General features: G+C 46.2%; 191 protein-coding genes, 1 pseudogene and 1 riboswitch (2 of these 193 cut by a window edge). Of the genes and pseudogenes, 166 read left to right on the forward strand and 26 right to left on the reverse strand.

What is annotated here, in order from left to right:
• The 6 genes from M1K58_RS01405 to M1K58_RS01430 form a co-directional block, all read left to right on the forward strand.
• A protein-coding gene (locus M1K58_RS01405) for a response regulator (protein WP_256756879.1) crosses the window boundary here: on the forward strand, positions 1-1036 show its 3' portion. The gene continues 551 nt to the left of window position 1, outside the view; only the last 1036 of its 1587 coding nucleotides appear in the window; its start codon lies beyond the left edge, outside the window; it ends in the stop codon at positions 1034-1036.
• Positions 1037-1175: 139 nt separating this feature from the next.
• Entirely contained in the window at positions 1176-1961 is a 786-nt protein-coding gene (locus M1K58_RS01410) for an SDR family NAD(P)-dependent oxidoreductase (protein WP_256756880.1), read from the forward strand.
• A 19-nt stretch (positions 1962-1980) separates the two neighbouring features.
• Complete coding sequence (locus M1K58_RS01415; protein WP_256756881.1) at positions 1981-2769, forward strand: enoyl-CoA hydratase/isomerase family protein; 789 nt, start codon at positions 1981-1983, stop codon at positions 2767-2769.
• A 28-nt stretch (positions 2770-2797) separates the two neighbouring features.
• Entirely contained in the window at positions 2798-3769 is a 972-nt protein-coding gene (locus M1K58_RS01420) for an aldose 1-epimerase (protein WP_256756882.1), read from the forward strand.
• 24 nt (positions 3770-3793) lie between these two features.
• Positions 3794-4981: a CaiB/BaiF CoA transferase family protein gene (locus tag M1K58_RS01425; RefSeq protein ID WP_256756883.1), complete on the forward strand. Its 1188-nt coding sequence runs from the start codon at positions 3794-3796 to the stop codon at positions 4979-4981.
• A 1-nt stretch (position 4982) separates the two neighbouring features.
• Positions 4983-6146: an ABC transporter substrate-binding protein gene (locus M1K58_RS01430; protein WP_256756884.1), complete on the forward strand. Its 1164-nt coding sequence runs from the start codon at positions 4983-4985 to the stop codon at positions 6144-6146.
• Positions 6147-6483: 337 nt separating this feature from the next.
• Here M1K58_RS01430 and M1K58_RS01435 read toward each other — a convergent pair whose 3' ends face one another.
• Both M1K58_RS01435 and M1K58_RS01440 read right to left on the reverse strand, forming a co-directional pair.
• Positions 6484-7365 (reverse strand): SMP-30/gluconolactonase/LRE family protein, encoded by an 882-nt coding sequence (locus M1K58_RS01435; protein ID WP_256756885.1) that lies wholly within the window; start codon positions 7363-7365, stop codon positions 6484-6486.
• A 54-nt stretch (positions 7366-7419) separates the two neighbouring features.
• On the reverse strand, positions 7420-8319 hold the full coding sequence (locus tag M1K58_RS01440; protein ID WP_256756886.1) for a fumarylacetoacetate hydrolase family protein: 900 nt from the start codon (positions 8317-8319) through the stop codon (positions 7420-7422).
• 144 nt (positions 8320-8463) lie between these two features.
• Between M1K58_RS01440 and M1K58_RS01445 the strand changes: the two genes are divergently transcribed.
• The 13 genes from M1K58_RS01445 (at position 8464) to M1K58_RS01505 (ending at position 25431) form a co-directional block, all read left to right on the forward strand.
• On the forward strand, positions 8464-9609 hold the full coding sequence (locus M1K58_RS01445; protein WP_256756887.1) for an N-acetylglucosamine-6-phosphate deacetylase: 1146 nt from the start codon (positions 8464-8466) through the stop codon (positions 9607-9609).
• Positions 9610-9753: 144 nt separating this feature from the next.
• Positions 9754-11076 carry an aspartate aminotransferase family protein gene (locus tag M1K58_RS01450; RefSeq protein WP_256756888.1) on the forward strand — a complete coding sequence of 441 codons (1323 nt, stop codon included), beginning with the start codon at positions 9754-9756 and terminating at the stop codon, positions 11074-11076.
• 41 nt (positions 11077-11117) lie between these two features.
• Positions 11118-11912 carry an IclR family transcriptional regulator gene (locus tag M1K58_RS01455; RefSeq protein ID WP_256756889.1) on the forward strand — a complete coding sequence of 265 codons (795 nt, stop codon included), beginning with the start codon at positions 11118-11120 and terminating at the stop codon, positions 11910-11912.
• Positions 11913-12142: 230 nt separating this feature from the next.
• Entirely contained in the window at positions 12143-13891 is a 1749-nt protein-coding gene (locus M1K58_RS01460; RefSeq protein ID WP_256756890.1) for a type 2 periplasmic-binding domain-containing protein, read from the forward strand.
• Positions 13892-13992: 101 nt separating this feature from the next.
• Complete coding sequence (locus tag M1K58_RS01465) at positions 13993-14904, forward strand: ABC transporter permease (RefSeq protein ID WP_256756891.1); 912 nt, start codon at positions 13993-13995, stop codon at positions 14902-14904.
• 16 nt (positions 14905-14920) lie between these two features.
• Entirely contained in the window at positions 14921-15805 is an 885-nt protein-coding gene (locus tag M1K58_RS01470; RefSeq protein WP_256756892.1) for a carbohydrate ABC transporter permease, read from the forward strand.
• Between the two features lie 54 nt (positions 15806-15859).
• The gene (locus M1K58_RS01475; RefSeq protein ID WP_256756893.1) at positions 15860-17149 is read left to right on the forward strand and encodes a Gfo/Idh/MocA family protein; all 1290 of its coding nucleotides are present in this window, start codon (positions 15860-15862) and stop codon (positions 17147-17149) included.
• 22 nt (positions 17150-17171) lie between these two features.
• Complete coding sequence (locus M1K58_RS01480) at positions 17172-18713, forward strand: DUF4091 domain-containing protein (RefSeq protein WP_256756894.1); 1542 nt, start codon at positions 17172-17174, stop codon at positions 18711-18713.
• 14 nt (positions 18714-18727) lie between these two features.
• Positions 18728-19825 carry an alanine racemase gene (locus M1K58_RS01485; RefSeq protein WP_256756895.1) on the forward strand — a complete coding sequence of 366 codons (1098 nt, stop codon included), beginning with the start codon at positions 18728-18730 and terminating at the stop codon, positions 19823-19825.
• Between the two features lie 59 nt (positions 19826-19884).
• The gene (locus M1K58_RS01490) at positions 19885-20277 is read left to right on the forward strand and encodes a RidA family protein (RefSeq protein WP_256756896.1); all 393 of its coding nucleotides are present in this window, start codon (positions 19885-19887) and stop codon (positions 20275-20277) included.
• 50 nt (positions 20278-20327) lie between these two features.
• Entirely contained in the window at positions 20328-21836 is a 1509-nt protein-coding gene (locus tag M1K58_RS29605; RefSeq protein ID WP_256756897.1) for a M81 family metallopeptidase, read from the forward strand.
• Positions 21833-22591 (forward strand): SDR family NAD(P)-dependent oxidoreductase, encoded by a 759-nt coding sequence (locus tag M1K58_RS01500; protein ID WP_256756898.1) that lies wholly within the window; start codon positions 21833-21835, stop codon positions 22589-22591. Before M1K58_RS29605 ends, M1K58_RS01500 begins: the two co-directional genes overlap by 4 nt.
• Before the next feature lie 23 nt (positions 22592-22614).
• On the forward strand, positions 22615-25431 hold the full coding sequence (locus tag M1K58_RS01505) for a carbohydrate binding domain-containing protein (RefSeq protein WP_256756899.1): 2817 nt from the start codon (positions 22615-22617) through the stop codon (positions 25429-25431).
• Between the two features lie 59 nt (positions 25432-25490).
• On the opposite strand, the gene M1K58_RS01510 is transcribed toward M1K58_RS01505, so the two are convergent.
• Together M1K58_RS01510 and M1K58_RS01515 are read right to left on the reverse strand one after the other, a co-directional pair.
• The gene (locus M1K58_RS01510) at positions 25491-26960 is read right to left on the reverse strand and encodes a response regulator (protein WP_256756900.1); all 1470 of its coding nucleotides are present in this window, start codon (positions 26958-26960) and stop codon (positions 25491-25493) included.
• Positions 26961-26981: 21 nt separating this feature from the next.
• Complete coding sequence (locus M1K58_RS01515) at positions 26982-28826, reverse strand: sensor histidine kinase (protein ID WP_256756901.1); 1845 nt, start codon at positions 28824-28826, stop codon at positions 26982-26984.
• 179 nt (positions 28827-29005) lie between these two features.
• Between M1K58_RS01515 and M1K58_RS01520 the strand changes: the two genes are divergently transcribed.
• The 7 genes from M1K58_RS01520 (at position 29006) to M1K58_RS01550 (ending at position 38380) form a co-directional block, all read left to right on the forward strand.
• Entirely contained in the window at positions 29006-29932 is a 927-nt protein-coding gene (locus tag M1K58_RS01520; RefSeq protein ID WP_256756902.1) for an ABC transporter permease, read from the forward strand.
• A 36-nt stretch (positions 29933-29968) separates the two neighbouring features.
• Complete coding sequence (locus M1K58_RS01525) at positions 29969-30853, forward strand: carbohydrate ABC transporter permease (protein ID WP_256756903.1); 885 nt, start codon at positions 29969-29971, stop codon at positions 30851-30853.
• Positions 30854-30939: 86 nt separating this feature from the next.
• The gene (locus tag M1K58_RS01530) at positions 30940-32613 is read left to right on the forward strand and encodes a type 2 periplasmic-binding domain-containing protein (RefSeq protein WP_256756904.1); all 1674 of its coding nucleotides are present in this window, start codon (positions 30940-30942) and stop codon (positions 32611-32613) included.
• Positions 32614-32640: 27 nt separating this feature from the next.
• A complete protein-coding gene (locus M1K58_RS01535) occupies positions 32641-34407 on the forward strand; it encodes a glycoside hydrolase family 36 protein (RefSeq protein WP_256756905.1) in 1767 nt (588 codons plus the stop codon).
• Between the two features lie 92 nt (positions 34408-34499).
• Complete coding sequence (locus tag M1K58_RS01540) at positions 34500-36143, forward strand: right-handed parallel beta-helix repeat-containing protein (protein WP_256756906.1); 1644 nt, start codon at positions 34500-34502, stop codon at positions 36141-36143.
• A 76-nt stretch (positions 36144-36219) separates the two neighbouring features.
• Positions 36220-37410: a glycine C-acetyltransferase gene (locus tag M1K58_RS01545; protein ID WP_256756907.1), complete on the forward strand. Its 1191-nt coding sequence runs from the start codon at positions 36220-36222 to the stop codon at positions 37408-37410.
• Between the two features lie 22 nt (positions 37411-37432).
• The gene (locus M1K58_RS01550) at positions 37433-38380 is read left to right on the forward strand and encodes an NAD-dependent epimerase/dehydratase family protein (protein ID WP_256756908.1); all 948 of its coding nucleotides are present in this window, start codon (positions 37433-37435) and stop codon (positions 38378-38380) included.
• Between the two features lie 29 nt (positions 38381-38409).
• Here the strand turns inward: M1K58_RS01550 and M1K58_RS01555 are convergent, their stop codons facing one another.
• Positions 38410-39345, reverse strand: a complete 936-nt coding sequence (locus tag M1K58_RS01555) for an AraC family transcriptional regulator (protein ID WP_256756909.1) — start codon at positions 39343-39345, stop codon at positions 38410-38412.
• Positions 39346-39481: 136 nt separating this feature from the next.
• Between M1K58_RS01555 and M1K58_RS01560 the strand changes: the two genes are divergently transcribed.
• The 16 genes from M1K58_RS01560 (at position 39482) to M1K58_RS01635 (ending at position 58795) form a co-directional block, all read left to right on the forward strand.
• Positions 39482-40615, forward strand: a complete 1134-nt coding sequence (locus M1K58_RS01560) for a Gfo/Idh/MocA family protein (RefSeq protein ID WP_256756910.1) — start codon at positions 39482-39484, stop codon at positions 40613-40615.
• A 32-nt stretch (positions 40616-40647) separates the two neighbouring features.
• Positions 40648-43320 (forward strand): winged helix-turn-helix domain-containing protein, encoded by a 2673-nt coding sequence (locus M1K58_RS01565; RefSeq protein WP_256756911.1) that lies wholly within the window; start codon positions 40648-40650, stop codon positions 43318-43320.
• A gap of 149 nt (positions 43321-43469) precedes the next feature.
• Complete coding sequence (locus M1K58_RS01570; RefSeq protein ID WP_256756912.1) at positions 43470-44456, forward strand: NAD(P)-dependent alcohol dehydrogenase; 987 nt, start codon at positions 43470-43472, stop codon at positions 44454-44456.
• Positions 44456-45448, forward strand: a complete 993-nt coding sequence (locus M1K58_RS01575) for an NAD(P)-dependent alcohol dehydrogenase (protein ID WP_256758195.1) — start codon at positions 44456-44458, stop codon at positions 45446-45448. Before M1K58_RS01570 ends, M1K58_RS01575 begins: the two co-directional genes overlap by 1 nt.
• A 167-nt stretch (positions 45449-45615) precedes the next feature.
• Positions 45616-46632, forward strand: coding sequence for an ABC transporter substrate-binding protein (locus M1K58_RS01580; protein WP_256756913.1), 1017 nt, complete (start codon positions 45616-45618; stop codon positions 46630-46632).
• A 105-nt stretch (positions 46633-46737) separates the two neighbouring features.
• Positions 46738-47820: an ABC transporter ATP-binding protein gene (locus tag M1K58_RS01585; RefSeq protein ID WP_256756914.1), complete on the forward strand. Its 1083-nt coding sequence runs from the start codon at positions 46738-46740 to the stop codon at positions 47818-47820.
• A complete protein-coding gene (locus tag M1K58_RS01590; RefSeq protein ID WP_256756915.1) occupies positions 47817-49514 on the forward strand; it encodes an ABC transporter permease in 1698 nt (565 codons plus the stop codon). Before M1K58_RS01585 ends, M1K58_RS01590 begins: the two co-directional genes overlap by 4 nt.
• Positions 49515-49551: 37 nt before the next feature.
• The gene (locus M1K58_RS01595; protein WP_256756916.1) at positions 49552-50334 is read left to right on the forward strand and encodes an inositol monophosphatase family protein; all 783 of its coding nucleotides are present in this window, start codon (positions 49552-49554) and stop codon (positions 50332-50334) included.
• Between the two features lie 111 nt (positions 50335-50445).
• The gene (locus M1K58_RS01600) at positions 50446-52128 is read left to right on the forward strand and encodes a cache domain-containing sensor histidine kinase (protein WP_256756917.1); all 1683 of its coding nucleotides are present in this window, start codon (positions 50446-50448) and stop codon (positions 52126-52128) included.
• 5 nt (positions 52129-52133) lie between these two features.
• Complete coding sequence (locus M1K58_RS01605; protein ID WP_256756918.1) at positions 52134-52931, forward strand: response regulator transcription factor; 798 nt, start codon at positions 52134-52136, stop codon at positions 52929-52931.
• A 246-nt stretch (positions 52932-53177) separates the two neighbouring features.
• Positions 53178-54008 (forward strand): class I fructose-bisphosphate aldolase, encoded by an 831-nt coding sequence (locus tag M1K58_RS01610; RefSeq protein WP_256756919.1) that lies wholly within the window; start codon positions 53178-53180, stop codon positions 54006-54008.
• 23 nt (positions 54009-54031) lie between these two features.
• Positions 54032-55189, forward strand: a complete 1158-nt coding sequence (locus tag M1K58_RS01615) for a Gfo/Idh/MocA family protein (RefSeq protein WP_256756920.1) — start codon at positions 54032-54034, stop codon at positions 55187-55189.
• A gap of 2 nt (positions 55190-55191) precedes the next feature.
• Positions 55192-56412 (forward strand): carbohydrate kinase family protein, encoded by a 1221-nt coding sequence (locus M1K58_RS01620; RefSeq protein WP_256756921.1) that lies wholly within the window; start codon positions 55192-55194, stop codon positions 56410-56412.
• Positions 56405-56950: a D-lyxose/D-mannose family sugar isomerase gene (locus tag M1K58_RS01625; RefSeq protein ID WP_256756922.1), complete on the forward strand. Its 546-nt coding sequence runs from the start codon at positions 56405-56407 to the stop codon at positions 56948-56950. The genes M1K58_RS01620 and M1K58_RS01625 overlap by 8 nt, the downstream gene beginning before the upstream one ends.
• A 15-nt stretch (positions 56951-56965) precedes the next feature.
• Positions 56966-57994: a DUF4432 family protein gene (locus tag M1K58_RS01630; RefSeq protein ID WP_256756923.1), complete on the forward strand. Its 1029-nt coding sequence runs from the start codon at positions 56966-56968 to the stop codon at positions 57992-57994.
• A gap of 42 nt (positions 57995-58036) precedes the next feature.
• Complete coding sequence (locus tag M1K58_RS01635; protein ID WP_256756924.1) at positions 58037-58795, forward strand: DeoR/GlpR family DNA-binding transcription regulator; 759 nt, start codon at positions 58037-58039, stop codon at positions 58793-58795.
• 11 nt (positions 58796-58806) lie between these two features.
• Here the strand turns inward: M1K58_RS01635 and M1K58_RS01640 are convergent, their stop codons facing one another.
• A complete protein-coding gene (locus tag M1K58_RS01640) occupies positions 58807-59697 on the reverse strand; it encodes an AraC family transcriptional regulator (protein ID WP_256756925.1) in 891 nt (296 codons plus the stop codon).
• Between the two features lie 118 nt (positions 59698-59815).
• Between M1K58_RS01640 and M1K58_RS01645 the strand changes: the two genes are divergently transcribed.
• The 22 genes from M1K58_RS01645 to M1K58_RS01750 all read left to right on the forward strand — a co-directional run bounded on the left by M1K58_RS01645 (position 59816) and on the right by M1K58_RS01750 (position 84481).
• Complete coding sequence (locus M1K58_RS01645) at positions 59816-60481, forward strand: RraA family protein (RefSeq protein ID WP_256756926.1); 666 nt, start codon at positions 59816-59818, stop codon at positions 60479-60481.
• 30 nt (positions 60482-60511) lie between these two features.
• A complete protein-coding gene (locus M1K58_RS01650) occupies positions 60512-60853 on the forward strand; it encodes a UxaA family hydrolase (protein WP_256756927.1) in 342 nt (113 codons plus the stop codon).
• A gap of 15 nt (positions 60854-60868) precedes the next feature.
• The gene (locus M1K58_RS01655) at positions 60869-62086 is read left to right on the forward strand and encodes a UxaA family hydrolase (RefSeq protein WP_256756928.1); all 1218 of its coding nucleotides are present in this window, start codon (positions 60869-60871) and stop codon (positions 62084-62086) included.
• Between the two features lie 13 nt (positions 62087-62099).
• On the forward strand, positions 62100-62870 hold the full coding sequence (locus M1K58_RS01660) for an SDR family NAD(P)-dependent oxidoreductase (RefSeq protein WP_256756929.1): 771 nt from the start codon (positions 62100-62102) through the stop codon (positions 62868-62870).
• Positions 62871-63064: 194 nt separating this feature from the next.
• Positions 63065-64417, forward strand: coding sequence for an ABC transporter substrate-binding protein (locus tag M1K58_RS01665; protein WP_256756930.1), 1353 nt, complete (start codon positions 63065-63067; stop codon positions 64415-64417).
• 89 nt (positions 64418-64506) lie between these two features.
• Positions 64507-65388, forward strand: coding sequence for a carbohydrate ABC transporter permease (locus tag M1K58_RS01670; protein ID WP_256756931.1), 882 nt, complete (start codon positions 64507-64509; stop codon positions 65386-65388).
• A complete protein-coding gene (locus M1K58_RS01675) occupies positions 65385-66200 on the forward strand; it encodes a carbohydrate ABC transporter permease (protein WP_256756932.1) in 816 nt (271 codons plus the stop codon). The genes M1K58_RS01670 and M1K58_RS01675 overlap by 4 nt, the downstream gene beginning before the upstream one ends.
• Before the next feature lie 18 nt (positions 66201-66218).
• The gene (locus tag M1K58_RS01680; protein ID WP_256756933.1) at positions 66219-67943 is read left to right on the forward strand and encodes a sensor histidine kinase; all 1725 of its coding nucleotides are present in this window, start codon (positions 66219-66221) and stop codon (positions 67941-67943) included.
• Positions 67944-67970: 27 nt separating this feature from the next.
• Positions 67971-69593 (forward strand): response regulator, encoded by a 1623-nt coding sequence (locus M1K58_RS01685; protein WP_256756934.1) that lies wholly within the window; start codon positions 67971-67973, stop codon positions 69591-69593.
• Between the two features lie 46 nt (positions 69594-69639).
• On the forward strand, positions 69640-70656 hold the full coding sequence (locus M1K58_RS01690; protein WP_256756935.1) for a zinc-binding alcohol dehydrogenase family protein: 1017 nt from the start codon (positions 69640-69642) through the stop codon (positions 70654-70656).
• A 47-nt stretch (positions 70657-70703) separates the two neighbouring features.
• The gene (locus M1K58_RS01695; protein ID WP_256756937.1) at positions 70704-71840 is read left to right on the forward strand and encodes a mandelate racemase/muconate lactonizing enzyme family protein; all 1137 of its coding nucleotides are present in this window, start codon (positions 70704-70706) and stop codon (positions 71838-71840) included.
• A gap of 15 nt (positions 71841-71855) precedes the next feature.
• A complete protein-coding gene (locus tag M1K58_RS01700; RefSeq protein WP_256756938.1) occupies positions 71856-72974 on the forward strand; it encodes an enolase C-terminal domain-like protein in 1119 nt (372 codons plus the stop codon).
• A gap of 17 nt (positions 72975-72991) precedes the next feature.
• A complete protein-coding gene (locus tag M1K58_RS01705) occupies positions 72992-73750 on the forward strand; it encodes an SDR family NAD(P)-dependent oxidoreductase (protein WP_256756939.1) in 759 nt (252 codons plus the stop codon).
• Between the two features lie 71 nt (positions 73751-73821).
• Positions 73822-74040 (forward strand): hypothetical protein, encoded by a 219-nt coding sequence (locus M1K58_RS01710; protein WP_256756940.1) that lies wholly within the window; start codon positions 73822-73824, stop codon positions 74038-74040.
• 340 nt (positions 74041-74380) lie between these two features.
• On the forward strand, positions 74381-76105 hold the full coding sequence (locus tag M1K58_RS01715) for a glycoside hydrolase family 127 protein (RefSeq protein ID WP_256756941.1): 1725 nt from the start codon (positions 74381-74383) through the stop codon (positions 76103-76105).
• Positions 76106-76140: 35 nt separating this feature from the next.
• The gene (locus tag M1K58_RS01720) at positions 76141-76827 is read left to right on the forward strand and encodes an aspartate/glutamate racemase family protein (protein ID WP_256756942.1); all 687 of its coding nucleotides are present in this window, start codon (positions 76141-76143) and stop codon (positions 76825-76827) included.
• 15 nt (positions 76828-76842) lie between these two features.
• The gene (locus M1K58_RS01725) at positions 76843-78102 is read left to right on the forward strand and encodes a ribulose-bisphosphate carboxylase large subunit family protein (protein WP_256756943.1); all 1260 of its coding nucleotides are present in this window, start codon (positions 76843-76845) and stop codon (positions 78100-78102) included.
• A gap of 6 nt (positions 78103-78108) precedes the next feature.
• A complete protein-coding gene (locus tag M1K58_RS01730) occupies positions 78109-79548 on the forward strand; it encodes a four-carbon acid sugar kinase family protein (RefSeq protein WP_256756944.1) in 1440 nt (479 codons plus the stop codon).
• Between the two features lie 300 nt (positions 79549-79848).
• Positions 79849-80775 (forward strand): ABC transporter permease, encoded by a 927-nt coding sequence (locus M1K58_RS01735; RefSeq protein ID WP_256756945.1) that lies wholly within the window; start codon positions 79849-79851, stop codon positions 80773-80775.
• 22 nt (positions 80776-80797) lie between these two features.
• Positions 80798-81679, forward strand: coding sequence for a carbohydrate ABC transporter permease (locus M1K58_RS01740; RefSeq protein ID WP_256756946.1), 882 nt, complete (start codon positions 80798-80800; stop codon positions 81677-81679).
• Positions 81680-81790: 111 nt separating this feature from the next.
• Positions 81791-83371 (forward strand): type 2 periplasmic-binding domain-containing protein, encoded by a 1581-nt coding sequence (locus M1K58_RS01745; RefSeq protein ID WP_256756947.1) that lies wholly within the window; start codon positions 81791-81793, stop codon positions 83369-83371.
• 108 nt (positions 83372-83479) lie between these two features.
• Positions 83480-84481 carry a glycoside hydrolase family protein gene (locus M1K58_RS01750; protein WP_256756948.1) on the forward strand — a complete coding sequence of 334 codons (1002 nt, stop codon included), beginning with the start codon at positions 83480-83482 and terminating at the stop codon, positions 84479-84481.
• Here M1K58_RS01750 and M1K58_RS01755 read toward each other — a convergent pair.
• Both M1K58_RS01755 and M1K58_RS01760 read right to left on the reverse strand, forming a co-directional pair.
• Positions 84471-85550 (reverse strand): Gfo/Idh/MocA family protein, encoded by a 1080-nt coding sequence (locus M1K58_RS01755; RefSeq protein ID WP_256756949.1) that lies wholly within the window; start codon positions 85548-85550, stop codon positions 84471-84473. The genes M1K58_RS01750 and M1K58_RS01755 overlap by 11 nt on opposite strands.
• A gap of 12 nt (positions 85551-85562) precedes the next feature.
• Complete coding sequence (locus M1K58_RS01760; RefSeq protein WP_256756950.1) at positions 85563-88262, reverse strand: family 78 glycoside hydrolase catalytic domain; 2700 nt, start codon at positions 88260-88262, stop codon at positions 85563-85565.
• A gap of 167 nt (positions 88263-88429) precedes the next feature.
• Here M1K58_RS01760 and M1K58_RS01765 point away from each other — a divergent pair, with 167 nt between their 5' ends.
• From M1K58_RS01765 to M1K58_RS01840, 16 genes are all read left to right on the forward strand, one after another.
• Positions 88430-92308: a hypothetical protein gene (locus M1K58_RS01765; RefSeq protein ID WP_256756951.1), complete on the forward strand. Its 3879-nt coding sequence runs from the start codon at positions 88430-88432 to the stop codon at positions 92306-92308.
• Positions 92309-92464: 156 nt separating this feature from the next.
• Entirely contained in the window at positions 92465-94270 is a 1806-nt protein-coding gene (locus tag M1K58_RS01770; protein ID WP_256756952.1) for a sensor histidine kinase, read from the forward strand.
• Positions 94263-95057 carry a response regulator transcription factor gene (locus M1K58_RS01775; protein ID WP_256756953.1) on the forward strand — a complete coding sequence of 265 codons (795 nt, stop codon included), beginning with the start codon at positions 94263-94265 and terminating at the stop codon, positions 95055-95057. Before M1K58_RS01770 ends, M1K58_RS01775 begins: the two co-directional genes overlap by 8 nt.
• Positions 95058-95199: 142 nt before the next feature.
• Entirely contained in the window at positions 95200-97245 is a 2046-nt protein-coding gene (locus M1K58_RS01780) for a beta-galactosidase (protein ID WP_256758196.1), read from the forward strand.
• 8 nt (positions 97246-97253) lie between these two features.
• The gene (locus M1K58_RS01785; protein ID WP_256756954.1) at positions 97254-99644 is read left to right on the forward strand and encodes a glycoside hydrolase family 95 protein; all 2391 of its coding nucleotides are present in this window, start codon (positions 97254-97256) and stop codon (positions 99642-99644) included.
• Positions 99645-99754: 110 nt separating this feature from the next.
• Positions 99755-102847, forward strand: coding sequence for a glycoside hydrolase family 2 TIM barrel-domain containing protein (locus M1K58_RS01790; protein ID WP_256756955.1), 3093 nt, complete (start codon positions 99755-99757; stop codon positions 102845-102847).
• A 75-nt stretch (positions 102848-102922) separates the two neighbouring features.
• On the forward strand, positions 102923-103621 hold the full coding sequence (locus M1K58_RS01795; RefSeq protein WP_256756956.1) for an SDR family oxidoreductase: 699 nt from the start codon (positions 102923-102925) through the stop codon (positions 103619-103621).
• A 566-nt stretch (positions 103622-104187) separates the two neighbouring features.
• Positions 104188-106056: a cache domain-containing sensor histidine kinase gene (locus M1K58_RS01800; RefSeq protein ID WP_256756957.1), complete on the forward strand. Its 1869-nt coding sequence runs from the start codon at positions 104188-104190 to the stop codon at positions 106054-106056.
• Between the two features lie 124 nt (positions 106057-106180).
• The gene (locus M1K58_RS01805; RefSeq protein ID WP_256758197.1) at positions 106181-107542 is read left to right on the forward strand and encodes an ABC transporter substrate-binding protein; all 1362 of its coding nucleotides are present in this window, start codon (positions 106181-106183) and stop codon (positions 107540-107542) included.
• 204 nt (positions 107543-107746) lie between these two features.
• Positions 107747-108616 (forward strand): carbohydrate ABC transporter permease, encoded by an 870-nt coding sequence (locus M1K58_RS01810; RefSeq protein WP_256756958.1) that lies wholly within the window; start codon positions 107747-107749, stop codon positions 108614-108616.
• A complete protein-coding gene (locus M1K58_RS01815) occupies positions 108616-109434 on the forward strand; it encodes a carbohydrate ABC transporter permease (RefSeq protein ID WP_256758198.1) in 819 nt (272 codons plus the stop codon). The genes M1K58_RS01810 and M1K58_RS01815 overlap by 1 nt, the downstream gene beginning before the upstream one ends.
• Before the next feature lie 38 nt (positions 109435-109472).
• Positions 109473-111077, forward strand: a complete 1605-nt coding sequence (locus tag M1K58_RS01820; protein ID WP_256756959.1) for a response regulator — start codon at positions 109473-109475, stop codon at positions 111075-111077.
• A gap of 13 nt (positions 111078-111090) precedes the next feature.
• Positions 111091-112818 carry a hypothetical protein gene (locus M1K58_RS01825; protein ID WP_256756960.1) on the forward strand — a complete coding sequence of 576 codons (1728 nt, stop codon included), beginning with the start codon at positions 111091-111093 and terminating at the stop codon, positions 112816-112818.
• Between the two features lie 24 nt (positions 112819-112842).
• Complete coding sequence (locus M1K58_RS01830) at positions 112843-113532, forward strand: aspartate/glutamate racemase family protein (protein ID WP_256756961.1); 690 nt, start codon at positions 112843-112845, stop codon at positions 113530-113532.
• A gap of 17 nt (positions 113533-113549) precedes the next feature.
• On the forward strand, positions 113550-114818 hold the full coding sequence (locus tag M1K58_RS01835; protein WP_306220116.1) for a ribulose-bisphosphate carboxylase large subunit family protein: 1269 nt from the start codon (positions 113550-113552) through the stop codon (positions 114816-114818).
• A 6-nt stretch (positions 114819-114824) separates the two neighbouring features.
• Positions 114825-116264: a four-carbon acid sugar kinase family protein gene (locus M1K58_RS01840; RefSeq protein WP_256756962.1), complete on the forward strand. Its 1440-nt coding sequence runs from the start codon at positions 114825-114827 to the stop codon at positions 116262-116264.
• A 90-nt stretch (positions 116265-116354) separates the two neighbouring features.
• On the opposite strand, the gene M1K58_RS01845 is transcribed toward M1K58_RS01840, so the two are convergent.
• Together M1K58_RS01845 and M1K58_RS01850 are read right to left on the reverse strand one after the other, a co-directional pair.
• On the reverse strand, positions 116355-116642 hold the full coding sequence (locus M1K58_RS01845; RefSeq protein ID WP_256756963.1) for a hypothetical protein: 288 nt from the start codon (positions 116640-116642) through the stop codon (positions 116355-116357).
• A 65-nt stretch (positions 116643-116707) separates the two neighbouring features.
• Positions 116708-117757 (reverse strand): LacI family DNA-binding transcriptional regulator, encoded by a 1050-nt coding sequence (locus M1K58_RS01850; RefSeq protein ID WP_256756964.1) that lies wholly within the window; start codon positions 117755-117757, stop codon positions 116708-116710.
• Positions 117758-118078: 321 nt separating this feature from the next.
• Between M1K58_RS01850 and M1K58_RS01855 the strand changes: the two genes are divergently transcribed.
• From M1K58_RS01855 to M1K58_RS01910, 12 genes are all read left to right on the forward strand, one after another.
• Positions 118079-119509, forward strand: a complete 1431-nt coding sequence (locus tag M1K58_RS01855) for an L-fucose/L-arabinose isomerase family protein (protein WP_256756965.1) — start codon at positions 118079-118081, stop codon at positions 119507-119509.
• Positions 119506-120375, forward strand: coding sequence for a transketolase (locus tag M1K58_RS01860; RefSeq protein WP_256756966.1), 870 nt, complete (start codon positions 119506-119508; stop codon positions 120373-120375). Before M1K58_RS01855 ends, M1K58_RS01860 begins: the two co-directional genes overlap by 4 nt.
• Positions 120359-121309 (forward strand): transketolase family protein, encoded by a 951-nt coding sequence (locus tag M1K58_RS01865; RefSeq protein WP_256756967.1) that lies wholly within the window; start codon positions 120359-120361, stop codon positions 121307-121309. The genes M1K58_RS01860 and M1K58_RS01865 overlap by 17 nt, the downstream gene beginning before the upstream one ends.
• Positions 121306-122802: an FGGY family carbohydrate kinase gene (locus M1K58_RS01870; RefSeq protein WP_256756968.1), complete on the forward strand. Its 1497-nt coding sequence runs from the start codon at positions 121306-121308 to the stop codon at positions 122800-122802. Before M1K58_RS01865 ends, M1K58_RS01870 begins: the two co-directional genes overlap by 4 nt.
• A 22-nt stretch (positions 122803-122824) precedes the next feature.
• Positions 122825-123748: a nucleoside hydrolase gene (locus tag M1K58_RS01875; protein ID WP_256756969.1), complete on the forward strand. Its 924-nt coding sequence runs from the start codon at positions 122825-122827 to the stop codon at positions 123746-123748.
• Complete coding sequence (locus M1K58_RS01880) at positions 123745-126468, forward strand: glycoside hydrolase family 78 protein (RefSeq protein WP_256756970.1); 2724 nt, start codon at positions 123745-123747, stop codon at positions 126466-126468. The genes M1K58_RS01875 and M1K58_RS01880 overlap by 4 nt, the downstream gene beginning before the upstream one ends.
• A 95-nt stretch (positions 126469-126563) precedes the next feature.
• Positions 126564-128345, forward strand: a complete 1782-nt coding sequence (locus M1K58_RS01885) for a sensor histidine kinase (protein ID WP_256756971.1) — start codon at positions 126564-126566, stop codon at positions 128343-128345.
• A gap of 18 nt (positions 128346-128363) precedes the next feature.
• Positions 128364-129959, forward strand: a complete 1596-nt coding sequence (locus tag M1K58_RS01890) for a response regulator (RefSeq protein WP_256756972.1) — start codon at positions 128364-128366, stop codon at positions 129957-129959.
• 142 nt (positions 129960-130101) lie between these two features.
• Positions 130102-131568, forward strand: coding sequence for an ABC transporter substrate-binding protein (locus M1K58_RS01895; RefSeq protein WP_256756973.1), 1467 nt, complete (start codon positions 130102-130104; stop codon positions 131566-131568).
• 97 nt (positions 131569-131665) lie between these two features.
• Positions 131666-132565: a carbohydrate ABC transporter permease gene (locus tag M1K58_RS01900; RefSeq protein ID WP_256756974.1), complete on the forward strand. Its 900-nt coding sequence runs from the start codon at positions 131666-131668 to the stop codon at positions 132563-132565.
• Positions 132566-132583: 18 nt separating this feature from the next.
• The gene (locus M1K58_RS01905) at positions 132584-133405 is read left to right on the forward strand and encodes a carbohydrate ABC transporter permease (RefSeq protein WP_256756975.1); all 822 of its coding nucleotides are present in this window, start codon (positions 132584-132586) and stop codon (positions 133403-133405) included.
• A 23-nt stretch (positions 133406-133428) separates the two neighbouring features.
• Complete coding sequence (locus M1K58_RS01910; protein ID WP_256756976.1) at positions 133429-135078, forward strand: hypothetical protein; 1650 nt, start codon at positions 133429-133431, stop codon at positions 135076-135078.
• Positions 135079-135140: 62 nt separating this feature from the next.
• On the opposite strand, the gene M1K58_RS01915 is transcribed toward M1K58_RS01910, so the two are convergent.
• Positions 135141-135833, reverse strand: a complete 693-nt coding sequence (locus M1K58_RS01915) for a FadR/GntR family transcriptional regulator (protein WP_256756977.1) — start codon at positions 135831-135833, stop codon at positions 135141-135143.
• A gap of 121 nt (positions 135834-135954) precedes the next feature.
• Between M1K58_RS01915 and M1K58_RS01920 the strand changes: the two genes are divergently transcribed.
• The 7 genes from M1K58_RS01920 (at position 135955) to M1K58_RS01950 (ending at position 142362) form a co-directional block, all read left to right on the forward strand.
• The gene (locus M1K58_RS01920; RefSeq protein ID WP_256756978.1) at positions 135955-137367 is read left to right on the forward strand and encodes an FAD-linked oxidase C-terminal domain-containing protein; all 1413 of its coding nucleotides are present in this window, start codon (positions 135955-135957) and stop codon (positions 137365-137367) included.
• Positions 137360-138706 (forward strand): (Fe-S)-binding protein, encoded by a 1347-nt coding sequence (locus M1K58_RS01925; protein WP_372339088.1) that lies wholly within the window; start codon positions 137360-137362, stop codon positions 138704-138706. Before M1K58_RS01920 ends, M1K58_RS01925 begins: the two co-directional genes overlap by 8 nt.
• 99 nt (positions 138707-138805) lie before the next feature.
• Complete coding sequence (gene fur / locus M1K58_RS01930) at positions 138806-139288, forward strand: ferric iron uptake transcriptional regulator (RefSeq protein WP_306220215.1); 483 nt, start codon at positions 138806-138808, stop codon at positions 139286-139288.
• A gap of 113 nt (positions 139289-139401) precedes the next feature.
• A complete protein-coding gene (locus tag M1K58_RS01935; RefSeq protein ID WP_256756979.1) occupies positions 139402-139971 on the forward strand; it encodes a TetR/AcrR family transcriptional regulator in 570 nt (189 codons plus the stop codon).
• 122 nt (positions 139972-140093) lie between these two features.
• Positions 140094-140546 carry a hypothetical protein gene (locus M1K58_RS01940; RefSeq protein ID WP_256756980.1) on the forward strand — a complete coding sequence of 151 codons (453 nt, stop codon included), beginning with the start codon at positions 140094-140096 and terminating at the stop codon, positions 140544-140546.
• A gap of 26 nt (positions 140547-140572) precedes the next feature.
• A complete protein-coding gene (locus tag M1K58_RS01945; RefSeq protein ID WP_256756981.1) occupies positions 140573-141682 on the forward strand; it encodes an ABC transporter permease in 1110 nt (369 codons plus the stop codon).
• Positions 141682-142362 (forward strand): ABC transporter ATP-binding protein, encoded by a 681-nt coding sequence (locus M1K58_RS01950; RefSeq protein WP_256756982.1) that lies wholly within the window; start codon positions 141682-141684, stop codon positions 142360-142362. The genes M1K58_RS01945 and M1K58_RS01950 overlap by 1 nt, the downstream gene beginning before the upstream one ends.
• Before the next feature lie 112 nt (positions 142363-142474).
• On the opposite strand, the gene M1K58_RS01955 is transcribed toward M1K58_RS01950, so the two are convergent.
• Positions 142475-142597: a sporulation protein YjcZ gene (locus M1K58_RS01955; protein WP_256756983.1), complete on the reverse strand. Its 123-nt coding sequence runs from the start codon at positions 142595-142597 to the stop codon at positions 142475-142477.
• A 180-nt stretch (positions 142598-142777) separates the two neighbouring features.
• Between M1K58_RS01955 and M1K58_RS01960 the strand changes: the two genes are divergently transcribed.
• The 11 genes from M1K58_RS01960 (at position 142778) to M1K58_RS02010 (ending at position 156473) form a co-directional block, all read left to right on the forward strand.
• A complete protein-coding gene (locus tag M1K58_RS01960) occupies positions 142778-143338 on the forward strand; it encodes a WGxxGxxG family protein (RefSeq protein WP_256756984.1) in 561 nt (186 codons plus the stop codon).
• Between the two features lie 164 nt (positions 143339-143502).
• The gene (locus M1K58_RS01965; protein WP_256756985.1) at positions 143503-145389 is read left to right on the forward strand and encodes a cache domain-containing sensor histidine kinase; all 1887 of its coding nucleotides are present in this window, start codon (positions 143503-143505) and stop codon (positions 145387-145389) included.
• Positions 145382-146893, forward strand: coding sequence for a response regulator (locus tag M1K58_RS01970; protein WP_256756986.1), 1512 nt, complete (start codon positions 145382-145384; stop codon positions 146891-146893). Before M1K58_RS01965 ends, M1K58_RS01970 begins: the two co-directional genes overlap by 8 nt.
• Positions 146894-147020: 127 nt before the next feature.
• Positions 147021-147896, forward strand: a complete 876-nt coding sequence (locus M1K58_RS01975) for a carbohydrate ABC transporter permease (protein WP_256756987.1) — start codon at positions 147021-147023, stop codon at positions 147894-147896.
• A gap of 2 nt (positions 147897-147898) precedes the next feature.
• Positions 147899-148726, forward strand: coding sequence for a carbohydrate ABC transporter permease (locus M1K58_RS01980; RefSeq protein WP_256756988.1), 828 nt, complete (start codon positions 147899-147901; stop codon positions 148724-148726).
• A gap of 248 nt (positions 148727-148974) precedes the next feature.
• Positions 148975-150033 (forward strand): LacI family DNA-binding transcriptional regulator, encoded by a 1059-nt coding sequence (locus M1K58_RS01985; protein WP_256756989.1) that lies wholly within the window; start codon positions 148975-148977, stop codon positions 150031-150033.
• A 521-nt stretch (positions 150034-150554) separates the two neighbouring features.
• The gene (locus tag M1K58_RS01990) at positions 150555-151511 is read left to right on the forward strand and encodes a glycoside hydrolase family 113 (RefSeq protein ID WP_256756990.1); all 957 of its coding nucleotides are present in this window, start codon (positions 150555-150557) and stop codon (positions 151509-151511) included.
• Between the two features lie 26 nt (positions 151512-151537).
• On the forward strand, positions 151538-152749 hold the full coding sequence (locus M1K58_RS01995) for an AGE family epimerase/isomerase (protein ID WP_256756991.1): 1212 nt from the start codon (positions 151538-151540) through the stop codon (positions 152747-152749).
• A gap of 18 nt (positions 152750-152767) precedes the next feature.
• Positions 152768-153967 (forward strand): glycoside hydrolase family 130 protein, encoded by a 1200-nt coding sequence (locus tag M1K58_RS02000; protein WP_256756992.1) that lies wholly within the window; start codon positions 152768-152770, stop codon positions 153965-153967.
• Positions 153968-154138: 171 nt separating this feature from the next.
• On the forward strand, positions 154139-155479 hold the full coding sequence (locus M1K58_RS02005; protein WP_256756993.1) for an ABC transporter substrate-binding protein: 1341 nt from the start codon (positions 154139-154141) through the stop codon (positions 155477-155479).
• Positions 155480-155648: 169 nt separating this feature from the next.
• A complete protein-coding gene (locus M1K58_RS02010) occupies positions 155649-156473 on the forward strand; it encodes a divergent polysaccharide deacetylase family protein (RefSeq protein ID WP_256756994.1) in 825 nt (274 codons plus the stop codon).
• Here M1K58_RS02010 and M1K58_RS02015 read toward each other — a convergent pair.
• The gene (locus M1K58_RS02015) at positions 156452-157126 is read right to left on the reverse strand and encodes an N-acetylmuramoyl-L-alanine amidase family protein (protein ID WP_256756995.1); all 675 of its coding nucleotides are present in this window, start codon (positions 157124-157126) and stop codon (positions 156452-156454) included. The two genes, M1K58_RS02010 and M1K58_RS02015, sit on opposite strands and share 22 nt — an antisense overlap.
• A 152-nt stretch (positions 157127-157278) precedes the next feature.
• On the opposite strand from M1K58_RS02015, the gene M1K58_RS02020 reads away from it, so the two are divergent.
• Positions 157279-157527, forward strand: a complete 249-nt coding sequence (locus M1K58_RS02020; protein ID WP_256756996.1) for a YqzE family protein — start codon at positions 157279-157281, stop codon at positions 157525-157527.
• On the opposite strand, the gene M1K58_RS02025 is transcribed toward M1K58_RS02020, so the two are convergent.
• From M1K58_RS02025 to M1K58_RS02035, 3 genes are all read right to left on the reverse strand, one after another.
• Entirely contained in the window at positions 157513-158424 is a 912-nt protein-coding gene (locus M1K58_RS02025; protein ID WP_256756997.1) for a hypothetical protein, read from the reverse strand. The genes M1K58_RS02020 and M1K58_RS02025 overlap by 15 nt on opposite strands.
• Before the next feature lie 189 nt (positions 158425-158613).
• Complete coding sequence (locus M1K58_RS02030; RefSeq protein WP_256756998.1) at positions 158614-159498, reverse strand: YqhG family protein; 885 nt, start codon at positions 159496-159498, stop codon at positions 158614-158616.
• Positions 159495-161165, reverse strand: coding sequence for a DEAD/DEAH box helicase (locus M1K58_RS02035; protein ID WP_256758202.1), 1671 nt, complete (start codon positions 161163-161165; stop codon positions 159495-159497). Before M1K58_RS02035 ends, M1K58_RS02030 begins: the two co-directional genes overlap by 4 nt.
• Positions 161166-161626: 461 nt before the next feature.
• Between M1K58_RS02035 and M1K58_RS02040 the strand changes: the two genes are divergently transcribed.
• From M1K58_RS02040 to M1K58_RS02050, 3 genes are all read left to right on the forward strand, one after another.
• Complete coding sequence (locus tag M1K58_RS02040) at positions 161627-164179, forward strand: adenosylcobalamin-dependent ribonucleoside-diphosphate reductase (RefSeq protein ID WP_256758203.1); 2553 nt, start codon at positions 161627-161629, stop codon at positions 164177-164179.
• A 666-nt stretch (positions 164180-164845) separates the two neighbouring features.
• A complete protein-coding gene (locus M1K58_RS02045; protein ID WP_060624992.1) occupies positions 164846-165082 on the forward strand; it encodes a helix-turn-helix transcriptional regulator in 237 nt (78 codons plus the stop codon).
• The gene (locus tag M1K58_RS02050; protein WP_372339089.1) at positions 165075-165419 is read left to right on the forward strand and encodes a DUF2178 domain-containing protein; all 345 of its coding nucleotides are present in this window, start codon (positions 165075-165077) and stop codon (positions 165417-165419) included. Before M1K58_RS02045 ends, M1K58_RS02050 begins: the two co-directional genes overlap by 8 nt.
• Positions 165420-165500: 81 nt before the next feature.
• Here the strand turns inward: M1K58_RS02050 and M1K58_RS02055 are convergent, their stop codons facing one another.
• Positions 165501-166082 (reverse strand): TetR/AcrR family transcriptional regulator, encoded by a 582-nt coding sequence (locus M1K58_RS02055; protein WP_256756999.1) that lies wholly within the window; start codon positions 166080-166082, stop codon positions 165501-165503.
• 220 nt (positions 166083-166302) lie between these two features.
• On the opposite strand from M1K58_RS02055, the gene M1K58_RS02060 reads away from it, so the two are divergent.
• The gene (locus M1K58_RS02060; protein WP_256757000.1) at positions 166303-167550 is read left to right on the forward strand and encodes an MFS transporter; all 1248 of its coding nucleotides are present in this window, start codon (positions 166303-166305) and stop codon (positions 167548-167550) included.
• Between the two features lie 55 nt (positions 167551-167605).
• Here the strand turns inward: M1K58_RS02060 and M1K58_RS02065 are convergent, their stop codons facing one another.
• Together M1K58_RS02065 and M1K58_RS02070 are read right to left on the reverse strand one after the other, a co-directional pair.
• Entirely contained in the window at positions 167606-168508 is a 903-nt protein-coding gene (locus M1K58_RS02065) for a DMT family transporter (protein WP_256757001.1), read from the reverse strand.
• Between the two features lie 29 nt (positions 168509-168537).
• Positions 168538-169461, reverse strand: coding sequence for a DMT family transporter (locus M1K58_RS02070; RefSeq protein ID WP_256757002.1), 924 nt, complete (start codon positions 169459-169461; stop codon positions 168538-168540).
• Positions 169462-169570: 109 nt separating this feature from the next.
• Between M1K58_RS02070 and M1K58_RS02075 the strand changes: the two genes are divergently transcribed.
• Complete coding sequence (locus tag M1K58_RS02075; RefSeq protein WP_256757003.1) at positions 169571-170923, forward strand: aminotransferase-like domain-containing protein; 1353 nt, start codon at positions 169571-169573, stop codon at positions 170921-170923.
• Between the two features lie 40 nt (positions 170924-170963).
• Here the strand turns inward: M1K58_RS02075 and M1K58_RS02080 are convergent, their stop codons facing one another.
• Positions 170964-171881 carry an AraC family transcriptional regulator gene (locus M1K58_RS02080; protein WP_256757004.1) on the reverse strand — a complete coding sequence of 306 codons (918 nt, stop codon included), beginning with the start codon at positions 171879-171881 and terminating at the stop codon, positions 170964-170966.
• Positions 171882-171998: 117 nt separating this feature from the next.
• Between M1K58_RS02080 and M1K58_RS02085 the strand changes: the two genes are divergently transcribed.
• The 3 genes and pseudogenes from M1K58_RS02085 to M1K58_RS02095 form a co-directional block, all read left to right on the forward strand.
• Positions 171999-172808 carry a phytanoyl-CoA dioxygenase family protein gene (locus M1K58_RS02085; RefSeq protein WP_256757005.1) on the forward strand — a complete coding sequence of 270 codons (810 nt, stop codon included), beginning with the start codon at positions 171999-172001 and terminating at the stop codon, positions 172806-172808.
• Positions 172809-173012: 204 nt separating this feature from the next.
• Positions 173013-173465: a hypothetical protein gene (locus M1K58_RS02090; protein WP_256757006.1), complete on the forward strand. Its 453-nt coding sequence runs from the start codon at positions 173013-173015 to the stop codon at positions 173463-173465.
• Positions 173466-173474: 9 nt separating this feature from the next.
• Positions 173475-173561, forward strand: a pseudogene (locus M1K58_RS02095) (MarR family transcriptional regulator); the annotation flags it as partial.
• 219 nt (positions 173562-173780) lie between these two features.
• Here M1K58_RS02095 and M1K58_RS02100 read toward each other — a convergent pair.
• Both M1K58_RS02100 and M1K58_RS02105 read right to left on the reverse strand, forming a co-directional pair.
• Positions 173781-174668, reverse strand: coding sequence for an SMP-30/gluconolactonase/LRE family protein (locus M1K58_RS02100; RefSeq protein ID WP_256757007.1), 888 nt, complete (start codon positions 174666-174668; stop codon positions 173781-173783).
• 142 nt (positions 174669-174810) lie between these two features.
• Positions 174811-176247 (reverse strand): DHA2 family efflux MFS transporter permease subunit, encoded by a 1437-nt coding sequence (locus M1K58_RS02105; RefSeq protein WP_256758205.1) that lies wholly within the window; start codon positions 176245-176247, stop codon positions 174811-174813.
• Between the two features lie 286 nt (positions 176248-176533).
• Between M1K58_RS02105 and M1K58_RS02110 the strand changes: the two genes are divergently transcribed.
• The 9 genes from M1K58_RS02110 (at position 176534) to efeB (ending at position 184703) form a co-directional block, all read left to right on the forward strand.
• Positions 176534-177127, forward strand: a complete 594-nt coding sequence (locus M1K58_RS02110) for a TetR/AcrR family transcriptional regulator (protein WP_256757008.1) — start codon at positions 176534-176536, stop codon at positions 177125-177127.
• A gap of 195 nt (positions 177128-177322) precedes the next feature.
• Positions 177323-178084: an SDR family oxidoreductase gene (locus M1K58_RS02115; RefSeq protein WP_256757009.1), complete on the forward strand. Its 762-nt coding sequence runs from the start codon at positions 177323-177325 to the stop codon at positions 178082-178084.
• A gap of 151 nt (positions 178085-178235) precedes the next feature.
• Positions 178236-178796, forward strand: a complete 561-nt coding sequence (locus tag M1K58_RS02120) for a TetR/AcrR family transcriptional regulator (protein ID WP_256757010.1) — start codon at positions 178236-178238, stop codon at positions 178794-178796.
• 361 nt (positions 178797-179157) lie between these two features.
• Positions 179158-179691, forward strand: coding sequence for a hypothetical protein (locus M1K58_RS02125; protein ID WP_256757011.1), 534 nt, complete (start codon positions 179158-179160; stop codon positions 179689-179691).
• Between the two features lie 297 nt (positions 179692-179988).
• On the forward strand, positions 179989-180174 hold the full coding sequence (locus M1K58_RS02130) for a hypothetical protein (RefSeq protein ID WP_256757012.1): 186 nt from the start codon (positions 179989-179991) through the stop codon (positions 180172-180174).
• A gap of 28 nt (positions 180175-180202) precedes the next feature.
• Positions 180203-180409, forward strand: coding sequence for a cold-inducible protein YdjO-related protein (locus M1K58_RS29610; protein WP_372339090.1), 207 nt, complete (start codon positions 180203-180205; stop codon positions 180407-180409).
• 315 nt (positions 180410-180724) lie between these two features.
• Complete coding sequence (locus M1K58_RS02135) at positions 180725-182257, forward strand: FTR1 family iron permease (protein WP_256757013.1); 1533 nt, start codon at positions 180725-180727, stop codon at positions 182255-182257.
• Positions 182258-182259: 2 nt separating this feature from the next.
• Positions 182260-183429 (forward strand): iron uptake system protein EfeO, encoded by a 1170-nt coding sequence (gene efeO / locus M1K58_RS02140; RefSeq protein ID WP_256757014.1) that lies wholly within the window; start codon positions 182260-182262, stop codon positions 183427-183429.
• 23 nt (positions 183430-183452) lie between these two features.
• Positions 183453-184703, forward strand: coding sequence for an iron uptake transporter deferrochelatase/peroxidase subunit (gene efeB, locus M1K58_RS02145; protein WP_256757015.1), 1251 nt, complete (start codon positions 183453-183455; stop codon positions 184701-184703).
• 75 nt (positions 184704-184778) lie between these two features.
• On the opposite strand, the gene M1K58_RS02150 is transcribed toward efeB, so the two are convergent.
• On the reverse strand, positions 184779-185633 hold the full coding sequence (locus M1K58_RS02150) for a metallophosphoesterase (protein WP_256757016.1): 855 nt from the start codon (positions 185631-185633) through the stop codon (positions 184779-184781).
• 160 nt (positions 185634-185793) lie between these two features.
• On the opposite strand from M1K58_RS02150, the gene M1K58_RS02155 reads away from it, so the two are divergent.
• The 16 genes from M1K58_RS02155 (at position 185794) to wrbA (ending at position 202899) form a co-directional block, all read left to right on the forward strand.
• Complete coding sequence (locus tag M1K58_RS02155; RefSeq protein ID WP_256757017.1) at positions 185794-187068, forward strand: methyl-accepting chemotaxis protein; 1275 nt, start codon at positions 185794-185796, stop codon at positions 187066-187068.
• A gap of 120 nt (positions 187069-187188) precedes the next feature.
• Entirely contained in the window at positions 187189-187734 is a 546-nt protein-coding gene (locus tag M1K58_RS02160; RefSeq protein WP_256757018.1) for a cysteine hydrolase family protein, read from the forward strand.
• A 33-nt stretch (positions 187735-187767) separates the two neighbouring features.
• A complete protein-coding gene (locus M1K58_RS02165) occupies positions 187768-189210 on the forward strand; it encodes a nicotinate phosphoribosyltransferase (protein WP_256757019.1) in 1443 nt (480 codons plus the stop codon).
• Positions 189211-189321: 111 nt separating this feature from the next.
• The gene (locus M1K58_RS02170; RefSeq protein ID WP_256757020.1) at positions 189322-190164 is read left to right on the forward strand and encodes a DegV family protein; all 843 of its coding nucleotides are present in this window, start codon (positions 189322-189324) and stop codon (positions 190162-190164) included.
• 31 nt (positions 190165-190195) lie between these two features.
• A riboswitch (cobalamin riboswitch) is annotated at positions 190196-190344 on the forward strand.
• Positions 190345-190497: 153 nt separating this feature from the next.
• Positions 190498-191562: a nicotinate-nucleotide--dimethylbenzimidazole phosphoribosyltransferase gene (gene cobT / locus M1K58_RS02175; RefSeq protein WP_256758206.1), complete on the forward strand. Its 1065-nt coding sequence runs from the start codon at positions 190498-190500 to the stop codon at positions 191560-191562.
• On the forward strand, positions 191562-193130 hold the full coding sequence (locus M1K58_RS02180) for a cobyric acid synthase (protein WP_256758207.1): 1569 nt from the start codon (positions 191562-191564) through the stop codon (positions 193128-193130). The genes cobT and M1K58_RS02180 overlap by 1 nt, the downstream gene beginning before the upstream one ends.
• Positions 193127-194263: a threonine-phosphate decarboxylase CobD gene (cobD, locus tag M1K58_RS02185; protein ID WP_256757021.1), complete on the forward strand. Its 1137-nt coding sequence runs from the start codon at positions 193127-193129 to the stop codon at positions 194261-194263. Before M1K58_RS02180 ends, cobD begins: the two co-directional genes overlap by 4 nt.
• A gap of 3 nt (positions 194264-194266) precedes the next feature.
• A complete protein-coding gene (locus M1K58_RS02190) occupies positions 194267-194830 on the forward strand; it encodes a bifunctional adenosylcobinamide kinase/adenosylcobinamide-phosphate guanylyltransferase (protein ID WP_256757022.1) in 564 nt (187 codons plus the stop codon).
• Complete coding sequence (gene cobS, locus M1K58_RS02195; protein ID WP_256757023.1) at positions 194827-195582, forward strand: adenosylcobinamide-GDP ribazoletransferase; 756 nt, start codon at positions 194827-194829, stop codon at positions 195580-195582. Before M1K58_RS02190 ends, cobS begins: the two co-directional genes overlap by 4 nt.
• Before the next feature lie 25 nt (positions 195583-195607).
• The gene (locus M1K58_RS02200) at positions 195608-196324 is read left to right on the forward strand and encodes an adenosylcobinamide amidohydrolase (protein WP_256757024.1); all 717 of its coding nucleotides are present in this window, start codon (positions 195608-195610) and stop codon (positions 196322-196324) included.
• On the forward strand, positions 196324-197343 hold the full coding sequence (gene cbiB / locus M1K58_RS02205) for an adenosylcobinamide-phosphate synthase CbiB (protein WP_256758208.1): 1020 nt from the start codon (positions 196324-196326) through the stop codon (positions 197341-197343). The genes M1K58_RS02200 and cbiB overlap by 1 nt, the downstream gene beginning before the upstream one ends.
• 130 nt (positions 197344-197473) lie before the next feature.
• Positions 197474-198139, forward strand: a complete 666-nt coding sequence (locus tag M1K58_RS02210) for an SOS response-associated peptidase (protein WP_256757025.1) — start codon at positions 197474-197476, stop codon at positions 198137-198139.
• A gap of 220 nt (positions 198140-198359) precedes the next feature.
• The gene (locus tag M1K58_RS02215) at positions 198360-200729 is read left to right on the forward strand and encodes a response regulator (RefSeq protein ID WP_256757026.1); all 2370 of its coding nucleotides are present in this window, start codon (positions 198360-198362) and stop codon (positions 200727-200729) included.
• Positions 200730-200734: 5 nt separating this feature from the next.
• Positions 200735-201142, forward strand: coding sequence for a response regulator (locus M1K58_RS02220; protein WP_256757027.1), 408 nt, complete (start codon positions 200735-200737; stop codon positions 201140-201142).
• Positions 201123-202166 carry an HD domain-containing phosphohydrolase gene (locus M1K58_RS02225; protein WP_256757028.1) on the forward strand — a complete coding sequence of 348 codons (1044 nt, stop codon included), beginning with the start codon at positions 201123-201125 and terminating at the stop codon, positions 202164-202166. The genes M1K58_RS02220 and M1K58_RS02225 overlap by 20 nt, the downstream gene beginning before the upstream one ends.
• A 118-nt stretch (positions 202167-202284) precedes the next feature.
• Positions 202285-202899, forward strand: coding sequence for an NAD(P)H:quinone oxidoreductase (wrbA, locus tag M1K58_RS02230; RefSeq protein ID WP_256758209.1), 615 nt, complete (start codon positions 202285-202287; stop codon positions 202897-202899).
• Positions 202900-202976: 77 nt separating this feature from the next.
• On the opposite strand, the gene M1K58_RS02235 is transcribed toward wrbA, so the two are convergent.
• Entirely contained in the window at positions 202977-203864 is an 888-nt protein-coding gene (locus M1K58_RS02235) for an AraC family transcriptional regulator (RefSeq protein WP_256757029.1), read from the reverse strand.
• A 146-nt stretch (positions 203865-204010) separates the two neighbouring features.
• Here M1K58_RS02235 and M1K58_RS02240 point away from each other — a divergent pair, with 146 nt between their 5' ends.
• The 12 genes from M1K58_RS02240 (at position 204011) to M1K58_RS02295 (ending at position 219385) form a co-directional block, all read left to right on the forward strand.
• Positions 204011-205045 (forward strand): Gfo/Idh/MocA family protein, encoded by a 1035-nt coding sequence (locus tag M1K58_RS02240; RefSeq protein ID WP_256757030.1) that lies wholly within the window; start codon positions 204011-204013, stop codon positions 205043-205045.
• A gap of 89 nt (positions 205046-205134) precedes the next feature.
• Positions 205135-205725: a thymidine kinase gene (locus M1K58_RS02245; RefSeq protein ID WP_256757031.1), complete on the forward strand. Its 591-nt coding sequence runs from the start codon at positions 205135-205137 to the stop codon at positions 205723-205725.
• Positions 205726-206218: 493 nt separating this feature from the next.
• The gene (locus M1K58_RS02250) at positions 206219-207259 is read left to right on the forward strand and encodes a LacI family DNA-binding transcriptional regulator (RefSeq protein ID WP_256757032.1); all 1041 of its coding nucleotides are present in this window, start codon (positions 206219-206221) and stop codon (positions 207257-207259) included.
• Between the two features lie 249 nt (positions 207260-207508).
• Entirely contained in the window at positions 207509-211573 is a 4065-nt protein-coding gene (locus M1K58_RS02255; RefSeq protein WP_256757033.1) for a DUF5695 domain-containing protein, read from the forward strand.
• Positions 211574-211798: 225 nt separating this feature from the next.
• Complete coding sequence (locus M1K58_RS02260) at positions 211799-212605, forward strand: alpha/beta hydrolase (protein ID WP_256757034.1); 807 nt, start codon at positions 211799-211801, stop codon at positions 212603-212605.
• Positions 212606-212620: 15 nt separating this feature from the next.
• A complete protein-coding gene (locus M1K58_RS02265) occupies positions 212621-214036 on the forward strand; it encodes a sensor histidine kinase (RefSeq protein ID WP_256757035.1) in 1416 nt (471 codons plus the stop codon).
• A complete protein-coding gene (locus M1K58_RS02270; protein WP_256757036.1) occupies positions 214023-214688 on the forward strand; it encodes a response regulator transcription factor in 666 nt (221 codons plus the stop codon). The genes M1K58_RS02265 and M1K58_RS02270 overlap by 14 nt, the downstream gene beginning before the upstream one ends.
• Positions 214689-214836: 148 nt before the next feature.
• On the forward strand, positions 214837-215535 hold the full coding sequence (locus tag M1K58_RS02275; protein WP_256757037.1) for a YwaF family protein: 699 nt from the start codon (positions 214837-214839) through the stop codon (positions 215533-215535).
• Between the two features lie 374 nt (positions 215536-215909).
• The gene (locus tag M1K58_RS02280) at positions 215910-216689 is read left to right on the forward strand and encodes a formate/nitrite transporter family protein (RefSeq protein WP_256757038.1); all 780 of its coding nucleotides are present in this window, start codon (positions 215910-215912) and stop codon (positions 216687-216689) included.
• Between the two features lie 16 nt (positions 216690-216705).
• Positions 216706-217623 (forward strand): L-lactate dehydrogenase, encoded by a 918-nt coding sequence (locus M1K58_RS02285; protein ID WP_256757039.1) that lies wholly within the window; start codon positions 216706-216708, stop codon positions 217621-217623.
• A gap of 27 nt (positions 217624-217650) precedes the next feature.
• The gene (locus M1K58_RS02290; protein ID WP_256757040.1) at positions 217651-218307 is read left to right on the forward strand and encodes an SGNH/GDSL hydrolase family protein; all 657 of its coding nucleotides are present in this window, start codon (positions 217651-217653) and stop codon (positions 218305-218307) included.
• A 151-nt stretch (positions 218308-218458) separates the two neighbouring features.
• The gene (locus tag M1K58_RS02295; RefSeq protein WP_256757041.1) at positions 218459-219385 is read left to right on the forward strand and encodes an AEC family transporter; all 927 of its coding nucleotides are present in this window, start codon (positions 218459-218461) and stop codon (positions 219383-219385) included.
• Positions 219386-219500: 115 nt separating this feature from the next.
• Here M1K58_RS02295 and M1K58_RS02300 read toward each other — a convergent pair whose 3' ends face one another.
• Complete coding sequence (locus M1K58_RS02300) at positions 219501-219806, reverse strand: hypothetical protein (protein ID WP_256757042.1); 306 nt, start codon at positions 219804-219806, stop codon at positions 219501-219503.
• Between the two features lie 226 nt (positions 219807-220032).
• Here M1K58_RS02300 and M1K58_RS02305 point away from each other — a divergent pair, with 226 nt between their 5' ends.
• From M1K58_RS02305 to M1K58_RS02340, 8 genes are all read left to right on the forward strand, one after another.
• On the forward strand, positions 220033-221157 hold the full coding sequence (locus M1K58_RS02305; protein WP_256757043.1) for a Gfo/Idh/MocA family protein: 1125 nt from the start codon (positions 220033-220035) through the stop codon (positions 221155-221157).
• 11 nt (positions 221158-221168) lie between these two features.
• The gene (locus M1K58_RS02310; RefSeq protein WP_256757044.1) at positions 221169-222242 is read left to right on the forward strand and encodes a Gfo/Idh/MocA family protein; all 1074 of its coding nucleotides are present in this window, start codon (positions 221169-221171) and stop codon (positions 222240-222242) included.
• A 33-nt stretch (positions 222243-222275) separates the two neighbouring features.
• The gene (locus M1K58_RS02315) at positions 222276-223148 is read left to right on the forward strand and encodes a sugar phosphate isomerase/epimerase family protein (RefSeq protein ID WP_256758210.1); all 873 of its coding nucleotides are present in this window, start codon (positions 222276-222278) and stop codon (positions 223146-223148) included.
• Positions 223141-224004 carry a helix-turn-helix transcriptional regulator gene (locus M1K58_RS02320; protein ID WP_256757045.1) on the forward strand — a complete coding sequence of 288 codons (864 nt, stop codon included), beginning with the start codon at positions 223141-223143 and terminating at the stop codon, positions 224002-224004. Before M1K58_RS02315 ends, M1K58_RS02320 begins: the two co-directional genes overlap by 8 nt.
• Positions 223991-224758 carry an SDR family oxidoreductase gene (locus M1K58_RS02325; RefSeq protein WP_256757046.1) on the forward strand — a complete coding sequence of 256 codons (768 nt, stop codon included), beginning with the start codon at positions 223991-223993 and terminating at the stop codon, positions 224756-224758. Before M1K58_RS02320 ends, M1K58_RS02325 begins: the two co-directional genes overlap by 14 nt.
• A 52-nt stretch (positions 224759-224810) precedes the next feature.
• Complete coding sequence (gene uxuA / locus M1K58_RS02330) at positions 224811-225878, forward strand: mannonate dehydratase (RefSeq protein ID WP_256757047.1); 1068 nt, start codon at positions 224811-224813, stop codon at positions 225876-225878.
• Between the two features lie 129 nt (positions 225879-226007).
• Positions 226008-226652, forward strand: a complete 645-nt coding sequence (locus M1K58_RS02335; protein WP_256757048.1) for a bifunctional 4-hydroxy-2-oxoglutarate aldolase/2-dehydro-3-deoxy-phosphogluconate aldolase — start codon at positions 226008-226010, stop codon at positions 226650-226652.
• A complete protein-coding gene (locus M1K58_RS02340; protein WP_256757049.1) occupies positions 226649-227635 on the forward strand; it encodes a sugar kinase in 987 nt (328 codons plus the stop codon). Before M1K58_RS02335 ends, M1K58_RS02340 begins: the two co-directional genes overlap by 4 nt.
• 73 nt (positions 227636-227708) lie before the next feature.
• Here M1K58_RS02340 and add read toward each other — a convergent pair whose 3' ends face one another.
• Positions 227709-228764 carry an adenosine deaminase gene (add, locus tag M1K58_RS02345; protein WP_256757050.1) on the reverse strand — a complete coding sequence of 352 codons (1056 nt, stop codon included), beginning with the start codon at positions 228762-228764 and terminating at the stop codon, positions 227709-227711.
• 101 nt (positions 228765-228865) lie between these two features.
• On the opposite strand from add, the gene M1K58_RS02350 reads away from it, so the two are divergent.
• Positions 228866-229774 carry an AraC family transcriptional regulator gene (locus M1K58_RS02350; RefSeq protein WP_256757051.1) on the forward strand — a complete coding sequence of 303 codons (909 nt, stop codon included), beginning with the start codon at positions 228866-228868 and terminating at the stop codon, positions 229772-229774.
• A gap of 110 nt (positions 229775-229884) precedes the next feature.
• Positions 229885-230686, forward strand: partial view of an alpha-glucosidase/alpha-galactosidase gene (gene melA / locus M1K58_RS02355; protein WP_256757052.1) — the 5' portion only. It continues 722 nt past the right edge of the window; the window shows 802 of its 1524 coding nt (coding positions 1-802); it begins with the start codon at positions 229885-229887; its stop codon lies off the right edge, out of view.

The following is a 230686-nucleotide window of genomic DNA, read 5'->3' on the forward strand; positions in this document are numbered from 1 at the left end:
TTTTTTGCTGGAGGTCGATCAGCTTTACATATTGCTTGAGCGTTTCAGCCGCCGGGATTTGGAGCTTTTTCATTACGGCATTCATAATATTGTGGAAGAGTACGTTAAGGAGACTGGTCTGCAGTATTATCTATTTGAGATTGATGAAAGAATCGTGGTATGGTGCGAGTCGATGTCCGAATCTTCTAAGATGGAATACATGCTGGAACGTATACGTGATAGCGTCAAAAGATTTATTAAGGTGACGGTATCGGTAGGGGTCAGTGGAAAACATGACTCAAAGTTCGAAGTGTTCCAGGCTTATACAGAAGCACTCAATTCATTAAAGATGAAAATGTATATTGGGAATGATCGGGCGACTTTTTTTGAAAATTTAACTCTGGAGGACAAGGGGAAGCTATTTAACAGGGAAATGCAACAGAGGGTATTCAACTGCGTAGCTTCGGGCAATGAGGGCGAAATCGTCTCCTTTCTATCGGGCTTATTCGATGAAATTCGGCGCAACCAGCTATTAGCAGGAGACATGGACGAAATTATGCAAGCGCTGGTTCGAATCCTATGGGAGAACCGTGAGCACGAGAGAGATGCCCAAGCCTGTATTTCCTTCGAGGAATGCCTAAGCAAGGTGAATGCTTTTGATACATTGCATGAAATTCAGGAGTATATAACCGCCCGGTATATTTCAGTTACGTTGGAAGCAGGTAAAAATAAAAAGCATCGAAAAAGTAAGCTGATCGTGGATGTGCTTCATGATTTAGATGTGCATTATATGGAGGAAGTTTCCCTGCAAAAGCTGGCGGATAAGTTTTTCGTCAATTCTTCCTATCTTAGTCGATTGTTCAAGGAAGAGGTAGGAGAGATTTTTACTAAGTATTTAATGAAGCTTCGCATCGCCAAAGCCCAGCATTTACTCAAAACGACTCATATGAAGGTATACGAAGTGAGCGAAGCGGTTGGCTATACCGATGTGAAATATTTCAATAAAATATTCAAGGATCTGACAGGTTTAACGCCAGCTGACCATCGCAGCTTATAAACATCCCAAAAGAATAGAAGAAAAGTAAAATCCGTCCCGTTACGCGAGCATCGGGAACCCTGTACGATTATAGTATCGACATCTCTTAAACTTATTTGTTTAAGGACACGAAGCGATACCTGATAGAGGGGGTTCTCGATTGACGTCTAACGTGATTTTTAATTTTAAAGGACAGGTTGCTGTGGTAACCGGGGGCTCAATGGGCATAGGCGGCGCAGTTGTACGTAAATTCGCCGAAGCCGGCGCGACGACGATTATTGCGGATCTTGATGAGGTCCAAGGTCGATTGCTAGAGAGTGAGCTACGTGGAGAAGGCTGGGATGTTCACTTTATCCCGACCGATGTTGGCAGTGACATGCAGATGAAGAGTCTTATGGAGCAAGCTTATTCGCTAAAAGGTAGGCTTGACATTGTTTATAATAATGCCGGTATAGCGATTGCGGGAGAGCTCGTAGAGACGAGCGAGTCAGACTGGCAGAAGGTGCTGAACATTAATCTTGGCGGCGTATACCGCGGCTGTAAATATGCGATTCCCTATATGCAGCAACAAGGTAAGGGAGTTATTGTGAATTGTTCTTCTACCCAGGCGATTAATGGGTTTATGGGATGGGCTGCTTATAGCGCGTCCAAAGGTGGCATTCTCGCGGTGACAAGGCAAGCTGCGGTCCAATATGCCAAACAAGGTATTCGAATTAATGCCGTAGCACCGGGAACGATCATGACACCGATGAACGAGAAAATCTTCGACGAAGCTGAAGATCCCGAAGCGCTGATCCAGACCTGGAACAATGCTCATCCGATCGGAAGATTCGGACAACCAAGTGAAATCGCTGACCTTGTCCTCTATTTGTGTAGTGATGCGTCGTCTTTCATCACGGGGCAAACGTTCGTGGCTGATGGCGGACAGTCGGTTCAGGGCGAATAAAACCAAAGGGCGGTTGGATATGAACAATCAGAATTATGTCTATTTGAAGGTGGAGCAGAACGGATGGGTTATGACGTTGACCCTTCTTCGTGAAGCGAAGCTAAATGCGATGAACAGCGCTATGATGGCTGAGCTTACGGATTGCTTCCGTCGAATTCATGATCGGTCAGACGTACGCGTGGTTATATTGACGGGTTCCGGTAAAGCATTCATGGCAGGTGCGGATATTGAAGAATACAGCGGTTTCGATTTAGGGGCATTCTTCTCCTTCCAGAATAAGGGGCGCGAGATGTATCGTGCCATCGAGGAATGTCCGAAGCCTGTTATAGCAGCTGTCAACGGATATGCGCTCGGAGGCGGGTTCGAAATTGTGTTGGCTTGCGATATGGTCGTGGCGTCTGAAAAAGCGAAATTCGGTCTGCCAGAAGTTAATCTGGGTCTCGTTCCTGGAGGTGGCGGTGTTCAGAAAGCATTACGTGCCGTTGGACCCTATGCGGCCAAGGAAATGCTGATGACAGGGAGATTCCTAACTGCGCAGGAGGGTTTGGATTTACGGATCATTAATCAGGTCACATCGCCGGATCAGCTGCTTGAGGTTGCGACAGCTCTGGCGCAGACGATCGCTGAGAAAGCGCCGCTAGCCGTACAGGGATTAAAAAAGCTAGTTAACGAAGGACGCGATGCAAGCTTGGAAACCGCGCAAGCTTACGATAGGGCTTACCTGGCGAATCTTTTCTATAGTACGGATGCTCAAGAGGGAATAGCCGCTTTCGTCGAGAAACGTCCACCTGTTTTTGTCGGAAAATAAGCTTTCGATTGAGGGGATACAAACAAACATGAGATTTCATGCCTTTGAGGAAAACCACGGCGAGCATCGGGTGGTTGTGCTAGAGGACCGGGAACGGGACTCACGTGCCGTTATCCTACCTTCTATCGGGTTTAATCTGATTCGTTGCCGACTAGAAGGGCACGAAACCATCGAAGGACCGCCCGACATACCGACGCTTGCATCGCGCTCTTCCGAATTTGGTGTTCCCTTGCTCTGGCCACCCGGACGAATTGCTGGGGGGAGGTTCACTTACCAGGGTAAAGCTTATACGTATCCTGTTCATGAGGGGTTAAATCACCTTCATGGTGAAATTCGCATGAGACCTTGGCAAGTTATATCGCTTGAAACGAGCGAAGAATACGCAGCCGTTATCGCCGAATTAAGGTTTGAACGGACGGATGCCGAGCAAGCGTACTATCCCCATGACGTCGTGCTTAGAATGACATGGCGATTAAGCGGAAACCGGATTTCCGGGGCATTGGAAGTGATTAATAAAGGTGACGAAGAAGTCCCATACGCTTTTGGTTTACATCCCTATTTTTCTTTCCCTGGGAAATTGAAAGATATCGAGCTGAGTGCGTCAGTAGGCTCGCAATACATTGCAGATGCGGATGGAATCTTCCGTCGGTCTCCAATGCCTACAGATTTATGCGAGAAGATGAGAGCTGGCTTGTCCTTGGACCGACTCCCTGCTGACTGTGACCATTTTGTATTTCGAATGGACGGTACCCACCATTACTGCCAGATTGTCCGTCAAGAAGAGGATATTGTTGTTCATTTTGAGTTCGATAAGGGCTTTCCTTATCTTGTGGTGTTTAAGCCGAAGTGGGCGAATGCTCTATCGCTCGAACCTTGGAGCAGTATCTCGGATGCCTATAATTCACCCTTATCTTCTGAGCTGACAGGGGCTGTAGGACTGAAAGCTGGGGAAAGGCGTAGGATGGAGTGGGCGTGGCAAGTGGAACAGATGACTAGATGAACGTCGAAGAGAGGATGAAGCATCATGGAGAAAGCATTAGAAGGCATTAAAGTCCTGGACTTCACACATTTGTTGCAGGGACCATTCGCAACGCAAATGCTAGGCGATTTGGGAGCAGATGTGATTAAAGTGGAACGCAAAGATAGCGGTGACAGCTATCGTCAATGGTCGTTTTTGAAATATTGGGTGGGTGGGACGGAATCACCCTGTTTTCTAGCCTTTAATCGAAATAAACGTTCGTTGGCGCTAAACCTGAAATCCCAAGAAGCCAAAGAAATTATTTATAAATTGGTCGCGGAATGTGACTTTGTCATTGAGAACTTCCGTCCGGGAGTGATGGATAAGCTCGGCTTCGGATTCGAGGATTTCAAAAAAATCAACCCTCGAATCATTTACTGCTCAAGCACCGGCTACGGACAGGATGGCCCTTACGTTGACAGACCTGGTCAAGATTTAATGATTCAAGCGCTTAGCGGCTTGACAACGCTAACCGGACGCAAGGATGCAGATCCAACACCGCTAGGTACGGGCATAGCTGACCAATTAGGCGCTTATAACATCGTATATGGATTACTTTCTGCCCTCTATTACAGAGAGCGGTCTGGCAAAGGCCAGAAAATCGAAATCAATCTGTTCCAATGTCTGATTACCCATCAGCTTCAGGAATTTGCAGTCACACTTAATTCCGGCAAGCTATTCGATCGTCCGATGTCGGGTATCGCCCATCCCGGACAGTCAGCTCCTTTCGGCATCTACCAGACTTCTGACGGCTATATGTGCATTTCAGTGAATCCGATTCCGGTACTAGCAGAAGTGCTAGGTGACGAAGGGTTGAACGACTACGACAATCCCGATACGTTGTACGATAAGAGGGATGAAGTGTTTTTCCGAATTCAGGCGAGCGTTGTCAAACAATCGACTGCTTATTGGGTGGAGAAAATGCTGGAGCGGGATATGTGGGTATCCGAGGTGAAAAACCATCTCGAGGTTGAACAGGATCCACAAGCCGTTCACCTTCAAGCTTTTACAACATATGAGCACCCCACCGCAGGTGAAGTGAAAACGGTCAATATTCCGGTTAAGTTCAGCGAAACGCCTGGAGAAATTCTTCGCCATCCTCCACTCGTCGGAGAGCACAACGAGGAAATCTTGAAGGAGCTAGGGTATGGTGGCGATCTGATTTCCGAGATGAAGCGAAATGGGGTCATCTAAGATGATTAACTTGAGGGGCATGACGTGGAATCATGAGCGCGGATACGCTCCGCTTCTTCTAGCCTCCGAGAAGTTTCATGAGCGGAATCCAAATGTGAATTTGACTTGGGATCGTCGATCTTTAAAAGATTTTGGAGACTACCCGGTAGATTTACTTGCCAAGGAATACGACATCCTATTGATTGATCATCCCCATGTCGGGATTAGCTCCTCGCAAGGCGTCTTGATTCCGCTTGACGAATGGATGCCGACCGAGTTTTTGGCAGATCAGCAGGCGAACAGCGTTGGACCAAGCCATATGAGCTACAATTGGGGCGGTCACCAATGGGCGCTTGCGGTGGATGCCGCGGCGCAGGTAGCTTCTTATCGACCGGATTTGTTGGCGGAGCGTAAGCTGCCCACGAATTGGGGGGAAGTTCATGAATGGGCTTTATCCCTTCCGCATAACCGTCGAATCGGCTGGCCTCTCTGTCCGACGGATGCGATGTGCAGCTTCTTGTCGTTATGCGCGAATATCGGGGGAAAGACATTTTTCAATGAAGCTGAAGGGATTCCACAGGAGGTCGGGGAAGCTGCATTGGAGATCATGCTTGATCTTCTCCCCATGCTCCATGAATCTTCACTGGCCTCAAATCCCATCCAGATGTACGACTTGATGTCATCTTCTGATGAGATCGTCTATGTGCCACTTGCCTTTGGATATACCAACTACGCTCGCAAATCATATGCCGGCAATCGCTTGCGGTTTGCCGACGTTCCTTCAACGAAGGGCAAGGCTGAGAATGCACTGCTTGGAGGTGTAGGAATGGCGGTTTCGGCGCTGTCGAAGTATGTTCTCCAAGCCGTCGAGTTTACGATGTTCGCCGCCAGTTCTCACGTTCAGAGCACGATTTATTACGAAGCCGGTGGACAACCCGGACATGCGTCGGCATGGACGGATACGAAAGTGAACGAAGATTGCGGTGATTTTTTCGAGGCGACAAGATGTACGCTTGAGCATAGCTACATGAGACCTAGAAACCATACCTTTCCTTCCTATCAAGAACAAGCTGGAGTTGTGCTACATGAAGCACTTAGTCGTTCATTGGTGAAGCGAACGGAGTCCGTTTCCACTATCGTTAAGGAATTAAACCATTTGTACCTTAACCTTCTACATAAAGAATAAGTTTTATCGATTTGTATAAGGAATAAGGGGCTATCCCTAAAGCTAATGCGAAAAATTTTGATATGCTCCCCAAACAGTAGACAGGTGAAATAATAAAACCCGCTACCGATAGGGGAGCAATTTCTATGTACTAAAGTAAACTTAATGCTGCTGAGAAATTTCGTCTATCGATCGGCCATGAATATCGATGGGTAAGATATGTTCCTTCTAGGAGAACATTGTCATCGGACCTACGGAGCCATAGGTGGGAACTAGTATACGACCGCCAGGTGGCACTTGCATGATAAGCAAATTCAGCCAAATCTTTGATTTTTGTCGTCCTAGAAAGAGACAGATACTACACGGACTTAAACACCTGCGCAGGCAACCCTTTTACGCCAGGGATATATTTGAACAAGCTCCCCGCAAGAGGCTCCATCTGAAGCTGTTCCTCACTTAGCCCCACTCGTGCTGATGTAATATAGAGCTCATCTAGATGCTCACCACCGAAGCAGCAAGAGGTCACTTGCGATACCGGCAATTCAACCTGCTCCAGACATTCACCGGTCAGAGGGTTCCAACGGCTAATGCAATTGCCGCCCCAATGGGCAACCCACAGCATGCCTTCCACATCTATTGTCATACCATCCGGATAGCCCTGTTCTTGTGGAATCCTAACAGCGGGTTGTCGGTTGCTGATCCTTCCGGTCACAGAGTCGTAATTAAAGCGATCAATTCTCCGTGTGGCTGTATCTATATAGTACATAACGGTGTCATCCAGACTCCAGCTAATCCCATTGGAGCAACCGATTTCCGTGAGCTGTTGAATTACGGTGCCATCTCCGTCCAGACGGTAAAGCGACCCTGCCGGAACACTGCCACGCTTGGGCATCGTTCCCGCCCAGAACCGTCCAGATGAATCGCACTTGCCGTCATTGAATCGATTGTCTTGAAGATCCGATTCAGGGTCTATGATCAGTTCGAGATTTTGGTTCTGTAGATCCAGATAGTAAAAGCCATGCTCAAGAGCACACACCATTCTTCCATCTTCTGCAGGTACAATTGCACCAATGCGCTGTCCGATAGGAATAACCTGATGATCTCCAGACTCAGGAGTATGAAAGTTAACTAGCATAGCCTCAATATCAACCCAAACGATTTGCTTACGATCGGGTAGCCACAAGGGGCCTTCACCAAGCAGCGATTTGACATCGCCAACGACTTCTAACCGATTTGTCAACGGAAGCTCTCCCCTAGAAATGATATAAATCCCCTTTTTCATTAGACTTACAAGTTAGACCTCCGCGATAAACCGATTCGTTAATGAACCTAGCTTCTCGATTTCAATCGTCACGACATCCCCGTCTTTCAAGTAAACCTGTCGCTCTGGTGGATAACCCATCACGACCCCTTCTGGCGTTCCAGTAAGAATAATATCTCCCGGTAACAACGTGAAATGTTGAGAAATGTAGCTTATGATTTCAGCACAACTAAAAATCATATCGCTCGTATTGGAATGTTGACGGTTCTCGCCATTCACAAACGATTTAATCGTAAGGTCGTTCGGATTGTCGACTTCGTCCGCCGTTACAAGATAAGGACCCAAAGGCGAGAACCCATCACAGGTTTTGCCAAGCAACCATTGCGCAGTCCGCAACTGCAAATCTCGTGCGGACAAATCATTCGCGTTGCAATAGCCGAATACATAATTCAGTGCATCCTCTTCGGACACATCTTTTGCTTTATTTCCGATGACCATGACAAGCTCGGCTTCATAATCTACCTTCTGCGTGACTCGCGGAATCACAATTTGTTCCTCATTCGCGGCCAATGAATTATTAAATTTGTTAAATAAGATCGGATACTGCGGAATGAGCGAATTCGTTTCTTCCGCATGCTTGCGATAGTTGAGCCCGACGCAAATGATTTTACCTGGATTCGTCACGCAGGGGCCGAATTGAAGACTCGCTTCATCCAGCCAGTAATTGGATGTCTCTGAGGGAGAAGACGCCAGCTCAACCAACCTACTAAGTACTTGGATTGCCGATGAACCCTGTTCGATCACTTCTTGAATCGTAAGGGGGACATCCTTCAACAACAATTGCTTCGCTGCAGAAGCAACATCCAGTACACCTTTGTCCATTCGAATGCCTAATCGGTAGTGTTGATCTTCTTTAAAGGTCAGCAGTTTCATCGTTAGACTCCTTTGCCTGTAAAATACGGTTTACAAATGAATGGTAATTCACTATTATCTAATTGAAACACAAGTTTCATTTTGTGGCAATACACGATTGGGGCAATTGATCAGGTAGGTATAAAAGATCGGAGAGGATAACCGATGGGTGACATGCTGTTAATAAATGGAACAGTAGTGGGGCGTGATAGGTTGATCCCGAATGGATTTGTACATATTTGTGACGGTAAAATCAAGGCATTCGGGGAGCAAGGTGAGATTCCTGAAATCACACCCGACATGGAAGTCATCGACACATGTGGGGCTTACATTGCGCCGGGTTTCGTCGACATCCATTGTCACGGGGGTGGTGGGGTGTGGTCGTTTCACCAACCGTACGAATTTGCAGTTGCCCATCTCCTGCACGGGACGACGAGTATTCTTCCGACCTTAACTTATAACGAAAGCCGTGAAGAGACACGGCAGGGTGTACTGGAAATAAAGAATGCAATTTATTCCGATGCACCTTATCGTTCTGCGATCGTTGGCATTCATCTAGAAGGTCCTTATATTAATAAAAAATACGGCGCAGTTACTTCTCCGATCAGGCCTGTCGACCCAGAGGAGTATAATGAGCTGCTGAGTTTGGCGGGAGAAGAGATTAAGCTTTGGACGTTAGCTCCTGAGCTTGACGGTCAATACGAGTTTGCCATAGCTGCTGCGCGATACGGTATTGCTTTGTCCGTCGGTCATTCGGAGGCGACTGCTGAACAAATATATCGATTAGTGCCCCTTGGACTGCAAGTCGGCTGCCACTGTACGAACGCAAGCGGCACGACCCCAAGCCCATCCAGTTTTCTCGGTACACGGGAGGTGGGGGTGGATGAAGCTGTGCTTGTTCATGACGATCTCTATGCAGAGGTCATCCCCGACAAGCTGGGTATTCATGTGCGCCCACTGATGCTCAAGCTGATCCATAAGACAAAGGGGACGGACCGAGTCATTATTATTACCGATGGCATGCCCGACTCAGGGTTGGCTGACCCTGACGAACCTGATGTTAATTACAACTATAAGGGTGCTCTGGCTGGGAGTAAGCTGACCATGGACGGTGCAGTTCGTAACATGATGAAGCATGCAAGCGTCGGGATTGTGGATGCTTTCCGAATGAGCGCTACGAATCCGGCAGTTGTTATTGGTATGGAACATGAAATTGGAAGCATCGAGCAGGGGAAATGGGCGAACATCATTCTCGTGGACGAAGAGATTCATGTGCAGGCAGTCATTTTACGAGGAGAAATGATCAAATAAAGCTATTCATATTTGTTAACTTATGATATATTACTTAATGAAACCAGTGTACCACAATGTGAAACTTAGATAAGTAAGAAAAACAAGCTATTGCGATTGGTTTGTTCCATCGTCGTCAATCCATCATGTTGGGAGAAGGATGATATGGCTATCTATCACTATGAACAATCCACAAGGAAGTTTGCGGAGTCGCGCCAATTTCTTGCGCAAGGGGTTGCTAGCTCACTGCGCGCAGCAATGAAACCGATCCCCCTATTCGCTGAATCTGCATCGGGAGCGCGAATTCGAGATGTCGACGGCAATGAATACATCGATTATCTGCTCGCCTATGGACCTTCGATTCTTGGCCATTCCCATCCTGCTCTGGTTGAAAGCGTATACGAGGCAATGACCAAAGGCGCAAGCTATGGTTTGCAGCATGAGGGGGAAATCCAACTCGCGCGCCGTTTAACGGAACTGTTGCCGTGCGCCGAATCGATCGCTCTCAGCGGCTCAGGCACAGAAGCTGTAATGCTCGCCCTGCGACTCGCCCGAGCTCATACGGGAAAACGAAAAATTGTGCGATTTCACGGACATTATCATGGCTGGTCAGACACCATTTTCACCTCGTTCCCAAGCTCCGATATGATACAGACGTCCACTTCCTCTGAGGAATATAAGGAGGAACAATCGCTTCCAGGAACAGGGGGGCAGAGTGACATTGCTCTTACAGAAGTCATTTTGCTACCATGGAACGATACGATTCTGCTAGAGCGCACGCTCCGAGAAGGCAAAGACCAGATCGCTGCTGTCATTTCCGAGCCAGTCATGTGTAACTCGGGTTGTATATTGCCTGCGCCTGGTTATCTGGAGAAGATGCGCGAGCTGACGAGCGAACTCGGCATCGTCATGATTTTGGACGAAGTCATTACCGGATTCCGTGTCGCCTTGAATGGTGCTCATGGTCGTTTCGCGATCATGCCCGATCTCGTTACAGTTGGTAAAGCTCTAGGTGGAGGAATTGCCGTTAGTGCCGTCGGCGGCAAACAATCCATTATGTCGTTACTTGAGACAGGCGCGGTTAGTCACCTGGGCACTTTAAACGGTAATCGGGTTGCTACCTCTGCTGCCCTAGCCACCTTGAAAGTTCTTTCTGATAATGAGGGGGCTATTTACGAACGGATGGAATCCATATCCCGCAGGATAGTCGAGGGTATTCGAGATCTCCTTAGCAAGAAAGGGATAGACGGTATCGTGAATCAGATCGGTCCTGTCTTCCACATGATGTTCACGCAAGAAAAACATGTCGAGAACTTCGAAGCTTTTAACAATCGTGATGCGTCAGCCTACTCGACATTCGCCGAAAGGATGCTTGAAGAGGGGGTGCTACTACGTCCGAATGGACTTTGGTACGTATCGGCGGTGCACAGTGAACAAGAAGTGAAGGAAACACTGGCTGCCGTTGATCGGGCGCTCGATCGGATATGAGGCCGAAATACTCAAATGGATAAGGAGACTCAATGAAGGAAATGGAAGAAAAACAGGAACGGTACACGATTCAATCTATCGACAAGGCGTTGGATTTAATTGAGCTACTGTCGGAGCATGGATCGATGAGCCTTATTGAATTAACGGATATGCTCAATCAACCAAAGTCGTCGACATACCGAATCATTTTGACATTGGAAAATCGGGGATTCATCAGTCGCAGCGACGAGGACGGAAAATATTGTTTGGGTTACAAGCAATTGATCATCACGAAAAACTTGTTGGAGCGGAATAATATCCGATCGGCGTCCTTGCTGGAAATGAAAAAGCTGTCGGACATATATGGCGACACGGTTAACCTCGGTGTCTTAATCGACGGTGAAATTATGTATGTTGAGATCATTGAAAGCACTCATGCCTTGAGAATGACGGATTCCGTAGGATCGAGATCTCCGTTCCATGCTACTGCAATGGGAAAAGCGATTACTGCCCATTTGCCGGAACGGGTTGTGCAAGAACTACTGGATCGCCATGGACTGCCCCCTGTAACTGAGCAGACCATTTCAACTCCCGAACGGTTCAAGGAGGAGCTAGAGAAGGTGCGCAGAAATGGTTATGCCCTGGATAATCAGGAGATTGTTGAAGGAGCCCATTGTGTAGCGGCACCTATATTCGGTATGTTTGGCAATGTGTACGGTGCCATTAGCCTTTCTGGTCCGATGCATCGCTATACCGATGACAAAATCCCAGGAATCGCCGAACACGTCGCTGCGGCTGCATCTGCAATCTCTCTTAAATTAGGCAATGCTGCTGCAGCTGTTGCACTGGATGAGTGAAGCTTTTTAAGCGAGAGCAGTATTAAATATAACAAAATAGAACCAATACCCCATGGAAACCAAGCGACTTGTTGTACCTCGTCTGCTTGGTTTTTTTATACCTTAATGTACTCAAGTGAGGTTTAAAAAAACTCGTTTACAAATTAAACCATTATGCTATAATACAAATGAAACATATGTGCCACGTATTGAAACCGTGATTACAAGGGAGAACAGAGGAGGATTTTCGTATGAAGCGAAATAAAAGTTCTACTGTCTTATTGTCCTTGGTGTTAACGGCAGCATTGATTCTACCTACCGCTTGTAGTTCGGGGAATAACGAAGAAGCTTCATCAGTGGGGTCAAACAAGCCGAGCGAAACGGCAAAAGAGAGTAGCACGGCAACTGAAAGTAGCACGGCAAGTGAAAGCACGGCTCCAATCGATCCGATGGGCAAATACGACCCCCCAATTGAGATTTCCACCCTCAGTTCTCTGGATAGCGATGTGAAGTTTCCAGAAGGGGAATCACCGGAAAATAACATTTGGACGAAAACCTACGAAGAGCAGCTTGGGATCAAGGTAAAAATCAAATGGACCGGTCCAAGTGAGCAGGCTGCGCAAAAGGTTAACCTCATGATCGTATCCGAAGATTTGCCGAATATTATGTCGGTTAACGACAACCAATTTCAGCAGCTTTACGATGCTGGCATGCTGGAGGACTTAACCGATGCATATGAGAAATATGCAACCCCATTTCTGAAGGAACAGCTTACTTACGATGAAGGTCGCGCGATGAAATCCGCTACCCGAGATGGGAAATTGTACAGTATTCCCACTTTCCTAGATCCGCTCGATGATACGGAAATGCTGTGGGTGAGGACCGACTGGCTGAAAAAGTTAAATCTACCGGAACCAAAAACGATGGCTGATTTCGATAAAATTGCGGAAGCGTTTACAACGCAGGACCCCGATGGGGATAAGAAAAACAACACACCAGGATTCACGGTTACCTCGGATATTACGTACCATTTAACCCCGTTCTTTAACGGATACCATGCTTATCCGGCTTTTCAACAGCAGATGGGGTATCCGGTCAAATGGTTGAAGGATTCATCCGGGCAACTGGTCACAGGGCTGTTCCAGCCGGAAATGACAACGGCATTACAGAAGCTGCAGGAGTTCTACAAGAAAGGTTGGATTGATAAGCAATACGCCGCTCAAGACTACGATACGTTAACCAAGGCTTTAGCTAACGGCAAGGTCGGCATGCTGTTCGGGGTTTGGTGGTATCCATCATGGCCAATTCAAGAAAACGTAAACAAGGACCCCAACGCGGATTGGAAGGCGTATCCGATTCCTTCGATCGATGGAACGCCGGCCAAAACATCAGCTACGGGATTATGGCTCCGAAATCATAATGTCGTCATCAAAGGCTACAAAAACCCAGAAGCCCTTATTAAGCTAGCGAACTTGACGCTTGAAAAATCCTTCGGAGCAACGGCCGATGCGGAAACTTATCTGAACAAGGCTGACCCAACAAAAGGAAACGCCATGTGGAAGTACAGCGCAGTATGGGTTGAACTGGGCCACAAAAACATGATCAAATTCCAGAAGGTCAAAAATGCTTTGGAAACCAAAAGTCCAGAAGGCTTAAATGTGGATGAAACGAACACTTACAACAATGTACTAAAGTACGAGTCAGGGGATATCTCCCATTGGCATTATGAGAAAATTTTCGGTATTGATGGCTCATGGAATGTCACAATCGATAACCAGAAAAATGATCTTTTCCAATACGACGAATTTATGGGCTCTCCGACGAAGACAATGGTTGAAAAAGGACCGATCATCATGAAGAAGTTAAATGAAACCATTAACAAGATCATTATGGGCGCTTCTATGGATGAATGGGATAAATTCCAAGAGTATTGGAAAGCCAACGGTGGCGATGACATTACGAAGGAAGTCAATGAGTGGTATCAACTTCAGAATAAATAATTCCGACCAACACATGGCATGAGAAAGGAAGGGAAGCGAGGTGTGAACTTGCTTTCCTTCCACCATCAAATTTACTGCCCAGGGGGGAGTCCTCCAGACTTATGGCACTTAAGCGGGAATTAAAACGAAATTACGCCTTATATTTGATGCTTCTACCCGCGATTATATTAGTGCTCGTCTACAGTTACGGGCCGATGGCGGGATTGGCAATTGCTTTTGAAAAGTTCACCCCTTCCAAAGGGATTTTCGGCTCCGAGTGGGTTGGTTGGAAAAATTTCGAATATGTCATCGGCTTACCTGAAACGATCCACATTTTATGGAACACGGTTTATATCGCTCTCATGAAAATCGTTGCTGGACTTATATTCCCAATTCTCATTGCAATTCTGTTGAACGAGTTAAAAATAAAGTGGTTCAAGAGAAGCATCCAAACCGTTATTTATATGCCGTACTTTCTGTCATGGATTATTGTAGGGGGCATTCTGTACGATATGTTGGGCAGAGAAGGCATTGTGAACACCTTCCTGAGCTATTTTAACGTGTCTAACATCTTCTTCTTTGGCAATGATACTCTATTTCCTTATTTGCTCGTTACGACCGATCTTTGGAAAACGTTCGGATACGCGACCATCATCTACCTAGCAGCTATCGTAAGCATTAATCCAACCATTTATGAAGCGGCCATAGTAGACGGAGCAAGCCGTTGGCGGCAAACCCTGCATGTGACCTTGCCGGGAATGGCTCCCATTATCGTACTGCTGGCGACGCTCAGCATCGGGAACGTACTGAACGCGGGGTTTGAACAGGTGCTGGTGCTGACAAACAACAATACCAATACGCTAGTACTGAACAGTGGTGAAATTATAGATACATTTGTCTATCGACTCGGCATTGCAAATGCTCAATACGGATTAGCTACTGCGGTGGGGTTATTCAAATCTTGTGTATCCTTTTTCTTCGTTTCCTTGTCATACTTCTTGGCTTATAAATTGATCAACTACAGAATCTTCTGAGGAAGGAGGCGTGTGCATGGACGTTGGTCATTCAACGGGGAGGAAATTGTTCCTAATCGCGAATAATGTGTTTCTTTTCTTGGTGGCATTGAGCTGCTTGCTCCCTTTTATCCATATCATGGCGGTCTCCTTTAGCTCGCCAGCAGCGTCGACTGCAGGAGAGGTTAAGCTGTGGCCGGTCGAATTTACGTGGAAGGCTTATGAATATGTCATTGACAAGAAGGAGTATTTGCAATCGTTAGCGGTTTCGTTCAAACGAGTTGTACTGGGTACGACCATTAACATGCTACTGACGGTTCTTACAGCCTACCCATTATCCAAAACCCTTCGGGCTTTTCCGATGCGAACCGTATTTGCGTGGTTCTTTGTTTTTACGATCCTCTTCGGGGGTGGGCTCATTCCATGGTATATCGTTATTAAGTATACGGGACTGATGAATTCGTTGTGGGCATTGGTTTTGCCGGGTGCTGTACAGGTATATAGCATCATCATTTTACTGAATTTTTTCAGGCAGCTACCAAAAGAGCTTGAGGAATCTGCCTTCTTGGATGGAGCGGGACATATGAACGTTTTGTTGCGTATCTACATTCCGTTGTCTGGTCCGGCACTTGCCACTCTATTGTTATTTTCGATAGTGGACCATTGGAACGCCTGGTTTGATGGATTGATCTTGATGAACACTCCCGCCAATTATCCACTGCAATCTTATATGCAAACGATTGTCGTCAACATGTCTTCCCTCTTTCTCAATACAACTAATTCCGAAATGTTAAAGGAAATCAATGACCGGACGGTAAAGGCCGCGCAGATTCTCATCGGAGCACTTCCTGTGCTACTTGCTTATCCTTTTCTGCAAAGGCATTTTATTAAAGGAATTGTATTAGGTAGCGTCAAGGAGTAAAGCGATTCCTCATCCTCAACAACCTTCATTACTCGACTAAGGAGAGATCATAAGATGGACCAGCTTACGGCCGTTCTCATTGGGGCGGGAGGCAGAGGCTTTCACAGTTATGCAAGCTACGCGCTTGATTTCCCTCATGAATTAAAAATTGTAGCCGTTGCAGAACCGAACGCTGCAAGAAGAGCTAGCTTCGCGGAAGCACACGGTATTCCAGATCAATGCTGTTATGAATCGTGGGAGCCGTTGTTAGAGCAGTCGCCAGTGGCTGACATTGCATTGATCTGTACGCAGGATCGCATGCACTTCGAGCCTGTGATGCTGGCATTGAAACAAAAATATCATGTGTTATTAGAAAAGCCGATGTCACCGAGCCCGCTGGAATGCATTCAGATCGAGCGCGCAGCCAAGGAGAATGACCGTCTGCTGACTGTGTGCCATGTCATGCGTTACGCTCCGTTGTGGTCTGCGATCAAGCGAATCATCGACGAGGGAAAAATCGGACAGATCGTCTCCATTCAATTAAACGAAAATGTTGGCTACTGGCATATTGCCCATAGCTTTGTCCGTGGTCCATGGAACAATTCGGATACGTCAAGCCCGATGATCCTTGCCAAGTCATGTCATGACATGGACATGTTGGCTTGGTTGATGGATCAGCCTTGCACAAGGGTGAGCTCCTTCGGCTCCTTGATGCATTTTCATTCTGGCAACGCTCCGGAAGGCTCGACGGATTTCTGTATCGATGGCTGTGCAGTCGAAGCGACCTGTCCGTATTCCGCACCTCGCTTTTACTTGACTGGTGAAGGCAAGTCATTTTATTCCAAGTATTTTACAAATGATTTCACGGGTGAGCCTTCCCGCGACAAAATTGTTAAAGGGCTGCATGAATCCTCTTACGGACGCTGTGTGTACAAAAGCGATAATAACGTCGTTGATCATCAAGTGGTCAATATGGAATTCGCTAATGGAGCCACTGCAACATTCAGTATGTGCGGGTTCACGCTTGAACCGCAGCGAGTGATTCAGATTATGGGGACAAAAGGTGAAATTCGGGGGCAAGACGACCACATTGTGCTGCGTGATTTTCTCACTCATGAGGAGACTCGGGTGACGATCCCCCACCAAACCGGACACGGTGGAGCCGACAAAGCGATCATGCGCAATTACCTTCATGAAGTCCGTCATTACCACGGACAAGAAAGTCGATCCTCAGCGTCAGCATCCGTGCAAAGTCATATGATGGCTTTCGCAGCTGAACATTCGCGTCTCCGCAAAGGAGCATCCATTGAGTTGGCTGATTATTACGAGCACATTGCGGAATCGATTTCTGAGGTTGGATGTTAATAGTGGAAAGGGGACGTAGTGGATGACAACTACGCAAAAATCAGAGTTGTTTGCGGTATGGACCGCATCCAGTCTCGAAAGGGTCAGACAGGACGATCCTGCAGGGGAGTGCCTCGATATCGAGCTTTTCGCCGCAAGAGGTGAATATGAATCGTTTCAAGTCGCGCTGAAATCACCGGAGGGTGAACATAGTCATGTCCATTTTGCAGTCAGTGACCTGAAGGGCGCTGACGAATCTATGATTTCGAAGTCGAATCTTACCCTTTATAGAGAGTATTATGTCTATGTCAGTGTATCCAGTCCGCAGAGAGGATCGGTATTGCCCGGGGGTCCTGGATGGTATCCTGACGCGTTGATCCCTTTTCTCGACCCTGCAACCAACGAACCTCCTGCGTATGGAGAAATAAAAGCGGCTCCGTTTGCGCTTGATAATAACTGCAATCAGGTCATTTGGGTAGATATTTATGTCCCGAGGGATGCCAAAGCGGGTCACTATTCGGGTACGTATACCGTTTCAAGTGAAAGTGGGGAGGTGACAGGTCGAATTTCCCTGACGGTTTGGAACTTCGAGCTGCCGCTGAAGCCTTCATTAAAATCTACCTTCCTCATATGGAGCAGTAGAAAGAAAAGCACGGTCGAGGAACTGTTAAAGCATAAGCTGATGTGCCAGCAATGGAACTTGAGTGAAGAGGAACAAGACGCTAATCCTTCTAATGAACGGGAATGGATAGAGAAGTATGGAGTGAACTGCTCAGGACTTGGATTCTGGAGCAAGGCGGACACTTTTAACGGTGTGATGCCCCCGCCTCCGACTGTAGAAGAAATTCAAGCCGCTGCTGCGGCACATCCGTCAGATCTGTTTCTATACAATTATACGGCCGACGAGATTGGACAATACACGAGCTTGTACGAACCGATTAAGGCTTGGGCTAGAAATCTTCACGAGGCTGGGATCGCTAATCTGATCACGATGGCTCCCATTCCTGAGCTTTATGACGATGGCTCGGGAAGTGGCAGATCGGCCGTAGACATTTGGGTCATCCTTCCAATGCAGTACGATAAGGCTCGAATTGAAGAGGTGCTTGCCAAAGGGGATGAGGTATGGTCCTATAACTGCTGCGTCCAAGATGACTACTCGCCCAAATGGCAGGTCGATTTTAGTCCGATCGAATTCCGCATTCAACCCGGGTTTATCAATCAAAGTCTTGGTTTGACTGGAATTCTCTATTGGAGGGTAGATTTCTGGACGGAGGATCCTTGGCATGATGTTCTAACCTTCAAAGCGGACGGTATGGATTTCAACGGGGAAGGGATGCTTGTGTATCCCGGAGAGCAAGTTGGCATTGACGGCGTCGTTCCATCTGTCCGACTTAAAGCTTTGAGAAAGGGAATCGAGGATTATGAATATATCGAGATTCTCAAAAGCCTCGGTCATGAGCAATGGGCACTCGAAATATCGCAAAGTGTGGGTCCGGACTGGCACGATTGGACCAAGGATTACCGCAAGCTTGAAGGGGCAAGGAAACAAATGGGGGAAAAAATCGATCATTTAATGACAAGGTGAAGGGCGGGAAACGTATGCATGCATGGACGACAATGCTGGACACTCCTGCCGTTACGATTGATCTCGACCTTCTCGACGCGAATCTTGAGCGAACAGCTAAGCTTGCTTCTCAGGCGGGGGTAAAGCTTAGACCCCATGTCAAAACGCATAAAAGCGTTTGGATCGCACAACGTCAGATGATTCATGGTGCAGCCGGCATTACGGTAGCCAAACTGGGCGAAGCCGAAGTGATGGCTGATGGCGGCATAGATGACATCCTCATCGCGTATCCGATTGTGGGTAAATCGAAGCTGGAACGTCTCGGCAATCTGCTGCGTCGCATCAAGGTTTCGGTTAGCACGGACAGCTATGAGGTGGCCAAGGATTTGTCAGAGCTAGGAGAACATCTGAAGCTGCGAATTCCATTGTACATTGATGTGAACTCCGGTTTAAATCGATGTGGCAAGGAGCCTGGGGAAGAAACTGCGAAGCTTGCACAGCAGATTGGGCAGCTACCGGGTATCGAAGTTGTCGCGCTTATGACTCACGCCGGGCAAGCTTATAGTAAAAGCCGCGGGGAGGATTGTCGGGAAGTTGCCCATACGGAAGCGGAGGCTTTGGTGCGGACGCAAATCCTGTTGAGACAGCAAGGGATGTTGATTCCTGGCATTAGCGTCGGTTCAACGCCTACTTCTAAATTCGTTGGTGAGCTGGCAGGAGTGACCGAGATGCGGCCAGGGGCTTATGTATTTGGTGATGGCTCTCAGTTGTTTACGGGATTGATCGAAGAAGAGGAATGCGCTATGCGCATATTTGCGACTGTCGTCAGCACGCCACGTCCGGGAACCGTCATCATTGATGCTGGCTCCAAAACGCTTACTAGCGATAGAAGCCCTCACCGTCAAGGATTCGGTTATATTCCTGAGCTACCGGAAGCCATTATTGTGCAGCTCAGTGAGGAGCACGGCATTATTCAGTTGCCGGAAGGTACTGAACTGCGCATCGGAGAGATCGTGTCGATCATTCCGAACCACTGCTGCACGGTTACGAACTTGCACGACCGTCTAGCTGGACTGCGTAAAGGACGACTTGAGAGGTGGCTACAGGTCGAAGCGCGCGGTCAAGTGCGCTGAATTCGATTCTGGATCTGGATCTGAATAACTTATGAAACATTAGAGGAAGGGTGAGTTTTATGTCTGAACACATTCATACGAACAAGGCACCGGAATTTCCGCTGCCCATGTCGCAAGCACTGCGAGCAGGCGATTTCGTTTACGTATCAGGTCAGGTAGGCGTGTATCCCTCCACTCGAGAAATCGTCGGACCAACAATTGAAGAGCAAACGGAGCAATGTCTGCGCAATATCGAGATCATTCTGGAAGAAGCGGGTCTTACTCTCGATCATGTGATTAAAATCAATGCTTATATCTCGCGTTCGGAAGACTTTCCAGCTTACAACCGCACCTATGAACAGGTTTTTAATAAGCCGTTTCCAACTCGTACCTCGCTACCTTCCAACCTTAGCCCTTATCTGATCGAGATCGATGCGATTGCTTATGCACCGTCTCGCAGAGGGCAAAGTTGACCGGAAAGCCGGACAAATGAGGCTGTAAAAAGCGAAGGGAGGAGCAGGCAGTGGACCGTCTACCTTTACGAATTGCCGTGGCCGGCATCATGCATGAAACGAATACATTCGCACCCGGCCTAACTGGGCTGGAGGCGTTTAACAGCGAGTGGATTGTTGGCGGGAAAGCTTTTATCGATCGTTATGCGGGTACACGAACTACAATGGGCGGCATCATCGAAGCCGCTTTGGCTCATGAAGCGCAGCTCCTGCCGGGATTTTACGCGGCAGCGACGCCTAGTGGAATGGTGAAGGAGGATGCGGCTGATATTCTAATTGATGCAGTTGTTGAATCTGTTGACCCGAGTGCAAACGGCCTTGTGCTCATCATGCACGGTGCGATGGTATCTGAACAGTATGACGACGTGGAAGGCGAGCTTCTTCGCAAGCTACGTGCACGATGGGGAGGCGAATTTCCCATTGCTTTGACGGTAGACCTGCATGCGAACATCAGCTCATCCATGGTGGAATTGTCGGATTTTATTGTAGGCTATGACACCTACCCTCATGTGGATATGTTCGAACGTGCGGTAGAGGCAATCGAATTGTTGATCCAGCAAATCCGTGGCCAGATTCAACCGGTTCAAGCTATTGGGCATACGGGAATGCTTGTTGTGCCACAGGGAATGATGACCGCTAAAGGCAGTATGAAGACATTAATGGATCTCGCATTCGTAGTGGAAGGCAACGAACAGGTGCTCAACGTCACAGTGGCGGGCGGATTTCCTTACAGCGACGTCCCGGATGCTGGAATGTCCATTGTGGTTACGACCGATGGTGACCGCAATTTAGCCAACCGTTACGTAACCGAACTGGTGGGGTGGGCACTGGAGCATCGTGAAACGTTTAATGTCATGTACCTCGAGCCTGCCGAAGCGGTTGCTGCTGCACTGGCGGAGCCTATCGGTCCGGTTCTACTCAGTGAAGGCTCCGACAATGTGGGCGGAGGGGCTCCTGGGGATGCTACCCACTTGCTGAAGCACCTTGTTGATGTTCCGCAAAAGGCATTGGTTGTCATCTGTGATCCGAAGGCGGTAGTATCTGCTTTCGAAATTGGCGTTGGCGGCGAACTGGCAACGGACATCGGCGGTAACACAGATGCTCTACATGGTGATCCTGTCTTCATACGTAGCCGCATTCGCTTGCTCTTCGATGGTATCTACTCTCACGTCGGGCCTTACATGACGGGACACCGCGCCGATATGGGACGGACGGCTGTTGTCGAGTGTGGTTTGCTGACACTAGTACTAACCGAGAAACGGACGGCACCTTGGGATCTCGGACACATCCGCTCCGTCGGTCTATGGCCTGAAGATTACAAGATTATCGTAGCCAAATCGGCAATCGCATGGCAGACTGCGTTCGAAGCTTTTGTCAAAAAGGTGATCAACGTTGATTCTCCTGGCTGCTGCAGCTCAAACTTGCAGCATTTTATGTACCAGAACGTTGTGAGACCTGTCTATCCATTGGACGAAGAGCCGACTCCGAGATATGGGGGCAAGAGAGAGGGTTTGCGATGAGATTACATGGAAAAACAGCGGTCATAACTGGAGGGTCGATGGGCATTGGCTTCGCGACGGCGCAACGCTTCGCTGCCGAAGGAGCCCGGGTGGCTATCATGGATTGGAACAGACAAGCGCTTGATGAAGCTGTGTCGGTTATAACTGCCAAAGGTCAGGAAGCGATTGCCATCTCAGGGGATATTCAATTGCGTGAAGATGTGCAGCATATGGTCGACAGTGTGCTCCAGCAGTGGGGTTCGATCGACATTGTCGTCAATAATGCAGGGATATGTGAGCCCGCCTCATTTCTGGATATTGAGGAAGCGGATTGGGATCGGCATATGGCCATCAACCTCAAAGGGACATTCCTGGTCGGGCAGCTGGTCGCCCGGGAGATGGTGAAGCAAGGAACGCGAGGCTCGATCATTAACATGTCCAGCGTTAACGGACTTGCAGCTGAAGCTGATCAGGCTCATTATAACGCCTCAAAGGGCGGAATAAACCTGCTGACGATGTCGATGGCACTTGAGTTAGCACCATACGGTATCCGGGTCAATTCACTTTGCCCTGGGTATATCGAAACGAGGTTGACCCGAGCGCAGATCGTCAATCCTGAGGCATTGGCTCCTTATTTGCGAACTATTCCGCTCGGGCGGGTCGGACAGCCGGAAGAAATCGCGGATACCGCCTTGTTCATGGCATCCGATGAATCGCGTTACATGACAGGCCATTGCTTGGTTGTTGATGGAGGGCAATTGATCAAATTATCCTGACCATTCGAAGGGGGAAAATGACAATGCGAATGATACCGACTCCAAGACATTTTTCAAAAATGACGGCCTTTATTTTAATCCTACAGTTGATAATTGCTTCTGTTTCGTTTCCAATGGGAGCTTGGGCGGAAGAAAATGATCAAGCATCGTTGGCCAGTGTCAATCCGAATCTCGTTCAGAATCCCGGGTTTGAATATGACCTCAGCGGCTGGGACGTATCTTTTCCAGATTCAGTCGTAGAAGCCACTTATGATGCACATAGCGGTAGCAAGGCGATCAGAGTTAAACAAAGCAGCCAAGAACAGACGGTGCCGATTGAACCAGAAAAAAGCTATAAATTAACTTTTTGGGCCAAGACTGGGGGTCCAGCTGAGCAAAACGTCGTCGGTATGAACTTCTGGGATGTGCCAGGTGTAGGCCTTCAGGGAGCTCGTGTTGCTGTTGATTCCAACGTATACAAGAAATACGAGATTTATTTTACCGCTCCAATCGGGTTCTCATCTTCGACAATTGTCATTTGGAAGGAACCCGGAGCCGGATGGGTTTATGTAGATGATGTTGAGCTGGTTGAGCTTGCTAATCAGGTCGTTAACCCTGGATTCGAGGAAGGACTTGCGGGATGGGACTTGACATGGCCAGACACTGTTGAACAACTCACTAGCGACTCTGCAACCGGAAGCCAAGCATTGATGGTTAATGCCAGCAGTCGCGAGCAGACGGTTAATATCGATTCGGGTAAAAGCTACAAGCTAACCTTCAAAGGGAAAAGAGTCGGTCCGGCGGAATTGAATGTGGTCGGGATTAACTTCTGGGATGTGCCGGGACTTGGACTGCAAGGCAGTCGCGTAACGGTTGATTCCTCCGCTTACAATGACTACACCTTATATTTTACAGCTCCAGCAGGTTTCTCGAAGGCGACAGTCGTCATTTGGAAAGAGCCAGGAACCGGTTGGGTCGCTGTGGATGACTTCACGATTACGGAGTGGAGTGCTCAAGGTACGGTGGAAATACCGAAGCGGACGGCCCGAACGGTTCTGAATGAACCATCGAAAAAACAGCCGCATCTATTGCTAATGGAGCATCCGGGAGCGGGCACCACATGGCCGGCAAAAGTGAAGGAAAATATCGAGCATATTGAATCGCTGCCCTTCGATGGCATAACCATAACCCCAACATTTTCTTCCAAGCTTATGAGCCGAGAGTCGGTCTCCTATGAGACGATGATGGAGGAGCTCAAGGTTCTTAAAGGCTTGTTTAAGAAGGTGAACAAAAATTACCTGGAGGTTTTCTCCAACCGTCCTTCTGATCCTGCGGATACGACGGGAAGAACGGGTGATCTGTTTGACGATGAAGGCTGGGCAGTGGTCGAAAGCAACATGAAAAATTTCGCCCGTGCTGCTAAGAAGGTTGGGATAAAGCGTATTCTTTATGATAATGAGGAGTATTTCGGTCGATTTACGAATTATCCTCAAACCTCATTTTATACAGAGAAGTCTTTACAGGAATATCAAGATAAGGCCCGTGACAGAGGTAGGCAGATGATGAACGCCATCATTAGCGAAATGCCGGAAGCTTCCGTTCTGGTGCTGCATGGACCGTATATTACAGACCCTAACAAGCCAGATTGGTTCGTCAAAAATGTAGTCGGAACAGTCAATCTGATGGGACCCTTTTTCATAGGGATGATGCAAGCTGCTGACGCTTCCGGAAACCATGCGAAGGTCATTGACGGCGGCGAACTCTATTTAATGCGTTCTCAAGGGGATTTTGAAGACGCCTATCAATTCCGCAAATATGAATTGGCCGACGCATACAGCAATAATGCTTTTATACCTGAGGATTTAAGAAGTAAATATGCTCAAAATTCAAACCTGGCTTTCGGCGTCTATAATGAGCATTGGATGGCCAATTACCCGATGGATCCGACCATTATGAGAGACACTCTGGAAAACGCGCTCCGTTCAGCGGACGAAGTTGTCTGGTACTATAATGAACCCGCTGGCAGTGGCGACTGGATGATCCCCGGTAGTGTGAGCAGTGTGTGGTTTGACGCTGTTAATGGAGCAAAAAAAGCGGTGGATGATCTTAAGACAGGAACAAACCGGATATACAATGGAGGATTTGAATTTGATGACGTTAACTGGGAACGCTTTGGCAGTGCAGAGGTTAAGCACGTTCTCGGCTCAACGTTGGTGGCAAATTCCGATGCAAATGCCCTTGTGCTCAGTCCTGATTTAGGAGGAGCACAGCAGACGATCACTTCCGAGCTAAATAAAGAAAGCATTTATCAGTTGAGTGCATGGTCTAAGTCAATGGCACCGGGGGATTACGCAGAAATCGGAATTGTGTTGAAGGATGGAATTGGCGAAGTAGTAGGACAGTATTCGTTTAACATGAACGATACCACCTATCGTAAGGGCAGTGTATCTTTCCTTGTCCCTTCTAATTACAGTAGTGCACAGGTTTACGCGAAGAGGGAAGTTGGGAGCGATTCTATTTTTGTGGATGATGTGGTTCTGCGAGAATTATTCGATGTGCCGACCCGCTTAGTCCTCTCAGCCAACAAGACAGAAGTGAAAGTAAACCAGAAGGTTAAACTGGATGTGAAGGTTCTGAATGGTAAAGGAAAAAAAGTGCGTGTGGACGACGGAGCCATCACCTATCTCAGTTCTAATCCTTCCGTGGCGACGGTGAACACAGAGGGGAAGGTAACAATTCAGGGTATCGGGAATACGACGATCACGGCTAGTTCAATCCTGAATGGACTCTCTCTGAGTGACCAACTTGAGATTAAGGTCAAAGCTAAAGGTAAAGCGCACAATGATGAGGACAATGAATAAATAATAGCGTAGTCTCGATTACCTTAAGGGGTGTCGAGACTATTTTTTTGTCCATTAAGTTATTGATAATCGCTTTTGTCACGGTATTCGTTCGGGGTCAAGCCAGTTAAGTTTTTGAATACTTTGAAGAAGTATTTCTCATCGGTAAAGCCACATTGCGTAGCGACCTCATAAATTTTGAGTTGGGAATGGAGGAGAAGGTCCTTGGACTTCTCAATTCGCAGCTTTTGTAAATAATGAACGAAGTTGATGCCTGTTTTCTTCTTGAATAAGGTGCTGAAATAGCTCGGATTCATAAAGATTTGCTCGGCAGCTGAGCTTAGAGTGATATTCTGATCATAATGCCGCTCAAGGTACTTGACGATGAAGGAGATCGCATTGCTATCAATTGGACGGTTGCGGGCTGTTGCTCTCTGAATCTGGGCGAATCGATCCTTCACGCGATCTTTGAATTGTTCGAACGAGTCAGATCCTCGATACATACGAATGAGATCGTTATGGGTTTGCCAGTTCCATTCGTTCTCCTTCTCGGAATTGAATTCGGAGAAGACTAACAGGCTGTATAAGGTTTCAATGATGAAGCTAGGAGTGATATCCGGCTGCTGTAGGTTGAATCTAAACCAGTCCTCAACCGCTTGAAGCAACGGTTGAAGATTGCGTTCGTGAAGAGCGCTGCGAATCGACTGTGTGAACACATTCGAGTTCATGAAGGGCGAGTTGGATGATGCAATCTCTTTGAAGCTGAAGTGCCTTATACTTGGGCGAAGCAGTCGGAAATCTAACGCGTAAGAGGACTGCTCGATTAACCTCGGTAGCATTTCTGACTCTTCAGAATAGGGACTGATTCCAATCGTCGGTGTCAGATTTTTCAATAGCCCTTGTTGGGTTAATAGATTTACGACGAGCTGATATAGCTGGCGATTCCCTGTCACTGTAGCCGTAGCGATCCCAATAATCATTTCGACATACCCACTGTCTGATCGATTGTGGGAGTACAGATGAGCGGACAAGGATTCTGGATGGACGACCTTCTCGGACTTCTTATCTACCTGAGGAGGCTTATAGTCAGCGAGTGGCAGACAGACCGCGAATAGATAGCGATGGTTATAAACCGATGAGGTGTGGGTGCTTTCCACTGATGCTAAAGGCTTTGTCGCATCAAGCTGCGCTATGAGCTTCGTTAACGCATCGAACAGATTTTTTTTCTTGATCGGTTTGAGTAAATATTCACTGACCCCCATCGAGATGGCCTGCTGGGCTAAAGCAAACTGACCGTAACCGCTTAGGATGATAAATTTGGTGTTGGATTTGGTTTCTGTGAGCTTACGAATGAGCTCGAGGCCGTCTCCATTATCCATCTTAATGTCTGTAATGATAATGTCCACAGGGTCATTCTTAGCAAGTAACAGGGCTTCGCTCCCGCTGGAGGCTTCAAGGATCTCACTTAGGCGTAGCCCCATCTCTTGAATAATCTTCTTGATCCCTAGGCGAATAATGTCTTCATCTTCAACAATGAGTAAGCGGTACATGCTTGTTCACCTACCTAATATCTAGTGTTCAGGAGTTGTGGGTAAAGTTATCGTTACAGTCGTTCCTTGTCCCGGTTCACTGCTTAGTTCAATGCCAGAGTCCCGTTCGTAATAATGCTTAATGCGATCGCTGACATTCGTAAGCGCTACACCACCTGATCTACCAATCTTGCTGTTAGCCTCCGATAGAGGGGAGCGCTGCTCCGGATCAAGTGATAGCTGGCGATGGACGAGCTCTAGCCGATTAGCCTCGATGCCACTTCCATTATCCGTGATGACACAACGAAGGACAGGGTTCGAGTCATCTTCGGTGATGGTAATACTAATGAATAAGCTGCCGACGTGACCCTTCATGCCATGAACGACGGCGTTTTCTACGATAGGCTGCAGGAGCAAATTCGGAACCTGATAGCTTTGTAGCTTGTCTGGAATATTACAATGCAGAACAATACGTTCGTTATGGAGCAGGTTCTGAATTTGAATGTAATCCTGAATGTGCTCTATTTCGGTTGCGAGGGTAACAGAGATGTTCCCGTTATTGATGTTATATCTCATAATGCTTCCAAGTGCCGTGATCGCATCAGACAATTGCTGCTCATCGCGAGTTTCTGCCATCATGCGTAGAGTTTCCAGTGTATTGAATAGAAAGTGTGGGTTAATCTGAGCTTGCAACGCCATTAGCTCGGCTTCTTTTTGCGACACTTGAGATTTGTACACTCTATTAATAAGCTCATCGATTTGGCTGGCCATTGCATTAATATTGAGCGCAAGTCGATCGATTTCATCCTCTCCGTGAACCGGAATTCGCACCTGAAAGTTTCCATTTTGTATTTTCCGCACATTGCTTATAATTCGAACAATTTTTTTAATTAACAATCCAGAGAGTAGAAAGGATAGAACGGCAAGCAGAATTGTCAGGAACAAGATGAGTAGAATGAATATATTTTTGGTTTGGTTCCAGGGTCCATTAATATCGGATAAAGGGACAAGACCTACGAGTGATGTTTGCAAGCGCTGAATAGGTTTGACTTCGTAACGATACGGAATTCCATTGAAGGTGAGTTCACCGGAGGTTATCTTCCTGGGATCTATTTGTTGCAGGGTCGTAAGATCTTGTGGCTTCTCGACGAGCGCAACTGCTGCTTGCGGAGCATAAGCGATTTGCCCATCCCAATCTAAGGCGAGCACAAAGCCAGAGCTGGATAACGTTAAGGCTTCTAACTTGGCAAAGAAATGACTAATGTCGATTTCAAATTCAAGGTAGGAGGTGTCATCAGGGAAGTCTTCATTAATCGGATAGAACATCGAATAGACCGGTTGGTGAGAATCCTTCCGATAGGGGTATTCACGTTGGGTATGACGATTTTCCCAATAGGGATAGAAGTTCTCGAATTGCGTCTTAATATCCAAAAACCAAGGTTGATCGTCCACAGTGGAGAGGGGGATAAAATATCGACTCTCAGGAAGTGTCTCATTCACATTGAAGAAGTGAAATTCACCAATATCCTTATGGGTGGCTACGAACCAGGACAGCAGGGATTGGATGGATGTATTCATGACCTCAATGATTTCGGATTCATCGTAATACCGTTTGAGAAGTGATTTTTTGAGAACATTATTTGTCGAGATTAAGTATCCTGTCTTCTCGATATCATCTACTTCTTTGTCAACTGTCGTAAGAAGCTGATTCATTGCCTGCTCAATTAAAAGTAAGCGCTCTCCCCGAGCGGGTACAATAACCTGATTATATATCCATGCGCCACTTACGGACACAGGAATGAGTACGATAAGCATGTACGATAAGAACAGCTTGGACTTGAAGCTGAGCCTGCCAAAGTGTCTAAAAAGCGATAATCTTCTCATCATACGCCTCCCTCCCTATTATTGTAGGGGAATCTATAACTTCCGTCCACACGACCCGCACCCCTCTTATAAATAGCAATAAATATTCGACTAAACCTAAAGAATTTCTCCTGATTTCCGTTCATGATAACGTTTACAATTTAGCTATGAAAGAGATTCCTTTAGAAGGAGGGTGGCTCCATTTGCAGCTAGATAGGAATAAAGGAATTCGAAAATGGGATAACCAGGCAATGCTCCAGCTTATGGTGTTACCCGCGTTGTTGACGATGCTGATCTTCAGCTATCTCCCGATGTTCGGGATTATCATCGCCTTCAAGGAATATAACGTGCTCGACGGCTTGTTCGGAGGAAAGTGGATCGGATTCGCACATTTCCGCGAGATGTTCGCAGATGATAGGTTTCAGACTGCTCTTCGAAACACATTGGCCATGAGCTCGATCAAGCTGCTCATTACTTTTCTGGCACCGGTTATATTTGCTCTATTATTGAATGAAATTCCGTTTGCACGCTTCAAAAAATGGGCGCAAACCCTTACGACATTACCACATTTTCTGTCTTACGTAATTATTGCGACAATTGCGATGATCTTCCTTGATCCGAAGGGGATTATCAATAAAATTCTTAGTGGACTTGGCATTATCGATAAGCCGATCGAGTTTTTAGCAGAATCTAGTCATTTCTGGTTATTGGGTGCTTCCCTAGACTTGTGGCAGGAGACGGGCTGGGGAGCGATCATCTATCTTGCTGCGATTGCAGGCATTAATACAGAAATCTATGAAGCTGCTAAAGTCGATGGAGCCGGAAGACTACGTACGATCTGGCACATCAACTTGCCTGCCATTAGAGGTACCATCATGGTACTGTTGATCCTGCATATTGGGAATATCATCTACGGGGGCTCCAACTTTAACCAATCCTATTTGTTAGGAAACGTGTTTAATAGAGACGCCTCTTATGTGCTTGGCTACTATACGTTGGATAATGGGTTGTTGCAGATGAGATATGCTTTCGCTACTGCTGTAGATCTATTCCAATCCTGCGTAGCCCTTGTGCTCCTTCTTCTTGCGAATTGGGGAGCTAAGAAAATGAATGGTAGCAATATTTTTTAAGCTCGTTGATCTGACCTCAAGAAAGGACTGAACCGGATGAATGCAATTAAGATGACATGGGAAGACAAATCTGTTAATTTCGTTGCTGTTCTTCTGGCAAGCCTCTTGCTTATTGTAGCTGCTTATCCGCTCTATTATGTTCTTATAAATTCACTCAATGATGGAGCGGATGCTGCCCGAGGGCAGATCTACCTATACCCAAGGAAGTTCTCCTTAGAAAACTATCGTATGGTATTCAAACAGAACTACCTTCTTACGGGACTGGGTATGTCTGTACTAAGAACCGTGGCAGGTACAATTACAGCGGTGCTGGTTACTGGAATGGCTGCATACGCGTTGACGAAGGAAAAGCTGAGATTCAGGAAGCTGTATTTGATGCTAGCTATCGTTACGATGTATTTTTCCGGCGGACTCATTCCTTTGTATTTTGTATTGAATGAACTTCATTTGCTAGATAACTTTCTCGTCTATATTTTGCCTTCCTTATTCACCTTTTTTCACTGCTTACTGTTTATGGCTTTTTTCAGAGAGCTGCCTAAGGAGCTATTCGAATCGGCTTATATGGACGGGGCGAATGAACTGTTCATCTTTTTCAAAATCGTCATTCCACTCTCGATGCCTGTTGTGGCCACTATCGCTTTATTCGTAGGGGTTCATCATTGGAATGATTATTTTATTCCTTCCTTCTTCATCTCTCAGGAGCATTTGCAGACATTGCCTGTCATCCTTATTCGGTTGCTATCGCTCAATGAGGCGCAGCAGCAAATTCAGCAGTATTTGGGCACTCATCAGTCGAAGGTGACGATGGAATCCCTTCGATATGCTACTCTATTTGTTTCAATCTTACCGATAACGCTACTCTATCCATTTGTTCAGAGATTTTTCGTAAAAGGGATGCTCGTAGGCTCGATCAAAGCGTAGCATAAAGCTGCTTTTGACTTGTAGCTGGCTTGCTCAGCGGCTATCAAGTTAAAATATAAAAAAAAAGTACAGGAGGTCATACCTGCATGAAGAAGATGAAAAGTAATCTTGCAATGGTTATGTGTGTGCTCATGGTGATTGGTTTGTTGGCAGCCTGTTCGTCGAAAAATAACAATGAAGCAGCAACGTCATCATCGCCATCAGCGCAGCCCAGCAGTACGGAAACGGCTAGTGCTAGCTCGGAACCAAGCAATGAAGCACGATCGACGGATCCGATTACATTTGATATGTTTGTTAACTTTTCTTGGTATGGAAATGAGTGGAATGATCCAGTTGCGAAGAATCTTACGGCCGCAACTGGCGTCACATTGAATATTACGAAGCCTGTATCGGATGACAATCAGAAGCTTAACATTATGCTATCTAACAAACAGCTTCCGGATCTAGTTCTTTTAGATAAGACGGATCCAGCTCTTCAACGTATGATTGAAGGTGGGTTGCTGTACTCCATTGATGAATTAATCGATCAATATACGCCAGAGATCAAAGAGGTACTACCTAAAGAGGCATTGACTAACTATAAATCCAGCGATGGCAAAACCTATGCGCTTGTAAGCTTTATCGAAGGTGAACAGTATGTTGAAGCGGCTAAAAAATATAATTCACTCGTGGGTTCAAATCAACCGACTTGGTCGATTCGTCAGGATTATTGGGATGAGATCGGTAAGCCAGATGTATCGAATCCAGATGCGTTCATCGCTGCTCTTGAGCAAATTCAAGCTAAGCATAAGGACAAAATCGGCTTCTATACGAATGCTGTCGGTGTGTCGACGGTTAAATATCTGAACACCTCGTCAGTCGTAACCCTCGGTACTGGAAACTTCTTTGGTGCACAAGCTTTAACTAAAGACGGAGACACGATTAAGTCAGGTCTTAGAAGCCCAGCTTACCAAGAAGTCATTAAATTCTTGAACAAGCTAGCGACCAAAGGTCTTCTCACTAAAGATTCCTATATCGATACGAAGGATATTTTTAGCCAAAAGATTAACAATGGTGATCCAGTTTCTTACACATGGACGATCGCTGATGGTACGAAGGTTCCTGCAGATAATGCGAATACCTCTTATACTGTTTTAACTCCTTTCAGCACTTATAAGCAGGTTCGAGATGGTAGCGGCTGGACAGCGATTGCGATTCCGAAGACAAACAAGGATCCTAAGAGAGCGATTGAGTTCCTTGCGTTCCTCTCCTCTGAAGAAGGGCATAAGTTGACCAAATGGGGAGTGGAGGGCGAGACGTACACGGATCCTCTTAAAGGTGCTCATTACCATATGGTAGATGGTAAAGCGACTTACTTGCCAGAATACTGGGCTGCACTGCAGAAGGATTGGGATGGCGTATCTAAACAGAACAAATTGTCAGAATACTGGTTATCCGCGAACTCTGTTTGGTGGAACGGACCGGAATGGGATGCGAATGATAAGGAGTTCATCGAGTACAACAAGATGTTCGGTCAATATGTCGAATACGATCCAACATTATCTAATATGAACCTTGATTCTACAAGTGCTATCGGGATTACAGAGAAGAAAATCATTGATCTGTACACGGGTTATTTCTCTAAGTTTATTTTCGCTAAAGATGAGGCAACAGCACTTTCACTCTATGCTGAATTTATGGAAAAGGCTGATAAATTAGGGCTTGCAGAAGTAGAGAAAGCATGGACAGAAAGATACCAAGCTAATAATGCCAATCGTTAAGCTAGCATGAAATTCGGAGGAAAAGTCATGACACAAGCTTTTGAACATGAGTATACGATTGCTGGGGCACCAAGCGGTTCACAGGTTGCTCTCACGAGGCAGTCCATTGTGGACGGTCTTGAGCGAATAACGATTGAACTGCAGTTCCCCGCAGCCATCGTTCCTCCTCCGATCAAGCTCAACTGGACGCATCCGATTTGCGATATTCATCATCTGTGGCATCCTGGCGCAGGCAGGAACAGGGTATTGTCTGCCGACTGGGCGACAGGCTTCCGGACGAGGGCGACTTACAATGCCCCCGTTGGCTGCTTATTTAACAATAGAGGTCGCAATCGGATGACGTTCGCTTTCTCGGACGCACTTCACCCGCTTATTCTAAAGGCGGGTGTGAACGAAGAGACGGCTGTATTTAAGTGTGAGGTTGAGCTATTCGGAGAACAAGCAGTGCCATTACTGGAATATCAAGCTGAATTGTGGGTAGATACCCGCAACATTCCCTATTATGAATCGTTGCTACAGGTTGAGCAGTGGTGGAGCTCGATGCCGGGTTACGAACCGGCAGAAGTGCCTCAATCTGCGCTTGTTCCGATGTACTCCACTTGGTATAGCTTCCATCAGAAGTTAACGCCACATGAGGTGGAAGAGCAATGCAGACTAGCACAACAGCTTGGGTGCGGTGCGGTTATCGTTGATGATGGCTGGCAAACCTCAGATAATAATCGCGGTTACGCGTATTGTGGGGATTGGCTGGTTAGTCCGGATAAAATTCCGAGCCTAAAGGCGCATGTTGCTGGCATCCATGAGCTAGGTATGGATTATCTACTGTGGTATTCCGTTCCGTTCGTTGGTAAGGAAAGCAAAGCATGGCACGCTTTAAAGGATAAAATGCTCTATGTAAATGAAGAGCTGGCTGCCGGAATCGTCGATCCTAGATATCCGAATGTGAGAGAGTATTTGATCCGCATTTACGAGAAAGCGGTATCGGAATGGGACGTAGATGGATTAAAGCTCGATTTCGTTGATACGTTTCGGTTACCGGAAAAGGTAGAGAAGGCAGAACTTCCATTTCATCCGAATATGGATTATGTATCGGTACCTGAAGCCGTTGACCGATTGTTGAGCGACATTATGACTAGGCTTAAAGGACTTAAACCTAGCATTCTTATTGAGTTTAGACAGAGTTACACGGGGCCAATGATGCGGAAGTACGGCAATATCTTCCGCGCGCTGGACTGCCCAAGCGATTCGTTGTCCAATCGTGTTCGCACGTTGGATCTTCGGCTTCTCTCGGGGAATACCGCTGTACACTCGGACATGATTATGTGGCATCCATCGGAGCCGACAGCATCAGCAGCTTTGCAAATCATTAATGTGCTGTTCTCCGTGCCGCAGATTTCTGTTCTGATCGATCGGCTGCCTGAGGACCACCGTAGGATGCTTGGATTCTGGCTTAAGCTCTGGCAGGAGCATCGCCATGTGCTGCTCGGCGGAAAGCTGGAGCCGGAGCATCCAGAGCTGCTATTCCCGCTTGTGAAAGCAACTGCAAATAATGAGATCTGCTACGTGTCCTATGGCCAAAATGTGATCAGGTTGGATCGTTCGGATGCTTCTTATCTTCTCGTGAATGGAACTTTATCAGACAGCATGGTTGTACGAGTGCAAGAGGATATGAGTAAGCGCATCATGCGTATTCAGGATTGCCAAGGCGTAATCGTTTCGGAGGCTAATATTGAACTGAGGGCAGGACTTCATGAGGTTGGAGTACCGCCTGCAGGAGTAATCACGATCTTGTAAACGTTTAAAGAACCGATTGCCTCTCGCAGTGGATGAACAACGCGAGAGGCAATTGATGTATATAAGGATGGTTTCGGAGGAGGACGATGAGAATGCACGGAGTGTGGGAAGCCGCTTCTTTTGGAATTGAACCTAATACAGGTGTGGATATGACAGGTGCAATCAGGTCGTTTGTTCAGGAAGGCTTGGCTAAGGGGATACACACGTTCCAATTTAAGAAGGGGATATATGAGATCGCAGACGTGAATGCGATTCGAGACTTTGACTCTTATATGGGCGGAGTAGGTTCATGGGACTTGGGCGAGAACACGGATTTAAAGCATATTTTCATCCAGGTAGAGGGCTTGGAATGTATTACGTTAGACTTTCAGGGGGCGCTGCTGCGTTTCCATGGCTTGATTCAACCGTTCTCATTCATTGGCTGTAAGGAAGTTAATATTCGGAACGCACAACTAGATTGGGCTAGACCGTTGTTCTCACAAGCCGAGGTTACTGCAGTAGATGAGGATGGCTTCGAGCTATTGTTTGATGATAGCTATCCCATTCGCTCAGGTGTACCTCTGGCTGCGATGATCGATTACGTGCCGGGGAGTGCACATCCGCTTCGCGGGACGATCGATTGGTTTCATTTTGCAGAAAGCTCTGAGCTGGTTGGACCTCAACGACTACGCGTAAAGCTGAAGGACCGCGTTCTCGCACGTAAGCAAAGCGGATTGGCTGCCGTACCTTTACCGGGGATGCATGTTGTCGTTCGGCACATTATGAATTATAAAGCCGCATTCCTATTCTATGAGTGTGATCGCGTCGTTCTTGATCGGGTTACGATTTATACAACACCAGGTATGGGGGTCGTCGGGCATCGCTGTGGCGATGTGTTTATGCACAGTTTGCGAGTCATGAGACGACCTGGAAGTGAGCATATTCTGAGCACAAATACAGATGCGACACACTTCATTGGCTGTACAGGCCATATTGATTTTGAGGATTGCTTATTCGAGGGGATGGGCGATGATGCGACGAATGTTCATGGCTTTTACTTGAGCGTGAGGGACATTCGGGAGAATGGTACACTTCTGTGTGGCGTTGATGTAGATACTCAGTCAGAGTTTCCAGAACATCCAGTCGTGGGAGATGTGCTAGAATTCACTCGTCGTAGCACGTTAAAGCCTTATGCAACGTTGACCGTTCAGAAGGCAGTGGTGCTAATTTCTGGCGAGGTGGAGCTTGAATTTCAGGAGAAGCTGCCTCCGGATTTCTCTAGGGAAGATTTGTTAGCGAATGCATCACGAATTGCTACATTGCGGTTCTGTAACAGCATCGTGCGCAACAATCGAGCCCGCGCCATCCTCGTGCAAACTCGTGGCGTAGAAATCACCGGCAACACTTTCGACCATTGTACAGGAACAGCTATTCATGTCAATTGTGCGGATGGCTGGAAGGAATCCATCGCTACAGCTGATGTAACGATAAGCGACAATCTCTTCCTTTCTTGCGGAATGGCAGCTGCGACGATGAGGCAAGCATCGGCGTTGGCGTTAATGACGGAGAGCGCTGGAGCGGAAAAGGGTGTTCATCGACGGTTCACCTTTACGAATAATGTCGTATACGGGAACGGCCATAGAGGAATTACTGTGGATTCGTTATCTGGAGGACTAATCCGCGGTAATCGTTATTATCATGTTGCGGAAGAAGTACACATCGTCGCGGACAATTGCGAAGAGCTTATTGTGGAGTAAAGCATATTGTAGAGTAGAGCTTATTGCAGAATCGTGAGTAAGACCGGCTAGGTTGAATGACGTGAGGAGGATAATCATGTCAAGCTTAGTATTGGAGCATTTCTTAACTGAGAATTTAGAGGATCTTAACAATAATGGTTTGTACAATGTGATCGACCCCTTACAGGGAGCTAACGATTTCATGATTACCATTGCAGGGAAACAATTGATAAATCTATCCTCGAATAATTATCTTGGATTGGCTACGGATCCACGGTTGATTCAATCCGCGGTCGAAGCAGCCAGAATCTATGGCGTAGGTGCCGGGGCTGTTAGAACGATCAATGGTACGTTAGATTTACATGTGCAATTAGAAGAAAAGCTGATCGCATTTAAGAAGACGGAGGCGGTTATCACTTACCCATCTGGTTTTATATGTAATATTGCGGCAATATCTGCAGTAATGGATAAGGATGATGCGATACTATCCGATGAATTAAATCATGCATCTATTATTGAAGGCTGTAGACTTTCAAGGGCTGCAATCATACGGTATAACCATTCGGATATGACTGATCTTAGAAGTAAGGCGATAGCAGCCAAACAATCCGGATTATTTAAGAAAATTATGGTCATCACAGATGGAGTATTTTCGATGGACGGGGACATTGCAAAGCTTCCGGAAATCGTTCACATAGCTGAAGAACTCGATTTGATTACTTATGTGGACGATGCTCATGGCTCGGGTGTACTGGGTAAGGGAGCGGGCACTGTTCAGCATTTCGGGTTATCCGATCGAATTGATATGCAAATCGGTACGCTCTCCAAAGCCATCGGAGTCGTAGGGGGTTATGTAGCTGGCAAAAGAAATCTGATCGATTGGCTTAAGGCGAGAAGCAAGCCATTCCTATTCTCCACAGCGCTGCCCCCTGCATCTGTAGCTCCATGTATTACGGCTATCGATATCATTAAGAATACTCCTGAATTAATAGATCGTTTATGGGAAAATAGTCGTTATTTGAGAAAGGGACTTCAGGAATTAGGCTTTAACACGGGGAATAGTGAAACGCCGATTACACCCTGCATCATTGGAGACGAGAAGCTGTCGCAGTTGTTCAGTAGAAGGCTATATGAAGAAGGGGTGTACGCGAAAGCGGTTGTATTTCCAACAGTGCCGAGAGGTACGGGGAGAATCAGGAACATGCCGACTGCGGGACACTCCGAAGCTTTGTTGGGGCAGGTTTTGGATGTCTATGCCAAGGTTGGGCAAGAGTTGAATTTGATATAGGGAGACGAGGAGAGCGCATGCGATGAAAAAAATACTTGTAACGGGTGCCCTAGGTCAAATTGGCTCGGAGCTTGTGGGGAAGCTGCGTAATCTGTATGGTACGGAAGGGGTTATCGCAACAGATATCCTAAAAAGGACGAGTTCAGAAGTAGCGTCGGGCCCATATGAAGCACTGGACGTTACGAACGGGCTCGCTATGTTTGATATCGCGAACAAATACGGTGTGGATACGATCATTCATTTAGCCGCCTTATTGTCGGCTACCTCTGAGGAAAAACCTGTGCAGGCATGGCAATTGAATATCGGCGGATTGATGAATGCATTGGAGGTGTCTAGATCACTTGGCTGTCAGTTGTTCACACCTAGCTCGATTGCCGCATTCGGACCAACAACAACGAAGGATCATACGCCTCAGGAAACGATTCAACGGCCGAACTCTATGTATGGTGTAAGTAAGGTTGCGGGGGAATTATTGTGTGACTATTATTATCATAAATTTGGCTTGGACACCCGTGGTCTCCGGTTTCCTGGGCTTATTTCTTATGTAACTCTCCCAGGTGGAGGGACTACTGATTATGTCGTAGAAATGTATATCCAGGCTGTTGCTAGAGGCAAATATACAAGTTATCTTTCGCCAGGTACGTTTCTGGATATGATGTACATGCCGGATGCACTGGATGCGATTATTTCTATAATGGAAGCAGACGGTTCGAAGCTCAAGCATCGCAACGCGTTTAATGTCTCGGCCATGAGTATTGATCCGGAGATGCTCGCTGAAGCGATAAGAAAGCATATCCCCGCTTTCAAAGTAGATTATAAGCCGGACCCGCTGAGGCAAGCGATTGCGGATAGCTGGCCCAATGCCATCGATAGCAGTGCCTCGATAGAACAGTGGGGATTTCAGGTGAACTATGATTTGGATCAAATGACTGTAGAGATGCTTTCACATTTAGCGGTTAAGGGGAATTGATATACAATATAGAAGTCTTGTCCTCTTCCTCATCCCCCCATCCTCGCTTTAACCGAACGAGCATATTCAGACGGACTCATGCCGGTCTCTTTCTTGAATACTTTGGAGAAGTAATGAATGCTGGAAAATCCAAGTTCTTCGGCAATTCCGGTAAGGTTATATGTTTCTTCTCGGATTAAGCTTTTGGCTTGGCGAATTCTAAGGTGGATAATATATTCCATGAACGTGTTACCAGCATACTTCTGGAATAAATTCTGAAGTCGGGTGCGGCTAATATAAAATTGATTACAGATCAGCTTTACACTTAGCTCTTCGGCGAGATGCTCCACGAGGTAACGGACGATGCTCTTAAAGAGATCCTCCTCGAAGTTCTCACGGGTGGCTGGGGTGAGGGTAGGAACACGGGTGCTCTTACTGTCATTTCGATCGAAACCATCAACTAAGTGGTCTAATCTGCGGAAAAGCACAATCAGAAACATTTCCAAATAACATTTCAGTAGCTGCTCGCTCCCAGGAACGGGGCTGTCCAAGCGCTTCAAGGGGAAATCAAAAGGGAACACGAAGGCATTCTGCCCTTCGTTCATTATCTGTACAAGCAGCTTGCGATCTTCTTCGCCAAGCTTAAGCACCTTGTTATTGAACTTCCGCATAGCGGGAGAATGACAATCGAAGGTGATAACAATAACATTAGGAGCAATTCCTTCAACGGCATGAAAACGATGAAATTCGTTCGGTTTATGGAAAATAATCGAGCCCTGCTTCAATAAATGTTGTCCCTCGTCTGTGCTTACTTCAACCTCACCGCGATCAACATAAAGAAACTCCCAGAAATTATGTTTTTCCCCCGGGAACTTATAGTTTTTTCCAAACTCAAAATAGTAGAGAGTAATAAGCTTTTGTACGACGATGACCGGTTTAAGCCGCGTTCGTTGCAAATTGTCTAGGATGGATTGATTGTTTGGCATGTTCGCTAGAATCCTCCATTACATGAGCATCGATAGGACAAATTACATTGCTTATTTTACAAATCTATTATGCTCAAAACTTCCTATACTACAAATATTCTACTACATATCGAAGCTTAAATGGGAGGATCATTTGATGAGGATCGGAGTTATTGGTCTTGGAATGAGAGCAAGTCATGTGATGAAAGAAATACAAAACGTAGATCCGTCCTGCAAGATCGCCGCGCTGGTTGATCCCAAACATCAGCAAGCCAGTGGTATAGATTCTCCAGCAGCCTACCCCTTGTACAATACGCCAGAAGAAATGCTTCAACAGGAGCATTTAGATGGTATTCTGATTGGGACTCGGTGCTCTCTGCATACAGAGATGGCATTGAAGGTGCTACCAAGTGGTATTCCATTGTATATGGAGAAGCCTGTTTCTACGAACATGGAGGATCTCGTACGCTTGAAGGCAGGGTATGAAGCCTTTGGATCCAATGTAGTTGTTTCTTTTCCGTTGCGTCTTACGAGTATCGTCCAGATGGCTAAGGAAATCATCGATTCAGGAAAGATTGGGACTGTAGAGCATGTTCAGGCTGTTAACAACGTTCCCTATGGCGGCGTATATTATCATTCTTGGTATCGAGATGAGCAGATTACCGGGGGAATGTTCTTGCAGAAAGCGACGCATGATTTCGATTATGTGCACTCCCTATTGGGGACGAAGCCAACTGAAATTTGCGCGATGACGTCTAAACAGGTATTCAAGGGCACGAAGCCAGCAGGATTGAAGTGCAAGGATTGCGAGGACAATCGGACCTGTGAGGAAAGCACGGCTTATCGCTCTGATGTAGCTGACGATTGGGAGTACTGCGTCTTCGCAGAGGATACCGGCAATGAGGATTCAGGAAGTGCGTTGATCCGCTATGAATCGGGTATGCATGTCTCTTACTCTCAGAATTTCTTCGCTCGAAGAGGTGCTGGACGCCGAGGAGCACGGTTCTTGGGATACAAGGGAACATTGGAATTTGATTTTATTACGGGGCAGCTCAAGGTGTTCATGCATCATACACCGAGGGTAGAAACATACGATCTCGGAGCGGGTGATGGACATTTTGGTGGGGATACTGCGCTTGCCGCTAATTTTATAGATTTAATGCGTAATAGAGCTGGGTCACGCTCGCTTTCGACACTTGAGGACGGGATGCTGAGCGCGCTCATGTGCTTAAAGGCCAAAGAATCGGCAGAAACAGGGCAATTCAAGCGGATTGATTGGTGTTGTAGTTGACGGTGTAAAGTCGAGGCTTTTATAATTGACTTATGCCTATTCCAATTTTATCCACCAAGCTATATGTCCCTCCATCTCGGACTAATGTCGTCCTTCGCCCTCGTCTCAATGCTTGTTTGAACGAAGGGCTGCACCGTAAATTAACGCTCATCTCTGCCTCTGCTGGTTTTGGTAAAACCACGTTGGTTAGCGAATGGGTGGCCGGTTGTGAACGTCCAGTCACTTGGCTATCGTTGGACGAAGGGGATAACGATGCTACACGCTTTCTGACTTATCTCATCGCGGCTCTGCAAACGATTGAGGTGAACATTGGAGAGGGTGTGTTTGCCATGCTCCACTCCCCACAGTCACCCCCAACCGAAGTGATTTTGACAGCTCTAATCAATGAAATTACGAGCCTACCCTACCCTTTCGTCCTTGTTCTTGACGACTATCATATGATTGATGCTAAGCCAGTGGAGAACGCCGTCCTCTTCCTGCTCGAGCACCTGCCACCACAGATGAATCTGGTCATCACTACCCGTGAGGATCCTCGTCTACCCTTGGCCCGGTTACGTGTCCGGGATCAACTCATCGAATTACGCGTCGCAGACTTGCGGTTTACCCCTTCCGAAGCCGCTGGATTTCTCAACGAGGTGATGGGCTTAAGCCTTTCGTCACAAGACATCACGCTTCTCGAAACCCGCACGGAAGGCTGGATTGCTGGTTTGCAGTTAGCTGCAATATCCATGCAGGGACTTAAAGATTCCTCCAACTTTATTCAAACCTTCACCGGAAGTCACCATTTTGTGCTGGACTATTTGGTTGAAGAAGTATTGTTACGTCAGCCTGAGCGTATTCAGAACTTCTTGTTACAGACTTCTATCCTGGACCGCCTATGCGGTCCTCTTTGTGATGCTATTCTTCCCCGGGAAGTTGGGGAGGAGAGGAGTACAGGGCAAGAAACATTGGAATATCTCGAACATGTCAATCTGTTTATTGTTCCCTTAGATAACGAGCGGCGCTGGTATCGCTATCACCATCTCTTTGCGGATTTGCTACGGAAGCGAATGCACCAGAGCCAGAGCACTGCTTCGTCAACAAGGTATGAGGGAAGGGATAGGGTAGAATTACATCTTCGTGCCAGCGAATGGTATGAAGAAAATGGCTTGGAAATTGAAGCCTTTCACCATGCAACTGCAGCCAATGATGTCGAACGCGTCGTGCGACTTTTGGAAGGTGAGGGGATGCCTCTATACTTTCGTGGAGCGGCTGCCCCTGTAATGAAGTGGCTGGAGTCGCAGCCAACGACTGTTTTGAACGCAAGGCCAATGTTATGGGTCACATATGCCTCGGTGTTATTATTTAACAGCCAATTGACCGGAGTCGAACAGAAATTACAAGCTGCTGAAGCCGCCTTGCAAGGCATAGAGCCAGATGACAAGATCAATGATGTTGTCGGGCATATTGCCTCCGTGCGTGCTACTGTGGCAGTAAGTCAGCACGATGTTGATAACATCCTTGTCCAGTCGCGCCGCGCCTTGGCGCATTTGCATCCAGACAATCTCCCCGTTCGGACGGCCACGACATGGACACTGGGGTATGCCTATTATCTCTTGGGAGATCGTGCTGCAGCGAGTCAAGCCTATGCCGAAGCCTTATCGTTTAGTCAATCAATCGGTCATTTCGTGATCATCATAATGGCTACGATGGGCTTAGGTAACGTACAGGAAGTAGAAAATCAGCTTGAAGTGGCAGTTCAAACCTACCAGAGCGTGCTGAAATTCGTAGGGGATTCACCGTTGCCAGTCGTCTGCGAAGCACATCTTGGTCTAGCACGTATTTTCTACGAATGGAACGACTTGGATATGGCTGGGTACCACGAGCAACAGAGCCTGCAACTGGCGCGTCAATTTGAGAACACGGACAGAGTCGTGGCCAGTGAGGTGTTTCACGCCCGCCTGGAACTTGCCAAAGGTAATGCGGTTGGGGCTGCTGCTATTTTAGCAATGGCTAGTCAGCTCGTACGTCAGCATAACTTCGTCTATGTGATGCCTGAGGTTGCTGCGGCACAAGTGCTTACATTTCTTCACCAGGGAAATCTGGAGGAAGCCGCTCGTCTGGCTCACTCGCACGAGCTCCCCCTTAGCCAGGCTCGGGTATATTTGGCACAGGGAGACACAACGACATCACTGGCTGTTCTTCAGCTGTTGCGCCAGCAGATGGAGGCAAAAGGTTGGGAGGATGAACGGCTCAAGGTTATGGTTCTAGAGGCGGTCGTTCTACAGGCACATGGCGAGATGAAGAGTGCCACTCAGCTTCTAGGGGATGCGCTAGCTCTGGCTGAACCGAACGGCTTCATTCGTATTTTTGTCGACGAAGGAGCTCCAATGGCCCAACTATTGTCCGTAACAGCTGCTCGTGAAAGTACGTCTAAATATAGGGATAAGTTACTGGCAGGTTTTGAAGTGGAGAAGCAGAAGAGCGTAGACAAAACGGCTCTGCATGAGGCATCCACTGTTCAATTCCTAATTGACCCATTAAGCGAGCGCGAGTTAGAGGTGTTACAATTGATTGCCCAAGGACTCTCGAATCGTGAGATTAGCGAGCGGCTTTTCCTCGCTTTGAGTACGGTTAAAGGACACAATCAGATTATTTTTGGTAAGCTACATGTCCAAAGAAGAACCGAAGCTGTAGCGCGTGCCCGCGAGCTAGGCTTGTTGTAGCAAGGTATTTCCCCCGTTTCATTCCCCCACTACAATTTCTTTAGAAAACCTTGAACCCTACTTTAGTAGCTATTCATTAATACCAGAGGGTAGATATACTACCTTTACATGGATCAAGTGATGAATAAGTTCAATCTTAGGGGTGACTCATGAAAGCTATTGTATGTACAAAATACGGTTCATCGGATGTTCTTCAGTTTAAAGAGGTAGAAAAACCTACTCCCTTGGATAATGAAGTGCGGATCAGAATATATGCAGCAGTCGTTACACCATCGGATTGTGCCTTCCGTAAAGCTGACCCCTTTATCGTGAGATTTATTTATGGTTTCTTAAGACCCAAATATAGTGTGCCAGGGGTTGAGTTAGCTGGAGAAATTGATGCAGTGGGCAAAGATGTGACGTTATTTCATATAGGGGATCAAGTTATTGGGTTGAGTCCAAATCGACTGGGTGCTCATGCTGAGTACTTGTGTTTGCCCGAAAATAAAGCGGTCGTTATCAAACCGGCTAACGCGTCCTATGAAGAAGCAGTTGGCATCTGTGATGGGGCAACAACCGCATTGACGTTCCTTAGAGATACGGCGAAGGTTCAGCCCGGACAAAAAGTGCTTATTAATGGCGCTTCTGGTGCGGTAGGCGCTTATGCGGTACAGCTTGCCAAGTACTATGGGGCAGAAGTTACTGGAGTGTGCAGTACAACGAATGTCGAACGGGTGAAATCTCTAGGAGCCGACAAGGTCATCGATTATACCCGTGAGGATTTTACTCAAAGCGGTCAAACCTATGACGTTATTTTCGATGCGATAGGTAAGAGTTCGTTTGCACGCTGTAAAAGCTTACTAAAGCAAAAAGGGGTCTATCTCTTAACTGTTCCTACGATGAGAATTATGCTTCAAATGTTATGGACGTCTAAGCTCAGTAGCAAAAAAGCTATGTTTACGGCTACGGGATTAAAGCAAACTAAAGAAAACCTAGCTTTTCTCCAGACCCTTTTCGAAGCCGAGAAAATCAAAGCGGTCATAGATAGAAGTTATCCGTTAGAACAGGTTGCCGAAGCTCATAGGTATGTTGAAACAGGGCGCAAAAGAGGAAATGTGGTCATCACTGTGAAGCACCCTAATCAAGGAGGGAAATGATGAAAGCTATCGTATGCACGAAGTTCGGGCCACCAGATGTGCTTCAACTGAAAGAGGTAGAAAAGCCGTCTCCTAAGGAAAATGAAGTACTCATCCAAATCATCGCGACAACCGTGTCCGCAGGGGATACAAGAGTTCGAAAGGGAACCAGAAAGTCTTTGCCGTTCTGGCCTCTCTCCAAAATAGCAATTGGTCTCAGAAAACCAAAAAATCCGATACTAGGAATTGAGCTAGCCGGGGTAATTGAAGCAGTAGGCAACAGTGTAAAACGATTTAAGAAGGGTGACGAGGTATTTGCATTGAGTGGTTTTGGTTTTGGTGGTTATGCGGAGTACATTTGTCTTCCTGAAAATGGGGCAGTGGCAATAAAACCTATCAATATGACCTATGAGGAAGCCGCTGCTGTTCCTGTTGGAGCATCAACTGCGTTGAGTTTTCTTAGGAAGGGCAATATTCAGAGCGGGCAAAAGGTTCTCATCTATGGCGCATCTGGAAGTGTAGGTACTTATGCGGTACAGATTGCTAAATATTTTGGTGCAGAAGTGACAGGGGTATGCAGTACTGCGAATTTAGAATGGGTGAGATCTCTAGGCGCCGATCATGTCATCGACTATACGAAAGATGATTTTACCCGAAGCGGTCAAACCTATGACATTATTTTAGAAACGGTTGGAAAATCATCGTTTTCCCAGTGTAAACACGCGCTAACTCCGAAAGGGCTTTATCTTTTTATTGTTATGGATTTTCCTCAGATTGTTCCCATACTATGGACTTCTATGATTGGCAGGAGGAAAGCGCGATCGGGTATCGCAAGCGAAAAAAAGGAAGATTTAATATTTCTCAAGGAGCTAATTGAAGCGGGGAAAATCAAATCCGTTATTGATAGACGTTATCCATTAGAACAGGTTGCCGAGGCCCATCGCTATGTTGACGAAGGGCACAAGAAGGGAAATGTTGTTATAACATTGGAGCATAGTACAGAAGCGGTGTGAGGGGTAAAGGAATACATTCGAGAAGCCTTGGATAGCCAGGCTTTTTTTTGTTGCTTGCTTCAATTGTTGTGCTGTATTTCAAACATTAATGCAGGATTGTTGCGTTGTTGTCAAAATGTAAACGCTTTATAATGTGGAAGAATTCAAAAAAGGGGAGGACATTAACTATGAAAAAGAAATATGCATATCTACTTGTTTTGCTTCTTGTCAGCAGTATTGTAGTAGCAGGATGTGGCTCCAATAAAAAAGACGGGGACAAAAAGTCGAATTCCTTGACCCTCTATTATTCCCATGCAGCAGACTGGTCTGATCCAATTGTGAAAGAGTTCCAAGAGAAAACGGGAATTACCGTTAACTTAGTGGGTGCAGGTACGGGGGAGCTAATCGCAAGAATCCGTGCGGAGAAAGATAATCCGCTTGGTGATGTTCTGTGGGGGGGATTTGTTGATGGTTATGCGGTCATTGATGATCTGCTCGAATCTTACAAAAGTACAGAAATTGATTCTCTAATTCCGGAAGCCAAGAGCGCTAACAACACTTGGTATGGCTTTAATCTTGAGCCTATGGTTATCATCTATAATCCGAAACTAGTCAAGGACGAAGAGGCGCCTAAGAGCTGGGAGGATCTGACCAATCCGAAATGGAAAGGTAAAATTGCCCATGCCGATCCTATTAAATCCGGATCTTCTTTCACCGCTGTAGTCAATATGATTCTTTCTAAGCTTAATCGCGATGAGGGAATGGATTTGATTAAGCGCTTCGTTGATAATCTGGATGGCAAATTGATTAGTAGCTCGTCAGGTACATTCAAAGGTGTATCCGATGGAGAGTACAGCGTAGGTGTTACTTATGAGCAAGGCGCACTGAAATATATGGAATCCGGTGCAGATCTGAATATCGTCTATCCGAGCGATGGCAATACGTTACTCACTTCTGGAATAGGCATTGTTAAAGGCGCTAAAAACATGGAGAACGCTCAGAAGTTCGTTGACTTCCTGTTAAGTAAAGACGTGCAAACGAATATCGGAGATATTTTCCGTCGTACGGTTAGAACGGATTTAAGTGAACCTGCAGGGATGGTGCCTTTGAAATCTCTCGTTCCGATTGAATACGACATGGAATGGGCTATTGCGAACAAAGAAATGATTACGAAGAAATGGAAAGAGTTCATCGTTGGTCAATAAAAAAGCACATCAATGAAAGTGTCCTGTCTTGTCGAACTTGACGATTATGACGAGTCGTTAACCAGACAAGTCAGGACTCTTTCCAATCAGACTAGGAGTGATCTTATGAGTCATAGTGTCACTTTTCGAAACTTGACCAAGAAATACGGAGAGAACACAGCGGTTAACGGAATTGATTTTTCGATTAAAGAAGGTGAGTTTTTTACAATATTAGGTCCGTCGGGTTGCGGAAAAACGACATTATTGCGGATGATAGCAGGCTTTAACTCTATCGAAAACGGAGAAATTTGTTTCGACGACCGGGTCATTAACGATATCCCGGCTTACAAGCGAAATATCGGGATGGTATTTCAGAATTATGCCATCTTTCCTCATATGACGATTCAGAAAAATGTGGCATACGGTTTGAAAGCTCGCAGATTATCCAAGCAGATCATCGCGGAGAGAGTAGACGAAATTTTGCAAATGATGCACATCAAACAATACAAGGATCGTGACCCTTCCCAGCTTAGTGGAGGACAACAGCAACGTGTTGCATTAGCTAGAGCACTTGTTATTCATCCTACCATTCTCTTAATGGATGAGCCATTGAGTAATCTGGATGCGAAGTTAAGAATCGAAATGCGGATCGCCATTATGAAAATCCAGAAGGAAATGAACATCACGACGATCTATGTTACTCATGATCAGGAAGAAGCATTATCGATGTCTGATCGGATAGCGGTTATGAACTCGGGTGTAATTGAGCAGATCGGAACACCTAAGGAAATCTATTCAAAACCAGCGACTGCGTTCGTAGCTGGGTTTATCGGAACATCTAACTTTCTAGAGGGTGAGATTTCTGAGGGGGCGATGAACGGATGTACAATATCGATTGAAGGCACATTGAAGCTGGAACTAGCTTTGAACAAACCAGTTATCGGTAAAGTGGACATTGCGATCAGACCTGAAGATATCTACATCGAGCAGCCGCAGGAAAGGGGAATGAATGGAACGATATCACTCGTTACCTTCTTAGGCGATTATATTAGCTATGAAGTTCAACTAGATAATGGGAAGCTACTCGAAGTCAATGAATATTCCAAGGACACGGATCAATTAAGAACTATAGGAGATAGGATTGGCCTTCGACTTTCTGCGGATAAGATCAATGTGTATGACCAGGAGACGAAGGAGGCGATCAGATGAGTCAACCCGTGCTTCCTAACGTAGGAAAGGAGTCACCTCGCGCCAAAATTCGCTGGAAAATGCCTTCCTTCTGGACTCTGGTCATTATCGGATTTCTGGTTTTGATGGTCGTATTTCTCGTCTATCCGTTCGGCTCCTTATTTCTGAAGAGCTTCTTTCATCCAGAAACAGAAAAGTTATCCTTTGTAAACTTTATGGATTTCTTCACGACACCTTATTATTTCAATACGTTAAAGCATAGTCTTGCGGTATCAGGGACAACTACTGTTCTGGCTACTTTGATTGGAGTACCGTTAGCTTATATCATGACTAGATTTAATGTTTGGGGTAAATCGGTTATTAATATTATGATCATTTTATCCTTGCTCTCGCCTCCTTTTATCGGCGCTTATTCATGGATATTACTATTAGGTCGCAATGGCTTCATAACAAATTTATTTGAGAAAATTGGTATTATTTTACCAACTATATACGGGTTTCAAGGGATGATCCTTGTCTTCACGCTTAAGCTGTTCCCATTTGTGTATATGTACGTTTCTGGTGCTCTGAGTACGATGGACAGTTCCTTGGAGGAAGCGGCGGAGAACCTGGGAATGTCCCGAATCCGTAAGCTGCTTACGGTTACCTTTCCCGTTATTGTCCCAACCATTACCGCAGGAGCGTTGGTCGTATTCATGACCTCTCTCGCTGATTTCGGAACACCACTTCTGATTGCAGAGGGCTATAAAGTATTGCCAGTTATTGTGTATGAGGAATACATGAGCGATATTGGCGGTAACGTGTATTTAGCTAGCACATTAAGCACCGTAATTGTGTTGTGCGCATTACTGGTGATGTTCGTTCAGAAATTTATCGTTTCAAGGAAAAATTACCGCATGAGCGGGCTTCGTCCTCCAGTCGTTCAGAAGCTAAAGCTTGGTAATCGATTGTTGTTGACGGCGATTGCTTTTTTCATCTCTTTATTTGCTGTGACCCCTCAGATCGTTGTATTCATTACATCATTCATCAAGACAAGGGGACCCTTATTCGTTAGTGGCTTTAGCCTAGAAAGCTATCGTACAATTGGATTCAAGCTTTCCAAGAACATTACGAATACCTTTTATTTCGCAGGTATCGCCATTGTTATCATGGTTATTCTTGGCTTACTACTCTCTTATGTTGTGGTGCGTAGGAAATCCTTTATCACTTCATTGCTAGATTCCTTAGCGATGTTCCCTTATGTGATCCCTGGCTCTGTGCTAGGTATCGGGTTAATTATGGCCTTTAACAAGGGACCTCTGCTGTTGACAGGAACGGTTACCATTATCGTAGTATCCTATGTTATTCGTAAGCTGCCATTCATTCTGCGGTCAAGTTCAGCGATCTTATACCAGATTGATCCAAGTATTGAAGAAGCGTCGATCAGCTTAGGCGTACCTCCGATGAGAACGTTCTTCAAGACGACATCGGTGCTCATGTTACCTGGTTTGTTTGCTGGGGCGATACTAAGCTGGGTTCAAACCATTAATGAGCTCAGCTCGACGCTGATCCTTTTCTCTGGAAAAACTGGTACGATATCGGTTGCTATTTTCACAGAAATCTTTAAGGATAGCTATGGGACGGCTGCTGCACTTGCATCTATTTTATCTGTAGCAACCGTTATTTCACTTCTTATCTTTAATAAATTCTCAGGCGGTAGAAGCGTCATGATGTAACGTTGTAACTATAACTTTATGCGTAAGGGGAATAAGAATGAATGCAATGATGGAGCAAGCGATTCAACATGTGAAAGATGCCGGGGAACTCGTCAGAAATAAATACAAGGAGCTTCAAGTTGAAGAAAAAGGCTTTGCGAACTACGTAACAAATATTGATATGGCTGTGCAACAGCAATTGCATGAGGTGTTGTCCGCACTTTCACCTAACAGCGTATTTATTTCAGAAGAGAATGAAACAAATGATTATGCAACGAAGAAATCAAGATGGATTGTCGATCCTATCGATGGAACAACGAATCTTATTCACGGCTATCCACATGTCGCAATTTCAGTTGCTTATTATGATGAACACCAACGTTTTGGGATTATTTATAATCCGTTTAATGATGAGTTGTTTACTGCGTTGTCAGGCCAGGGGGCTTTTGTAAATGGTGAACGAATCCATGTATCCACTAATCAAAAATTAAGCGGCTCTATTATCGGCTTCGGACTTCCCTATGACAGGACAAAATCGGGTGCTACATTCCGGATGGTTGAGAAGGTTTATGAAACATGCCAGGATATGAAACGCAAAGGACCTGCTTCCTTAGACTTGGCTTATGTGGCTGCGGGGAGAATAGACGGTTACGTAGAGAAGGATTTGAAAATATGGGATATCGCCGCAGGGATAGTTGTATTGGAGGAAGCGGGGGGAAGGGTAAGCGATTGGATGGGAAGGGCATTGGAGGAAGGATTATATATAACGGATATCGTTTCTACCAATAGCCATATTCACGATGAGCTACTAGCCATTATCAGAACTAGCGAGAACGAATGATTTAAGCATTCTAGCGAGTAATTGATTGTTGTTATTCAAGTCCAAAGAGGGTATTGTCATTAATAAAGCGGACTGCATACATCAATGACATTACTTAAGGAGTCCTTCCGTATGCTTAAATCGATGAGCTTCTATTACAAATTGTTGATTCTCTTCATTATAGTAGGCGTAATCCCACTGATCATTATTGGGTCGATCACTTATGGGTTTTCCAAACGTTTTTTTCTAGAGCAATTCAAACAGCAGTCATATAACAAGCTGTCTGGTATATCGGAGAAGTTCGATCTTCTAGCAGAAGAATACGGTGGGATAATGAACACATTAAGTGATCTTCCCGAAGTGAGAAGAGCACTGCTTAATAAGGATACGAGCCAGAAGAAGGATATTGAGCAAAGAATTCATTTATTATTAGTAGGTAAGAAATATAAAGCTTCAATCTACTTGCTAAGCGCGGATGGAAGCGCTAACTTCGCAACGAGTGAGCTACCTTCGATTTATAATCCTGTGAAATATAGAGCTTGGGGAATATTCCGAACTGCTCATACGGTTGAGGATAAATTGCAAGTATACCCGCATACCTACGAGATGCCGGGTGGGGGTAAGGTCGTTCTTAGCATGATTCAAACGATTCATTCCTCCTCCGGTGATCTTCTTGGGTATGTCATCGTTGATTTTACTAAAAGCTTGATGATGGAGCTTGTAGGTGCAAATGATACTCCATTTACAATGGATTTTGTTGTTCTCGATCCAAATGCCTATACGGTACTCAATTCGAAGCATCCAGAGCTGGAAGGCACATTGGAGCGTAATCCTGATACCATTGGAGATGGACAACTCGTACAGTCCTCAACTTCAAATCGTATGAAGCTTGTATCGATAGGTTATTCTCCGGATACGATTATTAGGCAGAGTATGAGTTATCTTCAGGTGCTATTCGCAATTGCTGCGTTTATTAGCATTCTTATTTGCGTATGGTTTGCCTACATCCTCACCAAGAATGTATCGAAGCCGATTAACGAATTAGTGCAATCGATGAAAAGAATTGCGATGGGGGATTTGTCCGTCAGAATTGTATCGCAGCGAAACGATGAGTTTGGCATCGTAGGGAGAGGCTTTAACTCGATGGCCACACAAATCAAGGATTTAATATCGAGTGCTAAGGATGAGCAAAGAAGGCTACGTATAGCTGAGATTAAAGCTTTGCAAGCACAGCTTAATCCTCATTTTATTTATAACACGCTTGATTTAATTAAGTGGAATGCCAAGATGAACAATACGCAAGACATTAATCATATTGTTGTTCACTTAGCAAGGCTTCTAAGAGGGATGATTCATGTGGATGATGAGATTACGACGCTGAAAGGTGAAATGACCCTTATTGATCATTATCTATACATTCAACGCTACAGATTTATGGATCGATTGTTCGTGGATATTCAGATTGATTCTGAGATAATGGATGTTCCCATTCCCAGACTATTAATTCATCCGTTAGTTGAGAACGCTATCATCCATGGGTTTGAGAAAAAGGTAGGCAATGTTTATTTGAGTATCAGTGGTGTGCTTCACAAGGATGAAATTCATTTCGAGATTACGGACAATGGCATTGGAATGAAGCATGAAGTACTAGAGAGAATTAGGCAGGGCACGAATCAAGGTGGAATTGGAGTCAGCAATGTTCATAAGAGAATTCAACTCTATTATGGACATTCGTACGGTCTACAGATTTACAGCGAAGAGGATAAGGGGACTAGAATCGAATTCATATTGCCTTATCGGCGACCTGAGGAGTGACACGTATGATTAAAGTTATGGTCATTGAGGATGAGAGAATATTGAGGAAAGGTCTAGTAATGACTACACCTTGGCAATCCTACGGATGCGAGATTATTGGAGAAGTCGGTGACGGGATTGAAGGCAAACGTCTCATCCATAAACTACAGCCGGACATCGTCATTACGGATATTCGGATGCCAGGAATGGATGGGATTGAGATGATGAGAGAAGTATGTGAAACGGTAGATACTGAATTCATCCTCATTACGGGCTTCAGCGATTTTACATATGCGAAGGCAGCGGTTGATCTTGGGGCCCAGGGCTTTATCTTGAAGCCGATTGACGATGAAGAGTTCGAAGCCGTCCTTCTGAAAACCGTTGAAGTCGTGAACAAGAAGAAGAGATATGACTTTGCCATTAACAATCATTCCTCAAGCGTTGCCGATTTCTACGAGAAGTTCTCTTCCTATGTGAACACGAAATCTAATGATAGATATTTAACCGCAGCAATCGATTATATTAACAATAATATTGAGAAGAGCTTCTCAATTAAAGACATTGCGGACTATTTACATATTAGCGAAAGTTATTTGAGCAAGCTGTTTAAGAATAAGACCTCCTTCACATTCCTCGAATATTGTACGAATTTTCGCATCAAGAAAGCCGCCGATCTTCTCATCGAGAACAATATTAAAGTGTATGAAGTGGCCGATAAGGTAGGGTATCAGGATTCACGTTACTTCAGTACATTGTTCAAAAAAGGCATCGGGCTCACACCAACCGAGTTCAGAAATTACTACCTGCAGGAAAACGTGAGGTGAAAAAATCATTTTTTCACCTTCTTGCTCATTCTTTTAATCGCTTATCCTATTGCATGTTCCCCATTTCTTATCAGCTTCTGAAAAGTTTATTCCCCTGCCCCAATCATCTGAAGACTCAGGACCACCCAAAGTAACTCCTAAATTTTCGATTAAACAGCTAGACAGATGTTGGTTTATGACGTATATTAATGTTACAAACAAACATTTTATGTGTTATTAAAACATTAACTAAGGATGTGTTTAAGTATGACCAAAGCGAGACAAAACAGAATGTTCAGCGAGCAAGGGAAGTGCTTTGATGTTGCGATAGACCATGGATTTTTTAACGAGTATTCGTTTTTATCTAGCATTGAGAACATGAAGGAAGCCGTCCATACGATCGTTGACGCAAATCCGGATTGCATTCAGCTTAGCTTGGGACAAGCGAAGCATCTGCAGGATATTCCAGGGAAACAGAAGCCAGGACTTGTGCTTCGGACAGATGCCGCGAATATATACGGAAACATGCTTCCTAAGTTTCTGTTCAGTGAACTGATCAATAACGCCATTGAGCATGCTGTGCGTATGGATGCTGTAGCTGTATGTGTTAACTTACTGTTGCTTCCGAACCAGCCAGAGCTGCACCATCAATGTGTTCGGAATATATCGATGCTTAAGACTGAAACCGAGAAATACGGAATGACGCTCATGGTTGAACCACTCGTTATGTTGCCTAACGAACAGAAGGGCGGCTATATGACAGACGGCGATATTACGAAGATTATGCCGCTTGTCCGTCAGGCTGTTGAGCTTGGGGCGGATGTCATTAAGTCAGATCCTTGTGACAATGTGGAAGAGTATCATCGCGTAATTGAAGTCGCTTCCGGTATTCCCGTGCTTGTGCGCGGTGGTGGACGAGCAAGTGACGAAGAGATTGTTGCTCGTACGGTTGAGCTGATGAAGCAAGGGGCTTCTGGAATCGTTTACGGTCGTAACGTCATTCAACACCCTAAACCGGCGGGCATGACCAAAGCTTTGATGCAAATCGTTCATCACGGAGCTACAGAACAAGAAGCGCTAGCAATACTAGCCCAATAGAACTTACAGGGGGAAATTTGAAAATGTCCAAAACAATTGTAAAATTCGGTGTTATCGGCTGTGGGCTAATGGGGAAAGAATTTGCAAGCGCTGCGGCCCGTTGGCTACACCTGTCACAAGTGAACTTCGAACCGCAAATTATCGCTGTCTGCGATGCCAATCCAGCTGCAACCGATTGGTTCACAGAGCATGTAAGCACAGTAACTGCAACGTATACAGACTACAAGGAATTACTTGCAAATCGCGATGTGGATGCAGTATACTGCGCTGTTCCTCATAATCTACATGAACAGATTTATATTGATATTATTGAAGCAGGAAAGCATCTTCTTGGAGAGAAGCCTTTCGGGATTGATAAGGAAGCGAATGCGAAAATTATAGCTGCAATGAATAACAATCCAAATGTTATCGTACGTTGCTCCTCTGAATTCCCGTTCTATCCAGGCGCGAGTCAAATTGTGCAATGGGTTCAGGACAATAAGTTTGGTAAAATTATCGAAGTAGAAGCAGGCTTCTGGCATTCTAGCGATCTGGATCCGACGAAGGTTATTAATTGGAAGAGACGGATTGCTACGAATGGCGAATATGGCTGTATGGGCGATTTGGGCATGCACGTCCTTCATTTGCCACTGCGTTTCGGCTGGAAGCCGGCTAACGTTCGTTCCTTGCTTTCCAAGATTGTGCCTGAGCGTCCAGATGGAAAAGGTAATCTTGTTCCGTGCGAAACGTGGGATAATGCGATATTAGCTACGGAAGTGAAGACGGAGGATCAGCATTTCCCGATGATTCTATCTACGAAGAGAATTGCTCCAGGTCATGCAAACACATGGTTTATTCGTATTCAAGGTACTGAGATGTCCGCAGAATTCACGACTAAAAATCCGAAGCAGGTATCTTCATTACCTTATACGCCAGGCGCGCAACAAGCATGGCATGTTGTTGATGCTCCTTATAAATCGGCCTATGGAACAATCACAGGAGGTATTTTCGAATTCGGATTCTCGGATTCCATCCTGCAAATGTGGGCTGCTTTCTGCGATGAGCTAGTGAACGGGGAAAATAAGTTACAGTCCTTTCATTGTGCGACTCCCACAGAAGCAGCGGACAGCCATAAGCTATTCACAGCAGCACTTGAATCTAACCGGACGGGACAGACCATTAACCTGGATTGGGGGGTATAAGCTTGTCGCTTAACCAAGCAGAAGTTATTGTAGCTGGGCACATATGTCTTGATATTATTCCTACTATTCCAAACAGAAATGTAAGTACGGATGCGTTGCTCGTTCCCGGCAAACTGGTCGATATCGGGGAAGCGATAATTTCAACAGGAGGTGCGGTTTCTAATACAGGAATCGCGCTTCATCGCCTTGGCAGCCCAGTTAAGCTGATGGGTAAGATAGGTAATGACTTATTCGGTAAGGCCATAATCGATGTGCTAGAGAGCCATTCACCTCTACTTGCCGAAGGGATGATCGTGGCCGAAGGGGAAGCAAGCTCTTATAGCATTGTGATTAGTCCGCCGGGTGTTGATCGCATCTTCCTCCATTGCACCGGTACGAACGATACTTACTCTGCGAAGGATATTTCCTTTGAGCAATTGGATAGCGCTAAGTTGTTTCATTTTGGATACCCTCCTCTGATGAGATGCATGTACGAGAACGAGGGTGAAGGGTTAGTTGATCTTCTTCGACAGGCAAAGGAACGAGGAGTGACTGTATCGCTTGATATGGCTAAGCCAGATCCGGAATCTCCAGCGGGGCAAGTTCACTGGAGGACGATTCTTAACAAAGCACTTCCTCACGTAGATATTTTTCTACCCAGCTTCGAAGAGATTTTATACATGCTATATCCGGAAGTGTACACAAGCTTCATAGAAAGAGCAGGGTCTAACGATATTTTACATCTCGTGGATGGCTCTATTCTTTCAATGATTTCGGACGATTTACTAGCTATGGGTGCTGCAGTAGTTGGCTTAAAGTTGGGTGAGCATGGTTTGTACGTGAGGACTTCTCCTAACGCAAATGCTATAGCTGGGATGGGAAGGTGTGCGCCTGAAGAGGCGAACATTCAAGCGTGGTGTAATCAGGAGCTGCTGGCCAACTGTTATCAGGTTAAGGTTGCGGGTACGACTGGAGCTGGAGACTGCACGATCGCAGGCTTCCTTGCAGCTATGCTTAGAGGTGTCACAATAGAAGAAGCACTCCGGTTTGCTGTTGGTGTTGGCGCATGTAACGTAGAGAAATCAGATGCGACAAGCGGCGTTCCGACCTGGGATGAGGTGCAAGCAAGAATTAACGAAGGCTGGGATCATCGGAGTTTAACGCTGAGCTTACCGAGTTGGCGAGCGATTGGTGCTGGACTTTGGGCTGAATCCGGGCGAGAGGAAGGGAATAGGGATGAATAGAAATGAATTGAACCGTGCCAAACAACGTACTGCAGAGATGTTCAGTCAAGCGGGCATTCAGTTAACAGCTGAGGAAGTGGCGAATATTGAGGTCGCCTGGTTCGGTTTAGATCATCTGGAGAAACAGGGCTTAGAGCTCGTTACCTATGTTAATACGGATCGTTATTGTGCAAAAGAGCTCGTACTATTTCCCCGACAAACTTGCCCGGAGCACATCCATCCACCGGTTGGTGCTGATCCTGGTAAGCAAGAAACTTTTCGCTGTCGTGCAGGTAAAGTATGGCTATACGTAGAGGGTGAGCCAACCGCTAATATTCAGGCTAGTATACCTGAGGGTAGTGAGTCATTCTATACCGTATTTCACGAAATTGAGCTGAATCCGGGAGAGCAGTATACGATCAATCCCGAAACGAAGCATTGGTTTCAAGGGGGTCCAGAAGGAGCGATTGTATCTGAGTTTTCGAGTACGAGCCGCGATGAGCATGATATTTTTACCGATCCGAATATCGATAGAATGCCTACATTATCCGAAGATTAATAAAAGGAGCACCCAATGCGATTATATGGAAGAGAGTGGACGCGCAGACAACTCGAAGAGCGTGTGGGACGATTGGAACAGATTGCAGGTGTTCAGCGCTATACACAATCAGAGGGGCCTGAATCGGGTGTAGAACAAATTCGGGTTAGAACCGGTTCAGGACTATGTTATCATGTCACGCCTTCTAAAGGCTTGGATATCTCTCTTGCAGAATATGGAGGACTGCCGATCAGCTGGCAATCGGGAAACGGAGATGCCCATCCTTCGTTCTACGATCCTAAAGGAAACGGTTGGCTGCGAACGGCATCTGGTGGACTATTGATGACCTGTGGGTTAACACAAGTAGGCTCACCCTGTGAAGACGCAGGTGAGATGCTCGGGCAACATGGTCGAATTCATCATACGCCTGCACGATCCGTATATGCGACCGGGGAATGGATCAACGATGACTATGAGATGACGGTAGGGGGAATTGTCGAGGAAACCTCTCTCTTCGGACATTACCTGCAAATGACGAGAAGAATTTCGAGCCGACTTGGAGAAAATACGATTCGGATAGAGGATGAGGTAAGGAACGTGGGGTTTAAGAGTTGTCCGCATCTGATTCTCTATCATTTTAATTTTGGTTTTCCGCTGATGGCGGAGCAGACGAAGGTATTGTTCACGGGTAGCGAGCCTCGTCCACACGTAGAGGGTACGTCAATACTTGGCTATGGGGAATGGCAAGCTCCTGATCCGAGTAGTGAGGAACAAGTCTATTATCATACTCCGATCGAGGGTAGAGTCGAAATTAGGAATCCGGAGTTCCCAACCCCAGCCGGCTCAGTGCCAGTTAGCGTCGAGTTATCTTGGTCAACCGATACCTTACCCCGCCTAGTGCAATGGAAGATGCCTAGCGCAAGTACACATGTGCTGGGGATTGAGCCTGCAAATTGCGGTGTGGGAGGTAGAGCAGCAGAACGAGAAGCCGGAACGCTTTCTCATTTGGAGCCTGGAGAAGTCGTTAAATATAGATTAGAGTTGAAAGTTCAGTCGGAATATTGAGATAATAGGGGACATAGCTAAGAAGCAACGGGGTGCCGATCAATGCAAATGCCTCTGAATCAAAGACAGCAACGGATCATGGATCGTTTAACGAGCGATGGTGAAGTGAAGCTGTCGGAGTTGAAGGAAATGTTCGCTGTCACAGAGATGACGATTCGTCGAGATTTGGAAAAGCTTGAACAGTTGGGTTCAATTCGAAGAATATTCGGTGGAGCCATTCTAGTAGGCAAGGATATTGCTTTGCACGAAAGAACGGGTGTCTTGACTGAGGAAAAGGCTCGAATCGGGATGAAAGTTGCGGAGCTGCTTCGCCCTAATGAGTCAATCTTCATCGATGGTGGATCTACAACTCTTCAAATCTCCAAGTTTATAAACCCGGAAATGAATATAACTGTCGTGACCAATGCGATTAATATTGCCCAAGAGCTTCATAGTAAGCGAATATCCACGATACTACTCGGCGGAGTACTCCTTGAGCAAACGGCTACACTGATCGGACCGATCGCGATAGAGAATATAGCACGAATGGCATTTGATCGTGTTTTTTTAGGAGCTACAGGGTTAACGGACAATCATGGCTTCAGTAACTCCAACATGTATGAAGCAGAAATTAAGCGATTGGCCATCGCACAGTCTTCTGAAGTGAATATCGTGATGGACCATACGAAGTTCGGTACTCAGGGATTATTCTCCTTTGCTTCTCTGTCTGCAATCAATCGGATCGTAACAGATCGGATGCCGGAGGTAGGTTTAGTAACCGCCTGCAAAGAGAATGGCGTGGAAATTGTAGTTAGCAAATAGAACAATAATCTTCAAGTCCCCCGCTCATATAACCCACCGTTTAACTGACGATATTTAAGCGGGGTTGTGTTCGTTAACATCTTAAACTTCCTAATAAAATTATTAATATTATGAAAACCGACCTGCTCCGAGATTTCAGTAATGGACAGGTCGGTTTGCTCTAGAATAAATCTTGCTTGGGTAATACGGACTTTCAATATATATTCATATGGCGTTAAGCCTATTTGTCGTTTAAATAAACGGATAAAAGCGTAAGGCGTCATATGAATTTTGTGCGCTAGCTCCTTGACCGTTGTATTGTCAGCATAATGGCGCTCCATGTAAATTACGGTTTCAGAGATGGCCTTCGTGACTGAACTGGACATTTTCAAGGTATCATGGACATGCTTGTCCTCATACATAGCGGTTAAAACACCGCAAAGAGCCTCGGACATAATTAAATCAGCAGCTGGAGCGTAATGGTTGGCTTGTTGTAGGATAGTGTTCATTCGCGTTTCAACATATCCAAGTCTTTGCAGTGCGATCGGCTGAAATCGTCCACCATTGATCGTAAATTCGTAATCAATCCCCTTGCTCTCCTCATAACGAACCCACTGAATTTCCCAATCATCTCCAACACTTTCGTAGATTTGCAGTTCATTACAATCAATTAAGAACGCTTGACCCTTAGTTAGAGGATAACTTACACCCCGATAGGTGATGTGACCGCTGCCTGCTAAGGTAAGGACTAAGAGGCGGTTATTTAAGCCTTGACGCTCGACCCTATAGCCTTTCAAACAGTAATAATGACCGCAGGCGAATATCCGAAACGGCAGCATTGCGGCTGTGGGGTTTGGTGTATGTAAAAGATGGATGGAGTCCGTTCGGATGTTATCCTGGATCAGGCTATAAGCATTAGTCATCGAAGATAACCTCGCAATTTTTATGTATTTTCAGTTGATAATTGGCGATGTATTTATATATTACCCCAAATATAATGAGATTGTAAGCAATCAAATAATGTGTATGGGGGTTCAACCGATGAGCATTCCTAGTAACGATCAAGATCTATTTGAACTGATGAAAAGCGAGCTATATACACCTGTAATCGGAGATATCATGGATGATATGGGCAGGTATCATCAAATCCTTCCTGCGGCCATTCAACCTATGAAGGAACATATGGTATTAGCTGGACGGGCTATGCCGGTCGTCATGATTGATGTTTACGGCAAACAGGAGAAGCCATTTGGTTTGTTAACTGAAGCGCTAGATCAATTGCAGCAGGGTGATATTTATGTGGCAAGTGGAGGTCATATGAGATGTGCCTACTGGGGTGAAATCTTAACAGCGACGGCCAGATCACGACAAGCCGCAGGTGCAATTATTAATGGTTATCATCGAGATACTCCTCAAGTACTCGAGCAGAATTGGCCCGTCTTTTCCCGTGGACGTTATGCTCAAGACTCTGGCGTCCGTACCAAAGTCGTGGACTACCGCTGTCCGATTGAAGTAGAAGGCGTTTGGATTAACCCAGGCGACTTGATCTTTGCTGATCTGGATGGCGTGTTAGTTATTCCGCAGGAGCTGGAAGCTGAAGTCATCGAACGTGCGCTGGAGAAGGCAAAAGGTGAAAAAGTGGTACGTAAAGAAATTGAAGCTGGAATGTCGAGTACGGAAGCATTCCAAAAGTATGGCATCTTGTAGCAAGCAGAACATGAAATGAGGGGTCCCGTTATGAATGATAAATTTCATCAAGCGAGCTTTCAAATCGAGAAGGATGATAATGTCGCTGTCGCTTTATCCGACCTTGAACCGGGAAGCATTCGGATTCATGGATCTTCCCTACTAGAGGTTATCGTAATCACAGATGCGGTCAAACAGGGACATAAGATTGCAAACCGTATGATCAGTGAGGGAGAGCCTGTACTGAAATATGGGGTTCCTATCGGCATAGCCATTCATGACATTGAGGCAGGGAAATGGGTACACCTTCATAATTGCAAAAGCTATTATGATAAGCGTTCATCCACACTTGATCTAGAGTCCGGGGCACCGACAGACATTCAATATGATTAAAGGGGGCTCTATACGATGAGTGGGAATGCAGAGCTAACTTGGAAAGGGTTTTACCGGAATAACGGTACGAAGGGAATCCGTAACAAAATCCTGGTGATGTATACGGTAGAATGCGCATCCTTCGTAGCTAAGGAAATTGGTGCAGCCTATCGAAATTCGGGTATGGATGTTGATGTCGTCGGCTTCGGCGGATGTACGGACAATGAATATGCGCTACGTATGATGATTGCGATGATTCGCCACCCGAATGTCGGAGCTGTGATGACAGTAGGACTCGGCTGTGAGTATTTGCAAGGGAAAAGCTTGGTGGAAATCGCGGAGAACGAAGGTAAACCGGCGGCATGGATGCTCATCCAAGACTATGGCGGCACATTGAAGACGATAGAAGAAGGGAAGCGTGTTGTTCAGCAGCTGCATGAGCGGCTTGCCAAGGAAACGGTTCTCGTCGAGATGGGTTTAAGTGACCTCGTGATCGGTGCAGAATGTGGAGGATCTGACTACACGTCGGGCTTAGCAGGAAATGTGGTGGTGGGCCGTCTATTTGATCGGCTTGTGGAAGCAGGAGGTACAGCGATTTTCGAAGAAATCGTGGAAGCGATCGGCTTAAAGGACATCTTACTGGGCCGTGGCATAAATGAATCCGTACAAAAGGAGCTCGGAGCCGCATACGACAAAATGCTTGAGTACTGTAAGAGTGTGCGTCAGTATTCGGTATCCCCAGGGAATTTTGCAGGTGGACTTACGACCATTGAAGAGAAAAGCATGGGGGCGTTCGCCAAGAGCGGCACGAAGCCGATCGAAGGTGTGCTTAAAGTGTCGCAACCTCCATTGCATCCCGGATTATGGTTGCTGGACAGTACACCAGACCCGCACTTTATGAGCTTTGGATATACGAATCCGAATGATAACGAAGGCTTGATGGATTTGGTCTGTAGCAACTCGCATTTGCTCTTTCTCGTAACCGGAAGAGGGACTGTTGTGGGGAGCGCGGTATCTCCGGTTATCAAAATTACTGGAAACGAGAATACGTACCGTCGCATGTCCGATGACCTTGATTTCTGTTCTGGAGCAGCACTAACCGGCGAGAAGTCTATGGACAGCTTGGCTGAAGAGCTATTAGAGCTAGTGATTTCGACGTGTCGAGGAGAGCAAACAAAGGCAGAGCTACTGAATCACAAAGAGTATTTCATCCCTTATAAATATCAATCAGCAGGTACAAATTGTGAGATGTGAGGTGTAAGATAAGATGAAGAGCTATCAGGAAATGTTCAGTCTCAAAGGAGAACGTGTGCTGATTACGGGTGGGGCAACAGGATTAGGACTAGCCATGAGTCAATGCTTCTATAATGCTGGAGCCGAGGTAATTATGGTCGGCTCTGGGAGCGGAGAGGATCGAGAAAGTCTTGCCAAGCATATGGGCGAAGGGGTTTGGTATAGATCCTTTGATGTAGCCGATACAGCGAATACGGATCAGTTTATCGCACAATTAGAGCAATCCATCGGACCCATTAGCGTGCTGATCAATAATGCAGGCAATCATTGCAAGAAGCCGATTGAAGATATGACGGATGAGGATTTTCGGTCTGTTCTAGATGTGCATCTTATGGGCGCATTCTCCCTATGTAGAGCTCTAGTCCCGCGTATGAAGCAACGGGGAAAAGGAAATATTATTTTTCAGGCTTCTATGACCTCATTTATTGGACAACCAAACGTTATTGCTTATTCCAGCGCAAAGTCAGCATATTTAGGAATGGTTCGAACCTTGGCATCTGAAACCTCTGCGCATGGAATTCGTGTGAATGGAATTGCTCCTGGATGGATCGAAACGCCAATGCTCCATAAAGCGTTGCACGGGGATGAGCCAAGGAAGCAGAAAATTCTCGGCCGTACGCCTATGAAGAAATTCGGCGAGCCTGAGGATATCGGTTGGGCTGCTGTCTATCTGGCTTCTTCGGCAGCATCGTTCGTTAATGGTACAATACTCCCTGTGGATGGCGGAGCGTTAATCGGATTCTAGGAATTAACCCGAGAAGAAGCCTTGAAAACCGAGGCTTTTTTCTTTTTTCTCTTTCGGATGAGGATGAATGATTGTATTTCGTTAGGTGATTTTGAAGATATGGATACATGAATGTTGGATTATTGCTATAGGTTCAGACTCTAGAAGTGTATAAAATGAAAGCGTAGACAACTTCAGTTGAGAGGGGTAACAACATGAAATTAAAAAGAAAAGGTTTAGTGGGTTTGGCGCTAGTAACATCATTAACGGTCTCTGCTTGCGGCAATAGCAACAATGAGGCAGCGTCCCCTTCCAGCTCCGCACCAGCACAAGCTTCAGAATCAGGAGCACCGGTTGTAAACGAGAAGCCTTACGATGGACAGAAGATCACGATATTCGCGGTTAGTCATCCTTGGTCAGATGCGTTAAAGACGCAAATTCCGGAATTTGAAAAAGCTTCAGGCATTAAAGTAGATTTCCAAATCTTCGCGGAAGAGCAGCTTCAACAGAAGCTTGCTGTGCAACTGACAACAGGAGCAGAATCGCCGGATGCCTACACCTACCGACCCTATATGGAGAAGATTTTATACTCTAAAAATGGTTGGACTACCCCATTAGATGAATATGTAACTAAAAACTCAGAATATGACTTTGGGGATTTCTCCAAAGCGACAATCGATGCAAGCACGATTGATGGAAAGCTGATGTCGATTCCACTATGGACGGATCAATTTGTCATGTATTATCGCAAGGACATTTTGGAGAAGAACAATATTGCAGTACCAAAAACAATGGTGGAATTTGAAGATGCGATGAAGAAGCTTCACAACCCTAAAGATGACTTCTATGGCTTCGTGGCTAGAGGACAACGGAATGCGCTTGTTACTGCAGTATCCTCTTTCGTCTTCTCAGAAGGCGGAGACTTTATGACAAATGGTCAAGCATCAGTCAACACACCTGAAGCCGTTAAGGGCTTCAAGCTGTATGCAGATCTCGTTAAGAATTACGGCCCTAAAGGTGTATTGAACATGAACTGGGCGCAAGCCATCGCCTTGTTCGGACAAGGCAAAGCGGCATTCTATGTGGATTCCGCTGCCCTATACAAAAATACAACAGATCCGGAAAAATCATTAATTTCTGATAAGGTTGGTTTTGCAACTTTGCCAGCAGGAAGTGCAGGATCCAAGCCTTATAATATAGCTTCTTGGTCAGCTGCAATTAATCCACAATCTCAGCACAAAGACGCAGCATGGGCATTCATCGAATGGGCAACGAACAAGCAAAATGTATTGATGATTCAACAAAACGGCGTTCCGGGAGCTCGTGATTCGGTATGGGCATCCAAGGAAGGGATTGAGAAATTCCCAGCTGATCTCGCTACAGCGATTCAGGACACAATGAAAACGGGTGTGGATCACAACGTACCTCAAGTGATGAGCGTTACCGAATCGCGTGATGTGGTCGGGGCAATCGTCGTGAAGGCGCTTCTGGGTGAAGATATTCAGGCAGCTGCCGATCTAGCGAACAAAGAACTACAAGCCATTATTGATAAAGATAAGACTAAGTAAAATAATTCAAGAGCTCGTACAAGCCGGATGCTAAGCATGCATTGTTGGCACTCGGCTGTGCGTTATCTTCATGAGAAGGAGGAGGTTCGGTGATTACCAACTGGTTAGATCGTAATATCAAGTGGGTATTTATGCTGCCAGCCCTGTTATTCATTGCTTTAATGGTTGCGTACCCAATCTTCTACACAGCACGGCTTAGCTTCTTTGAATGGAGCATGTCCGCAGTTAATCCATCGAAATGGATCGGGCTAGACAACTATATTACACTGCTCAAAGGTAAGGAATTTTGGGATGCCTTATGGATTACCTTCTATCATTCTTCTATTAGTATCGTTCTGGAAACGATTCTAGGTGTAGCAATTGCAATTCTATTCTCTCGAAAAATGGCCGGTGCTAAAACGATCAAGACGATGATGATGCTACCGATGGTAGCTACTCCAGTATCGATCGGGTTAGTCTGGTTGCTCATATACGAGCCATCGATTGGATTAGCCAACCAACTCTTAAAGCAACTAGGCTTCGAAACTCAGGAATGGCTAGGCTCGGTTACACAGGTTATGCCTTCTCTTATTCTGGTAGACGTATGGCAATGGACTCCGATGATAGCGTTAATCACGATCGCGGGGATAGCGACAATTCCTTCCGATCCCTATGAATCCGCAAGTGTGGATGGGGCCAATGCTTGGCAGAAGTTTTTTCACATTACTTTGCCGTTGCTTATGCCTACGATTCTTACAGCTGTAACTTTACGTATGATAGACCTAGTTAAAACCTTCGATACGATCTATGCAACGACTCAGGGGGGACCGAATTTTGCTTCCCAAACGTTGAATCTGATGATCTTCGATACAGCCTTCTCTAGGTTCCAGTTCGGTTACGCTTCAGCATTGCTTATGGTATTCTTCATCATTCTTATTGTGATTGTTTTATTATTAACGGCTATACGCAAAAGGTTAGGTGGTTTAGAATGAAAACGACAATGACAGCCCGTATTGGTTATTCTCTATTGAATGTTATTGTCATAGTCTGCCTTTTGTTTCCGTTCTTCTGGATGATAACGGCATCCTTTAAGTCACAGCTTCAAATTCTCAATCCTGATTATTTGTTCAAATTTACACCGACGCTTAAAAATTATGTATCCGTTTTCGAAGATTATGACTATCTGAAATATATAACGAGCAGCTTTGTTGTAGCGACTTTATCTACTTTAGGATCGTTAGTGCTCGGACTTCCAGCTGCTTACGCGATTGCTAAATACAAGATGCATAACTTATCACTTATTATTCTCGTGGCTAAGATTTTGCCTGGAATTAGTTATTTGGTTCCTTGGTATGTAATCTTCAATAAGATGCATCTTATTGATACGTATATCGGATTAATTATGAGTCATATGGTCATCGGGCTTCCTTTCATCATGTGGATCATGATTCCATTCTTCAGCTCATTCCCACGGGAGATTGAGGAGTCCTCATGGATTGATGGTAGCTCCAAAATCCGTACCTTTGTACAGATGGTGCTGCCGGTTTCCCTTCCGGGTATAATTACATCATCCTTGCTAGCATTTATTTTCTCATGGAATAACTTTATGTTCTCCTTCGTGTTAGCGGGTGAGAAGACGAAGACACTCCCTATTGCGGTTTACAACTTCATGGGCGGAACATCGATTAATTGGGGTGCATTAATGGCTGCGGCTTGTATTATTACACTTCCGGTCATCATTATTGCGATGCTGGCGCAAAAATATGTCGTTAGCGGGTTATCGGCAGGCGCGGTCAAAGGTTAGGTTTAAGGAGCTGTGGTAATGCATCAAAGGTGGAATACATTTAGCAAGATGATCCTGTTGATCATGCTTTTAATATTACCCATTGTCATTATCTACAGCTACACGAACCATACCTCGGTTAGTGTAATCAGGCAAGAATTGCAGGATAAGAATCTGAATAGACTCAGCTTCTTCACAAGTCAGATCGACAACATTGTAGAGCAGTTATCCATTCTCTCCATTATTGTTAGCAAGGATCCAAGCGTGAAGAAGCTAGGGGAGTCGGAGTCAACACCTGATTCCTATGCGCAGCTGCAAGCGCAAGAGGATTTGATTCAGAAGCTAGGCTTATTAAGTGTATCTAGCAGTTGGAAGAACAGTCTCATTATCTATTTACCACGATCGAAGCAGTCGATATCTAATGACTACTTCAGCACGTATAGCGACGAATACTTACGTAACCATACGGCAAAGACATGGACATACCACCCAACTCCAAATGACCAGAACGAGGGTTATTTTTCTAAAGTACTTTGGAGTCCGTTGCTCGTGAATAAAAGTCTGCTCGAAGCGGATGCGGTTGTAGAGATTCGTTTCTTTGAAAGCAATATGCTTCGTATGTTAGGTGACTATAAGAATGATGGACAGAATGTAAATGCATTTTTTTACAAGCAAGGAGTTCAGACTACGGTAGGGGATATCGCAAACAGTGACATAACGAAGCAGATATCAAGCGTGATGGACAAGCAAACCCTTAGTAAATCAGGATATCAGACGATAGTCATCGGCAAAGAGCAGTATTTAGTCAGTTATGTTCAATCAAAGAGCTTAGGATGGTATACAGTTGACTACCTGCCGCTTAAGCAGGTGCTTGCTCCAATCACGAAGAGTCGGAATTTATTTTACGGAGCGATTGCGCTCATCTTACTCATCGGTGTATTGGCAACGATTGTGTTGTACCGGCAGGTCCAGAGACCGATCAAGATACTGCTCAGGGGAGTTCAGAAAATTCAAACGGGCTCCTATTCCCATCGATTGAACTTCCGACCACGAAATGAATTTGACTTCTTGTTTACGAAGTTTAATGAGATGACGGATGAAATTCAGCGGTTACTGGAGAAGGTTTACGTGGAAAATATTCGGTTCCGTGAAGTTAAGCTGAAGCATCTGCAGTCGCAGATTAATCCTCACTTCTTGTCTAATAGCTTATTTTTTGTGAAAAATATGATTGCTGTGGATGATAAAGAGGCCGCGACGACGATGATTCTCAACTTGGGGGAATACTTCCGTTACATTACGAAGCTGGAACATACATTAACGACGCTTCAAGAGGAAATACATCTCATTGAAAACTATTTGACGATCCAGAACTTGAGAATCCAACGGTTTCATTATGAGATAGACATTCCTGAATGGATGTCTAATCTACAAATTCCGAGATTAATGATTCAGCCGATCGTGGAAAACACAATTATCCATAGTGTCGAAAAAAATGAAAACTATGGCATCATTCATATTGCTGGAGAACAGAGTGATGGACAATACCGCATCATTATTGATGATAATGGTGGAGGAATCACGGAAGAGCTACTTAGAGACCTGACGTTAAAGGTGTCCCAACCTCTTGATCAGGAGGAGGGCTGCGGATTATGGAATGTGCATCAAAGATTGTTCTATCAATACGATCAGTACGCAGGTCTAAAGTTCGAATCTTCTCCACTTGGAGGCTTACGAGTCATCGTACATTGGAAAGAACCCGATTGATAGGTGCCTAGAGGAGGAGTCGATAAGATGCTTCAGCTACTGCTCGTAGATGATGAGATGAGTGTCGTGGATACGCTAGCCCAGACGATTCATTGGGAAGAGCTAGGCATTGGCGCGGTGCATAAGGCTTATTCCGCCCTAGAGGCTATGAATTTGTTAAATATTCATCAAATCGATATTGTCATTACGGATGTTGGTATGCCAGGGATGGATGGTTTGGAATTATCGCGAAATATATATTTGCATTGGAAGCATACGAAGTGTTTGCTGCTGACCGCCCATGCAGATTTCGATTATGCGCAAACGGCTATCCAGAATAATATATGTGATTACATTCTTAAGCCCATCAGTGATCAAGAGCTTATAACGCGGGTTCAAACCGTGGTTGAAACGATTCGTGTGGAACGAGAATCCCATAGTGTCGTTCAACGGGCGAAGGATACGATGCGTGAGCATATCCCCAGGTTTCGTAGCGAGCTGTTGTATGATTTGCTCCAAGGTAAGCGGATTACGTCAGAGAAGCTTGCCGAGAAAATCAATCTTCTAGAAGTGCCGATAGACATCGGTGAGCATGTTGCGATGATGCTCATCCGTTTCAAGGAGCAATTCTCTGACTACGACCCCTATGAAATATCATTGATGGAATTCGCAGTTGGCAATATGGCGGAAGAAACGTTCGAGGAATGCTACCATATCTGGTGTTGTCGAGATGTTCATGATTATTTGGCGGTTGTGCTCATTCCGAAACAGCTTGATTCAGCGTTAATTCAGCCTTCTGAAGTATTGTTAAATCGATTAATCAATCAATTCCAGATGAATGTTCAGCATTATTTGAAACGAAACATATCTGTGCTTTTCGGGCATGGAGGTGTTTTTCCGAATGATTTGCTTCGAACTTACCATAATCTATTGCTCTTATTTCGGCAGCGCTTCGGCAGCGAGCAGGACATGCCGCTATTTATCACGGACGGCGGACAAATGGCGGATATTAGCACACTTCAACGCTTATACGAGCCTCCGGTACTGCTCCATCTTATGGAAGCAGGAGATTGGAACGCCATTGCGCAGAAACTGGAATATATCATCGAGGAATTGGAGCAGCGCTGGGCGGAATCTCCTGAGCATCTGATGGAAGCCTTTTTCGCGGTATACGCGGCCTTCTCTAATATGGCTCATACCAATGGGAAGAAGCTAATCGATCTCATAGATAACGACTATTTGCGAGCGAAAGAGCTGCTGCCCTGTAAAACGGTTAAGCATTTGAGTGAGTGGGTATGGAGCGTATTTAACAAATTTCAGCTGCAAGCGCAAAGTGAAACACATAGTGCCCGGTTGTCGACAGTGAAGGAAGCGCAGAAATATATTCTGTCTAATCTCAGCTACGATATCTCGGTGCAATCGATCGCGGATCACTTGAGGCTACATCCTTCCTACTTATCTCGGCTTTATAAGCTGGAGATGGGGGAAAACATAAGCGACTATATTACGAAGCTCAAATTAGAAAAGTCGATTCAGCTATTGAAATCAAGCACTAAAAAGGTATATGAGATTTCCATAGAGGTGGGTTACCAGAATCCTCACTATTTCATCAAGCTGTTCAAGAAGCATTATGGAACGACGCCACAGGAGTATCGGAATTCTCATGTTTAACGAACAAGATACTATACTCGTATTTAATAGATGAGGAGTCCTATCGATGAGAAGCTTAGTGTGCAGAAAGCCTGATTTATTCGAAATGCAGCAAATAGCAATCCCTACTCCGAAGGAGGGAGAAGCATTAATCAAGGTTCTTGCTGTCGGTGTATGCGGTACTGACTATCATGCTTTTCGTGGTAATCAGCCTTACTTTGCCTATCCAAGAGTATTGGGTCATGAAATCGCTGGAGAAATCGCTGAAGTATCAAGCGGGAAATCGGGTGGTCTACGAGCAGGTGATCGAGTTACGGTTATGCCCTATATTGCCTGTCAGACCTGTATTGCTTGTCGTCAAGGGAAGTCCAACGCATGCTCCCAGTTAAAGGTGCTCGGCGTTCATGCTGACGGCTCCATGTGTGAATATATGACCGTTCCAACGGAGTACATCGTTAAGGCAGAGGGCATGAGTGTGAATCAAATTGCGATTATCGAGCCGTTAAGTATTGGTTTACATGCTGTCAATCGGGCACGGATTGAGTCTGATGAAGTTGTATTAGTCGTCGGAGCGGGACCGATAGGGCTAGCTGTGATGAAGTTTGCGAAGCTTGCTGGAGCGCAAGTTATAGCTATGGATATGAATAAGGAACGGCTGTCGTTCGCGGAAAAATGGGCTCAAGTAGATGCTATAGTAGATGCGTTGGGAGATGTAGATGAGGCTCTTAAGACGATTACTAAGGGAGATTACCCAACAACGGTAATCGACGCTACAGGTAACGCGCATTCGATGATGAACACGTTCAGTTATGCGGCTCATGGGGGCAAGGTTGTATTCGTTAGCTTAGTACAAGCGGATATTACGTTTAGTGATCCTGAGTTTCATAAGAAGGAGCTCACGTTACTAGGGAGTCGGGCGGCGAACCTGCAAGAGTTCGAGCATGTCATTGCATGTATGAAGGCGGGTCATATTGATGCGGATTCGTTTATCTCCCATCGTGCGCCATTTGACCAAACGATAGATTCCTTCAACACGTGGTTGAAGCGGGAGAGCGGTGTGATTAAAGCTCTTATTGAAATGTAATCTTAAATAATGGAACAATCGCACGATATCCTTGGGAGGGTCACCTGATGAAAATTCTGAATATTCAGACGAATGTATATCGATTACCACCTAGCTCGCCATGGGAAGATGCTACGAATAAAGTGGATGGATTGGAATTCATTATCGTTGAAGTGCTGACGGATAACGGGTTGATCGGTACAGGTCTGAGTTATACGGTAGATATTGGCGGTACGGTCATTAAGACTCTCATTGAGGATTACTTGGCACCACTCGTCATCGGCATGAATCCGCTCCATTACGAGCAGGTTTGGCATCATTTACAGCGTCAATCGAGACGTCTCGGCTTGGGCGTTAATTCAATGGCAATTGCGGCAATCGATATCGCAATGTGGGATTTGATGGGTAAGCACTACAATCAACCGCTATACAAGCTGCTTGGCGGAGCACGTGACCAAATCCCAGCGTACATCAGTGAGATCAACCTCAGGAGTAATGACACCGTTGAGGATTTGCTAGACCGAGTGGATAGCTATATGGCGCAGGGATACCGGACCGTCAAGATGAAGATTGGCAAACCGGATTTCGAAGAGGATATCGAAAGAATAACGAAGGTTCAAGAGCGTCTTGGACCAGGTGGTACGCTACTTGTTGACTTGAATCAGAAGTGGAGTGCAGCTGAAGCAATTCAGAAATGCGCTCGTTTAGATTCGCTAAATCTAGGTTGGATTGAAGAGCCAATGCTGTATCAAGACATCCATGGACATTCTCAGCTTAAGAAGGCCATCCGGACGCCGATCGCGTTGGGAGAGAGCATGTACAGCAAGCAGCAATTTCTTGAATACTTAAAAGCCGATGCCGTCGATATTGTACAAGCGGATGTCGCCTTTGTTGGAGGAATTACGGAATGGCTGAAGATCGCTCATCTTGCGAATGCCTTCGGTAAACCGGTAGCCCCGCATTTTATGATGGAGCTTTCCCTTCATATGTTATGTGGGGTAACAAATAGCTACATGCTTGAAAATGTTGTTGGAGGATCGTTGACGGAGCTAGGCTTGTTGGAAACCCCAATTATTGTACAGAACGGGATAGGAGTTCCGTCATCGCTTCCGGGTCATGGTATCGTATTTAATCGTTCCGCGTTAGAGCCACATTTACTTCATTCTTCAGCCCTTCGCGGCAGCTTTGTCGGGGGTAGCAAATAGAACTTGGAGGCTATTATGAAGATCGTTAAATTCGAAACCTGGTGGGTTCAACGGGATAATTGTTTATTCGATGAGAAGCGGCAAGGGAAGAGCAAGATGCCTTGGGATGTTGTCGTTATCAAAATCACGACGGACAATCAAATTGAAGGTCAGGCTGTGGCCATGGCTGCAAGATCTGGTGCGGTTACGGAAGCTTATTTACAGGACAATATTGCTCCAATCCTCATAGGGAGAGATCCGTATGATCGAGAAGCCATCTGGCATGAATTGTGGAACATCGATCGGCATCTCGGATTTTTCCCAGTATATTTACCTGGTCCAGTTGATGTCGCCCTATGGGATATTGCGGCTCAAGCTGCTGGACTTCCTTTGTACAAATATATGGGTGCCTATCGGAATAAGCTTCCGGTATACGCGAGCGGTCTTTTCCATGAGACGGTTGATCAATATGTTGAAGAAGCGCTGTATTACAAATCGTTAGGCATTCACGCTTATAAGGCGCATCCTCCTGGCCCCGTTCAGATGGATATGCAAATCCATCAAGCTCTAAGAGAAGCGGTAGGGGACGAGCATGTTCTGCTTACTGATCCAGTTGCAGAGTATAGCTTGGATGAAGCGATTAAAGTCGGACGTCATCTGGAGCAGCTCAATTACTTGTGGTTTGAAGAGCCCTTTAGGGATTTCGAAGTGAATAAGTATAAGCAGCTATGTGCAGCGCTTGATATCCCGATCGCCGCTACGGAAACGACGAGAGGTTGCCATTGGGGAGTCGCACAATCGATCGTCAACAATGCGGCTGATATTGTGCGGGCGGATGTATCTTGGAAAAATGGGATAACTGGCACCTTGAAGATTGCTCACCTAGCAGAAGCTTTTGGTTTGCGCTGCGAGATTCATACGACAACGATCAACTACATGGATATCGTTAATTTGCATGTCTCGTGTGCCATTCGCAATTGCGAGTACTTTGAATATTTTGTGCCGGAGGATCAATTTCAATTTCCGATGAAAGGGAAGCTGCCCATTGATTCGGAAGGGATGATCACAGTACCGGAAAGTCCCGGAATCGGAGCTGAGCTGGATTGGGAGCTCATTGAACGGCAGTGTGTTTCCTACAAAAAAATTGAAGCTTGAACAAGGGTGGGAGAAAGATGAATAATCCGTTCAGTCTATCAGGAAAGCTTGCGTTAATAACAGGAGGCGGCACTGGGCTAGGATTAGGAATGGCACATGCCCTATTGCAGGCAGGTGGGCAAGTCGTCATTACGGGACGAAGGGAAGATAAGCTTCAAGAGGCATGTGAGGAGCTTGGATCGGGAGCAGCTTACATCCAGCATGATATCAATCAGCTCCAAACGATACCTGATCTGGTTCATGAGGTAGAGAGCCGCTTTGGACCGATTGAGATTCTGATTAATAATGCAGGAAACCATCTCAAGTGTAGTGTGGATGAAACCAGTGATGAAGGCTTTGCAGAGGTGCTTCAAACCCATGTACAGGGAGGGTTCAGCTTAACGCGAGAATGCGCCAAGCGTATGGTGTCACGTAAATCTGGTTCGATTTTGTTTATCTCTTCGATGTCGACAATGATGGGCATTCCAAATATTGTTGCCTATACAGCGGCAAAGACAGCAGTAACCGGTATGGTCCGTGCCTTAGCAAGCGAGCTGTCTCCGCATGGAGTACGGGTGAATTCGATTGCACCTGGCTGGATCGATAGTAGTATGACCCGCAAGGCGTTCGCTGGAGATCCAGAGCGAGAGAAGAAAATCATGTCGAGAACACCAATGGGACACTTAGGCAGTGCCGAGGATATTGGTTTGGCTGCTGTTTATTTATGTTCGCCAGCGGCACGTTTTGTTACGGGAGTAGACTTGCGCATCGATGGTGGCGCGGGGATTGGGTTTTAGTTCAAGTCTTGGTGAAGCGAGAGCAGCAGCCGCGGCAGAATGAAGGCACTTTTTTGGCCTTGGAGAAGCGAATGCAGCAGCCGCGGCAGAATGAAGGCACTTTTTTGGCCTTGGAGAAGCGAATGCAGCAGCCGCGGCAGAAGGAAGGCACTTTATTGGCCTTGGTGAAGCGAATGCAGCAATCGCGGCAATCGCGGCAGAAGGAAGGCACTTTATTGGCCTTGGTGAAGCGAATGCAGCAGCCGCGGCAGAATGAAGGCACTTTTTTGGCCTTGGAGAAACGAGAATAGCAGCCACGGCAGAATGAAGGCACTTTTTTGGCCTTGGAGAAGCGAATGCAGCAGCCGCGGCAGAATGAAGGCACTTTTTTGGCCTTGGAGAAGCGAGAGCAGCAGCCGCGGCGGAATGAAGGCACTAATATCGAATTAAAAGCTGTTCTAAAGTGAATCACTTTTGGACAGCTTTTTTGGTGCGCTTTTATCAGTTTTCTGCAGGAGGTCCATGCACGAATCCTGCACGAGTTCAACACCCACAAATCTTAAGAGCTTAGAAACCATCGCTTGTGAGAGCAATTGTTATTTGTTACTGTGAGCGCAAGTAGTAGAGAACAACGAAGAGGAGAGATTCAATATGGAAAAACGAAGATTGCCCGATACGCTAACATTAGAGGATAGAGCCGGAATTGCGATGAATGCCATCGTAGGTATGGCGGACCAGGATTATAACCATATTCCTTTTTTTGCGGCGAATCTTATGAAGGACCCTGCTAACCTTACGCACGGAGATTGGGATTATGGCTCTTCACATGGACGCATGGTCGATGCGTTGGTGCTGGCTCGTCATATGTCGGGGGAAACATTGGGTACAGATATTGAAGAAATCTACCGTTCCAACCTGTTATCGTTTTTTAAAGAGGATGGTCTTAGCTATCGTCAGACGAATCCTAACCACAATTGGGAGCCTAATGCTAACTTTATCGACCAGCGAGCAGTGATTTTATCGCTTACGTCTTGGTACATGGACACGGGAGACTTGAAGGTAAAGGAAGCAGCGGATAAGCATGTTGCGGCTCTTAAACGCGTGGCTATCAAGGAACGGGATGTATGGTACTATCCTGCATCGGAATACAAGGAGGGCGGTTGGCCTTCCTCCAACGCGATTCTGCTCCGGCTTGCACCGGATCCTGCCGCTTTCTGCGGACGATTAGTTATGCCGCTGCTAAAGTATCATGAGCTGACAGGAAATCAGGATGCATTTGAGCTGTGCCAGTTTTTCACACAACTAATCGTACAGCGTAGTGGTGTGTTTAACCCGGATGGCAGCTTTAACGATTCACTCGCTTACCGCAGCGGACATTTCCATACTCGACTCGGAACGTTGGATGCACTAGCCCGATTCGGGGTATTTACAGGGGATGCGGCATTAATTAGCTATGTCGAAAAAAGCTTCGCTTGGGCAACGACGCAATGCACAGCCTTCGGTTGGACACCGGGTGATCTGAAGGAGCAGGCCTATGAGCATGAAACCTGCTCACTGGTGGACCTAATAGCTACAGGAATCACGCTAGCGAAGAGCGGTTACACGAAGTATTGGGGAACGGTGGAAAGATATATTCGCAATCATCTTGTCGAATCGCAGCTGTTGGATATGGATTGGGTGAAGGAGACGGATGACCTCACGAAGGAAATTAAAGGTAAGATTACTTTCCAGAATATCGCTCAACGTACGCGCGGCGCATTCGCGGGTTACTCTGCGCCTAACGACTTCTGCTGTGATGTGAATTACGGCCGCGGACATACGAATGATTTGCAGATTTGCTGCCTTGGCTCGGGAACTCGCGGTCTCTACATGGGGTGGAGCAATACGATTACGGAAAAAGATGGCGCGATCAGCGTTAACTTCCTGCTCAACCGTGGTTCTGTTTGGCTCGATGTGGACAGCTATCTTCCGCATGAGGGCAAGCTGGTGCTGCATATTCATCGTGATCTTCCAAGATTGCAGGTTCGTATTCCGGAATGGGCGGGCTATGCCAAGGTTAGCTATACCCGTGAATTGGACGGCGAGATAAGATCGGGCAGAGGAAGTGAACCAAGCACCTGGGTGAATGAACACTTCCTGCTGCTTGGCGCGGCGAAAGCGGGAGAGATCATTACAATCGAATTCCCATTGTCGCACCGTACAACAACTGAAACAGCAATCGGGCAGGCGTTCGAGACGACGTGGCGTGGAGATGATGTTGTTGCTATTTCTCCGGCAGGGATGAAGCATCCATTCTACTCTGGGCGTCAAGTGTTTGATAAAGCGCCTATGCGCGAGGGTTCATTACGTCGTAACGAGAATGAGCTTGTCTGGTAAGATCACCAAATGATATAGCAGTGGAGGCGACAGATATGAGAACGGTTGTAGCCATCTATACCGGTCAAGGATTGGCCGACCCGTTAAAAGCGGTATTTAAAGAACAACTGCCGAATGTTCGGCTCGTTAATATTATCGATGACAGTTTGATTGGGGACGTTGTTCGAGCTGGACATGTTCCACCAGGAGTCGCAAGAAGACTCGTGCAGTACTATCATCATGGCGAAGAGCTTGGAGCGGACGTCATCTTGAACACCTGTTCATCTGTAGGAGAGGTTGTGGATAGCGCAAGCTCACTAATCGGGGTTCCCATTGTCAAGATTGATCAGGCGATGGCGGCTAAAGCTGCCGCTGAATACTCAACGATTGCCGTCCTTGCAACATTGCCTTCTACGCTTGACCCAACGATGCGCTTAATCTCGAAGGAGGCTACCTTGCTAGGCAAAGAAATCAAATTAATTCAAGGGCTGGCGGTCGGAGCATTTGATTCGCTAGTTGGAGGCAAGCCTGAAGAGCACGATCGGATATTGTTAGAAACGGCCAAGCGAATATCGGAGGAAGCGGATGTGCTCGTACTGGCGCAGGGCTCAATGGCACGTATGGCGCAATCGTTGCATGAGGCGACGGGGAAGCCGGTGCTGTCTAGTCCGCACCTTGGCGTAGAGCAGGTAAAAGTGATATTGGAGCAGCTTGATCGTGAGCAAGCAGGAAACAACAGCTAGAATGGAGGTCGCCTAATGAACCAAGATCGAGTAAATGCCACGTACCTCGTGGAAACTCCCTATTCTCTGCAGGTTGCGGCTGAAGTGATTGCGGGCGAGCAATCTACCGGAACGTTCACTGCGGTACCGGGTGAGACCGATGCGCTTAAGGAGAAGTTCGGTGCCCGAATTGAGAAGATTGTGGAACTTGGAATAGCAGGGCAACCTACGCTTCCAGGCTCCAATATCCCTGCTGGGCATGATGGTCTTTATCGTAGTGGCTTAGTGACTTTGTCATTTCCCTTACACAATTTTGGACCGTCCATTCCGAACCTGATGTCTGCCATTGCGGGCAATTTGTTCGAGCTACAGCAATTGTCCGGGTTGCGAATGGTGGATCTGGAGCTTCCGGCTGCTTTCTCGGAACGGTATCCCGGACCTAAATTCGGAATCGAGGGTACGCGCAAGCTGACTAACGTGTACGATCGTCCGATTCTAGGCACAATCGTCAAGCCTAGTATTGGATTGGCACCGGAACAGCTGCAGAAGATGATCATTGAAGTGTCCGCAGCGGGTTTGGATTTCATTAAGGATGACGAGTTAAACGCCAATCCGCCATATGCACCCCTTGAGGTGAAGGTGAAGGCTGTCATGGAAGCTATTGAGCGGGCAGCAGACGCGACGGGTAAGAAAATCATGTATGCCTTCAATATTACCGGCGATATCGAAGAGATGAAGCGCCATCACGAGCTTGTTGTCAAGGCGGGTGGGAATTGCGTGATGGTCAGCATCATGAGCGTTGGTCTTGCGGGTTTAGCCCATTTGAACGAGTATAGTGAAGTGCCGATTCACGGACACCGCAATCAATGGGGGATGATGACGCGCTGCCCTAATCTCGGATTCGAGTTTGCTGCCTATCAGAAGCTATGCCGACTCGCGGGTGCCGATCATCTTCACGTGAATGGGTTGAATAGCAAATTTTACGAAAGTAATGAATCAGTCGTTCGTTCTATTCAGGCATGCATTTCTCCAATGTACGGTGGGTATGCTTCGATGCCGGTCGTCTCTTCAGCGCAGTGGGCGGGGACGGCGATTGACACTTATGCAGCCACAAAATCCGTAGATGTCATGCATCTGGCTGGTGGCGGTATCCTGGCGCATCCAGATGGGGCGGCAGCCGGATTCGAGAGTATGAAGCTCGGCTGGGAAGCCGCTGTGAATGGCATTCAGCTCGATGAATATGCAAAATCGCATCCATCGCTGAAGAGGGCGATTGAAAAATATGGAAAGGGCTGAGCCGTGATGACCCTACGGTCACAGGAAGAAGCTGATGCAAATCGAGTAGCCATAGATCCGTCCAGTGGTCGCTTTCGTAAGCTGCTCTGTTATTACGGTGATGATTTCACTGGCTCGACAGATGTATTGGAATCTCTATTCCGAGTTGGCGTCAAGACGGCACTATTCTTAGATCCGCCGGACGATGAGCAACTGCGGGAGGAGCGTTACGCTTCCTTGGATGCCTTCGGCGTGGCTGGAATCGGTCGTTCCTTAATACCTGAAGAAGCGGAGAGGGAGCTTCGTCCAATCTTTGAGTCGCTGAAGAGAGCTGGAGCCGCGATCATTCACTATAAGATTTGCTCTACCTTCGATTCATCGCCGGAAATAGGCAACATCGGTGTTGCGGCTCGGATGGGGCGTGAAACGTTCGGCGGGCGGTATATTCCTTTGTTAGTCGGAGTGCCTTACCTGGGCAGATATACTTTGTTTGGCAATCATTTTGCCAAGTCGGGGACAGAGGTGCACAGGCTGGATCGTCATCCGACCATGTCCAAGCATCCGATTACACCTATGAAGGAGGCGGATTTGCGAAAGCATCTCGCCGAGCAGAGCGATGACCGGATATCTTTATTTGACATTATGGCATTGGCAGGTAAGCTGCCTGATGTTCGCATGCGGCTGGAGCGTCAAGTGATGAAGGAGCAGCCGGACATGCTGCTGTTCGATGTACTGGATGAGGAAAGACTGGAGACAACGGGGCACCTGCTGTGGGAGGAGGCTTTAAGCAGCAATGAGGGGTCATTCTTGATCGGATCCTCTGGGATTGAATATGCGCTTGGAGCTTGCTGGAAATCCTTACAGCTGCCGGAGCTGCAGCCGGAAGTGCGGACAAGTGTCTCGTCCGTTGAACGATTGCTTGTCGTATCAGGGAGCTGCTCTCCCGTAACAGAGGCGCAGATTCGTGATGCAGTAGCATCGGGATTTGTTGGAATCCGCGTGCCGGTTCATAAGCTAATCGATACTGAATTTGCGGCACAGACAAGTCAGCAGCTACTGGAAGAAGCGAAGGAACAGCTGGAGATGGGAAGAAGTGTCTTGTTATACTCCGCTACCGGACCCCACGACAGCAGCATTGAGCAGCTTCGCAGTGCACTCGTTGCCGGCGGCTTCCGAGCAGAGGATAGCAGCAAGCTGCTAGGCGGGATCCTGGGTTCGTTAGCTCGTTCACTGCTCATCGAGACGGGGCTGACACGCCTAGTTATCGCGGGCGGCGACACATCTGGTTATGTCACTCGCGAGCTCGGCATTTGCTCGCTGGAGTGCACAGCAGTACTCACTCCCGGCGCACCTTTGTGTCGGGCAGCATCAGAGCATCCTCAGCTTGATGGCCTCGAGCTAGTGCTTAAAGGCGGACAGGTTGGCGGAATTGATTTCTTCAGCCGCGTGAAGAACGGAGAACGGTAATTAAGCACGCTATGTGAACGAATAGAAAGACCAACCAAGCCCCAATCTACCCTGGCCAATTCTGCAGGGAGGTGTGGGGCGCTTTTATTTACATGCCCCTTTACCCCTTCTTACTCATTTAGTCGCTTAACATTAGCATTCCTGAAGGTGTCGATCTTAAAAATGAGCTATACCATTCTAAGTTTTCATCAATATTCAGCGTTTGCTAATGGTTTTAGAATAAGAGTATGAGATTGCTCAGCCAGCTTTCATACGAAATGGAAACGATTACAGATGAAGAGAAAGAAGGAGTGAGCCGCTATGTGGAGCAGCATAAAGAGACAAAAGTATGCCCATATGTTCGTACTGACCGGGATGCTGATTGTCTTCATCTTCCAGTACCTGCCGATGTTCGGCATTCTAATGGCCTTTAAGCAGTATTCAATTACCACCGGCATTAAAGGTATTTTTACAAGTCAGTGGGTGGGCCTTAAGTATTTCGTAGAATTTTTCAATGCATACAATTTCGAGCAAATGGTGAAAAACACGATAGGAATTAGCTTGCTGAAGCTGGTATTCACCTTCCCGGTGCCTATATTGCTGGCGATCATGCTTAACGAAGTCAAGAGTCGTTTTTTCAAGCGATTCGTGCAAACCGTCAGCTACTTCCCGCACTTTATTTCCTGGATCGTCGTATCCGGCTTGCTCGTTATTTTTTTCTCGACGAACTCCGGTATTGTCAATGACGCGCTGCTATCGCTGGGTATCATTGAAGAACCGATCGCTCTACTAAGTGATCCAGACTACTTCTGGGGCTTGGCTGTCGGTAGTGCGATGTGGAAGGAAGCGGGCTGGTGGACCATCATTTTCCTAGCTGCGATTAGCGGTTTGGATCCTTCCCTGTATGAGGCAGCCGAAATAGATGGGGCTGGGCGGTTGAAAAGAATTTGGCATATTACATTGCCTGGTATCAGAGGAACGATTGTCGTCGTGCTCATATTGGCAGTCGGAAGTTTGCTAGGCGGAGGCCTAGTCGGTTCTAATTTCGAGCAATCGTATTTACTAGGAAATGTCATGAATAATGAAAAATCCGAAATTTTACAAACCTATGCATTCAAGATGGGGTTAGCGCAGGGAAGATATGCTTTTGCAACGGCAATTGATCTGCTGCAATCACTCATCGCGATCATTTTAGTATTCGGCAGTAACTATATTTCCAAGAAGACGACGAAGAGCGGATTATTCTAACATAGACAGTGAGGTGAGAACGATGCATCGGAGAACAAATGAAGACCGCATATTTGATTTTTTCAATATTCTAATCTTAAGCTTGATAGCCATTGTAACTACTTATCCTTTCTACTATATGGTCGTTATTTCATTCAATAATGGACTGGATTCAACATTAGGTGGCATCTATTTTTGGCCTAGAGACTTTACATTCAACAACTACAGCGAATTTTTGAGCGATCCGAAATGGATGCAATCGTTCTTCGTATCGATAGCGCGAACATTGGTCGGTGCCTTCATTACGATTTGGTTTACTTGCTTGGCAGCTTACGGATTAGCATATAAAAATCTTAAATTCCAGAAATTGTACTATAGTTTCTTCATCGTTGGGATGTATACTGCAGGGGGTCTTATCCCTTATTATGTCGTCCTTCGAGGGTTAGGATTACTCAATACTTTCTGGGTGTACGTTATACCAGGCGCGATTAATATCTTTTTCCTAATTGTTGCCGTTTCTTTCTTTAAAGAGATTCCTGCCGAGATGGAAGAGTCAGCGAGAATAGATGGCGCTTCCGATCTTAAAATTTACTATAAGCTCATTCTACCCTTGTCTAAGCCGTTGCTAGCTGCAATGGGACTGTTCGTAGGGGTAGGGCAATGGAATTCCTGGCTCGACTCGGCTTACTTCGTCAACAACGATGGCCTGCGTACGTTAACCTATCGAATGATGGAAATCATTAACCAGGGGATGTCTCCGTTGGATGCGGAAAGCGCAGAACGTGCAGCAGCTGTTACAGGGGTAACGACCTTCTCGATTCAGATTACGGCAATGGTTATCGCAGTGCTTCCGATCTTATGTGTGTACCCGTTCCTGCAAAAGTATTTCGTTAAAGGAATTATGCTAGGTTCCGTTAAAGGGTAGGCATTCCAATCTGGTGTTGAACAGGATGGAGTGCAACCCGGATCAGATACGTGGTGCGCTCCAACTGGTTTCACATAAATAATCTGCGATAAGAAAAGGGAGGAAATGAAAATGGTGGGTAATAAAAAGAAAGTATTAATGATCTTATCTCTTGTAATCGTCATGTTGATTTCGGCATGCGGTGGCAACGAGAAGAAAAATGAGGCTTCTCCTACAGCCAGCTCCGGTTCGAGTGCTTCTCCAAGTGAATCGGCAAGCCAATCAGCAAGTGAAGAGCCGAAGGAAGTGGTTGAGCTTACACTGCTAGTGAATCATCCATGGTGGCCGTTCAAAGAGTGGAAAGGCAAAATCCCAGAAGAAATTACGAAAAGAACGGGTGTAAAGCTGAATATTCAGCTCGCTGTCGATGATAAACAGCTTCCGCTTCTCATTGCTTCAAATGAATTGCCAGATCTGGTTTACACCGCATCTGATCTGACTCGATTAGCAAATCCTGATATTTCGTATGCTTGGAATGAGATTATTCCGCAATATGCTCCCGATTTCAAAATTGATCAGAGTCGGATTGGCGTCAACACAATGCCTGACGGAAATTATTATACGGTCAAGAATGGATATTCTACAGAGCAAGAATGGAAGGATAATCCGAAAGCGCTACCAGGAGGTTCAGGACTAGCGATTAGACAAGATATCTTGGATGAGCTTGGTAATCCTAAACTAGACACACTGGAAGATCTGTATCAAATCCTAATGTCCGTAAAGCAGAAGTATCCGAAAATGATGCCGATTATTTTCGATAAAGATCAAATTGGTCAGTTTTTCCGCATTAACTTCGGCTTGAAAAGAAATACAGGCTTTATTGATCTGAACGGGAATGCCGTTCATTATTTGAAGGATCCTAACTACGTGGATTACTACTTGTACATGAACCGTCTCTATCGTGAAAAATTAATGACTGCCGAGAATTTCACCTTCAAGGATGCTCAGCAGGACGATCAATTATCGCTAAACGGACAAGTATTCGTGCACGGTGGGGCGATGGCTGATACCTTAAATGCTCAATTGTTAACGTTGAAGAAGGATTTCTCCTTTATGTCATTGCCTAAAGTATTAAGTGACAAAGCGGGCACGCCAATGGGTGGATCAGGCTGGTCAGGCATGTACATTACGAAAAACAATAAAAACGTAGAAGCTTCCATCAAATTCATGCAGTTTATGATGAGCGAAGAGGGACAGCGTTTAGGCGTGTGGGGGATTGAAGGCGAAGATTGGACTTGGAACGAAGAAGGACAATTCCCTGTCATGAAATACGATATGAATAACGCTGAAGTACAAAAGGAATTCGGTTATGTTTATTGGGGGCTGCTTGGAAGCAGCGGAGTTACGGAAGCGCTTCAACGCTACGATGAGAAAGCATTGCAAACGCCGTGGGGACTCGCTCTAAGAGATACCCTGAAGTTTAACCCGGCACTTGGTCTTGTCGCAACGAATCCGGACACGGATGAGCAGGTCATCGAGAGCCAAATCAAAAATATGGTAGCAACGGAAGAATTGAAAATCTATATGGCCAAATCTGAGGAAGAGGCTAAAAAGGCATATGAAAAAATGATTGCGCAAATGGAAAGCATGGGGCTAAGTAAGCTGGAAGCTTGGGCTACGACGAAGTACAAAGAATATCAGAAAAATTTCTAAAGAGATAGCTCACTTAATAAACGGGAGGTGGTGGGCAGGGATGATTCCTGCTCTACCCCCTCCTTTGTTCGTTTGTGGGATGAATCATGAGAAAAGGAGCATCAAAAGATGGATATTCAACCCTATGTAACTCCCTACAAGTATGGTAAACCAGTGTTGGTTGGTTCAGGTAAGCCGGGAAGCTTCGACCGGAATTCTGTTGATTGTCCTTTCGTATTCGAGCACCGCAGTCGCTTCTATATGATGTATGTCGGTTATGACGGCATTGGCTATCAGACGGCACTGGCAGTTAGCGATGACCTCCTCAGCTGGGAGCATCTTAGCATTATTTTGCAGAGAAAAGAGGATGGTGCGTGGGACTCCCAAAATGTTGCAGGAACTTGGATCCTGAGAGAGAATGAGCTGGATGCACCGCCGATTCTCAAGAAATGGGATAACAAGTATTGGCTCGTCTATCATTCCTATCCTCATCAAGGGTATGAGGAAGGACCGGCAAAGATCGGATTGGCTTGGACAGAAGATGAAGATTTGCTGAATTGGCACCGTTTGCCGGAGCCGATCCTTGTACCTGAGGAAGGCGCGGAATGGGAGCGGGGAGGCTTATACAAGGAATGTCTCGTAGAGCATGAGGGGACTTTCTATTTGTACTATAATGCAAAGACAACTGACGTTCCGTGGGTGGAGCAAACGGGTGTAGCCTTCTCCAATAATTTGCGAGAGTGGACGAGATATGAGCACAATCCGGTGCTTCCTGTAACTCCTGAAGGCTGGGACAGCGGCTTCGCAAGCGATCCCTGCGTCCTCAGACACGGCTCCCAATGGGTCATGTATTATTTCGGGTTTAATTTCAAGAAGGCCCAGGAGGGCCTTGCACTGTCCGATAATTTACTGGACTGGAGCAAGTATCCTGAGCCCATTATTGAGGTAGGCGAGGCAGGGGATATCGATGCTGTATTCGCACACAAGCCCTCTGTAATCTCGCACAACGGCGTACTCTATCATTTCTATTGCTCTTGCAGGAAAACGCAGGAGGGGGATCGGACGATTAACATGGGCAACGAATTTAGGACGATTACCGTAGCGGCTTCACAGGATGTTTTCAGAAAGTAGGAATAATGACTGCCTGTCCACCATTCATAGCAGATTGATGCGCACATATTCCCGCAGCCGTCCAATTGGCTGCGGTTTTGGCGTCGATCGAAGGGCTGCGATGCTCCACGATGCTTCTTACAAACTCATGAATGAGATGGGGATGCGAGCCATGATGTCCCCCACGTGTTAAATGCGCAATTTCTAAGGGAAGCAGATGCCCGAAATTCATAGGTTCCACCTTCTCACGGATATAAGCGTTGCTTCCGAAAATGCTCTGCGCTTGTTCATCTAATCTGAAGAGCACGGGTCCATCAATCGGCCAATCAAAGGAGGCCTTCTCCCCATAGACGCTGAAGCTTTCTATGGCTTGCTTGGCAGTATGGAATAAGCTCCTTGTCACCTCCGCGCACAAGCCTGGTTGGTCCAGCTCGAAGATTGCACATTCAATAGGAAACGGATTTCCATACTGGCTAACGAGCTCTTCACGCATATAGCCAGATCCGAAACAATGTACCTTAGCAGCACGCGTGTTACTTATCGCAAGTAACGGAGCAATCGCATGCGTTGCATAATGCATAGGCGGAAGCCCTCTCCAGTAAGAGGGCCAGTTTTCCATATCCTGATAGTGATAGCCTCGCAAAAATTGGATATTCCCAAATTCCCCACGAGCAATCCATTCTTTGACCATCAAATAGAATGAAGTATAGACGGCTGTTTCCATCATCATATCGTTTTTTTGACGGGTTTCGGCCGTATATACGATTTGCCGAAGCTCCTCTAGTGTCGTTCCCATGGGCACTGTGCAGGCGCAGTGCTTACCGGCATTCAAGACATCTAAGGTGAGCTGTGCATGCGTAGGAATCGGCGTGCATAGGTGAACAGCATCGTAATCAGGACTATCCAATACCTCTTGAATGCTGGAATGTGTTCGGGTTATGCCGTGTTCTTGGGAAACCTGCTCAATCTTATGCGTATCCGTATCGCATATGCCGACATATTCGACATTCGGATGCTTATGATAGATTTCAACGAAGCTTGAACCGAAGTTTAAACCGACAACAGCAATACGAATTTGAGTTTGAGTCAAGGCATAGCCCTCCTAGTCTACGACAACGTTAAAGCTGTATTGACCAGAGCTTAAGTGCAGAACCATCCAACCCGTCTCATTGCGCTCAAGTGAGATTCCGACAGCAGCCTCGATCGGACTTCCATTTTCGGTTATTGTCTGCGTATTAGAGATTGGAATATGGACAGTCGCAGTGCTGTTCACAGGTATAGTCAGGTCGAGCGTTAGGCTTCCGTCACCGCTACGCTGCCATTCGATGCTCATTTCTCCAAAGTCCGTACGAATTTTTGCTTTGACGTAAGTTAGACTATCTACGATATGAGGCTTAATCACATAATGTATAGCTTCTGTAACAGGGTCATGCGAATAATGGATGCCCGCCAAGTCTCGATAGAACCATTCTTCCAGATGACCTAGCATAAAGTGGTTTTGCGACTTGCCGACAGTCGGTCCGTCCCAGGCTTCCGTTAAGGAGGTTGCGCCATTTTGAATCTGATAGCCATAGCTTGGGTGTTCCGTTTGTCTCGACATTTTTAAGATCAAATCATTGCAATTGTGCTGTGACAACGCGAGCAGAACAAAGCGATAGGCTACATCTCCAGATGACGTATGATAGCCGCGTGCCTTAATATCATTAACCAGATGGCTCAGTACATCCGACTCGTATTTTTCATCGACTAAACCAAGCGCAAGCGACATCGCTTGTGCTGCCTGACTTCCGGGTCCATATTTCTTTGTGATTGGATCGAAGAAGGCTGCTTCGTATGCAGCTTTAATTTGCGAGCAGAGAGAAGTGTACTGCAATGCATCGTCGCTATGACCAAGCAAAGCTGCAATCTGCCTAAGGACATCAACAATATGATAGAACATGGCGGTTTCGGGAAGCGCAATCGGCGTGTTCTGGGTAAAGCCTGGACCTAGTTCGCCAACGTCATACCAGTCCCCTAGCCCGTCCTGTATGATAAGCTCTTCCGAATGACTGACCAAGAAGTCGATGTATCTTTTCATATCTGGATAGTGCTCGTTCATGACTTTCCGATTTCCGTATTGGGTATACAGAATCCAAGCATTCAAGATATAAGTTGCACCCCAGGGAACAGAATGCCGGAATACGTCCCATGGCTTCTCGAAAATAACGAATTCCGGAGCGGTTGTTGGAACCATCCCGTTCGGAAGCTGGGCATCTCGTATGTCGTCCATGACTTTTGTGAGCAGGGCTTCAATGGAGTAATTATAGATCATCGAGGGCCCCATGAGATGCACCTGTTCCAGCCAGCCAAACTTCTCTCGATGAGGACAGTCGGTGAAGACGCTCTTCATATTGCTGAGGATGGCCCAATTAATAATCTCGTGCGTGCGATTCAGCAGCAAATCTGAGCATTCGAATTGGCCACTCACTTCGATGTCTGGGTAGATCATCTGACCTTCCAGCTGCAATAGAATAGGAAGCTCGCTAGCTATGCCGCTATTCGCCTCTACCTCGATTGCTGGAACAGCACCTTCAATCTGAACGTAACGAAATCCAGAATAAGAGAAACGGGGCTGCCAGCTTTCGATGCCTTCCCCGCACAAAGTATAATGCCACTCATTCGGAGAGCCCGTCCATTTCTGGTTTACGGTACCATCGTCATTCAGAAGCTCTGCGGGTGTGATTTTTACACGTGAATTCGATCGTCCTTGGACCGTAATCCTGATCCATCCGGAGAAGTTTTGTCCAAGATCGTATACGTATTTGTGCGGCTCTATCCGCGTAATCTTGAGCGGTTGAAAGGTTTGCATAACCTTTAACGGTGGTGACTTGTCCCACTTGAGTTGACCGAGTGGCGCAGACGCTTCCTTAGCCTTCTGCCAGGAAACCGATCCAGAGAAAGCGGGCTGATCCCATCCGGGCTGCCACAGCTGCGCATCGTAATCTTCTCCTCCGTATACGGTTGAGAAGGTAATCGGACCTTTCGATGAAACCCACTCGGCATTGCTGCCGACCGTCTCGGTCGTACCATCGGTATATTCGATTTCGATTTGTACAATACATAGAGGGCGTCCGAAGGACTTCTCGTACTTCGCGTAGCGACCTCCACTTGTCACATGATAGAAGCCGTTGCCTAGCATGACACCGACAGCGTGTTGATCCGAGGTTAAGAGCTTCGTAATGTCATATGCCTTGTAAAGGCAGGTATGGTCATAGTGGGTCCAGCCTGGCTCAAGGACATGATCTTCGACCTTGCAGCCATTAATACGAAGCTCATATTGGCCCAATCCGCAAATGTAGGCTCGAGAACGATGGATAGATTTTTTCGTGCTGAATTCATGCCTAAAGACCGGCATAGACAAGTCGTTGTCCATTCCGTCTGCGGCCGTTTCATGCTCGATCCATTTGGCAGACCAGTCGTGCGCGTGGAGTAAGCCCATTTCCCACCAGCTTGTTTGGCTTTCCGTCATACGATTATGATTATCCCAAATTTGAACCTTCCAATAATATCGTTTACGGGATAGTAGCGGGATTCCCTCGTATTCAATGCCGAATTGACGCCGACTGTGGACGATTCCGCTATCCCATACGTCCCATTGCTCTTGCTCTGTCGCATGTTCGTTCGTGGAGACGAGAACGCGATAGGCGCTTTGATTTTCTATTCGTTCTCCATCGCTGGCGAGACTCCAACTTAATGTTGGCTGATGGCTGTCAAGGCCTAATGGATGGATTTGAGCATTCACATACAGGTTTCTGACGTACATAGGTTCAACATCCTTTCAAGTGGAGCGCACATGATTATCCATCCTAAGCTTAGCATGTTGCAGTCCGGATTTAGATTCCGAAAATTAAGGCTTTTTGTTAAAAATGATCGCTATGTTCATCCTACGGAACGAACTATACTTGAACGAAAGATGGGAGGCGATCCTTTGTGACAACGATAATGGAAGTAAGAAAGCGCTTTAGTCAAGCCGATCCGAATTTCGGTCCGTTACCGTTCTGGTGGTGGAGCGCGGAAGAGGTTACGGCTGAGCGAGTACGTTGGCAATTGCAGAAGTTCCGTAGCGGAGGCCTCCGGAATATTGGCATCATTAATATCGCTCCTACGGGTCCTCAGTATGGAAGCGTAAGCGACAATCCCGTTCACTATTCAGAACGCTGGTGGACGATGTTCGAGATCGCATTACGCGAAGCGGAACGGCTCGGTATGCGCCTGTATTTCTATGATCAAATCGGATTTTCCGGATCCAATATCCCGTCAAGACTCGTAACCGAGAACCCTGAGTATGCCGGCTATGGCTTGCGCCGCTTGCCGGTAAGTGAACCGTTGTCGGAAGGCGCGACGTTGCTCCTTGAGCGTGAAGATTACCGCTACGTTGCCGTAAGACAAGGCTTCAATTGGCTTGACCCTGTGGCGACGTCGTCATTGCTCAAGCTCGTTCATGGTGAATTCGAGCGGAGATTTCCGAACGATCTGGGTAAGACGCTCGGCGGGAGCTTCCAGGATGAATTGCCACCGCTACCGTTATGGACGACGGAATTACCCGCAAAATATAAGCTTCAATACGGTGAGGATATATATCCTGATCTGCCCGCTTTATTCGATGATCTGCCCAACTCAGCAATTGTGCGCAGACGGGTGTACAAGCTAGCGGCTGAACTGGCTGAGCAGTCTTTGTTCATTCCACTAGCACAATGGCATGAGAAGTACGACATGTTAATCTGCTGCGATCAAGCGGGTCCTGCACGCAGGGCTGATGTGCATGGCGCACAGCGATTGTATTTGGATTATTTCCGTACGCATCGCTGGTATAATGCAGCGGGTAGCGACATGGATGGAGAAATTAAGCCGCATTCTTCGATGGTGCACCTTCATGGCGGCAAGCGAGTATTTCTGGAAGCGTTCCATACGAGTGGGTGGGGCGGAACTCTCGAAGAAACCTTACATTGGCTCATTCCGTGGCTGCAAGCAGGAGTCACCTTATATAGTCCTCATTCCGTGTATTACAGCACGAGAGGAGGCTGGTGGGAGTGGGCACCCCCAGATACGGGTTGGCGTCAGCCCTATTATGAGCATTATTCAATCTTCGCGGATACGATCAGCCGAGTGTGTTCGTTATTAAGCGAAGGTTCTCATGTGGCAGATATCGCAGTACATTATCCAGCAAATGCAGTATGCGGATACATGTCCTTAGCAGATGGCGGCGATCTGGAGCATCCGATGGTCGTTGCCAACCAGATGCCTCATCCCTCGCTACAGCACATTCACAATACGTATGTAAGCATAACGGGGCGCTGGGGACGGAAGGAGCAGCGCAATCTTGGAGCACTGAGAGAAGTGTTCCGAGATTATGATATCGTGGATGATTCGGCGTTAGAGAAGTCGTTCGTTGAGGAGGGCAAGCTAGCCATTGCGAATGAGCGGTTCTCTGTACTCCTGCTCTGTGGAACAACAGAAATGGACGAAGCCGCGCGATTGCGGGTAGAAGGGTGGATTAAGCAAGGAGGACAAGTGATTGTAGTCGATGTCCTTGACGAGCAGCCTCCGCTTGAAGGAGCGATCTATGCGGCTTCTGCCGAAGAAGCGGTTGCCATGATTACCGCAAGCGTACCTGTAAGGATAGAAGGATCGGGCATGAGCTTGCACCGCCGGACAAATGATGCGGATGTGTTCCTATTATTGCCTGAAGAAGGTACATTGCTAAGAATGCACGAGCCTGCGAATGAACGCACGACGGTGCAGCGACAAGGCACATATCGCTTACGCACGGCTGGAGCGCCTCAGATTTGGGATCCTGTTAGCGGAGAGGTATTAGATGCCGTGTATAAACGAGATGGGGAATGGGTAAAGGTTGATGTCCCCTTCGACAGTTGGCCCGCTGCATTAGTTGTATGTCCTCAGTCATCGTCCTTGACGACATCAGCCATGGAGCAAGCACCGGGACTCGACTTCCAGCAAGGCCCAATGCCGGCACATGTTCGGGGTGAACAGGGGTCCGGTGAAGAGATCGAGATTCCGAGCGATGCATGGCGGATTCAAGCGGTGTCGACCCTTGATAATCGATATGGAGATTTTGACCTTCATGGTGAGTACTGTGAGTATGTACCGATTGAGACGCGGCTTGTTAAGGTTCAAAGAGAGTCTGGGGGTCAGACTGGATTGCAAATTGGCTGGCACTTAAGTGCATATGATGATTCCGAGTGGAAGCAGCGTCTGTGGAGTGAAGCGGATTACTGGACAGCCTCTAAGGGTGAGCAGCACGATCCCGAGCATTGTTGGCCTGTTACCTACTCGCAAATCATGGGGGATATGAAATTCAGAACTTGGGCTGGGCGGATGGGCAGAGTCCCGCGAAGATTTCTCAACCTCGGATACTTGGAAGCGGGGGAAACGGTATGCGCGGCCACGCATGTCATCGCACCAACCACTGGGCGTTATTGGATCCGAGCAGAGAGCAATGCAAGGTTAGAGGGTTCGTTGAATGGCAAAGCGATTGAGTGGACTGGCGGACCTGAAGAACAAACCGCATGGCTGGAGCTAGACAGCGGAGCAAATGCACTCATCCTTCGCGCGAAGGCGATTGTTAAGGGGGTCATCCGAGCAGCTGTTGAAGTTAATACGGTAGCTCGCCCTGCATTGCCGAAGTGGATTTATGCGCAGAATCCGAATAGGAGCTCCTCTCTGAAGCTAACAATTCCATCCAGCGATGGACCGGTTCAAAAGGTTCGAATGGTATTCGCAGCCAAAGGCAGAGCCATTTTGTTCGTGAACGGGGAGCAGGTTATTGAGCATGGAGACTTCAACCCCTATATTCGTCAAGGGCAGGAGGAGCTGGATCTGACTGCACTATGGCGTAGCGGAGAGAACGAAATAAAATTCGTGCTACCCGAAGGTGTGGGAGAGGTATTCGCAGATGGGATCATTGAACGTACGGACGGAGATGCGATCTCCTTCTGCACGGGAGAGCATTGGCAGGACGAACAGGATAACGCACCATTCCTATTGCATGAAGCGGTCTTGCAATTCGCTGAGACGGAATCGCTGTGGATCACTGACCGAGATCATCCACTATCTGGCGTGGGGTGGTTGATGCCGTACGCCATACCGGATCCCACACCACTTAGCTTTCAGCGAGATCCTTCCGAAGCGGGTAAAGCGATTTGGCTGCGATACACCTTGCCGATTGGGGCTAACCGAATGAAGCTGCAATGTTCAGGTAAGAGTAGATTATGGATCGATGGGCAGGAGATCACCGTTCGTAATGGCATAGCAGATTTTACACCACAGCCAGCCCATGTCCAAGCTGCAGTGCGAGTCGAACCGTTCGGCATAAGCTCTGATACGGATGTGTTGAAGGGACCGATTCGTTATGAGACCGTTCCGACATTGGGATGTGTTGGAGATTGGCGGTCAGCACTCAATATGCCGCATTACAGCGGCGCGGTAGAATACGAAACGACGATCGAATTGTCCGGCACAGGGCAGGCTGATCTTGAACTGGGTCATGTGCGTGGAACGGCAGAATGCTGGTTGAATGGTCAATCTCTTGGAGTTAGGGCTTGGCGACCGTATCGGTTCAGACTGGGGGATGATCTTCCAGCAGGCAAATATGCGCTTCGCATCCGCGTGACGAATACCCTAGGGACGCATTATGAGGTGGGACGACCGACCAGTAATGTAGGAGGCAGCACGGATCCGAAAGTGTCGTATTGGGCGCTATCTTCGATGAGTCCGACCGCTCAGGACGATTTCGCTTCAGGCGGATTATACGGTCCTGTACGTATTAAAGTGCAGTCATCGAATAGCTAAATTCTTTGAAATGAACATCGACATCTTATAAATATTCACTTTCGATTTTACTGAAGTAACGGTACAATGCTTGTACTGTTACTTTTTTTTATTGTCTAATGAAAGCGCTTAACAAAAGGTGGAACGTCTAATATTTGGAAAAGTAGTGATTAGGTTATGAAAAGCAGGGAGCTATTCACGTTCTTCCGTCAATTGTGGGATAAATTCAGCAGTGTTCGTATTGTTAGAAAAATGGCTTTAGGTTACATTCTCCTCGTTGTTGTCCCGTTCATTACCTTCGGATTTTATTTTTTTAATCAAATCTATGATGAAATGATGGAAGAATACTCGCGAGGAAAGCAAGAGTTGGTTAGACAAGCAGCAGGAAGCTTCGATGTGAGTCTTGAGCAGGTGAAATCGGTCCATTCGTTGTTCCAATACAATCAGCAAGTACTTGAATACTTGAATGGCAATTATTTGGCAGAGGTCGATCAGGTTTATAATTATTTGAAAGACGTTCGCCCGGCATTTTCATTTGCTTATTTAGGCAATGAGGCGATCAAATCCATCCGCTTGTTCAAATCCAACCCATCGGTATTAGCTGTAGCCGGAGAAGTGGATAATTTGAATACACTATCTAATCCTAAGATTCTGGAACAGTTGAAGGAGCTCAAGGTCAGCCAGGGATTGTGGCAAAAACAAGAGGAGAGCGGAGCAGCAGGCATTCCTTATATTGCCTATTACCAAAGGCTCTACAACAACAGCTATGCGAGACAGCTGGCTGTTATGGAAGTGGTTGTGGATGATACGATTTTATCCAATTTTATGAATACGGTGAAGGCATCTAAGGGAACGGAAGTCATGATTGTTCACGATCAGAAGGTCGTATATCGGGACAAAAGCGATAGCTTCAATGATGAACGAGAGCAAGCGGCTATGGCTGCGTTCAAAGGTAAGAATGGCTATTGGAAAGATGGCAATCTGCTCGTTAACGTACTCGTGCGAAATGATCTGCAGCTCACCTTTTATTTTTTCAGTCCGTTGGACGAGGTGTTTTTGGATTTTCGTAAAGCAACGTGGGTAACCGGAAGTATCCTCTTTGTAATGCTCATCGTGCTTTCCGTTCTTTATTATTTGATCGCTTCTTTGCTGACCAAACGAATATTGAAGCTGGCGAAGCATATGCGACGGGTGGATGAGAACAATCTGAGTGTATATGAAGGCGAGACAGCGAGCGATGAGATCGGATTCCTGACCCATTCCTACAACTCAATGATTCATCGGATCGATGAGCTGCTGAATAAGGTTCAGAAAGCGGAATTGATGAAGAAGGAAGCCGATTATTTGGTCATGCAAGCCCAAATCAAGCCTCATTTTCTGTACAATACCTTGGAATCGATTCGCATGCTAGCTGAAATAAACGACGATCAAGAAGTCGTCGATGCAACTCATACGTTCGGCAAATTACTGCGGTATACGTTATCCTCGGGGGAAAATGAAACGCCGCTTGTAGATGAACTTAAGAATATTCGCAATTACTTGGAAATGTACAAGCTGCGGATGCTAGATCGTCTAAGCTATGAAATTCATGTGGATGCAGAGATCTCTGGATTATTTTGTCCGCGCTTTATTCTTCAGCCACTAGTTGAAAATAGTATCTATCACGGAATATCCAAGATCCGAGGCCAAGGTGAGATCAAGGTGAAGATAACGGAAGCCGACCCGTTCATTCAGATCACCATTGCCGATAACGGAGCGGGCATTACGGAGGAACGTCTTGCTATCATACGAGGTGTGCTAGACAATCGATTGGATCGAAGTGAACTCCAAACCGAAGACTCTGGTTTGGGATTATACAATGTGAGTGAGCGGATTAAGGTCTATTTCGGAGAAAGCTCGGGGCTGGATATTTACAGCAAGGTTGGAGAAGGCACGCTTTATGTTGTGAAGCTTCTAAGAGAAAGGGGAACTCCAAATGCTTAATCTAATGATTGTCGATGATGAACCATTCATGATTAACGGTCTGATGAATATTATCGAGAAGGGAAATACGCCTTGTTCGGAAGTGATCAAGGCTTCCGATGGTTTTGATGCGCTAGAAAAGCTGGAAAAATTTAGACCGGACTTGATGATTACGGATATCCAGATGCCAGAGATGGATGGGCTCGAGCTCATCCGCCAAGTTCAGGAAAGAGGTCTTTGCAAGCGTTTTATTATTTTGTCCGGCTATGATGATGTGAAGTATATGAGACAAGCGATCAAACGCCGGGTGATCGACTATTTGATGAAGCCGATCGACAAAACGGAGCTGTACGACATCTTGGCGAATGTATCGCTTGAGCTGATGAACTCATCGACTCCTAAGGAATATTCGAATGTACTAAGCCATACGGTATCCGATCCGACGATTGACGAATTAGAGGTAAGTCGGCTCTCCAAGAACGTGAAAAAAATTATTCAGTATATCGATCTGCACTATACGAAGGATCTTTCCTTGGATCAGATTGCCGACCATGTGTTCTTGCATCCGAATTACATCAGCGCTTTATTCCGTAAGGAAACGGGGCTTACCTTCATTCATTATTTGCATCTTTATCGGATCAAGAAAGCCAAAGAAATGATGGTCAAGGATATCGAGCTGTCTTTTCATCAAATATCAGAGCGTGTGGGCTATGAAAGTGTGAGACATTTCTTTAATGTGTTCAAAAAATACAGCGGCGCGACTCCCGGAGAATATCGGGAACAATTCAAGCTTCAAATAAGGTGCTGATGAAAGGATAGAAACAATGTTGGACTATCCATAGAACATATCGAAGACCGAATGCTTCAAAAAGAACATTCGAACCTGAGATATGTTCTATTTTGTATAGCCGTTATTCATGTGAAAATAGGGGAATAAGGATGTGATGCCAATGTTTAATAAGCCTATCCCGAAAATACTTCACGGTGGGGATTACAATCCAGAGCAATGGCCTGAGGAAATATGGCAAGAGGATATGCGGCTTTTCAAGCTTGCAGGGGTTGATATTGCGACGATAAACGTGTTCTCTTGGGCGTTGAACCAGCCTGACGAGAATACGTATGAATTCGGCTGGCTTGATCAAGTGATGGACATGCTTCATGACAATGGTGTATACGCTTGCATGGGAACAGGGACAGCAGCTCATCCGGCATGGATGGCGACCCAATATCCCGACGTTCTGATGGTCGATTTTGAAGGTCGAAAGAGAAAGTATGGCCGACGTCACAATTCGTGCGCCAATAGTCCGACATTCAAAACCTACTCCCAGCAAATCGCTTATCGGCTTGCTGAAAGATATAAAGACCATCCAGCCTTGCTGTTATGGCATGTGAACAACGAGTATGGTTCGCGCTGTTATTGCGATAATTGTGAGAAGGAATTTCGGAAATGGCTGCAGCGTAAGTATGGCAGCTTGGATGCTCTGAATGAGGCCTGGTACACTCGCTTTTGGGGACACACCTTCTATGATTGGAACGAGATTGTCCTGCCGAACGTGCTGAGTGAGCATCTGAGCTCAAGCAATCAGGATGCGACGGCTTTTCAAGGAATTTCCTTGGATTATGCTCGATTTAATTCAGATAGCATTCTGGAGAGCTATAAGCTTGAACGGGATGCGATCAAGAGCGTTATCCCGAATGCAGTTGTGACAACGAACTTCCAGGGCAACGGAACGTATAAGCCACTGGATTATTTCAAATGGGCCAAGGAGCTCGATGTGATCGCGCTCGATAGCTATCCGCCAGATGATGCGCCGCCCAGCTATACGTCGATGCGGCATGATCTGATGAGAGGGCTTAAGGGCGGAGCACCGTTCATGCTAATGGAGTCTTGTCCGAGCCAGCTGAACTGGAAGCCGCAAAATCCGCTCAAAAGACCTGGTGTGTCCAGACTATGGAGCTATCAGTCGATTTCTCGGGGTGCGGACAGCATTATGTATTTTCAAATGAGACGCTGTGCGGGAGCGTTCGAGAAATTCCATGGCGCTATGATAGATCACGCCGGTCATGAGAATACTCGCGTATTTCAGGAATGTGCTTTAGTTGGACAGGAGCTTGGCCAGTTAGGCGATCGAATTGTGGGTGCACGAACGCCTGCAAAGGCGGCCATCGTCTTCGATTGGGACAATTGGTGGGCGATCGAGTATTCGAGCGGGCTAACCGATCAGCTAAAGTATTTGCAGGAGGTTCAAAAATACTACGATGCGTTCCATGGTCGTAATATCGCGGTCGATTTCGTCAGTACGGAATCGGACCTCAGTGGATATGACGTCCTAGTAGCGCCTGTGCTGTATATGGTGAAGGAAGGCTATGCTAAGAAGCTGGAGCAGTTCGTCTCCGCCGGGGGGACATTTTTAACTACGTCCTTTAGCGGAATCGTAGACGAGAACGACAAAATCCCACTTGGCGGGTACCCAGGTAAGCTGCGTAATCTGTTAGGAATATGGGTTGAAGAGATTGATGCGCTCCTACCTTCGCAGCGCAACCTGATGCGAATGAACAGATCAGCTGGAGAGCTTGCTGGGTCGTATGAATGTAGCATTTTGTGTGATGTGCTGCATTCCGAAGGTGCCGAGGTGCTCGCGGAGTTCGGTCGTGAATTTTATCAAGGGATGCCAGCGCTAACCCGTCATTCCTTCGGCAGCGGCGAAGCCTGGTATGTCGCCTCTAGCCCGGAGCCGAGTTTCCTGGATAAGCTTGTACTGCATCTGTGTGCGAATAAAGGGATTACCCCCTTGCTGGATACCCCTGCGAATGTTGAAGCGACGTTCAGGGAAAAGGATGGGCACCGTTACATGTTCGTGTTAAACCATAATGATGATGCGAAGCTTGTGAACATTGGGCCACTAGCGCATAAGGATTTGTTGCGCGGTGGTGAGTTGAGCGGAGAAGTTAAGCTTGATCCCAAAGGTGTTCTACTGCTGCAAATAGGAGAGTGAACGTAACCATGAGCATAAATAACAACAATCCGATGCTGCTCTGGTATCAAAATCCAGCTGAGGAGTGGGTGGAAGCACTTCCGCTTGGGAACGGCAGAATGGGAGCCATGGTGCATGGCGGCATTAAGAGAGAACGCATTTCATTAAACGAGGATACCCTGTGGACCGGCTCGCCAAGGGAAGCCGACAATCTGGAAGCAATTAAGCATCTGGATGAATCTCGTAAGCTGATTTTTGCTGGGCAATATCGTGAAGCTCAGACGGTAATCGAGAACCATATGCTCGGACCCTGGTCGGAAGCTTATCAGGCGATGGGAGACCTAGAGCTGGAAATGGAACATGGCTCCAACGTACTGTCCTATCGCCGTGAGCTAGATCTAAACAGCGCAATTAGCCGCACGGAGTTTACGTATGGAGACACGACTTATGTACGTGAAGCTTTCATTTCAGCCGTCGATCAAGTCATGGTTATTCGGATTACTGCGGATCAGCCCAACAAAATAAACCTGCATGCTTCGTTGCGCAGTCCGTTGAACTATTCGACAGGAAAAATTGGTGTGGATCGCATTTTCATGGCTGGTGCAGCGCCTAGCCGTATGGATCCAATGGGTAGCCCTGCCGAAGAAACGGTATTCTTCGAGGAGAACAAAGGGGTGCGCTTTCAAGTTCAGCTTCAAGCTATAGCGGAAGGCGGGCATGTCGAGACGCATGGCGCGCGTTTGCTCGTCAAATCCGCAAATGCCGTCACTTTACTGCTTAGTGCCGCGACCAGCTTCAATGGCTATGATAAGGATCCCGTAACTGAGGGGAGAAATCCGGCTGAGCTGTGCGAAGGCTCGTTAGTTGAGGCCTCTCGGTATAGCTATGCACAATTAAGGGAGCGACACATCGCAGATTTCCAACCTTACTTCGATCGGGTGGAGCTGGATTTAGGCGGGGACAGCCGAACCGAGCTACCAACCGATGAGCGTATTATTGCTGTGCGCGACGGTGGGGAAGACGCACAGCTCGCTGCGCTATTTTTCCAATTCGGTCGTTATTTGATGATCAGCAGCTCGCGGCCCGGAACACAGGCGACTAATCTTCAGGGCATATGGAACAACATGACGAAGCCGCCTTGGTCATGTAATTATACGACCAATATCAATACGGAAATGAACTACTGGCCAGCCGAAAGCTGTAACCTCGCAGAGTTCCATTTTCCATTATTCGATATGCTGAATGATCTGCGGACGACAGGCGGTAAAATGGCAGATGTCTATTACGGCGCTAGAGGCTGGACCGCACATCATGGCGTCGATCTATGGCGCACGGCCACACCGCAGGGAGGACCATCGAAAGGACCGGCGACTTGGGCTTACTGGCCGATGACTGGGCCTTGGATGTGCCAGCATCTATGGGAGCATTATGCTTTCAGTGGAGATGTCGATTTCCTACGGGAAGTCGCCTACCCAATCATGAAAGAAGCGGCAATGTTCTGCCTTGATTATCTGGTTGAGGATGAGAACGGGAATCTCGTATCGTCTCCATCGACATCGCCGGAAAATACGTTCATCGCGCCGGACGGATCGCATGTTGCGGTCGGGATGAGCTCAACGATGGATATTGCGCTTATGCGCGAGCTGTTCACCAATTGCATTCAAAGCTATCGGATATTGAACGAAACCGATGGCTTCGGGGATACGTTGAGCCAGGCATACGATCGCTTATTGCCATTCCAGATTGGCCAGCATGGCCAGCTTCAGGAGTGGTTCCAGGATTTTGAAGAAGCAGAGCCGGGTCACCGGCATACGGCTCATCTGTATGGACTGCATCCGGGTAACCAAATTACACCTCGGGGAACGCCAGAGCTGACGCAAGCCGTGCGAACGACATTAGATCGCCGTCGAGTGTACGAGGGCACGGATACGATCGGCTGGTGCTTTGCTTGGAATATTAACATTTACGCACGGCTGGAAGATCCGGACAACGCTTACGGCTATTTAAGAAAGCTGCTCGGTAATCCGTTTCCGAACCTCTTTAACGCGCATCGACATCCCAAAATTACGTTTTATCCGTTCTCGATAGAGGCGAACTTCGCGGCTACAGCGGGTATTGCTGAGCTACTTGTACAAAGCCATGCTAGCGAATTACATTTGCTGCCCGCATTGCCTTCAGCTTGGAGCAGCGGCAGCGTGAGAGGACTTCGCGCCCGCGGTGGATATGAACTAAGCATGGAATGGAAGCAGGGGAAATTGCATCATGCAGTTATTAAGGCTTCCTTGAACGGGAACTGTAAGTTGCGATTATCCGAGTCTGTCACAATTGATGGCGTCGACAGTAAGATTGTGGCTGATGGTGTTGTCGAGTTCATGACTGAAGCGGGGAAATCGTATCGGGTTGTACCGATTTCAGATTAGATAGGCAGAATATTCAATATTGGAAGTCAGAATCGTCCCCTTTGCCACATCAGGCGAAGGGGATATGCTTAAATAATGCTTGTCTTATACGGTAGAACTGGAGGATGGTTATGAACACAATCGATACTGAAATACCAGATTGGATGAATTTGAACATTCTGGAACGTAATACGATAGCCCCACGGGCAGACTTGCTTCCTTACGGGGATTTTAATAGCGCTTTGGAGAAAAAACGTGAGGCATCGCCTTACTATCATTTATTAAATGGAAGCTGGAAATTCTGCTATGCTGGAAGTCCGGATTTGGCTCCTGCTCATTTTTTTGTAACCGATTTCAGAGATGAAGACTGGGATCAAATACCGGTACCTGGAAATTGGCAAATGAATGGATACGGAAGCCCACATTACAGTAGCTGTCCTTATCCTTTTCCTATAGATCCGCCGAATGTGCCGCTCATGAATCCAGTTGGCTGTTATCGCACGGTGTTTCAGCTTAGAGAGGGTTGGGATGACAGGCAGACTCGGCTCGTTTTCGACGGTGTGGATTCGTCCTATCATGTGTGGGTAAATGGTCAGTTTGTTGGATACAGCCAAGGCAGCCATAACCGTTCAGAGTTTGATATCTCTTCGTTCGTTCAGGCTGGACATAATGTGTTGGCCGTTCGAGTGTACCAATGGTGCGATGGAAGCTATCTGGAGTCTCAGGACAAATGGCGATTAAGTGGGATTTTTCGGGATGTGTTCCTATTATCGCTTCCGAACATGACCATTGAAGATGCTCGTGTACGTACGATACTGGCTAGCGATTATCGGAGTGCCGAGCTGGAGATGAAGCTGAAAATAACGCAAACCCATCAAGGGCATCGAGAAGCAAACTCTGCGGACTTTGACTCATGGAAGCTTCGTACGATATTGATGGACGAGCAGCGAGAGACAATTTTTGATCGTTATTATGAGGGATCGCTTCAGCCGGAAGATGGTCTAGAGAGGAGTATTATGCTCTCGGAACAGATCGAAGCTCCAAGCACATGGACAGCGGAAACCCCCTATTTGTACAAGCTACTGATAACGATATACGATGCTAACGATGTGATCCAGGAGGTTAAGGAGATATCGGTCGGCTTCCGCGATATTGCGATTAGAGAGGGACAGCTGTATATCAATGGGAAGCCGATTATTATTAAAGGTGTAAATCGGAATGAATTCCACCCGGTTACCGGTTATGTAACGACGCTGGAAGCTATGGTTGCGGATATTAAGCTGATGAAGCAGCACAATGTCAATACTGTTCGGCTATCCCACTATCCTAACGATACCCGTTGGCTGAATCTATGTGATCAATACGGTTTGTTCGCGATTGACGAGGCAGATCTGGAAACGCATGGCTTTCACTTTATTGAGGATGAGAGCTATCTAAGCAAGCATGAGGATTGGCGAGAAGCTTATGTTCAGCGGGCGAGAAAAATGGTGGAGCGGGATAAGAATCACCCGTCCGTTATTCTATGGTCACTAGGTAACGAATCCGGCTATGGTTCGAATCACGATGCGATGGCGCATTGGGTCAGAGAAGCAGATCCTACACGACCGATCCATTATGAACGAGCCTATGAAGCTTCCGTTGTCGACGTCGTCAGCACGATGTATCCCTCAGTTGATATGCTGATCGCGGAAGGGGAAAAGGATGACCCACGACCTTATCTAATGATCGAATTCGGTCATGCCATGGGAAATTCCACGGGCAACCAGAAGGAATATTGGGATGCGGTGTACGCCTATCCGCGGCTGCTCGGTGGACTGATATGGGAATGGTCTGATTTAGGTATCACTCAGAGCACAGCCGAAGGGAAGAACTGGTACGCATACGGCGGAGATTTCGGAGATGAGCCACATAGTGGACCCTTCTGTATGGATGGGCTTACGTTCCCGGATCGCGGTCTGAAGCCTTCGATACTCGAATACAAAAAAGCGATAGAGCCCGTGAAGATTGAAGCAATCGATATACTTGCCGGCCGAGTACGCATTACGAATCGCTATCATTTTGTATCGCTTGCGCATCTGTATGGGGAATGGAAGCTGATGCGGGACGGTATAGAGCTAGACGGGGGAACGATTGAGTCCCTATCCACAGAAGCTGGCTCACAGGACATCATTGAGTTACCTCTTAATGGCGCTCTGTTGAAATCTTCCGGTGATTATTGGATTCACATTCGATTTTTACTAAGAGAAGATACGGCGTGGGCAGAAGCGGGACATGAAATCGCATGGGCAGATTTGCAGCTACCAGTAGAAGGCGCTAGCACTGTATCTGCGACTATAGCAAAGCAACATCCTCTGCGGGTGGAAGAAGAGAAGAAGGAAATGATTATCTCCGGCGAAGGCTTCCGAATTACTTTCGATAAGCTCACAGGATGGATCTCGGCTTGGGAGCAACAGGGTGAGAATGTGCTTATTTCTGGACCTAAGCTCAACCTCTGGCGTGCTCCGGTTGACAACGATGTCCATCTGGCCAAGGAATGGATTAAAGCTGGGTATAATCGACTCGTTGCCGATGTTCGGAAATTTACGGTGTGCGAGAGTAATGAGGATATCTGCCGTCTATCGGTGGAAATGACTTTGGGAGCCAGAGGGGAAGGGCTTGCCTTCCGATCTATTATCCATTATGAGATTGACCGTAACGGACAGGTGAACATCGAAGCTACCCTTGATCCCACGAAGGAATTGCCTTCATTGCCGCGATTCGGCTTAGAGCTTCGTCTAACGGACAGCTATGATCAACTTACCTGGTTCGGCAAAGGTCCTCACGAATGCTACCCAGATCGCAAAGAAAGTGGAAAACTAGGTGTATACAGCGGAACTGTTGAAGAACAATTTGTCCCCTATGAGAAGCCTCAAGAGAACGGAAATAAGTCGGAGGTGCGCTGGTCCACGATTGTGAATGAGCAAGGGCTCGGCTTGCAGTTCAAGGGTAAGCTTCCTTACGAGATGAGCGTTCATCATTATTCGACTAAGGATATGACCGAATCTCGTCACATTCATCAGCTGACACGTCTGAATGAGACAATTGTTAAGCTGGATGCCGGACATAGTGGAATCGGTAATCATAGCTGCGGCTATGCGCCAACGATGGACAAATATTTGCTTAGCTCTAAGGAGCAGCGCTTTGAAATATCGATTGTAGCCGTGCGAAAGACGAAGCATGATTGATGAGTTGAAAGGGCCAAGTGCCGATGTGCTGCTATTGGACTTAGAAACAATCGAATTCGGGAGAAGGTTGACAACATGAGAATAATGATTACAGGTGCCAATCGCGGGATCGGATTAGCTATTGTCGGGGAGTTCCTGAAGCAAGGACATGAAGTGATTGCGGGCGTCAGAGATATCGGCCGCGCGGACAAGCTTGCGGAGTTGCGGGAAGCCCACCCCGGCTTGCTTACGTTGCTCACGTTGGATGTGCAGGAAGAGGAATCCGTTCGCGAAGCCGCGAGCCAAGTGAGTGAGGCGCAAGGAAATATCGACGTAATCATCAATAATGCAGCGATCGCGATCGGAAGACCGGATACAGTCGGTAACGCAGATTTGGCCGACTATGAGACCACATTCCAGACGAACGTGTTCGGTCCGGTTCGAGTGTGCAAACATTTTATCCCGCTTATTCAGGAAGGCGAGCGGGCGATGGTGATCAATATGTCTTCTACATCCGGAATTATGGACAACTGTAAGAGTCCAGATTATTCCTACGGGATGTCGAAGGCAGCGTTAAATATGTTTACCGGCAAGTTACGCCATGAGTTGGCTGGCCGCAGCATTAAGGTTTACTCCGTTCATCCCGGTTGGGTACGCACGGATCAGGGGGGGCCGGATGCGCCACTCGATGCTTGCGAGCCGGCCAAGCAAATCTATGAACTGGTAGCAGGGCTGCAGAAGCCTGACCATGATGGATTCTTCATCCATGCGGACGGCTCGCACTTGCCCTTCTAAAATCGTACATGCTGCTATTGCGTTGAAAGTCAGGCTATAGAGAGGGGGCTGTGCCATAAGTGAACCTTATGATCAGCCTCTTTACTTTTCTGCCGGATCAACTTCCAAAGCTGCCTCCAAAACGCTACCGGATTCGAAGCCAATGCTCCAACTCCTCCTCCAAAACGTGAATCTATAGCGAATAACGATATGGCATAACGTTATTCAAGAGCTTAACTCCAACATTCGGTCGATAGAGTGATGCGATAACGTTATTGTTCCAAATCTGCCTCCAAAACGTGAATTCGAAGCCAATAACGTTATGGCGTAACGTTATTCAGGTGCTTAACTCCAACATCCGGTCGATAGAGTGATGCGATAACGTTATTCTTTCAAATCCACCTCCAAAACATGTCCCCTAAGATGAGAGGCAATCTCGTCAAGATAGCAGCAATTGACCAAAGACGAAAAAAAGTGCTATGGGAATAAACCCTGCTGCACCAACCTTTTTCGTTTTGGGAAAGTCCCCCTCTTTCATTTTCCTAAATTAAAGCTTAGCATCAAGGGATGCGGAATGGAATTACTCTATGATGACCAATGAGAAGCTCACAAGAAGTGCTGATCGGTTGCAGGAGATAGCGATATTTGGTATTGTAAACGCTAGCATAAAGGGGGGCACCGTCATCCGCATCCGCACCGTACTATTACTTAGCTACTTTGTTGTCATTTTACTTAGTATTACATTAGTCGGGACCGTATCGTTCTATATCTCTTCCAAGACGATATCTGAGAGAATCGAATCGGCCAGTATGCAGGTCATCAGGCAGATTGAGAACAATATGGATAACGACTTTCATAGCAAACGCAATTTATTGCTTGCACCCTATAATGATTCTGAATATGTTGACGGAATTAACCGTTATGAAGATATGAGCGCTCAAGAGAAGTTTCAGTTCCGGCAAAACATTGGAGATCTCTACTTAAAAAGCTTTAATGTGACTCCGATCCGCGATTTCATCCGGTTCCAAATCTATTATAGCAACGGGGAACTGTTAAGCTCTTCAGATGCACGGAAGCCTTGGACACCGGCGCAGGTGCGCAATTCGGAATGGTTTCGCTCGACCGTCGCCAAGGATGGAGAAGTATTCTTTAGTGGATTAATTGAGACGGATGGGAAGGACACGTCGGAAGTGGCCTCTTATTCCTCATCCATTATGATCCGGGACTTCTCTAATCCAGACCGCTTCATTATAATGCGGACGGAATACAGATCGAGTCTATTCCACAGTATCGGACTGAACGACAATTTATCCGAGAACAGCCAAATCGTGTTTTTGGACGAGAATAATCGACTTATTTACGAATCAGGGGATCATCCAAGCTCTCTCTCCGAAGCGGATAAGCTTGGACGAGTGATTGGCAAGGAAGGGAAATTCTGGACAACTATCGGTGATCAGGAAATGCTCGTGTCGTATACGAGGTCCGAATACTCGAATTGGAAAGCTGTTATCATCACACCGAGGGTCGAAATATTCGGAGCGCTCGACAAAATTAAGACGACGGTTATTTTTACCGCGCTAATCGCATTCGTCATTACATTCCTCATCTCCGTGATGTTCGGTCAACGAATTACAAAGCCGATCCTGAACTTATTCAAGTCCGTTAATCGCATTAAGCGGGGGGATTTCTCCATTCGGGTTGAGGTCGACCGGAACGATGAGATCGGTCTTATCGGGAAAAACTTCAACGCGATGCAGGATGAGCTTCAGACGTTGATCGAGACGAAGTATTTGAACCAGATCAAGCTGCAGGAAGTCGAGCTGGCGATGCTTTATTCGCAGATCAATCCGCATTTCCTCTATAACACGCTCGATAGCATTCGCTCGATGTCGGATTATTATAAGGTGCCTGAGATAAGTGTGATGGCGCAGTCGCTCGCGGACATGTTCAGGTATAATACGAAAAACCGGGACGAAATTGTCACGCTGCAAGAGGAACTCGTACAGATCGACGCTTACATTCAGATTCAGAGCATCCGATTCGAGGACAAGATCGTCTATCATCAGATGATCGATGAGGAGCTGTATGGGTCTCCATTGTTGAAAATGACACTGCAACCCCTTGTGGAAAATGCCGTGTTTCATGGGATTGAGCGTAAGCGTGGAAAAGGAAACATTACGATCTCGGCTCAGCGCGAACAAGCTCGAATCAGACTAACCATCAAGGATGATGGCGTCGGCATATCGGAGAGAAGATTAAACGAGATTAGAGAAAAGCTGAAACCACCTATGCAGCAAGCTGAAGTCACCTTCTCCGCCCAGGAGAACGGAATCGGCATCACAAATGTATACTCCCGATATAGGATTCGTTTCGGTGACCGCTTTGATTTCTTTATTGACAGCAAGAAAGGGATCGGCACGGAAATTACGTTGATCTTTCCATCATTTGAGGATTAATTCGCCAAAGTAGTCAGAATATTAAACATAACAGGTCATAATCGTGAATGGGGTCTTCGGAAGCGTTTTCATATAATCAAGTTGTAAGAGATTACGACTGAGAGGGTGTCATGAAGTGAGAAAGATGAAAGCGGTTTACCCCGTATTAACTGTAATGTTAGCTACTCTTGCACTGTCAGCATGCGGCAGCAATAACAAGGAGAATGCTTCACCGTCGTCTAGCGCGTCTGTAAGCGCTCCCGCGAGTTCGTCGGCAGCAAGTCCTTCGGTTGAGCCGAAGAAGGATCCCGTTACTTTGACTTTCCTGATTCCGAATACGGACGATGTTACACCGTACAATGAGATTTTCTCCGAATTCGAAAAACAAACCGGCAATAAAGTCGAAGTTCAAGCGTTACCTGGTGGAGACTACGACAATATGCTGAAAACCCGGTTCTCAACTGGCGATTTCCCGGATGTGTTCCTCATGCAACCAGGTACCAAGCAATACGTGAAGCTAAGAGCGGACGAGACGTTGACGGAGTGGTCCAAAGAAGCTGGCGTATGGGACAACGTAATCGAATCCATCGCAGACTTCCAGAAAACACCTGAAGGTCTTGCCTATGGCGTGCCATTCGGCAAAACCGGTCAAATGGGCGTTTTCTACAACAAAGAAGTCTTCACGAAAGCCGGCGTAGAGCCACCGAAAAATTATGCTGATCTCATTGAGATTGCCAAAAAGATCAAAGCGGCTGGCGTTACCCCGTTCTACGAAGCGGTCAAAGAAGGCTGGCCGACGCAAATCTTCTATTTGTCAGGCTGGGTATCTCAGGTCGATCAAGCTGTCGGCGCCGAAGGCGTTCAGAAGCTGAACGTAAACGAGATGAAGCTGTCCGACATTGCCGAATTGAAAGATTTGTTCACTAAAGCTAAAGAGTTGAAGGCTCTGGATCTGTTCCAGAAAAATGCGCTCTCGGGAACATACGATGAGATGCAAAATGAGTTCGGCGATGGCAAAATCGGGATGATCTTCATGCTGGATGGCGTTCTACCACAGCTGGAGAAAAAGTTCGGTAAAGAGTTCTTAACTGACAAAGTTGGATTCTTCCCATTCCCGTCCGCTACGGATGCCGGAACTGCAATGATTACGCCTCCGAATCAGTTAATGGTTCCTTCTAAGGCGAAGCATCTGGAGCAAGCTAAAGAATTGGTTAAATTTATGATTTCACAGGAAAGCATCAATAAGTTCTATGCAAGTCAACCCGGAATTCCGATTTTCAAAGGCGCGACTAGCGAGATGTATCCCGTACAACAAACGGTTCAAGGATTCATCGATGCGGGCAAGTCAACTGTAAACGTACAAAATCGTCTGACCGCGTCATTCTTGGATCTGGGCAAAACGTTGCAAAACTTCCACATCGATGGGGATGTAGACAAGGCAATTAACGAGATGGCTAAGAACTATATTAAAGACGGCAATTCCAAACGTTTGACAGGCTTCGAATAACGAATGACTAACTAACAGTACACGACACAACGGAGGGACGGCTTCGCTGCAGAGTTTGTTCTGTGCGTGGCGGTCCCTTTCTTTTATAGACTATCAGAAGCTCTAAGTTTCACACTTGCTTATTATCTATCTGATAGCTCGATACAAACGTGTGCCGCCGTCCCAATGACAGCGAAACCGTTTTACTTGGAAGGAGGGATTAACATGAAGAGGCTGAAGTATCCACTTTATTTTTCATTTCCGGCAATTGCCATATTCCTATTGTTCTTCATCGCTCCGACGATTATCGGGGTCTATTATAGCTTTACAGATTGGAATATTAACGCTGACGCAATCAAGTTTATCGGTTTGGACAACTACGTGGAATTATTCAAGGAACCGCGTCTTAAACAGGCTTTTATTAATACGATTATTTTCGCTGCTGCGGTAACCGTGCTTCAGAACGTAACGGGGATAGCGCTTGCGTTGATTCTGAATGAAAAGCTGAAATCCCGTAACCTATTGCGCATGATCTTCTTCATGCCTTATGTCATCGCTCCTCTTGTTATCGGGTATATTTTTCGCGCCATTTATCATCCTGGGCACGGAGTTGTCAACCAGTTTCTCGATCTCATAGGACTCGATTTCATGATGCAGGATTGGTTGAACGACCCGAAATACGCGTTGTTTACGATCATTATTACAGACATTTGGCGCGTCGCCGGATTCTCGATGGTCGTCTACTTGGCTGGCTTGCAGTTCATCCCGAAAGATTTGATCGAGAGCTCGTCCATCGACGGGGCGAATTACTGGAGTCGCTTTAGGCACATTGTGTTTCCGTTGCTGGCTCCGGCGTTTACTGTAAACATACTGCTTGCGATGATCGGATCGATGAAAGTATTCGAGATCGTCATGGTACTGACCGAGGGTGGACCTGGCTATACGACTGAAGTGTTCTATACTTTGATCCGCACGACATTCAGCTCGGGTGAAATGGGATATGCAACCGCAGTAAACATGCTGCTATTCGCCTTCGTATCGCTTGTAGGCGTGCCAGTATTGATGATGATGAAGAAAAGGGAGGTCGAGATGTGATGACGAGACGAAGCTCATTAATCGCACTAGAGATTGTAGCCATCGCGCTTGCTCTCCTTATTCTGATTCCTTTCTTTATGATCTTGGTGAACTCCTTCAAGGGAATCCGAGAATCGGCTCTATTCGGCCTTTCGTTGCCAACGACATGGGAATTCGGCAACTACAAGGACGTCTTTAAGCAAGACAATATCATGCGCGGATTTAAGAACAGCTTCTTAATCTCCGGCTTAACTGTCGTATGCGTGAACTTGTTCGCAGCCATGTCGGCGTTTATCATTCAACGCCGCGGTGGTAAATTTCTCAACGGCGTTTATCTTGCCTTCATCATGGGATTGATCGTTCCGGTGTCCATTATTCCAACGATCAAATTGATGAATGAACTGCATATTAAGGGAACCTATTTCAGCATCATTATGTACTATTCGGCTGTGTTGCTTCCTTTTGCAGTATTTTTGCTCGTGGGGTTCATGAAATCAATCCCGCGAGAGTTGGATGAGGCGGCTTTGCTGGAAGGCTGCGGTTATTTCCGATTGTTCTTCCGAATCATTCTTCCGCTCATCAGCACGGTGCTCGTCACAGTGTCCATCGTTGTCGTCGTATCGGTTTGGAATGATTTCTTTGGGCCGTTTTATCTGGTTACCGACAGTACGAAGTGGACAATTGTTCTACAAGTATTCAATTTCGTAACGCTCTATAGTACGAACTGGGGCGTTGTGTTCGCCTTTATGATCGTCGTTATAACTCCTGTGCTTGTCATTTACTTATTTTTGCAACGTTATATTATCGATGGTCTAACTGCCGGTTCCATGAAAGGTTAAGTTCCATAAAAACACAGAGATCAAGGGGGGCGGATAAAATGAGGCAAGTCATCATCGTCGACGATGAACGTTGGATTCGACGTGGCCTGATTGGAGCCATCCCTTGGGACGAGATGGGACTTGAGCTGGTCGGAGAGGCTGGAGACGGACAAGATGCTTACGACATGGTCATCGAAAGAAAACCTGATTTGCTGTTCCTGGATATGCGGATGCCTGGCTTGGATGGCAGGCAATTACTCAGCATGCTCAAGAGGGATATGCCGGATTTGCTTACGATCGTCGTCAGCGGATACTCCGATTTTGAATATACGAAGGAAGCGATCCGTTTCGGTGCCTTCGATTATTTGCTTAAGCCGGTCAAGAAAGAAGAGTTGACCTCTGTGCTTGATAAGGTTTGCGTTAAGCTCGAAGAGCGTGATGCGATCCAAAGTGAGAAGCATATGGGGCAGGATGAGAACTGGCTTTGGAATGCGCTGTTTAATTCTGAATATTCGAATCTATCGGAGCATGACATAGGCATAAAACCTCCAAGAGACGGGTTTGACAACCCATTCGTGCTGCTAGTTGCCCTGCCAGATCGATACTGCGATCGTTATGAGACACAACAGCACGTGTCATGGCTGCAAAGGAAGCTCATGGCGGACAAGGGATTTTATTTTAACGGATCATGGAATTTCGCCATTGCGTCTTCGTTCGGAGGAACCGGGGAAATCGTCATGACCGTTACAGGAGTTACAGGTGCATTAAACCCTAAGGAATTGATACCGTTTATCGCCGTTGTACAGAATCAATTGAAGCAGCTAGGGAATGTCAGCTACAGTGTTGGCGTCAACGATAAAGTGGAGAGTGTCGCGACGATTCAACTGGCTTATAAGCAGGCCAAACAACTGCTTTCCGGCAAGTTGTTGGGAGAATGGGGCGCTGTCCTGTACCCGAATACGAATCCGGAACAGAAAAGCTGCCTGCACCAGTATCCGCAGCACAAAGAAGACGTATTGCTGCTTACGCTGCAAACAGGCAATTTAGATGCGACGAATGCGGAGTTTAATCGTTTCTACGAGGTTATCTCCGACGACGGAATGACCGTCGATCATTTGCAACGTTGCTCCTCTATGCTTGTCCATTCTATTGAACGTCAGCTTCAAACCGCGCATTCGAGCTTGGAGGAAGTTAGCGGCAAGGGTACGCTCAGCTATACGGAGCTCATACAAGTCCGCAATGATGCGGCTTCGATTCGCGAAGTATTCGATTGTTGCTTGATCCCTGCCGTAAATAAGTACTACAGCGTCCCCCGAGCTAACCAAGGGGAAAAAATCGTTAAAGAAATACAGAAGTTGATCGAAGTTCAATATGCCCAGCCTCTCTCCTTGCAGCACATCGCAGAAAGCCGGTTTCTGAATCCGGATTACTTGAGCCGGCTGTTCAAGAAGACGACAGGACATAACTTCGTCGATTATTTAACCGATTATCGGATTGCCAAGTCTATCGAATACTTGAAATATACGAATCACAAAAACTATGAAATCGCCAGTAAAGTCGGATACGAGGATTACCGTTATTTTAGCCAGATTTTCAAGAAAAAAATGGGCATGACAATTGGAGAATTCCGTAGCACGCAGGAGCAACACTTAGAGAAAACTTAAGGAGAGAATCATAATGGAGAAAAGACAAATACCGGATACGCTAACGCTGGAAGTGAGAGCTGGACACGCAATGAATGCGATTGCTGGCATGGCGGACCGTGATTATAATTATATTCCCTTTTTCGCAGCTAATTTGATGACCGAACCAGCGAACCTGACACACGGAGATTGGGATTATGGTTCCTCTCACGGGCGGATGGTTGACGGGATGATTCTTGCCCGGCATATGTCCGGTGAAACGTTCGGTACAGATATTGAAGAGAAATACCGTTCGAACCTCCTATCCTTCTTCAAGGAGGATGGCTTAAGCTACCGCCAGAAAAATCCGAATTATGATTGGGAAGCGAATGCGAACTTTATTGATCAGCGTGCGGTTATCTTGTCATTGACGACATGGTTCATGGACACGAAGGATCCAAAGGTGAAGGAAGCAGCTGACAAGCATGTCGCAGCGCTTAAGCGGGTCGCGATCAAAGAAAAGGATATTTGGTATTATCCTTCCTCTGAATACAAAGAAGGCGGCTGGCCATCATCCAATCAAATTCTGCTTCGGCTTGCCCCAGACCCCGCTGCTTTCAGTGGTCGACTGGTTATGCCGCTGCTGAAGTACCATGAGCTGACGGGCAATCAGGATGCTTTTGAGCTATGCCAATTTTTTACCGCACTGATTGTACAGCGCAGTGGCGTATTTAATGCGGATGGCAGCTTTAATGATTCGCTAGCTTATCGTAGCGGACACTTTCACACCCGCCTAGGAACGCTAGACGCGCTTGCAAGATTCGGCGTATTTACCGGTGACGCAGCTTTAATTAGCTATGTCGAGAAAAGCTATGCTTGGGCGGTTACGCAATGCACGGCATTCGGCTGGACGCCAGGTGATATGAAGGAACAGGCTTACGAGCACGAAACCTGTTCATTGGTCGATCTGATCGCGACAGGGATTACGCTCGCTAAGAGCGGTTATACGAAATACTGGAGTATCGTAGAGAGATATATTCGTAATCATTTAACGGAATCGCAGCTCTTGGACATGGATTGGGTGAAGGAATCGGATGATCGGTCCAAAGACGTACCCGGTAAAATTACTTATCACAACATCGCGGAGCGGACGCGCGGAGCTTTCGCCGGTTATTCCGCACCGAACGACTTCTGCTGCGACGTAAACCATGGCCGCGGGCATACGAATGACTTGCAAATCTGCTGCTTAGGCTCGGGAACTCGCGGCTTGTATATGGGGTGGAGCAATACGGTTACCGAGAAAAATGGCACGGTCAGTGTCAATTTCTTGCTCAACCGGGGGTCCAAGTGGCTGGACGTGGACAGCTATCTTCCGCACGAAGGCAAGCTAGTGCTGCATATTCACGAAGACATCAAACGGTTACTCGTACGCATTCCGGAATGGGCAGGGTTCGCTAAGGTTGCTTATACCCGCGTGTCGAACGATGGAGAGATCAGATCAGGCAAAGGAAGCGAGCCGAGCTCATGGGTCAATGAATGCTTCTTACTTCTCGGTTCGGCTAACGCAGGTGAGACGATTACGATTGAATTCCCGCTGTCTCATCGCAAGACAATCGAGACGGCAATCGGTCAAGTGTTCGAGACCGAATGGCGCGGAGACGATGTTGTGAACATCTCCCCCTCGGGAACGAAGCATCCTTTCTATAGTGGACGCAAGGTATATGACAAAGCGCCGATGCGCGAAGGCGGTTTCCGTCGGATCGAGAACGAGCTCGTCTGGTAGAACAAATCGAGGAGGCGTTGAACCATGAGAACAGTAGTAGCGATCTATACCGGCCAAGGATTGGCCGATCCGCTTAAAGCGGTATTCAAGGAAGTACTTCCGAACATTCGTCTGGTTAATATTATTGATGATAGCTTAATCGGTGATGTCGTTAAAGCGGGACATATTCCTCCAGGCGTCGCTAGAAGACTTGTGCAATATTATCATAACGGAGAAGAGCTTGGAGCGGACGTTATTCTGAACACTTGCTCATCCGTTGGTGAAGTCGCGGATAGCGCAGCTTCGTTGATCGGTGTACCCATCGTCAAGATCGATCAATCCATGGCGGCGAAAGCTGCTGCAGAGTATGGGCGGATCGCTGTGCTAGCGACGCTGCCATCCACGCTTGAGCCTACCTTGCGCTTGATTCAAAGGGAAGCGGGTTTGCTCGGAAAAGAAGTGGTATTAGTTAAAGGACTTGCTGAAGGTGCATTCGATGCATTGGTCGGTGGAAAGCCAGAGGAGCACGACCGAATATTGCTGGAAACGGCTAAACGGGTTTGCGAGCAAGCGGATGTGCTTGTGCTCGCGCAAGGTTCGATGGCACGCATGGAGAACGGGCTGCGCGAAGCAACAGGTAAACCTGTATTGTCCAGTCCTCGACTTGGTGTTGAGCAAGTGAAGGCTGTGCTGGAGCGGCTCGATGCGGAGCAGGCAGGAAGCAGTAACGCATAGAAATGGAGGTTATCCCATTGGTTTCATTGGATCAGGATAGAGTTACAGCCGTCTATCTCGTCGAGACACCCTACTCTCTACAAAGAGCAGCGGAGGTAATCGCCGGGGAACAGTCTACTGGAACGTTCACAGCTGTTCCCGGTGAGACGGACGAATTGAAGCGTAAGCATGGCGCCCGCGTGGAAAAAATAGTGGAGTTGGAGCGGGTGGGAGAGCCTTCGTTACCCGGATCCAAGACGCCGCCTGGGCATGACGGGTTTTATAACCGGGGTCTTGTAACGGTATCATTTCCGTTGCATAACTTCGGTCCGTCCATCCCCAATCTCATGTCTGCGATAGCAGGTAATTTATATGAATTGCAAGAGCTGTCTGGTTTGCGGCTAGTTGATTTGGAGCTGCCGGATGCCTTCACGGCTCGTTATCCCGGTCCGAAGTTCGGTATCGAGGGTACACGTCGCTTAACCGGAGTTACTGATCGTCCCATTCTAGGGACGATTGTGAAGCCAAGCATCGGCCTGGCGATGGAGGATTTGCAGCGGATCATCATGGATGTATCCGAAGCTGGACTCGATTTTATCAAGGATGACGAATTGAACGCGAATCCACCTTATGCTCCTCTCGAGCTGAAGGTGAAATCCGTGATGGAAGCCATCGATAGAGCGGCAGACGCCACAGGCAAAAAAATAATGTACGCCTTCAATATTACCGGTGACATTGAAGAGATGAAACGCAATCATGACTTGGTCGTGAAGGCGGGCGGTAATTGCGTAATGGTTAGCATCATGAGTGTCGGCTTAGCTGGTTTAGCGCATCTAAACAGCTACAGTGAAGTGCCCATACACGGTCATCGCAATCAGTGGGGGATGCTGACCCGCTCTCCACTGCTTGGTTTCGAGTTTTCCGCTTACCAGAAGCTTTGCCGGCTCGCAGGCGCAGATCATCTGCACGTGAATGGGTTGAATAGCAAGTTCTATGAGAGTAATGACTCTGTTGTCCGATCCATTCAAGCGTGCGTAGCACCGATGCATGGTGGTTACGCGACGATGCCAGTCGTATCGTCGGCGCAATGGGCGGGTACAGCCCCGGCTACTTTCGCGGCTACACGCACGGTTGACGTCATGCATTTGGCAGGCGGAGGTATTTTGGCGCATCCGGATGGCGCCGCTGCAGGGTTTGAAAGCATGAAGCTGGGATGGGAAGCGGCGGTTAATGGCATTCCACTTGAGGAATATGCCAAGGCACATCCTTCGCTGAAACGGGCAATCGAGAAATATGGAAAGGGCTGATCGGCGATGACGGAAACGTTAGAGCAAGCTCAGTCGGACGACGGGGGCAGCGTATCCGTAGCCCACAACCGCCGACATAGTAAGCTGCTTTGTTATTACGGTGACGATTTCACCGGCTCGACGGATGTTCTGGAATCGCTATTCCGCGCCGGCGTGAGAAGCGCGCTGTTCTTGGAGCCGCCAAGCGATGAACAGCTTCAGGGACGCTTCGCTTCGCTGGAGGCGTTTGGAGTGGCTGGTATCGGACGGTCCTTGTCACCGGATGCGGCGGAGCAGGAGCTTCTTCCGATCTTCGAGATGTTGAAGAGAGCCGACGCGGCTATCGTACATTATAAAATTTGTTCCACCTTCGATTCCTCGCCGGAAATCGGCAATATCGGAACAGCCGCGCGAATCGGTCGTGAGACGTTCGGTGGCCGATTCATTCCGCTGCTTGTCGGCGTTCCGTATTTGGGCCGATATACGTTGTTCGGCAATCATTACGCAGCTGCAGGAAATGAGGTTCATCGACTGGATCGCCATCCGACAATGTCGCGGCACCCGATCACTCCAATGAAGGAAGCGGATCTGCGCAAGCATCTTGCAGAGCAATGCGATTATCGGATCTCTTTGATCGATATCTTGGCGCTGCAAGGCGATTTCCCTGAAGTGCGGGAACGGTTGAACCAATGTGTTTCCTCGCAGCAACCAGAAATCGTTCTATTTGATGTGCTAGATGAAGAACGACTGGAGACAGCTGGACATCTAATATGGGACGAGGCTGCCCAAAGTGATGGCCTGTTCGTTATCGGCTCATCCGGAATCGAATATGCGCTTGGCGCTTGCTGGAAGTCGGAAGGGTTGATTGAAAGGCGGTCGGATTATCCGACTAACGTTTCGTCAGTTGAGCAGGTGCTTATCGTATCGGGGAGCTGCTCTCCGATTACCGAAGGGCAGATTAAGGCTGCTCTAACAGATGGTTTTGTCGGGCTGCGCGTTCCGGTGGATGAATTGATCGACCCATTATCTGCTAAGCATGCAAGTGAACGGCTGATAGAAGAAGCGAAAGCTTTGCTGGAGCAGGAGAAGAGCGTCATCCTGTATTCAGCTGCAGGACCAAACGATAGCAGTATCGCGCATTTCCGCCATGCACTCGTCACCGGAGGCTACAGTGCCGACGACAGCAGCAGACTGCTCGGCTCGATTCTTGGGGCGCTCGCGAAGTTGCTCATTACGGAGACGGGGTTGACGAGAATCGTCATTGCCGGTGGGGATACGTCTGGCTATGTCACCAGAGAGCTGGGTATTTATGCGTTGGAGTGCGTTGCGGCACTGACCCCTGGTGCACCACTGTGTCGCGCCTCTTCGTCAGACTCTCGGCTTGATGGTCTAGAGCTGGTATTGAAGGGCGGCCAAGTAGGCGGTGTTCACTTCTTTGATCAAGTGAGACGTGGGAGGACAACTTAATCCTCTCCCTATAGGAGAAAAGCAATAAAGACATCACCCCTTTGCTGCCCAACGCTGTAAGGGGGGTGTCTTTATTGCTTTTTCTATCGATTATGGATTTCTTGCGGATAAGTATCTCCTTACGGTGCTGCTCCGCCAAGGCAGTTTTTTGGCCTTCGCACCCGCCAAACTCAACTTCGCGCTCTGCCAAGGCACTTTTTTGGCCTTCGCACCCGCCAAACTCAACTTCGCGCTCCACCAAGGCAGTTTTTTGGCCTTCGCACCAGCCAAACTCAACTTCGTGCTCCGCCAAGGCAGTATTTTGGCCTTCGTACCCGCCAAACTCAACTTTGCGCTCCGCCAAGGCAGTTTTTTGGCCTTCGTACCAGCCAAACTCAACTTCGCGCTCCGCCTTGGACGGACAGCCCCGTAGCAATTTGACTGACATCTATATCTAATTGTAGCTATTTGGAGGGGTTCGCAGGAGCACGACAGGACAATCTTTCGATGAATTTCGTATCGATCGTTGTTTTTGTTGTCACGCTCAAGCCTTCTTCCATCCGCTCGATAAGCAAGTCGACGGCGACCTGTGCCATTTTCTCCTTCTCAACGTGAATCGTTGTGAGCTCAGGGGAGATGACCATAGACTCCGTAATATTATCAAAGCCGATAACGGATACATCCTCCGGCACTCGGAAGCCTAACTCGTTCAGTGTCTTCATCGTACTAATGGCGATATAGTCGCACTCACAGAATAAAGCAGTTGGAAGACGACCGTTCGCTTGCAAATAAGCCTGAAGCTGCTCTCTCATCGATTCTTGCGAGTAAAGAATCGTCGGAGAGACCGAGAACATGCGGCTATCGGGAATCGTATGCGTTCTGTCCTGAAGCGCAGACATAAAGCCTCGCTTGCGGGAGTTGAAATTGTGGATACGTACATTAGAGGCGACATAACCGATTTCCCGGTGTCCGATCTCATATAAATGAGCGCCTGCTTGATAAGCCCCCATCACATTATTAATTTCTACAAAAGGGATCGGCAACGTTTCGAAGCAAGTATCGAGCACAACTAGATGCGGCAGCTGTTCCGCGATACTTACGATCTGCTGTTTGCTCAAATTTGTCCCAAGTAGAATAACGCCTCTATTCCGATTATCCTCACTAAGGCTTTTTAAGTTCTGCTCCAACGCTTCCGTATCAAGGGAGGTGAATTGTAAGGAATACCCTTTAGAGCGGCAGCGTTCCTCAATATAATGAATCAATTCCCGAAAGAAGGGCTGTTGATAATACTGCTCTAATACGATCCCTGAATTCGCACATACGAGAAATAACAGGGAAGATAGGGGGCGCTCTTGGGAAGGAGCCGATCTTCTCTTCGTGATATACCCCGACTCTTGTGCAATTCGGATAATCTTTTCACGCGTTTCCTCGCTAATACCGGGTTTGCCATTAAGAGCAAGTGACACAGCCGATTTAGAGACATTGGCTTGCTTGGCAATATCCTCCATTTTCACGCTAACATTCCCCATCTTCACCAAATTTTCTAAGTAAATAGTAAGCCTCGTCATGATAGTAAGACGAAACGATTGAAGTATCTCAACAAATAATAAGTTTAGTTTACAATTGTTTCTAAACAATAGCAATAATCAATGGTTTTAGTTTAGTTGAGTTTATTAAAAATAAACTAAATTTAAGCTAAATAGGTTCATTGATTTGTATTGACGGGGTTAAAATACGATGTTAGGATGAAAACAAGTAATCAGTTTAGTTGTATTTAGGGCGTTACAGCCATAATGTTTAGTTAATAATTTAGTTTAGTTTAGGGGGATATTACGATGAAAAAATTAAAGCTAGGGTACGCGCCAACGCGTCGTTTCACATTTAGCGAAGAGGATGCTTTTAAGTATAAGGTGCTTATCCGAGAGAAGATGGATTCCTTTGGAATGGACATCGATATTGTTGACCTAGAGGGTCTGAATTCAGAAGGCTTGCTCTATGATGATCACATCAACGCGGATCAAATTGCAGAGCGCTTCAAGCAACAAAATGTGGATGCGGTATTTTTCCCGCATTGCAACTTCGGTACGGAGGATACAGTCGCCCGTGTAGCTAAAAGCCTGGGCAAGCCCGTATTGCTATGGGGTCCAAGAGATGAAGCGCCATTAGAGGATGGAATGCGGTTACGCGATACCCAATGTGGACTTTTTGCCACGGGTAAGGTGCTACGTCGATTCAATGTACCTTTTACTTACATCACGAATAGCAGAGTGAATGACCCTGTCTTCGAAAGAGGATTCAAAAATTTCGTATCGGCGGCTAACGTCGTTCGGCAATTCCGAAAGCTGCGTATTCTGCAGATTGGTCCACGTCCTCATTCTTTCTGGACGATGATGTGTAATGAAGGAGAGCTGCTGGAGCGTTTCGGAATTGAGCTGTACCCGATCACTCTTGTGGATATAACGAAAGCCGCGAAAAACCAAGAGAAGAAAAACAGCACAGAGATGCAAGAGGCGATAACTTATATACGCGAGAAGCTTGATATTTCTGAAGTGACGGACGATGATGTACGCCGAGTAGCTGCGTTAAAAGTTGCGATGAAGAAGTATGCGATAGATACGGGGAGCACTGCGATTGCCATTCAATGCTGGTCCTCCCTGCAAGATGCGATTGGAATCATGCCATGCCTAGCGAATGCACTACTCACAGACGAGCAGATCCCAGTTACCTGTGAAACGGATATCCATGGTGCGATCACATCTATCATGGTGCAGGCTGCAGCGATGAACGAAGCACCAACCTTTTTCGCAGATTTAACGATTCGCCATCCTGAGAATGCAAATGGAGAGCTGTTATTTCATTGTGGGAACTTCCCTGTATCCTTATCTGTTGAAGATAAGCCGAAGATGCGCAAGCATTTTCTATTCGATGACCATGCACCGGGAACACACGAAGGTGAGATTCGAGGAGGGGATATGACGCTGGCTCGATTTGACGGCGATCATGGAGAATATCAGCTGTTCCTTGGCAAAGCTCGTGGGATTCAAGGTCCTTACACTCGTGGCTCCTATGTGTGGGTAGAGGTCAATGATTGGCCGTTGTGGGAAGAGAAGCTGGTTAAAGGTCCTTATGTTCATCATTCCGTTGGGATTCATGCAAATGTTATTCCTTCTTTATATGAAGCGTGCTCCTACATCCCAGGCTTAACGCCAGATCCTGTTGATCCGACAGAGGCGCAAATTCAAGCTTGGCTGAGAGGAAGTGTATGAGGATGACTACGACAGAAAACCTGCGTAATAAATCTCTACAAATCCGCATGGACCTGCTTCGACTGATTCATGGAGCAAAGATGGGGCATACCGGAGGCTCGCTTAGTAACACAGATGTATTGACAGCATTGTATTATCGCGTCATGCGCCATGATCCGCTTAATCCGAAATGGCCGGATCGGGATCGTTTTATAGCGAGTAAGGGTCACTCTGTAGAGTCGCTCTGGTGTATACTCGCCGATCTCGGTTATTTCCCCAAGGAGGAGCTTTCTACTTTCTGTCAGTTCGGCACTCGCCTAATTGGTCATCCGAATAACAAGGTGCCAGGGATTGAGATGAATACGGGAGCACTCGGTCACGGCTTGTCCGTTTCCGTTGGAATGGCACTCGCCGCACGGAAGGATAGCAGACCTACCCGGGTGTTCTGCCTGATGGGTGACGGAGAGCAAGCGGAGGGCTCCGTATGGGAAGCCGCGATGGCTGGTGCTCATTATAAGCTAGATAATCTCGTGGGTATTATCGACCGTAATCGGCTGCAGATTAGTGGTTCCACAGAGGATGTCATGGGAATTGATCCTCTTGATAAGAAGTGGGAAGCCTTTGGTTGGAACGTTGTATCTATTGATGGACATGACTATGACCAACTGGTTCACACGTTCGAATCTGCGCCGCAGGTAGCCGGTAAACCTACGCTTGTCATTGCGAATACGATTAAGGGCAAAGGCGTATCCTTCGCTGAAAATGTTCCAGAATGGCATCATCATGTTCCGAATGATGCAGAGCTGCAGCGAGCTATTGATGAGCTGACAGCAGCGCTTACGAATCAGGCAGAAGGGAGTGTTCCTACTCATGCAAACCATTCCTAATCGTCAGGCCATGTGCGAGAAGCTATTGGAGCTGGCTCAAACAGATAGAGATATTATGGTGCTGACGAGCGATTCTCGTGGGTCTGCGGCTATGGCACCTTTTGCGAAGCAATATCCAGACCAATTCGTAGAGACAGGGATCGCTGAACAGAATATTGTAGGTATCGCATCCGGGCTAGCACACAGTGGTAAAATACCTTTTGTTACCTCACCTGCATGTTTCCTGAGCATGCGCAGCATCGAGCAAATCAAAGTTGATGTCGCCTATTCGGGGACTAACGTTAAGCTTATTGGTATTAGCGGAGGCGTGAGCTACGGAGCGCTGGGCATGTCGCATCATTCCTTGCAGGATTATGCGGTAACACGGGCGATCCCAGGTTTAGCGGTTGTTGTTCCTGCGGATCGGCATGAGACGAAGAAGCTGACGGAGGCTCTCGTTAAGCATGATGGCGGCGTATATGTCCGAATTGGTCGTAATCCGGTTGAAGACGTCTATGAGTCGGAGGATTATGAGTTCGAGATCGGCAAGGCGGTTCAAATGAAAAATGGCGAACATTTGACTTTAATTGCAGTAGGTGAAACCGTCCGGATCGCATTAGATGCAGCTGAGCTCATGGCGAAGCAGGGCATTCACGCGCGGGTGCTTAATATGCATACGATTAAGCCGCTTGATGTGGAAGCTATACTTAGTGCGGCAAGGGAAACAGGCTTGATTATTACGCTGGAGGAGCATAGCATCTATGGGGGGCTGGGCGCGGCTGTTGCCGAAGTCACCTCCAGCTCATGTCCAGTACCGGTTCATATTCTCGGGATTCCTGACGAGCCGGCTATTGCGGGTAAGACTTCTGAAATTTTCCGCCATTATGGACTCTCAGCAGAGAATGTATTAGCAATCGCTCAAGAGCGGCTTGCGAAGAAGGAGCAGCAGAGATGAACGGCTCAATTCTGCTAACGATTGATCAGAGCACGACAGGAACCAAGGCGATCTTGACGAATCATGAGGGGCGCATCGTGAGCAAGCTCGCGATGCCCCATCAGCAATACTATCCTCAAGAGGGTTGGGTGGAGCACGACCCAATGGAGCTCTATCATAATGTGAAGTCTGTCATTCGAGGTGTGCTCACCCAAGCCGATTTGTCTCCCGCGGAAATTGCGGGAATTACGATTACGAATCAACGAGAGACAGCGTTAATCTGGAATAGGAAAACAGGCTTGCCAGAAGCGAATGCCATTGTATGGCAATGTCGTCGGACCGCAGATTTCTGCGACCGATTGAAGGCAGAAGGTAAAGAAGCCTTTGTACAAGCCAAAACAGGCTTGCTGCTCGATCCCTACTTCTCTGCAGCGAAATGGCGCTGGCTGCTTGATCATCATTCGACTGACCACACCATTGCTGACCTCATGGCAGGCACGATCGATAGCTGGCTACTATGGAAGCTAACAGGTGGGCGTGTTCATGCAACCGATTACACGAATGCGAGCAGAACGCAGTTATTTAATATTCATACGTTACAATGGGATGAGGAGCTGGCTGAACTCTTCGGTGTACCCTTGAGTATTCTGCCGCAGGTTTACCCAAGTGATCACTTGTTTGGACGGATTGATGAGCCCGAGCTGTTTCCCGAGGGCGCACAGATTGCAGGCGTGATCGGAGATTCGCAAGGTGCCTTATTCGGACAGCAGTGTATCCATTCTGGTATGGCCAAAGGAACGTTCGGCACTGGCACATCGATTCTCATGAATGTGGGTGAGAAGCCGATTCAGGCGTCGGGCGGCTTAGTATCTGCTATCGCCTGGGGTGTCGGTGGACGTGTAGAATATGCGCTAGAAGCGATCATTCATTCGACAGGAGACAGCTTGAACTGGGCTCGTGATCAGATGGGGTTATACCGCACCTTTGAAGAGCTTGAAGAGATGATCACCGCCATCCCGGATACCGGCGGCGTGTACCTAGTGCCGGCCTTCGTCGGCCTCGGCGCACCTCATTGGAACCCGCGCGCTCGCGCAGCCTTCGTCGGAATGAACCGTTCCTCCGATCGCCGCCATCTGCTTCGCGCCACAGTCGAGAGCATCGCTTATCAGGTGACGGACGCCGTCCGTCTACTGGAGCGACATACGGGCATGCACCTCGCCGAGCTTCGCGTCGACGGGGGTGCAACGACGAATGGAACATTGATGCAGCTCCAGGCGGATCTGCTTAATGTTCCGGTCGTTTCTTCCGAGACCGCGGAGCTGTCCGCGCTCGGCTCGGCTTACATCGGCGGGCTAGCGCTCGGCGTATGGGCTAACGAACAAGAGCTGGCTAGCTTCTATCGCAAGCGGCAGACGTATATTCCTCATATGGATGAGGAAGAACGCAGTCGCCTAGACAAAGGCTGGCAAGCCGCGCTCAAGGGAGTTCTTACCGCAGAAGCGGCATTAAATTAACGAATCTAAGGAGTCGGTACATATGATCATGCCCTTCCAGATCGCCGATAACAAAAGAATACGCGTCATCATAAATACGGATCCAGCGAACGAAGCTGATGATCAATATGCGATCGTACATGCGCTACTGACGCCAAGGTTCCACATTGCTGGAATCATCGCAGCACACTTCGGTACACGTACGACAACGACGATGGAGGAATCGTATGCGGAAGCAAGTAAGGTGCTGAAGCTAATGGATATGGAACATACTGTTCCACTCTATAAGGGTGCTCCACATGCGCTTGAGAATGAGTCGATCCCCGTTATCTCTGAAGGTGCCGAGCTGATTATCCGTGAGGCGCTGAAGGATGATCCGTTACCGTTGTACGTCATTTTCCTCGGTCCGCTAACGGATCTGGCTTCCGCTTATTTAATGGAGCCTCAAATTGCAGACAAGTTAACAGCGGTTTGGATTGGAGGCGGAACGTATCCACATGGTGCAGAGGAATTTAATTTACAAAACGATATTAAAGCAGCGAATATCGTGTTCCAATCTCCGATACCGTTGTGGCAGGTTCCTAAGAACGTCTATTCCATGATCCGGGTTAGCTTGGCTGAGCTAGCGGTTAGAGTTCGTCCCTATGGAGAAATCGGGAAGTATTTGTACGAGCAGTTAGTCGAATTCAACCTATTACCGAGACATCATGCGAGGTGGCCTAAAGGTGAGATGTGGATGCTTGGGGATTCTCCCGCAGTGTCGCTTCTGATCGATGATCACACATTCGAATACGACTTGCGCAAGGCCCCATATATTCGCGAGGATATGAGCTATGAGGACCGGGAGGATGGACGAATCATCCGAGTTTATCGCTATGTAGATTCCAGGTTCACACTTGAGGACATGTACGCTAAGCTAGTATTGTTCCATGCTTACAACGAAGAGAAGGGGAGAACGCCATCATGACACTTAAAATAGTAGGCTGCAAAACAGAATATGCGATCAATCCGCTCGGGCTAAGTACACTTGCGCCCCGTCTTTTCTGGAGAATAGAAACCGAGGAGCAAGCTGTACGACAAACCGCTTATCAGATTCTCGTAGCCTCATCCCAACAGCAGCTTGATCTTAACGATGCCGATATGTGGGATAGCGGTAAAGTGGCTACCAGCAAATCCATTCAGATTGTATATGAAGGTAAAACGCTTAAGCAGGAAGGCGTTTATTATTGGAAGGTTCGTGTTTGGGATGGCGAAGATCAGCAATCCGAATGGAGCGAGTCTGCATTCTGGAGTATTGGATTGCTCTCTCGTCTGGCTTGGAAGGGGAAATGGATCGGACGTAAGCCTGTGACGAATGTAATTTCCGAGGACGCTTCGGGATCAGATGAACATAAACCTGAACTGGAGAAGCAGCTATTGCCCTCCCCTTATTTACGTAAAACATTCGCAATTCGCGGTCCTATTAAGCGCGCAACTGCCTATGCGACCGCACTTGGTGTCTATAAGTTAAGTGTAAACGGTGCCCGCGTGGGTGGAGATTGGTTCGCACCGGGATGGACGGACTACAACGTTCGTACGCAAGTGCAAGCCTACGATATTACGGGACAGCTGCAAGCGGGCGACAATACGTTCAACGTTATTTTGGGAGATGGCTGGTATTCAGGGACGGTTGGATTTCTAGGCGATAAAGTATATGGAGAAAGACCTTTTTTCCTCCTGCAGACGAACATCGAGTATGAAGACGGAAGCCGCGACAGCGTAGTTACCGATGGTAGCTGGGCAGTGACAACAGGTCCGATCCTCTATTCTGACATGATCAAAGGTGAAACCTATGACGCGACGAAGGAACTGAGCGGCTGGGACACGACTAACTATGACGACTCTGCTTGGGAGAAGCCAGATGTACGTCCAGGTTACAATGGGGTTCTGAGCGCAACTCTCGAACCTCCTATACGGACGACAGAAGTTCTTAAGCCGATCAGTATTCGTAAGACAGACATCGGAACCTATATTTATGATATGGGACAAAATATGGTGGGCTGGACGGAAGTGAAGGTTAACGGTAAGCGCGGAACGCGAATTACGTTAAGTCATGCGGAAATGCTTAATCCGGACGGTTCGATGTATTTGGATAACTTACGTGTGGCTGTTCAGCAGAATCATTATATCCTTAAGGGCGAAGGAGAAGAGCGCTACGAGCCGAACTTCACCTTCCACGGCTTCCGATATGTCGAGCTGATCGGCTATCCGGGTGAAGCTGATCTCGACACGATTGTCGGCAAGGTAGTCCATTCCGATACGCCTAAAACCGGAAGTCTGCGTACTTCAGATGAGAAGATAAATAAGCTTTATTCGAATATTACGTGGGGACAGAGAGGCAACTTCCTATCGGTTCCAACGGATTGTCCTCAACGCGATGAGCGACTGGGGTGGACGGGTGATGCGCAAATATTTGCTCGTACAGCATCCTATAACATGGATGTCTCGCAATTTTTCACTAAGTTCTATCAGGATATGCTAGATTGCCAGCTTCCTTCAGGGGCATTCACCGATGTCGCTCCGGATGCAGGATGGATTCGGCATAAAATGTGGAACACGAGACTGAATTGGTATGCGCCGGACAATTCGGGCTGGGGGGATGCAGGTGTCGTTATTCCATGGACTCTGTATCTGATGTACGGGGATACGCGTATTCTAGAGGCTAACTATGGCGCTATGGAACGTTGGGTTGAATATTTGCGTTGCAGCACAGATAACCTTGTTCGTCCGGACTATGCCAATTATGGAGACTGGTTATCGATTGGCGCGGATACGCCTAATGAAGTGCTTGCTACAGCTTATTTTGCTTACAGCACAAAGCTGCTATCGCGTATTGCAGGTGCGTTAGGAAAAACGGATGATGAGGCGCATTATCAAGCCTTGTTCGTGGATATAGCAGCGGCATTCCGAGGTGCATTCGTCGATGAAGCTGGAGTTATTCGAGGTCACACCCAAACCGTATATGTACTAGCGCTACAATTTGGATTATTGACCGATGAGCTCCGAGAGAAGGCTGTTGCACACCTGACAGCGGATATTAAACAGCGAGGTGATCGATTGTCTACGGGATTCCTAGGGGTAGGTTACTTGCTTCCTGCACTTACGGATAATGGCCGTCTGGATGTCGCTTATCAGCTGTTAACCCAAGAGGAGTTTCCTTCTTGGATGTACTCGATCAAGCACGGTGCGACGACCATATGGGAACGTTGGGACGGTTGGACCGAGGACAATGGCTTCCAGACCCCATCCATGAACTCCTTCAATCATTACTCTCTTGGTTCCGTCGGGGAATGGATGTATCGATATATGGCAGGGATAGAGACAGACGCAGCGGCATCCGGTTTCCGTCATGCGATTATTCGCCCCCGTCCGGGTGGAGCACTGACTGAAGTGGAAGCATCCTACGAATCGTTATACGGTACGATCTCTTCGCATTGGGAGCAGGAAAGAAAAGGAACATTCCGTCTTAAAGTTGTGATTCCTCCGAATACGACCGCTACGGTATGGGTTCCGAAAGGGACGGTTTCCATTAACGGAGGTTCAGCTGGAGACACTGCTCTGGCTGGGTGTACAGCCATGGGAGAAGAAGAGAATAGCTTGAAATTCTATATTCCATCGGGCACTTATGAGTTCCTAAGCACTCTATGAGTCTAGTTTAAATTCGAGCATGAATAGATAACGAATAACCTTCCGGAGAGATCAAGTCTTCGGAAGGTTGTTTACGTACGGGAGGTGGCATGAGGATGTTGAAAAGGTGGCATTTATTAGGTAGTGTTCGATCTCAAATTCTGATCTTACTGCTGGTGTTCATTATCACGCCGACAACGATCATTTCCGTGTTTACCATTAACAAATTCACGGCCATGATCGAACAGAACGGGATGGATATGATGGAAACTGCACTTATGCACTCGATGGAGAACACCCAAAATTTTATGGATGGTGCTGCAGATGCCGCGCTTGTGATCATGACCAACACTGCGATAACAGATCCGATTTTGAAGTCGGACAAGCAGGGAACAGTTCAGCAAAGAATTGGTGTCTCCAAGCTGCTGGAGAAATATTTGTACGAGCTGAAAATCCATGGCATAAGGGCTAAAGAGATCGCAGTTATAAATACGTCGAACGAGAAAATCTACTCTGGAGCAAACACGTTTGTTCTGCAATCTATGTCCGTTACGAATTGGCATGAGCAAGTGACAAAGCTTGAAGGTAAGCCTTATTGGGGGAGCTTTAACAATAACGGAAAATATATTTATGTTGCCCGCCAAGTTAAGCATTATATCAAGTCTGAGAAGCGCTTCGAGGAGCTTGGAGTTGTGCTTATGAGCTTTGACGAGAGAGAATTTGCCTCTATCAATTCTTCAGTGAACTTGGTTAATCGCTCCGAAATTCTGATTGGGAATGCAAACGGTCTTATGATTTCAGGAACAGAAGCTTCCCAGGTCGGAAAGTCGCTTGCACCCGGTATTCTTCCCTTGCAGAAGGGAAACCGTGAACTTGATCTTTCCACCCTATATCCATCTGGTATGGCCAATCGTCTTATGGTGTACGATGCTATCCCGAACAGCGATTGGAGTCTGATCGTATCTGCTCCTATTGAGGAGCTGTTGCAGATGCAACACAAAATTAAAAATATGATTATGATTTCGACAGGCTTATGCGTAATAGGTGCTTTTATCTTGGCAGCTCTATTAGCTCATAGAATGACACAGCCGCTGAAGAGACTGTCAAAGGATGTGAAGCAGCGGATCAAGAATGGTGATTTTGCCTTCTGGCCTATGCAGGAGCCCTCGTGGCAGGACGAGATTGCTGGATTGGGTCAAGGCTTCTACAGGCTGGTAGCGGACTTGAACGAAACAAAGAATAAGATGCACAAAGTAGAAATCATCAAGCGTGAGGCTGAGCTTGATGCGATGAAAAGTAAAATAAAGCCTCACTTTCTATATAACTCACTTGAGTCTGTGAGGATGCTAGCTGTCATTAACAAAGATCCGAGTACTGCGGATATGATTAAATCGCTCGGTCATCTGTTTCGATACATTATGACGGATCAGAAGAATAACACGACATTAGCGGACGAGCTGGAATATTTACATAGTTATATTAAGCTACAAAAAATTAGATACGAAGATCGGCTAGAGGTAGAGATCGATATACCCGATCATCTGATGAACGTTAAATTACAGAAGCTTGTCCTACAGCCTCTGGTGGAAAACTCTATTGAGCATGGCATCAATTATAAGAGAGGCGGGAAGCTCATCCGAGTCTCTGCTACGGAAGTCGAAGACGATGTACTCATTCAAGTCTGGGATGAAGGTGCGGGAATAGATCCAGACAAGCTGATCAGCCTCCAGGACAATCTTGATGATGCGAATTCAGATATTGACCACATCGGTTTAAGGAATGTTCATCGGAGATTACGATTGTATTTCGGAGAGCCCTATGGACTTACCCTAGAGAGTGTGCGTGACAGCTATACTAATGTGTTCATAAGGATACCCAAAGATCGAGCCAACCGTTAACAGGAGGAGAAATGGGATATGCATACAGTACTGATTGTTGACGATGACGCCATGATTGTTAAAGGACTTGAGCTCATTGTGGATTGGAGCGGAATGGGATTCGAAATCGTGGGTACGGCAAGAGACGGGGAGGAAGGCTTTCAGGCCGTGCAGCAGTTGAGACCCGATATCGTTCTGACGGATATTAAGATGCCTTACAAAAGCGGGCTTGAGATGATTGAGGATTGCTTATCGAATGGCTTGCAGCCGGCTTTTGTCGTCTTAACTGGATTTAACGAATTCGAATATGCCAAGAGAGCACTGAAAAGCCGGGTAGCAGACTATTTGTTGAAGCCGATTGATGAAGCGGAATTGATCTCGGTATTAACCAACATACGCACGCAGCTTGCCGATGGAGAGAGAAGGAAGTCGGATTTATCAGCGCTTGAACGAAGATTACAGGAAAGCTATCCTATTTTACGAGAAAAATTCATTGGAGATATGGTTAAAGGTAGTCTTACTCCTATTGAACTTAGTGAGGAGAATTTGAAGTATTACGATATCCGGCTAGCTGGTGACGTATTCCAAATAGTAATGCTAGATCAGGAATTTGCGGATACGGATGAGGATCAGCGCATGCTGAGTGAAATGAAGCTGATGGAAATTATCCAAGAAGCTCTTGGTCAGTGCGGGATTTATGCGTTAGTTGCTCGAATCGAGGAGCGTATGGTGGTGGTATTGAGTGGAGAGGGAGATGAATTCCTTAGGCTGAGGGAAGGATTGGAGAGTATTCAGAGAGCGGCTGACAAGTGGTTAGGCTTGCGGTTGACGATCGGGGTATCGACGACAGCAGGGAGGGAAGAGCTGCCCACCCTTTATACGGAGGTAGTAACAGCTGTTCGTTACAAAATGTATGAAGGTAAAGGCAGTGTGATTTATTACAGCCAATTAAATAGGCTTGATCAGTCTACCTATGGTTATTTGGAGGATCAGGCCAGGCTCTTAATCTCTGGAGTCAGTGAGATGGATGTAGAGAAGGTATATGCAGTAATCGATGATTTGTTCGAGAAAATACAGCGGACGGGCATGTTGTCTCCTGACTCCGTCTACCGGATGTGCACCGAAATCCTGTTCGAGACTAGGAAGGCTCTGACTGAAATTGGTGTGAATATGGATGATATCGTAGACGAGGATATTTTCTCTAAGAAAGTGATGTCTCGATATGAGACTCTGGAGGAGCTCAAGCATTGGCTTGGCGTCATCTTCAAGAATACGATCGATTTTATTGATAGACGTTCCAGTCGAGTTAATGGAGAACCCATTGATCCTATCATTCTGTTCATGAATGCCAATTACGACAAGAATATTGATCTTGAGCTCATTTCTAAAACCTTTTATATTGATCCAAGCTATTTCTGCAAAGTATTTAAGAAAACGACGGGTGTAACGTATCTTAGTTATTTGACCCAAATTAGAATGGCTAAAGCGTGTGAATTTCTAAAAAATCCCCAAAATAAGGTATATGAAATTGCGGGCAAGACTGGTTATGAGGACCAGCGGTATTTCAGTCAGGTGTTCCGCAAGCATACAGGTATGACACCAAGTGACTATCAGAGGATACAGACCAAAAATTAAACATCGATAACAAGTTTACCTCATTACCTTCCTCTTCTCTAAAGATTAACCTTTAGGTAAGCGGTTTCTACTCGTTTCGTATCTATCATGAGCTATGAAACCGACTATGGTGCAATTCTTAACTTAGAAAGGGGAAATCATATTGAAAGCGTCAACAAAGTCGTCAGTTGCATTACTTTCCGTTATTTGTAGTTCCATGCTTCTTTTCAGTGCCTGCGGAAGCAATTCTAATTCAAAGGGAGCAAATGAAGGCGGAAACGCGGGGGGAGAAAGCAAGAAGGTAGAATTCAAAATCTCTTCATGGGCCGGACCTGGTAAGAAAGAAGGGATGGATAAAATTATTGAGGAGTACAAAAAAGTTAAACCTAATGTCAAAGTCACTTATGAAGAAGTAGCTCAATCGAACACGGATTTCGATGTTTGGATGTCTGCTCAGTTGTCCGGAAATCAAGAGCCAGAAGTAATCATGGACTTCAGCTACCACAATCCGTATGACAAGTACATTGATAAGGGATATAACATCCTGGAGATGGACCCGTATTTGGACAAGGTGAGTCCATATACGAACAAGAAGTGGGGAGAGAGCTTTCGTGAGGTAGATCTCAATCTCATGAGGTCTCCACAGAACGGGAAGCTGAACAATGTGGCAACCTCGATGGTCACATTGAAAATCGCCTATAACAAGGACATGTATGACCAATTGGGTCTGCAAATTCCTACTACTTATACCGAGATGATCGAGAATTTCAAGAAAATTCGGGAAGCGAAGATCGGTGCAGAGCCCTTCTCAGGTTTTCTGAAGGCTGGCGCTGCTTGGGACTGGTTCGCAAGGTTTACAGCTCAGCAGACGCAAGAGCAATATGTGCCCCAGATCGATACCCTATTTAAGAACAACAAGTATCAGCAGGATGAATACGTGAAGGCAATAGATGAAGGAATCATTGATATCCGTAAGCCCGAGGTTAGGAACTTGTACGAGCTCTTTAAGGAGTTTACGACTTATTGGGCGCCAGGGGCTATGGCTATGACGAATACAGAAGCAAGAGATATGTGGCTGCAAGCAAAAACAGTGCACGCATTTACGATCAATATAGATGCTAAGCCATTTGCAAGCGACATGAAGCCATCCTTTAATTGGGGCACATTCGAATTCCCAGTAATAACGAAGGATATCGCGCCTACCTCCAATGAAGATCCTGCAGAATTCGGTGATTTCGCCGATGCATTCGTCGTAATGCCTTCAGCGATCAAGGCTAACATCCAAGACGAGGTTATGGACTTTATTATGTTCTATACGTCACCTGAGATGGCAACCCAATTGGCGGATATGAATTGGATCACACCGACTGTAGTCGATGTGGAGCCTAATGCGAATCTAGAAATGTATTTGCCAAAATATAGACCGCAAAATCAGATCGATTTGAATTCAAATGCGATTCTGGGGTCTGTACCAAGACAATTCGTATTTCAGCAAATTCAACGCTATGTTCTGGACGACATTACGATCGACCAACTTGTCGATTCTATCGATAAGAATGTAAAGGAAGAAGTAGCGAAGCTCAAGAAAGAAAAAGGATGGTCCAAGGAAAATGACTACGGTCATAAGTAATCCCTAATCGTGCTTTGCAAATCCCCGCAGCCGGAGCTGCTATCCATTGCGGGGATTTGTTAGATGTGCACGGTGGATAGATAGGAGGTACTTCAGCATGTCGCAACCACGCGTTAACCTATGGAAATCCGTTTATCGATTCAAGCATGCGTATGTATTCCTATTGCCGCTCATCGTTCTTCTGGGACTGTTCAGCTATTACCCCATTGTGATGGCGTTGAAAATGTCCTTTTACCATTGGAAGGGCGGCAACGAAGCTGTATTTATCGGGTTTGATAATTTTGTGACCTTGTTTAAGGATAAGGCTTTTTATGTATCGCTGAAAAATGCACTATGGTTTATCCTATTCGATTGTACTGTAGGCGTGCTCATGCCGCTGATCGTAGCCGAGCTGCTGTTTCATTTGAAGAGCACGCGATTGCAATATGTATATCGGACGCTGTTCGTCGCGACGATCACCGTACCGTCCGTTATTATCATACTAATCTGGGTGTTTCTGTACAATCCGTCCATTGGCGGTATGAATGTGTTGGTGGACATCATTGGCATCTCCCCACAGCTTTGGCTCGGAGGGACGGATACCGCATTATTTTCTATTATTTTCTCAGGCTTTCCTTTCATTAATCCTATCTTTCTTCTCATTGTTTTCGCAGCACTCCAAGCGATACCTAAGTCATTGCACGAAGCGTCTGTGATGGAAGGCTGTGGCGTTTGGAAACGGATCCTGTCTATTGATATTCCGTTGATCCTCGGACAGTTGAAGCTCATTTTTATATTAGGAATATTGCACGGAATGCAATCCTTTTACAAACAAATGATCATGACGGATGGGGGACCTGGCAACGAAACGCTCGTTCCCGGCTTACACATGTTTCAAGCGGGATTCAGACACAACGATTTCGGATATGCTTCCACAATCGGGTTCGTCATGTTAATTCTCATGCTGGTATTGACGATTGTTTCGAACAAACTGATCAAGACCGAGGACGATCATTAATGACTTGGGAGGTTTATCATGAACAAGAATAAGATAGCTTCCTTTATCTTGATCTTCTTATTATCTTTGTTTATTTTATTTAGCTTTTTTCCGATTTTGATTATGCTTCTAACTTCTTTGAAATCTAATATGCAAGTTAGCTTAGGCGTATTCAAGTTTCCATCGGTTATTCATTGGGACAATTACAGCCGGGCGTTCGATGCTGTTCTTCCATATGCGATGAATTCAATCTTTATAGCCGTCGCAGCGGTGATAGGTGTACTGATCGCTTCTTCGTTTGCGGCTTATGCCTTTGCTAGATATCGTTTTCCCGGTCGCGAGATCTTATATTATTTGATCATCGCGTTAATGATGGTCCCAGCAGTACTTATCTTAATTCCAATGTTCAAGCTGGTTGTTGCATTGGATATGCTGAACACCTACTGGGTCGTTATCTTACCGCAAATTGCCAGCGGTTGCATTATCGCTGTGTTTCTCCTAAGAAGCTTCTTCGCGGGGCTGCCTGAAGATCTATTCGAGAGCTTTCGAATTGATGGCGCAAGGGAAATCACGATTCTAACCCGCTTGGTGCTGCCTCTTTCCAAGCCGATCATGGGTACGATCGCCGTTCTGAATTTTCATTCCTCCTGGAACGATTATATTTGGCCGTTGGTCACGATTAATAAGAATGCGCTTAAACCTGTAGTGACGGGGATTATGTCATTCTCGAATGATTATTCGACAGATTACGGACCGATGATGGCGGCTTATGTTCTGGCCTCGATTCCATTAATGCTTGTGATTGGATTCGCTATGAAATATTTCGTGCATGGGCTTACGAGTGGAGCCGTTAAGGCTTGATGAGCATGGAGGGAGAGGTAATCATGAAGAAGTCAATCGTCCAGCCGAGGCTAGGCTTACAAGGACCGACCGTTTCTTGGTTGGATCCGTGGGCGGGGGAAGCTTCCTCCCAGATTATGCGGACAGGTACAGGCAGTGTGTTACCGCCACAAGATCCGACGCCGGAGCCGGAGGAATTCATCCAAGCCATGCAGCAATTAGGAGCAGAGTTCTACGTTCACCATCTGCTTCCTAATTCTCTGGGCCAATCCGAGATGATTCGTGATGCGGTTGCACATGGCCTGGATATTGTTCTAGGAAATGAGTATGGCAATATCAACGGTCCTTATATAGAGGGGACGAACCGTTACGATATACCCGATAAAGAGGTACTGGAGGCATCCCGCAGTGGAAGGCTGATCGGTTTGCTGTATGATGAGCCCGAGCACCTTCAGATCAATGCTGACCAATACCGTAAAGATGGTTTTTACCCGCATTGGGGGATAACGGAGGGGCTCTCTCTTGCAGAAGCTGAAGACAAGGTGACGGATGCTGTTGCGGCGAGGGTATCGCATGTCGATAAGCTATTGGAACAGAATGGGCTGAATTCCGCTACTGTTCCACTTCTTTCCGAGCATGTCTTTCCGGTTATGTTTCACACGATGGCACGCGGAGGCATGGCACTCTGTCCGAAAGTGATGAAGGAGTCGTTCCAATCTCTGCAGCTGTCGTCAGCTTTGGGCGCAGCCAAGCAGTACAATCGGCAGATGTGGATTTGTGCGGATCTATGGGGACCAGATACAGGACCCTGGTTTATCCGTACCCCTGGACTTCCCGGGCACTCTCCTGAAGAATATGCATCCGCGTTAAGAATGGGCTACTATATGGCTCCAACTCACTTATTCACAGAAAATATTGATGCACTTCTCAGATTTGAGAAGAATCGATTTCTGAAAACCGAATTTGGCGAGGTTTGGGATGAATTTGCGCGTAAATTTGTACCGGAGAATCCGTTGGAGTGGAGCCACTCGGAGGCGAATGCGGATATCGTGTTTATTCATGCCGATGACAGTAACTATGGCCAGAATGAACGCTTGTATGGTAATCGCCAATTACGTGCTGAGGATGCAAGCCAAAGCGTTTTTCAAGTATGGCATTTACTCAGCCATGGAACGATTCCTGCTCATGGAAGCTGTATGCACATTCCCGGATATACTTTCCCCAGACATCAGTTGAAGGCGAACACCGCGGCGGATCGATTTCCGCTTGAGGCAGGAATTCTATTCGAAGCTGATCAACGGGTACATTCGTTATTTGAGCCGATGAACAATGTGCTTGTATTCGATGAAAAGGTCACGGAGAAGGAGCTTGGCCAACCGAAACTGATTGTGGTAGCTGGTTCACGGCTCTCTGCCGAAACGCTGACCGCAGTACGCAGTCAGGCTGAATCGGGTGCGACGGTCATAATCGCGAGCTGGCTGACACCGACGCTCTGGAGGCATAGCGGACAAGTAGGTGAGGGTAACTGGCTGGTTACAAGGGGTTTCCTGACAGATGAGAGAGTTCGTGAAACGATGCTCCCGTTTCTGGGAAGCAGGGATTGCTGGATGCAGCGCTTCGCGAATACCGAGCTAAGAATATATCGTGGCGATTCCCGTGGGTTTACGCTTGACTTTGAAATATTTCGGAAATAAAGAAGTGATAAGCATCTAATCGGATAGAAAGATGAGGCTGGGGACATCGCTCCCGAGCCTCTTTATTTTCTAGCAAGCACTCTCTCTACCTTTAACAAGTGCTGTAGCATTCTTTCCCCAGCTAGCTTCTCATCCATGGCTTCAATTGCGTCGACGATATCCTTATGCTCTTGCAGAAGCTTCTCTGTTGAGGCACGCTCAGCGAAAAACCAGAGTCGGCGCGATTCTTTCATGCTTTCGCGCATTCTGTCAGTCATAGATTCCATCATCGAGCTCAATATTGAATTATGCGAGGCTTTAGCGATCTGCAGATGAAATTGAAAATCCGCTTGATCACTACCTTCTTCGTCATGGAGTGCCGCTTCCATTGCTGAGAGCGTTGCTTTTAAGTGGAGGATATCGTCGTCTGTTCTATGCTTGGCGGCAAGAGAGGCCGAACCCATCTCAATGAATTTACGCACTTCGAGTACTTCCTGCAACAATGTCGTATTGTAATCTAGCTCGATGTTATCCTCTTTAGGTGGCTGTAGGCTTACAAAGGTCCCCCCTCCATGTCGGATGGTCACCCAACCCATCGCTTTTAATGCACTTAGTGCTTCTCTCACCGTCGAACGACCGACAGCAAAGCTTTCTGCTAATTCGACTACAGTAGGCAATTTCGAGCCAGGAGCATAAATATGTGATGTAATTTGCTCTTTTATCTGCTGCTGAATGACTTCAGACCCTTTTAAAGTCATGATTTTCTGGAATGACACAGAAAAACCTCCATAAAAATGATATACAACAATTAAAGCATACGTTAAACTAATGTAAAAGTCATCTGATCACATGATCAATTACAAAATGAATACTAATATAGGGGGACTGAGTCTCACAATGAATAACACGATTAAGCAGGAACTAAGGGATATAGTGGGTCAAAACTACTTCAAGGATGATGAAGAATCACTGGTCACACATTCTTATGATGGTACACCCATGCTTCAATCTTTACCTGATGGAGTAATTTACCCCAAGGATACAGCAGAAGTATCGGCCATTATGAAAATACTTAATAGGAACCATGTTCCGCTTGTTAGCCGGGGATCGGGTACGAATCTGTGTGGAGGTACCGTCCCTGTCCAAGGGGGTGTCGTTATGGTCATGCACCGAATGAATGCCATATTAGAGGTTGATTTGCAAAATCTAACGGCAACGGTTCAGCCTGGGATGATCACGAAGCAATTCATCGAGCATGTTGAAGGAATGGGACTGTTCTACCCTCCGGATCCAAGCAGCATGTCTATTTCAACAATCGGAGGTAATATTGCAGAATGCTCTGGTGGGCTTCGCGGCTTAAAATATGGGACAACGAAGGATTATGTTTTAGGGCTGGAGTGTGTTCTAGCTTCGGGGGAAATCGTGCGTACAGGCGGCAAATTAATGAAGGATGTAGCTGGTTATGATCTAACAAAGCTTCTGATCGGATCAGAAGGGACTTTGGCGATTATTACGGAAGCGACACTAAAGCTTATTCCCATGCCTAAGCACAAGAAGACGATGCTCGCGATGTTCACGGATTTATATAGCGCAGCTCGCACAGTTTCTCATATTATTGAGAACCGAATTATCCCTGCAACGCTTGAATTTATGGATAATCCAACGATTAAAGTTGTAGATGATTATGCCAAGCTAGGTCTACCTCTGGATATGGCAGCTATTCTTCTCATTGAGCAGGATGGAGAGCCTGAGATGGTGGAGCGTGATATTCAACGGATTTCCGAAATATGCCGAGAAGAGCAAGCGGCGCAAATCAGTATTGCTAATAATCAAGAAGAGGCGTTGAAGCTATTAACCGCAAGACGTAGTGCTTTTACGGCATTGGCAAGATTACGTCCAACGACCATTCTGGAGGATGCGACGGTTCCCCGTTCCAAGATTGCGGAAATGGTATTGGAAATCAATCGCATTGCCCTCAAATATAATGTACAGATTTGCACGTTCGGACATGCTGGAGACGGCAATCTTCATCCAACGGCAACGACGGATGCACGAGATAAGGAAGAAATTCATCGCGTTGAAGAGGCATTCGCCGAAATATTCGAAGCAGCCATCGCTTTGGGAGGCACCATAACAGGGGAGCATGGGGTTGGGTTAGTTAAGGCTCCGTTTCTGGAGTGGAAAGTAGGCGCAGCAGGTATTGAATTGATGAAAGGGATTAAGCTAGCGTTCGATCCGATGCACTTGTTAAATCCCGGTAAAATATTTGCAAAAGAAACAAGACGTAGGGTGGTGCTTAATCGTGGCTAATTCATCATCCTCAACATCCGAAGCGTTACGGCAAACCTTGCAGCTAAAGCTGGATTACGATCAACTAACGAATTGTATGCGCTGCGGTTTTTGTTTGCCAGCTTGTCCAACATTCAAGGAAACAGGAATTGAAGCAGAATCCCCGCGTGGGCGTATCGCTCTCATGAAAGCGGCAGTAGACGGTTTAATGGAGCCGGATGTTCGTTTCGAGGAACAAATGAGTCATTGCCTTGGCTGCAGAGCCTGCGAGCCAGCTTGTCCTGCAGATGTAAAGTACGGTCAATTGATCGAGCAAGCCAGAGATGCTATTGAAGACCATACTACACAGCATCGTGTATGGGTAAAGGGAGTTCGTAAGCTCGTATTTAAGCAATTATTTCCGCATCAAGGTCGGATGAAAATGCTGGGCAAAGGCCTCCGCTTTTATCAAAGGTCAGGGCTTCAAAGCGTTGTTCGTAAAACAGGAGCAGTCAAGCTATTTTCCAAACAATTGTCTTCCTTAGAACGGATATTGCCTAAAGCATCGGGTAAAGGGGTTGTTGATCAGCTTGGTACTCGTATTCCGGCTAAAGGCAAGAAGATTGCTACGGTTGGCATGTTCAGGGGTTGCTTAATGGATACGTTATTCATGGAAACAAATTATAAAACGGTGGGGTTACTCACTGAAGCAGGGTTCGAAGTGGTCATCCCAGATCAACAAAATTGCTGTGGCGCTTTACATGCTCATAGTGGAGAAACGACGCAAGCGAAAGAGCTAGCCAAAAATAATATTCGCGCTTTCCAGGAAGCGGGTGTCGATTACATCATCTCTAATGCAGGTGGATGCGGGGCAATCCTGGTCGAATACGATCACCTGCTACACGATGAACCGGAGTGGCAGGAGCAAAGCTTATGGTTTGCAAAAAGAGTTAAAGATATTAGTGCCATTTTGGTGGAAAAGGGAAACCCGCTTCTATTTAACAACAGTAATGATAAATCGGAGCCTGTCCGCATCACCTATCAAGATTCGTGTCATTTGAAGAATGTAATGAAAGCAGGAGCTGCGCCAAGGAAGCTATTATCTTCATTACCTAATGTTGACTTTGTGGAAATGCAAGATGCAGGTTCATGCTGCGGCTCGGCAGGGATATATAATGTAACGCAGCCTGAGATGGCGAATCAAATTCTTGATCACAAAATGCAGCACGTAAATGCGACAAGACCTCATTATATCGTGACGAGTAATCCGGGGTGTCTGTTGCAGATGAAGCTGGGAATTGATAAGCATGCCGACAACAATCAGATGCAGGCCATTCATATCGTTGATTTTTTGTATGAACGGATGAAGGGACTTAATTAGGTTACAATGAATTGCTTTTTGATTTTTATTCCTATCTCCGTTATTATAAGTAATAATTACACACTTGAATTTGAGATGGAAGCTGGGGTGAGCAACAGAATGGATATCGTGGAGCAAATCGACAAGATTAATCGCCAATTGACGGTTAAAGGATACAAACTTACTCCTCAACGTGAAATTACGCTAAAGGTGCTGCTTGAGAATGAGAAGGATCATTTAAGCGCCGAGGATGTATACATGCTGGTGAAAAGGAAATTTCCTGAAATAGGTCTTGCCACGGTCTATCGTACTTTGGAGCTACTCGCGGAATTGCATATTGTGCAGAAAATGAATTTTGGAGACGGGGTCGCTCGTTTCGATCTTCGTTTTGAAGGGCACGAGCATATGCACCACCATCTGATCTGCGGCGTGTGCGGAGCACTGGAGGAAATAGAAGACGATTGGTTAACGGATTTGGAGCAAAAAATTGCTCGTGAATATGGCTTTCAAGTGACCGATCATCGTCTAGATTTCACTGGCGTATACAATAAGTGCAAAAATAATAGTAAGCCGTGCAAGAAACTGGGAAAAGCCGTCTCCTGACGTCAAACTCGTAGCGTAAGTAATTAACATAAACAATGAACAACCCCCACATGGCCTTGTTTGGCTTGTCGGGGGTTGTCTTGCTAGATTAACTATAGGAAGGGGACGATCCAATGGCACGCCAACGAGCATTTACAAAGACTGAGCTTCTAGATGCAACGGAAGAGCTTTTGTTAGAGCGAGGTTATGATGGTTTTCATTTGAAGGCATTATCTGAGAAGTTAAATGGAGCAAGAAGCACGATTTATGAATATTTTTCGAACAAGGATGAGATTGTCGCGGCATGTATGCGCCGGACGATGGAGCAGATGCTTGCTGCATGTACAGCGATCGAAAACCTTCCTCCTATGCTGGCTTTGAAGAAGACGTTAGTTATTTTTCTGGAACAAGCTCATTTTCATAAATTGATGCTAGCGGCACCTAAGGTTGACCAAACCGCTTCAGAGAAGGCTAAGGTTGATTTACTCTATCTGGATCAAGGGCATATGGAGCTTAAAGCTCAACTGATGGCCCTGTTCGAGAAAGCGAAACAGGAGGGTTTAATCCGGGCTGATATTCCTTTACCCGTCATAGTCGCGGTTTTTTTCCATGCGATCGAAACACCAAATTGGCTGGAGCTTCCTGCGGAGCAGTGGGCGGAAATGTTATTTAAGCTATGGTTGGACGGTGGGAATCGTGAGTAATAAATGTAAAATCGTTCAATTTGACACATGAGTCGGAATGATGCAAAATAGATGAAGGCGAGCAGAATATTTTTTTAAATTAATTCGACACAACTGTCGAAAACGAGGGGGAGTTTTTCATAATGGATGCTTTATTGCTGTTTCTCCACCTTGGAGGTTTGTCGGTCTGGCTAGGTTCAGCTGTCATGGTTGCTCTTCAATTGATGATCATGAAGAGGAACATTCAAGCGACTGATATCTCGAGTCTAACTAGCAAGACGATTCGTGTATTTACTCGAGTCACACATCCAAGTGCGTTTCTTGTATTGTTATCGGGCATATGGATGCTGATGAGAATCGGAATGGAAAATCACGATAACTTTCCATTCTGGCTAAAGTTTATGGAAATGTTCGGTTCAATGGTCATTTTGATTTTCATTATTACGGTATCCATTCTAGGCAAAAAGGTCATTAAGCGAATAGCTGAAGGCAACTGGAGCTTAGTCGGGAAAAGCATCATAACCTTCATCATCGTGACATTGATATTCGCCGTGTTGGCCTTTGTCATCATCTTTGTAGTTAGTGGAAAATATTAAAGAAATAACATCAGGAGGCGGTTGCATTGTTTTTAGCATGGCGTGAAATTAAGCATTCCAAACTCAGGTACTTATTGATCGGTCTTATTATTATGTTGATCGCGTGGCTTGTATTTTTTTTATCAGGATTAGCAAATGGGCTATCCACAGCTAACGGAGCCTCGATTCAGAGCATGAAAGCGGATTATGTAGTATTCGATAAAAATTCCAGTGTGTCCATGCTCAGGTCGTTGCTACCTGACTCCATGGTGGATGAAATCAAGAAAACGCCAGGCGTAAAAGATGCCGCTCCGTTAGGTCAGTTAACAGTATCGATAGCCAAGGTTAACGATGAAGAGCAAGTAGACGCGACGATCTTAGCTACCGAACCGAACAGCTTCTTGGTTCCCAAAATCAACGAAGGCACATCGTTCCACAACGACTCGAATGAGATTATCCTCGATGATTCGTTCAAGAGCTACGGTTACGCGATCGGCGATCAATTAAAAATTATTCAGAGCGATAAAGTGCTCAAAGTGGTCGGTTTTGTATCTAACCAAGCTTATAATCATATGCCAGTCCTGTTTATGGATATTCAGCATTGGCAGACATTGAAATTTCCGACAGAGCAGTCCAAATCGGGTATAGAAAATCCTGTTAGTGTGATCGCGGTGCAAAAGGATAGTGATTTTAATAAGGATATACTAAATCAAATATCGAATATCGATGTCGTTACGAAAAATACTGCGCTTCAGAATCTTCCTGGGTATAGTGCAGAATCGCTTAGCGTTAATATGATGCTTTTCTTCTTATTTATTATTGCGGCATTTGTGCTTGCCGTATTTTTCTACGTCATTACTTTGCAGAAGAGTAATCAATTTGGTGTGTTGAAAGCAATTGGGGCAAATACGGCTTTTTTATCCAAAAATTTAATCATGCAGGTGTTGATCGTGACAGCAATAGGGATATTGGTGGGTGTTGTCTTAACCTATGGAATAGCAAGTGTAATTCCCGAGAAAGTGCCCTTTGCGCTAGATAACTTGACCGTGGCTATATACAGCTTGTTATTACTGGTTATTGCATTGTTGGGTACAATTCTTTCTTTGGGAAGAATTGCCAAGATCGATGCGCTTCAGGCAATCGGGAGGGTCGAATAATGGAAAAACTAATGATCAATCAAGTATCCAAGGTGTATGGCGAGAAGGAGTCCTCCGTTAAAGCATTGGATTCGGTGTCCCTTAATGTAAAGGAAGGGGAGTTTATTGCTGTAGTTGGTCCATCGGGCTCGGGGAAAACCTCACTTCTAGCTATTGTAGGAGCATTGCTGAAACCAACCCAAGGAAGCATTAAATTAAACGGCATTGAAATGAAGGGGTTAACCTCTAGTCAGCTCACAAAAATAAGGATGAATCAAATCGGGTTTATTTTGCAATCATCGAATTTAATACCTTATTTAACCGCTAAAGATCAATTGCTGCTGCTTTCCCATATGGCAGGAAATAATGGGAGGGAATATCGTAATCGCGCGGAGGAGCTTCTGTCAAATTTAGGTTTAGCACATCGGATGAATCATTATCCAGAAGCTTTGTCCGGGGGAGAGAAGCAAAGGGTAGCAATTGCTAGAGCTTTAATGAATAATCCGGACATCATTCTGGCGGATGAGCCGACAGCGAGTCTGGATACGCAACGTGGGCGTGAAGTGGTACAGATGCTGGTAAAGGAAGTAAAAACAAGAAAGAAAGCAGCTATTATGGTTACACATGATGAACGGATGCTTGATCTGTGCGACCGAATCATGCGAATGACAGACGGTAAGCTTACTGAATTGCGTGCATAGAAGAAAGCCCACAAACCTAATGGAAGGCAAGTGGGTTGTACTCTAGCTAGCTCGAATAATACAAAATGATTCGAATATTATGGTCGAATTAGGGGAGCAGAGACAGCTGATATTAATAACCAGCACGCAAGATGATTACCAAGAGTACGAATAGAACAAGTGCGAATGCCGCAGCACTCATTCCACCACCACTAACGCCACAACCTGCACCAACACCTGCAACAGGGTATCCCAAGTCTATCACCACCGTGCTTTTATTATGACAATTAGTCATTTATGTAGCTTATGCCGGGCTACCTATATGGACAGTACATTTACCCAGTTGAACTAAAAACAGGCGAATGCCTCCTAAGCATAAATTGAACCTCCAAGGACACCTTATGAGGGTAATCAATTATTCTAAGGGGGTTTTCTTTTGAGAAAGTTTTTGGTCAGCTTGTCAATGGTCATGAGCTTGTCATTGGTTCTAATGGTACCTGCCTTCGCTGAGCACACAACGAGCAAGGTGACTACCAACAGTACCACGCCGCCTTCGCTTACAACTCCAAGTGTAACGAAGACCTATAATCCAAGTCCTAATGCCACGATTAACCGCATGAACGTTACAACGAATAATGGGACTGGAACGTACAACGGCACTTACAATGGAATAACGGGCACTCCTAATACCCCATTAGGAACGTATGGAACTAATGGCGTAAATGGAACATACGGGACGAACGGGGTGTACGGAACTAACGGAGTTAATAATGGGACATACAGAACCTACGGGACGAATGGGACCTATGGAGCTTATGATTCAACAAGAATGAACACCTACAGACCTTACAGTACGCATATGACCACTCGTGCAAAAAACACGGTAAGAGCTATGGAAACAACGACTAAGAGAAGCTTTAACTGGGGTTGGTTAGGTTTAATTGGATTATTCGGATTAGCGGGTATGCGCAGCCGTAGTCGTGATGATGTACGATAAAATATAGGAATAAGTGATCCTCATTTGGCTAATAAGCCGAATGGGGATTTTCAAATTTCATTTTTGTTAGCATAAAATTATGTTACACTCATATCAACATAACAAGGTGGCTCGATCTAATGGGGAGTCACCTTTTGTTGTCTTATAGCGAAGGAGTTCACTTGATGAAATGGTTGCTACGTGGAACGTGGAGACGGATTTCCTCGTCAATCGCTAGGATGGAAGGTAAGCTGTTTGTTGTATTTTTATTTCTCATTATTTTACCTATTGGGGTACTTAGTTACATTTCGGCTGAAAGATATACGGACTCCATTGAGCGCAATACGGTTACTTATGTTTCTCAAGTATCTGATCTCATGATTAGTAAATTAGATGATTATATGGAAGATATGAAGAAGATTTCGATCATTCCTTCCTATTTAGCTGAGATCAAAGCAGGACTTAAGGAATCTAACCGAATTTATGAAAGCCTTTCCATTGAATCGACTGACGAGCAATTGGACCCGACTACGGGACGAGCGGCCACCCTTTCTAATGAACAGTTAGAGCTGTTACGACGTGTTGAAGGTAGTATTTACTTCTTGAATAATATTAAGAATGGAGCAAATACCGTTTATTTATTTGATCGGTACGGGCATTCCTATTTTGCAACCAAAAGCGGAGGTGTGCGTTCGGATCTGAAATCAGTGTATCAAGACTGGAGAAATCTTGCGTATGATGCCGCGGGATACCCCGTGCTCGTGAGTACTCAGCAGGTGAGTGGGAGTACGAGTGGAAGTCGATATGTATTTACGATTGTTAGAGAGATTATTGATACGAACTATGAGTCGCTAGGTCTCATTGCTGTTGATGCGAATATCGTCGTCATTGAGAACATCGTAAAGGATTTAGACAAGGCTACGCATGGAACGACTCTTATCGTCGATAACAATGGGCAGGTTGTATATGATAGTGAGAAGAAATTTATAGGACAGAACATGAAGTCAAACGACAAGCTTCAAGCTCTAGGAGAAGAAGGTAGCTTACATACTAAGGTTGACGGGAAGCCGGTGTTATCAATTTATAAGCAATCTAGTAATACGGGGTGGAAAATATATATTACAATCCCAGAGCAAAAGCTCATGGGTGAGGCGCTGCGAATTCGTGCATTCACCCTTGTATCGGCAATCTCCATCATTGGCTTCGCCTTGCTTATATCGCTTATTTTTACCTTTACTTTAACGAAGCCTCTGCGATCATTAGTTCGAATGATGAAGGTTGTGCAAACCGGTAATCTTGATGTTACTTTTCCGGTTCGGAGTAGAGATGAGATGGGGCTCGTCGGTAATGCGTTCAACCGAATGATCATCCGGGTCAAAAGCTTAGTCGAGGACGTCTATATGGCGGGACAGCGTAAGAAAGAGGCGGAGCTTGAAGCGCTGCAGAACCAGATTAATCCGCATTTCATATATAACACCTTGGAATCTATCCGGATGACAGCGGTTATGAATGATGATGTTGAAGTAAGCGACATGACGCAGCTATTAGGGAAATTACTGAGATACGGAATGGGAACGGGAACCGAAACGGTCGCCTTGTCTAGAGAGCTTGAGCATCTGGATATGTATATGCAGCTGTTGAATTATCGATATGGAAATCGGTTCGTGCTAGGAATATCGAATGTGACGGACATGAACCTGCCTGTTATGAAGCTTCTATTCCAGCCTATTGTTGAAAATGCGGTCTATCACGGTATGGACGAATCCAAGTCATCGATGACGATCAATCTCAGCTATGAGGAGGAGGGTATGGATCATCTGTTTACGATTAAAGATGACGGCGTAGGGATGTCAGATGCTAACTTAAAGCATCTTCGTCAGCGATTAAACGAGCCTAAGGATTCTCATGTAAACAATGGTCGAGGAATTGGATTACGTAATGTTCATGAGCGATTGAAGCTTCTATTTGGTGAAGGCTATGGCATCCGTATTATGAGCAAGCAAGGTGTGGGGACTGAAGTTACAGTTCGGCTCCCGAAAGAAAAGACGAAGGGAGAGAGACTAATTGGTTAATGTCGTTGTGGTTGATGATGAGGAGAGAATTCGGCTAGGGTTGGCCAAGCTGATTGCCCAAGTCGGTAAGGAGTTTCAAGTGACGGGAATATTTGCTGGGGCTCAAGAACTGTTGTCGCATATAGACTCCATTCACGTTGATCTTGTTATTACGGACATCAAGATGCCGGTTATGAATGGACTTGAACTGATTAAGCAGCTTCAGCATCGTTTACCTAAGCTCAGAATGGCTATTATTAGCGGATTTGATGATTTTACTTTTGCTAGACAAGCACTCCGTTATGGTGTGGAGGAATACTTGTTAAAGCCTGTAGACAAAGATGAGCTAGAGCAAATGCTTCATAAGGTTAGAGATAAGCTTGAGTATGATCAGCAAGCTGGAGAAGTTAATCAGGACGATCAGTTGAAGCTGTTGTTATTTAATGATACAGAAGCTTTACCTAAGCCCTTGAGAGTGGAAGCCTGTCGGCAATTGGAGCAAACGCCGTTATTCCAACAGCCGTATTTCGTATTTGTTATGCGTGGACATACTCCATTAACGATAGAACAAATGCGGAAGGTTGTTTCTGGTTGGCTAGCGAATTGGACGATCGTGGAGAGGGAGGATCGAGTTATTCTCATTGTAGGCATTCCTAGCACCGAACATGCGGATCGGGTTAGGGAGCTGGGACAGACGTTACTTCATCGTTTGCCTGTATCCTATGAAGGCAGACTCGGAGCGAGTGACGTCTTCCAAGGAACAACCTGGCTTCGTGAAGCTTATCGTCAAGCGGATTGTGCCTTACAGCAAGCTTGGTATGATACCGGCAAGATGGCGTTCACTGATTATGCACGTATTTTACGTAAGACCAAATCGCTTAATCATTTGTTAATGCAAATCATTAGTGAATTTCAAGCGGAGATGGCTTTGTCGAATTATTCGGGTGCCCAGAAAGCAATACATCGATGGTTTGAGGAATGTATGCTGCTCATGCCAAGTTGGAACGAGCTATCCGAAGCTTGTGAAACTGTGCTGTCTCTGATTGCAAAGGTTAGCCCCATCAAGAGGACTGAAGAGGATGAACTTGAGGAGCGGGTTATGGCTTGCGAACCGGAGAAATTTGCGAGCAAGGATGCTTTTATGACCTTCTTCCTTGGTGCTGTGGATCAGCTTTTTGTACAATTGATGCAATTCCGTCAAGAGAATCGCGTTGTGGATACGATCAAACAATATATTCGTCATCATTTTGCTGATGAGCTGGAGCTTCATCGTCTAGCGGAGGAAGTCTTTTTGACACCAAGCTATCTAAGTAAACTATTTAAGACCGAATCAGGGGAGACGATTACGGACTTCCTTATTTCTGTGCGGATAGAGCATGCTAAGGATTGGCTTAAGGAGAAAAATGGATTAAAAACCTATGAGGTTGGTGAGAAGGTTGGATATGCTGACCCAGCCTACTTTAACAAAGTGTTTAAGAAGGTTGTCGGATGTACCCCGAAGGAATTTAAAGATCGTGTTAGGTGAATATTATCTAAATTGAAGACAATTAAAACAAACAGAGAACATTAAATTAAATAACAAAACCCTATATAATAGACTGAAAGCGTTTGCTTTGTATGCAAAGACGTAATCAGGGTTAGGGGGATTCAAGTTGAACATCAGCTACAAAGTACAGAGATACATCATCTTGTTCGGTTTTCTTACGGTTCCATTAGTCTTATTATGTATGTTCTCACTGTATCCAGCAGTCTCATTGTTTTATTTCAGCTTTACGGAATGGGATGGATTAGGCTTCGACCAGAAGTGGGTCGGCCTAGCGAACTATAAGGAAATATTCATGAGACCGGAAATATTCGGCGCATTCAAGAACAATCTGTATTATTTCGTTGGGGGAATACTTCAGACCGCAATTGCACTTTATTTCGCGATCATCCTTAACGGACGGTTGCGCGGAAGGTATGCCTTCAGGGTATTACTGTTTTTGCCTTATGTCCTGCATAGTGTAGCAACAGTCATTATGTTTAAGAATTTGTACCATGCCGAATATGGCTCGATCAATGTCTTCTTGGGAGCCATTGGATTAGAATCATGGCAGCAAATGTGGCTGGGTAATCCTAAACTCGTAAACTACTCGCTAGCTTTTATCTCGATGTGGAAATATTTCGGGCTTAGTATGGTAATTTTTATTGGTGCCCTACAATCGATCCCGAGGGATTTATATGAAGCTTCCACAATTGATGGCGCCTCTAGCTGGCAATCCTTCCGGTTCATCACGTTGCCTAGCCTACGCCGAGTCATAGAGCTCATGCTCGTTCTCACTTTGACAGGTGCGCTTGAAGCATTTGATATTCCATTCATCATGATGCTCGGTGCAAATGGAACATCTACCTTCGTTATTCAGACGGTCGATATGGCTTTCCACTTCGAAAAATTTGGGTTGGCATCGGCTATGGCGGTCGTATTGCTGTTCATCGTTATATTCTTCATCTTCATTCAGAGAAAAGTGCTATTCAGGGAGGGGAATTAACGATGGGAAAAACTCCGGGATACGTACGAGCACTACAATACTCTACACTAGCGTTTGCTGTTATTATTGTATTTTTTCCGATCTATTCTATTTTTGTTGGGGCATTCAAATCGAAGGTCGAGTTTTATCAATCGGGGCTTAGCCTGCCTGAGAATTTCTTTAACTTTGACAATTTTAAGCGGGTATTTAAGGTAGGCAAGCTTGGACTTGGGTTTCAAAATATATCTATTATTTTGGCGGTTACGCTAACCGGCAACGTAATCATCGGTACAATGGTCGCTTATGCGCTTGGTCGTTTTGACTTTGCGCTGAAGAAGCCGATTATGGCGCTCTATCTCATTGCTCAGATTATCCCACTCGTTACGACGCAGGTTGCAACCTTCAGTGTAATCAAAGCGCTTGGCGTCTATAACACGATTAAAGCACCAATGCTTCTATACTTAGGGGCAGATGTCCTCCAAATCGTTATTTACTTGCAATTCGTAGCTAGCATTCCGAAGGATTTGGATGAGAACGCAATGGTCGAAGGTGCTTCCTTTTTCAAAATCTACCGATCTATTATTTTCCCGTTACTCGGACCGGCAACGGCTACCCTTATTATTTTGAAAACTATTTCGATCTATAATGACTTTTACACTCCGTATTTGTATATGCCGTCTCAGAAGCTGAAGGTTGTTTCTACAGCTATATATAGCTTTGTCGGGCCGAACGCTGCACAGCTTAACGTCATTTCTGCAGGTATTCTGATCATCTTTATCCCTACTGTTGTTATCTTCTTACTCTTGCAGCGCTATATTTTTGCGGGTGTCACCAATGGAGCTGTGAAGTAACGACATGTCGTTCAGGGAATTAGACCGCTGATAGCGGCATGGAGGTTGTATAGTGTAGTGAGTACCGCTAACGAATATGATGTGTTATGATAACAAAAGAATTTGTTATCAAGCATAAACGGAGGACGCAGTCCTTCCACGGAGTTAACATTTGAGTTTGAGTACTATCAGATAAGGATCGAGAAATCTATACTTTCTGATCTGATAGGTGAACATATGCGTATCGAATGAGCGGAGTGGAATATTTCATGTCGAAAAAAGTTACTATGCAGCAAATTGCCGATCACGTCAACGTGTCCAAGTTTGCCGTATCCAAAGCGTTATCAGGAAAATCCGGAGTTAGTCCGGATACACGGGAGAAAATCATTCATGCCGCCACCCAACTAGGCTACTTTGTACAGAAACGAAATAAGCCCGTTGTTAGCCGCAACACGCCTATTAGACCAACCTCGACTGATCGAAATACGATCATCGTTCTTATCCCGAATGTGCGAGAGCAGAATCGACAATCGAGCTTCTGGGGTCGGATTATTGATGGGATTACTACAAGCCTTGAAGAAAATCATCTAGGTATGATGATTGTGACTGAACATATAACAGATAACTTTACAAGACTGATTAATCCAGAAGCAGTGCTAGGTCTCGTCGGAGTGGGATTGATCTCTAACCAGCAGTTATTGGAAATCCGAAATTTGGGTATTCCTTTCGTGCTTGTTGATCACGAAGATTCACTTATCCCATCTGACGTTCTGTTCATGAACAATTATGAATGTGTTCGTAGGGCGACGAACTATTTACTAGGTAATGGACATCGCAAGCTACAATTCGTAGGAGATATTCACTACTCTCGAAGCTTCTATGATCGTTGGTTAGGCTTTCGCTCCATGCTTGAGGAACTGAGCATAGATTTGCGACAAAATAAAGGGCTTTTGGAGTTTGAAGGAGTTAACCGGTCGGAGATGACGGAGCAGCTTGACCATATTATTGGTGAAATGCTACAGACGGAGGATTTCCCGACTGCGTTTGTCTGCGCGAATGATTCCATTGCAATTTGTGTGATGACTGTTCTGACACGCCTCGGCATTAATGTGCCAGATCAATGTTCGGTTTCAGGCTTCGACAACATCGAGGATGCAGGAATTTCCTCTCCAGCGCTCAGCACGGTGCATGTTAACAAAGAAGCTCTTGGGCAACGCTCGGTAGAAACACTACTCTGGCGGATCGCTAATCCTGACGGACCGAAAGAAAAAATATTGCTTGCAGGTGACTTCGTTCTACGGGCTTCCACAGCAGCAGCTCCCAATTAATCATGAAATGGTGGTACAGGGGATTCCTGTATCACCATTTTTAATTTAATTCTCGCACCCCTCGCACCTCTCGCACCCCTCGCACCTCTCGCACCTCTCGCAACACAAACAACTCATACGACATTCACGTTTCTGGAAATCCAACTAACTCAAAATAACCCCTCAGAATAACCATCCTTGCAATCCTCTTTAGCCCTCCTAATTACTTTTTTCTCAATGAGCTCCTGATCAAAGCTTGGTGCGCACGAAGGCCAAAAAAGTACCTTCGTAAAGCGGCGACTGTTGTGATTGAAGAACGAAGGCCAAAAAAGTGCTTTCATTTCCCCAAGTCGGTTAATTACTTGCACGATAACCCTCAAGTCTATATGAATGGAATTCTCCAGGTAGTATTTTGCAATTTTGTAGCGGATATATTCGTTATTCCGGTTGACAAAAGGTTGGCTAGTGGTACAATTTTCCTTAAAGTTGTTATTGTTTATAACAAACAAATAGCTAACAAATATTTTGTTAGCATAAGAAAGATGAGGAGTGACAATTTGAATACATGGGTTGAGACAGTTAACGGAATGACATGGGGCTGGACAGGAGTTAGAGGGACGTGGTCTAGCTCAGAAGCAGAAGATTCCATGAGAACGATGAACTCGATGGGCGTCAACTGGGTTGCTATTGCGCTTGCTGCGGAACAGGAAACTCCCCAGTCCACAAGTATTCCATTTCGTGAGGCACCAACTGTTACAGACGAGGAGACGTTATGGGCCATTCGCAATGCCAAGAAACTGGGCATGAAGGTTTGTTTGAAGCCAGTAGTTAACTGCGCCAACGGGACTTGGAGGGCACATATTAGCTTCTTTCAAGATGATGTTCCAGGTGAGCCGAGTTGGGGGCAATGGTTTGCCTCATACGGAGAGTTTATTGTCCATTATGCGAAGATTGCCGAGCAGGAAAACTGTGAGATGCTCTGTATTGGATGCGAGATGGTGCAGACGGATTCCAGAGAAGCGGAGTGGAGAGCGTTAATTGCCGAGGTTCGAACGGTTTACAGGGGCTTGATTACTTATAATTGCGACAAATACCAGGAGGATCGCCTAACCTGGTGGGATGCAGTCGACATTATTTCTTCAAGTGGTTATTATCCGATCAATCATTGGGAGTTTCATTTAGATAGAATCGAGCAGATGCTAGTGAAGTGGAATAAGCCGTTCTTCTTCATGGAAGCAGGTTGCCCGAGCAGGGAAGGCTCCAGTCTGAAGCCAAACGATTGGTCGTTGCCGGGTGGGCCGTCGGAAGAGGAGCAGCAAGTATACTATAATGCCATGTTCGAAGCTTGCTCGCGCAGAGAATGGATGAGAGGGTTTATGTTATGGGATTGGCCGGCAAAGCTCTACTCTCTGGAACAAGCCGTGCATAATAACGATTATTGTATGTATGGCAAAAAAGCAGAAACTGTTGTGCGAGATTATTATTTATCTAAGATTTAAGCATGAGCGGAGGGTATAGAGGGGCAATGAATAGCGATCTTACAATGGAGCATTGGCGCTCCCAACTAGAAGAAGAATTGAAATCGAACATTCTCGATTTCTGGATTAAGCATACTGTGGATGAGTTGAATGGGGGTTTCGTAGGTGAAATTAAGAGTGATATGACCGTTATGCCAGACGCTGACAAAGGTTTAGTGCTACATGCACGCATCTTATGGACCTTCGCTACGGCATATCGTCTCTATCAGGATGTTCCTTATCTGATCATGGCGCGGAGAGCTTACGATGCGCTTGATAAGTTTTTCAGAGATAGGGAGCACGGAGGACTATATTGGATGGTGGATGTGTCCGGTATACCCGTTCAGGAGAAAAAACAAATTTACGGTCAAGCATTCGTAATCTATGCCCTTTCCGAATACTACCGAGCTACAGGCTCAGAAGAAGCTCTAGCATGGGCCCGGGAACTCTTTTATTTGATCGAGAAGCATGCCTATGATTATAGGCATCGTGGTTATGTCGAAGCTTTAGCGCGAGACTGGTCGGAAACGGACGATTTAAGCTTAAGTGGTAAGGATCTGAACGAACGCAAATCGATGAACACCCACTTGCATGTGCTCGAAGCTTATACGAATCTTTACAGAGTGTGGAAGTCGGAAGATTTGCGAATGAAGCTGACAGAGCTTATCGACATTCATTTGGATTTAATCATAAACAAAGACAATCATCATTTTATGTTGTTTTTTGATGAGGAATGGAATTCGAAATCGGAACACATTTCTTATGGACATGACATTGAAGGAAGCTGGTTACTATGCGAAGCAGCCGAAGTTCTTGGTGATGAGGAGGCAATCGACCGGGTCAACAAAGTAGCCACTGCGATGGCTGTGGTAACTTTGGCAGAAGGTTTGGATAAAGACGGGGGCCTGTATAATGAAGCGGATGGTCATGGTCATATCGATTACTCGAAGGACTGGTGGCCGCAAGCTGAAGCAATGGTCGGTTTCATCAATGCCTATCAGCTGTCAGGAAATGCTGAATACTTGCAAGCGGCTAAAGATAGCTGGACATTCACTAAGCTGTTCATTTGTGACTCCGAGAATGGGGAATGGCATTGGCAGGTATCTCGCGAAGGGGTGCCAAATCTAGCCTATGCGAAGGTTGACCCATGGAAATGCCCTTATCACAATAGCAGAGCTTGCTTTGAAGCTTTAGAAAGATTGGCACTTATTCGCTATTAAAATAAGGGGGAATTATCGATGAGTGAATTTATGCAGAAATTGAAAGCTTTAAAGGCTGAACATGATCGTTTGATACATAGGAAGAACGTTCCAACTGTTTCAAATGGTGTATACGAGCGTTATGAGTATCCGGTACTTACGAACGCGCATGCTCCCATTCACTGGCGTTATGATCTTAATCCGGAAACTAATCCTTATCTAATGGAGAGAATCGGAGTGAATGCAGCATTCAATCCGGGTGCAATCGAGCTAGATGGCAAATATTATCTTATGGTTAGAGCCGAAGGGGTAGACCGCAAGTCGTTCTTCGCAGTTGCTGAAAGTGATAGCCCAGTGGATGGCTTTAAGTTCTGGGACTTTCCAGTTCTACTTCCTGAGACGGAGGATCCTGACATTAACGTATATGATATGCGTCTGGTGAAGCATGCTGACGGATGGATTTACGGGTTATTCTGTTCTGAACGCAAAGATCCATCCGCACCACCAAGTGATACGTCCAGTGCAGTTGCACAAGGAGGCATTGCTCGGACTAAAGATTTAATCACGTGGGAGAGATTACCTGATCTCCAAACTCCTTCCCCGCAGCAGCGCAACGTGGTGCTACATCCTGAATTCGTGGATGGCAAATATGCTTTCTACACTCGTCCACAGGATGGATTCATCGATGCAGGAGCAGGCGGTGGTATTGGCTGGGGATTGTCCGAAAGCATGAATCCGGCCATCGTAGACAAAGAAGTTATCGTTGATGAGCGACAGTACCACACGATCAAGGAAGTGAAAAATGGTCAAGGACCGGCACCGATCAAGACAGATAAAGGTTGGCTGCACATTGCGCATGGTGTACGGAATACTGCTGCTGGCTTGCGTTATGTTCTCTATATGTTCATGACAGCATTGGATGAGCCTAACAAAGTTATCTATTCCCCGGGAGGACATATGATCGCTCCTGAAGGAACAGAGAGAGTGGGCGATGTTTCCAATGTCGTATTCTGTAACGGTTTGATCACGAAAGATAGCGGCGAAGTATACCTCTACTATGCGTCTTCGGATACTCGAATACATGTAGCTGCAACTACGGTTTCTCAACTCGTTGATGCATGCATCAACACGCCAACAGATTTGCTTCGCTCCCGTGCGAGTGTCGAGCAGCGTATGGAATTGATTTCTCGAAATCTCGAGCTCATGAAAAAGCCAGAGTATGCGTTTCTCATGTTGTAGCTTTTGTAACCTAATTTTATTTATTTGTTATCATAATTAGGGACAATAAAAACAAATATAAAGCATTTTCATCAACGGTGAAAACCTTATAATTAGGAATGTAAGCGATGTCATCCTTACGAAAATTGTAAATGACACCCGCCCAAAATAAGCTATGGGGGTAAATCAAAGATGAAAAAAACATTGCTTCTTGCATTAACAATGATCATGTCTATTACATTGCTTGCCGCATGCGGTGGCAAAAACAACAACGAAGGCTCTTCACCATCTACTTCAGCATCGGTATCACCTTCTCCTGAGGCTAGTGGTACTGCGAGTGAGAGTCCAAGCGAGAGCCCGGCAGCAGCTGAGCTAAGCGGCAAATTAAAAATTCTGACTCATCGCACAGATTTGATTGATGATGGCACGATGGATAAATACGCAGAAGCATTCAAAGCGAAGTACCCGAACGCTGAACTAGAGTTTGAAGGTATGACTAACTATGCTAACGATATTAAGGTTCGTTTGACCACAGGCGAAGCAGGGGACGTAAACATGATCGACTCCAGCTTACCTAACAGTGAAGCAGGCAATTATTACGAGCCTCTTCCCGATTCGATGTTCGAAAATGTTTATTTCGCAGATTTCAAAGCTTACGAAGGCAAACGTTATGGTCTTTCGACAGGTGTGAACACACAAGGTATTGTTTATAACAAGAAGGCGTTTGCGCAAGCTGGCGTTGACAAAGTACCTACTACCTTGGACGAATTCTATGCTGCTTGTGAAAAATTGAAAGCCGCTGGAATTATTCCTTTGTACATGAACTATGGCGCACAATGGCCAATCGGGAACTGGGCAGAAGGCTCCGTTAAATATGTTGCTGGAGATATGAAGTGGTTTGATCAATTTGTAACAAGTGACACTCCTTGGCAGGTAGATAATGCTTGGGGTACACTCATTACCATTGCTCGCACGCTGGTACAAAAAGGGTATGTAGAAAAAGATTTGGCTACAAACAACTGGGAGATGTCTAAAGGCGAAATTGCTTCTGGTAAAGCTGCAATGTACTTCCTTGGTAACTGGGTAATTCCACAAATTATCGGTGCGGGTGCTGCTTCAGAGGATATCGGTTTCTTCCCATTGCCATACGACAATAGTGGTAAATACAATGCTCCACTGGGTTCCGACTACATGATGGGTGTAAGCAAGAATAGTAAAAACAAAGAACTTGCTTTCGCGTGGGTTGAGTTCTTCGTTAAAGAATCTGGTTATGTTGATGCGCAAGGCTTCATGCCAGTTGATAAATCTCAAGAGCCTAAAGTTCCGCAATTGGCTGAGTTCAATTCATTCAACCCGACATTTTTAGAAGAAATAGCTACTGATCCGAAATTCAATGAAATTGCCAACAAGGCTGAAATAGATCTCTACGTGGGTAAAACAACGCAAGATCTGATTGTCGCTAAAGATTTGCAAAAAGCATATGACGAACTCAATGCAAAATGGAAAAAGGCAAGATCAGCACTGGGCTACTAAATCAACAGGTCTTAACTAATCTATTTAAGTGGGGCTGTCGCGTAAGGTCGGAAATGACCTTTCAGCGACAGCTTTTCTTTGTTATACATAAATTTTTCCAATGTGACCAATACTTAACGTTAATCAATCCCGTAATCAGTTCACAGACGGTAATGGAGGCATACAAAGGATGAAAATCGCAAGCCGCACAAGTCTAAAAAAAATAGCTATATTCCTGAGCTTAGGTACCCTTCTCGGAGGAATAACTGTACAGGCAGCTGCTCCTGACACTCAACATGCACACAAGCCATCCCGACAAATCGCCGTTGTCATCGATGATTTCGGCAATGGAATGAAGGGTACGGAACAGATGCTAAATCTTCCGATTAAGCTGACAGTGGCGGTTATGCCATTCCTGCCAACGACGAAGAAGGATGCGGAGGCAGCGCATCTGAAAGGGCATGACGTTATCGTACACCTTCCTATGGAGCCGATTAGGGGCTTGAAAAGCTGGCTTGGACCTGGCTCGATCACAACGGACTTAACAGACGAAGAAATCCGTAAGCGCGTAGAAGCAGCCATTGCAGAGGTTCCCCATGCTATAGGGATGAACAACCATATGGGCTCCAAAGCGACTGCGGATAATCGTGTGATGCGAGTCGTGCTGCAGGTGTGCAAAGAGAAAGGGTTATTTTTCCTCGACAGTCGGACCTCTTATCGAACGGTTATTCCGAAGGTAGCGAAGGAAGTAGGAATTGTCGCCTTACACAATGATGTATTTCTGGATGATGTATATACGCAGAATCATGTTTTACATCAAATTGATGTGGTGAAAAAATTTCTCACTCAGAATGAGCGCTGCATCGTTATCGGCCATGTCGGGGCTCCAGGTTTATTTACCTCTGGTGTACTGAAGAGCGCCATTCCAGATTTGCAAAGTAAAGCGACATTCGTTCCTCTCACTCAGTTACTTCCTATGCCGGAACCGTTTGTTCAAGGGCTGAAGGAAAGATAACTCATAATTCCGTTTGCGATGGCGGCGGCTATCCGATTCTGTCCGGGAATAGAGGTGAGCATTGCCCGATCATCTGGATCATTCAGGAAAGCCGTCTCCACAATTACGCTTGGTGCTTGCACACGGTTAAGCAAGTAAAACTTGTCAGCCATTTGGGGGAGACGAGATTTCCCTTGCTGTTGGTTCAAGCTGTTCTGAATAAAGCCTGCAAGCAAAGTACTACGACCATCGTTCTGGTGGATAACAAGTGGTCCTCTTCGATTGCCCTTAGAAGACCAGTTCACATGGATGCTAACGAACATTGATCCCCCAATCTCTTCGGACAAGCCTCGCCGCTGTGATAAGTCCCGCCGATGTCTGGAGCGTGTTATATGCCAACGGTTGTCGTCGCTAAGCGCATAATCTCCAGTGCGATTAAGTACAACCTTCAATCCTTTGCTACGGAGCAGTAAATATAGTTTGCGTGAGATTGCTAAATTAATATCCTTCTCCAGCACATTATTCCAATGGGTTCCGCCATCAATTCCTCCATGGCCAGCATCTATGAGCACATCTGCACTCGGTAGCGCGCGCTTAATATGTGTAGGTTCATACTCTGATCTCCAGCCGGTAAGCAATAATAGGGCACAGAACATTAACATAACCCGAGACAATGGCTCAACCTCCATTACTTCTTTTTTCACTTCTGTTATCGTGGCACAAATCGACCTTCCTCATACAAGCAAAGGAACAGATGTGTTCTAATCAAGCGAATGGTTGTAGAATTCACTTTCAGGGCATGCTATTGCTAAGGAGGGGATTAAAGATGGATAGCTCTGAATATTTGAAGTATGTGACTGAACGAGTCGTTAGCTATATGGATAGTCCCAGTCAGACCGAAGAGGAAGAAGAAAAGCAGAACAAGAAACTTAGCCGCGAGCCGTGGTTAACGAGATGGTTCGGAGTAGCTCCAATGGGATTGATGATGTGGTGGGGGAATCGAACGGATAAAAAGAAAAGAACACACCCTGAGGTGCGTTCAGCGAGCATAGATGACCAGTTATCGATAAAATAGTCCTTTGTTTACTAAGGCATCCAAGGGAATAAATCGAGTTCCCAGCATATCTATTGCTAGATCCATACGGCCGTTCGACCAACGCTGGTAACCAATAATCGGTACTGCGTACAGCATGGCATCTCCGAACGGTTCAGTTACATATCGCAGATGCAGCTTGGTATCCAACCTTTTCTGCAGCTTTTTGACGTCTTTCACGGAGAAAGGCGCCTCTTTGGTGAGCCATGGAAGCTTCTCGTAGGCATCAAACTCCTCATTTAGAGCTAGATTAACGATTTGTGAGCTTACATCTGTTCCCGGATTAGCGGGCAGAGTTGCAGGAAACATTTTATTCCATCCTCCACTATCCACCGGTAACTGTTCCGCTGTTTTGGCATCAAACCAAAGGGTTTCATCACCTATCGTCACTTCCCAAGCGGTAGCGAAGGGGTGGACGTAATGCTTGATGGTAGTCAAATGTTGAAACTGCTTTTCCGAAGGAATAAAACCCCCGTCGATCAACGATTGTCTTAAACGCTGCTGGGAGAAAAGGGAAAAAGGCCCGACGCCGTATTCTCCAAGCTGGAAGGAGCCATCTGTTACTGCATTGACGACCATGTAGCCGATATCTTTGCCTTCTTTAGTGAACAATACAAGCCAGCTATGCGTACCAGGGCCGAGCGCTTCAATTTGCGGATCGGCAGTTTGCCATGCTTGAAACAGCTTCTGCTCTGACAGCTTAGCCACCCACTCCTGAACCTGCTGCTCGAGCTTAGAAGGGTGTGGGTTTGTAGCTGGCTGAGCTGCAGCGGCGAATGCCTGCGTGGGGATAACTCCCATATACAGAGCAACAAATGTAACGAGAAGGAGCGAACGGATTCGCTGCTTTGGTCTTGGTCGATGAGGAAGAAGTGACATAGTACCTCCTGCGATTGTTTGATAGTGGTGTAATATATGGGATTGAGCTGCTACAAATGGAAAAACGAATGCTTGTTCGTTCTTATTGTAATGGACAAGCTATGCCGAGACTGTTACAACCTGTCAACAGATAGTAGGCTCATTTGTTCTATTTTTGCCGATTAATCGCGTAATTCCACTTCTCGGTATCTAGTGGATACCGGGAAGGTGAAAAATTCCGCAATTCATGACGGACATGGATACTCTAGGGCGGTATTGCCAATCAATCTCAGCTTCTCTTTGCAAGTAACGCGCGGTCTGCTCCTCTTTCTGTGCCTTCTGATCCTCATGAGTCATTGCTTCGAGCATCGGTTGATAATAGAGCCGAATTCGCTCAAGCTCATCTTGTCGACGTTGTTCCGCTTCTACGGCCCAAGTGAAGTCGACATTTTTGAGCTTACGCTCCAATGTCAGCTCCAACTGGGACATCCCTTTGCGAAGGGAGATGCCATTGCGCAAAATATGAACATTAGATGGGAGGCGGGGAGTTAGTCTCTTCAGCTTCAGCGTTTCCATAAACTTCTCGTCGATAAATCCCGTAGCAAGTGAGATTCCCCATCCATATAACTCCTCGCGTTTCATGTCGCATTCATAGCTGACTTTGAAGTTGACCCCTAGCCATGCCGTATACGGCTGTGAGCCAAGGGGATCACTTCTACCACGTAAGGGTTCTTCGAATAACGTAACGCAACGCCCCCCCTGATGGGAGGCCTCGAACAGCTGGAGAAGACGTCTGGAGCCGAAATAGACATCCTCCTGCACGATTCTTCCTGATTCGGTCATCACATAAGAGATAGGAGAAGCTGCTGCTCTATCCGCCATGGAAGGGTTCTCGAAGGACCAACGATAAGTCATCGTTTCCGGTTCAGCACCGGTTCGATCAACGAAGCTCCAATAGTAAGGGCGGTTCGTTAAAGCCCGATCCGCATCAGGTGATAGCTTCACTGTAACGCTGCTTGGACTCTTTTCTATAAAATGGCAGCCCATGGAATCCAAATAGGAGGTAACGAATTTATGGACTTGTTTGGTATTCATGGCTTATTCTCCCGATGGATTTGATTTTTTGTTGCTAGCAAAGTATCCCCAAGCCCGTCAATGCGCTGGCGTAATTGCTCGCCATCCGTGGATTCCAGCACCATTTTAGCTAAACGACGCTCCAGAGATTCCTCTTTTTCGAGGTGTTGGATGATATCATCTAGCTCGCCAATAACCAATTCAAACATATTGATTTTCTCATGGAGCAGGTGTACGATATGTTCTTCGATTGTCCCAAGGGTACACAAATTAAAGATTTGTACATCATCTGTTTGACCTAAGCGATGGACGCGACCAATCCGTTGTTCAACTCGCATTGGGTTCCACGGAAGGTCGAAGTTGATGACATGATGGCAAAATTGGAGATTAATTCCTTCTCCACCGGCTTCGGTTGCGATCATTACCTGTGCTTTTCGGCGAAAGAGATCCATCATCCAGTCTTTCTTCCCGCGGTTCATTCCGCCACGGTAAGGGACGGCTGTTATATCGTGTTCTTTGAAAAACTTAAGCAAATATTCCTGAGTCGCCCGATATTCTGTGAAAATAATGACCTTGTCGTTCATTTGCTGGACAAGCTCCATCGTTTTCTCCGCTTTTGTGTTCGCTTTAATGCTGCGGATCAGCTCGACCAGCTCCCATATACGAGCACGTAGTGGAGAGTCCTCCGTCGTCTTCTTGAACAGATTAATGAGGGTGATAAATACGGCATCTCGACTAGAGCAAACCTCGCGCTGTAGCGTTACGAGTGACAGCATGCTTGTTAAATCACCCATCTCTGCGGTCGCATGTTTGCGGACATAGTCGGTAACGCCTTGATACAGAGCCATTTCCTCAGGTGAGAGTCGAAGCGGGACGTTCGTTACGATGCGCTTCGTGAATTCGACTCCGCCATCACTGCGACGATTGCGTATCATGACTTGACCAAGAGCTTCATGTAGCTTGCTCTCGTTCTTAGGGATTCTACGATCAGCGACGAAGTTCGCGGCGAAGTCGCCTTCACCTCCGAGTTGACCAGGCTTGAGCAACGTAATGAGGTTATATAGCTCAGACAAGTCATTCTGAACCGGCGTCGCAGTGAGTAGGAGACAATATTTTTTGCGAAGCTCATTAATAAACTGATAGTTGCCTGTTCGTTTGTTCTTCAGCTTATGGGCTTCGTCGACGATGATCAGGTCAAATTCGTAATCTAGCAGGATAGTGCGATTCGGATCACGCTTGGCCGTATCCATGGAGGCGACTACGATGTCGTTATCCCACATATAGGTTTTTCTCTGTGCGATTGCAGGAATGTCGAATTTGCTGTTTAGCTCTCGAACCCATTGCAATACCAATGAAGCGGGAACGAGGATGAGCACCTTCTTAACGAGGCCGCGAATAAGATATTCCTTCAGGATTAGTCCGGCTTCGATCGTCTTGCCCAGACCCACCTCATCGGCTAGTATCGCGCGTCCTCGCATTTCATGGAGCACTTTGCGTGCCGTGTCAACTTGATGGGGCAAGGGTTCAAAATGCGGTAATAAGGCGAGACACTGTAGGGCGTGGAAGTCGGTTACAAGTGATGCTTCCTCGGCTTCCAACGCTAGCTGATATAAGGTCCAATCGTCCCATGAGCCATTACGTTCTACGCGGCGTTCCAGATCTTCGAAAGCACTACGTTCAACATGCATCTCAACAAAGGGATGAAGTTTACGTGGCGCTGGGTCAGAGGAGCTGCCTGGAATGGAGGGTGAAACGACACTCGTTGAAGTGTCGGCGGGAGAAGGGAACGGGATCTGCAAAAGTAGGTCCTCCTGGGCGATAACTTGATCCTCTGAATAAGAATGAGTGAAGTTTCGCAGGGTAATGTTCTGGAATGGATAAGTGTTTCTCCCTTAGTATGAGCAATCCAGAACAATTCAAAACAAGAGTAAAAAAAGTAGGCTTAGCTCACCTTTTTTGAGAGCTTTCTCCCATTTTCGCCTGTTTTCGATTTATATGCTTATTGTCCTATGGATGCACCAGATGTGGTGTAGTATAATGGTAAACGCACACAACATATTGTACTGTTTACATATATTAAAAGTGCTGCGAGCCGGATGAAATACGTTTTATACTCTTAAATTTAGGAGGCTGTGACGGATTGAAAACGATGCAGACTAGAAGGTTAGAAGGACTTAGCGAGAAAATATTTTTGGATCGTTATGCTTGGAAAAATGCCGATACGAATGAAACAAAGGTTGGGGATGTAGTCCTCGTACTCACAAAGGATGATCCTAAGTTTCCCGCTAAAGATGTTGGAGAAGTTGTTAAACGTGAAGGTCAGAATGTAACCGTTAAGCTACGTAACGGAGAGTTAGTACAATCAACCGTTGAGAAGCTGACGTTAACTATTGAGAAAACACCTGAGGAAATGTGGACACGGCTCGCAGGTGCGATGTCGTCCGTGGAAGATTCCCCCGAGAAGCAGAAGGAATGGGAAGAGAAATTCCGCTGGTTGCTCGATGATTGGAAGCTAGTTCCGGGTGGTCGGATTGCAGCAGGTGCTGGCGCAAGTGAAGAGCTGACACTCTTCAATTGCTACGTTATCCCATCGCCTCATGATAGTCGTGGCGGAATTATGCAGACGTTGTCTGAGATGACTGAAATCATGGCGCGTGGCGGCGGAGTTGGCATTAACTTGTCCTCGTTGCGTCCTCGTCGTGCGATTGTCAAAGGCGTTAATGGTTCGTCCAGCGGTGCAGTTTCATGGGGTGGATTGTTCAGCTACACGACCGGATTGATCGAACAAGGCGGAAGCCGTCGTGGAGCGTTAATGCTTATGATCAACGACTGGCATCCTGACGTTGAGGATTTCATTACGGTTAAGCAGACGATGGGTCAAGTGACGAACGCGAACCTTTCTGTATGTGTGAGTAACGCATTCATGAAAGCCGTCAAAGAGGATGCAGATTGGGACCTCGTATTCCCGGACTCCAAGGATCCAGATTATGACTCCCTATGGGACGGCGACTTGGATAAGTGGAAGAAGCTTGGCAAGCAAGTCACTCTCTACCGTACAGTTCGCGCTCGCGATGTATGGAAGAGCATCATTGATGGAGCTTGGAAGTCTGCAGAGCCGGGCGTAGTATTCATGGAATACTACAACCAGATGTCGAATAGCTGGTATTTTAACCCGATTATTTGTACGAATCCGTGTGGCGAGCAAGGGCTCCCAGCATGGGGCGTGTGTAACTTATCTGCGGTCAACTTATCAAAGTTCTATGATGCGGACAAACATGATGTGGCTTGGGATGAGTTGTCCCGAGTCGTTCGTTACTCGACTCGTTTCCTAGATAATGTAATCGATAAGACACCTTATCATTTCCCTGAGAATAAGAAGAACCAGCAGAATGAGCGCCGCGTAGGTCTCGGTACGATGGGTCTTGCTGAATTGATGATCCGTTTGGAAGTTCGTTACGGCAGTCCGGAAAGCATGGAGTTCCTAGACAAACTATACGGCTTTATGGCTCGCGAAGCTTATCTTGCATCCACTGAACTCGCAGCTGAAAAAGGTTCTTTCCCAGCATTCGATCTGGAGCCTTTCATGCAAAGCGGATTCATGAAAAATATGGTTGAAGAGTTCCCAGAAGTCGGAGAAGCGATTAGCAAGCGAGGTATGCGCAATGTTACCGTTATTACCCAAGCGCCTACGGGCTCTACAGGGACAATGGTTGGTACATCAACGGGAATCGAACCCTACTTCGCGTTTGAATTTTTCCGTCAAAGCCGATTGGGTTATGACAAGCAATTGGTTCCGATCGCTCAGGAATGGCAAGAAGCGAATCCGGGTAAAGAGCTTCCGGAATGGTTTGTTACTTCGATGGATTTATCCGCGAAGGATCACATTCGTGCACAAGCCGCTATTCAGCGTTGGGTGGATAGCTCCATTTCCAAGACGGCTAACTGCCCTGCCGACTTCACAGTCGAAGAGACAGCTGAGCTGTACGAGATGGCATTCGAGCTTGGTTGTAAAGGCGTGACCATCTATCGGGATGGTAGCCGTGATGTTCAAGTTCTTAGCACAGCTAAGGATGAGAAGAAGGCGGAAGCCGTAACTGATGCTCCAGCAGTGGAAGAAAGCCCAGCAGAAACACTAAGTGCGGCTCTCAACGTTAGTGTGACTCCTGAGCAGAAGCAAGTGTTCGACAAACAATATAAGAGCCGTCCAAAAATTCTTCGTGGCGCGACTTACAAATATAATACGCCTTTCGGTATGGCGTATATCACGGTTAACGATATCGACGGTATTCCAGGAGAAATCTTCTTGAACGTTGGTAAGGCGGGTTCAGACGTATTCGCTATGGCGGAAGCTCTTGGTCGTGTGTGCTCTCTGTTCCTGCGTTATGGGGATCATGGAAACAAAGTCCAGCTTCTCGTGAAGCATCTGAAAGGTATTGGTGGCTCCGGTGCAGTCGGCTTCGGCCCGAATCGTGTCGAGTCTATCGCAGACGCGGTAGCTCAAGCGTTAGAATCCCATGCCGGCATCGTTGATCACGAGCATGCAGCAGCAGCCGAAACGCCAATCGCGGCAAATAGCAATACAGAAACATTTAAGATGGCTTACACGTCGAAAGACCTTTGCCCATCCTGCGGATCAGCATCGTTGCTGAATGTAGAGGGATGTAAAACTTGTGGGAACTGTGGCTATAGTAAGTGCTCGTAGGGGTAAGTGTACTAAAGCAGTGTTATCTCCGCTGTGATATTAGGTGTATCGTCTGTTGGAGTAAATACACTGCCGGACTATAACTAAATTGATACACAAGCCCATCATAGAATTGATATGAATATGTTATCCTGCATATATTTAGAAATTAAATTATATGGGAGAAGCACTCCAATGATCGCCGAACTGGCTATCATTGGAGTGCTTTTTTTTGAAATAAAATATTGGGGGGGGGGGGCATATGAAGTACTACCTTTATTTGAAGGTTCGACACAGATTACGAGCGTGTGTTCTTTTTTGGTGGTTTAATAAATCCCCATCGATAAACAAAAACAACTACGACAAGTCCATCGTAGTAGATTTTCTCTTTATCGGCCGTAAGAGGATTTCTAATCAATCTTGGCTGAATATTATCACCCGACTACACCACTCTAACCGTTTTTTGCACAACTGAATATCATAAAATACACCATCAAAAATCATAAATTACTCTAGATCGATATGTGAACCTGACGGAATCATGAATTTCGTTAGGTTCTTTCTGTATTCTGGCTCTTGTTAATTCAAAGTAATCTAAGATAAAATAAAGTAATTTAATCGTTTTGCATAAGTATACTTTACTTTTATAAAAGGTCGGTTTATAATTTGATTCATGAGGTGATGGTCATGAAGAAAGATTTTGGTGATTCGATATCAAATAAGGTTTATGAATATCGCGTACTTGCCAGAATGTCTCAGCAAGAATTAGCAGAGAAAGTCGGGGTTTCCAAACAAACCATTTTCGTCATGGAAAAAGGAAATTATGTTCCGACACTGCTGTTAGCCTTTCGAATTGCCGAATTTTTTAATGTTGATGTAAACGATATTTTTACTTATGAGAAAGGAAGTGATCATAGTGATTAATTTTTCTGATATCTCTAACGCTATTTTTAACCCGTTAAAGTCTTGGGCTGAACAATCACAAGGAAATTGGAATATTTTAATTGTTAGCGGTTTTGTATTGGTTTTTGTCGGAGCTATTCTAACATACGTACTACACAAAAAAATGGGTAAAGCTGATGAAAGAACAAAACAAATATCTTTAACTAGTGCCCTTTTAGTGTTATGTGTAGTAATCTTATGCGACGTGATTTTCCCGAAAGAATATATGTGGCAGATTTTCTTCTTATATAAATATTCTCTTGCATTCCTTGCTTCAGCAATCTATCTAGCAGTTCGATATAAAAAAGACTTTTTTTAACTAAAGAACGAAAACTTACAGAAATAGACCCTTCGGGGTCTCTTTTTTGTTGAATCATGGAAGATGGGAAGTACCCAACATCTACTTAATCAGTGATAGTATTACCTCTACTGAATGATCTACAAATGTCCGTTCAGGACGGGACTTCATCATCACGGTAAGTCCGATCAAGGATACAACTAGAGTTTGAGCTAATGCTTTTGCATTTATATCCGTTTTAAGCTCACCTGCTTGAAGACCTCGTTCAATCGCTTCATGAAATATGGCTGATAGATACATCTGATGTTCCCTTGTAAGGATTTCAAATTTCTCATCATGAGGTGCAAGCTCAACCATCGTATTGATGCAAAAGCAACCCCGATTGTTAATATCTGAATATCCATCTGCCACAATACCCTCAAAAAAAGTGCGAAACCCTTCTTTTACGGATAAACGATTCTGAAGCTTAGCTCGGATATTGGAAGAGTGGGAGGTTGTATATTTCCGAAGGGCGGCTTCGAAAAGTTCTTTCTTATCTCCAAAGGCTGAGTACATGCTTGGCCGTTGAATGCCCATTCTGGATGTTAGATCGCTTAAAGAGGTAGCTTCGAATCCCTTCTCCCAAAATATTTGCATAGCTGCGTCTAATGCTTTATCCACATTAAATTCCCGTTGCCGAGCCATGATAACACCTCTTTTTTTTCTGTATCGATCAGTATGTTATGATTCTATCCATTAAAGGATCTGCTGTCAAATTGCAGTTTTATATCGACATCATGTTAGTTGATATATCCTTGACATTATGAGATGTTGTGGATTATGTTTATGTGGCGTTATAACATACCGATCGGTACAGTATTATGCTTGGTAAATAAAGGATTATAAGAAGAGAGGTGTGTCAAAAGTGGAAAAACTCGAAGAAAAAGCGGTAGTCATTACCGAAGAGGCGTTTATCGTATCCGAATCTGTTCCAGTTACTAGAATGTCTCGCTTTGTAGCTCTGTTGTTCGCAACCTCCTGTGGGCTTGCTGTCGCCAATATCTACTACGCGCAACCACTACTGGACGCGCTGGCGAGCGAATTTGGTCTTGCTCATTCATCCGTAGGTATTGTCATTACCATTACTCAGATTTGTTATGCACTGGGACTTTTGATGCTTGTACCACTTGGTGATCTGCTAAATCGGCGTCGTCTGATTCCTGGTCTAATGCTATTATCCGTGTTGGCTCTAATCGTAGTTGGCATCGCAACCACCGGAACGGTACTGCTCATAGGCATGGCTGCGGTCGGACTGCTCGCTGTAGTGACTCAGATACTCGTGGCATTCGCGGCGACTTTGGCTGCTCCAGTCGAGCGCGGACGTATAGTCGGTTTGGTGACAAGCGGAGTCGTGATCGGCATTCTGCTTGCGCGATCCTTCGCTGGCGTATTGACCGATCTCGCTGGTTGGCGTTCGGTTTATTTCGTCTCCTCAGCGTTGATGCTCGTCATGGCTGGCGCGTTGTTCCGGGTGCTGCCGCATGATGAACGCGAAAAAGTATCACTTACCTATCCACAGCTTCTTCATTCAGTGCTTGCGTTGTTCATGCAAGAACGAATCTTACGCATTCGCGCCATACTGGCTATGCTGATTTTCACCGCATTCAGCATATTGTGGACTTCGCTGGTACTGCCTCTAAGCAGCCCACCGCTGTCGCTTTCTCATACCGTAATTGGAGCTTTTGGTCTCGCTGGCGTTGCTGGAGCGCTAGCGGCAGCTCGGGCCGGACGGCTCGCCGATCGAGGTTTAGGACAGAGAACGACTGGCGTCGCGCTAATTCTATTGCTGGTATCATGGCTACCAATCAGCTATACCGAACAATCACTGTTCGCATTGGTCGTTGGAATTATCCTCCTCGATCTAGCAGTGCAAGCCGTACATGTCACAAACCAGAGCTTAATCTTTGACTCTCGCCCTGAGGCACGCAGTCGGCTTACCGCCGGCTACATGATTTTCTATTCCATAGGCAGCGCCACTGGTTCCATCGCTTCGACCAGTATCTACGCATTCGCCGGCTGGAAAGGCGTATGCCTGCTGGGTGCTGCTGTCAGTACTTTGGCCCTCCTATTTTGGGCATTGACTCTCCGCTCACGGGTTGTTGAGTCGAAATAATGCTGGTGTACCATGTTCGACATACCAAGCAGCTAATCAGTCATGTAACAGCGAATCAAGTTGATTTTCTTTTACGGAAGTTAATCCCGCCTATTCCTAGAGAAACAAGGATAATGATAAGCGATATTTGATCCGTCAAGGTTAAATGTTCATGAAGGAATAACATTCCCAGAATGACCCCGACAAGGGGAACCAAGTAATTGTTGAGCGAAGCAAATATAGGACCAGATTTATTGATAAGCAGATTGTAGAGCATATATACAATACCTGCGTGAAAAACACCAAGAATGACGAGGGCAAGCCACTGCGAATAACTTAAAATTACTTCCATGGGACTTTCAAATATAAAAGCCAAAGGAATCAATAGAACGGCGGCAATTAACAACACATTCCTCATGGCTATTAATGGTGAGATAGAGGGCAATCGGTTTATTAAGATTAACGAACCGGCAAAGCTAAACGCAGCCCCTAGAATAGCTAATATCCTATATATGTCGTGACTCACTGATGTAAATGAGATATCCGGCGCAATGAGTATTAGTAATCCAATAAATCCACATAAAACACTTATCCACTTTAAGGCGTTTATTTTTTCCTTCGGTACAAAAATCGCTGTCAACAGAATAGTGAAAATAGGAATCGTCCCCATGAGAATGGATGACAGACTGCTGCTGATCCGTTGTTGCCCCCACCCGATTAAGAAAAATGGAATCACCGCTTCCAACAACGCAATCCAAAAATAGGATAACCACTGTTTTTTAGATGTTTTGGGCTGGTTATGGCTTGGGCGATCTTTAACGAATAAAGATAATATACCTAAAGTAGCTGCTCCAAAAAGTGCCTTATATGCAGCCAATGTAAGTGGTTGTATGTCATCGACAACGATTTTAACGAAGAAAAATTGAGAACCCCAGATAACTCCTATAACGAGTAATAAGATATAATTTGTCCAACGCATAGATAATCCTCCTGCTTGAGTTGCATCTATTATTCTCTCCGCACGTCAGGCTTAACCTTCTTGAAATTAACATTGGTACCGATGACTCCGCCGATGATTATAATTGCTCCAATGATATGAAAATATCGAAGCTGCTCATTTAGGAATAACACCCCGGCAGCCATGGTTATTAAAGTAGCTAAATTACTGAAGACACTCATTTGTGAGGCCTTCATGATCGATAGTGCATAATTGGATAGCAACGCTGTTCCCAGAGAAGAAAGAACTCCTAAATATATAATGGAAAGCAAAAAGTCAGTGTTAGTAAAGGGTTGAAAAAAATGGGGTAATGTATTTGACGTCTGATGTTGAACAAGTGCAGCGAAATTAAAAACAATAAAACCGATCAGCAGCATGACATAGGTGAGATCGTACAAGGAGTATTTCCTGGTAAGCTTGCTCGCGAGCACATTGTAACCAGATGCCGATAAGGCCGATAGGAGAATAAGAATAGAGCCTAGAAAGCTTGAGCCTGCCAGATCGAAGCCCTTCATTGCAAAAATATAGATAACTCCTGCTGTTGATAGGAAGGTAGCCAGTTTTTGTTGAAGAGACGAAGTCTCTTTTAATAAAATTGCGGCTAACACTAAAGTGAAAACAGGAACGCTGGCTTGAATAATTCCTGCTTCAGAGGAAGAAGAATAAGAAAGCCCGAAGGCTTGAAATGCAAAAAAACATGCAGGATAAAGGACAGCCAGCGGCAATATGGAAACCATATCCTTCAGCTTCATCGTGATTTTGATTTTTCCCAGCACGAGTGGGATAGAGGCTGCAAGTAAGGATAGTGTGAACCGATGAGCTAACGTATCGATCGGACTGGCAGCGGTCAGAGCTACTTTTGTAAACATGAATGATAATCCAATAATCAAAGCGTATAGAAACGCCGCGGCATATGCCTTTTTTGATGTTGACATTGCAAACCCTCCGATGTTGTCGTTTGTTTATATCGTCATTGTAAGAGTCAATGCACACTGTTACAATGTGAAAAAACAACAACTGTACCGGTACAGAAGGGTGAAGATCATGTTTAAGTTTAATGAGATTTCCTACGATTTGGAGCAAGCTATTAAATCCTCGACATACAAAGAAGGCGAGAAGCTTCCATCTATTCGTGCTCTATGTAATCAGTATCATTGTAATAAGAGCACAGTGATTCAGGCGCTACAGGAGCTTGAGAAAAGGCATGTCATCTACTCAGTTCCACGGAGTGGGTATTATGTATTAAAGAAATCATTTCAGCCATTAGACGAAAAAAAGAACGTGTATGATTTTGCGACTTCCGCCCCCGATTGGAACGAGTTTCCTTATGCTGACTTTCAACACTGTATCCTTAAAGCCATAGATGCGTACCAGCAAGAATTGTTTATCTATGGTACGTCCAAAGGTTTACCATCTCTGCTTAAGGTGGTTCAAAGACAGCTGGAGAATGATCAAGTATTCGCAAAAGAAGAGCATATTATGGTCACATCCGGTGTACAACAGGCGCTATTTATTTTGCAGTCGATTCCTTTTCCGAATCAGAGAAGGAAAATACTCGTTGAGCAGCCGGGATACCATCTTCTAATCGATTACATTAATCAATATGGACTCGAAGCTATTGGAATTGCGCGATCGGCTCAGGGCATTGACTTGAACCGGCTTGAACAGATCTTTCAACAGGAAGACATTAAATTTTTTTATTCGATGCCTCGATTTCATAATCCACTAGGAACGTCTTATTCGAAAGAAGAAAAGATAGAGATTGTAAGGCTTGCGGAGAAATATGATGTATACATTGTTGAGGATGACTTTTTGGCGGACTTTGATCGGGATACAAAAAGAGACCCGCTCTATGCCTATGACAGACATGAACGGGTCATCTATCTAAAGAGCTACTCCAAAATTATGTTCCCAGGGCTTCGGGTCGGTATTGCGGTTGTACCCCCTGCGCTGTTGCAAGCATTTCATCAATATAAGAAATATATCGATATTGACAGCCCTATGATTTCGCAAGCGGCTTTAGAAATTTATATGAAAAGTGGAATGTTCGATCATCATAAATTTAGAATTCAAACTTCTTATATCAAGCGTTCCCAAGCGTTGAATGATGCAATACAACAATTTATTGGAGAATCACTGCCGGGCGTTGTCTCTGTCCATCAACCGACACAGGTCATGCATACACACATTGCACTGGATAAACAGGTAAATCTTAATCAACTTGTATTACATGCCAAGAAAAGAAACGTGGCAATTGAAACAGCTGATCGAAATTATTTAACAGAGTTCCCAAGAGAGAAGATTCTCAAGCTTAACGTATCCAATATTTCGGCAGAACTGATCGGCGAAGGAATGGAAAAGGTAGCAGAAGCTATAAAAGCCAGTGTAAATCGGTGAAGGGCTTGCGCAAGAGATGAAATGTAGCGCTTTAACGATGTTATCCGAGCCTGGACACCGAATCAGCGTACCGCTTGGGCGAGATGCCCTCTGCACGTTTGAAAAGCTTGCTGAAATAATAAAGATCGGGTATGCCAATCTGCTCTGCAACTTGCCGGACGTTCCATTTTCTCCGTCGCAATAATCGCTTCGCCTCGTCTATGCGCAGGCGCAATAAATACTCAGAGATAGACTGGCCCGTCGCCTGTCGGAAAATCGTACCGAAATATTTAGGCGTTAGCGAAGCCCTCTTTGCCAGTATGCCGGCGCTGATCGGTTCGACGAAATGTTCTTCCATATAGGAGATCGCGTTAAGCACCAATTCCGCATGCGAATGATCGATTCTAACCCCTTCCTTGGTCATTAATTCACGATGGATGAGACCGATCAACCTTAGCATCGTCGCTTTGAGCCATAGCCAAGAATCCATTCTCGATTCTTCGAATCCGGTGCAAAGCTCACGAAACACTTCGTAGAACTGCTGAACTTCGATAGGCTGCAGCTTCTCTGGAATATCTAGCTCGGCAACTTCCACGGTAGGTCGCTGCCCCAGCCAGCTCTCGGAATCCGTCTCCGCATGATCTCCTTTCTTGCCCAAGTAAACCGAATAAGGGGAGAAATCCATTCCTTCCCCTAGAAAAACGAAATCAAAGTGTACGGCGAAGCATTGCATCGGCATATCGTCCCCGACCGTCATCTCGTTCTCAAGATGCGGCCGAATATGCACGAGATCCCCTCCACGAATCGAATAAGTGCGATTCTCGATTCGGACCGTCCCACTTCCCTTCACGACGTAAATGAGCTCGTGATCGTAAATAAAGCGCCTGGGTACTTGGCACCCTGCCGGCAGTTCGACCTCATGCACGTAACGTACGTAAGGAGAAATCGTTCGGTAATCTACCCGCAACAACTCGCTCATGATCTCCTCCGCGAAAGATTCGACTTTTTTACAAATATCACGGAAATCCCTCCATCGCCATTCGTGGTCCACCTTATTATAATACAGTCAAAGACATACACAAGGAGGAACTAGAGGATGAGTACATCAATGAAAACGCAAACGCCAATTACGCAAGAACACATCGACTTTTATCAGGAAAATGGGTTTGTAAAGGTGGTTGGCATGCTGACACCAGGGGAATTGGCAGAACTGCGAGTCTATCTAGAGGAAGCGATGCAATCCGAAGGAGAAAATTCCAAAACTACAGATCAGATTGGTGGTTCGTATTACCGTGTTCTGAATCAGAAGGTCAACTTATGGCGCTATCACGCCGGAATGGGAAAGTACAGCTTTCACCCCCGTTTCGCACAATCCGCCTTGGAACTGACAGGTGCTAGCGGCATTCGATTCTTCCACGATCACGGTCTATGGAAGATGCCAGAGGATTCTAAAGCGACACCCTGGCACCAAGATACGCCGTACTGGCCGGTCAACGATGCCCAAGCGGGAATGATGTCAATCTGGATCACGCTCGACGACGTGGACGTTAACAATGGGTGTATGGCATTCGTCCCGAAATCCCACAATTTTGGTAAGTTGACCGGAATCGACTTCCTTAATCCGCAAAACATATTCGATTATGTGGAAGGCGGAAAAGAAGAGAAACAGAAACCCGTCATCGTGCCTCTCAAAGCCGGCAGTTGTACGTTCCACAATGGCTTGACCTTTCACTACGCACACTCAAACGTGACGGATAAACCGCGACGCGTTCTGGCGATTATTTTCATGCCGGACGGCATCACATACAACGGCAAGGAACATATGGTCACGGATGGCCTGGGTTTCGTTGCCGGACAACCGATCACAGGTCCGCGTTTCCCCTTGTTGGCCAAATCCGAAGAATAGCCTCGTCTGTTGAACGTCTAATTCGACGAATTGCTGTTCCCTATTTGAAACTTGGGAACAGCATTTTTGTGATCATTTCCGTTGATGATATAATATATCAGTCGCAGGCTTAGCGAGACCAAGCGAGACATATGCGTTTAGTTTTTTTACTAACGGTATCCATTCGGTTATCGATAATAATCCTAGAAGGTCAGGGAGGAAGAAATGAAAAGCCATATTCAGAGAGGAATTACCGGTTTTACGACCATGGATAATATAAGAGTCCCACTTGATCGACAAAGCTTTGTAAGCTTTATTCATGCCGTTGTGAAAGGGAAGGTGGAGTGGGAGGATATTGATCTCGTGGGTAAGAACTACTACTGGTTCCTAGTCTCGACCAACGGGCAGCAATTAAGCTTCTTCTTGAATGCTTATTATCCCCTTGCGGCTATCCGAATAGAATCGCCCAAGAGTGAATTTGGATATTTGAAGGCCATGGAGCTGGAGGAGCAATTTCCTAGTCTGGGGCTGTTCCAATATCAAGTATTGAGTCGTGAAGAGCTTGATGAAGAGTTGTTGGTGGAAGAGATCGAACAACTAGATGAAGTAGAGAAAAAGCAGGCAGAGTACTGGAAACCGAGGACGATCGAGGAAATCATATTCAATAATTGGGATTGAGCGGGTTGTGTCGAATTTGAAGAATATGACCTTACAAAAGGGCAGTACTTGTACCTTGTGCGAATATGTGAAAACCCAGGAATCATTCAAGAACGCTGAAATATTGAAATCACGAAGCTACTTCATCATATACATCGCAAATACAACTGCACTAAGTCGATAGCGAGTCTGTAAAATAGATAGGTTAACAGCGCATCGTTCACTGCAATTAAGATTTATAAATGAAGGGTTGATCTATCAACTCATGCAATGAGGCTGACACAGAGAGTCTAAGTAGACCTTCTGAGTCAGCCTTGTTGAATGTGTCTATCTTATTTATCCTAGGTATGGAATCGCGGGAGTTCCTCGGATTCCTAGATCCGCACAGAAGATTCCACCAGCGTGAGGTTGTTTAGCAAGCTCATCTTCACTGAGCCCGATACGAGCTGTACTAATGTATAGTTTGTCTAGATTTGGACCGCCGAAAGTGCATGATGTCACCTGAGAAGCAGGAACGGGAATGGAGGCTAACTGTTGTCCGGTGAATGGATTCCATCTTGTTACACACCAACCGCCCCAGTGAGCAACCCAGATCATCCCTTCCGAGTCGATCGTCATTCCGTCAGGGAAACCTGGATATGAAATCTCCACCGCAACTCTTCGCTCGCTAATTGCACCGGTTTCAATTTCATAGTCAAACGCTACGACCTGCTGCGTGGGTGTGTCGATATAATACATGATTTTATTATCCGAAGACCAGGCTAGTCCGTTTGAAATACTAACTTCTGATAAGAGAGGTTTTACCGAATGATCAGTGTCCAAGCAGTATAAAGCCCCTTTTGAAGGCTTGTCTTTCATCGACATCGTTCCCGCCAAAAATCGTCCAGCGGGATCGCATTTGCCATCGTTAAAACGATTATCAGTAAGAGCTTCCTCCATTTCCGCGAGTAATGAGATTTCGTTCGTATCCGGATCAAAGGTATGAAATCCATTTTGCAAGGTTATAACTAAGCCACCCGAAAGTCTTGGAACAACTGAACTGACATAAGGCGTACACTCAATGGTTTTGTCAGATTCAGGTTCATTGGGGTAGTGAATATGAAGTTTTTGTCCTAAAATATCAACCCAATATAGACAACCTTTAACGGTATCCCAAACAGGTCCTTCAGCTAAAGCCGCCTTCGCATCGCACACCAACTTGAGGTTCATCGTTGAATCCTGCATGTAAATATCCCCGCTTTCATTCATTTATTCAAAGTTTAGTCTTCGATCAACATAGCACGATTAAAGTTGGATTCTCAAGGGGAGTTAACAAAAAAAGCTGGCCCGTAGATAACGACGGGGCCAGCTTTTTCAGTACTTGTTCTCAGGCTTCAGTAGTCTTAAGTTCTGTCCTTTTAGCTTGCACATCTTCCTCTTTTGATTGGCCGGTACGTTTAATGAAGAAGGAGAGCAGTAAGCCGACGATCCCAATTGCGATGATGACCATATAAGCGTCATTGATCCCTTGGATAGTGGCTTCCGAAATCATATGCTCCTTAGTGGTGCTACTGGAACCGGCTGAAGTCATCATATTCTGCATGTGAGTTTGGGTACGACTAATCATTACAGTAACTAGCAACGATGTGCCAACGGCTCCTGCTACTTGTCTAATGGTATTAGAAATCGCCGTGCCGTGCGTATTTAACCTGTTAGGCAATTGATTCAAGCCTGCGGTTTGGATAGGCATGAGAAGTAAAGCCATTCCGATGCGTCGACCCGTAGACATGAGAACTAGGTACGTATAGCTAGTCGAATCTGATAAGTCGACAAAGCCTATAGTCGTGACAGTCGTAATTAACAAGCCGATTATGGCTAGCCATTTCGCTCCGAACATATCGAACAACTTTCCGGCAACCGGCATCAGGAAGCCCATCACAAGCGCACCAGGTAATAGCAATAATCCCGATTCCAGGGCGGTATAGCCCCGAACGTTCTGGAGATACAGTGGAAGCAGCATCATATCCGCATACATCACCATTGTTACCGCGATATTGATTAGGGTAGTTAAGGAGAACATGTTGTATTTGAAAACCCTAAGATCTAGAAGTGGATTGTGGGACGATAGCTGCCGCCAAGTGAATAAGCCAAGAGCAACGACTCCGGCACTAATTGACGCGAGGACCTCCATGCTCGACCAGCCTTGGCTGCCGGCGCGGCTGAACCCGAAGAGTAGTGTGCCGAAACCAACAGTAGATAGGACGACACTAAGCATATCGATTTTCGGGAATTCTCTTTCCGAAACGTTTTTGAGATAAATATGAGCTAAAATGATTACCGCTACAATGAACGGGAGCATTCCGTAGAACATCAATTCCCAAGCGAAATTTTCCATAATATAACCGGCAAGAGTAGGACCGATTGCGGGTGCGAAAATAATAGCGAATCCGACCATGCCCATTGCTGCTCCCCGCTTATTCGGAGGGAATAGCGTTAGAATCACATTCATCAGCAAAGGCATAATAATGCCTGCGCCGGCTGCTTGAATGAGGCGTCCAGTCAGTAGGACGGGGAATCCGGTTGCGATGGCCGACGTGAGAGTTCCGGCAAGAAAAATAATCATAGACGTTTGAAAAAGCTCTCTTGTCGTAAAGCGCTGCATCAAGAAGGCGGTAATTGGAATGAGGACACCATTGACCAACATATATCCGGTAGTCAGCCATTGGGCCGTAGTCGCAGAAATATCAAAATCGATCATAAGCTCCGGAATGGCAACGGTCATGACGGTCTGATTCAACGTCGCCAGAAAGGCACCCAAAATCATAATGAACAAGATCGGTCCTTTTTTAATGGTACTTGTGTTTCCTGTCAAACTGTTACTCAAACTACTTCATCCTTTCAAGTTTGCGATGTACTTAATTTACACAGTGTAATATAATAAACGCAGCATTTAATAGATTCTATACAGATTTATTCAATTTGCAATTTACATTTTATTGAAAAATGTAAATTTGTTTACGATTAATGTGATTTATGTAGCGCAAGTTGAGGATATTCGACGTTTTTGAGAAAAAATGTAATGCAAGAAGATAATGGAGGAACAAAACGAGATGAATCATTCCACTACACGAACGGATCCCCGAATTGTTCGTACGCGCCGATTGCTAAGAGATGCTTTAGTCGAATTACTCGAGGAAATGGACGTCGAGAAAATATCGGTCAATCGTCTCGCTGAGCGAGCTACAATAAACAGAGTCACGTTTTACCTCCATTATCGGGATATCCCGGATATGATGGATAAGATGGCGGGCGATATGATCGAGGATATTTCTTCGATTCTTTATGCACCGGACTCGAAGCTATGCAACGACAAGGAGATAGAGTGGCCACTATTGGTAAAGTTGCTTGAACATATCGCCGAGCATTCCCGGTTCTATAAAGTTATTCTTGCTACGAATAGAACAACGGTATTTACCGATCGTTTGTTAAAGCTTCTGATGAAGCTAATCACCGAAAACATGGAGCGTACGAGCGACGCTCAATTGGACGAGTTAGGCATTAAACGGGAAATTACCATCTGGTACGGTTCGTCTGCCTTGATCGGCACGATCGTCACGTGGCTTCGCAAAGAAATGCCTTACACACCACTTTTTATGGCCAAACAAATTTCCTTGATGCGACATTATTTCCATAAGGAGTCGTGAAAGTGATACCAATAAGGGGTAAAATCTAATTATCATTTTCAACATAAATGTCTATTGTTATCGACATGATAGACAATGTCAGTCGATTTCATTTAAGAAGTACAGAAGCTAGCATTAACCAAGTTGACATCGCACCTGAATTCTTTCTATAATTTTATTGTACAACTGTTCATTAACTATTTGGAGGGATCTGTTATGCGTTTAGAAGGTAAAGTCGCGGTCGTAACCGGCGCCGCATCGGGCATGGGCAAAGCGATTGCTGAGTTATATGCAAAAGAAGGAGCTAAAGTCATTGTCTCGGACTTGAACATCGAAGGTGCGGAAGCGGTTGTTGCTGAGATTCGTACTAACGGCGGCGATGCCATTGCGGTAAAAACGAATGTTGCCGACTTGAATGATATTAACGCCATGATCGACACAGCCGTTAATGAATACGGAACACTTGATATTTTAGTCAACAACGCCGGAATTATGGATAACATGGCAGCTGTAGGCGACGTGAACGACGATAAATGGGATCTCATCTTTGACGTGAATACGAAAGGCGTCATGCGCGCCATTCGTAAAGCGATTCCAATCTTCTTGGAAAAAGGAAAAGGCGTCATTATCAATACAGCGTCGACGGGTGGATTTAGCGGGGCACATGCGGGCGCAGCGTATACGGCTTCCAAACATGCAGTTATCGGCATCACTAAAAACACGGGATTCATGTACGCACAAAAAGGCATTCGCTGCAATGCGATCGCGCCGGGTGCGACGATGACAAACATTGCTTCGACGATTACCAACGTAAATGAGTTTGGTGCGTCACGAACAAAGGTTACACAAGGCGTTATTCCTCGCGTTGGTCAAGCGGAAGAAATCGCGCAAGTGGCATTGTTCTTAGCTTCCGATGAATCCAGTTTCGTTAACGGAGCGGTTATCGCTGCGGACGGCGGTTGGACGGCAGGCTTCTAAAGTAGCTTTCAGCTTCGTATTAACAAATAGATGTTCGACTAAAAAGGTGACGAGAAGTTCCGACTTCTTGTTACCTTTTTACATTTCGCAGATCGCGTTATATAATACATTTCGTATATTAGCACGGCTTAACAAGCGAGGAAGAGATAGAATGAATGAAAACGATTTAAGGGTTATCAACACGAAAAAAGCCCTGCACCAAGCGCTCTTGACGTTATTGAAAACCAAATCACTCGAATCGATCACCGTGTCTACTCTTTGCCGCGAAGCGGTCGTAAGTAGAGGCGCCTTTTACATGCATTTCAAGGATATTGGGGCTTTATTCGATGAGCATATCCATAATTTGCTGAAGGATTTGGAGGACTCGTATTACGAGCCTTATCGGCACGTGGAGCATTTAGTTCCGAGCCATCTCGACCCTTCGACGATTCGGATCTTTCATCACGTAAAGAAATACCAGTCGTTTTATGAGATCGTGTTTGATAAGAAATCGACGCTGTCTTATTATTATTCGTTGTTCGCGAAGATTAAGAGCTTAATGCAGGAATACTCTTCGGGTTATACAATCGATGAGAGAAATATTTCTTTGCTGGTCGCATACCAGGCTAACGCGATCATGGGCATGCTTATCGAATGGAACGAGGTCGGCTTTGCCCATAGCCCGGAATACATGAACGAGCAGCTTTCCTATTTGTTAAGAATGCAGGAGTAGGATGTGACAATGTTGATTCTTATACCGGTTTATTTTAAGCACATCGTTACAAAATAAACGGGTTCAATTTCGCATCCTCACGATTCTCACATCCTTTCAGCTCCCAATTATGCCATCACTCTATCGACTACAGTCCTCACTTACCCATCCATTCTTCATTCTTCATCCCTTTTCCCTATTCCCCATTCGCCATCCCAATCCATTTCAATTCCATTCCCCAACCCCACCAAACCAAAGATGCTCGTCAAAAGACGAAAGAAGGTTTTGCTTGGATAAGGAGAGAAATAGGAAGGTGTAACAATCACCTTTTTCATAATAAAGGGAAAGCTATACCTAAATGAGGCTTAAGGAGGAGTGGCGTGTGTCTAAGATTGTGCAAAGTGTTCCCTATGGCTACGAGCCACCAGTAGAGCGGGATAAGGGCACACTTATTTTCTATGATTCGTTCGAACATATAACGGATGAGGAACTGGATCTTGCGGCAGAGAGTGCGACTGCTCGCTCATTCGTGAAGCTTGTGATGTATCCGATTCATGAGGAAACGATGAGGAGGATGTCCAAGGAGCCGGTTAGTCCCTACTACAAGCGGGAAAAACGGCTATTCGAGTGGTTACGGGAAAAGGAGGATGAGAGGATTACGTTAGACGGATGGGAAGGGAAGCGGAAAAAATATACGCCAATTGATTCCGCCTTACGTCATTTGACGGAGACGCTTCCTGCCCCACATTTTCTATTCGTTACGCCAAAGATAGCAAACGTATTCGCTTCTTTTACGTCCTTCGAGGATTGGATTGTCAAAATTCGATTGCTGTTATTATCGGAGCCGGCAACGCTCCATCCGAGGCTAGAGCAATATGGAAGCCGGTGGAGTGTGGTGGATAATCCATCACTCTAAGAGTGAATCCAATTTTTTGAAAAGCAAAATAGACCAGAAGGTTTTTAATATATACTCTTACTTAAAATGGGAAATATTTATAAAAGTTGATACCTGCTTCCAATTGTGGTATCCTAAACTAAATGAGGCATCTCGCGCCAGAGCGAGGTGTCTTCATTCGTTGTATGGGGCTTTTTACATTAAATGGGTAAGGTGGTGATGCTATGTTTTCTGTCTTATTCCCCGATAGGGGACAAGCTTTGTACAAGGTTGATCGTAGGAATGTACAAATCATGATATGGGGAGAGAATAATAATAATGGCTACCAAAACTCGTGGAAATGTGTTGCTAGGACTTCATGCAAAGGGTAGAGGGGAATGCCCTCGCTGCGCAAGAACAGGAATAAAGCTGCTTTATGATGGATCACTCATTGACGGAACAGCAACGAAAGTATGTAAATTTTGTCGACCGAAGAAGCAACTGACGATAGCAACTGGAGAATGACCGCAATTCAAAAGGGGTGCAGCTAGAGATGGCAAGTTTTTATCGGAGTAAGCAAAATGCGGAAGCAGTGAACTTGATTGACACGCAAATCTGGATATGCTCCAATCAGAGCTGTAAATGTTGGCTAAGAGATGAGTATTCTTTTTCGCAGAAGCCAATTTGTCCAATGTGTCAATCCAGCATGATCAATCAGACTAAAGCATTGCCGCAGATTGTTAAAGCAAATGTATATTAATATATTAATAGGAAGAGATCGAAAAACACAGAACCCGGGATCCCCTGGATTCTGTGTTTTTGCATGTTATGCAGAAGCTCGAAATGTATCTTGATAAACCAGTGAGTACTCGAGAACCACGTAACTTTTATCGGAATGAACAAGAATGTGATAATTGTGTGAGCAATGGATTATGGTGTCAGTAATTACGTGGGCTTACTGCTGTTCGCCCCATTGACACCAAATAGGGATATGACTATAATAAGTTGGTGCATTGAGAACTATTATCATTAACGTTCGACTACATATATAAAAAGACGTAAGGGGGCATTCCGAATGAGCACGACAAGCCGACATGGTACTAGGGCTCTTATGAAGACGGTTTGTTCGTTCATTCTGATCGGGGCTCTGTTCATGATTCTGGTCTCATCTCCTTATAAGGCAATGGCTGCGACTGCTGATGATGCTATAGGAACAGCACTTGTTCATACGGAAGAGATGGTTAAAAGCTTACAATCAGGAAACCTAGAGCAATCCTCTGAAGCATTTCGTTTAATTAAAAAATGGTGGAATACAAACAAGAAGGTCGTCAAACAAAACTCGCTCGATATGTCGTTAGAGATTGATCGTCAAATCGCGAGTCTTTCCTTGGCGTTTCTAAATAAAGAGCTGCAGCAAGCAACGGATGAAGCAGGTGCACTGCAATTCTCGTTGCGTAATTATTCAGACGGGGCTTATGTCGATAATGCTGGGAATCAGCAGATGACGTTAAGCGCATACGTCATGAAGCTTAGACAAGCAAGCGAACTAATGAAGCGCCAAGCTTGGTCAGAAGCGCAAACCGAAGTGAAGCTGCTACAACGTCAATGGTTGTCTGTTGAGGGAGATATCGTTAGCCAATCCCAGACTGTCTATAATCATTCGGAGCGGGATCTTGTATTGATGGATGCCTATTTGTCTAGCTCCGATAAACAAGATCAAGCTGAGCCAATTGTAGAGCGGATGATTGTATCCTTAACACCGCTCATCGATGCGCAATATTCTTGGTGGGATGCGGCTCTGATTCCACTTCGAGAAGGACTCGAGGCGCTTCTAGTCGTAGGAACCTTACTGATGTATGCCAAGAAGTCTGACTCCAAGGCGGCTAGACGCTGGGTTATCGGGGGCTCATCGGTTGGTGCGCTCGTATGTATTGCTGTTGGTTTTGTTGTTGCTTTCCTACTCTCGTCAAGCGCATTTGGTCACAACAACTCGTTGATTAACGGCTGGACTGGTGTGTTAGCAAGCGTGTTGCTGCTATATGTAAGTTACTGGCTGCATCGGAACTCTGACGTTAAACGCTGGAATCAGTTCCTGCAATCGAAGAGTACCCAAGCCTTAACGAGTGGCAGAATGATATCTTTAGCGCTGCTAGCTTTCTTTGCAATCGTACGCGAGGGATTAGAAACTGTTATTTTCCTCGTTGGAATGGTTGGGAAGATGCCGGGTGCTGAATTGGCAGGAGGTATTGCGGCGGGCTTCGGAATACTCGCGGTCTGTGCAGTAGTGATGATCAAGTTAGGCACAAGATTACCCATACGCCCGGTATTTCTCGTTTCAAGTATTATTGTATTCTATCTATGCTTTAAGTTCATGGGCTCTGGCATACATAGTTTGCAGATGGCGGGAGTTATCCCTTCTACAATTGAAGAGTATTTACCTGAGCAACTGAGCATCAGTTTATATCCTTCTTGGTACAGCACGCTACCACAATTACTCTTTGTGATGATTGCCGTTGCGGTAGTCATTGTTCAGAGAGCGAAGAAGAAGAGAGTAAGTAAGGAAATCAATATGATTACAGCAACCAAAATGAAATTAATGGGGGAATAACAATGAGTAAGCAGAAAAAAATTGCAGGATTGTTTATTGCAGCAACATTGGTTCTTAGTGCATGTGGGAAAGAAAATAATAGTGCACCAGTAGCGTCTAGTGAAGCGAGTCAAAGCGAAGCTCCATCAGGAGATAAGGGAGTCATTCAGCAAGGCACGATTAAGCTTCAGGAAGAAACTAAGAAGCTGCAAGACGCGATTGAGAAAAAGGATTTGGAAGAGGTTAAGCGCCTAGGTAAGACCATTAATGATGCTTGGTTAGCCTTTGAGAACAATGTACGTCAAGTATTTCCACTCGAATATACGGAAGTTGAGAAATACGAAATGCCTATCTTCTCGGCTTCAGCTTATGATAAAGTAGACTTTGATGCTTTGAAAATAACGGCTGAGAAGCTTCAAGTTGCACTAACGACTTTGCTTAATGCGAAAGAAACGACAGCTAGCACATCTGAGATTTTGACGAAGGCAGTAGCTAACTACAAAGTTTATGTTGAGGAACAAGCTACGAATCTAGTAAACCAGACTAAAGTGTTCGTGGATGCTGTTAAAGCCGGAAATTCAGATCAGGCGAAGCTTGAATATCCGAAAGCTCGTGTATTTTTTGAGAATATCGAACCGATTGCCGAGAGCTTCGGAGATCTGGATCCAAGAATCGATGCGCGTCTTGCCGATGCAGAGGATGAGAGCACTTGGGGCGGATTCCACCGAATTGAGAAAGCGCTATGGCTGGACAACTCTTTAGAGGGTATGGACGCTTATGGCGATCAGTTGGTTAAAGATACAGAGGAATTATTGCAAAAGGTGAAAACGATAGAGCTGGAGCCGAAAGCAATGGTTGCAGGAGCTATGGAGCTATTGAACGAAGCGGCAATATCCAAAATTACGGGTGAAGAGGAGCTCTACTCTCATACTGATTTGGTTGATTTCGCAGCCAACGTAGATGGATCTAAGACGGTTTACTTAGCAATTATTCCGGCACTTAACGAAAAAAACCCGGATCTCGCGAATCAATTGGATAAGCAATTCCAAGTGCTTGAGGAGACGCTTCGTGGTCATCAAACCAATGGAATATTTGTAACGTATGACAAACTGACGACAGAGCAAATCCGCCTGATCAGTGACCAAATTAGCCAGTTGTCCAACTTAATGTCTCAAACTGCAAGTATCCTCTAGTCATTAGAGAAGGGGAGTAGGTAATGGACTCCAACAATAAGAAAGATCAGATATCTCGACGGGATTTTCTTAAAATCTCTGCTTCAGTCGGTGTTGGTTTAGCGATTGGGGCGTCGGGAATGGCTGCGATTGAGAATATAGTGTCTCCTTCCAGCAAGTCGACTTCAACTACGGATAACGGTAAGCTTATGGATGAGAGCATACCGATGTATGGTGAGCACCAAGCTGGTATTATCACTCCACAGCAAACGTACATGTATCTTGCTAGCTTTCGCATTACGGCTACGGATCGAGAAGCGGTCATTCGTGTGTTACGCGATTGGACGAAGTTCAGCCATTTAAGTGTCGCGGGTGGAACGATGAGAACGGGAGATAATCCGATGCTCCCACCCTCCGATACGGGAGAAACGCTGGATCTTTTAGCTTCGAGATTGACGGTGACCTTCGGATTCGGACCCACTTTCTTTATGAAGGACGGTAAGGATCGATTCGGTATCGCTAACAAGATGCCTCTTCATTTGAAGGATATCCCTCGAATGCCACGCGATTATCTCGATCCGTCCTTGTCGGGTGGAGATGTATGTATCCAAGTGTGCGCGGAGGATCAGCAAGTTGCGTTCCATGCGCTGCGGAACTTTATTCGTCTCTCTTCAGGATCAGTCACGTTGAATTGGCTGCAGGAGGGCTTCATCAGTGGTGGAGCTGCAGGCCAAACACCACGTAACCTGTTCGGCTTTAAGGATGGTACGGCGAATGTCCTACATCAGACTTCAGATGGCTACAAGGATGTTGTGTGGGTGGGCGAGGATGAGCCATCATGGATGCAAGGTGGTACTTACTTAGCTTATCGGAAGGTTCGCATGCTTCTTGAGGTATGGGATCGATCGTCTATGACGGATCAGGAGGATACATTCGGCCGACATAAGGAGTCAGGGGCTGCTTATGGAATGAAGGATGAATTTGACAAACCCGATCCTTCGCAAATGCCGATAGATGCACATGTTCGTCTCGCTAAGGAATCGAAGCAGCTGATTCATCGAAGAGGCTATTCCTACACGGAAGGCGTCGATCCGCTTACGGGGAACGTGAACGCAGGGCTGCTATTTATTAGTTATCAGAGGAATCCTGAAGAGCAGCTCATCCCGATGCTTAAGCTAATGCAAAGCAAAGACGCACTTAACGCCTATGCCACTCATGTCGCCAGCGCCATGTTTGCTTGTCCAGGTGGCTTACGAGAAGGACAATATATTGGTCAAAATATAATGGAATCCTAATCTTCTATCGAAAAGTATAAAAGCAGCTCGCAAATCGCGTAGCTGCTTTTTATTTTGTATTGGCGAATGAGCCTGTTATCGACTTCTCCATAGAGTGAACACGGACAACTCGGGCACGCAGCCTATTCGGATCGGAATCCGGGTTGTTCCAATGCCCCGATTTACGTATAGCCTATAGGGACGGTCATCATAGGATCTTTTCTTAATCTGATACATTCCGCTAATATACTTCTTACCTAGTGGAGTTTTAATCAATGCTCCAACCCAAGGTAGAGTGACTTGACCACCGTGGCTATGCCCGGATAGCTGAAGGTCTATCGGGTATCGAACAAGACGATCAGCAATATCAGGCTCATGTGCGAGTAGCAGATGAAAGCCATCACCATTCCGTACGGAAAAGGTAGAGTTTGCATTTGGTTTTCCGTTAACGTAATCGTCCAAGCCAGCGACTGTAATATATTCACCGTTAGGAAGCGTAATTCTATCGACTTCATTAATGAGCACTTTGAATCCTGCGTGACTAAGGTGTGACCCGGAATTTCGGGCTTTTCTTGTATAGCCGAAATCATGGTTTCCGTATACAGCATATTTGCCTAGCGATGCATTGATTTGTGCAAGGATCATCGTTGGGTCGTAGCTCTTGGCGATATCCTTGTACCGTGCATCGAATAGGTCACCCGTAAAAACGACGATATCAGGGTGAAGAGAGTTAATATGTAAAATAAGTTGCTTCAGATGCTCAAGGGAGTATTGGGGCCCGATATGAGTATCGCTGAACTGTACAATGGTCTTACCATGAAATCCTTCTGGAAGTGCTGTTGAATGGACGTCATGTCGAGTAATGGATAATCGTCTTCGCTCTATGAATATTCCATAAGCACCAACTAATGCAATTATGAATAGTAACACTACGAATAGGGTTAAGGGCAAGGTGGATCATCCTTTCTCACTTCATAATAATTTAACACGTTTACGTGCGCAGTTAAAGAATGTGTGGTCAAGCCTGAAGTAAATGTGATATTCATCACAGCCCCTTTTCAATCATACGTGCTTTAATGAAAGAACATCTCGGGGACAGAGGAGTTAAGACATGCAAAAACAATTTGGCATCGTTAAGAAAATGGTCGTCGGTATTACAGTTTCTTCAACAGTTACCTATGCGACAAGCGCCTTTTTTTTACTCGTTCTTAAGGATATGTTCACTTTCGTTCCTGGATGGCTATTTGTTCTTCTAACGCTCTTACTCGGTGTGTTCTGGACCGGGCTATTTGGATATTTCGCAGCAAGATGGCTTTTGAGGCCACTGCTTGCATTAACAACTGCAGCTCAGGAGGCAGCAACTGGAAATCTTGGTGTTAAGGTTGTAGCGCGTCCTTCTAATGATGAGATGCAAGCCCTTGGGGAAGCTTTCGAGCAAATGTTAGGCCAATTAAAAATAATTATTGCAGGAATTAAGGATAATTCACGACTTACAGACTCGCATGTTAAGGAGTTGCAGCAAGCGATCGGTCAAGCGACAGGACAGATTGAGCAAATGACGAACGAAACGGAAGCCATCACTTCTGGTACACAGTCACAAGCTGATTCAGCGGATCGTTTGCATCAAGATGCGGAAGCACTTTCAGCGGCTGCAGATCGGATGAGTGAGGAAGCTTCTCACGCACGGGAACGTGCAGGGCACATGAACCGAGCGGCTAAGCAAAGTGAAGAAGTGTTCCAGTCCTTGGTGGGGGGCATGTATCAGTTGTCAGAGCTTAATCGGGAAGCGATGAATGTCGTGGCAAGGTTGAGTACGCATGCAAATGAAATCGGATCGATCTCCAATGTTGTCGGGGAAATTGCCGACCAGACTCACCTGCTTGCCCTGAATGCTTCGATTGAAGCGGCACGGGCTGGAGAAGAGGGAAGAGGCTTCGAGGTTGTCGCTCAAGCAGTCAAAGCTCTTGCGGATGAAAGTGCGGTTTCTGTCAAAAATATTCGTGGACTTATCAAACAAATTCAAAATGAAGTGACTCATGCTGTAGGTCATATTCGTTCGCAATATGAGGTATCTCAGCGGGAAGCGATGAAAGGCGAAGAGTTCGCAACGGCATTCCATGAGGTTAACGAGGAAGCTCAGCTAGTTGTTGGAATCGTGGAATCGATGGCTGGAGATCTGACTTTGCAGGCGAAACAAGCTACAGAGCAATTAAACGAAGCACGGCAAGTCGCGCAAGTCGCGGAGAAAATACGCTTAGGTGCGCAACAGGTATTCGCTGCCTCTCAGGAGCAGACTGCAGTAATGCAAGAAATATCTGCTTCAACTGATTCTTTACGTGCGAAATCGACGGAGTTACGGAGCAAAGTGGATTATTTTCGCTCATAAGTGACGGATATCATTAATTAGAACGCCTTTGCTATATAATATAGCGAGGCGTTTTTTTCTTCTTATAATGCTTTAATAAAATAAATTATGAATCTACAGTCAAAGTGGGAGTGTGTAGGAATGAAGGCTTTAATCGTCATTGATTATACCGTTGATTTTGTAGTCGGGAATTTGCCTGTGGGCCAGCCTGGAATCGAAATCGAAGCTCGAATAGTAGAATTAACGGAACGGTTTGCGGTTAATGGAGATTATATCGTTTTGGCTGTTGACCTTCATGAAGAAGAAGATGTGAATCATCCAGAAACAAAGCTGTTCCCCGCACACAACATTAGGAATACGGAAGGTAGACAGCTGTATGGGAAACTAGGAGAATGGTACTCCGTTCATGAACAGGCAGCCAATTGGATGGATAAAACGAGGTACAGTGCGTTTTGTGGCACTGATCTAGAGCTGAAACTCCGCGAGCGGGGCATTCAGGAAGTTCATTTGGTCGGGGTGTGCACCGATATCTGTGTATTGCATACGGCAGTAGATGCTTATAATAAAGGATTCCAAACCTATATCCATGAAGACGCAGTCGCCAGCTTTAATCCAATAGGTCATGAATGGGCAATGGGTCACTTTGAGAAAGTTCTTGGAGCGACGGTCGTGAGTCATTTTCAGTAACTTAAGCTCGCGAAGGGAGTCTATATCGATCAGATGAATCATACAAACTTAACGCTACATACGGACAAGTATCAGATCAACATGATGTACGCCCATTGGAAAAAGGGCACCCTGAACGATAAATTTGTATTCGAGGCGTATTTCCGTAAGCTTCCTTTTGGTAATGGATATGCTGTATTTGCTGGATTGGAGCGCATCGTTGAATATATTCAAGGATTAGCCTTCGGTGAAGCGGAGATAAAATACTTGCAAGAGCAAGAAGAGAACTATGAGACGGGTTTTCTGACAGAGCTTAGAAGCTTTAAGTTTACGGGGAATTTGCATGCAATGAGAGAGGGAACGCTGGCTTTTCCGAATGAGCCTCTCATCCGAGTAGAAGCAAGGGTGTTCGAAGCTCAGCTTATTGAGACTGCATTGCTTAATTTTATGAATTATCAAACGCTAGTCGCAACTAAAGCTTCAAGGATAAAGCTTGTTGCACCGCATGAACTATTATTGGAATTTGGAACAAGACGTGCACAGGAAGCAGATGCAGCGGTATGGGGAGCAAGGGCGACTTATATCGTAGGATTCCATGCCACCTCGAATATGCGAGCAGGTATGATGTTCGGCATTCCGACTTCGGGCACTCATGCTCATTCCTGGATACAAGGCCACGATACGGAAGAAGACGCCTTTCGGCAGTATGCGGAGGCATTACCCGACCATGTCACTCTCCTTGTGGACACTTATAATACGCTTAAGAGTGGAGTTCCGAATGCGATCAAGATCGCGAAAGGATTGGAGCAGCAGGGAAAACGTCTTAAGGCAATTAGATTAGACAGTGGTGATCTCGCTTACCTGTCGAAGCGTGCGCGTGTCATGCTAGATGAAGCGGGCTATCCAGATGTGCAAATTGTAGCTTCTAACGATTTGGATGAGAATATTATCGCGGAGCTTAAAGCCCAAGGTGCCAAAATCGATGTATGGGGAGTAGGCACACAATTAATTACGGCTTTCGATCAACCTTCTTTAGGGGGAGTATACAAGCTAGTTGCCCGTGAGAAAGATGGGGATCTCGTACCCGTCATCAAAATTTCCGGAAATCCCGAGAAAATATCGAATCCAGGTATTAAAGAGGTATACCGAATTGTTAGCAAGCAGACCGGAATGGCAGAAGCGGACTATATATGCTTACCTGAGGAAGAGGATATACAGCGGGTACAACCGATCAAGCTAGTCGACCCTCTTCATCCACATCTATATAAATTCGTTGAAAGCTATGACGCGATTCCATTATTGCTGCCTATTTTCGTGCAAGGCAAACTGGTTTTTGAGCTGCCTAAGCTGGATGACATTCGTACCTATCATCAAGATCAGCTGGCGTTGTTTTGGCCTGAGCATCTGCGAAAGCTAAATCCACAAATGTATCGCATAAATTTCAGTAGTATGATCTCAGAACTGAAAACTAATCTGCTTAAAGAGCATCAGCAGTAGAAGGTGTGGACAGGAGGTAAGTTGAAAGTACTAGGTCCAGAGTGGTAAAATATAAGGATAAGTTCTATTTTTCTACATTTTACGACATCAAATGAAAGCAGGATGACCGCCGTGGGTAACATTAGAGTGGTGACAGATTCGACTGTTGATCTGTCCGATGACATCATACAAGAATACGGCATTGAAGTTGTCCCATTATCGTTAAGTATAGATAATGAAACTTATTTGGATCGTGTGGATATTACCCCAACTGAATTTATTAGCAAGATGAAGCAAGCAAGTGAGCTTCCGAAGAGCTCACAGCCTCCAGCAGGTGCGTTCCTTGAGCTGTACGATCGGTTAGGTAGCGATGGTAGTGAAGTCATCTCTATTCATATGACCGGTGGAATGAGCGGTACGGTTCGTTCTGCTGAAATGGGCGCAGAGATGTCCGATACGAAGGTTACGGTTGTGGACTCTCGCTATATTTCCAAAGCACTCTCCTTCCAAGTCATCGAAGCTGCGACTATGGCCAAGGCAGGCAGAAGTATGGACGCTATCGTAGCCAGACTTAATGAGATTCGATTGCAGACCAAGCTTTTTGTCGTCGTCGATACGTTGGACAACCTCGTTAAAGGCGGTCGAATTGGTAAAGGCAAAGCGTGGATTGGCTCCTTGTTGAAGATCAAAATCATCGCTTCTCTGGACGGTGGAGAATACACTCCGGTTGCGAAGGTTCGAAGCCGTGCGCATGTCGTTACCCATCTGGCGAAGCAATTTGCCGAGGATGTGAAGGGGAAAGCAATCAAAGGTGTTGGGCTAGTTCATGCCGAAGGTCATGAAATGGCTTCCAAGCTGAAGGAAACGATTAAAGAATTAACCGGATATGACCGGATTAGTATTGAGGATACGACGCCCATTATAAGTACACATACCGGTGTTGGCGCGATAGGCTTTATGTATTACTTCGAGTGATTCCAAGTGATTGGTCGCATGCCATAATTAAATAGCTATATTGCCTTAGGGTGCCTTAAATGCATGTAGTATGCATATATAGGTTAAAAGGGAAGCCGGTATGAATCCGGCACGGTCCCGCCACTGTGAAATAGGGAATAACCTATCAGTCAGATGACCTGCCCCAAGGGAAGTAGACGAATTCCTTCGCGGATAAGGATACGGCTCACTTGGGATGTTTATCTTTAGTGGTTGGACTATTATTCCCGTGTTTGCTGAAGCTCTGTCCGTATTATAAGGACGGAGCTTTTTTCGGTTAAATAGAATTGATTGTTATGGAGAGGGAGCGTTAATATGAATGCGAATTATGCTCGGGATATGGAAAGCATGTTGGGGTCCATTATCCCCTTGGATCAGAAAGCAATGGATGATGCACAACATAGGTTGGATAGCTTGACTAAGCCGCAAGGGAGCTTGGGTAAGCTTGAAGCTGTGGCGAAGCAAGCGGCAGGAATTACAGGAGAAAGCATACCGGATCTGTCACGCAAAGCAGTTATCGTGATGGCAGGGGATCATGGGGTATGCGAAGAAGGAATTAGTGCATTCCCGGCAGAAGTGACACCGCAAATGGTACTTAACTTCTTAGAAGGCGGAGCAGCTGTTAATGTGCTAGCTCGCCATGCAGGAGCCGATGTCATGTGCGTTGACATCGGTGTGAATGCAGACCTTGAGCACCCTTTGCTAGTGGCGCGCAAGGTCCGCAAAGGCACGGCAAACATCGCCCAAGGAGCGGCGATGTCACACGAAGAAGCGGTGGCGGCTATCCGCGTCGGTTACGACCTTGTGGCGGAGTTATCCGCCAAGGGGACCCGCGTGTTCGCCACCGGCGAAATGGGCATCGGCAATACGACGCCGAGTGCCGCAATTTTGATTGCTCTGGCGGGGATCTCGCCAGAGGAAGCAGTTGGCCGCGGCACCGGCATAGACGATGCGCGCCTGTTGCATAAGCAGCGCGTCATCGAACGCGCGCTGCAGGTCAATGCCGCCGACCCGGCGGATGCTCTTGACGTCCTCGCGAAGCTTGGAGGACTGGAAATCGCCGGCCTCGTCGGCGTTATTCTGGGCGCGGCTGCGCATCGCGCGATCGTCGTCATCGATGGGTTCATCTCATCGGCCGCAGCTCTCATAGCCAGCCGCCTTGCGCCGCTGTCGGTATCCTATATGATGGGATCTCATATGTCGCTTGAATTGGGACATAGTCGGATGCTTGAATCTATTGGTCTAGCTCCGATGATTCATATGGATATGCGGCTAGGTGAAGGGACAGGAGCGGTTCTGTGCTTCCACTTTATTGATGCAGCGAGCAAGATTATGCGGGAAATGGCGACGTTCGAGAGTGCGGGTGTGTCGAAAGAGTGATGAACATAGCAGATACTTTAGTTAAAAGCCCTGCTCGAACATTGATGATTCAAGGAACCGCATCGGATGTAGGCAAAAGTATTCTTACTGCTGCTTTGTGCCGTATTCTAGTTCAGGATGGTTTGTCAGTGGCTCCATTTAAATCGCAAAACATGTCTTTAAATAGCTATGTTACACTGGACGGTAAAGAGATTGGTCGGGCTCAAGGCATGCAAGCCGATGCTTGCGGCATCGTGGCTACAACCGATATGAATCCTATCTTGCTTAAGCCAACAACGGATCGCGCTTCTCAGGTTGTTGTGCATGGCAAGCCTTATCGAACGATGGATGCGTTCAGTTATCGGAATGAATATTTGGCTGAAGCTGGGCTGATCGTGAGAGAAGCATTGGATCGGTTGCGAATGGAATATGAGGTTATCCTTCTTGAGGGAGCCGGAAGCCCGGCGGAAATTAATCTCAAGGACCGGGATATCGTGAACATGCGGATGGCAAGATGGGCCGATGCACCTGTGATTCTCGTCGCGGATATCGATCGTGGGGGCGTGTTTGCGTCTATTGTAGGGACACTGGAATTACTTGAGCCTGACGAACGGGCACGAGTTAAAGGGTTTATCATTAATAAATTCAGGGGAGATGTCGCTCTATTGCAGCCGGGACTCGACTGGCTGGAGCAGAAGACGGGTAAGCCCGTCCTTGGCGTTATTCCCCATATCGATAGCTTAAGACTGGAGTCCGAGGACTCTTTATCTATTCTACAGCACTCGGCAAGCCGGAAAACAAATGAAGACCATCTGGATATCGTTGTTATCCGTTTTCCACGAGTGGCTAACTTCACGGATATCGATCCGCTCTATGCGGAGCAGGATACGACAGTTCGATATGTCACTCGTGTGGAGGAGTTTGGAAATCCGGATGCGGTCATTGTTCCTGGTAGCAAAAACACGGCGGAGGATCTACTGTTTCTCCGCGAGACGGGTCTTGATCTATTACTTCTGGATCATAGAAAACAGGGGGGGTGGCTCACTGGAATATGCGGAGGCTATCAGATGCTTGGAGAGCGGTTGCTGGACCCCGATGGAATCGAGTCCGCTCATCGTATTTTACCGGGCTTAGGTATTTTTCCAATGGAGACTGTGTTTGCTTCGGACAAGCGAACTGAACGCGTTGCTGGACACGCTCAAGGCTGGGATTCTCAAGTTGAAATGATCGAAGGCTATGAGATTCATATGGGCAGAACCTCTTTTACTAGGGATGTTGAGCATCCGATGAATATAGGTCATGTTAGAGAAACCGCGGAAACTCCATCGCTTCATCAGGAAGGAGCACGCTCCGAGGATGGCAAAGTGTGGGGAACGTATATTCATGGTATTTTGCATAATGATGCGTTTCGGCGCAATTGGTTGAATGCCATTCGTTCCTCCAAGGACTGGGCACCGCTCGCCAATGAGTTGAACTTTAACAAGCTGCGTGAAGCTGAATTTAACCGTTTAGCGGATCATGTGCGTAAGCATATGGATATGCAAAAGGTGTATGAGATCATGAATTCGAATGAGGAGATTGGTCTATGAGTGTGATGAACGGAAATCATAACAGTAGTAAGATGGAGCCCTTCGGACATGGGGGGGACATCTTAACAGCCTCTAGCTTCTTCGGGATCAACTCGCAGGATTGGCTTGATTATAGTGCAAACATTAACCCTCTTGGACCACCTAAACAAGTGATGGAAGCACTCCGTGAAGGGATCAGCGCCATTGTTAATTACCCTGATCCAGCCCATCGTCAGCTTAAGCAGATGATCGCAGATAAGCTAAGCGTTCATGTAAACCAACTACTTATCGGTAATGGTGCTGCGGAATGTATGGCGCTCGCCCTCTTAGGATTGGAAATCGAGAAAGTTGGCGTAGTTGCCCCTTGTTTCTCTGAATATGCGCAGTTAGCGCAGGATTTTGGCGCGGAAGTGGTCACAGTCGTTGGTCGAGAAGAGAATGGCTTTAATGCCAATCCTGACGATTTGCATGTATTATTGGAGCAAGTGGACCTTCTCTTTCTTGGTCATCCGAATAACCCGACAGGCCTCACTTATTCCCTAGAGCAGCTTCGTGAGATCGCCAATCGCGCGGAGCTCACATCCACATACCTGGTGTTAGACGAAGCCTTCATTGACTTCATCCCGCAGGAGCAGCGCGTTACGTTATTACCTGAGCTTAAGAGCTATCCTCATGTCATCCTCATCCATTCGATGACGAAATTTTATGCCATCCCAGGTTTACGGCTCGGTTATGCGGTTGCTGCTCCAGAACTGATTCAGAAGATGGGACGCAAGCAAGTCACATGGAGCGTCAATGGAATGGCGCTTCTAGCTGGACAAGCATGCCTCCAACCGGAAGTGGCCGCGTATGAAACGGAAACGCGCGAGCTTATCTCCAGGGAAAGAAGTTACCTGATCACTGAAATAACGAAGCGGCTTGGTTGGCAAGTGTGGTCTGGAGAAGCAAATTTTCTACTCATCAGATTGTCTGCACCATGGACAGCAAGTAAGTTGCAGCAAGCGTTAGGTCCGAAAGCGGTAATGGTTCGTAGCTGCGCGATGTATGAGGGACTGACGGAGAGAGATATTCGTATTGCTGTTCGCGACCGAGAGGACAATGAGCGTATTTTGCAAGCGTTCGAGGAAGTAGATCGCGATAAAGGGGAGCGGTGAAGGATGAACATCATCATGGTGAGCGGCGGTGTTCGATCAGGGAAAAGTGCTTATGCGGAGAAGCTTGTTGAGAAACTAGTTAATGAGCAAGCATCCGTATCCCCACCCACTAAAGTGTTGTATGTTGCAACCGGGATGCGATCTGACGGTGAGATGGATACACGAATTGAGGCCCATCAGCAACGCCGTCCTGAGTCATGGGATACATTAGAGGCGCCAAATGAGCTAAGTGCTGATCCTTATAAGGATTACGATATTGTTCTTGTGGATACGCTGACGGCATGGATCGGCAATCAGCTATTCGTTGTCCCAGAAGAGCGAATCAGAGATCGTGATATCACAGAGTCTATTTTGATGAGAATTCACGCGTACATAGATGAGTTGAAACAATTAAAGCTACATAGTCTCATTATCGTTACCGATGAAGTAGGCTGGGGAGGCATCGCCATGTCACCTCTTGGACGCTGGTTTCAAGATGTCATTGGAGAGGCAAACCAACTGTTGGCGGCAAGTGCGGATGAAGTGTTTGCAGTTATTAGCGGCTTGCCTTGGAGGCTGAAGGGATGAATGCATTTTGGCAGGCGGTTGGTTTCTTGTCCCGTTTTCCCGTACCTTCTAAGGCACAGACTCTTAAAGGCTGGGATCACAGCCCACGTTATTACCCATTGGTCGGCTTACTCATTGGATGTTCTCTCTGGGTAGTCGGTTGGCTTGCGGAGCTGGGCTTTGGGACTTCAGCAATTGCTGTATCTGCAGCCATATCGGTTGCTTTCTGGATTTACATAACCGGAGCGCTACACTTAGACGGTCTGATGGACTTGGCTGACGGTCTCGGTAGTTATCGTAGTCGTGAACGAATGCTTGAGATTATGAAGGACAGCCGTGTGGGAGCGATGGGTGTTGTCGTGGCGGTTATTCTCATTGTTATTAAGATTGTAGCCGTGCAGCAATTATTCGTTCGCGATGAACTTATAATGATTGTGATTATTCCCGCAATGGCGCGGTTTACGCTTCTACTTGCAATCTACTACTTCCCCTATATTCAGGAAAAAGGGTTAGGAAGTGGATTACGCCAGGGTGTTAATAAATTTAGCCTGTTTCTAAATATGATTCTGATTTTAGCTGTATTATATTTCACGATAGGCTTGCACGGCTGGATCGTATTCGGAGTCATGTTACTCGTAGGTTGGCTGTTCAGTCGATCGATCGTTCGCAAGCTAGGTGGGTTTACTGGCGATGTATACGGAGCGTTGATCGAAACGATGGAAACCCTTGTTTTACTCCTTTATCTGATTCTCTTAAACAATCCTATCCTATAACTGAACAGGAGACTGAAATGACGCAATGACTCAACCTTTTCGTGGAGCAGAAACGATCTACCAAGCTGATCTGTGGCCAGAGCTTATTATCCAATATTCCGAAGATCATGTACTCATTCAAAGCGACGAAATTTATGAAGTGCTCAGTAATGCTCCTTTTAATGGGGGGCTGAGTAGCGGCAACAGGTTTGTGAATTGGAAAGTACCTATCAACTACGACTGTACGGATCCAGTGTCAATGATGCAGGCCGAGCTGAAGAAGTGGGGCTATCACTCCGCATCAGCTATTGGTCTGCAGACAGCGGCCCATATTACACATACCTCCTTCTATGAAGAAAACGGTGACGAATTCAAAATACTCGTCTGCGCATCTGCTGGAACAGGTAATGCGGTGCGGGGTGGACTTGAGCGGGAGACATTTTCGGCTTATATGCCAGGAACCGTCAATATCATGATCGTGATTGACGGTCGGATGACGTCCAGCGCGATGGTCAATGCAGTCATTAGCGCGACAGAAGCGAAAAGTTCAGCATTCGAAGCCTTGAACATTCGAGATCACAGTCATGGCTGCATCGCAACGGGCACTTCGACCGATGCTGTCCTTGTAGCTGTAAGTCAGTCAGCAAGCTATGAGCATACTCATCGTTATGCTGGCGCGGCAACAACGATTGGAAATGCGATAAGTCGCCTAGTCTATGAAGCTGTCCATGAAGCGATACGGACACAAGGAGAACCTCGATGATGATCGAAGTGTGGATTCTCCTATGCGCATTTGTCATAGATCTTATCGTAGGGGACCCAAGAGCTCTGCCCCATCCTGTTGTGGGGATGGGTTATGTCATTAAGAAGCTAGAGCAGCCTTTGCGTGAGTTGGCTAATCGGCAATGGTTCCAGCGGTTGACAGATGGACGTACATCCACCTCTGTAGCAAAAGCTTCTTCCGGCAATCGGTCACTTAAGCTCGCTGGGATAGCCTATCCGATTGTGTTGGTTGGCGGATCGTTCGCTCTTACTTGGCTGCTGTTAGAGTTGCTAGCTCGAATTCATCCTTGGCTTGCTTATGGGGCGGAAGTTTGGCTCATCTCAACAACGATTGCTACGAAAGGGCTCGCGGATGCAGGGATGGAAATCTATCGTCTTCTGAAACAAGGGGATCTTCCGAAAGCTCGTTATGCTTTATCCATGATCGTAGGACGGGATACGGATAAGCTTAATGAAGGTGAAATTACTCGAGGCGCAGTAGAGACTGTCGCAGAGAATATCGTTGATGCGATCTTATCTCCGCTATTGTATGCCCTAATCGGTGGGGCCCCTCTTGCTATGGCTTACCGAGCGGCGAATACGCTAGACTCAATGGTTGGCTATAAAAATGATAAATATCTGAATCTTGGCTGGGCTTCTGCCCGTTTTGACGATGTGGCGAACTGGATTCCTGCGCGGTTATCTGCACTATTTATTGCCCTAGCGGGGGTTGTGCTGCGGCGTCCAGCAAGTAGATCTTTACGAACAGTTTCTCGCTTTGCGCGTCTCCACCCAAGTCCAAACAGTGGTTTTCCCGAATCTGCGGTAGCCGGTGCGTTGGGTATTCAGCTTGGAGGCCTCAACTATTACAAAGGAGTCGCATCTGACAGGGCAAGGATGGGGGATGCTATTCATCCGCTCGAAGCTGAACATATTCGATTGACGGTCAGACTTATGGTTGTGAGCTCGACGTTATTTGTAATCGTGTTAGCCATCGTTGCGGCGTTATTGTGGTCGTAATGTAACGGATTTCCGAGAATGTTTCGGAGCCCCCTAGATTGAGATTGGTGAATATAGGTTCCTCCACATAATTTTCCTAAGATCAGCCCACACTGAATACGAGTAAATTCTCGGAAAAGGGCTGATGTACATGTGTAATCGCTTTTCGTTAACAGCGGAACTATCGGATTTAACCGAGGATTTTCGCATCGATCGGGTTCATGTACCCTACTTAATGCGTTACAATATTTCGCCAACGCAACAAATCCCCATCATTCAACAAATCGGAGAAGAGCGTTGCTTGAATGAACAGCGGTGGGGCTTAATGCCTTATTGGGGCAAAAATTCAATCAATGCAAACGTAGATACGCTTGGAGACAGGAAATATTTACGTAATATGCTCACGAAAAAAAGATGTGTCATTCCTTGCAGTGGATTTTACTTCTGGAAGCACGAGGGGAAGACCAAGAGCGCGTGGCGTGCCGTAACTCGGGGGAAGTCAACGTTTGCAATGCCAGGCATATTCGATGTATGGCTAGATTCGGAGAAAAATGAATTTCCAATGTGTACGGTCATCACTAGGGGAACTGCGTTTGATACCAATCAGCCATTACCCGTCATTCTAGATGACGAATCATTAGAAATTTGGCTGAATCCGAATGAAACGCGGATAGAAATGCTTCAATCACTTCTACAGTCGTTACCAGATGCTGATTTTCGAACCTATCCGGTCACACCATCCATAGAAAATACGACTTGGGAAACTCCTGATTGTATCGCAGAGGTTCATCCGTCTTTGTCACTAGTGAAGATCTAATTGAAGTGCAATAAAAATGCAGCACCGCAAACATAGCGGTAGCTGCATTTTTTATGCTTGTGGGGACAGGTAAGATGAACCTAAGATAATGTCGAAAATTGTTGTAAACAAAGAGCAACTATGATTCAATTTGATAAGAAGTGAAATGGAATATTTCCCAGTGAATTTTGAAGCTGTGGCTAAATTCTATGACGATTCATTAAATAAGTGAGGTCACATAATGGAGCATGTTCATGGTTCGTACGATAAAGTTCTCGTTATTTTTTCGTATATTGTTGCAGTTGCAGCGTCTTATACGACATTAGATTTAGCAGGTAGAGTGAGTGCAACGATCGGAAGGAGTCGATGGCTGTGGCTCTTATTCGGTGCGCTTGCGATGGGAACGGGAATTTGGTCGATGCATTTTATTGGGATGATGGCCTTCTCGCTGCACGTTCCGATTGCGTATGATGTCGTCATCGTTCTAGTGTCTGTGCTTGTTGCGATTGTCGCTTCCTTTATTGCATTATTCATAGTTAGTAAGGATCAATTAACGATTATTCGTTTACTGAGTGGTGGATTGCTGCTCGCATTCGGCATTTCTTCGATGCATTATATTGGAATGGCAGCTATGCAAATGGATATTACCTATGATCCATTCTATTTCTCTCTGTCTATTATCATTGCGATTATTGCATCTATTGCGGCATTGTGGTTATCGTTCTCCTTCCATAAGGGAGCAGGAAACGATGGGGTGTGGAAGAAGCTAGGCAGCGGACTGATTATGGGTGCTGCGATTACCGGAATGCATTTTACAGGTATGGTTGCAAGCGAATTTCATCTTGGAGGAGAATCTATACTCTCGTCGGGGGTGGTGTTGGATCAAAAATGGTTGGCGTATTTCATCGCGGGGGGGACATTGTTTACTTTAGGTTTATCTCTCTTAGGAATATTCATATCTAAGCGATTCTCCTTCAAAAACTCAGAAATTCAAGAGAAGCAGGATGAAATCTATTTTATCAACCAAGAGCTGCGACAGCTAAATGATAACTTGGAGCAGCTGGTGGCTGAACGGACCGCGCAGCTGGAAAAAGCTCATGATGAGGCGATTCAAGCAAATCGGATTAAGAGTCAGTTTTTGGCTAATATGAGTCATGAGCTTAGAACGCCGTTGAATGCGATTATCGGCTATAGCGAGATGTTGATGGAAGAATCAGAAGAGTTGGGTGAGCCAACCTTCACGGATGATCTCGGTAAAATTAGTAAATCAGGAAAGCATCTGCTCGCTCTTATTAACGATATATTAGATATTTCGAAAATCGAAGCTGGAAAAATGGATATTTACTTCGAGGAATGTGAGCTAACGGAGCTGTTGCAGGATGTGATTATGACCGTCAATCCTCTCATCGCAGGGAATGGGAATGAGATCCATACTCATTTTGTGAAAGGTGCAATGGTTACCGATGTGACGAAGCTGAGGCAAATTCTAATTAATCTGCTAAGCAATGCGAGCAAATTTTGCAAAAATGGAAGGATTACATTTGAAGTTAGTTGTCACCCTAGAAATGCCATCGACGGATATCAATTTAGCGTGAAGGATACGGGGATAGGAATGACTAGCGAACAGCTAGAGAAGCTATTTCAGCCTTTCTCTCAAGGGGATTCGTCGACGACGCGTAAATATGGAGGAACCGGTCTCGGTCTAGCGATTAGTCAACGCTTTTGCGAGATTATGGGGGGGACCATAAGTGTCGAAAGCATGCCTGAACAAGGCAGCACGTTTACTTGCTGGCTTCCCGCATCTCCTGCGACAGAAGGTTTGGTGAGTCATACGGTACTGAATCTTCCTGACAAAGCAAATGAGGACCATCAGGTGAGTATTCTACTTATCGATGATGAGCCGGTTAATCAACAAATTATGCGGAGCTTTCTGGTTAAAGAGGGGTGGACGTTAGCTTTCGCAGATAGCGGATTGGAAGGGATCAAGCTATCAAAGCAACTTCGTCCTAAAGTAATTTGCTTAGATATTCTCATGCCTAGCATGGATGGGTGGAGTGTACTTTCGGCACTTAAGAGCGACCCCGAGCTAGCTGACATTCCGGTCGTCATCACTTCGTTGACGAATGATAAACAATTAGGCTTTTCACTTGGCGCCTCCGAATTTCTGACAAAGCCTCTACAGCATGACAAGCTCATTCAGGTCATGGACAAGTATATTTCCAATCGCAAGGATCATTCCGTTCTTGTTATCGAAGATGACACGATGACTAGTGAATTAATGACGAAGCTACTGCATAAGGAAGGCTATGACGTAACTCAAGCTTCGAATGGTAGGATTGGATTGGAATGTATGACGAAGTCGATACCCACATTGATTTTACTTGATCTGATGATGCCGGAGATGGACGGATTTCAGTTTATCGAGGAGCTGCGCAAACATGAGGCCTGGAGTTCGATTCCGATCGTAGTTATAACTGCCAAATCCATTACGTCTCAGGATCGATTGAAATTGAACGGCTTTGTAAATGGCGTCATTCAAAAAGGATCGTTTGATCACAAAGCATTACTGTCAGAAATTAGCCGTTTCATGGCAGCTGCCAAAGGAGCATGAGCGATTTGCTTAAAATACTATTAGTCGAAGATAACGAATTAAATCGAGACATGCTGACTCGGCGCCTTGCCCGTAAGGGATATCAGGTCATTGTGGCTGAGGATGGCCAGCAAGGTGTCGAGCTTGCGATTCAACAAAGCCCTGATCTCATCTTGATGGATATGAGCTTGCCGGTACTAGATGGATGGGAAGCGACGCGGATTTTGAAGAACAAGCTTGAGACGAAGGCAATTCCGATTATTGCTCTAACTGCTCATGCTATGGCAGGAGATAAAGAGAAGGCTTACCAAGCTGGATGTGACGATTTCGATACGAAGCCGATTGAACTGAGCCGACTAATCGGCAAGATTGAATTGGCTATGGAGAAGGTAATGTTGAAAGGTGCGTATAAAGATGGATCAGATCGAGCTTAGACTCAAGCAAGCCAATATTTTAATAGTGGATGATCAAGAATATAATATTAGCTTATTGGAAAGAATTTTACGTCGAGCGAGCTTCGACCAAATATATAGCACAATGGACCCCTTACAAATCGAGCAAATGCTATTCGACATCAATCCTGATATCGTACTGCTTGATTTGCACATGCCAGGGATGGATGGACTTCAAGCTCTTCAGATGATCCGGGAGAAGACGGGAACGGACAGTTATTTGCCCGTGCTGATGCTTACCGCAGATATGACTCCTGAAGCCAAGCAGCGTGGCTTGCAGGCCGGCGTGAATGATTTTCTGACGAAGCCCTATGACCGCACGGAAGTGATCCTACGAATTAATAATTTATTAAAGACACGTTATCTACATGTACAGCTTCAACAGCATAAAAACACGCTGGAGGAGAAGGTACAGCAACGAACGAATGAGCTTCAAAATGCGAAGCATGAAATTTTACAACTCCTTGGTCGTGCATCGGAATTCCGCGACGATATGACTGGACAGCATACGCAGAGAGTTGGACATTTGTCAGGGTTAATTGCTAGAGCAATCGGCATCCCTGACAAGCAGGTGGATATGATCCGAAGAGCAGCACCCCTGCACGATATTGGTAAAATCGGCATTTCCGATGAGCTTCTCTTAAAGCCAGGCCGATATGAGCCCCATGAGTTTGAACAGATGAAAAGCCACACGACGATCGGTGAGAGCATCCTGGAAGGGAGCTCCTTTGCCGTGCTGAAGCTGGCCGGTATTATCGCTAGATCGCATCATGAGAAATGGGATGGTTCTGGTTATCCTCATGGCCTCAAGGGGGAGGAAATACCTGTTGAGGCACGAGTTGTAGCGCTTGCCGATTTCTATGACGCGTTGACTCATGAACGCCCATATAAGAAGGCATGGACAGCGGAAGAGGCGCTTGCCGAAGTGGAGAGACAGAAGGGAATTCATTTCGAACCCCGAATTGTTGAGGCATTCATACAGTTATATCATCAGAATGTGATTTAGTCATTGAGGCTTGGCAACCAAGGCGACTCGCGATATACGGTGAGCATTTCGAATAATTCAGGTACATAGAAGGACAGATTAAGGGGGTTCGCATTTCAAACCCAAGGAGATGGTTCCCCTGTCCGAAGTCAAACTTGCAGTTATTTATTATAGCTCAACAGGTACGAATTATCAGTTGTCACAGTGGGCTGCTGAAGGTGCGAAACAAGCGGGAGCAGAGGTTAAGGTTCTCAAGGTTCCAGAGCTAGCTCCGGAAGCGGCAATTGCCTCTAATCCAGCATGGAAAGCACATGTGGATGCCACGAAGGACGTTCCAACTGTGAAAAATGAGGATTTGGAGTGGGCGGACGCTTATATTTTCTCGGTGCCAACCCGCTTTGGTAACATGCCCGCACAGATGAAGCAATTTCTAGATTCATTAGGCGGACTTTGGTTCCAAGGTAAATTGACGAACAAGGTAGTTAGCGCCATGGCGAGTGCAGGCAATGCACACGGGGGGCAGGAAGCCACCCTGTTGTCGCTGTACACATCTATTTATCACTGGGGTGGCATTGTCGTTGCACCTGGTTATACCGACCCAGTTACGTATACGGCAGGTGGTAACCCCTACGGTACGAGCGTTACCGTCGATTCGTCAGGCAAAATGGTCGAGGATGTGCAAGCTGCTGTTCAGCATCAAGCGAAGAGAACAGTGACAGTCGCAGGCTGGGTTAAAAAAGGCTTGCAGGGCTGACGCAGATAAGTAAATAAGAGGGCGATAGGGCATAATGTCCGAATCGTCCTCTTTTGCGTGACTAACGAGATCATGCGTTACATTTTTCTCCATTGAGAGGGAGTCATTCCTTTGTATCGCTTGAATAGCTTCGTAAAATAGTTCGGATTGTCGCAGCCGATCCGTTCTGCGATTTCAGTAACAGACAAAGTGCTTTCAAGAAGTAAACGATCCGCTTCGTTCATCCGGTATAAGTTAACGTATTCGATAAAGGTCCGCCCCGTTATTTTCTTGAATGTTTTACAGAAATGAAACGAACTCAAGTTGACGTACTTCGCTGCTTGCTCAATAGAAAGCTTGTCTGAATAATGGGATTCCAAATATCGAATGAGCTGCTTGAATGGCTCTAAATTTCGCGATGGAGGTTCACTGGATGTTCCTGTAGCATCATTGGGTAAAGATAAGCGAGCGATATGTATGAATAGGAGGAGCATGTGCGTTTTGATCGCTAATTGATAGGCTGCATCCTTGGTCGTAAATTCTTCGATCATCTGCTGCAGCAACGATTGAACCTTTGCAGAGTTCTCATCCGTTTGACTCAGCTTAACGGGGGATGAAACCTTGCTCACCATAAATGGTTTAATGTATCTCTGATAGGCAGGATCGATGGCGGAATCCTCAAGTAATGAGGTGTTAAATACGATGGACATATACTGAACGGGACAATCTGCTAAGCTGTAACCAACATGAAGTCCGCCAGATGGCACGAATAAGACGTCGCCAGGACTAGCTTCATAGGGCAAGCTATCGATATAAAAGAGAGCATGTCCTTCCTGCATGTAGATCACTTCGAAGTGCTCATGCCAATGCAAGAACAGCACATTTTGCTCTTTTCTCGCATGAGGTACTCGGTTGCAGAACATATTGATTGGGAATTGCCTATCGGATAGCAACGTGTTTTCCCAAAGGTCTTTCGAATAGGTCATAGTGCCTTGCCTCCATGAGAACAAGATAGTGCTAGTTTATCACAGGATTACATAGAGAACCTTTCGTTTTTGATAGATATAATAAGGTTGTTAAATAATTGCAACCCTATTAGCTTACTTGATGTATAGAAGGGATAGATTTCTCGATGACAATAGCTTATAAGATTGCGATCGCAGGCTGCGGTGGTATGGCGAATACATGGGTGAAATATGTGTTAGGACGAATGGATGCAGAAATCGTCGCGCTAGTTGATATTAAGCAGGAATTTGCACAAGCGATGGCGGATAGGCATGGGCTAACGTGCTGTACCTATACGGATATTAAGCAAGCAATAGAGGAGACAGGGGCTAATCTCGTTTTCGATATTACCATTCCGGCGAGTCATTTTACGATTAGCACGTCGGCTATGAGCTTGGGATGTGATGTGTTTACAGAAAAACCACTTGCCGAGTCGATGGAAGAGTGCCAGGAAATTATCAACATATCGGATCAGACTGGGCGGAAGCACACGGTTATGCAGAACCGTCGATTTGACGTCCGCATTCGGGCTCTCCGTGAACTGATTACAGCTGGAACCATCGGAAAGCCGGGGTATGTAGGCGCAGACTTCTTCTTGGGTCCTCATTTTGGAGGATTCCGGGATGCTATGGAAAGCCCACTATTACTGGATATGGCGATTCATACCTTTGATCAAGCACGGCTTATTCTTGGGGCGAATCCGGTATCTGTATATTGTCAGGAATTCAATCCTGTCGGGTCATGGTATGCGGGTCAAGCAGCAGCCGTCTGTATTTTCGAAATGTCTGATGGATCCGTGTTCTGTTATCGTGGTTCTTGGTGCGCGGAAGGCTCGCCTACTTCATGGGAAGCTGCTTGGCGAGTTACAGGGGAAAAAGGAACAGCGATCTGGGATGGTTTAGGAAATCCCTATGCGGATGTAGTGGCGACTGGTGATCAAGAGGGCAATTTTATTCGCGAATGTGTCCGGATAGATGCGGATGTGCCAGAGCAGTTAAAGCCATTTCACGAAAGCTGCCTGGATGAGATGTTCTCTGCACTAACTGAAGGAAGATCAGCAGAAACCGATTGTCGGGACAATATTTATAGCATGGCGATGGTTCTAGGGGCGATTGAAAGCTCTAAGACGGGGCAGAAAATCATGATTTCAGATTTGTTATAGCGTCCTTATCCAACAAACCTCTCTATTGCTACAAGCATATCTGTTGTATAATTATTGCTAACTATCATGATCGTTATGGAGGTAGCACTTTGGCTCAGTTGTATTTTAAATATGGAACGATGAATAGCGGTAAATCCTTTGAAATCATTAAGGTTGCTCACAATTACGAAGAGCAAGGCAAGCCCGTACTTATATTTTCTCCTTCTATCGACACTAGGGGAGGCGCCGATCAAGTGGGCTCCCGGGTTGGATTATCCCGTAAGGCGATTCCGGTGGATGAGAATACGAATCTGTTGGAGAGTGTTCAAGCTCATCAAGCCGAAACAGAAAACAATAGAATTTACTGCGTACTTGTCGATGAAGCTCAGTTCCTATCGAAGAATCAAGTGCTGGAGTTGGCTCAAGTTGTGGATGAACTGGGCATTCCGGTAATGGCGTTCGGGCTCAAGAACGATTTTCAGAACAAGCTGTTTGAAGGAAGCTATAACTTATTAATCCAAGCAGATAAAATTGAAGAAATCAAAACAATCTGCTGGCACTGTGACCGCAAGGCTACGATGGTTATCCGGTACCGTGATGATATTCCTGTGAACGAAGGGGAGCAAGTCCAAATCGGTGGCAACGAGGACTACAAGCCAGTATGCCGTCGTTGTTATAACGAAGCATTCAAAAACAAATAAGTGGATTTGGCGAAGGAAGACAGGGAAACCTGTCTTTTTTAGTTGTGCTGAATGTATTAGTTCACGTCTATTCGCCTCTGAATCATCTCTGCTAAACTACCTCATTGCTCTGGGAATAAGACCGCGAGGCGGACTTATCCAGCCCAAAGTAACCCGATTGCCGGGAATAAGACCGCGAGGCGGACTTATCCAGACCAAAGTAACCCGATTGCCAGGAATAAGACCGCGAGGCGGACTTATCCTGTCCAAAGTAACCCGATTGTCGGAAATAAGACCGCGAGGCGGACTTATCCAGCCCAAAGTAACCCGATTGCCAGGAATAAGACCGCACTGCGCACTTGAGAATATATACTTCATTGATCCTGAGGTCCCGCCCTCAAAGTAAATTCACATTTTTTTACAATAAAAGCGTTTTCATTTAAAGGATAATATGATATAAAGGAATTAATAGTCTATCTAAACGTTTAGATATAAATTGTAACGGGGTGAAGCATTGTCTGAAATCGGTATTAAGGATATCGCAGCTAAGGCTAATGTATCAACAGCAACCGTATCTTATGTTCTGAACGGGACGCGGAATGTGAAGCTCAACACTAGGGAACGCGTGCTTCGCGTCATCCAAGAAATGAATTATAAGCCGAATAATGCTGCGCAAAGCTTAAAAAGAAAGCGAACGAATACGATTGGTGTTATTGCCGAAGACGTTACCGTGTTCAATGTACCGGAAATCATTGATGGGATAAACGATTGCGCGGACCGAATGGACATGCATATCTTACTAACGAATCTACGTCTAGATAAGAGAATTGGGCGGGAATTTGATCGTATGGATAGCTATCGCCATTATGCGGATAACGCCGTATCGGAGCTACTGAGCAAACAGGTCGAAGGGATCATCTATATCGGTGTTCATCCCCGCGATCTTACGGGATTCATCGATACTTTCGGCAAACCGATCGTCTATACATACAGCTATACTCATCATGACTTATCGATTCAATATAATGATGAACAAGCTTCATACGATGCGATGGCTTATTTGGTTCAGAAAGGACATACCCGTATCGGCATCATTAGCGGGGTGATGGATTCAACGCCGTCTCGTCTCAGGTTTAATGGCTTCTACAAGGCAGTGACGGAATATGAACTGCCTTTCGATCCTCAATTGATCAAGATAGGAGACTGGGAAGCAGAATCCGGCTATCGGCTCACACTTGAATTGCTGGAGCTTGAGCAACCGCCTACTGCAATCGTAGCGATGAACGACGTTATGGCTGTTGGGGTCATTCGTGCCGCTTCGGAAAAGGGGGTACACATACCAAAGGATCTTTCCGTAATCGGATTTGATAATCGGGAATTTAGTAACTATTTAATCCCTCGTATCACGACGATGGAGTTACCGCTTCATGAGATGGGGTATCAGGCTATGGAGTCACTCGCACTCCTCATTAAAGGGGAAAAGGTCGAGAAACAGCCCATGCCCAGCTGCAAGCTGATCGAGAGAGAATCCGTAGCTGCACCTAGAATTCGCTAGCTTTCTCTTTATTCTAAAATCTAAACGTTTAGATTTTAACCTAGACTATTCATCGCCCCCCATTCGCAGCAATTATCATACCCTCATCTGAGAAGCAGGTACTTATAGCCGCTTTGTCATGAAGGGTTTTTTTTGATCGGAAGGGAGGTGATTGCCTTTTAGAGAGGATTCCACTAAATAGACAGTTAAAGCGACATCAAGAAGGAGGAGAAAAGCTGTACTAAATTGCGTCTCGAGGAGGAGTAGTTCATGTTCACGCAAACGGCATTTCGTTCGAAGCACTTTTTCAATCAAGTCGTAGCCTTCTTTGCAACTGCTGTGTTAGTGCTTCTGTTGCCCAAGATTGCTTCCGCGTACACGATAACGAATACGACTTTCAACGTTCAAACCGGAACGAATGGTGAGATCACCTCGCTACAACTGGTGGGGGATTCTTTTCCGACGAATTATGTTATGAACGCTACGAACGCACCCAATCAGAATACCGCAGATCACCAATGGCTTGGTGAATTAATGTTTAAGTACAAGCTAGGTAGCGGGGCATGGACCAATGCATGGACTAGTAAATCCGCAGATGGTAGAACGCAGAGTCAGAGTGGTAATACGGTAACGGTTACGTACCAGAACTCTACTAACGCGGAAGGAATCAAAAACTTTAAGGTTGTGGAGACGTACTCGCTCGTGAATGATTACTTGCTGTGGTCGATCAACGTTACGAATACAAGCACACAAACGATCGAGTTCGGAGATTTCGGCTTACCGCTTCCCTTCAATGAATTCTGGACTGGAGGTAATAATGAAGAGATCTATGAAACAAGGGTACTAAACCACTCATTCGTGGGAAACAACAGCTCCTATATTACGGTCGGAAGGCCAAGTGGAGTTGGCCCATCGCTATTGATGGTCCCGGATGCGACCACGGGTGCCGGATTCGAGTATCAGGATCGTTGGCGGATCGAAGAGCATCCAGGAAGTAAGTGGGCAATGGATCAAGGAGGATGGGGCGAAGGTCTTAACGTTTACTATCTACATTCGAACGTGATTAAGAGCACGAATCGGGGGTACTTGCCGAACACGAGCTTGACCTTGGCTGCTAACCAAAGCAAAACTTATTCATTCAAATTTTTTAAGGTGGCGAATGAGAATGCTGTGAAGGACAAGCTCTATAGCGAAGGGCTGGTCGACGTTACGGCGGTTCCCGGAATGATCTTCTCGACCAATATGAAGGCGAAGATCGATCTGAGGACGACGAAGACAATTACTTCTGTTACAGCACAATACCCTGCAGAGACGACGATTAATTTTCTTAATACGGTAACCGGGGGCCATAACATCTATGAGCTGACGTTAGGCCATCTAGGTCCGAACAACATTACGGTCAATTACGGAAGCGGTGAGAAGACAGTCCTGCAGTTTTACGCGATTGAGCCAATTGACACCGCGCTCCAAAGGCATTCTACTTTCATGGTCAATAGCACCCAATGGAACGCACCTGGTCAGATCCAGGATAAAGTGTTCGACGATTGGATGATGGATACGAAAGCGAAGAGAAACGTATTCAATGGCTATTGGGGCTGGGGAGATGATTGGGGGTACACCCACGGACAATTCCTAGCGGAGAAGAACGTCCAGACGCCGGTCGCATCGGAAATCACGGCAGTTGATCAGTATTTGGAAACGGCAATCTGGAACAAGCTCATGGCCACGAATCATTCGGATTATCTCATCTACGACTTTCTAATGCCGGCTCCGAATACAACTCCAACCTATCGGGGTTACGCATATCCGCACATTTACAACACTTATTTCAGTATGTATAAGATCGCCAAGCTATACCCAGAGATCGTCACCTATATTAATCCGAAAAACACCTATTTGCTAAGAGCGTATAACATCTTCAAGACGTTGTATGATGGACCGGTAGCCTACAACTGGAATACGGGCTTGATGGGAGAGTTAACGACTCCGGAGATGATTAAGGCTTTGCAGGACGAGGGCTACACGACACAAGCTAACGATATGATCGCGAAGATGGCGACAAAGTATAACAACTTCAAGAATACGACTTATCCTTATGGTTCAGAGTACAACTATGACAATACAGGTGAAGAAGCCGTATACACACTCGCGAAAATGAACAACAACACAACGATGAAAAGCAAGATCAATGCCAAAACACGTGCAGCACGTGGTCATATGCCGATCTGGTATTACTATGCGGATCCTGTGACGATAACAGGTGAGAATTGGTGGAACTTCCAATACACTGTATCTTTGGCTGGCTATGCTATGGATGATTGGATTCGCAACAATTCAGCAACACCGGAAGTCGAACAACGGATGTCTTATGCGGCGAAGATCGCTAATGTGGGCGCGATCAACTCTGGTCAAATTAGCTCTGATCCTGCTAATATCGGAGCAGTTGCGTGGACCTATCAAGCCGAGAAAGGCAACTATGGGGCGTTAGGCCACGGAGGAGGACCATTGCAAAATGGTTGGAGGGGGATGTCGGGAGAAGCGGACCTCGGTTTATTCGGAGCCATTAAGATTCTGAGCTCTGATGTCTCCGTTGATCCGATCTTCGGATTGTATTGTTATGGTTGCGAGGTTACTTCAAGCGGTGGCAACTATTCTGTAATTCCGAAGGATGGCGTATTCCAGCGCCTGAATCTAATTACGGAGAAATTCGGAATGGAGCTGGAGCGCGACAAGTATACGGCGGCGACCGTTGCAATCGCCAAAAACTACGTTAACTTTACGCTTAAGAATTCCACTCCGAGCACAGCACATACAACTAAGGTTACCTTCTCCGGTCTTGCGCCAGGTTCTTACAATATTTTATTGAACAACGCGGCTGCGGGAAGTGTTAACGTGACGAGCGGAAATAAAGCAACGATTAGCTTAAACGTGGGTACGGTAGCGACTTATGATGTGAAGCTGCAGCAGGGAACACCACCAGCCAATACAGCTCCTGTCGTGAGTGCGGGGTCCAATGCGACTTTTACGCTACCAGCTAGTATAGCTCTAGTGGGTACAGCTACCGATGATGGCTTACCAAGCGGTACCTTGACGACGACCTGGAGCCTCCAAAGCGGCCCAGGAACAGCAACATTCGCAAATGCCGGCGCTGTGAATACGACTGCGACCGTGTCGCTCGCGGGTACCTACGTATTCCAATTAAACGCTAGCGATGGTGTCTTGTCATCGTCAGCAACAGTTACTCATACGGTAAATCCGGCACTGCCAGTACCGGAAGTCATCGTCAACTATTTGTTTAACGAAACAAGCGGAGCAACCGCCAACGATTCTTCGGGTAACGGAAAACATGCGGCGTTAACCGGAGGAACGACATGGGTGACGGGTCATGCGGGTAGTGCCCTTAGCTTGAACGGCAGTAATGCTTATGCAAGTCTACCGAGTGGGATCGTAAGTAGTCTGAACGACTTTACAATCGCTACGTGGGTTAAAGTGAACAGCTTAAGCGATTGGGCACGTATTTTCGACTTTGGCACAAATACAACGAACTATATGTTCCTCGCTCCACAGGCAGGTGGTGCGGGTCTTAGATTCGCGATTACAACCGGAGGCAACGGCTCGGAGCAAGTGTTGAACGCACCTGCCCTGCCAACTGGCGTATGGAAGCATGTTGCCATTACTCTTTCCGGTACGACTGGCCGGTTATATGTGGACGGGGTGCAGGTGGCAATCAACGCCAGCATGACGCTTAAGCCATCTAGCTTGGGCAATACCAATCTGAATTATATAGGGAAGTCCCAATTCAGTGATCCGTATTTGAATGGCCTAGTAGATGATTTCCAAATCTACAGCAGGGCATTGAGTTCGGTGGAGATAAACACTTTGTTTATCGGAACCCCATCAGCTACGAATATCGCTCCCTTAGGTACGGCTTCCACATCCTTCGTCTCTAGCTGGGAAAGCCTAACCGGTCTCAATGACGGGTATACGCCGACTAGCTCGGGTGATCGAGGGCACCTTGTTTATGGGAACTGGGACAATCCGAATTCGACGCAATGGGTTCAATATGATTTCGCTCAGAATTACACGATATCCAGCGTAGACGTCTATTGGTTTGATGATGATGGAGGCATTGATCTTCCAGCTTCCTATACCATTCAGTACTGGAATGGGACGGCTTGGGTCAATGTTGTAAGTCCTACTGGACTCGGCTTGCTAGCGAACCAATACAATACGACGACCTTTACACCTGTGTCGACGAGTAAAATTCGTCTAAATGTTACTGCAAAAGCCACAACCTCAACAGGGATCTCATCTTGGAAAGTGACCGGCAACTAGAATGAGATTAGAAGGTGCTAGATGGCAATAGAATTGCCGCCCCCGAGCGATATCGTGCTTCATGGGGGCGGCTTTCTTCGTTGTTTAGAGACGATTCGATCTGAATGAGTGGGAGAACTGGAATTGCAATAAAGATTGTCGATTTCAATGTAACCCTTTACAATAGATATTATTAATGAAGAAGTAAAACAAATAGAAACTATTGAATGTTAGGAGAATGCATAGATGACGGACAACAGCAGGGAATGGATTAGACTTTGGCCGAATGATGCTCCTTGGGCGCAAGGAACTGGGGATGAAGATATTCCCGCGATTATGGCGTATCCAGTAAACGAAGATGGCAGGGGGGCTGTAATTGTTTGTCCGGGTGGAGGATACTCTGGCCGTGCCGAGCATGAAGGTGAACCAATTGCTTTATGGCTTAACAGCATCGGTATTCCTGCATTTGTATTACGTTACCGGGTTGCACCCTATCGATACCCTTGTGCGTTGACGGATGTGCAACGGGCTGTTCGCTATATCAGGCATCATGCAGGTGAGCTAGGGATTAACGCCGGCAAAATCGGTGTGCTTGGATTTTCCGCGGGGGGACATTTGACGGCTTCAATCGGAACTCATTACGATTCAGGTAATCCGGAAGCTGTGGACCCTATCGACAGGCAATCGTGCAGACCAGATGCTATCGTACCTTGTTATCCAGTCATAACATTGAAGCCGCCGTTCTATCATGGGGGCTCTGCCATGAATTTACTTGGAGAGAATCCTGATCCAGACCTCCTTGAATCGTTATGCTTAGAAAATCAAGTGACGCCGGATACCCCACCTACATTTATATGGCATACTGCGGACGACGCGGCTGTACCCGTGGAGAATGCCTTACTGTTAGCAAGCGCGTTAAGGAAGAACAATGTTCCATTCGACTTGCATGTGTATGAAACAGGACGACATGGACTCGGCTTGGCCGAGGAGGATCCGCATGTTGCGACATGGACAACCGTGTGCGGACTGTGGCTTAAGCGACAGCAGTTCTAAGTTAGGAGCTATGCCATGCTTTTCGTTTGGATCGCTTTATGGGCTATTGCGCTAATTGTATGGCTAGCAGATCCTCGTTCTCCCGTGAATCGCAGACTGAGTGCTGTTGCAATATGCGGGGGAGCGGGAGCTCTAGCTGCGACGCTTGATGACGTATTTATTCCCTATCTTCAAGCCAACCAACCCTATGAACGCTTGGAAGACCTATTGTATCGTATCCAAGTCGGTTCTTCTTTGTTGTCTTATTATGGACTCCCCTACTTTTATATGATGTTCGCTATGGCTTATAACTCCGTAAGCTTATCCCCCAAGTTACAGCGAGGTCTAGCGTTAGCTTTACTCATTCCCATTGCACTGTGTCTACTTTTCACGCCGCATTACACGGAATACAATCCGATCACTTATTCCATTGTAGTTTGGTGGGCAGTTCCCTATTTTCTGACCGGAACGGCACTTGTCTTGTCCAAGAAAACACGACATTTCTCGTTATCACATACTCATTGGATTATTTGTCTTGCGGTGTTTCCTCCGGTTTTATTCACCATGTACCTGAGCTACATTCTCCCGAATTTTGGTATGCGGAGAATGTGGGAATATAATGTTTGGTTCGTCGGAATCGGAGTGTCCGTTTTCTTGATCGGACTTTTCACTTATGGGTTCCTTGGTTTGCGAGTATTCGTTGATAGACGTAGACTTGATTCTACGCTTCGTGCAGTAACTTCGGGTACCGCTATTCTTCATCATGCGATTAAGAATGACGTGGGGAAAATGAGACTGTTTACGGAGAAAATGCAGGCGTATGCCGAAGCGACGAATCAATCGGAGCTTGCGGAAGATATTCGTGTCGTTCAGAATGCGTCGAGCCACATTCAAGAGATGATCTCTCGGGTTCATCGCCGTACGGAGGATCTTGTTGTAAAGCCCCAAGTCGTAGAGATGGGGCAATTCCTGTATGAGACGCTAAAGCCTTATGAGCCTTTGATGCATAAGGTTAAGCTACATATTTCGGTTCCAGAAGGCTGGCAATGTACCATAGATCCCGCGCAAGTAGGAGAAACGCTCAATAATCTCATTTCTAATGCTGTGGATGCAATGAATGGCGAAGGTCGTCTATTTGTAACGATGCGTGAGGGGAAGCGTGAGCTAACGATTGAGGTTCGAGATACGGGTCCCGGAATGGATAAGGTACAGGTTGCCAAGTCCCTCGAACCCTTCTATACGACGAAAAGCGGTAAGGATGCGAACTTCGGACTTGGACTGCCTTATGCGTATTATGTCATGCGCAAGCATGGAGGTACGCTGCATATCCGAAGTAAACCGGGTGTGGGGACCCGTGTCTACTTGATTTTCCCAAAGCGAAGCGTAACCGCAATACGAAAGTTACTCGATCGATCCACTACTGAAGGAGGCTTGGCTCATGGGCAACATTAACGTTTGGATTGTCGAGGACGATAAAGACTGGCTTCGTGGACTAAGTGCGTATTTGGGCCGACAAGAGGGCATAGAGGTCACGTTTACGGCGATCCATCCAGATGCTGTTCGGATAGCTCTTAGGGATGAAGCGGTAGTTCATACGGCTGACGTGGTACTTATGGATATTATGCTGGACGGTGTTCCAGAGGGAATTATCCTTGCGGAAGAGGTGGCGATCGCTACCGGTGCCAGAGTGATTATGCTCACATCGATGGAAGAGAAAGAGCTTATTTTCCGATCCTTCCAAGCCGGTGCTATAGATTATCAAATTAAATCTGATTTTGAGGCTTTGCCGGAGGCCATCCAAGCTGCTTGGCGCCGTGAATCGCCGATTAGTTCGGCTGCAGCGGAGCAGATGCGTGAGGAGTTTCGCCGATTGAAGCGAATGGAGCGGGAGTTCGAGGTCAAGAAGATGCAGGATAAGATTACGCCGTCGGAATTGGAGCTGCTTAAGCTCATCGACAAGGGCTACACGCAAACAGAAATCGCAGGGCGACTTGTTGTATCCATCCGCACTGTCAAAAATCACATCAATCATATTCTTAAGAAGCTCGGCTCCAAGGGCTCGAAAGAAGCCGCGCAGGAGGCGAAAGAGAAGGGGCTCTTCTAGGTAAATGCTAACGATACACCGATAATTTAATAAGGCTACGTCAGCCAAATCAAGGGTACCATATGAAATTGGTACTATTTTTTTTGTGCAGATATTCTAGAATGAACCTGTAACAAGGATATACAAAACGATGAAATGAGGGATAACGGTGTTCGAGCCCTTCTCGTTGGCGCATTTTCTAGGAATGGCAATGGCGGCGGCTTTAGTCATCGCGATTGTTGCCTTTCGCAAGAGATTAAGAGCAACAACAGCTAATCGCAACGCCAGGTACGCACTGGTCGCGGTGCTCGTCAGCTGCGAGCTATCTCTTCAAGTATGGTACGGCATAACGGATAATTGGGGCTTATACTCCTTACCCTTTCAGCTGTGCAGCATTATGATGTGGTTGTCTGCTCTGCTGTTGTTAACTCGCAACCATAAGCTTTATGAAATCACCTTTTTTCTAGGTGTCATGGGTGCACTGCAGGCGCTACTGACTCCGAATCTTGATGTAACTTTCCCACAATTTCGTTACTTTCACTTCTTCATTGCTCATAGCGCTATTGTTGGAGCAAGCGTCTTCCTAACAGTGATCGAAGGCTACCGTCCAACCGTAGCTTCCGTATTTCGGGCAATCGGTTGGTTGCATGTGCTGGCCATACCCGCGGCAATAACGAATAGCCTAGCAGGTACAAACTTTATGTTCCTTGCTCGCAAGCCGGACACGGCATCCATGCTCGATCTGCTCGCCCCTTGGCCATGGTATTTACTCCAACTGGAGCTCGTGGTGCTCATTCTTTGCTTTGGTTTGCTTGGCATTGTTAGATTAATAGGTAGTCGCTCCGAATATGAAACAAACCGTTCATAAACCGGAGTTATGCTTTATTGCTATTTTCCTGTGCTCATTAGCTTCATCTATACGATTTCCGGAGCTTTCGTGTATAATCTTACCAGTACAATGTTTGGTTCTTCTACGAGCTTAAAGCTAGTGGATATTGGATGCTATTACTCTACTTAGAAGACAAAGAAATGCTGTATAAGTCGTTGAGCTGCTTATTGTTGGAGGGAGTTCCTTCCGAAGGACCTGGGAAAATGGGAGGTGGAAAGAGCAGCCGTAGCTGAGCAAAGTGGAGTAGGAGTTACTACTTGTGACTATTTTCACATTTTCATTACTTTCAGCGTGTTACAGTAGATCCATTCAATCCATCTCAACTAAGAAGAGATATTGAGGGGGAGATGTTAATGGAAACAGAAGCTTTAAAGAAGGTTGAAGAGTTAGCGTTGAAGAAGTCGAAGGTGTACAAACAAAGTAAGCTGCGGTATTTATCAAGGTCTATGTTAGCCGCTATGTTCATCGGTTTTGGGGTCATTGTCGCGTTCAAAACGGGCAGCTTTTTCTATGTTGAGCATTCGCCACTAACGTATCCGGCGGCAGCCCTTACTTTCGGAGCAGCCATTATCTTAATCTCCTATGGTGGAGGCGATCTGTTTACTGGAAATACGTTCTACTTTTCCTATACAGCATTGCGTAAGAAGCTCAAATGGTTGACTGTGGTGAAGCTTTGGATTTGGAGTTATGCGGGTAATGTATTAGGAGCGGCTGTGTTTGCATTTATGATCTATACGACTGGACTTTTCGATGACAGCTCCGTCAACGGATTTCTACTTAGTGTCGTTGAGAAGAAGATGCATACGCCAACGATGGAATTATTTTTCCGCGGGATTTTGTGTAATTGGCTCGTATGTCTCGCCTTCTTCATCCCTATGTCGATGAAGAGCGATGGCGCCAAAATGTTTGCCATGATGTTGTTCGTATTTTGCTTCTTTATTTCTGGCTACGAGCATAGCATTGCTAATCTATGTACGTTCGCGATTGCACTAGTTCTGAATCATCCAGGGACGATATCGTTTGATGGGGTGATGCACAATCTGATTCCGGTAACTTTAGGGAATTTGGTTGGCGGCGGAGTGTTAATGGCGTACATGTACTACTATGTAAATAAACCTTTTTTGGAAGATTAATTGGAGGATTTATAAAATGATTAAAAAGAAGACAAGAATCGTAATTATCGGCGCGGGTGCTGTTGGCTCGACGACTGCTTATACATTGTTACTTAGGAATCGTGTGGATGAGTTAGTACTTATTGATGCTAATCATAAGAAAGCAGTCGGAGATGCCTTGGACATGAATCACGGCATGCCATTTCTAGGTGGGGCAAAGCTGTGGGCAGGAACATATGAGGATTGTCGCGAAGCGGATATTATTGTGATCACGGCTGGAGCTGCCCAAAGAGATGGAGAAACTCGCGTTGATCTATTGAAGCGTAATGTAGCGATCTTCGACAGCATTATGACCGAGGTTATGAAGTACAATTCTCATGGCATTTTATTGATCGCCTCTAATCCAGTAGACGTCATGACTTATTTTTCCTGGAGGAAATCGGAGTGGCCGGTGAAGCGGATTATCGGTTCGGGAACGCTACTCGATAGCGCAAGGTTCCGTTACCTGATCGGTGATAAGCTGGACATCGACCCACGTAGCGTGCATGGACATATCGTAGGGGAGCATGGCGATTCGGAGCTTCCATTATGGAGCCTTGCGAATGTGGCTGGTGCTGAGCTGCAGATCAGTGAGGAAGACAAAGAGGAAATTTTCACTAACACACGTGATGCGGCTTATCAGATTATTAGCGCCAAGGGTGCGACGTTCTACGCGATTGCATTGGCACTTGATCGGATTTGTACGGCAATCTTAAGAGATGAAGGCGCAGTGTTGAACGTATCAACATTGCTGACGGACTACCACGGGATCTCTGATGTATTCATGGGAGTGCCATGTATCGTCGACCATCATGGGGTGAGGGAAGTTCTGAATATTCAAATGACAGAAGAGGAAGAGGTTCTTCTGCAACGCTCTGCCAACAAGCTTAAAAGCTTAATTGAATCGATATCATAATGTTATTTGATTGGGAGAGATACGATCATGTTGCTACATAAAGGTCAGAAGCTATTATTCATTGGCGATTCTATCACAGATTGCGACCGAGTGAGACCGACGGGTGAAGGACTGTTCGGAGCGCTTGGGAAAGGCTATGTATCATTGGTTGATGCTTTGCTGCAAGCCGTATACCCTGATCTTGGAATCCGTGTTATCAATACAGGTTCAAGTGGTAATAACGTAGTCGATCTACAAGCAAGGTGGCAGGAGGATGTTCTAGACCGGAAGCCAGATTGGCTATCGATCATGATTGGAACGAATGATGTATGGCGTCAATACGACACCCCCTTTATTAAAGAATGGCATGTGTATGCGGACAAGTATGAAGCGACGCTCCGTGCTTTGGTTGAACAAACAAAACCTCATATTAGCAACCTAGTGCTGATGACACCTTTCTATCTGGAAAGCAACGAACAGGATGCTATGCGCAAGACGATGGATGAATACGGGGCTATCGTGAAAAAGATTGCTGAGGATACTGGAGCTATGTTCGTGGATACGCAGGCTGCATTTAATGTGGTGCTGAAGGATCTATACTCCTCTACATTAGCTTGGGATCGTGTACATCCAACTCAAGCCGGACATGCCGTACTCGCGAGAGCGTTCCTGAACAAGATCGGGTTCGATTGGAATAGAGGGTAAAGGATACGCATTAGGACCGCCAATGCTCGCAGCGTGCGAGAGATTGGCGGTTTTTCTATATACGTTGATGAAATTAATGGGATATAATTGGCTTTGAGATTCAGAACACTTAGTTACGATAGCTTGTGGGACAGAGAGGATTATATACACCGTGGACATTTTTCTACATATTCTCACAAATAACGTTCTTCCTTTATCCCTTGTAATCGGTCTAGGTATTCTCTTGCATCGCATTTTTACTCTGGATATCAAGACGCTTTCCAAGATGAACTTCTATTTGTTCTCACCAGCTATTATGTTTGAGCTGCTGTATGGGACTGCTATTTCGCTGCAATTGTTCGGTCAAGTATTGCTCTTCTTTGTCTTGTTTATGCTAGCGCAATATGGCTTGCTTGAGGTTGTTATTCGACTTCGCAAATACGACGGCGGAATGCGAGCGGCCATGAGAAACAGTGTTCTTTTCTATAATAGTGCGAACTATGGTATTCCTATTAACCAGCTTGCATTCGCGGGTAATGCCTATACCTTATCGATTCAGATCATTATCATGATGATGCAATCGCTCATTCCGAATACTTATGGCATCTATAGCGTGAATGCACACAAAGCGAACTGGCGAGAAATTCGTAAGGTCATCTTATCGATGCCGGTTATTTATATCATCCCACTTGCTTTGTTGTTACGTGGCTTTCAAGTACCGCTGCCTGAATTTATGGATATTTCGATCGGGTATTTGTCTAGTGCCTTTATTGGGACGGCACTGTTTACACTGGGTGTGCAATTAGGAAGCATGAAGAGTGTGTTTAACCGGAAGCTGGCGCTTGATGTCGGCATTGCATCGGGGCTTCGCCTCATTGTGGGTCCTTTACTCGCTTGGGGTGTTATCCTCTTGTTTGATGTGGATAAAATGGTAGCTGCGGCGTTAATTGTTTCATCGGCTGTCCCGACATCCCTATCCAGTGTGCTGCTTGCGGTAGAGTTTGATAATGAAAAGGAATTTGCTTCGCAGACTGTGCTTGTATCAACGGTGCTTAGTATTGTGACGGTCTCCGTGGTTATTTATTTGTTACGGTTGTAGAGGAACAAAGAAATTAAGATGTAATCCAGTTCAATCAAAAAACCAATCCCATTTCTAGCTGCTGTGGGATTGGTTTTTTGATGTGGAATTTTAACTTTGTATCTTGACTAGGCTTCTACTTGTTCAATCCGAATCTTTCAAGATGATTCATGAGATTTTCTTTAATGAGGATTTCCTTCTGCTTAGGCCCCATCAGATCAAAGTGGGGGAACGGTGGACGGTTATGAATGTATTTTGGATTTAGACCATTCTCGATGCACCATTGTGCTAATTTGGCGATATCTGAATTACCTACCTTCGTTACGGTGCGGATATTCGGAAATCGTGGGTCAAACCAGTAATGGGTTAAGAAGGAGGTTTCCCCCCGGGTAACTGCTGTCTTCCATTCGTTTAACTCTACTCTCTTAATGCCAAAAGCCATGCTTCTTCATCCTTTGCAGATGGATTACCCAGTTTTGTTAGGGATAGTATAGCATGAACGAAGCGCATCCGGACGAAATACTCGAAGAGTGACCTAGGTGGATAAAGAGAAGACTCACAGTTAAATGAATAGGAATAATCTTTCCTGAGAGTGAAGTTCACTTACAGTCAACAATGATACAATAATTACAGAAGAATAAACCTTAACCTAAGAAGGAGAATCCCAATTGGATAACGTTAGAATCGGTATTGTTGGTCTAGGGAACATGGGTACAGGGCATGCGCAGTATTTGATTGAAGGTCAAGTTAAAGGGGCGAAACTAGTTGCAGTTAGCGACTTTAGACTTGAGCGCTTGAAGCAGGTTAATGAGCAATGGGGGGACTGTGTCCAAACGTTCGAAACGCCTGAAGCGATGTATCGCTCTGGCGCCGTTGATGGTGTTCTGCTCTGTACCCCCCACTACGATCACCCGGCACAAGCGATCGAAGCGTTTAAGCATGGACTTCATGTTCTAGTTGAGAAGCCTGCTGGAGTCTATACTCGGCAAGTACGTGAAATGAACGAAGCAGCAGCGGCTAGTGGCAAAGTCTATGGCATTATGTACAATCAGCGCATGAATCCTCTATATATGAAGCTACGGGATTTGATCCATTCAGATGAGCTCGGAGAAATCCGACGTATGAATTGGATTATAACGAATTGGTACCGCTCTCAAGCGTATTATAACTCTGGTGGCTGGAGAGCGACTTGGGCTGGTGAGGGCGGTGGGGTGCTTATTAATCAGGATCCCCATCAGTTGGATTTGTGGCAGTGGGTAACAGGTCTTATGCCGACGCGAATTCGTGCATTTTGTTCCTTTGGCAAGCACCGTGATATAGAAGTAGAGAACGATGTGACAGCCTATGCCGAATATGAGAACGGAGCAACTGGGGTTTTTGTTACGTCTACTTATGATTGCCCAGGTACGAACCGTCTAGAAATATCTGGAGATCGCGGTAAAATCGTCATCGAGGAAGACCAAATGACGTTCTGGAGATTACGTCAATTAGAGTCAGAATTTAACCGTGACAATACGAGCGCATTCGCTCAACCAGAAATATGGAAATGTGACATTCCTGTAGCGAAGGGTGGCACTCAGCACATGGAAATTACGCAAAATTGGACGAACGCAATCCTTGATGGAACCCCATTGCTCGCTCCAGGTGAAGATGGAATAAAAGGCTTGACCCTTTCCAACGCGATGCTGCTGTCTACTTGGACGGACAATTGGGTGGAGCTACCGATCGATGAGGATTTGTTCTATCACAAGCTGCAAGAGCAAATCTCTCAATCAAAGGCTGCCAAACGATAAGGAGAATGAGAATGTCTCAAGCGAATGGTATGAACTATGCGCCGCAAGGGAAACCAAGTCCGGTTGTTGGGCGAGGAGAGTTTGTGTTCGCAGCTATGTCTCTTGATCACGGGCACATCTATGGAATGTGCAATGGATTGCAAGAGGCAGGTGCAACATTGAAATGGGTTTATGATCCAGATCCTGTTAAGGTTCGTAGCTTTATCGAAACGTACCCGCATGTGCAAGTGGCGAAGTCTGAGCTGCAAATTTTACAAGACCCTGAGGTATCGCTTATCGCTGCTGCGGCTATACCTAATCTTCGCGGTCCGCTTGGTGTGAAGGTGATGGAGCATGGCAAAGATTATTTCACCGACAAAACTCCGTTTACAGAAATGGAGCAGCTTGAGCAAGCGAAGCGTACCGTCGAATTAACTGGGCGCAAATATTCGGTTTATTATAGTGAGCGACTTCATGTGGAAAGTGCAGTGTTTGCTGGACAATTAATACAGGATGGAGCCATTGGGCGTGTCGTGCAGGTGCTTGGACTTGGACCACACCGATTGAATGCGACTCAAAGACCGGATTGGTTTTTCAATCGTCAGCAATATGGAGGAATTCTATGTGACATCGGCAGCCATCAGATTGAGCAGTTTCTGTCTTATGCTGGCTGCAGTGATGCAGAAGTGGTTAATAGCAAAGTGGCGAATTACAACAACAAGAACTATCTAGAGCTCGAGGATTTCGGGGATGCGAGTCTAGTAGGTGACAATGGCTCGACAAATTATTTTCGCGTCGATTGGCTGACACCTAACGGTCTATCTACTTGGGGCGATGGCCGTACGGTCATCATGGGGACGAGTGGTTATATTGAATTGCGTAAATACGTGGATATCGCACGGAGCTCTAATGGAGACCAGCTTTATATAGTAAATAATGAGGGTGAGTTTCATATGGAGCTTGGAGGTAAGGTGGGATATCCCTATTTCGGTCAACTCCTATTAGATAGCTTGAATCGAACAGAGAATGCGATGACGCAAGCACATACGTTCAAAGCAGCAGAACTGTGCCTACAAGCGCAAGCGAGAGCGATTCGCATCGAATAAGAAGTACTATTAAGAGGAGGAGCTCGCCCTATGATGAAGCTTTCGATATTTACAGTAGCAACGCCGGAATTGAATCCAGTCGAGCTTGCGGCCGCAGCAAAGCAAGCGGGTATTCAAGGGGTAGAATGGAGATACACGGAAACTCCTGATCATCTAGCAGAGGAAGTACCCTCATTCTGGGGTAACAATCGTTGTACGATTTCTCCTTCTGGTGGTCAAGATGAGCTGGATCGTTTCAAGGCAGCGGCAGAACAATATGGCATCCAAAATGTAAGTGTTACTCCGTACTTGCAAGCGGGTGATTTGGCAGCGACGGAGAAGGTGCTACAAGCCGCACAGTATATGGGGGCATCATTCATTCGTCTAGGCGTTCCTGGCTATGATCGCAGGAAGACGTATACCGAATTATTCGAGCTAGCACGAGCCTATTTGAAAGAGGCAGAAGGGCTCTGCCGGAAATATGGAATCAAAGGCTTGATCGAGATTCATCATGGGACCCTCTCTGCCTCAGCTTCTGGGGCACGTAGACTGGTTGAGGGTCATGATCCGAACTTTATTGGCGTGCTTTTCGATCCAGGTAATACGGTCCATGAAGGCTTTGAGAATTACAAAATGTCTTTGGAATTACTAGGTCCTTACCTGGCACATGTACATGTGAAAAATGCAGGTTGGCAGGTGAAAGAGACAACTGAGGATGGAAGTACAGTATGGCATTCCGAGTGGAAAGGTCTCAAGGAAGGTATGGTTCCTTGGAGACAGGTGATCGCTGATTTGATCGCTGTCGGTTACGATGGTTATTTGGGAGTCGAGGATTTCAGTAAACAGTTTGCGGACTCCCCTTCGATGCTTAACCATTTTTCCGAATATATCGGAGGTTTGTTGGTGGAGCTTCAGTCTAATGTTTGAGTTTAATTATCGAACGATCGGGTTGTTCGAGCCCGTATTTCATTCCCATACGTATTATGAAGTTTATTATTTTCACGAGGGCAAATGCAATTATTTAATCGGAGATACAATCTACAATCTCGCTCCAGGTGATCTCATCCTCATGTATGGAATGACGCTACATTGCCCTAAGATTGATCCTGCGGTTCCCTATATTCGCTCCATTATTCATTTTGACCCAGCCCTTCTTCGTCCTTACCTGGAATTGCCGCAGGCTGTCCCTGTTATGCAGCCCTTTGAGCAATTTAAAAATTACCGACTTTGCTTGCGAGGGGCAGACAAAGTGGAGCTAGAGCGGATTTTGGAAGTGATGCAGGGGCATCGACAGCGAGGGGGTCAAGTCGGGGAGAGTCGGTTAATACTGGCATTCGTGGATTTGTTGAACTTTGTCTATGATCGGTGTCTTCAGCCTCTAAGTGAGCAGAGGGAGTTCCCTACCGACAAGGAGAAGTCCGTGCAGGATGTTATCGCTTTGCTTGAAGATCGATATACGGACGATGAATTGAACATGGAGCGGCTACAGCAGGAGCTTCATCTAAGCAAATCCTATTTGGCCAAAATATTTAAAGAAGTAACGGGTGTTACGATATTCGAGTATGTGTATCGCAAGCGTATCAATGAGGCTAAAATCTTATTCCTGCTACATCCAAGCTTGGCTGTGACGGAAGTATCCTTGCGGCTTGGCTTCAAGCATCTTGCTCATTTCAGTAGGCTATTCAAACAGCAGGCTGGACTAACGCCTGAACGTTACAAAAAGCAGTTGAAGGAACAACGCACGTCAATACAGAGGGTGGGAATGGCGGATGAATTTATTTGATCTCAAAGGGAAGACGGCTGTTGTTATTGGCGGATCTTCTACATTAGGTGGAGTAATGGCTGAAGCATTAGCTGCTTATGGTGCGAATGTTGCGTTGACGGGTCGTAAAGTAAAAAATGCGGAGCCGGTTCAATCTAGGATCGAAGCAGCGGGTGGGCAAGCTCGGAGTTATGCGGTCGAAGCGACGTCGAAACAGGACCTAGAGAGGCTGCTTCAAGAGGTGATGGCTTGGACCGGTGGGGTTGACGTTCTGCTCAATTGTCCAGGCGTGAACAGTGTGACTCCATTCTTCGATATTGAAGAAGCGGAATGGGATCGGATTATTAATGTGAACGCCAAGAGTGTCTTGCTGGCTTGTCAGGTGTTCGGTAAGCATATGGTCGATAGGGGGCTTGGAGGTAGTATTGTTAACTTGTCCTCTGTATCTTCAACCCTTCCGTTATCGCGGGTTTTTACATATTCGGTATCTAAAGCCGCTGTTAATAATATGACCCAATTTCTCGCTCGCGAATTCGCTCCTGCCCGGGTTAGGGTGAATGCGATTATTCCAGGCTTTTTCCCTGCGGTGCAAAATCGGGCGATCTTGTCTGAGGAGCGAGTGTCGTCGATAATGGCGCATACCCCAATGAAAAGATTTGGAGATCCCTCGGAGCTACAGGGCGCTGCTGTTTATTTAGCCTCGGAGAAAGCCTCCGGATTCGTCACGGGTTCACTACTTCGAGTGGATGGTGGTTTCGGAGCGATGACCATTTAATAAAATGCTGTAACTTTTGTAGTTCATTCAGGAAAGGGAGTGCCGGAGTTAGATGCAAATGACTTTTCGTTGGTATGGAGATAGTGATCCGGTGAAGCTGTGGCAAATTCGGCAAATTCCCGGAGTGACTGGAATTGTTAGTGCGATCTATGATGTTCCAGTGGGTGAAGAATGGCCGATTGAGAAAATAATGGAGTTGAAGACGAAGGTTGAAGCTGCAGGACTTTCCCTTAGCGTTATTGAAAGCGTACCTGTGCATGAGCACATTAAGCTAGGACTTCCAGATCGGGATCGCTTAATCGATAATTATGGTCGAACGCTTCGTAATCTGGCTCAAGCAGGAGTGGGTATTGTTTGTTATAACTTCATGCCTGTATTCGATTGGACGAGGTCTCAGCTAGATTATGAGCTGGAGGATGGCTCGAATGCGCTCATCTATGAGGATGAGGTCGTTCAACGCATGAATCCTCTGAGCGGAGAGCTGCAGCTACCGGGTTGGGATAGTAGCTACAGGAAAGAGGATCTTCGGTTGTTATTCGATCAGTATGCCACAGTAGATCATGAGAAGCTGTGGGATAATCTGTCTTATTTCGTAAAAGCGATTATGCCTATTGCGGAGGAAGCTGGCGTCTTAATGGCGATTCATCCGGATGATCCACCTTGGCCAATATTCGGGCTCCCGCGCATTATTACCGATGGCGATGCTCTACAACGATTTGTTCAGCTCTATGACAGTCCTGTAAACGGGCTCTGTCTATGTAGTGGCTCCCTTGGGGCGAATCCTGCTAATGATATACCGGCACTTATTCGTCAGTTCGGAGCGGAAGGCAAGATCAACTTCATGCATGCTCGGAATATTAAATTTACAGGCGAGCGATCTTTCCAAGAATCAGCTCACCTGTCATCTGCAGGTTCGCTCGACATGGCGGAGATCGTTAGAGCATTAAGGGATGTTCATTATATAGGACCTGTCCGTCCAGACCACGGCCGTATGATATGGGGCGAGACGGGGAAACCGGGCTATGGCTTATATGATCGCGCTCTGGGAGCTGTTTACTTGAACGGGATGTGGGAAGCTCTGACCAAGGAGCGCGCAGCGTCTAATCAGGATTATCCGTAGAATAGTCAAAATACAGTATATTAATGCAGGGATTAAACGCTATCATCCTTTGCTTCGTGGTGGTAAAATGGGATGCGTTGGTTATTTCAGAAGGTTAAACACAACTCTACCCACCAAAGGAGCTTTCTTATGCCCTCAGAACTTATGCAAGCCTTATCTCGCGAGAAGATTGTTGCTATCATTCGTGGTATTTCCGCAAAGTCTGGTGACGCTACAGCTAAAGCGTTAGCAGATGGTGGAATCGTGTTCCTCGAAGTTACTTTGAATACAGATGGTGCACTGGACATGATCTCGCGGTTTCGCGAAGAATATACAGGGCGCCTACGTATTGGAGCGGGCACAGTTCTTGATCTAGGACAAGCCAAGGAAGCCATCGCTGCGGGCGCTGAATATATTATTTCACCTAACTTAGATGAAGAGGTCATCTATCACGGCGTCGAACAAGGTGTTGAGGTATGGCCTGGAACGATGACGCCTACAGAAATTGTCCGCGCTTATAAGGCTGGTGCTTCTGCTGTGAAAGTGTTCCCAATGGGTTCTCTTGGGATCAACTATTTGAAAGAAATTCGTGCTCCTCTGAATCATATTCCTATGGTTGCTACCGGTGGAGTTAATTTGCAAAATATTAATACCGTCCTTGATGCGGGTGCGATTGCCGTTGGATTGGGTGGAAATCTTGTAGATAAGCAGCTTGTGACAGATGGGAAATTCGAAGAATTGCAGAAGCTTGCTCGAGCCTTCGTAAATGAGGTCCAAGGGGCGAAGGCGGTATGAGTTCCTTAAGGGAAGCGGATGTCGTTACGATAGGCGAGAGCATGGTGTTAATGCAACCGATGAGTGAAGGCTCGCTAGCTTATGCTCCCTTATTTACTCGTTCCATTGCAGGTGCCGAATCGAATGTGTCCATTGGTTTGTCCAGATTAGGCTTCAAGGTACGCTGGATTAGCCGATTGGGCGCTGATCCATTCGGTGATGTCATCTTGTCCACTTTAGCTGGAGAAGGCATAGACGTCTCGCTAGTGGAAAGAGATGCTGCATATCCTACTGCAATCTATTTCAAAGAATTTAAGGGCTACGGGGATCCGAATGTTTATTATTATCGTAAAGGCTCAGCGGTTAGCCGGTTAACTCCTCGTGATGTGGAAGCTTCATGGCTGCAAGGTGCCAAGCATTTGCATGTGACCGGGATTACACCTGCTCTTGGACCCGAGACGGGAGATGCGGTCAAGGAGCTGATGAAGCAAGCCCGTCAGCATGGGATGACGATTTCCTTCGATCCGAACTTACGTCGTAAGCTTTGGGGGGAAGAGGAAGCGCGGGCTACGCTGCTCTCCTTGATTCCACTATGCGATATTTTCTTGCCGGGCATCGAAGAAGCAGAGTTTCTTGTTGGCGAGAAAGCTGAAACCGAATATGGTCCTCATTTTCTCAAGCTCGGCGCTAAAGTTGTCGTTCTTAAGCTGGGTGAGCGAGGCTCCATGGGATTTATCGGGGATCACTCCGTTACGGCAGCTCCGTTCCCGGTGACGCGAATCGTAGATACTGTCGGTGCGGGTGACGCCTTTGCTGCTGGATTCCTGTCGGGGTTCTTGGACAACGGTGGCGATCTAGAGCACGATGATCACCTGCTGAAAGCGTTGGAACGGGCAAACTTCATGGGGTCCTTGGCGACACAGTACAAAGGGGATTGGGAAGGCCTTCCGAAGCGTGATGAGTTAGATAGACTTCTATCTGGTGGAAAAGAAATTACGAGATAATAAATAAAGAACAACCGAGCGAAGTGCGAAGCCCTTCTGCTCGGTTGTTTTAACATAGGGCTGCTGAAACCCTTTATTGAGGGATGTCGATGGAGTCGTATACCCCGAGTTTATTGAGTATTTTCTCGAAGTCACGTCTTAGCATAGCCTTCTCGTCGTCCTCCAGGAATGATGCCTCCACTCCGTTCATGATTAGCTTCGTGATTTCTTTAATCGTGAATCCGAATTTCTCGGCGATAATTTGATATTCCTTCGTAAGGTTGGTTCCAGAAACTCCAGGATTATCTGTATTGATCGTCAATACGATTCCCTGATCGAAATAATCCCGAATCGGATAAGAGCTCCAGTCATATACCGCTTTGGTTTGAATATTGCTTGTCGGACATAGCTCCAAGGGTATTTTTTGCTCCCGTATGATGTCCATGAGCTCTGAATTTTCCCTTAGTCGAACGCCGTGGCCAATTCTTCTTGCTCCGAGATGTGTTATTGCTTCTTTGATATTCTCAGAACCAGCAGCTTCGCCAGCATGAATGGTGACAGGGATCTGAAGCTTACGCGCAACTGCAAATACTTCACGGAATAACCCAGCAGGAAACTTCGTTTCATCTCCAGCTAAATCTACAGCAACTAATCCGTGTCCAAGAAATAGGGAAGCTGCTTCAACGACAGCAATATTCATTGCAACGGTGTGATTCCTCATACAGATGGCAATCACTCGAGCTTTAACACCGAATTGGGATTCTCCTTGTCTTAAGCCTTGGATCACGTGGTGAATCGTATCCGCAGTGGATAATCCATTCCTCCGATGCAATTGTGGGGCGAAACGAACTTCGATATATTTAATCTGATGCTCGGCTGCTTGCCCTACGACCTCGTATGCAACCTGCTCAAGAGATTGTTTGGTTTGCAGAAAAGGAAGCACGAAATCGAATTTCATAAGGTACTCCGTTAAGCTTGTGCAGTTTTCCTCAACTTGAACATAAGGAATTAATTCGAATGCATTTTCCGATGGTAGGGAAATCCCTTGATCTTCAGCAAGCTTTAGGAGGGTAGTAGGTTGAACGCTACCATCTAAATGGACATGCAAATCAACCTTGGGTAATTCTGACAATAAGCGTGAGATATTCATTCAGCTTACCTCCATTAATGTTAGGTGTTAGATAATATAACATTATATCAGAGGATCGAGTAAATGTGTTACTCGTATACGTGATTAATCAGGAGGATCCGATGAGAAACGGTAGCATTTTCGATGCAGATTTATTGAATGCTCATTATTCTCCCCGTATTTATGCTTATTATTTTAAGCAATGGGAAGAATTTCAGATGGCTTTCCATCAACATGATTCCACTGAGATCATGTACGTTATTCATGGCGAGTGTTTAGTCGAGTGGGATGGGGAAGCGGGCAAGCAAGATAAGGTTAGGCTCACTAAAGGTGAGTTTATTTTGCTAGATTCCAATGTTCCTCATCGCCTTATCGTTGAGCACACATGTCGAATGCTAAATGTTGAGTTTGGCTTTACCACACATACGGGTGGGTTTCCATCCATTAAGCAAGTTGCGGATGAAGAGGAGACACTTCGAGCGATGGTTGCTTCCCCAGTCTCTTATTTGAAGCTGCAGGATCCAGACGAGGTGTATCATTGTTTGAAAGCCTTGGTATTGGAGCTGGACGAACGAGGTAACGACGGTGGCATGTTAGACCGTATGCTTCTATCCCAGCTTTTGATTCGAATTAGCAGATTGAGGCGCGAAGCGGAAAAGAACCGATGGCAGCAAGCGGAGCATTATGTGAAGACGAGTATTGAATTTATGTATCAGAATTATGATCGTAATATTCTCGTACAGGAAATCGCATCGTTTGTCATCCTGCATCCCGGTTATTTGCAACGAATTTTTAAAGCGCAAACGGGCCAAACATTGATGGAGTATTTAACGGCAATTCGTATGGAAAAGGCGAAAATGCTGCTCCTTCATACGGATATTCAGGTCGCAGATATTTCCGATTACGTGGGTATTGGAAGTAGGCAATACTTTCATGCCCTCTTTAAGAAGCACTCAAAGTTAACCCCGATTGAATTCCGAAATTCCATGAATACTCATCGTTATTTGGAGTTGAGAAGTGAGGATTTTTGACAGATGCTCCGTAAGAAGGTCATGATTTTGATAACGCTTTCTCTATTAAGCTGGTTACAATGAATCAAACGGAATGATTTCATTTGATCATGAGCTGGAGGGCGAAAGAAATGACTTTTAAGATCGCGTTTATTGGAGCTGGAAGTATCGGATTCACTCGTGGATTGCTTCGCGATTTACTAAGTGTGCCCGAGTTTAATGAGATTGAGGTTGCTTTTACAGACATTAATGCACACAACCTTGAGATGGTAACACAGCTATGCCAAAGAGATATTACGGAAAATGGGTTATCTATTCAGATTGTAGCCACAACGGATCGGCGTAAAGCACTTGAAGGAGCGAAATATGTTTTCTGTACGATTCGGGTTGGGGGCTTGGAAGCATTTGCGACAGATGTAGACATTCCTCTGAAATATGGAGTCGACCAATGTGTAGGAGATACCTTGTCGGCGGGCGGCATTATGTATGGACAACGCGGGATCGCAGAGATGCTAAATATATGTAAGGATATTCGCGAGGTAGCTGCACATAATGTGTTGCTCTTGAACTATGCGAATCCAATGGCAATGCTTACATGGGCGTGCAATGAGTATGGCGGAGTTCGTACGATTGGACTTTGTCACGGCGTACAGGGTGGGCACTGGCAGATTGCTGAAGTTTTCGGTTTAGAGAAGAAGGAAGTCGACATCATCTGTGCGGGTATCAATCACCAAACCTGGTACATTCAAATTCGTCACAATGGTGAGGATCTAACGGGCAAGCTACTCGAAGCGTTCGAGAAGCATCCGGATTTCAGCCGTACGGAGAAGGTTCGTATCGATATGCTTCGTAGGTTCGGATACTATAGCACGGAATCGAATGGGCACCTAAGTGAGTATGTGCCATGGTATCGCAAGCGCCCGGAAGAGATCG

The organism is Cohnella sp. WQ 127256 (genome assembly GCF_024519285.1).
GTDB lineage: Bacteria > Bacillota > Bacilli > Paenibacillales > Paenibacillaceae > Cohnella.

Excerpts from the sequence above, each read along its gene's own strand:
- M1K58_RS01415 (WP_256756881.1), top strand. The coding sequence starts at position 1,981 with ATGAACAATCAGAATTATGTCTATTTGAAGGTGGAGCAGAACGGATGG.
- M1K58_RS01420 (WP_256756882.1), top strand. The coding sequence starts at position 2,798 with ATGAGATTTCATGCCTTTGAGGAAAACCACGGCGAGCATCGGGTGGTT.
- M1K58_RS01425 (WP_256756883.1), top strand. The coding sequence starts at position 3,794 with ATGGAGAAAGCATTAGAAGGCATTAAAGTCCTGGACTTCACACATTTG.
- M1K58_RS01430 (WP_256756884.1), top strand. The coding sequence starts at position 4,983 with ATGATTAACTTGAGGGGCATGACGTGGAATCATGAGCGCGGATACGCT.
- M1K58_RS01440 (WP_256756886.1), bottom strand. The coding sequence starts at position 8,319 with ATGAAACTGCTGACCTTTAAAGAAGATCAACACTACCGATTAGGCATT.
- M1K58_RS01445 (WP_256756887.1), top strand. The coding sequence starts at position 8,464 with ATGGGTGACATGCTGTTAATAAATGGAACAGTAGTGGGGCGTGATAGG.
- M1K58_RS01450 (WP_256756888.1), top strand. The coding sequence starts at position 9,754 with ATGGCTATCTATCACTATGAACAATCCACAAGGAAGTTTGCGGAGTCG.
- M1K58_RS01455 (WP_256756889.1), top strand. The coding sequence starts at position 11,118 with ATGGAAGAAAAACAGGAACGGTACACGATTCAATCTATCGACAAGGCG.
- M1K58_RS01460 (WP_256756890.1), top strand. The coding sequence starts at position 12,143 with ATGAAGCGAAATAAAAGTTCTACTGTCTTATTGTCCTTGGTGTTAACG.
- M1K58_RS01465 (WP_256756891.1), top strand. The coding sequence starts at position 13,993 with ATGGCACTTAAGCGGGAATTAAAACGAAATTACGCCTTATATTTGATG.
- M1K58_RS01470 (WP_256756892.1), top strand. The coding sequence starts at position 14,921 with ATGGACGTTGGTCATTCAACGGGGAGGAAATTGTTCCTAATCGCGAAT.
- M1K58_RS01475 (WP_256756893.1), top strand. The coding sequence starts at position 15,860 with ATGGACCAGCTTACGGCCGTTCTCATTGGGGCGGGAGGCAGAGGCTTT.
- M1K58_RS01480 (WP_256756894.1), top strand. The coding sequence starts at position 17,172 with ATGACAACTACGCAAAAATCAGAGTTGTTTGCGGTATGGACCGCATCC.
- M1K58_RS01485 (WP_256756895.1), top strand. The coding sequence starts at position 18,728 with ATGCATGCATGGACGACAATGCTGGACACTCCTGCCGTTACGATTGAT.
- M1K58_RS01490 (WP_256756896.1), top strand. The coding sequence starts at position 19,885 with ATGTCTGAACACATTCATACGAACAAGGCACCGGAATTTCCGCTGCCC.
- M1K58_RS01500 (WP_256756898.1), top strand. The coding sequence starts at position 21,833 with ATGAGATTACATGGAAAAACAGCGGTCATAACTGGAGGGTCGATGGGC.
- M1K58_RS01505 (WP_256756899.1), top strand. The coding sequence starts at position 22,615 with ATGCGAATGATACCGACTCCAAGACATTTTTCAAAAATGACGGCCTTT.
- M1K58_RS01510 (WP_256756900.1), bottom strand. The coding sequence starts at position 26,960 with ATGTACCGCTTACTCATTGTTGAAGATGAAGACATTATTCGCCTAGGG.
- M1K58_RS01515 (WP_256756901.1), bottom strand. The coding sequence starts at position 28,826 with ATGATGAGAAGATTATCGCTTTTTAGACACTTTGGCAGGCTCAGCTTC.
- M1K58_RS01525 (WP_256756903.1), top strand. The coding sequence starts at position 29,969 with ATGAATGCAATTAAGATGACATGGGAAGACAAATCTGTTAATTTCGTT.
- M1K58_RS01530 (WP_256756904.1), top strand. The coding sequence starts at position 30,940 with ATGAAGAAGATGAAAAGTAATCTTGCAATGGTTATGTGTGTGCTCATG.
- M1K58_RS01535 (WP_256756905.1), top strand. The coding sequence starts at position 32,641 with ATGACACAAGCTTTTGAACATGAGTATACGATTGCTGGGGCACCAAGC.
- M1K58_RS01540 (WP_256756906.1), top strand. The coding sequence starts at position 34,500 with ATGCACGGAGTGTGGGAAGCCGCTTCTTTTGGAATTGAACCTAATACA.
- M1K58_RS01545 (WP_256756907.1), top strand. The coding sequence starts at position 36,220 with ATGTCAAGCTTAGTATTGGAGCATTTCTTAACTGAGAATTTAGAGGAT.
- M1K58_RS01550 (WP_256756908.1), top strand. The coding sequence starts at position 37,433 with ATGAAAAAAATACTTGTAACGGGTGCCCTAGGTCAAATTGGCTCGGAG.
- M1K58_RS01555 (WP_256756909.1), bottom strand. The coding sequence starts at position 39,345 with ATGCCAAACAATCAATCCATCCTAGACAATTTGCAACGAACGCGGCTT.
- M1K58_RS01560 (WP_256756910.1), top strand. The coding sequence starts at position 39,482 with ATGAGGATCGGAGTTATTGGTCTTGGAATGAGAGCAAGTCATGTGATG.
- M1K58_RS01565 (WP_256756911.1), top strand. The coding sequence starts at position 40,648 with ATGCCTATTCCAATTTTATCCACCAAGCTATATGTCCCTCCATCTCGG.
- M1K58_RS01570 (WP_256756912.1), top strand. The coding sequence starts at position 43,470 with ATGAAAGCTATTGTATGTACAAAATACGGTTCATCGGATGTTCTTCAG.
- M1K58_RS01575 (WP_256758195.1), top strand. The coding sequence starts at position 44,456 with ATGAAAGCTATCGTATGCACGAAGTTCGGGCCACCAGATGTGCTTCAA.
- M1K58_RS01580 (WP_256756913.1), top strand. The coding sequence starts at position 45,616 with ATGAAAAAGAAATATGCATATCTACTTGTTTTGCTTCTTGTCAGCAGT.
- M1K58_RS01585 (WP_256756914.1), top strand. The coding sequence starts at position 46,738 with ATGAGTCATAGTGTCACTTTTCGAAACTTGACCAAGAAATACGGAGAG.
- M1K58_RS01590 (WP_256756915.1), top strand. The coding sequence starts at position 47,817 with ATGAGTCAACCCGTGCTTCCTAACGTAGGAAAGGAGTCACCTCGCGCC.
- M1K58_RS01595 (WP_256756916.1), top strand. The coding sequence starts at position 49,552 with ATGAATGCAATGATGGAGCAAGCGATTCAACATGTGAAAGATGCCGGG.
- M1K58_RS01600 (WP_256756917.1), top strand. The coding sequence starts at position 50,446 with ATGCTTAAATCGATGAGCTTCTATTACAAATTGTTGATTCTCTTCATT.
- M1K58_RS01605 (WP_256756918.1), top strand. The coding sequence starts at position 52,134 with ATGATTAAAGTTATGGTCATTGAGGATGAGAGAATATTGAGGAAAGGT.
- M1K58_RS01610 (WP_256756919.1), top strand. The coding sequence starts at position 53,178 with ATGACCAAAGCGAGACAAAACAGAATGTTCAGCGAGCAAGGGAAGTGC.
- M1K58_RS01615 (WP_256756920.1), top strand. The coding sequence starts at position 54,032 with ATGTCCAAAACAATTGTAAAATTCGGTGTTATCGGCTGTGGGCTAATG.
- M1K58_RS01625 (WP_256756922.1), top strand. The coding sequence starts at position 56,405 with ATGAATAGAAATGAATTGAACCGTGCCAAACAACGTACTGCAGAGATG.
- M1K58_RS01630 (WP_256756923.1), top strand. The coding sequence starts at position 56,966 with ATGCGATTATATGGAAGAGAGTGGACGCGCAGACAACTCGAAGAGCGT.
- M1K58_RS01635 (WP_256756924.1), top strand. The coding sequence starts at position 58,037 with ATGCAAATGCCTCTGAATCAAAGACAGCAACGGATCATGGATCGTTTA.
- M1K58_RS01640 (WP_256756925.1), bottom strand. The coding sequence starts at position 59,697 with ATGACTAATGCTTATAGCCTGATCCAGGATAACATCCGAACGGACTCC.
- M1K58_RS01645 (WP_256756926.1), top strand. The coding sequence starts at position 59,816 with ATGAGCATTCCTAGTAACGATCAAGATCTATTTGAACTGATGAAAAGC.
- M1K58_RS01650 (WP_256756927.1), top strand. The coding sequence starts at position 60,512 with ATGAATGATAAATTTCATCAAGCGAGCTTTCAAATCGAGAAGGATGAT.
- M1K58_RS01655 (WP_256756928.1), top strand. The coding sequence starts at position 60,869 with ATGAGTGGGAATGCAGAGCTAACTTGGAAAGGGTTTTACCGGAATAAC.
- M1K58_RS01660 (WP_256756929.1), top strand. The coding sequence starts at position 62,100 with ATGAAGAGCTATCAGGAAATGTTCAGTCTCAAAGGAGAACGTGTGCTG.
- M1K58_RS01665 (WP_256756930.1), top strand. The coding sequence starts at position 63,065 with ATGAAATTAAAAAGAAAAGGTTTAGTGGGTTTGGCGCTAGTAACATCA.
- M1K58_RS01675 (WP_256756932.1), top strand. The coding sequence starts at position 65,385 with ATGAAAACGACAATGACAGCCCGTATTGGTTATTCTCTATTGAATGTT.
- M1K58_RS01680 (WP_256756933.1), top strand. The coding sequence starts at position 66,219 with ATGCATCAAAGGTGGAATACATTTAGCAAGATGATCCTGTTGATCATG.
- M1K58_RS01685 (WP_256756934.1), top strand. The coding sequence starts at position 67,971 with ATGCTTCAGCTACTGCTCGTAGATGATGAGATGAGTGTCGTGGATACG.
- M1K58_RS01690 (WP_256756935.1), top strand. The coding sequence starts at position 69,640 with ATGAGAAGCTTAGTGTGCAGAAAGCCTGATTTATTCGAAATGCAGCAA.
- M1K58_RS01695 (WP_256756937.1), top strand. The coding sequence starts at position 70,704 with ATGAAAATTCTGAATATTCAGACGAATGTATATCGATTACCACCTAGC.
- M1K58_RS01700 (WP_256756938.1), top strand. The coding sequence starts at position 71,856 with ATGAAGATCGTTAAATTCGAAACCTGGTGGGTTCAACGGGATAATTGT.
- M1K58_RS01705 (WP_256756939.1), top strand. The coding sequence starts at position 72,992 with ATGAATAATCCGTTCAGTCTATCAGGAAAGCTTGCGTTAATAACAGGA.
- M1K58_RS01710 (WP_256756940.1), top strand. The coding sequence starts at position 73,822 with ATGCAGCAGCCGCGGCAGAATGAAGGCACTTTTTTGGCCTTGGAGAAG.
- M1K58_RS01715 (WP_256756941.1), top strand. The coding sequence starts at position 74,381 with ATGGAAAAACGAAGATTGCCCGATACGCTAACATTAGAGGATAGAGCC.
- M1K58_RS01720 (WP_256756942.1), top strand. The coding sequence starts at position 76,141 with ATGAGAACGGTTGTAGCCATCTATACCGGTCAAGGATTGGCCGACCCG.
- M1K58_RS01725 (WP_256756943.1), top strand. The coding sequence starts at position 76,843 with ATGAACCAAGATCGAGTAAATGCCACGTACCTCGTGGAAACTCCCTAT.
- M1K58_RS01730 (WP_256756944.1), top strand. The coding sequence starts at position 78,109 with ATGACCCTACGGTCACAGGAAGAAGCTGATGCAAATCGAGTAGCCATA.
- M1K58_RS01735 (WP_256756945.1), top strand. The coding sequence starts at position 79,849 with ATGTGGAGCAGCATAAAGAGACAAAAGTATGCCCATATGTTCGTACTG.
- M1K58_RS01740 (WP_256756946.1), top strand. The coding sequence starts at position 80,798 with ATGCATCGGAGAACAAATGAAGACCGCATATTTGATTTTTTCAATATT.
- M1K58_RS01745 (WP_256756947.1), top strand. The coding sequence starts at position 81,791 with ATGGTGGGTAATAAAAAGAAAGTATTAATGATCTTATCTCTTGTAATC.
- M1K58_RS01750 (WP_256756948.1), top strand. The coding sequence starts at position 83,480 with ATGGATATTCAACCCTATGTAACTCCCTACAAGTATGGTAAACCAGTG.
- M1K58_RS01760 (WP_256756950.1), bottom strand. The coding sequence starts at position 88,262 with ATGTACGTCAGAAACCTGTATGTGAATGCTCAAATCCATCCATTAGGC.
- M1K58_RS01770 (WP_256756952.1), top strand. The coding sequence starts at position 92,465 with ATGAAAAGCAGGGAGCTATTCACGTTCTTCCGTCAATTGTGGGATAAA.
- M1K58_RS01775 (WP_256756953.1), top strand. The coding sequence starts at position 94,263 with ATGCTTAATCTAATGATTGTCGATGATGAACCATTCATGATTAACGGT.
- M1K58_RS01780 (WP_256758196.1), top strand. The coding sequence starts at position 95,200 with ATGTTTAATAAGCCTATCCCGAAAATACTTCACGGTGGGGATTACAAT.
- M1K58_RS01785 (WP_256756954.1), top strand. The coding sequence starts at position 97,254 with ATGAGCATAAATAACAACAATCCGATGCTGCTCTGGTATCAAAATCCA.
- M1K58_RS01790 (WP_256756955.1), top strand. The coding sequence starts at position 99,755 with ATGAACACAATCGATACTGAAATACCAGATTGGATGAATTTGAACATT.
- M1K58_RS01795 (WP_256756956.1), top strand. The coding sequence starts at position 102,923 with ATGAGAATAATGATTACAGGTGCCAATCGCGGGATCGGATTAGCTATT.
- M1K58_RS01800 (WP_256756957.1), top strand. The coding sequence starts at position 104,188 with ATGATGACCAATGAGAAGCTCACAAGAAGTGCTGATCGGTTGCAGGAG.
- M1K58_RS01805 (WP_256758197.1), top strand. The coding sequence starts at position 106,181 with ATGAAAGCGGTTTACCCCGTATTAACTGTAATGTTAGCTACTCTTGCA.
- M1K58_RS01810 (WP_256756958.1), top strand. The coding sequence starts at position 107,747 with ATGAAGAGGCTGAAGTATCCACTTTATTTTTCATTTCCGGCAATTGCC.
- M1K58_RS01815 (WP_256758198.1), top strand. The coding sequence starts at position 108,616 with ATGACGAGACGAAGCTCATTAATCGCACTAGAGATTGTAGCCATCGCG.
- M1K58_RS01820 (WP_256756959.1), top strand. The coding sequence starts at position 109,473 with ATGAGGCAAGTCATCATCGTCGACGATGAACGTTGGATTCGACGTGGC.
- M1K58_RS01825 (WP_256756960.1), top strand. The coding sequence starts at position 111,091 with ATGGAGAAAAGACAAATACCGGATACGCTAACGCTGGAAGTGAGAGCT.
- M1K58_RS01830 (WP_256756961.1), top strand. The coding sequence starts at position 112,843 with ATGAGAACAGTAGTAGCGATCTATACCGGCCAAGGATTGGCCGATCCG.
- M1K58_RS01840 (WP_256756962.1), top strand. The coding sequence starts at position 114,825 with ATGACGGAAACGTTAGAGCAAGCTCAGTCGGACGACGGGGGCAGCGTA.
- M1K58_RS01855 (WP_256756965.1), top strand. The coding sequence starts at position 118,079 with ATGAAAAAATTAAAGCTAGGGTACGCGCCAACGCGTCGTTTCACATTT.
- M1K58_RS01860 (WP_256756966.1), top strand. The coding sequence starts at position 119,506 with ATGAGGATGACTACGACAGAAAACCTGCGTAATAAATCTCTACAAATC.
- M1K58_RS01865 (WP_256756967.1), top strand. The coding sequence starts at position 120,359 with ATGCAAACCATTCCTAATCGTCAGGCCATGTGCGAGAAGCTATTGGAG.
- M1K58_RS01870 (WP_256756968.1), top strand. The coding sequence starts at position 121,306 with ATGAACGGCTCAATTCTGCTAACGATTGATCAGAGCACGACAGGAACC.
- M1K58_RS01875 (WP_256756969.1), top strand. The coding sequence starts at position 122,825 with ATGATCATGCCCTTCCAGATCGCCGATAACAAAAGAATACGCGTCATC.
- M1K58_RS01880 (WP_256756970.1), top strand. The coding sequence starts at position 123,745 with ATGACACTTAAAATAGTAGGCTGCAAAACAGAATATGCGATCAATCCG.
- M1K58_RS01885 (WP_256756971.1), top strand. The coding sequence starts at position 126,564 with ATGTTGAAAAGGTGGCATTTATTAGGTAGTGTTCGATCTCAAATTCTG.
- M1K58_RS01890 (WP_256756972.1), top strand. The coding sequence starts at position 128,364 with ATGCATACAGTACTGATTGTTGACGATGACGCCATGATTGTTAAAGGA.
- M1K58_RS01900 (WP_256756974.1), top strand. The coding sequence starts at position 131,666 with ATGTCGCAACCACGCGTTAACCTATGGAAATCCGTTTATCGATTCAAG.
- M1K58_RS01905 (WP_256756975.1), top strand. The coding sequence starts at position 132,584 with ATGAACAAGAATAAGATAGCTTCCTTTATCTTGATCTTCTTATTATCT.
- M1K58_RS01910 (WP_256756976.1), top strand. The coding sequence starts at position 133,429 with ATGAAGAAGTCAATCGTCCAGCCGAGGCTAGGCTTACAAGGACCGACC.
- M1K58_RS01920 (WP_256756978.1), top strand. The coding sequence starts at position 135,955 with ATGAATAACACGATTAAGCAGGAACTAAGGGATATAGTGGGTCAAAAC.
- fur (WP_306220215.1), top strand. The coding sequence starts at position 138,806 with ATGGATATCGTGGAGCAAATCGACAAGATTAATCGCCAATTGACGGTT.
- M1K58_RS01935 (WP_256756979.1), top strand. The coding sequence starts at position 139,402 with ATGGCACGCCAACGAGCATTTACAAAGACTGAGCTTCTAGATGCAACG.
- M1K58_RS01940 (WP_256756980.1), top strand. The coding sequence starts at position 140,094 with ATGGATGCTTTATTGCTGTTTCTCCACCTTGGAGGTTTGTCGGTCTGG.
- M1K58_RS01950 (WP_256756982.1), top strand. The coding sequence starts at position 141,682 with ATGGAAAAACTAATGATCAATCAAGTATCCAAGGTGTATGGCGAGAAG.
- M1K58_RS01965 (WP_256756985.1), top strand. The coding sequence starts at position 143,503 with ATGAAATGGTTGCTACGTGGAACGTGGAGACGGATTTCCTCGTCAATC.
- M1K58_RS01980 (WP_256756988.1), top strand. The coding sequence starts at position 147,899 with ATGGGAAAAACTCCGGGATACGTACGAGCACTACAATACTCTACACTA.
- M1K58_RS01985 (WP_256756989.1), top strand. The coding sequence starts at position 148,975 with ATGTCGAAAAAAGTTACTATGCAGCAAATTGCCGATCACGTCAACGTG.
- M1K58_RS01990 (WP_256756990.1), top strand. The coding sequence starts at position 150,555 with ATGAGGAGTGACAATTTGAATACATGGGTTGAGACAGTTAACGGAATG.
- M1K58_RS01995 (WP_256756991.1), top strand. The coding sequence starts at position 151,538 with ATGAATAGCGATCTTACAATGGAGCATTGGCGCTCCCAACTAGAAGAA.
- M1K58_RS02000 (WP_256756992.1), top strand. The coding sequence starts at position 152,768 with ATGAGTGAATTTATGCAGAAATTGAAAGCTTTAAAGGCTGAACATGAT.
- M1K58_RS02005 (WP_256756993.1), top strand. The coding sequence starts at position 154,139 with ATGAAAAAAACATTGCTTCTTGCATTAACAATGATCATGTCTATTACA.
- M1K58_RS02010 (WP_256756994.1), top strand. The coding sequence starts at position 155,649 with ATGAAAATCGCAAGCCGCACAAGTCTAAAAAAAATAGCTATATTCCTG.
- M1K58_RS02020 (WP_256756996.1), top strand. The coding sequence starts at position 157,279 with ATGGATAGCTCTGAATATTTGAAGTATGTGACTGAACGAGTCGTTAGC.
- M1K58_RS02025 (WP_256756997.1), bottom strand. The coding sequence starts at position 158,424 with ATGTCACTTCTTCCTCATCGACCAAGACCAAAGCAGCGAATCCGTTCG.
- M1K58_RS02030 (WP_256756998.1), bottom strand. The coding sequence starts at position 159,498 with ATGAATACCAAACAAGTCCATAAATTCGTTACCTCCTATTTGGATTCC.
- M1K58_RS02035 (WP_256758202.1), bottom strand. The coding sequence starts at position 161,165 with ATGCATGTTGAACGTAGTGCTTTCGAAGATCTGGAACGCCGCGTAGAA.
- M1K58_RS02040 (WP_256758203.1), top strand. The coding sequence starts at position 161,627 with ATGCAGACTAGAAGGTTAGAAGGACTTAGCGAGAAAATATTTTTGGAT.
- M1K58_RS02045 (WP_060624992.1), top strand. The coding sequence starts at position 164,846 with ATGAAGAAAGATTTTGGTGATTCGATATCAAATAAGGTTTATGAATAT.
- M1K58_RS02055 (WP_256756999.1), bottom strand. The coding sequence starts at position 166,082 with ATGGCTCGGCAACGGGAATTTAATGTGGATAAAGCATTAGACGCAGCT.
- M1K58_RS02065 (WP_256757001.1), bottom strand. The coding sequence starts at position 168,508 with ATGCGTTGGACAAATTATATCTTATTACTCGTTATAGGAGTTATCTGG.
- M1K58_RS02070 (WP_256757002.1), bottom strand. The coding sequence starts at position 169,461 with ATGTCAACATCAAAAAAGGCATATGCCGCGGCGTTTCTATACGCTTTG.
- M1K58_RS02075 (WP_256757003.1), top strand. The coding sequence starts at position 169,571 with ATGTTTAAGTTTAATGAGATTTCCTACGATTTGGAGCAAGCTATTAAA.
- M1K58_RS02080 (WP_256757004.1), bottom strand. The coding sequence starts at position 171,881 with ATGAGCGAGTTGTTGCGGGTAGATTACCGAACGATTTCTCCTTACGTA.
- M1K58_RS02085 (WP_256757005.1), top strand. The coding sequence starts at position 171,999 with ATGAGTACATCAATGAAAACGCAAACGCCAATTACGCAAGAACACATC.
- M1K58_RS02090 (WP_256757006.1), top strand. The coding sequence starts at position 173,013 with ATGAAAAGCCATATTCAGAGAGGAATTACCGGTTTTACGACCATGGAT.
- M1K58_RS02100 (WP_256757007.1), bottom strand. The coding sequence starts at position 174,668 with ATGCAGGATTCAACGATGAACCTCAAGTTGGTGTGCGATGCGAAGGCG.
- M1K58_RS02105 (WP_256758205.1), bottom strand. The coding sequence starts at position 176,247 with ATGATTTTGGGTGCCTTTCTGGCGACGTTGAATCAGACCGTCATGACC.
- M1K58_RS02110 (WP_256757008.1), top strand. The coding sequence starts at position 176,534 with ATGAATCATTCCACTACACGAACGGATCCCCGAATTGTTCGTACGCGC.
- M1K58_RS02115 (WP_256757009.1), top strand. The coding sequence starts at position 177,323 with ATGCGTTTAGAAGGTAAAGTCGCGGTCGTAACCGGCGCCGCATCGGGC.
- M1K58_RS02120 (WP_256757010.1), top strand. The coding sequence starts at position 178,236 with ATGAATGAAAACGATTTAAGGGTTATCAACACGAAAAAAGCCCTGCAC.
- M1K58_RS02130 (WP_256757012.1), top strand. The coding sequence starts at position 179,989 with ATGGCTACCAAAACTCGTGGAAATGTGTTGCTAGGACTTCATGCAAAG.
- M1K58_RS29610 (WP_372339090.1), top strand. The coding sequence starts at position 180,203 with ATGGCAAGTTTTTATCGGAGTAAGCAAAATGCGGAAGCAGTGAACTTG.
- M1K58_RS02135 (WP_256757013.1), top strand. The coding sequence starts at position 180,725 with ATGAGCACGACAAGCCGACATGGTACTAGGGCTCTTATGAAGACGGTT.
- efeO (WP_256757014.1), top strand. The coding sequence starts at position 182,260 with ATGAGTAAGCAGAAAAAAATTGCAGGATTGTTTATTGCAGCAACATTG.
- efeB (WP_256757015.1), top strand. The coding sequence starts at position 183,453 with ATGGACTCCAACAATAAGAAAGATCAGATATCTCGACGGGATTTTCTT.
- M1K58_RS02155 (WP_256757017.1), top strand. The coding sequence starts at position 185,794 with ATGCAAAAACAATTTGGCATCGTTAAGAAAATGGTCGTCGGTATTACA.
- M1K58_RS02160 (WP_256757018.1), top strand. The coding sequence starts at position 187,189 with ATGAAGGCTTTAATCGTCATTGATTATACCGTTGATTTTGTAGTCGGG.
- M1K58_RS02165 (WP_256757019.1), top strand. The coding sequence starts at position 187,768 with ATGAATCATACAAACTTAACGCTACATACGGACAAGTATCAGATCAAC.
- cobT (WP_256758206.1), top strand. The coding sequence starts at position 190,498 with ATGAATGCGAATTATGCTCGGGATATGGAAAGCATGTTGGGGTCCATT.
- M1K58_RS02180 (WP_256758207.1), top strand. The coding sequence starts at position 191,562 with ATGAACATAGCAGATACTTTAGTTAAAAGCCCTGCTCGAACATTGATG.
- cobD (WP_256757021.1), top strand. The coding sequence starts at position 193,127 with ATGAGTGTGATGAACGGAAATCATAACAGTAGTAAGATGGAGCCCTTC.
- M1K58_RS02190 (WP_256757022.1), top strand. The coding sequence starts at position 194,267 with ATGAACATCATCATGGTGAGCGGCGGTGTTCGATCAGGGAAAAGTGCT.
- cobS (WP_256757023.1), top strand. The coding sequence starts at position 194,827 with ATGAATGCATTTTGGCAGGCGGTTGGTTTCTTGTCCCGTTTTCCCGTA.
- M1K58_RS02200 (WP_256757024.1), top strand. The coding sequence starts at position 195,608 with ATGACTCAACCTTTTCGTGGAGCAGAAACGATCTACCAAGCTGATCTG.
- cbiB (WP_256758208.1), top strand. The coding sequence starts at position 196,324 with ATGATCGAAGTGTGGATTCTCCTATGCGCATTTGTCATAGATCTTATC.
- M1K58_RS02210 (WP_256757025.1), top strand. The coding sequence starts at position 197,474 with ATGTGTAATCGCTTTTCGTTAACAGCGGAACTATCGGATTTAACCGAG.
- M1K58_RS02215 (WP_256757026.1), top strand. The coding sequence starts at position 198,360 with ATGGAGCATGTTCATGGTTCGTACGATAAAGTTCTCGTTATTTTTTCG.
- M1K58_RS02225 (WP_256757028.1), top strand. The coding sequence starts at position 201,123 with ATGGATCAGATCGAGCTTAGACTCAAGCAAGCCAATATTTTAATAGTG.
- M1K58_RS02235 (WP_256757029.1), bottom strand. The coding sequence starts at position 203,864 with ATGACCTATTCGAAAGACCTTTGGGAAAACACGTTGCTATCCGATAGG.
- M1K58_RS02240 (WP_256757030.1), top strand. The coding sequence starts at position 204,011 with ATGACAATAGCTTATAAGATTGCGATCGCAGGCTGCGGTGGTATGGCG.
- M1K58_RS02255 (WP_256757033.1), top strand. The coding sequence starts at position 207,509 with ATGTTCACGCAAACGGCATTTCGTTCGAAGCACTTTTTCAATCAAGTC.
- M1K58_RS02260 (WP_256757034.1), top strand. The coding sequence starts at position 211,799 with ATGACGGACAACAGCAGGGAATGGATTAGACTTTGGCCGAATGATGCT.
- M1K58_RS02265 (WP_256757035.1), top strand. The coding sequence starts at position 212,621 with ATGCTTTTCGTTTGGATCGCTTTATGGGCTATTGCGCTAATTGTATGG.
- M1K58_RS02270 (WP_256757036.1), top strand. The coding sequence starts at position 214,023 with ATGGGCAACATTAACGTTTGGATTGTCGAGGACGATAAAGACTGGCTT.
- M1K58_RS02280 (WP_256757038.1), top strand. The coding sequence starts at position 215,910 with ATGGAAACAGAAGCTTTAAAGAAGGTTGAAGAGTTAGCGTTGAAGAAG.
- M1K58_RS02285 (WP_256757039.1), top strand. The coding sequence starts at position 216,706 with ATGATTAAAAAGAAGACAAGAATCGTAATTATCGGCGCGGGTGCTGTT.
- M1K58_RS02290 (WP_256757040.1), top strand. The coding sequence starts at position 217,651 with ATGTTGCTACATAAAGGTCAGAAGCTATTATTCATTGGCGATTCTATC.
- M1K58_RS02300 (WP_256757042.1), bottom strand. The coding sequence starts at position 219,806 with ATGGCTTTTGGCATTAAGAGAGTAGAGTTAAACGAATGGAAGACAGCA.
- M1K58_RS02310 (WP_256757044.1), top strand. The coding sequence starts at position 221,169 with ATGTCTCAAGCGAATGGTATGAACTATGCGCCGCAAGGGAAACCAAGT.
- M1K58_RS02315 (WP_256758210.1), top strand. The coding sequence starts at position 222,276 with ATGAAGCTTTCGATATTTACAGTAGCAACGCCGGAATTGAATCCAGTC.
- M1K58_RS02320 (WP_256757045.1), top strand. The coding sequence starts at position 223,141 with ATGTTTGAGTTTAATTATCGAACGATCGGGTTGTTCGAGCCCGTATTT.
- M1K58_RS02325 (WP_256757046.1), top strand. The coding sequence starts at position 223,991 with ATGAATTTATTTGATCTCAAAGGGAAGACGGCTGTTGTTATTGGCGGA.
- uxuA (WP_256757047.1), top strand. The coding sequence starts at position 224,811 with ATGCAAATGACTTTTCGTTGGTATGGAGATAGTGATCCGGTGAAGCTG.
- M1K58_RS02335 (WP_256757048.1), top strand. The coding sequence starts at position 226,008 with ATGCCCTCAGAACTTATGCAAGCCTTATCTCGCGAGAAGATTGTTGCT.
- M1K58_RS02340 (WP_256757049.1), top strand. The coding sequence starts at position 226,649 with ATGAGTTCCTTAAGGGAAGCGGATGTCGTTACGATAGGCGAGAGCATG.
- add (WP_256757050.1), bottom strand. The coding sequence starts at position 228,764 with ATGAATATCTCACGCTTATTGTCAGAATTACCCAAGGTTGATTTGCAT.
- M1K58_RS02350 (WP_256757051.1), top strand. The coding sequence starts at position 228,866 with ATGAGAAACGGTAGCATTTTCGATGCAGATTTATTGAATGCTCATTAT.